The 169,363-nt window shown below is 56.9% G+C and carries 154 protein-coding genes, 3 tRNA genes, 2 pseudogenes and 2 riboswitches; of the genes and pseudogenes, 71 read left to right on the top strand and 88 right to left on the bottom strand.

Annotation, left to right across the window (positions count from 1 at the left end):
* Positions 1 to 252 precede the first annotated feature (252 nt).
* Positions 253 to 1,188: a LysR substrate-binding domain-containing protein gene (locus AC2FH0_RS17420; RefSeq protein ID WP_142640206.1), complete on the bottom strand. Its 936-nt coding sequence runs from the start codon at positions 1,186 to 1,188 to the stop codon at positions 253 to 255.
* 238 nt (positions 1,189 to 1,426) lie between these two features.
* Between AC2FH0_RS17420 and AC2FH0_RS17415 the strand changes: the two genes are divergently transcribed.
* The 5 genes from AC2FH0_RS17415 to AC2FH0_RS17395 all read left to right on the top strand — a co-directional run bounded on the left by AC2FH0_RS17415 (position 1,427) and on the right by AC2FH0_RS17395 (position 8,243).
* Positions 1,427 to 2,380, top strand: a complete 954-nt coding sequence (locus AC2FH0_RS17415) for an ABC transporter substrate-binding protein (RefSeq protein WP_271951752.1) — start codon at positions 1,427 to 1,429, stop codon at positions 2,378 to 2,380.
* An 83-nt stretch (positions 2,381 to 2,463) separates the two neighbouring features.
* A complete protein-coding gene (locus AC2FH0_RS17410) occupies positions 2,464 to 3,492 on the top strand; it encodes a quaternary amine ABC transporter ATP-binding protein (RefSeq protein ID WP_496703169.1) in 1,029 nt (342 codons plus the stop codon).
* The gene (locus tag AC2FH0_RS17405) at positions 3,492 to 5,474 is read left to right on the top strand and encodes an ABC transporter permease (protein WP_271951749.1); all 1,983 of its coding nucleotides are present in this window, start codon (positions 3,492 to 3,494) and stop codon (positions 5,472 to 5,474) included. Before AC2FH0_RS17410 ends, AC2FH0_RS17405 begins: the two co-directional genes overlap by 1 nt.
* 1 nt (position 5,475) lies before the next feature.
* Positions 5,476 to 5,847, top strand: a complete 372-nt coding sequence (locus AC2FH0_RS17400; RefSeq protein ID WP_142640214.1) for a cupin domain-containing protein — start codon at positions 5,476 to 5,478, stop codon at positions 5,845 to 5,847.
* Entirely contained in the window at positions 5,844 to 8,243 is a 2,400-nt protein-coding gene (locus AC2FH0_RS17395; RefSeq protein WP_496789963.1) for a trimethylamine N-oxide demethylase, read from the top strand. The genes AC2FH0_RS17400 and AC2FH0_RS17395 overlap by 4 nt, the downstream gene beginning before the upstream one ends.
* A 411-nt stretch (positions 8,244 to 8,654) precedes the next feature.
* Here the strand turns inward: AC2FH0_RS17395 and arsJ are convergent, their stop codons facing one another.
* Genes arsJ through AC2FH0_RS17380 form a run of 3 tightly spaced genes read right to left on the bottom strand, consistent with a single transcriptional unit; the run spans position 8,655 to position 11,739 of the window.
* Positions 8,655 to 9,914: an organoarsenical effux MFS transporter ArsJ gene (gene arsJ, locus AC2FH0_RS17390; RefSeq protein ID WP_496789962.1), complete on the bottom strand. Its 1,260-nt coding sequence runs from the start codon at positions 9,912 to 9,914 to the stop codon at positions 8,655 to 8,657.
* Positions 9,911 to 10,909, bottom strand: a complete 999-nt coding sequence (locus tag AC2FH0_RS17385; RefSeq protein WP_496789960.1) for an ArsJ-associated glyceraldehyde-3-phosphate dehydrogenase — start codon at positions 10,907 to 10,909, stop codon at positions 9,911 to 9,913. Before AC2FH0_RS17385 ends, arsJ begins: the two co-directional genes overlap by 4 nt.
* Positions 10,906 to 11,739 carry an arsenate reductase/protein-tyrosine-phosphatase family protein gene (locus tag AC2FH0_RS17380; RefSeq protein ID WP_496789959.1) on the bottom strand — a complete coding sequence of 278 codons (834 nt, stop codon included), beginning with the start codon at positions 11,737 to 11,739 and terminating at the stop codon, positions 10,906 to 10,908. Before AC2FH0_RS17380 ends, AC2FH0_RS17385 begins: the two co-directional genes overlap by 4 nt.
* 302 nt (positions 11,740 to 12,041) lie before the next feature.
* Between AC2FH0_RS17380 and AC2FH0_RS17375 the strand changes: the two genes are divergently transcribed.
* Positions 12,042 to 12,117, top strand: a tRNA-Thr gene (locus AC2FH0_RS17375).
* Positions 12,118 to 12,446: 329 nt separating this feature from the next.
* Positions 12,447 to 13,172 carry a hypothetical protein gene (locus AC2FH0_RS17370; RefSeq protein ID WP_496789958.1) on the top strand — a complete coding sequence of 242 codons (726 nt, stop codon included), beginning with the start codon at positions 12,447 to 12,449 and terminating at the stop codon, positions 13,170 to 13,172.
* Positions 13,173 to 13,437: 265 nt separating this feature from the next.
* Here AC2FH0_RS17370 and AC2FH0_RS17365 read toward each other — a convergent pair whose 3' ends face one another.
* From AC2FH0_RS17365 to AC2FH0_RS17350, 4 genes are all read right to left on the bottom strand, one after another.
* Complete coding sequence (locus AC2FH0_RS17365) at positions 13,438 to 15,720, bottom strand: virulence-associated E family protein (protein WP_496789956.1); 2,283 nt, start codon at positions 15,718 to 15,720, stop codon at positions 13,438 to 13,440.
* Positions 15,710 to 15,931, bottom strand: a complete 222-nt coding sequence (locus tag AC2FH0_RS17360) for a helix-turn-helix transcriptional regulator (protein WP_496789955.1) — start codon at positions 15,929 to 15,931, stop codon at positions 15,710 to 15,712. The genes AC2FH0_RS17365 and AC2FH0_RS17360 overlap by 11 nt, the downstream gene beginning before the upstream one ends.
* A 103-nt stretch (positions 15,932 to 16,034) precedes the next feature.
* Positions 16,035 to 16,628: a hypothetical protein gene (locus tag AC2FH0_RS17355; RefSeq protein WP_496789954.1), complete on the bottom strand. Its 594-nt coding sequence runs from the start codon at positions 16,626 to 16,628 to the stop codon at positions 16,035 to 16,037.
* 208 nt (positions 16,629 to 16,836) lie between these two features.
* Positions 16,837 to 18,003, bottom strand: a complete 1,167-nt coding sequence (locus tag AC2FH0_RS17350) for a tyrosine-type recombinase/integrase (protein WP_496789952.1) — start codon at positions 18,001 to 18,003, stop codon at positions 16,837 to 16,839.
* A gap of 281 nt (positions 18,004 to 18,284) precedes the next feature.
* On the opposite strand from AC2FH0_RS17350, the gene AC2FH0_RS17345 reads away from it, so the two are divergent.
* The 6 genes from AC2FH0_RS17345 (at position 18,285) to AC2FH0_RS17320 (ending at position 27,471) form a co-directional block, all read left to right on the top strand.
* Positions 18,285 to 20,456, top strand: a complete 2,172-nt coding sequence (locus AC2FH0_RS17345; RefSeq protein ID WP_496789951.1) for a type I restriction-modification system subunit M — start codon at positions 18,285 to 18,287, stop codon at positions 20,454 to 20,456.
* Positions 20,453 to 21,778, top strand: coding sequence for a restriction endonuclease subunit S (locus tag AC2FH0_RS17340; protein ID WP_496789950.1), 1,326 nt, complete (start codon positions 20,453 to 20,455; stop codon positions 21,776 to 21,778). The genes AC2FH0_RS17345 and AC2FH0_RS17340 overlap by 4 nt, the downstream gene beginning before the upstream one ends.
* Entirely contained in the window at positions 21,775 to 22,389 is a 615-nt protein-coding gene (locus tag AC2FH0_RS17335) for a hypothetical protein (RefSeq protein WP_496789948.1), read from the top strand. Before AC2FH0_RS17340 ends, AC2FH0_RS17335 begins: the two co-directional genes overlap by 4 nt.
* A gap of 3 nt (positions 22,390 to 22,392) precedes the next feature.
* Complete coding sequence (locus AC2FH0_RS17330; protein ID WP_496789947.1) at positions 22,393 to 25,467, top strand: type I restriction endonuclease subunit R; 3,075 nt, start codon at positions 22,393 to 22,395, stop codon at positions 25,465 to 25,467.
* Position 25,468: 1 nt separating this feature from the next.
* Positions 25,469 to 26,398: a DUF5655 domain-containing protein gene (locus tag AC2FH0_RS17325; protein ID WP_496789946.1), complete on the top strand. Its 930-nt coding sequence runs from the start codon at positions 25,469 to 25,471 to the stop codon at positions 26,396 to 26,398.
* Between the two features lie 167 nt (positions 26,399 to 26,565).
* Positions 26,566 to 27,471 (top strand): DUF6602 domain-containing protein, encoded by a 906-nt coding sequence (locus tag AC2FH0_RS17320; protein WP_496789945.1) that lies wholly within the window; start codon positions 26,566 to 26,568, stop codon positions 27,469 to 27,471.
* A gap of 428 nt (positions 27,472 to 27,899) precedes the next feature.
* Here the strand turns inward: AC2FH0_RS17320 and thyX are convergent, their stop codons facing one another.
* The 5 genes and pseudogenes from thyX to AC2FH0_RS17295 all read right to left on the bottom strand — a co-directional run bounded on the left by thyX (position 27,900) and on the right by AC2FH0_RS17295 (position 33,467).
* Complete coding sequence (gene thyX, locus AC2FH0_RS17315; RefSeq protein WP_496789943.1) at positions 27,900 to 28,694, bottom strand: FAD-dependent thymidylate synthase; 795 nt, start codon at positions 28,692 to 28,694, stop codon at positions 27,900 to 27,902.
* Positions 28,691 to 29,776, bottom strand: a complete 1,086-nt coding sequence (locus AC2FH0_RS17310; protein WP_496789941.1) for a dCTP deaminase domain-containing protein — start codon at positions 29,774 to 29,776, stop codon at positions 28,691 to 28,693. Before AC2FH0_RS17310 ends, thyX begins: the two co-directional genes overlap by 4 nt.
* A gap of 783 nt (positions 29,777 to 30,559) precedes the next feature.
* Complete coding sequence (locus AC2FH0_RS17305) at positions 30,560 to 31,630, bottom strand: hypothetical protein (protein WP_496789938.1); 1,071 nt, start codon at positions 31,628 to 31,630, stop codon at positions 30,560 to 30,562.
* Positions 31,631 to 32,082: 452 nt separating this feature from the next.
* A pseudogene (locus AC2FH0_RS17300) lies at positions 32,083 to 32,843 on the bottom strand (IS5 family transposase).
* Between the two features lie 548 nt (positions 32,844 to 33,391).
* Positions 33,392 to 33,467: transfer RNA gene (locus AC2FH0_RS17295), tRNA-Lys, on the bottom strand.
* A 212-nt stretch (positions 33,468 to 33,679) separates the two neighbouring features.
* Here AC2FH0_RS17295 and dapF point away from each other — a divergent pair.
* Entirely contained in the window at positions 33,680 to 34,522 is an 843-nt protein-coding gene (gene dapF / locus AC2FH0_RS17290) for a diaminopimelate epimerase (protein WP_496789937.1), read from the top strand.
* Complete coding sequence (gene mtaB / locus AC2FH0_RS17285; RefSeq protein WP_496789935.1) at positions 34,519 to 35,775, top strand: tRNA (N(6)-L-threonylcarbamoyladenosine(37)-C(2))-methylthiotransferase MtaB; 1,257 nt, start codon at positions 34,519 to 34,521, stop codon at positions 35,773 to 35,775. The genes dapF and mtaB overlap by 4 nt, the downstream gene beginning before the upstream one ends.
* A 79-nt stretch (positions 35,776 to 35,854) precedes the next feature.
* Here mtaB and AC2FH0_RS17280 read toward each other — a convergent pair whose 3' ends face one another.
* From AC2FH0_RS17280 to petA, 3 genes are read right to left on the bottom strand one after another with little or no spacing between them, the layout of a single operon-like run.
* On the bottom strand, positions 35,855 to 36,640 hold the full coding sequence (locus AC2FH0_RS17280) for a cytochrome c1 (protein ID WP_142640228.1): 786 nt from the start codon (positions 36,638 to 36,640) through the stop codon (positions 35,855 to 35,857).
* A 17-nt stretch (positions 36,641 to 36,657) separates the two neighbouring features.
* Positions 36,658 to 37,989 (bottom strand): cytochrome b, encoded by a 1,332-nt coding sequence (gene petB / locus AC2FH0_RS17275; protein ID WP_142640230.1) that lies wholly within the window; start codon positions 37,987 to 37,989, stop codon positions 36,658 to 36,660.
* Positions 37,990 to 38,000: 11 nt separating this feature from the next.
* Positions 38,001 to 38,585 carry a ubiquinol-cytochrome c reductase iron-sulfur subunit gene (petA, locus tag AC2FH0_RS17270; RefSeq protein ID WP_142640296.1) on the bottom strand — a complete coding sequence of 195 codons (585 nt, stop codon included), beginning with the start codon at positions 38,583 to 38,585 and terminating at the stop codon, positions 38,001 to 38,003.
* A 485-nt stretch (positions 38,586 to 39,070) separates the two neighbouring features.
* Here petA and AC2FH0_RS17265 point away from each other — a divergent pair, with 485 nt between their 5' ends.
* Positions 39,071 to 39,514: a c-type cytochrome gene (locus AC2FH0_RS17265; RefSeq protein ID WP_496692653.1), complete on the top strand. Its 444-nt coding sequence runs from the start codon at positions 39,071 to 39,073 to the stop codon at positions 39,512 to 39,514.
* A gap of 13 nt (positions 39,515 to 39,527) precedes the next feature.
* Here AC2FH0_RS17265 and AC2FH0_RS17260 read toward each other — a convergent pair whose 3' ends face one another.
* Positions 39,528 to 40,142 carry an FMN-binding negative transcriptional regulator gene (locus AC2FH0_RS17260; protein ID WP_142640234.1) on the bottom strand — a complete coding sequence of 205 codons (615 nt, stop codon included), beginning with the start codon at positions 40,140 to 40,142 and terminating at the stop codon, positions 39,528 to 39,530.
* A 54-nt stretch (positions 40,143 to 40,196) separates the two neighbouring features.
* Positions 40,197 to 40,342, top strand: a riboswitch (FMN riboswitch).
* Positions 40,343 to 40,470: 128 nt separating this feature from the next.
* Here AC2FH0_RS17260 and AC2FH0_RS17255 point away from each other — a divergent pair.
* The 5 genes from AC2FH0_RS17255 (at position 40,471) to cobO (ending at position 44,398) form a co-directional block, all read left to right on the top strand.
* Positions 40,471 to 40,911, top strand: a complete 441-nt coding sequence (locus AC2FH0_RS17255) for a 6,7-dimethyl-8-ribityllumazine synthase (protein WP_142640236.1) — start codon at positions 40,471 to 40,473, stop codon at positions 40,909 to 40,911.
* Positions 40,912 to 41,005: 94 nt separating this feature from the next.
* Positions 41,006 to 42,106, top strand: coding sequence for a chorismate synthase (gene aroC, locus AC2FH0_RS17250; RefSeq protein WP_271951712.1), 1,101 nt, complete (start codon positions 41,006 to 41,008; stop codon positions 42,104 to 42,106).
* Entirely contained in the window at positions 42,090 to 42,752 is a 663-nt protein-coding gene (locus AC2FH0_RS17245) for an HD domain-containing protein (RefSeq protein WP_496707294.1), read from the top strand. The genes aroC and AC2FH0_RS17245 overlap by 17 nt, the downstream gene beginning before the upstream one ends.
* A gap of 54 nt (positions 42,753 to 42,806) precedes the next feature.
* Positions 42,807 to 43,742 carry a DMT family transporter gene (locus tag AC2FH0_RS17240; protein WP_496789933.1) on the top strand — a complete coding sequence of 312 codons (936 nt, stop codon included), beginning with the start codon at positions 42,807 to 42,809 and terminating at the stop codon, positions 43,740 to 43,742.
* 56 nt (positions 43,743 to 43,798) lie between these two features.
* On the top strand, positions 43,799 to 44,398 hold the full coding sequence (cobO, locus tag AC2FH0_RS17235) for a cob(I)yrinic acid a,c-diamide adenosyltransferase (RefSeq protein ID WP_496789932.1): 600 nt from the start codon (positions 43,799 to 43,801) through the stop codon (positions 44,396 to 44,398).
* A 104-nt stretch (positions 44,399 to 44,502) separates the two neighbouring features.
* Here the strand turns inward: cobO and AC2FH0_RS17230 are convergent, their stop codons facing one another.
* The 3 genes from AC2FH0_RS17230 to AC2FH0_RS17220 form a co-directional block, all read right to left on the bottom strand.
* Entirely contained in the window at positions 44,503 to 44,868 is a 366-nt protein-coding gene (locus tag AC2FH0_RS17230; protein WP_496692648.1) for an SPW repeat domain-containing protein, read from the bottom strand.
* A 109-nt stretch (positions 44,869 to 44,977) separates the two neighbouring features.
* Positions 44,978 to 45,928, bottom strand: coding sequence for an AraC family transcriptional regulator (locus AC2FH0_RS17225; RefSeq protein ID WP_496709540.1), 951 nt, complete (start codon positions 45,926 to 45,928; stop codon positions 44,978 to 44,980).
* Positions 45,929 to 46,053: 125 nt separating this feature from the next.
* Positions 46,054 to 46,920 (bottom strand): branched-chain amino acid aminotransferase, encoded by an 867-nt coding sequence (locus AC2FH0_RS17220; RefSeq protein WP_496692646.1) that lies wholly within the window; start codon positions 46,918 to 46,920, stop codon positions 46,054 to 46,056.
* Positions 46,921 to 47,080: 160 nt separating this feature from the next.
* Between AC2FH0_RS17220 and AC2FH0_RS17215 the strand changes: the two genes are divergently transcribed.
* The 6 genes from AC2FH0_RS17215 to dxs all read left to right on the top strand — a co-directional run bounded on the left by AC2FH0_RS17215 (position 47,081) and on the right by dxs (position 52,337).
* Positions 47,081 to 47,593, top strand: coding sequence for a MarR family winged helix-turn-helix transcriptional regulator (locus AC2FH0_RS17215; RefSeq protein WP_142640252.1), 513 nt, complete (start codon positions 47,081 to 47,083; stop codon positions 47,591 to 47,593).
* Positions 47,590 to 48,291, top strand: a complete 702-nt coding sequence (locus AC2FH0_RS17210; protein WP_142640254.1) for a response regulator — start codon at positions 47,590 to 47,592, stop codon at positions 48,289 to 48,291. The genes AC2FH0_RS17215 and AC2FH0_RS17210 overlap by 4 nt, the downstream gene beginning before the upstream one ends.
* 68 nt (positions 48,292 to 48,359) lie before the next feature.
* Complete coding sequence (locus AC2FH0_RS17205) at positions 48,360 to 49,286, top strand: histone deacetylase family protein (RefSeq protein WP_496692645.1); 927 nt, start codon at positions 48,360 to 48,362, stop codon at positions 49,284 to 49,286.
* On the top strand, positions 49,283 to 49,525 hold the full coding sequence (locus AC2FH0_RS17200; RefSeq protein ID WP_037313918.1) for an exodeoxyribonuclease VII small subunit: 243 nt from the start codon (positions 49,283 to 49,285) through the stop codon (positions 49,523 to 49,525). Before AC2FH0_RS17205 ends, AC2FH0_RS17200 begins: the two co-directional genes overlap by 4 nt.
* Positions 49,526 to 50,392, top strand: coding sequence for a polyprenyl synthetase family protein (locus AC2FH0_RS17195; protein ID WP_496789931.1), 867 nt, complete (start codon positions 49,526 to 49,528; stop codon positions 50,390 to 50,392).
* 16 nt (positions 50,393 to 50,408) lie between these two features.
* The gene (dxs, locus tag AC2FH0_RS17190; RefSeq protein ID WP_496692643.1) at positions 50,409 to 52,337 is read left to right on the top strand and encodes a 1-deoxy-D-xylulose-5-phosphate synthase; all 1,929 of its coding nucleotides are present in this window, start codon (positions 50,409 to 50,411) and stop codon (positions 52,335 to 52,337) included.
* Between the two features lie 222 nt (positions 52,338 to 52,559).
* On the opposite strand, the gene AC2FH0_RS17185 is transcribed toward dxs, so the two are convergent.
* Complete coding sequence (locus AC2FH0_RS17185; RefSeq protein WP_425595615.1) at positions 52,560 to 53,777, bottom strand: BCCT family transporter; 1,218 nt, start codon at positions 53,775 to 53,777, stop codon at positions 52,560 to 52,562.
* 118 nt (positions 53,778 to 53,895) lie between these two features.
* Here AC2FH0_RS17185 and AC2FH0_RS17180 point away from each other — a divergent pair, with 118 nt between their 5' ends.
* From AC2FH0_RS17180 to msrA (AC2FH0_RS17170), 3 genes are all read left to right on the top strand, one after another.
* Positions 53,896 to 54,774: a DMT family transporter gene (locus AC2FH0_RS17180; RefSeq protein ID WP_496789930.1), complete on the top strand. Its 879-nt coding sequence runs from the start codon at positions 53,896 to 53,898 to the stop codon at positions 54,772 to 54,774.
* 93 nt (positions 54,775 to 54,867) lie between these two features.
* A complete protein-coding gene (gene msrB / locus AC2FH0_RS17175; protein ID WP_142640268.1) occupies positions 54,868 to 55,317 on the top strand; it encodes a peptide-methionine (R)-S-oxide reductase MsrB in 450 nt (149 codons plus the stop codon).
* Positions 55,314 to 55,823, top strand: coding sequence for a peptide-methionine (S)-S-oxide reductase MsrA (msrA, locus tag AC2FH0_RS17170; RefSeq protein ID WP_142640270.1), 510 nt, complete (start codon positions 55,314 to 55,316; stop codon positions 55,821 to 55,823). Before msrB ends, msrA (AC2FH0_RS17170) begins: the two co-directional genes overlap by 4 nt.
* A 21-nt stretch (positions 55,824 to 55,844) precedes the next feature.
* Here the strand turns inward: msrA (AC2FH0_RS17170) and AC2FH0_RS17165 are convergent, their stop codons facing one another.
* The 8 genes from AC2FH0_RS17165 to AC2FH0_RS17130 all read right to left on the bottom strand — a co-directional run bounded on the left by AC2FH0_RS17165 (position 55,845) and on the right by AC2FH0_RS17130 (position 68,052).
* Positions 55,845 to 57,848: a hydantoinase/oxoprolinase N-terminal domain-containing protein gene (locus AC2FH0_RS17165; RefSeq protein ID WP_496789928.1), complete on the bottom strand. Its 2,004-nt coding sequence runs from the start codon at positions 57,846 to 57,848 to the stop codon at positions 55,845 to 55,847.
* Positions 57,849 to 57,920: 72 nt separating this feature from the next.
* Positions 57,921 to 58,958 (bottom strand): tRNA epoxyqueuosine(34) reductase QueG, encoded by a 1,038-nt coding sequence (gene queG, locus AC2FH0_RS17160; RefSeq protein ID WP_496789927.1) that lies wholly within the window; start codon positions 58,956 to 58,958, stop codon positions 57,921 to 57,923.
* Positions 58,959 to 59,034: 76 nt separating this feature from the next.
* Positions 59,035 to 59,700: an FtsZ-binding protein FzlA gene (gene fzlA, locus AC2FH0_RS17155; RefSeq protein ID WP_271951686.1), complete on the bottom strand. Its 666-nt coding sequence runs from the start codon at positions 59,698 to 59,700 to the stop codon at positions 59,035 to 59,037.
* 58 nt (positions 59,701 to 59,758) lie between these two features.
* The gene (gene mtgA, locus AC2FH0_RS17150) at positions 59,759 to 60,493 is read right to left on the bottom strand and encodes a monofunctional biosynthetic peptidoglycan transglycosylase (RefSeq protein ID WP_142640279.1); all 735 of its coding nucleotides are present in this window, start codon (positions 60,491 to 60,493) and stop codon (positions 59,759 to 59,761) included.
* Positions 60,494 to 60,532: 39 nt separating this feature from the next.
* Entirely contained in the window at positions 60,533 to 61,447 is a 915-nt protein-coding gene (locus AC2FH0_RS17145; RefSeq protein WP_496789925.1) for a Hint domain-containing protein, read from the bottom strand.
* Positions 61,448 to 61,631: 184 nt separating this feature from the next.
* On the bottom strand, positions 61,632 to 66,164 hold the full coding sequence (gltB, locus tag AC2FH0_RS17140) for a glutamate synthase large subunit (RefSeq protein ID WP_496703201.1): 4,533 nt from the start codon (positions 66,162 to 66,164) through the stop codon (positions 61,632 to 61,634).
* Entirely contained in the window at positions 66,161 to 66,595 is a 435-nt protein-coding gene (locus AC2FH0_RS17135) for a GFA family protein (RefSeq protein ID WP_496702850.1), read from the bottom strand. The genes gltB and AC2FH0_RS17135 overlap by 4 nt, the downstream gene beginning before the upstream one ends.
* Before the next feature lie 23 nt (positions 66,596 to 66,618).
* Positions 66,619 to 68,052, bottom strand: a complete 1,434-nt coding sequence (locus tag AC2FH0_RS17130; protein WP_496710612.1) for an NAD(P)-dependent oxidoreductase — start codon at positions 68,050 to 68,052, stop codon at positions 66,619 to 66,621.
* A gap of 230 nt (positions 68,053 to 68,282) precedes the next feature.
* On the opposite strand from AC2FH0_RS17130, the gene AC2FH0_RS17125 reads away from it, so the two are divergent.
* Positions 68,283 to 69,086, top strand: a complete 804-nt coding sequence (locus tag AC2FH0_RS17125) for an undecaprenyl-diphosphate phosphatase (RefSeq protein ID WP_142640289.1) — start codon at positions 68,283 to 68,285, stop codon at positions 69,084 to 69,086.
* On the opposite strand, the gene AC2FH0_RS17120 is transcribed toward AC2FH0_RS17125, so the two are convergent.
* Positions 69,087 to 70,070 carry a complex I NDUFA9 subunit family protein gene (locus tag AC2FH0_RS17120; RefSeq protein WP_496789924.1) on the bottom strand — a complete coding sequence of 328 codons (984 nt, stop codon included), beginning with the start codon at positions 70,068 to 70,070 and terminating at the stop codon, positions 69,087 to 69,089.
* 198 nt (positions 70,071 to 70,268) lie between these two features.
* On the opposite strand from AC2FH0_RS17120, the gene AC2FH0_RS17115 reads away from it, so the two are divergent.
* A tRNA-Leu gene (locus AC2FH0_RS17115) sits at positions 70,269 to 70,355 on the top strand.
* A 133-nt stretch (positions 70,356 to 70,488) separates the two neighbouring features.
* On the opposite strand, the gene AC2FH0_RS17110 is transcribed toward AC2FH0_RS17115, so the two are convergent.
* Genes AC2FH0_RS17110 through AC2FH0_RS17100 form a run of 3 tightly spaced genes read right to left on the bottom strand, consistent with a single transcriptional unit; the run spans position 70,489 to position 72,963 of the window.
* Positions 70,489 to 70,887, bottom strand: a complete 399-nt coding sequence (locus AC2FH0_RS17110; protein ID WP_142637315.1) for a (deoxy)nucleoside triphosphate pyrophosphohydrolase — start codon at positions 70,885 to 70,887, stop codon at positions 70,489 to 70,491.
* Positions 70,884 to 72,110, bottom strand: a complete 1,227-nt coding sequence (gene argJ, locus AC2FH0_RS17105; RefSeq protein WP_281973415.1) for a bifunctional glutamate N-acetyltransferase/amino-acid acetyltransferase ArgJ — start codon at positions 72,108 to 72,110, stop codon at positions 70,884 to 70,886. The genes AC2FH0_RS17110 and argJ overlap by 4 nt, the downstream gene beginning before the upstream one ends.
* Before the next feature lie 4 nt (positions 72,111 to 72,114).
* On the bottom strand, positions 72,115 to 72,963 hold the full coding sequence (locus tag AC2FH0_RS17100; RefSeq protein WP_142637319.1) for a peptidylprolyl isomerase: 849 nt from the start codon (positions 72,961 to 72,963) through the stop codon (positions 72,115 to 72,117).
* A 176-nt stretch (positions 72,964 to 73,139) separates the two neighbouring features.
* Here AC2FH0_RS17100 and secA point away from each other — a divergent pair, with 176 nt between their 5' ends.
* From secA to AC2FH0_RS17085, 3 genes are all read left to right on the top strand, one after another.
* Positions 73,140 to 75,857, top strand: a complete 2,718-nt coding sequence (gene secA / locus AC2FH0_RS17095) for a preprotein translocase subunit SecA (RefSeq protein ID WP_496692629.1) — start codon at positions 73,140 to 73,142, stop codon at positions 75,855 to 75,857.
* 100 nt (positions 75,858 to 75,957) lie between these two features.
* A complete protein-coding gene (locus AC2FH0_RS17090) occupies positions 75,958 to 76,884 on the top strand; it encodes a hypothetical protein (RefSeq protein WP_142637323.1) in 927 nt (308 codons plus the stop codon).
* A 25-nt stretch (positions 76,885 to 76,909) separates the two neighbouring features.
* A complete protein-coding gene (locus AC2FH0_RS17085) occupies positions 76,910 to 78,466 on the top strand; it encodes a phosphate ABC transporter substrate-binding/OmpA family protein (protein ID WP_496789923.1) in 1,557 nt (518 codons plus the stop codon).
* A gap of 3 nt (positions 78,467 to 78,469) precedes the next feature.
* Here the strand turns inward: AC2FH0_RS17085 and radC are convergent, their stop codons facing one another.
* The 13 genes from radC to dnaK form a co-directional block, all read right to left on the bottom strand.
* Complete coding sequence (radC, locus tag AC2FH0_RS17080; protein WP_271950544.1) at positions 78,470 to 79,225, bottom strand: RadC family protein; 756 nt, start codon at positions 79,223 to 79,225, stop codon at positions 78,470 to 78,472.
* A 35-nt stretch (positions 79,226 to 79,260) separates the two neighbouring features.
* The gene (locus AC2FH0_RS17075) at positions 79,261 to 79,995 is read right to left on the bottom strand and encodes an ABC transporter permease (RefSeq protein WP_271950546.1); all 735 of its coding nucleotides are present in this window, start codon (positions 79,993 to 79,995) and stop codon (positions 79,261 to 79,263) included.
* Entirely contained in the window at positions 79,992 to 80,720 is a 729-nt protein-coding gene (locus tag AC2FH0_RS17070) for an ABC transporter ATP-binding protein (protein WP_496692625.1), read from the bottom strand. Before AC2FH0_RS17070 ends, AC2FH0_RS17075 begins: the two co-directional genes overlap by 4 nt.
* Complete coding sequence (gene tenA, locus AC2FH0_RS17065) at positions 80,717 to 81,391, bottom strand: thiaminase II (RefSeq protein ID WP_185956696.1); 675 nt, start codon at positions 81,389 to 81,391, stop codon at positions 80,717 to 80,719. The genes AC2FH0_RS17070 and tenA overlap by 4 nt, the downstream gene beginning before the upstream one ends.
* Positions 81,388 to 82,323 (bottom strand): ABC transporter substrate-binding protein, encoded by a 936-nt coding sequence (locus tag AC2FH0_RS17060; RefSeq protein WP_142637333.1) that lies wholly within the window; start codon positions 82,321 to 82,323, stop codon positions 81,388 to 81,390. Before AC2FH0_RS17060 ends, tenA begins: the two co-directional genes overlap by 4 nt.
* Positions 82,324 to 82,342: 19 nt before the next feature.
* Positions 82,343 to 83,308 (bottom strand): ThiF family adenylyltransferase, encoded by a 966-nt coding sequence (locus AC2FH0_RS17055; RefSeq protein WP_496789921.1) that lies wholly within the window; start codon positions 83,306 to 83,308, stop codon positions 82,343 to 82,345.
* Positions 83,305 to 83,901: a thiamine phosphate synthase gene (locus tag AC2FH0_RS17050; RefSeq protein WP_496789919.1), complete on the bottom strand. Its 597-nt coding sequence runs from the start codon at positions 83,899 to 83,901 to the stop codon at positions 83,305 to 83,307. Before AC2FH0_RS17050 ends, AC2FH0_RS17055 begins: the two co-directional genes overlap by 4 nt.
* A complete protein-coding gene (locus AC2FH0_RS17045; protein ID WP_496789918.1) occupies positions 83,898 to 84,662 on the bottom strand; it encodes a thiazole synthase in 765 nt (254 codons plus the stop codon). Before AC2FH0_RS17045 ends, AC2FH0_RS17050 begins: the two co-directional genes overlap by 4 nt.
* A 2-nt stretch (positions 84,663 to 84,664) precedes the next feature.
* Positions 84,665 to 84,859 carry a sulfur carrier protein ThiS gene (thiS, locus tag AC2FH0_RS17040; RefSeq protein ID WP_496702866.1) on the bottom strand — a complete coding sequence of 65 codons (195 nt, stop codon included), beginning with the start codon at positions 84,857 to 84,859 and terminating at the stop codon, positions 84,665 to 84,667.
* Positions 84,843 to 85,820, bottom strand: coding sequence for an FAD-dependent oxidoreductase (locus AC2FH0_RS17035; RefSeq protein WP_496702868.1), 978 nt, complete (start codon positions 85,818 to 85,820; stop codon positions 84,843 to 84,845). Before AC2FH0_RS17035 ends, thiS begins: the two co-directional genes overlap by 17 nt.
* Positions 85,817 to 86,620: a bifunctional hydroxymethylpyrimidine kinase/phosphomethylpyrimidine kinase gene (gene thiD, locus AC2FH0_RS17030; protein ID WP_496789916.1), complete on the bottom strand. Its 804-nt coding sequence runs from the start codon at positions 86,618 to 86,620 to the stop codon at positions 85,817 to 85,819. Before thiD ends, AC2FH0_RS17035 begins: the two co-directional genes overlap by 4 nt.
* A 47-nt stretch (positions 86,621 to 86,667) precedes the next feature.
* A riboswitch (TPP riboswitch) is annotated at positions 86,668 to 86,774 on the bottom strand.
* A 165-nt stretch (positions 86,775 to 86,939) separates the two neighbouring features.
* Entirely contained in the window at positions 86,940 to 88,088 is a 1,149-nt protein-coding gene (gene dnaJ / locus AC2FH0_RS17025; RefSeq protein WP_496692623.1) for a molecular chaperone DnaJ, read from the bottom strand.
* A gap of 74 nt (positions 88,089 to 88,162) precedes the next feature.
* Positions 88,163 to 90,070 (bottom strand): molecular chaperone DnaK, encoded by a 1,908-nt coding sequence (dnaK, locus tag AC2FH0_RS17020; RefSeq protein WP_281973405.1) that lies wholly within the window; start codon positions 90,068 to 90,070, stop codon positions 88,163 to 88,165.
* Between the two features lie 211 nt (positions 90,071 to 90,281).
* Here dnaK and AC2FH0_RS17015 point away from each other — a divergent pair, with 211 nt between their 5' ends.
* Positions 90,282 to 90,884, top strand: a complete 603-nt coding sequence (locus AC2FH0_RS17015; protein WP_496789914.1) for an alpha-ketoglutarate-dependent dioxygenase AlkB family protein — start codon at positions 90,282 to 90,284, stop codon at positions 90,882 to 90,884.
* Here the strand turns inward: AC2FH0_RS17015 and AC2FH0_RS17010 are convergent.
* Positions 90,881 to 91,702: an ABC transporter permease gene (locus tag AC2FH0_RS17010; protein WP_496789913.1), complete on the bottom strand. Its 822-nt coding sequence runs from the start codon at positions 91,700 to 91,702 to the stop codon at positions 90,881 to 90,883. The two genes, AC2FH0_RS17015 and AC2FH0_RS17010, sit on opposite strands and share 4 nt — an antisense overlap.
* Positions 91,703 to 91,824: 122 nt before the next feature.
* Here AC2FH0_RS17010 and cysQ point away from each other — a divergent pair, with 122 nt between their 5' ends.
* The 7 genes from cysQ to AC2FH0_RS16975 all read left to right on the top strand — a co-directional run bounded on the left by cysQ (position 91,825) and on the right by AC2FH0_RS16975 (position 99,790).
* Complete coding sequence (gene cysQ / locus AC2FH0_RS17005; RefSeq protein WP_281995827.1) at positions 91,825 to 92,622, top strand: 3'(2'),5'-bisphosphate nucleotidase CysQ; 798 nt, start codon at positions 91,825 to 91,827, stop codon at positions 92,620 to 92,622.
* Positions 92,622 to 93,422: a 3-deoxy-manno-octulosonate cytidylyltransferase family protein gene (locus tag AC2FH0_RS17000; RefSeq protein ID WP_496789911.1), complete on the top strand. Its 801-nt coding sequence runs from the start codon at positions 92,622 to 92,624 to the stop codon at positions 93,420 to 93,422. The genes cysQ and AC2FH0_RS17000 overlap by 1 nt, the downstream gene beginning before the upstream one ends.
* 48 nt (positions 93,423 to 93,470) lie before the next feature.
* Positions 93,471 to 94,454, top strand: coding sequence for a UDP-glucose 4-epimerase GalE (gene galE / locus AC2FH0_RS16995; protein ID WP_496789909.1), 984 nt, complete (start codon positions 93,471 to 93,473; stop codon positions 94,452 to 94,454).
* Entirely contained in the window at positions 94,414 to 95,508 is a 1,095-nt protein-coding gene (locus AC2FH0_RS16990; protein WP_496789907.1) for a glycosyltransferase family 2 protein, read from the top strand. The genes galE and AC2FH0_RS16990 overlap by 41 nt, the downstream gene beginning before the upstream one ends.
* Before the next feature lie 146 nt (positions 95,509 to 95,654).
* The gene (locus tag AC2FH0_RS16985; RefSeq protein ID WP_496690221.1) at positions 95,655 to 96,641 is read left to right on the top strand and encodes a glycosyltransferase family 2 protein; all 987 of its coding nucleotides are present in this window, start codon (positions 95,655 to 95,657) and stop codon (positions 96,639 to 96,641) included.
* A complete protein-coding gene (locus AC2FH0_RS16980; protein ID WP_496789905.1) occupies positions 96,638 to 98,338 on the top strand; it encodes a DUF5927 domain-containing protein in 1,701 nt (566 codons plus the stop codon). Before AC2FH0_RS16985 ends, AC2FH0_RS16980 begins: the two co-directional genes overlap by 4 nt.
* Before the next feature lie 6 nt (positions 98,339 to 98,344).
* The gene (locus AC2FH0_RS16975) at positions 98,345 to 99,790 is read left to right on the top strand and encodes a nodulation protein NodH (protein ID WP_496789904.1); all 1,446 of its coding nucleotides are present in this window, start codon (positions 98,345 to 98,347) and stop codon (positions 99,788 to 99,790) included.
* On the opposite strand, the gene AC2FH0_RS16970 is transcribed toward AC2FH0_RS16975, so the two are convergent.
* The 8 genes from AC2FH0_RS16970 to hslO all read right to left on the bottom strand — a co-directional run bounded on the left by AC2FH0_RS16970 (position 99,774) and on the right by hslO (position 109,000).
* Positions 99,774 to 100,292 (bottom strand): L,D-transpeptidase family protein, encoded by a 519-nt coding sequence (locus AC2FH0_RS16970; protein ID WP_142637369.1) that lies wholly within the window; start codon positions 100,290 to 100,292, stop codon positions 99,774 to 99,776. The two genes, AC2FH0_RS16975 and AC2FH0_RS16970, sit on opposite strands and share 17 nt — an antisense overlap.
* A 58-nt stretch (positions 100,293 to 100,350) precedes the next feature.
* Positions 100,351 to 101,136, bottom strand: a complete 786-nt coding sequence (locus AC2FH0_RS16965; RefSeq protein ID WP_271950705.1) for an ion transporter — start codon at positions 101,134 to 101,136, stop codon at positions 100,351 to 100,353.
* 20 nt (positions 101,137 to 101,156) lie between these two features.
* The gene (locus AC2FH0_RS16960; RefSeq protein ID WP_496789902.1) at positions 101,157 to 102,386 is read right to left on the bottom strand and encodes a class I SAM-dependent RNA methyltransferase; all 1,230 of its coding nucleotides are present in this window, start codon (positions 102,384 to 102,386) and stop codon (positions 101,157 to 101,159) included.
* A 38-nt stretch (positions 102,387 to 102,424) separates the two neighbouring features.
* A complete protein-coding gene (locus tag AC2FH0_RS16955; protein ID WP_496789899.1) occupies positions 102,425 to 104,257 on the bottom strand; it encodes an ABC transporter ATP-binding protein in 1,833 nt (610 codons plus the stop codon).
* Positions 104,254 to 106,092, bottom strand: a complete 1,839-nt coding sequence (locus tag AC2FH0_RS16950) for an ABC transporter ATP-binding protein (protein ID WP_496789898.1) — start codon at positions 106,090 to 106,092, stop codon at positions 104,254 to 104,256. The genes AC2FH0_RS16955 and AC2FH0_RS16950 overlap by 4 nt, the downstream gene beginning before the upstream one ends.
* Before the next feature lie 190 nt (positions 106,093 to 106,282).
* Positions 106,283 to 107,434 (bottom strand): CCA tRNA nucleotidyltransferase, encoded by a 1,152-nt coding sequence (locus tag AC2FH0_RS16945; protein WP_496789966.1) that lies wholly within the window; start codon positions 107,432 to 107,434, stop codon positions 106,283 to 106,285.
* On the bottom strand, positions 107,434 to 108,039 hold the full coding sequence (locus tag AC2FH0_RS16940; RefSeq protein ID WP_496692611.1) for a CoA pyrophosphatase: 606 nt from the start codon (positions 108,037 to 108,039) through the stop codon (positions 107,434 to 107,436). Before AC2FH0_RS16940 ends, AC2FH0_RS16945 begins: the two co-directional genes overlap by 1 nt.
* Positions 108,023 to 109,000 (bottom strand): Hsp33 family molecular chaperone HslO, encoded by a 978-nt coding sequence (gene hslO / locus AC2FH0_RS16935; protein WP_496692610.1) that lies wholly within the window; start codon positions 108,998 to 109,000, stop codon positions 108,023 to 108,025. The genes AC2FH0_RS16940 and hslO overlap by 17 nt, the downstream gene beginning before the upstream one ends.
* A 76-nt stretch (positions 109,001 to 109,076) precedes the next feature.
* On the opposite strand from hslO, the gene AC2FH0_RS16930 reads away from it, so the two are divergent.
* On the top strand, positions 109,077 to 109,520 hold the full coding sequence (locus AC2FH0_RS16930; RefSeq protein ID WP_496787231.1) for an NUDIX domain-containing protein: 444 nt from the start codon (positions 109,077 to 109,079) through the stop codon (positions 109,518 to 109,520).
* Here AC2FH0_RS16930 and AC2FH0_RS16925 read toward each other — a convergent pair.
* Entirely contained in the window at positions 109,517 to 110,788 is a 1,272-nt protein-coding gene (locus AC2FH0_RS16925; protein WP_496789897.1) for a PP2C family protein-serine/threonine phosphatase, read from the bottom strand. The genes AC2FH0_RS16930 and AC2FH0_RS16925 overlap by 4 nt on opposite strands.
* A 156-nt stretch (positions 110,789 to 110,944) precedes the next feature.
* On the opposite strand from AC2FH0_RS16925, the gene AC2FH0_RS16920 reads away from it, so the two are divergent.
* Positions 110,945 to 111,268 carry an Hpt domain-containing protein gene (locus AC2FH0_RS16920; RefSeq protein ID WP_496702884.1) on the top strand — a complete coding sequence of 108 codons (324 nt, stop codon included), beginning with the start codon at positions 110,945 to 110,947 and terminating at the stop codon, positions 111,266 to 111,268.
* Between the two features lie 125 nt (positions 111,269 to 111,393).
* On the opposite strand, the gene ilvA is transcribed toward AC2FH0_RS16920, so the two are convergent.
* Both ilvA and AC2FH0_RS16910 read right to left on the bottom strand, forming a co-directional pair.
* Positions 111,394 to 112,620, bottom strand: coding sequence for a threonine ammonia-lyase IlvA (gene ilvA / locus AC2FH0_RS16915; protein ID WP_142637386.1), 1,227 nt, complete (start codon positions 112,618 to 112,620; stop codon positions 111,394 to 111,396).
* 57 nt (positions 112,621 to 112,677) lie between these two features.
* Positions 112,678 to 113,403 (bottom strand): hypothetical protein, encoded by a 726-nt coding sequence (locus tag AC2FH0_RS16910; protein WP_281973390.1) that lies wholly within the window; start codon positions 113,401 to 113,403, stop codon positions 112,678 to 112,680.
* Positions 113,404 to 113,580: 177 nt separating this feature from the next.
* Between AC2FH0_RS16910 and AC2FH0_RS16905 the strand changes: the two genes are divergently transcribed.
* From AC2FH0_RS16905 to msrA (AC2FH0_RS16895), 3 genes are all read left to right on the top strand, one after another.
* Positions 113,581 to 114,807 carry an argininosuccinate synthase gene (locus AC2FH0_RS16905; RefSeq protein WP_142637390.1) on the top strand — a complete coding sequence of 409 codons (1,227 nt, stop codon included), beginning with the start codon at positions 113,581 to 113,583 and terminating at the stop codon, positions 114,805 to 114,807.
* A gap of 147 nt (positions 114,808 to 114,954) precedes the next feature.
* On the top strand, positions 114,955 to 115,236 hold the full coding sequence (locus tag AC2FH0_RS16900) for an SCP2 sterol-binding domain-containing protein (protein WP_271950602.1): 282 nt from the start codon (positions 114,955 to 114,957) through the stop codon (positions 115,234 to 115,236).
* A gap of 96 nt (positions 115,237 to 115,332) precedes the next feature.
* The gene (msrA, locus tag AC2FH0_RS16895; RefSeq protein WP_496789896.1) at positions 115,333 to 116,004 is read left to right on the top strand and encodes a peptide-methionine (S)-S-oxide reductase MsrA; all 672 of its coding nucleotides are present in this window, start codon (positions 115,333 to 115,335) and stop codon (positions 116,002 to 116,004) included.
* Here msrA (AC2FH0_RS16895) and AC2FH0_RS16890 read toward each other — a convergent pair.
* Together AC2FH0_RS16890 and AC2FH0_RS16885 are read right to left on the bottom strand one after the other, a co-directional pair.
* The gene (locus tag AC2FH0_RS16890; protein ID WP_496690211.1) at positions 116,001 to 116,870 is read right to left on the bottom strand and encodes a ribokinase; all 870 of its coding nucleotides are present in this window, start codon (positions 116,868 to 116,870) and stop codon (positions 116,001 to 116,003) included. The genes msrA (AC2FH0_RS16895) and AC2FH0_RS16890 overlap by 4 nt on opposite strands.
* A gap of 3 nt (positions 116,871 to 116,873) precedes the next feature.
* A complete protein-coding gene (locus tag AC2FH0_RS16885) occupies positions 116,874 to 119,129 on the bottom strand; it encodes an NADP-dependent malic enzyme (RefSeq protein ID WP_496698705.1) in 2,256 nt (751 codons plus the stop codon).
* A 160-nt stretch (positions 119,130 to 119,289) separates the two neighbouring features.
* On the opposite strand from AC2FH0_RS16885, the gene mutS reads away from it, so the two are divergent.
* On the top strand, positions 119,290 to 121,902 hold the full coding sequence (gene mutS, locus AC2FH0_RS16880) for a DNA mismatch repair protein MutS (RefSeq protein WP_496789964.1): 2,613 nt from the start codon (positions 119,290 to 119,292) through the stop codon (positions 121,900 to 121,902).
* Positions 121,903 to 121,934: 32 nt separating this feature from the next.
* Here mutS and AC2FH0_RS16875 read toward each other — a convergent pair whose 3' ends face one another.
* Entirely contained in the window at positions 121,935 to 122,498 is a 564-nt protein-coding gene (locus AC2FH0_RS16875; RefSeq protein ID WP_142637400.1) for a nucleotide exchange factor GrpE, read from the bottom strand.
* A 10-nt stretch (positions 122,499 to 122,508) separates the two neighbouring features.
* Positions 122,509 to 123,573 (bottom strand): heat-inducible transcriptional repressor HrcA, encoded by a 1,065-nt coding sequence (gene hrcA, locus AC2FH0_RS16870; protein WP_496690208.1) that lies wholly within the window; start codon positions 123,571 to 123,573, stop codon positions 122,509 to 122,511.
* Positions 123,574 to 123,685: 112 nt separating this feature from the next.
* On the opposite strand from hrcA, the gene rph reads away from it, so the two are divergent.
* Genes rph through AC2FH0_RS16850 form a run of 4 tightly spaced genes read left to right on the top strand, consistent with a single transcriptional unit; the run spans position 123,686 to position 126,511 of the window.
* Entirely contained in the window at positions 123,686 to 124,399 is a 714-nt protein-coding gene (gene rph / locus AC2FH0_RS16865; protein WP_496702897.1) for a ribonuclease PH, read from the top strand.
* The gene (gene rdgB, locus AC2FH0_RS16860) at positions 124,396 to 125,010 is read left to right on the top strand and encodes an RdgB/HAM1 family non-canonical purine NTP pyrophosphatase (protein ID WP_496707368.1); all 615 of its coding nucleotides are present in this window, start codon (positions 124,396 to 124,398) and stop codon (positions 125,008 to 125,010) included. The genes rph and rdgB overlap by 4 nt, the downstream gene beginning before the upstream one ends.
* Positions 125,000 to 126,154 (top strand): radical SAM family heme chaperone HemW, encoded by a 1,155-nt coding sequence (gene hemW / locus AC2FH0_RS16855; RefSeq protein WP_496692600.1) that lies wholly within the window; start codon positions 125,000 to 125,002, stop codon positions 126,152 to 126,154. The genes rdgB and hemW overlap by 11 nt, the downstream gene beginning before the upstream one ends.
* Before the next feature lie 3 nt (positions 126,155 to 126,157).
* Entirely contained in the window at positions 126,158 to 126,511 is a 354-nt protein-coding gene (locus AC2FH0_RS16850; protein WP_142637410.1) for a YbaN family protein, read from the top strand.
* Here the strand turns inward: AC2FH0_RS16850 and AC2FH0_RS16845 are convergent.
* From AC2FH0_RS16845 to AC2FH0_RS16815, 7 genes are all read right to left on the bottom strand, one after another.
* On the bottom strand, positions 126,501 to 127,397 hold the full coding sequence (locus AC2FH0_RS16845) for a ParB/RepB/Spo0J family partition protein (protein WP_142637412.1): 897 nt from the start codon (positions 127,395 to 127,397) through the stop codon (positions 126,501 to 126,503). The genes AC2FH0_RS16850 and AC2FH0_RS16845 overlap by 11 nt on opposite strands.
* Before the next feature lie 19 nt (positions 127,398 to 127,416).
* On the bottom strand, positions 127,417 to 128,220 hold the full coding sequence (locus AC2FH0_RS16840; RefSeq protein ID WP_142637414.1) for a ParA family protein: 804 nt from the start codon (positions 128,218 to 128,220) through the stop codon (positions 127,417 to 127,419).
* A complete protein-coding gene (rsmG, locus tag AC2FH0_RS16835; protein ID WP_142637416.1) occupies positions 128,213 to 128,827 on the bottom strand; it encodes a 16S rRNA (guanine(527)-N(7))-methyltransferase RsmG in 615 nt (204 codons plus the stop codon). Before rsmG ends, AC2FH0_RS16840 begins: the two co-directional genes overlap by 8 nt.
* The gene (mnmG, locus tag AC2FH0_RS16830) at positions 128,824 to 130,692 is read right to left on the bottom strand and encodes a tRNA uridine-5-carboxymethylaminomethyl(34) synthesis enzyme MnmG (RefSeq protein ID WP_496709505.1); all 1,869 of its coding nucleotides are present in this window, start codon (positions 130,690 to 130,692) and stop codon (positions 128,824 to 128,826) included. The genes rsmG and mnmG overlap by 4 nt, the downstream gene beginning before the upstream one ends.
* Before the next feature lie 12 nt (positions 130,693 to 130,704).
* Complete coding sequence (gene mnmE / locus AC2FH0_RS16825; protein WP_496698689.1) at positions 130,705 to 131,991, bottom strand: tRNA uridine-5-carboxymethylaminomethyl(34) synthesis GTPase MnmE; 1,287 nt, start codon at positions 131,989 to 131,991, stop codon at positions 130,705 to 130,707.
* Positions 131,992 to 132,022: 31 nt separating this feature from the next.
* Positions 132,023 to 133,294 (bottom strand): transcription termination factor Rho, encoded by a 1,272-nt coding sequence (rho, locus tag AC2FH0_RS16820; RefSeq protein ID WP_142637421.1) that lies wholly within the window; start codon positions 133,292 to 133,294, stop codon positions 132,023 to 132,025.
* Positions 133,295 to 133,418: 124 nt separating this feature from the next.
* Entirely contained in the window at positions 133,419 to 133,868 is a 450-nt protein-coding gene (locus AC2FH0_RS16815) for a CopD family protein (protein WP_142637422.1), read from the bottom strand.
* A 404-nt stretch (positions 133,869 to 134,272) separates the two neighbouring features.
* Here AC2FH0_RS16815 and AC2FH0_RS16810 point away from each other — a divergent pair, with 404 nt between their 5' ends.
* From AC2FH0_RS16810 to dnaQ, 4 genes are read left to right on the top strand one after another with little or no spacing between them, the layout of a single operon-like run.
* Positions 134,273 to 134,872 (top strand): Maf family protein, encoded by a 600-nt coding sequence (locus AC2FH0_RS16810; protein ID WP_142637605.1) that lies wholly within the window; start codon positions 134,273 to 134,275, stop codon positions 134,870 to 134,872.
* Positions 134,869 to 135,702, top strand: a complete 834-nt coding sequence (locus AC2FH0_RS16805) for a shikimate dehydrogenase (protein WP_496692597.1) — start codon at positions 134,869 to 134,871, stop codon at positions 135,700 to 135,702. The genes AC2FH0_RS16810 and AC2FH0_RS16805 overlap by 4 nt, the downstream gene beginning before the upstream one ends.
* Entirely contained in the window at positions 135,699 to 136,292 is a 594-nt protein-coding gene (coaE, locus tag AC2FH0_RS16800; RefSeq protein WP_496789894.1) for a dephospho-CoA kinase, read from the top strand. The genes AC2FH0_RS16805 and coaE overlap by 4 nt, the downstream gene beginning before the upstream one ends.
* On the top strand, positions 136,285 to 137,007 hold the full coding sequence (gene dnaQ / locus AC2FH0_RS16795; protein WP_496752281.1) for a DNA polymerase III subunit epsilon: 723 nt from the start codon (positions 136,285 to 136,287) through the stop codon (positions 137,005 to 137,007). The genes coaE and dnaQ overlap by 8 nt, the downstream gene beginning before the upstream one ends.
* A 26-nt stretch (positions 137,008 to 137,033) precedes the next feature.
* On the opposite strand, the gene secB is transcribed toward dnaQ, so the two are convergent.
* Both secB and AC2FH0_RS16785 read right to left on the bottom strand, forming a co-directional pair.
* Entirely contained in the window at positions 137,034 to 137,531 is a 498-nt protein-coding gene (secB, locus tag AC2FH0_RS16790) for a protein-export chaperone SecB (RefSeq protein ID WP_142637430.1), read from the bottom strand.
* A 54-nt stretch (positions 137,532 to 137,585) separates the two neighbouring features.
* Positions 137,586 to 138,086 carry an FxsA family protein gene (locus tag AC2FH0_RS16785; RefSeq protein ID WP_496690198.1) on the bottom strand — a complete coding sequence of 167 codons (501 nt, stop codon included), beginning with the start codon at positions 138,084 to 138,086 and terminating at the stop codon, positions 137,586 to 137,588.
* A 108-nt stretch (positions 138,087 to 138,194) separates the two neighbouring features.
* Here AC2FH0_RS16785 and AC2FH0_RS16780 point away from each other — a divergent pair, with 108 nt between their 5' ends.
* Genes AC2FH0_RS16780 through AC2FH0_RS16770 form a run of 3 tightly spaced genes read left to right on the top strand, consistent with a single transcriptional unit; the run spans position 138,195 to position 140,472 of the window.
* Positions 138,195 to 138,854 (top strand): Tim44/TimA family putative adaptor protein, encoded by a 660-nt coding sequence (locus AC2FH0_RS16780; RefSeq protein ID WP_496752279.1) that lies wholly within the window; start codon positions 138,195 to 138,197, stop codon positions 138,852 to 138,854.
* Positions 138,851 to 139,885, top strand: a complete 1,035-nt coding sequence (gene mltA, locus AC2FH0_RS16775; protein WP_496692595.1) for a murein transglycosylase A — start codon at positions 138,851 to 138,853, stop codon at positions 139,883 to 139,885. The genes AC2FH0_RS16780 and mltA overlap by 4 nt, the downstream gene beginning before the upstream one ends.
* Entirely contained in the window at positions 139,885 to 140,472 is a 588-nt protein-coding gene (locus AC2FH0_RS16770; protein ID WP_496750939.1) for a Smr/MutS family protein, read from the top strand. The genes mltA and AC2FH0_RS16770 overlap by 1 nt, the downstream gene beginning before the upstream one ends.
* Here the strand turns inward: AC2FH0_RS16770 and AC2FH0_RS16765 are convergent.
* From AC2FH0_RS16765 to hslU, 3 genes are all read right to left on the bottom strand, one after another.
* On the bottom strand, positions 140,469 to 141,686 hold the full coding sequence (locus tag AC2FH0_RS16765; RefSeq protein WP_271950632.1) for an MFS transporter: 1,218 nt from the start codon (positions 141,684 to 141,686) through the stop codon (positions 140,469 to 140,471). The two genes, AC2FH0_RS16770 and AC2FH0_RS16765, sit on opposite strands and share 4 nt — an antisense overlap.
* Positions 141,686 to 142,780 (bottom strand): alpha/beta hydrolase, encoded by a 1,095-nt coding sequence (locus AC2FH0_RS16760; protein WP_496789893.1) that lies wholly within the window; start codon positions 142,778 to 142,780, stop codon positions 141,686 to 141,688. The genes AC2FH0_RS16765 and AC2FH0_RS16760 overlap by 1 nt, the downstream gene beginning before the upstream one ends.
* A 97-nt stretch (positions 142,781 to 142,877) precedes the next feature.
* Positions 142,878 to 144,185: an ATP-dependent protease ATPase subunit HslU gene (gene hslU / locus AC2FH0_RS16755; RefSeq protein WP_142637444.1), complete on the bottom strand. Its 1,308-nt coding sequence runs from the start codon at positions 144,183 to 144,185 to the stop codon at positions 142,878 to 142,880.
* 180 nt (positions 144,186 to 144,365) lie between these two features.
* On the opposite strand from hslU, the gene AC2FH0_RS16750 reads away from it, so the two are divergent.
* A complete protein-coding gene (locus AC2FH0_RS16750; protein ID WP_142637445.1) occupies positions 144,366 to 145,607 on the top strand; it encodes an MFS transporter in 1,242 nt (413 codons plus the stop codon).
* A 13-nt stretch (positions 145,608 to 145,620) separates the two neighbouring features.
* Here the strand turns inward: AC2FH0_RS16750 and hslV are convergent, their stop codons facing one another.
* Positions 145,621 to 146,172 carry an ATP-dependent protease subunit HslV gene (hslV, locus tag AC2FH0_RS16745; protein WP_142637447.1) on the bottom strand — a complete coding sequence of 184 codons (552 nt, stop codon included), beginning with the start codon at positions 146,170 to 146,172 and terminating at the stop codon, positions 145,621 to 145,623.
* Positions 146,173 to 146,370: 198 nt separating this feature from the next.
* On the opposite strand from hslV, the gene AC2FH0_RS16740 reads away from it, so the two are divergent.
* Positions 146,371 to 146,565: a DUF1127 domain-containing protein gene (locus AC2FH0_RS16740; RefSeq protein WP_142637449.1), complete on the top strand. Its 195-nt coding sequence runs from the start codon at positions 146,371 to 146,373 to the stop codon at positions 146,563 to 146,565.
* A gap of 166 nt (positions 146,566 to 146,731) precedes the next feature.
* On the opposite strand, the gene trxA is transcribed toward AC2FH0_RS16740, so the two are convergent.
* The 8 genes from trxA to regB form a co-directional block, all read right to left on the bottom strand.
* A complete protein-coding gene (gene trxA / locus AC2FH0_RS16735; RefSeq protein ID WP_271950641.1) occupies positions 146,732 to 147,052 on the bottom strand; it encodes a thioredoxin in 321 nt (106 codons plus the stop codon).
* 60 nt (positions 147,053 to 147,112) lie between these two features.
* On the bottom strand, positions 147,113 to 150,472 hold the full coding sequence (gene addA, locus AC2FH0_RS16730) for a double-strand break repair helicase AddA (protein ID WP_496789891.1): 3,360 nt from the start codon (positions 150,470 to 150,472) through the stop codon (positions 147,113 to 147,115).
* Complete coding sequence (gene addB / locus AC2FH0_RS16725; RefSeq protein ID WP_496709497.1) at positions 150,469 to 153,396, bottom strand: double-strand break repair protein AddB; 2,928 nt, start codon at positions 153,394 to 153,396, stop codon at positions 150,469 to 150,471. The genes addA and addB overlap by 4 nt, the downstream gene beginning before the upstream one ends.
* Entirely contained in the window at positions 153,389 to 154,075 is a 687-nt protein-coding gene (locus AC2FH0_RS16720; RefSeq protein ID WP_496709496.1) for a nucleotidyltransferase family protein, read from the bottom strand. The genes addB and AC2FH0_RS16720 overlap by 8 nt, the downstream gene beginning before the upstream one ends.
* Complete coding sequence (locus tag AC2FH0_RS16715) at positions 154,072 to 155,076, bottom strand: aminoglycoside phosphotransferase family protein (protein WP_496789890.1); 1,005 nt, start codon at positions 155,074 to 155,076, stop codon at positions 154,072 to 154,074. Before AC2FH0_RS16715 ends, AC2FH0_RS16720 begins: the two co-directional genes overlap by 4 nt.
* The gene (gene tsaE / locus AC2FH0_RS16710) at positions 155,073 to 155,546 is read right to left on the bottom strand and encodes a tRNA (adenosine(37)-N6)-threonylcarbamoyltransferase complex ATPase subunit type 1 TsaE (RefSeq protein WP_496789888.1); all 474 of its coding nucleotides are present in this window, start codon (positions 155,544 to 155,546) and stop codon (positions 155,073 to 155,075) included. The genes AC2FH0_RS16715 and tsaE overlap by 4 nt, the downstream gene beginning before the upstream one ends.
* A 41-nt stretch (positions 155,547 to 155,587) precedes the next feature.
* A complete protein-coding gene (locus AC2FH0_RS16705) occupies positions 155,588 to 157,093 on the bottom strand; it encodes a PAS-domain containing protein (RefSeq protein WP_496789887.1) in 1,506 nt (501 codons plus the stop codon).
* A 63-nt stretch (positions 157,094 to 157,156) separates the two neighbouring features.
* On the bottom strand, positions 157,157 to 158,551 hold the full coding sequence (gene regB / locus AC2FH0_RS16700) for a sensor histidine kinase RegB (protein WP_142637465.1): 1,395 nt from the start codon (positions 158,549 to 158,551) through the stop codon (positions 157,157 to 157,159).
* Positions 158,552 to 158,643: 92 nt separating this feature from the next.
* Here regB and AC2FH0_RS16695 point away from each other — a divergent pair, with 92 nt between their 5' ends.
* The 3 genes from AC2FH0_RS16695 (at position 158,644) to AC2FH0_RS16685 (ending at position 161,339) form a co-directional block, all read left to right on the top strand.
* On the top strand, positions 158,644 to 159,264 hold the full coding sequence (locus AC2FH0_RS16695) for an SCO family protein (protein WP_496692586.1): 621 nt from the start codon (positions 158,644 to 158,646) through the stop codon (positions 159,262 to 159,264).
* Positions 159,265 to 159,350: 86 nt separating this feature from the next.
* Positions 159,351 to 159,905: an ActR/PrrA/RegA family redox response regulator transcription factor gene (locus AC2FH0_RS16690; RefSeq protein ID WP_142637470.1), complete on the top strand. Its 555-nt coding sequence runs from the start codon at positions 159,351 to 159,353 to the stop codon at positions 159,903 to 159,905.
* Between the two features lie 357 nt (positions 159,906 to 160,262).
* Positions 160,263 to 161,339, top strand: coding sequence for a CapA family protein (locus AC2FH0_RS16685; protein ID WP_496789885.1), 1,077 nt, complete (start codon positions 160,263 to 160,265; stop codon positions 161,337 to 161,339).
* A 6-nt stretch (positions 161,340 to 161,345) separates the two neighbouring features.
* Here AC2FH0_RS16685 and AC2FH0_RS16680 read toward each other — a convergent pair whose 3' ends face one another.
* A complete protein-coding gene (locus tag AC2FH0_RS16680; protein WP_271950659.1) occupies positions 161,346 to 161,945 on the bottom strand; it encodes an HD domain-containing protein in 600 nt (199 codons plus the stop codon).
* 204 nt (positions 161,946 to 162,149) lie between these two features.
* Here AC2FH0_RS16680 and AC2FH0_RS16675 point away from each other — a divergent pair, with 204 nt between their 5' ends.
* The 4 genes from AC2FH0_RS16675 (at position 162,150) to AC2FH0_RS16660 (ending at position 165,334) form a co-directional block, all read left to right on the top strand.
* Positions 162,150 to 162,467, top strand: coding sequence for a hypothetical protein (locus tag AC2FH0_RS16675; RefSeq protein ID WP_281995806.1), 318 nt, complete (start codon positions 162,150 to 162,152; stop codon positions 162,465 to 162,467).
* 101 nt (positions 162,468 to 162,568) lie between these two features.
* Positions 162,569 to 163,957: an adenosylhomocysteinase gene (gene ahcY / locus AC2FH0_RS16670; protein WP_282022174.1), complete on the top strand. Its 1,389-nt coding sequence runs from the start codon at positions 162,569 to 162,571 to the stop codon at positions 163,955 to 163,957.
* Positions 163,958 to 163,970: 13 nt separating this feature from the next.
* The gene (locus AC2FH0_RS16665) at positions 163,971 to 164,720 is read left to right on the top strand and encodes an extensin-like domain-containing protein (protein ID WP_496789883.1); all 750 of its coding nucleotides are present in this window, start codon (positions 163,971 to 163,973) and stop codon (positions 164,718 to 164,720) included.
* A 272-nt stretch (positions 164,721 to 164,992) separates the two neighbouring features.
* Positions 164,993 to 165,334: a DUF2853 family protein gene (locus AC2FH0_RS16660; protein ID WP_281973371.1), complete on the top strand. Its 342-nt coding sequence runs from the start codon at positions 164,993 to 164,995 to the stop codon at positions 165,332 to 165,334.
* A gap of 204 nt (positions 165,335 to 165,538) precedes the next feature.
* On the opposite strand, the gene AC2FH0_RS16655 is transcribed toward AC2FH0_RS16660, so the two are convergent.
* Genes AC2FH0_RS16655 through tsaD form a run of 4 tightly spaced genes read right to left on the bottom strand, consistent with a single transcriptional unit; the run spans position 165,539 to position 168,288 of the window.
* The gene (locus tag AC2FH0_RS16655; protein ID WP_496709489.1) at positions 165,539 to 165,961 is read right to left on the bottom strand and encodes an EVE domain-containing protein; all 423 of its coding nucleotides are present in this window, start codon (positions 165,959 to 165,961) and stop codon (positions 165,539 to 165,541) included.
* The gene (locus AC2FH0_RS16650) at positions 165,961 to 166,230 is read right to left on the bottom strand and encodes a YciI family protein (RefSeq protein WP_496707397.1); all 270 of its coding nucleotides are present in this window, start codon (positions 166,228 to 166,230) and stop codon (positions 165,961 to 165,963) included. The genes AC2FH0_RS16655 and AC2FH0_RS16650 overlap by 1 nt, the downstream gene beginning before the upstream one ends.
* Position 166,231: 1 nt before the next feature.
* A complete protein-coding gene (locus tag AC2FH0_RS16645; RefSeq protein ID WP_496789881.1) occupies positions 166,232 to 167,194 on the bottom strand; it encodes an NAD(P)H-dependent glycerol-3-phosphate dehydrogenase in 963 nt (320 codons plus the stop codon).
* Positions 167,191 to 168,288, bottom strand: coding sequence for a tRNA (adenosine(37)-N6)-threonylcarbamoyltransferase complex transferase subunit TsaD (gene tsaD / locus AC2FH0_RS16640; protein ID WP_496789880.1), 1,098 nt, complete (start codon positions 168,286 to 168,288; stop codon positions 167,191 to 167,193). The genes AC2FH0_RS16645 and tsaD overlap by 4 nt, the downstream gene beginning before the upstream one ends.
* Before the next feature lie 97 nt (positions 168,289 to 168,385).
* Here tsaD and AC2FH0_RS16635 point away from each other — a divergent pair, with 97 nt between their 5' ends.
* Both AC2FH0_RS16635 and AC2FH0_RS16630 read left to right on the top strand, forming a co-directional pair.
* Entirely contained in the window at positions 168,386 to 169,099 is a 714-nt protein-coding gene (locus AC2FH0_RS16635; protein ID WP_142637490.1) for a uroporphyrinogen-III synthase, read from the top strand.
* Between the two features lie 54 nt (positions 169,100 to 169,153).
* Positions 169,154 to 169,363, top strand: a pseudogene (locus AC2FH0_RS16630) (hypothetical protein); the annotation flags it as partial.

Raw genomic sequence — 169,363 nt, 5'->3', positions numbered from 1 at the left:
CCAATCTCCTGAATCGGCTTCTTCTTCGCCTCACGCGCAATTTCGATGTCAGATTTATAGCTCATTGGGTTTCGGTCTCCCTGCATAAAATAGGCCAATAGTGTTCCAACCAGAACGGCAAGGAGCCGAACCAGATTCGCATATATTTTTCTTTAAAGTAAATATTTATTCCCTAGGGTCAATATGCGAGTTTAACACTCCCTGAAAGTGCTACTCGATTCATCATTAGGAAACAGAGGCTGGCCACAGCGATCAGGCGTATCTTTTCCGACCCGCGCTGAGACCAAGCAACCAATCTTCAACGATGCGCTGCTCTGGGAAAGCTTTGTGAAGAGGCCTTTTTAACAGGTAGTATCCGGACTGTGTTCGCACTGATGCGCCCTGAACCGGTCTGACCAAAGTGCCGCTTTCAAGCAAAGGATCAACAAGATGGGCCCAACCCAATGCAATTCCCAGTCCATCGACAGCTGCTTGCACTGACAATGGATAGGTATTGAACTCCACTGCCTGTTCCATCGAGGAGGTCGATACCCCATTGCCACTGAACCAAGTGCGCCATGTCATCCACTCTGCATGGCCACTGGCCACTTCAATAAGGTCCAGTTCCGGCAGCGCAGATATATCTGCCGCCTTGGGGTTGCTCTTGAGATACTCTGGGCTGCAGACCGGAAATACGGTTTCTCCGAACAAAAGCTGTGCCTCGTATCCCGGCCAATCGCCATCTCCACGCAGGATCGTCAAGTCCATCGAATCCGACAGGCACTCTGCGTCGCTGTCAGAAGAGACCAGCGAAATACGGATGCGGCCATTTGATTTGTTGAACTTGCGAAGTTGCGGCATCAGCCAAAGAGAAGCGACAGAGTTGGTGGCGGAGATCGATACCGTGTTGGCCTGATGTTTGGCCAGCATATCCCGGCTGACATCCCGCATCAGGTCCAGCGACTTCTCCACGGTTGCCAGCAGGATGGCCCCTTGTTGGGTAAGCGAAACAGATCGGTGCCCTCGCACAAACAACGGCACATCATAGTGTTGCTCTAGCAACCGCACTTTGCGGCTGATCGCCGTTTCAGAGATGTTCAGAACCTTACTGGCCTGCGCAAAGCTCTGCGCCTTTGCGGCAGCTTCAAACGCCAACAAATAGTCGAGCGGTGGAAGGACTTTCCCTGTGACTGAAGTTTTCTTTGGCATTTCAGAGCGGATTCCCGAACTGGACGTTATAGCGATCGAAAAACATTTGGCCTCATCTGCTGGCAATCGATCAGGCAACTAATTGTTAAGATAGCAAAAAGTCGTGTTAGCCTCAAGAATTTATGGTCAAAGACCCTCAAATTTCTGTTCTGCGTCTGGGGCGATTCTGCGCAGAATGCACAAATTCGGGGCCGGAAGAGTCCACAACCTAAAAATGAACATCACTCAGGGAGCAAACATGAAACTTACAAACCTCCTTTCTGCTGCAACTTTGGCAGCAGTAGCGGGAACAGGGGCGACTGCAGAAGACAGCAGCGACCCGATCGTGATCCCAATTCACAATTGGTCCAGCCAGATCGTGATGTCGAACGTTGTCGGCCTGATCTTTGAAGAGATGGGCAACAATGTCGAATACGTCACCACCGACAGCCAGGCGGTCTATGAATCGGTGCGCCTGGGCGATGTGGCGTTGGAGATGGAAGTCTGGGAAGGCGCGTTTGGCGCGTCCTACAGGGCGGCATTGGAAAAAGGTGGCCTGCATGACGCAGGTGATCATGACGCGGTTACACGTGAGGATTGGTGGTATCCCATGTGGACCAAGGAATCCTGCCCGGGCCTGCCAGATTGGAATGCATTGAACGACTGCGCACACCTGTTCGCGACAGCCGAAACCGGCGACAAGGGTCGGTATCTGGATGGTCCAGTTGACTGGTTGAAGCATGGTAAAGAACGCGCCGAAGCACTTGATCTGAACTTTACCGTGATCAATGCCGGTTCAGCCGCAGCCCTTTGGGCCGAGATTGGCGCGGCTGAGGCCGACAAAACGCCGGTGCTAGTTTTTAACTGGACGCCAAACTTTGCCGAAGCCGTCTGGCCTGGTGAGTTCGTTGAGTTCCCAGCATGGGAAGACGGATGCGACAAAGACCCAGCCAAGGGTCCTAACCCGAATGCGTTGTATGATTGCGGCAACCCCGCCAAAGGTTACCTGAAAAAGGCAGCCTGGGATGGTATGAAAGACAAATGGCCGGCCGCGTATTGCGCCCTGACAGAGATTTCTTTCACCAATCCGCAGATTGCCGAGATGGCGAAGCTGGTCGACACTGATGAGCTTGAACCGGAAGAAGCCGCCGAAGAATGGCTGGACGCCAACCGCGCTGTCGTCGATCCTTGGATCAGTTCCTGCAGCTCATAATCCCGGCTACATCCACCGAAACTGGCGCGGCCTTGACCATCTGATCGATGCAAGGCCGCGCTCAACAAGAAAGTTAGGCAGCCATGTCCGCCACAGCGCCTGTCATCTCAGCCAAAAATGTATGGAAACTGTTTGGGCACTCGCCAGAGAGCTACCTGAAGTCCATGCCCGCTGGCCGCGGTTTTGATGAAATCCGTGCAGATGGGTATATCGCCGGTGTCAAGGATGTCTCGATTGAGGTTGGCCGTGGCGAAATGCTGGTCATCATGGGTTTGTCAGGGTCAGGCAAGTCGACGCTGGTACGTTGCTTCTCGCGCCTGCACGACATTACAGGCGGAACGATTGAGGTTGAAGGTCAGGACATCATGAGCCTGAGCGAGCGCGATCTGATTGAATTGCGCCGAAACAAGATGGGCATGGTGTTTCAGTCTTTCGGACTGCTGCCACATCGCACGGTTTTGGACAACGTGGCCTTTCCGTTGGAAATGCGCGGACAAGATCGTCATGATCGGCGCGAACGCGCGCTGGAAGTCATCAAGTTGGTGGGCCTTGAAGGTCGGGAAGAATACTTCCCACGGGAATTGAGTGGCGGCCAACAGCAAAGAGTGGGAATCGCCCGGTCGCTCGCCATTGAACCCGATATCTGGTTTCTGGACGAGCCATTCTCGGCGCTTGATCCACTGATCCGCCGCGAAATGCAGGATGAATTCCTGCGATTGCAAGAGATGCTGGGCAAAACCATCGTTTTCATCACGCATGATTTTGACGAAGCGCTACGTCTGGCAGACCGGATTGCAATCATGCGCAACGGCGCGGTCGAACAATGTGACACCCCCGACAAGATTGTGATGAACCCTGCCACCGAGTACGTGGCCAAGTTTACCGAAGATGTCGACAAGGCCCGGGTCGTACATGCCAAAGGCTTGGCAAAACCTGTGAACGGTCATGCCTTGGAGGGCGCACCAATCAATGGTGGATCAACCATTCACGAACTGGCGCGAGTTCTTGTCAACGATAACCGCATTCTTTTGCCGGTGGCGGATGACAAAGGCGTTGTCACCGGTGTTCTGGAACGTGACGCCGCATTGAATGTTCTGCTTGGAGCTGAATGATGGCGGCGCTGTCCACCGAAGTACCGGACACTTCAGACGGGACGTGGGGAAAAACCAGAGTCCTGACTACACTGCTGGCCGCCGCCTTCGTGCTGATCGTTGCCAAAGCTGTCGGAGTTCTGCCCGAATGGCTAAACCGCATCCCCGAAGCCGCGATTCCGCCGACGGCGCAGGTTCTGGATGCAGTCTTCTACTTTATCCAAAATGATCTTGGCCTGATCTATGTCACACGATTTATCGCCGAAGGTCCGCTTGAGTTCCTGCTGGATACGTCAGCGAACCTTCTGGAAGGCAAGCGCCGTTGGCCCAATCTAGGCCCGATCCCATGGTCCGCAATCGCCGCAGTGGCAGCCGTCGTCGGCTACGCCGTAGGTGGTTGGCGTCTGGCCGCATTAGGCGCGGGAACCTTCATCTGGACGGCCGCGATCGGGCAGTGGAAGATCGCCATGCAGACGATGTCTGTCATCGTGGTTGCCGCACCGCTGGCGTTTCTTTTGGGCTTGATACTGGGCATCGCCGCCTGGAAATACCGCTGGTTCGAGCGGATGCTGAAACCCATGCTGTCCGTGCTGCAAACCCTGCCCTTCTTTACGTATCTCTTGCCAGCAGTGATCTTTTTTAAGGTCGGACCGACAGCTGGGGCCGTCGCAACAATTACTTTTGCCATCCCGCCGATGATCCTGATGACCACTCTGGGCTTGAAAAAAGTCAGCCCCGAAGTGATCGAAGCAGGCCAGATGTCTGGATGTACCAAATGGCAGATGTTGCGCCACGTCTACGTTCCAGCCGCGCGGACCGAGGTTCTGGTCGGCGTCAATCAGGTGATCATGTTGTGTCTTGCGATGGTTGTTCTGACCGCCTTTATCGGAATGCCCGGTCTTGGCGCGAAACTGCTGGCGATGATGGGTAGTTTCAAGCTGGGCCGTTCTTTCGAGATTGGCGTAACCATCGTTCTTCTGGCTGTCACGTTGGATCGGATGTCAAAGGCCTGGGTCGTCAAACAGCCAGTGCACTTCGAACGCGGCACCCCATGGTGGAAGCGCCACCAGATTTCGCTGGTCGCACTGGGTCTGTTTGTTGGGTTCACTCTGCTGTCTCAGGTCTTCCCGATCCTGGCCGAAATTGGCCGCAAGCAGCATCTAAGCCAGGGCAAGGAAATCGACGTGGTTATCAAGTCGTTCCTGGCCATCGACATGATCAAAGGGACAACCGAATGGTTGCGCTGGTTTCTGAACGTCAAGGTTCTGATTCCATTCCGGAATACGCTACTCGCCATTCCAACTCCCGCGTTCATCCTTCTGGTTGTTTCCTTTGCTTATTGGGTTGGTGGCCGAAAGCCCGGCATCTACGCAGCAGTCTTCTTTACGATTGTCGCGTTCTCGGGCTGGTGGGATCGGTCGGTTATTACTTTGTATACCGTGATCTCGGCCGTTGCGCTGGCAACCATGATCGGTATCCCCCTGGGCGTTGTCGCTGCGCGGTCCGCGCGTTGGTCCAAGAGCATTTTGCTGGCTTGCGACACTGCGCAAACCTTCCCCAGCTTCATTTACTTGATCCCTGCGATCATGTTGTTCGGGGTCAATGATGTCGCGGTTGTGTTCTCGATTCTGATCTTCGCCGCCGTCCCGCTGATCCGGTACACTATTATTGGCCTCAGCAACGTGCCGCCGGAAATGACCGAGGCAGCAGATATGTCCGGCTCGACCCGCCGGCAAAAACTTATGTCGGTACAGTTCCCTCTGGCGCTGCCAACTATGGCGGTCGGGTTTAATCAAGCCATCATGTTCGCCTTCTTCATGGTCATTATCGCGGCCTTCATTGGAACGCAGGATCTGGGGCAGGAACTTCAACGAACTCTGGCAGGTACCGAACTGGGCAAGAACTTTGTGCTCGGCATGAATGTCTCGCTGATGGCGCTTACCTTCGACATGGCGATCAGCAGTTGGGCTGATCAGCGCAAAAAGCGGTTGGGGCTCGACTAAGATGGCACAACAACAGAGCGCACGCACCGTTATCCGCTTCGATGACCCCGGATTTGTCCGGATGCGGATGGACGGCCTGCCCGATGCGCAGGTCTGGTGGAAGAATATCAGTTTCGATGAAGAAACCGGACAAGGCAGCTATCTGATGAAGATGGCGCCAGGCACACGTTCGAACCCTCATGTCCATTACGGGCCGGAAGAGTTCTTTGTGCTTGAGGGCGATCTGACCGACCACGACGGGTTTCGATATCGCAGCGGCGATTTTGTCAGCCTTGCTGCCGGGTTCAGCCACTATTCGCGAACCGAGGCGGGATGCCTCTTGGTGGTCACCCATCGCGGTGCAACCGAAGCCATTCAGGAAAACACACTATGAATGTGAAGCCGGCCTTCGAAGTTCCGTTCGAACGCAGCGGAGTTCTGGCCCCCGGCCTTCCGATCCTGCCGCATGGAACGGAACGCCACCCGATCCCCGGAATGGGGTCGCGCGCGGTACCGGTGTCCAAGGGCGATACCATCACGCTGCTGGATCGCGATGGGATGCAACCGGCTGAGATGGTCTTCTTTTCCCCTGACCGAAGCTCCGATGCAGCCATGCTGGGCACACAGGGGCATGGACGGCCCGAAGGTTTGATCGCAACCCTCGCAAATGGATCAGCATCTGGCAAAAAAGTTCTGCGTGCATTGGAAATCGCGGGCTTCGACATCGGAAAAGGCGACGCAATCCGGGCATTCGCTGACGGGTCACGCCCTGGCGACATGGTGCATTTCGTAGCGGAAAGCGATGGTCTTTTGATTGTCGCTGCACCAGGCAAGGCTATGCGCCCCGAGGACAACAACCCTCCTACGGATATCATCTTGTACATCCAGCGCTCAGCGCCCGGATTGGAAAAGCCCGATGTCGGGCCGCCCGATCCGCTGGCCGATCCGCTTAAGGATTTCAATATTCAGCCGGGAAATGCGCACTCATACGAAGTGAAGGCCGGTGAATTCATCCAGATCGTCGATATTCGTGGCCGAGAGTGTTCCGATTTTCAGGCATTCAGCCGCCGCGCACTGGATCAGGGGATCGAGCGTGAAATCGACCCGACAACAACACGCAGCCTGATGGGCAGCTTGTATCCTCAACCCGGGATTTTCTCAAAGTACTGGTCAGTAGATCAAGAGCCTCTGATCGAAATCGTTCAAGATACCTGTGGGCGCCATGACACGTTCGGTCTGGCCTGTACGGCGCGATATTATGAAGACCTTGGCTATCCCGGCCATGTGAATTGTTCGGACAATATCAACAAGGATCTGGACCAATATGGCATCAAGCCGCGCGGTGGCTGGCCAGCGATCAACTTCTTTTTCAACACGATGCTGGATGACACCAACGCCATTGGGATGGACGATCCGTGGTCGCGACCCGGTGACTTCGTCCTGCTGCGCGCCCTGACCGATCTGGTTTGCGTCAGCACCGGCTGTCCCTGCGATATCGACCCGGCAAATGGCTGGAATCCAACAGACATTCAAGTGCGAACCTATAAGGCGACCGAGGATTTCAAGCGGTCCTATGGCTATAGAAAATCTGCGGAGGCGGATGTGGAAGAAACTAAGAAAACAGCATTTCACGACTGCTTTGCACGGCACACCCGTGATTTCGTCGAATACAATGGCTATTGGCTGCCCAACACGATGACCAATCATGGCGCGATTGCCGAATATTGGACTTGCAGGGACAAGGTTGCTGTCATGGACCTCAGCCCGCTGCGCAAATACGAAGTCGTGGGACCTGACGCCGAAGAACTGATGCAGCTTTGCGTGACCCGCAACATGAAAAAGCTGAGCGTTGGTCAGGTCGTTTATACGGCCATGTGCTACGAGCACGGCGGTATGATCGACGATGGCACCGTCTACCGGTTGGGTGAGACGAACTTCCGCTGGATCGGTGGGAATGACACCAGCGGGTTGTGGCTGCAGGAACAGGCGCTCAAACGCAATATGAATGTCTGGGTGCGCAACTCTACGGACCAGTTGCACAACATTGCAGTTCAGGGGCGGCATAGCCGCGACATACTTTCCAAGATATTCTGGACACCGCCTCAGCAACCAACGATCGACGAACTGCCGTGGTTCCGGCTTTCGGTCGCGCGGGTTGGTGATGTGCAGGGGACTTCTGTTGTAATTTCTCGGACCGGCTATTCCGGAGAGCTTGGGTATGAAATCTTCTGCCATCCCAAGGATGCCGTCGAAATCTTTGATCGTGTCTGGGAGGTGGGGCAAGGGTATGGCATTGCGCCTCTGGGCCTGGCCGCATTGGACATGTTGCGGATCGAGGGCGGTCTGATCTTTGCCGGGTCAGAATTCGACGATCAGACCGATCCGTTCGAGGCCGGCATCGGCTTTACTGTGCCGCTGAAATCAAAGACCGACGACTTCATCGGGCGGGCGGCGATAGAGGAGCGCAAGGTCCACCCACACCGCAAACTGGTTGGATTTGAGATCGAAGGGGGTACGGTCCCCTCACCCGGTGACTGCGTGCGCGTTGGGAAAGCGCAGGTCGGAGAGATTACCAGCGCGATGAAATCACCCATCCTCGGCAAGGTCATCGCTTTGGGTCGGATTTCGGTTACCCATGCCATCGTTGGAGCGGACATCGAAATCGGGCAGCTGGACGGCCAACAAAAGCGGTTGAAAGCCAAGATCGTGCCATTCCCGCATTTCGATCCAACAAAGGAACGTGTGAAGGGAATGTACGCAGAAGCGACGGTTCCGAACGCTGCAGAATAGCCACGGTGGTGTGACATTAACTTCTACCCGACCAAGGAATGCTGATGCTCGGACCTCATGCAACTCGAGTGGTGGCTTTCCAGGTCAAATGCCTCTGGGCAGTGATATCGGATTGTTAAGACTGAGCGGTCGGCCACGAACCACTGCAAACCTTATTGCTTGGGTACCAATCAAAATAGTCTTTTGCTTCAGTGAGCTTTCGAACGCGTGGCATTGCGCGCTTCCCGAGTGTGCCACTGAGATTTTGAAACAACAAATTGGATCCGCTGAAATGCCCTGCGGCATCGCCAACAAAGCGTTTCTACCGGATAGCGTAACATGTAGGGGCTAATTCCACTTGTCCCGTCACAGAATTCATCCGCAAATATAATGACGTCCATGCCGCATTCGCGAGCAAGCTTGGTGAGAATGCTAACCCACCGCCAAACGGTCCTGCATCCTGTCCGAGGCCATCGCGGACAGAGCGACCATTGTTGCGGCTGTTCCCAGAACCATTGCCAAACCACCGATCTGGTAAGTGAGGCCAGACAGCACTGTGCCCAGCAATCGGCCGGCCGCGTTGGCCATGTAATAGAAACCGACATCCATCGTGACCCGCTCGGCCTGAGAAAAGGACAGGATCAGATAGGAGTGCAGCGAGGAGTTCACGGCAAAGATCACTCCAAAGATCAGCAAGCCGATCACCAGCGTAATGGTCAGCCAAGTGGCGGGCCCCGAGGACAAAGCCACAGCGACGGTCAGGGCGGCAGGCACGCAGAACAGGGTTACGGCCCAATCGCGTGCGGCGCGGATTAATTGGGGCTCGGACCGGTCAGAGGCGCGCAGGATCTTTGGGGCGCTGGCCTGAACTGCGCCGTATAGGATGATCCAGGCCGCCATGAATGTCCCGATCATGAAAAAGGCCGCTCGGTTCCCGGTTTCGGACCCGTCGGACAATACCGCATAGAAATATATCGGAATCCCGACCACAAACCACACATCGCGCGCGCCAAACAGAAACATGCGGGACAGGCACAGCCAGTTGATATTGGGGGATTTCGAAAAAACCTCAGAGAATTTTGCGCCTTTACGCCCTTTGGGCAGGCCCGGCGGCATGAACAAAATCACCGAAATCAAGATGACGCCCAGAACGCTGGCCATGGCCAGGACAGCCCAGTTAAAGCCAAACGTTGCCAACAGACCTGCGCCCAGCAAAAAGCCCAACCCCTTTACGGCATTCTTGGACCCCGTCAGAAGGGCCACCCAACGAAACAGGCCACCATCCTCGGTCGGAGCCAGCAGTTTCACAGCGGATTTCGATGACATCTTGGCCAGATCCTTGGCCACGCCGCTGGCACCCTGAACGATCATGACAAAGGCCACTTTGGCAGGAATTGCCCAATTAGGGTCTAGTTGAGTCAGCAACAGCAGCGCCCCCACCTGCAGGCCAAGCCCCGCATAAAGTGTCGAGGTCAACCCAAACCGAGCCGCTAGCCAGCCCGCCGCCAGATTGGTGCCGATGCCGGCGATTTCATACAGTACAAACAGATAAGCCAGCTGGACCGGAGAGAAGCCCATCGTATGAAAATGCAGCAGCACCAGCATACGGAGGGCGCCGTCGGTCAGCATGAATGCCCAATAGGCCGCCGTGACCGCGATATAGGCGGACAACCCTTCGGGCTTCTGGGTCACAGGGCTGCTCCGACCATCAGGGCGACGTCGACCAGACGGTGCGCGTATCCCATCTCATTGTCATACCAGGCGTAGATCTTCACCTGTGTGCCATTCACCACCATGGTCGACGGGGCATCGATGATCGAGGAGCGCGGGTCATTGGTATAGTCTGTCGAGACCAGAGGGCGGGTCTCATAACCCAGAATACCCTTCAAATCTCCATCGGCGGCTTCTTTGAAAAACGCGTTGACCTCTTCGACGGTTGTTTCCCGCTCCACTTCGAACACGCAATCGGTCAGCGAGGCATTCAGCAGCGGCACCCGGACCGCGTGGCCGTTCAACCGGCCTGTCAGCTCGGGGTAGATCAAGGTGATTGCCGTGGCCGAGCCGGTGGTGGTTGGGATCAGCGAATTCAGGGCCGAGCGCGCGCGGCGCAGGTCTTTGGCGGGTCGGTCCACGATGGTCTGCGTATTCGTCACATCATGGATCGTGGTCATCGACCCGTGCCGAATGCCCAGATTTTCGTGGATCACCTTGACCACCGGCGCCAGGCAGTTGGTGGTGCAGGACGCAGCCGTCACGATGTGATGCGCGCTCGGATCATATGTGCCTTCGTTCACGCCCATCACGATATTGGCGGTCGGGCCATCCTTGACCGGTGCCGAGACGACAACCTTCCTGACGCCTGCATCAAAATATGGCGCCAGCTTGGTCTCGGTTTTGAAGGCGCCGGTGCAGTCAATCACCACGTCGACCCCGTCCAGTCGCAGCGCGTTCAGGTCGCGGGTACCGACAAACGGCAAGCGCATACCCTCTATGGTGACGCTGTCTTTGTCATAGTCAAAATCTGCTTCCCAGCGGCCATGAACCGTGTCGAATTCCAGCAAATGCGCGTGCATTTCTGGATCACCGATCCCGTCATTGATCCAGGCAATCTTTGCGCCTTTCTCCAATAGTGGTTTCAGGGCCAGCTTGCCCATCCGGCCAAGGCCATTCACGGCGTAGGTTGTCATGTCATGTCCTCGTCAGATGTTCTGGCAATATCGTCGACAGCAGATTGCAACGCGATCCGGTCGAGGCTTTCGACCGGCAGCGAGGTAAAGGCCTCGATCCTGCGCCTGAGCGAACCATAGGCGTTCTGGAAGGCCAGGCTTTTTTCAGCCTTCGTGCCGGTTGCCTTGACCGGGTCGACCACCCCCCAATGTCCGCTGATCGGCTGCCCATCCCAGGCCGGGCAATCTTTGTTCGCGGCCTGATTGCAGACGGTAAAGACGAAATCCATCTCGGGCGCGTCGGGGGCGGCAAATTCTGACATATGTTTCGAGCGCAGGGTGGATACATCATGCCCTTTGTCCTTAAGGACCTGCACCGCTATAGGGTTGAGCCCGGATGAAGGCTGCGTTCCAGCAGAATATGCGTTGAAACGCTCGCCCGCCAGCGCGCGAAGGATAGATTCAGCAAATATCGAACGGGCGGAATTGCCAACGCACAGGAAAAGAACGTTATATTTTCGGTCCGCTGATCTGTCGCTTTCCCAGCCTGACGGGATACAGATTTCGGGGCGTCCGCGGCAGCAATCGTTCAGTAGGTAATCCAGCATCTGCTGCACATTCTGCATCTCGATCGAGTAGAGCAAAGAGGTACCAGACCGATTCTGCCGGACCAGCCTCGCCTGTCGCAACGCGTTCAGATAGTTCGATAATGTGTTGGGCTTGATCCCCAGCCCCAAGGCAAGCTCTCCGGCCGGGACAGCGTCAGGAAAGCGTCGCATCAACATGCGAAACACTGAAAGCCGTTGCGGGTGACCCAAAGTCGCCAGTTGTTCTGTTGCTATAATTTCCATATTTCGTGAAATATAGAAATATATAACTGCAGTCAACCCGGTTCCTATTTCCAGTGCGCGCCGGACCCTCAATGAACGGTGATAACAAAATGCGGAAACAGGTGCTTCTGAGGTCATGAAACCCGGGGTTTCACCGCTTGCAAGCACCCGCACGAGGGTTTAAACGAGCCTCGCTTGCCTCAATAGCTCAGCTGGTAGAGCAGGTCCTTCGTAAGTAGCGGGTCGATCCGCGATTGACGTTTAGGACCAGTGAGTTAGAGAAGGCGCACAGTAATTAGTAGGGCCATAGTAGGGTCCAGGAAGCCCCATTAGCTCAGCTGGTAGAGCAGGTCCTTCGTAAGGACAAGGTCGGCGGTTCGAGTCCGTCATGGGGCACCACTCTTTCCAACATCACCATCAAATTAAGCACTGGAATCAACGCCTTCGGCAAGTCCGCAAGGTGACGATTGCGCTTTCGATTTTCAGGCATCCGGGCTAGGCTGCGCTCAGGATTGGCAAACAGAGCCGATCTCGGGGCGTAGTAACCTCACCGCAAGCGGTCGGTGTCGACCGTAATGACACCTCCTCGAACCCTATGGTCGGGGAGGCACTGGCGTATGTCCAGGGCTCCGGCCTAAAGGCCAGCGCGGTCGTCTTGCGGCGGCTTACTAACTCCCCGGCTGCCAGAGGTAACTCTGGTAGCCGATTTCGTTAGTAGAGGAGCCGTTATGAGCAACGTTGATTTGAAGAAACAGGGAACAACCATCGTTGGTGCATTTGTGCGTTCCCAGGTATTGATTTTGGAACTTATCGCCTTTGGTTTTGCCCTGTATCTGCTCCAGCAGAGCAACGTGACCACCCAAATCTTGGTGGCAATGCTGCTATTCTGCGTGTTCGCCTTTACTCTGATCACTGGCAAAGGTGTTCCGCATTTCCGCCATCGCGGCAAAGCCTTGCTGTTTTTGATCGTCGCCGGGTACTTCTCTTTGCAAGGAGCGGTCATGTTCGATGAGCAACGTGAGGTCCGTTGGGCCGAGCTTCGCGAAAGCGACCCTGCCGCGTATCTGGATGAATTGCACGATGTGGATGCGGATAGGTGGTTTGCCGAACTGAGCGAGTTGGACCCGGAAGCCCATGCAGTGGAAGCCGCAAGGCGCACCACGCAAGCCCAAGCAGAACGCCTTGCCGAATGCTCCGACGAAAAGACCGCGCTGGCCTATGTCATGATCCAAGAAGATGTACGTCGGTCATTGCGTGCGCCATCGACGGCGGAGTTTCCGGGCCGTTTCGATGCTGGCACGCGGAACATCGGAAACTGCATTTATCAGGTTGTCGGCCATTTCGATGCCCAAAATGGTTTCGGCGCGATGATACGCGGCACATTCACAGGAACGACAGAGTATTTCCCGGAGCGCGGTAACTGGCGCACGCTGAGCTTGGATGTGCAAGGCTAAGCCCAAAAGGCACTGCCACACGTCCGCAGACGTCCGCCTAGGCCCTGTGTTTTGCAAGGTGCTCATACACCTAACATTCGCCCAACAAAGGCCCAGCGCAGCGCTAAAGTGCCAACGCCTGTTTGGCACAGATGTAACTTGTAACTGTAACTTAGGTCGAAAAACTACAAACAAAACAAGGGGGTGGAATATTACCGGGTAGCAATGGCCAAAAGGTTGGCGGTTTGGGCACGGGTAACAAGTAACGCCACCCGCGCCATTGGCATTAAAACGGTGTCTCTACCGGTGTGCTCCTGGTATCGAGCACAACTCCGATTCCCTGTCTCTGAACGGCGAATATCTCCTGTTCCCGTTCCACATCGCTGCCCCGAGCAAACCCCTTTCTGGGCCGCTTGTCGCCACCAGCAAGATCGTGCAGGCGGTAAGTTCGATACTCCCAGCCAAGATCCATCATGGCAGCCTTGATGCGGCGGGAATTTACAGCAGACATGCGGAGTGCATCCAAATTCAGCAGCAACTTGACGCTGTCCATGGAGACTTTTCCGGTGCGTTCGGCAAAGTTGTCGGTCAGGACTTCAGCGAAATTATCTTCGATCATACGGAAGCCCTGCATGCGCTTTGCCTCGTCGTGCAGATGTTTGGACAAAACGATAGACCCACCGTTGCATTCCCGTTCGACTGCCTCCGCCCAGAGCTGATCCAGATCGGCAGACAGGCCTTTCAGGTCGATTTCACCAACAGCTACCGGCCACACTCTGCGATTGCCGGTCAAGTCGCTCAGATAGGTGCCTTCATTGGTCGTCCCGAGGATGACGCAGTGCCGTTTGTAGGTCAGTACGGTGCGGCCATAGGCAGGACGGAATAGATCGATGGCGGTGCTAAGGAACTTCTTAAGGCTCTGGCTGGCCGTTTTGTTTAGGCCGTCCAGTTCCTGACATTCGACGATCCAAGCACGGGACAACAGTTCCGCTTTGGATTTGTCGTCGCTTTTCAGATCAAGGCTACCACAGAACCATTCATCTCTGACTGCCAGCTTTGCTGCCAGCCGCGATTTTCCTGCGCCCTGCGCACCTTCCAAAACGAGCATCGTGTCGAATTTGACGCCCGGTTGTTTAATACGACGCACGGCGGCGACAAGAAACTTACTACCAAACTCTCCGATCAACTCAGTATCGTCGGCACCGCAATATGTGGCCAACCATCGGTCGATACGTGGAACACCATCCCATGTCAGGCTGTCGAGATAGTCGATCACCGGGTGGTAGGTGTTCTCGTGTGCAACGGCAGTCAGCTCGCGTTTGATTACATCGGGGCTAGCGCTGAACCGAAGCTCGCGGCTGAACACGCTCCACAAGATGTCACCAATCTCGTTCAGATCGCGCTCATCAAGTCGATATCCAGACACCTCGTTCGTTTGGGTGAACAAGTTGCGCTGTGCGTAAATGCCCAACAGAGAGAAGGCATAGCGGATGTTTTCGGGAAGGCGTGGAATCGGCTTTCCGTCATCGTCCACAATGGGCCAGCCGCCTTGTTGCATTTCCAGCAGTGCGTAGGCGCGTTCGATCTGCCGACGCCCGTATTTCAGCGGGCTGGGGTTCTCGAGCACATGGGCGCTAATGCCGATTTCAGGGTCTGTGATTATGGACAGCACATGACCGGGGTCCATACCTTTCCCGAGCATCCAAAGCGTCGAGGCGAAAACCAATTCCGAGCGAGATCCATAGGTCTTGTCTGGTGGGTTCTCGCCAAACATGATCACTTTTACCCATTTCTCATCGAGAGGGATGATTGTGGTCAGGTCTTCGGGCAACGGTATTGCTTCGAACTCAAGCGCGGTTGTCGAACCTTTGGTTGGCAAGTTCGCCTCAGGTGTCGCCCGGCGCATCTTGAAATCATCCACTGAATACGAAACCGGCGGTGAGTTCAGGTTTCCTGGATACAGTGGATGTGCCAGTTTGGGTTCGCGCCCATCGGCGCGTTTCTTATCGTTGAGCCAATTCATCGTCCACGGCACACGCAACAGGCGGCTTGCATCATGCGTGCCTAGACCACCTTGCATAGCAGACAGGAGCGCATGGTTCAGTTCTTCTGCCTCTTCTACACTGATTGGCTCTTTGAGCCGCCACACTGCTTGGAAACCACCTCCGGTGAACCAAATAGCTGTCGGATGTGGCACGCCCTTGGGGCGCGTGTCTTCCTCAAACAGCAAGTCAATGATGCGCTCTTCTTGCTGCCGTTCGTTTCCGGGATAGTCTTTGCTGTCGAGATCGACATGCAGGAAGCGGACAGCGCTCAGATTGGTCTTGTTCCGCTTTCCTTCGAGGAATTCGGCATTGGGCACGAAATAGATGTTCCGCTGGTAGGTATCGTTGTTGTTGCCTCCGACAAAACGAACAGCCGCTGCTGCCTCATTAGCAGGGTAAAGCTTGTGCTTTGGGTTGGCATTTCCTTGGCTGCTCATCTGTTCCAGATGGAGAGGTGCGCCAGAGCAAAGCCACAGAAGATTCTCGATGGCTTTTTTGGGGTCGGGAAGTCGCTTAATGGGCATTTGCACCTCCCTGCGGTTCGCATGTCAAATCAGCCAGCCAGCTTTCAACATCTGCGCGGCGATACAAAATCTTGCCCGTGCGGCTACCGGACTTGGAGCGGAGAAAGCGCGGACCGTAACCAAGATGGCGACCCTTCTCGAAGTAACTTGCGCTGAAACCGGTGATCGCCGGCAGCTCTTTTGTGGTTAAGAATTCTGATTGCGCGGACATGGTGTCCTCCTTTGTCATTTGTTGATGACGAGGACACTGCCAGCGATATGGTGGCCTAAGTTGCGAAAGAAAAGCCAATTATTTCGCAACATTGGGGATTCGACTAGTGCGTGGTTTTTACGCCGTTTCCGCGAAGCTCTTTGCGAATAATATCAAGGCTCTGAGCCTCTAATGTTTCTGCGACATCATCATGCTCGACGGCCATGTATACGAAGTACTCTCGGAAATTGACCCCGTGGCCTTTGTCCTGCTTTCGATAATAATCCCCACTGAATTTCCCGCGCAGACGGTCATAAATCGATTTTCTGACTTGCTCATTGGAAGGATCAAAGAATTTGTCGGTCGCCTCTTTGGCGAGTGCTAGGTCTGGGCGGACTTTGGGAAGTGCTGGCGGCGTATCGTCTTTGCGATGCTTCATGTAATGCAGGAATCTTCTTCCTTTGTCGCGATGATGTTCGCTGGCCATGTGCCGTAATGCGGGCAAATCGGCGTCCTGCTTCACGGTTGCCAACTTAGAGTTTTCCCCGGTCAATGCGCGGACGGCAATGCTTAGACGGGTTTCTGGGGTATCCTGACCAAATGGGTGGGCCTCGATAATGGATAGAAGCAGTTTTTCCAGATAAGTACGCCCAAACAAAGTGCCAACTGCATAATCTTCGTATTTGTCTTCGGTTTGTTCGGTACTTTCGTCGGACATCGTATTACTTTCACCCAATCTATGAACTGTTGAAAAAGTTCTTGAAATCTCCCGCGCGCCCGCGCGAAGGCGCAACCAGATGATCGCCCGTTAAACACATGAATTTCGTCTTTTCTATGTTCAGGGACGCTCGCGGATTCCGTCGGAGCGGGATCGCCGAACCCGCCTGTTGCACTGAGGGCCGTCGATGGGGCGGGGTCACCCGAGGTCAGTCGCGTGGCTCTTTCAGTTCCAGGATGCGTTTGGCCACCAGTTCGACTGGCTCCCGCAGACGCTCGGCGTTCACCACGATATATCCACCGGTCACATCTCCATTGGTCCGGTGATTGAGCAAGCGCTTAAGCGCATAGTAGGGCACGTCGAGGCTTTCAGCGATGGTGATGAATGTGCGTCGCAGGTCGTGCAGGGTGAAGCTGACGCCAGACCCTGCGGTGACACGCTGGAGGAACTTCTTGGTTTCGACAAGATGACCGGTCTTACCCGGCCCGGGGAACACCCACGGGGAGCCTTTGTTCAATTCACGCCGTTGGGCCAACAGGTCCACCAGAAACTCCGACAAAGGTAGGGTCAACGGGTCGCCGTTCTTGGTCGTCGGCAGGTGAAGCGTCTTGGCAGACAGGTCCACGTTCTCCCAGCGCAACTTCAACACCTCGCTGCGGCGCATTCCTGTGAACAGGGTCGTTAGCAGGAAGTCCCGCGAGTAGTCCGGTTCGGCCATAACGGCTTTCCACCAAGCGGGCAAATCGGCCGAAGTTACGACAGTCTGACGGCGATGATCCTTAAACCATGCCCGCGCCTGTGTCAGGATTTGCACCGGATTAGGTGGATATTCGTCCTGCGTTGCAGACGTGAAATTGAAGAGCGAGCGAAAGTGCCGCATGACGTTGTTGGCGGTGGTTTTCCCATGCTTCTTGCCGATATCCTGATGTTTTTTAAGCACCATCTGACGGGTAATTTCCTTCATCTCCAGTTTGCGCCACGCTTTCAGATACAACTGTACTGTCCGTCGGTAGTGTTCGACTGTGCTGGGTGACAAGGTGTTGCGTGTCTCAAAGAACCGTTCCATTGCCATTTCCACCGTGACACGTTCCTGTTTTTCCTTGCGTTTCTCGGCATTAGGATCACGCCCTTCGGCCATCTCGCCCAGAATGACCAACGCTTTCTTGCGCGCGATCTCGGGTGCGAACACATCCGCGCGGCCTATCGTGACTCGGCGTGTGCGTCGGTTCACCTGTCCTTCGGCAAAGAACACCTTGGAATTGGCACCGACCCGCAAGCCGAAACCCGAGAGCAGTGTGTCGCGGTAGAAAACTTGACCGCTCGTGGGATACGAAATTTCATCGACCGCGCGGCGCGTAAGACGTAGATTTGGCATTGTGACCCTCCTTCTGGCCACAAATCACTATAGGCATATCCAGAGAAAAAGCTCGACTTTTCATCAAGTTATGATAGCCGGAGCGGCATATTCCCTCACAATGAAACTATGTGCAATCTCAGCGTAGTAAACGGTCTCTCCAACTGATCGACTTTGACCAATGAGGAAGTCAGATAAGGCTCAGTACGAAACTTAAACGTTGTCTAAGCAACTAATGGGATTCCCTCATTCAAACTGAGCGGATACAATGTGGCAAAAAAGAGCAACCCCGAAAGAACACTATGAATATTCAAGCTCACGAGCAGCTAAAAAGCCATATTTGGGAAATTGCAAACAGACTGCGCGGCCCGTACCGCCCCCCTCAGTACCGTTTAGTTATGCTGCCGATTGTAGTTTTACGGCGGCTGGATTGCGTGCTGGAACAAACGAAGGGCGCTGTTCTGGCAGAATACGACAGACTCACCGCCCAGAACATGCCCGAAAGCGCTATGGATCGGCTTCTTGGGCGCGCCGCAGACCCAACCAGAAAACACGCGTTGTACAATACCAGCCCGTTCACTTTTGCTAGGTTGCTGGCGGACCCTGAAAACATTGCGCCAAACCTTGTTTCCTACATTAACGGGTTTTCACCCACAGCACGCAGTATCTTCGAGCGCTTTAAATTCAATGATCAGATCGAGAAGCTAGATGCCAGTAACCGCCTGTACACCATCGTAAGGGCGATGGCGGGCGTGGACCTTCATCCCGACCAGATCGACAACCTTCAAATGGGGTATCTGTTCGAACATCTGGTGATGCGTTTCAACGAACAAGCGAATGAGGAAGCAGGCGATCATTTCACGCCCCGCGAAGTTATACGTCTAATGGCCAACCTTGTTTATACTGGCGAACAGGATGTCTACACACCCGGGATTTTCCGAAAAATCTTTGACCCCGCCTGCGGCACCGGCGGTATGTTGTCAGAGTCGGAAAACTTCATCATGGGTCAAAACGAGCGCGCCGAGCTGGCCTTGTATGGGCAGGAGTATAATGATGAATCCTGGGCCATCTGTTGTTCGGATATGCTCATCAAGGATGAGGAAACCAGCAACATCGTACTGGGCGATACGCTGGGAGACGGTAAAACAGGTGACGGGTTTGAAGGGGAGCAGTTCCACTACATGCTCGCCAACCCACCCTTTGGGGTCGAGTGGAAGGATCAGAGGGCCGTTGTAGAGGCAGAGCACCGTTTGCATGGGTTCTCTGGCCGCTTCGGCGCTGGACTACCGGCAATCAACGACGGTTCGCTCCTGTTCCTTCAGCACATGATTTCCAAAATGAATCCTTCGCCCGAGGATGGCGGTGAAGGGTCTAAGATCGCGGTTGTGTTCAACGGTTCCCCGCTCTTTTCCGGAGATGCCGGGTCTGGTCCATCAAACATCCGGCGGTGGATAATCGAAAACGACTGGCTTGATGCCATCGTCGCTCTGCCGGATCAGCTCTTCTACAACACCGGCATTTTCACCTACGTATGGCTTGTCACCAACCGCAAAGCGCCCGAGCGGCGCGGGCAGGTGCAGTTGATCGACGGCACGCGCTTCTTTCAGAAGATGAAGAAGAGCCTCAACAACAAGCGTAACGAAATCACCGAGAAACAAATCCGCGACCTTACCCGCATCTATGGCAACTACCGGAACGGCGAAACGGCCGAGGTGATGCTCAATGGCAAACCTGAACAACGGGTAGTCTCGCGCATCTTCAAGAATCAGGACTTCGGCTTTCTCAAGATCACCGTTGAACGCCCGCTGCGGATGAATTTTGAAGCGTCCGCCGAACGGATGGCAAAGCTGGCGGACCAAACCGCTTTTGCCAATCTGGCCACCTCCAAGAAGCGTAAAGATGAGGCTGCCGCGGCGAAAGAGATAGAGGAGGGCCGCAAGCTGCAAGAAGCCATCCGCGCGGCCTTGTCCACGCTGACGGGCAACGGGCGGTACATGGATCGTACGGAATTTGAGGCTGATGTGATGGCAGCAGCAAAAACGGCGGAAATCAAGATTGCGGCCCCGATTAAAAAAGCCATCTTTGTAGCATTGGGTGAACGGGATCAGGACGCCGCGATTTGCCGCGACAACAAGGGCAACCCAGAGCCTGACCCTGACTTGCGCGATACCGAGAATATCCCGCTACCTGATTGGGCCGAGCTGCCCTTGCCGATGCGCTTTGGCCCAAACAAGCCAAACGACGATCTGGTGGCGCAATACATGCCTTATATCGGGGAGTATTTTTCAGCCGAGGTTTTGGTGCATGTCCCCGATGCTTGGGTCGATTTTGAAAAAACCAAGCTGGGATATGAGATCCCCTTTAACCGGCATTTCTATGTCTACCAGCCACCACGTCCGCTGGAGGAGATAGAAAGCGATATCTCCGAGTTAGAGAAGGAGATTGCCGGGTTGCTTGAGGGGCTGATGCAGTGACGGATGTGCTCTCAAACATAGAAGCGGCATATGGTGACCTACCAGCCGATTGGAAGCTGGAGCGCCTGAAGTTCTACGCTGACGTTCGAAACAGCAACGTCGACAAAACAGTATCTGAAGACGAGGAACCTGTCCGCCTCTGCAACTATACCGACGTCTATTACAACGACCGCATAACGTCCGACCTCGACTTTATGAAAGGGTCCGCAACGGATGCTGAGATTGCACGCTTCCAGCTGAAGCAAGGTCAAGTGATCATAACCAAAGACAGCGAGAGCTGGGACGACATTGGTGTGCCCGCCTATGTTACCGAGGACATGCCTAACGTTCTTTGCGGATATCACTTGTCGGTATTGGACGCAGTCCAGGAATTGGATGGCAAATATCTTGCTTGGTTGTGCCGGTCTGAACCGTTGAACGATCAGTTTAAGTTGGGTGCAAATGGCGTCACTCGTTACGGCTTGGGCCAATACCCAATGAAGAATGCGATAGCATCCATACCACCGCTAGAAACCCAACAGCGGATATCGCGGTTCCTGGATGAAAAGACGGCCCGGATTGATGGGCTGATCAAGAAGAAGCGTACGTTGCTGGAGCGTTTGACGGAAATGCGTCAAGCCCTCATCACCCGCGCGGTCACCAAGGGTTTGAGCCCCGAGGCCCCAATGAAGCCCTCCAATATCCACTGGCTCGGCGACATCCCGGCGCATTGGGATGTTTTGCCGCTGAAACGACTGAGGGAGTATATTACGAGTGGTTCGCGTGGTTGGGCCGCGTACTACTCAGACGAGGGAGACATCTTTTTAAGGATGACCAATGTCACGAGCGATGGGATTGAAATAGATGCAACAGATTTAAGAAGAGTTGACATTGGCGACGCTAAAGAGGGTACACGGACCGCCGTTGAGCTAGGCGATATTCTCATAACAATCACCGCTGAATTGGGCGCAGTTGCTGTTGTCAGGGCGCCTCTAGTAGGTGCATACATAAATCAGCACTTGGCATTAATGCGGGTTGATCGAAGGAAAGCTGACCCGGACTACCTTGCAAATTACCTTACCACTGATGTTTCGCAAACTCAGTTTGTTGCGAACGGCTATGGAGGAACAAAACAAGGACTCGGCTTCGAACAAATCGATGGGCTTCACGCAGTTTGCCCGCCGCTTAGAGAGCAGCAAGAAATCTCTATGTTTTGTGCTGACGCCAGACGCATCTCGAATGATCTGGTGCGCCCCATTGAACAGTCTTTAGTTCGGCTGCAGGAATACCGCGCCGGCCTCATAACCTCTGCAGTCACTGGCAAGATTGAGGGACTGCAATGACGACACTTGCAGCCGGGACCTACTTCGAGCACCTCAAGGCCTATGTGAACAGTGAATACGTCATGCATGATGGCTCTGATGGCAAAGTGGTACTAACCGAGAAGTATTTTCGTCCAGAGGAAATGAAGCCTCAGCTACGTGAGATTGAATTGCTGTTGCCCGGTGCAGGCATGGCCTTCAAACTCGACCACGATGACTTTGAGGCCTCCAAGAAAAAGAACAAGCCACCGCTGTTCCACTTTCTGGACGATACGGCAAAGCCTTGGTCCAAGCGATGTGACTTCGTGATTTTCTACGTGAACGGTCGCGCCTTCCACGCCGATTGCATTGAGTTCAAATCCAAGAGCCTGACAGCTGAAAAGATCGTGCCACAACTGAAGGCAGGCGCGAGCTGGGTTCATGCTTTGAAACGTACGATTGAGCAATACACACATGAACAGCGTCGTATTCGTTTGCGAAAGTTTGTGTTTGCCGAAAACACCAACCCAGATCCGTATATTGACGGCAACAGACAACTTATGGCTGATCCGTCTATTCGGTACTATCATTTTGATGAAGTGAACGGTCAGGCCTTGGCCGATTTGCACAATACGTCTGTGCAGGAGATTTGAGTTATGTCTGGGCATACCGAACGCGATTATGAAGATGCGATTGAAACGGGGCTTGTCGGGGCTGGCGGGTATGAGAAACGGGACAAGTCGACTTATGACGAAACCCGCGCCCTGTTTCCCGATGACCTGATCGGATTTCTAAAAGACAGCCAGCCCAGCCGTTGGGAAGCTCTGCAATCGCTGCTTGGGGACAAAGTCGAAGCGACGGTGCTGGATGCGCTGGGCAAGGAACTGGACCTTAAAGGCACGCTGCACGTTCTGCGCCACGGCTTCAAATGCTACGGCAAGACCTTCCGGCTCGCCTATTTTCGCCCGAACTCCAGCATGAATCCCGAGGCCGCCGCGCTCTATGCCAAGAACCGGCTGACGATCATTCGGCAGGTTGAATACACCTCTGTAGTTAAGAAAGCTGACGGCACCAATTGGCGACGCAAGCCGGATGTGGTGCTTGCCGTTAACGGCCTGCCAGTGGTTACGGCAGAGCTTAAAAACCAGCTCACCGGTCAACGTGCGGCAGATGCGATCAAGCAGTACCAGGAAGACCGGGATGAGCGCGATCTTCTGTTTGCGTTCAAGAAGCGCGCTTTGGTGCATTTCGCCGTAGACCCGGATGAGGTGTGGATGACCACCCGGTTGAAGGGGAAAGAGACGTTCTTTTTACCGTTCAACCGTGGGAACGAGAACGGGTCGGGTAACCCACCGGTCGAAGGAGACTGGAAAACCCATTACCTTTGGGACGAAGTCTTACAGGCTGATAGTCTCCTCGATATTCTGCAACGCTTCATGCATCTGGAAGTGAAGGAAAAGCAGGTCAAAACTGACAAAGGTGTTCGGACGATCCGCAAGGAAACGATGATTTTCCCCCGCTACCATCAGTTGGATGCCGTTCGGAAACTTGTCGGGCATGCGCATGAAAACGGTTCTGGGCGGAACTATCTTATCCAGCACTCGGCTGGATCTGGTAAATCAAACTCTATCGCGTGGCTGGCGCACCGTCTGGCGAATCTGCACGACGCAAATGATGAGAAGGTGTTTCATTCGGTTGTAGTCGTCACCGACCGGCGTGTTCTTGACCAGCAGTTGCAGAACACGATTTACCAGTTCGAGCATAAAACTGGTGTTGTCGAGAAAATCGACGAGAACACACAGCAACTTGCCCGTGCATTATCGCATGGTACGCCTATCGTTATTACCACGATTCAGAAATTCCCCTTCATTTCTCAGGCCCTCTCTACACTTGAGGGCAAAGGGGCGGGCGTGAAAATTGACACAGCCGGTAAGCGCTTTGCCGTGATTGTCGATGAAGCACACTCCTCCCAGAGCGGGGAAACGGCGACCGAGCTCAAAGGTATGCTGAATAAGGACGGGATCGAGTCCGCCATTGCTGCCCAGTTATCCGCGGAAGAGGATGACGAGCTTTCAGATGACGCTAAGGCCGTCATACTGAGGGACTCCTTGAAACGAGCGCGCCAGCCAAACCTCAGCTTCTTTGCATTCACTGCGACACCAAAGTTCAAAACAAAGACATTGTTTGACGAGCCGGGTCCGTCGGGAACTGCACCGTTCCACGAGTACACTATGAGGCAAGCCATCGAAGAGGGTTTCATCATGGACGTGCTTCAGAACTACACGACCTATAAGCGTTTCTTCGGCTTGATAAAGCAAATCGAAGATGACCCGGAAGTTCCCCGCAAGAAAGCTGCAAAGGAGTTAACAAGGTATCTGGAGCTGCATCCGGTAAACATAGAACAAGTCGTTTCCGTGATTGTTGAGCACTTTCGGTTGTACGTCATGCACGAACTGGGTGGACGCGCCAAAGCCATGGTCGTCACCGGATCAAGGCTTGCCGCTGTAAAGTACAAGCTCGCTTTCGATCAGTACATCAAAGCACATGGATACAGCGGCATCCGCTCGCTGGTTGCATTCTCTGGTACGGTAGAAGATCCAGAAGACCCCGGATCGTCATACACCGAAGTATCCATGAACGACGGGCTATCTGAAAGCGAACTGCCCGAGGCATTTGAACGAGATGATTATCGGGTTTTGCTGGTCGCTGAGAAATATCAGACCGGGTTTGATCAACCGCTGTTGCAAACGATGTACGTCGTAAAACGGCTTGCGGGTGTTCAAGCAGTGCAGACCCTTTCGCGGCTCAATAGGATTGCACCGGGAAAATCTCGAACCTTCGTGCTCGATTTCGCTAACGAAGAAGATGATATCTACAAGGCATTCAAGCCGTATTATGAAAAAACACCGATTGGTGAAAATGCCGACCCTCATCGGCTGAATGAGCTGCAACACAAGCTGCTGGAACCAGCTATTTTTGCCCCTGATGATGTGAATGAGTTTGCTGAGATCTGGTACAGAAGCAAGAGAGAGCACAGCGGGCGAGAACACCGTTTGATGAATGCCGTTTTGGATCGCGTTGTCGAGCGATTCATTGAAGCTGAAGAGGGTGAAAAAGACGAATTTCGAGGCCTCTTGACCGCGTACCGCAATTTGTATGCGTTCCTTTCTCAGATTATTCCATATCAAGATAGCGAGCTTGAAAAGCTATATGCGTTTGTACGCAACCTTTTGGCAAAGCTTCCACCTGCGGGCGATGGCCAAGCCTTCGTACTTGATGACGAGGTGGCGCTGAGGTTTTTTCGCATTCAGCAAATGACGGAAGGCTCAATTGATCTGTCTGATGGAGATGCCGATCCCCTCAAGGGACCAACAGATGTCGGAACCGGGCGTGCCACAGATGAAGGCGTCACCCTGTCGTCACTTGTGGAAAAGCTTAACGAGCGGTTTGGAACTGATTTCACCGGTGCAGATCAACTTTTCTTTGATCAGATTCGTGCGAGTGCTGAAGAAGACGACAAAATCGTGGAGGCGGCTCGGGCGAACAACCTAGACAACTTCACATCATTTTTGGAACGCATGTTGGATGAGTTGTTCATAGACCGCATGGAGGGCAACGAAGACATCTTTTCTCGTGTGATGACCGACAAGGAATTCCGCTCTGCGGCGCATGAGCATCTTGCAAGGGAGATATTCCGACGTGTCAGAGAGACGGAAAGTGTAGGTGAATGAGATGAGTGATATCAAGTTGTTTCGAACCCAAGGGGCAGGTGTTGAAGAACTGTCAGGGTCTGCCGTTGCTTTAGAGAAGTCTCTCCAAACACTGATCGAACAGAACATGGAAGCCTTTCTAGGCGTGCGTTTCCTGGCCTCTGAATTTGTGACCACCAACGGTGGACGAATGGACTCGTTGGGCCTTGATGAAAACGGCTCGCCCGTGATCGTTGAGTATAAACGGTCAAGCAATGAGAATATTATCAATCAAGGACTGTTCTACCTCGATTGGCTCATGGACCATCGAAGAGATTTCGAGTGGATGGTTCTGGAGCGATTTGGGAAGGAAGAAGCGAAATCGGTTGATTGGAGCACGCCCCGACTAGTTTGCATCGCTGGAGATTTTACCAAATTTGACGAACATGCGGTCAATCAAATGAACCGCAACATTGAGTTGGTGAGATATCGGCGCTTTGGCGAGGAGTTCATGATTTTTGAGCTGCTTACATCAACAGTTGGCCGCTCCGCTTCCAATGGTTCATCTCAAGGTGTTGTCAAGGACTTGCAGCAATCGCCAAAAGTACGTCCTCGGCACAAGACTGTTACCGAGTTGTTGGCTGATGCCGATCGTGAGCTGGTCGATCTGTACGAAGCGGCGAAGGCCTATATGCTCGCCTTAGGTGATGAAGTGCAAATTAAGACCCTTGATAACTATGTGGCTTTCAGGCGCCTGAAGAATTTCGCTTGTGTTGAGGTCAAGCCTCAGATTCGTCATGTAAAAATTTTCGTAAAAGTTGATCCTGACAAAGTCGCCCTCGAAGACGGTTTTACTCGTGATGTTAGAAACATCGGCCATTTTGGTACTGGTGACTTAGAAATAATCATCACCTCAATGGATGAACTTGAAAAGGCGAAGCCGCTCATAGATCAAAGCTACAATGGCGCTTGAATACTACCAAAAGTTTGATTTGAGATTCCAACTTGGCTGGACTAGCGTGCGCCGATTGGCGGAATTGTTTGTGTCCAACACGAGCCGCTGTTTTGTCAATTCGGCACTGAGACAAGCCATTGGGATTTTAAGAGAGCTTTCTCGGGCGAATTTGGGTGTCGAAGAAAATGAGTAGCATTGCAGATTTCTATGATTTGGAGGCAGCTAAGATCTCCGCGGATGGGAAGAAAGTCGCCTTGTTCACAAAGCACCCTGGTACACTGGGCGCTTTTCGTGAAGCACGCCTTAGGCAATATCTATCGGAGCATATTGGAGGAGATCTCACCGTTTCTAGTGGCTTTGTTGCTCAACACGACCCAGAAAGTGATGAAATCTACGCCAACTCCTCTCGTCAAATCGATGGGCTTATCTACGACGCAGCCGCAAGCCCGCTGTTAAAGTCCTCGGACTTCGTTGTAGTCGAACCGTCGTCCATAGCAGCGGTTATTGAAGTAAAAAGCAATCTTACACTGAGCAAGCGTCGCAAAATACGCGGAGAAACCAAGACCTCATTCACCGACGAAAAAGGCAAGTTTGTCTGGGATGGCACTTTGGTGGACGCGCTGTCGAATGTGGTGCGATCTATTGAGGTTATGCAGGCTTCAGGTGTGTCGCGTGACAGCTACTTCGCAGGTGTCATCGGCTACGAGGCTTCATCGCTTGGACAGTTTAGAGAGGCCATGGTTAGCGGTCAGTTGCCGGAACAATTGGGGATAAAGGAGCTCGACGACCTACCAACAAACGTTTGCGTATTTGGTGGTAAGTGGTTCGGGTTCTCAGCCTACAAATGGGCAGAAGAATTTGAAGACTCCAGGGAAGGCTCAGACGCCGGTTGGTCATTTTTTCTCGAAAGCGATGCAAGCGCTCTAGGCATGTCTTTGCAGTTCTTTACGGCCGAATTGGACTTCACGACATTGGTCGCCCGGAAGGGCCTACCGCACAGTGTAGGTGGACTTCGCTCGGCCCGAGGTTTTCGTGGCTCTATTTCCAATCACAAGATTCCAATACGTTCTGATCGGCAACACGGTGTTTGACAACCTATGTGAAATGGATCGGTCCTAGAGTAGGTTTGTCTATGTAGTCTTAAGGATTTGATAAAAATAAATAAATTTCTGCCGCAAATTCACTTTTTGGTTTTGGAAGTGAGCCTCGTGAGTATTCTTGTTTAAATATTGACGAGTGTTTCAACGAAGGAATCCAAATTGTTGCAGCACGATTTTACACTAGGACATTTTGGACACTGGAAAGCCCGGCACGCGCTGTATCTCAAAGCCAATCTACTGCCAGCGAGCCTAACACTACAGTGGGTTAATTCCAACTTTCGAACCTCGCTTGCGAATGCCCTCAGACTGCTGGTGGAAAGGGATAATATAGCGCGCCCCAAAAGTTCGTGGGGATCGCAAAATACCAACCGGTTGTCTTAAGTCTCGTTGTGTTTGTGAACGATCAACAAGAATGTGAATCAACTCCCATCTATGCCAACTTCTCGATGCCGAATAACAATTGGTTCACCATCAGCATCCTGATCCAAGGAAAAGTCGGCAAACAACGCGGGAGAATCAGCCGAAAGAGCTTCAAGTAAGAGTGCTGATACTCGCCGCATCTCATAGTCACCCACAATACCGCCTCGCAAGGTTAGAAAGTGGCGCCAGGCTCGGGCATTGGCGGAAACAACGATTGTCGTCTCCGTTGCATTCGGCAAAATGCTTCTCGCGGTGGACCGAAGCCAGCGGCGCTCTTCTCGAGAGATTTCGTTGCCATCTTTATCGACAGAGGCTTCCGCAGCGGCCAATATCTCACGATAAGTCTCTCTCGTCTGCTCCATCATTCGTTCCCAGGCTGCTTGCGAGCCTTGCATGCGGTCCAGACCGACAGGGAAAACAAAGCCCGCTTCGCTCTCGTCGTGATACTGTTGCGATAGCTGGCTATAGGCAAATCCAGGACGATGCCGCACCAGCTGATGTGTAAAAGCACGGCTGACACGGTCGATTAAGAATGTCCAGGAGGCATGCTCTAGCACGCTCTCATGACCTTGTTCGATTAAGTTGGCAAGGTAAGTAGAATTAGGAAATCGCACGCGGTCCGTGTTTTCCGAGAATGAAAGATAGCATGCTCGCCCCGCAGTTTCGACCAAGCATTCGGCCTCAGTTGCCTCTTGGTCTCGGCGCCAACCGAGCTCTCGGTCAGCCAGGAACTGTCGCAAACCCTCCTCGGAGAATGTTGGCTTCGCGAGGCAGTAAAGACGCGGACCGCTCATTGGCCTGCCACAGGTGTCGTTACTTTGGAACCCAGTTCATCGATTGCCTTTTCGAGCGTTTGTAGGCGCTCGTCGAGGCTTTCGAGCAGCTCTTCGCCCTCCAATCTTTCCACTCTCTCGGTCAGCGACGTTACCGTTTTCGCTGCCACAGTCGCACGTTGAAGATCATCAAGGCGATCCGACAATGCATCAAAGCTGTCCGGCAACACGCGGTTCTCTTCCAAAGTTTCGACACGCTCATCTACGGCGTCAAGCGTTTCCTTGTCCACGAAACCGCTTGCGGCCACGAAATAGCTGACTGCGCCCGTAATTGCAGCTGCACCCAATGCGGTCAAAGCAGGCCAAGCTAGCGCATGAAGGTTGTACTTCCTCTCGGCGCTCTGGTATTGCGTTTTTGCTGCTTCAACTTGTTCGCCGAGCTCTTTGGCCCGTGCTGCAACCGCGGCCTCCGCCGAATTGTTCGCACTTTGTTGCGCGCGTAGTTCGAAATCTGCGAAATCGGGTGATAGCCGGTTTAGCACTTCAGCCATACGATTGGGTTTGGAGTCTCCCATTTTGGCCAACGCAGAATAGTCAGGAACAACGGGAGCGTCGAAACCGAAGACCAGCAGAGTCGCCAGGTTGGCGCCGAACTTCAAATCGTATGGGACACGACCCATGTTTATGATCGTGAAAGTTAAATGCCCTTGAAATCCAGGATCAACGTGGCCTGGATTGGTCATCAGGATCGAGTTCTGCGCCATCGAAGCGGGAGGAAAACCGAACGCGCCGATCTTGCCAGACAGGGAAAGCCGTTCCCTCGTCTCTACAACTACGGTACCTCCAACAGCGATTTCGTGACCGGTTTTAAACGGAGGCTTTTCGGGCAGTTTTGATGATTCCCATTGCGTTTCGGGCGGTTGAAAGATTCTACCGATTGAAAGATCCAGCGACGCCGGCTGAACGTCCGAGTCTCGGTTAAGCTCATCGACGCTCACTTTTGGAACGGAAACGTATTGCCCGTTCTCTAAACGCTCAATCTTCAGTTCTCCTGAATTTATTGCTGCAGTCAGGTCAGCATTCGAAAAGATCGTCGCGGACATCGCCTAGTTTCCAGTGGTTTCTCAGACATCAAGGATTCCGTGAACACTCCTTGACCCGATACAAGGATGCAAGCGCATTTTCTCGTATGAGCAACTAGAGCACCGAAGAAGTATCTAGTGTGGAACTGTATGGATGAGATCAATCAGTATACCGTTTCTCCAAGGTAATTCTGATAGCAAAGCACATGGATCGTTCGTCAAGCCATGGCATCTGACAAAACTATCTAGATTAACAAAGGGCCGCAAATTCTGCTTGCGGTATCAAGGCAAAACGCTGGCGGAACACAACACATAGTGGACCTTATGAGGGCGCGGCATGAAGCTGCAAAACTAAAATGTCACCTATGAGCAATTCAGGAATGTCACTCTGCCCTCAAAATTCAATGAGGGTGAGCGGATAGCATTCTATAGCGACTAACACACGGTTTTCCGCATTCCAAAACCCAATGAACATATGACTGGGATGACGTAATTTGGGCGCGCCCTCGCTGAACTGAGCATGGCCGAAGGAAATGCTTGGCGGTCACATTGGTCTGAACAGTGATGCATCACCGCCTACCGATTTTGTCCCCGCGTGCCTTTTGCTTAGTAACCAGCCGCAGAGGTAGAACATTCACATGAGGAGTTTGATAGCCCCTCTTCACTGAAAACTGAAAAGGAACGTAAAATGGCAAAAGGTCAAGGTAACGCTGGTGGCTGGCCGTCAACAACTGGGAAACCTTCTGGTGGCGGTCGCTCAGACAACGGTTCTGGCGGCAGCAAAGGCAAGTGAGCCAACTGTGACTAAGGCGTAACGATTTGTTGGTTTTCCGGAGGGGTGGAACAAGTTGGTATCACCCCTCTTTCAAAATCGCGGAAGTCATGGACTAAGTCTTCATACTTGAAATCAGCCTGATCTGCGACGTTCTCCCAATATTTCCAATCCTTCCTCATCCTGATCGACAAGCAACAAAAAACTGCAATCAAAAACAGACTGGATCGAATATACCTGTTTGCAGCAGTCATGTGGTCCTCATCGAGTGATGCAAACCTTGGGTTTTCGCTGTGATCAACCAAGCTAATGTACTGGGTAAAGGTATCTATAAAGGGTGTTGTGTCTCGCTCGGTAAACGTCTTAATGCGATCTATAGGCGTTGCCGCCCACATCGCTGATTTATCGGGCCACTGACTATTGGGTAGAAGATAGTATTCAACGAAGACGGTTTTAGCCTGTGACGGTTTCTCCTGAATAGCCACATTGCTGCACATTCTATTGTTCTGGGTTACCCGTTGCAGGATGTACCCAAGCGTTAGGAACTCCAGGGGATGAAGTGTCGGAAATGGATTGAGTTTCCATGTTTCAAAAGCCGCAGGAGAACTAAAAGCCTGGAATGTGCGAGAGTTCAATATACTAATAGGCCCCCCAATACTCAGATCCCAATTCGTTTCTTGGTCATAATAGAGTTTTTTTCGCAGAACCCATGAGTTGTATTCCAGTTTCCTGAATTCTGTCAGCGTCTTGAGATTTTGCCTGGTCTTTGGGAGTCCTCCCGCGATTTCTCCGGCGCTTAGCTGTTTTGAAATGATCGCGAAATCCCGCCAATCGAATGATGATTTGATGCGATCCTGAAATTCCACCAGTGGCGCTGATCGATCTCCAAATCGTTTTATAAATTTCCCTATCTGCTTCTCTGAATCGGTGGCTGTAAGTTGGCCTTCCCGAAACTTCCTCCGAAGATTTTTCTGAGATCGGACAATGAAGCGTTTGTCGGCCTCATTGCCGCCCTCTCCTTCGATACGCTTAAGAGGCGAGAACCACTTCGTAGTGTCCATTTTCAGTATTTCTGCAAAGGCGTCTAGAGTGGGGACGAACATTTAGGTGCACTGTGTTTCCTGAAATCGGTGAAAAACAGCATTGTCAGAGGCAACTTACGATGTCACCCCATCTAAGTTCCAAAAAGTATGAAACGGATAGCTATTGCTAGTGTCCAATCAGGGTAGAGCCAAACGCGAAGCCTCTGCCCCTGCTCAAATACATCCATTTGTCGATAGTTTTGGGAATCGCGATCGATTTCGCACTGAACCTTAGAGCCAATCGCCCCCCCCCGATAACGGGCTTTCATGTACGCCGCAGCAAATTGCAGCTTTGTCCCGCTGAATAGACCTTCAGACTACCCCTCAAGAACGGCTGCTCAATTCAATTGTTTGAACCTGTAGGGATCCCGATTGATGGTCGAATTCCTGTTGTATTTCTCCAACTCTGCCGGAACGGGGTTGCCTGAGAGCACGCTTTTCCGGAAGCCGTTGATGGGGTGGGGTCAATTAGGTCATGTTGACAAATGGCGAAGCCAAAGTCGAATGGACGTTATATCGATGAATCCCAGGAAGCTCTCTGCGGTCTTGTCGTAGCGGGTTGCAACACGCCGAGCGTTCTTGAGCTTGTTGAAGCAGCGCTCGACCCGATTTCGCAGACGATAAAGTGAGCGGTCGACACCAACGCGCATCTTTCTGGTTTTCCGCATGGGTATCTGGGTCATCACATCTCGATCATTCATCTTTTTACGTATTTTGTCAGCATCATAGCCGCGATCTGCTAATAACACGCGCGGCTGAGGAAGATTGTCTGCCATGACCAAATCGAAACCACGATAGTCAGATGTCTGGCCCGGTGTGATCTCGGTCCTCATAGGCAAGCCGTGTGCGTTTACGAGAAGGTGGATCTTGGTCGTGAAGCCACCTCTCGAACGGCCAAAACCCTGTCGCGGAGTCCCCCTTTTGCACCCGCTGCCTGATGATGGGCGCGGATTACGGTGCTATCGATCATTTGCAGGGCGTCTGGCACTGCTCCACTTCGGTTCAAGGCGTCCATAATCTCTTCCCATAACCCCGCCAGTGTCCAGCGCCGGAACTGTCGGTAGACGCTGAACCACTTGCCGAACTCTTCCGGCAGGTCGCGCCACGGAGCCCCTGTCCTGGCAATCCAGAAAATCCCATCAAGAACAAGGCGGTGGTTGATAGGCTTGCGTCCATTCGGGGCGCGGACAGCCAGGATGAACCGCTCAAAGAACGTCCATTCCTCGTCCGACATCAAGTCTCGTGCCAAGCTGGTCTCCATCGTAGATACCAGCTTGAATCATGCCCGCCGACAGATGTGAATCCCTTTTGTCTACACGGCCTAGTAGGGTCCTACTAATTGGGTTAGTAGGGCGTGTTCCTCAAAAGTTCTGAAATGCTGTGCGATGGCGTCCAAAGGCGAAGCCGGAATTAGTCAAGCAATTATATGGTCTTATGAGGTTGCCTGCGGCGCTGTCTGGCTCCGTGCAAAAACTCGACGCCAAAATTCGTAAGGACAAGGTCGGGGGTTCGAGTCCCTCTTGAGGCACCATTTACATTCAGAGGCTAACAGAAGTCGCAAACCCTTGAACGTAAAGTGATTTCTGCAGTTCGAAGGGTTTTGTCCCGCCAACTTGCCGTTTGGATTCTCACACCCGTAATTGGACGAAGGTGACATCGAAGCAGCCATCGCCGATAAGCTACAATCGCCACGGATCTCCTCGGCAGATCATCGCACATGCGGTGTGGTTATACGTTCGCATCAATCTGATCCTGCGTAACGCCTTGGTGCTATGTAAAAAGTGGTGAGCCGTGCAGGATTCGAACCTGCGACCCACTGATTAAAAGTCAGTTGCTCTACCAACTGAGCTAACGGCCCACTCTTTTGTTTGGATCCTTTGGATCCGTGGCGCTCTGTAAGGCATTTTCCCGACTGGGTTCAAGGCCTTATTTCACACCTCGTTACGCCTGTAGTTTCTTTCGAAACGGCGTCCCGATAGGCGGCCTACTTAGGCAGGTGGCGCAAGGGGGTCAACCCCTTTTTTCACGAATCTGCGCCACAGGGTGGATTCCCATCCGCAGCAACGTTATATGCCCGCCATGCAAGGAATTCAGAACACCGGATTGCCCTTTATGAAGATGCATGGGCTGGGCAATGACTTTGTCATTGTGGATGCGCGCGCGCATGAGGTCGGGGTGACACCAGCCTTGGCTCAAGCCATTGGGCATCGGCAATTTGGGGTCGGCTTTGACCAGCTCGCCGTCATCGAAAAAGGCGCCTCAGATGCGCATCTGGTGTTCTATAACGCCGATGGCTCGACCTCGGCCGCCTGTGGCAATGCCACCCGCTGTATCGCGCGGTTTCTGATGGAGGAAACCGGCAAACAAACCCTTACCCTGACCACCGAGCGGGGAACGCTATACGCAAGCGATGCGGGGGACGGGCTGACCTCGGTAAACATGGGGCCGCCGCAGCTGAACTGGCAGGATATCCCGCTGGCCGAAGACGTGGACACGCTGGAGCTGCCGATTGAGGGCGCCCCAACCGCCACTGGCATGGGCAATCCGCATTGCACCTTCTTTGTCGACAATGCCGAGGCGATTCCGCTGGCAGAGTTCGGTTCGCGCTATGAATACCACCCGCTCTACCCGCAGCGGACCAACGTGCAGGTCGCGCAGATCATCGGGCCAGATCACATCCGCATGCGGGTGTGGGAACGCGGCGTGGGCATCACCCTGGCCTCTGGCTCTTCGTCCTGCGCAACGGCCGTGGCCGCAGCCCGGCGTGGCCTGACCGGACGCAAGGTTCAGATCGAGCTGGACGGCGGCACGATTTGGATTGATTGGCGCGACGATGGCGTCTGGATGACCGGCCCTACCGCCCATGTCTTCTCAGGCCTGCTGACGCCGGAATTCCTGAGGTCGCTGGGATGAACCCGCCCAAATTCGCCACGCTGGGCTGCCGCCTGAACGCCTATGAGACCGAGGCGATGAAAGAGCTGTCGCAACAGGCCGGTCTGACCGATGCGGTGGTGGTGAACACCTGCGCCGTGACCGCCGAAGCCGTGCGCAAGGCCCGGCAGGAAATCCGCAAACTGCGCCGCGAAAACCCGAATGCCCGGCTGATTGTGACCGGCTGCGCTGCGCAGACAGAACCGCAGACCTTTTCCCTGATGGAAGAGGTCGACGCGGTGATCGGCAACACGGAAAAGATGCAGCCCGAAACCTGGAAAGGCATGGCGGCGGATTTCATTGGTGAAACCGAGGCCGTCCAGGTTGATGACATCATGTCGGTTACCGAAACCGCTGGCCACCTGATCGACGGGTTTGGCACTCGTTCCCGCGCCTATGTACAGGTTCAGAATGGCTGTGACCACCGCTGTACCTTCTGCATCATCCCATATGGCCGCGGTAATTCGCGCAGCGTCCCCGCGGGCGTTGTTGTGGACCAGATCAAGCGTCTGGTCGATAAGGGTTATAATGAGGTCGTTCTGACCGGCGTCGACCTGACCTCATGGGGGGCTGACCTGCCTGCCCAGCCAAAGCTGGGTGATCTGGTTATGCGCATCCTCAAACTAGTGCCTGATTTGCCGCGCCTGCGGATCAGCTCGATCGATTCGATCGAGGTCGATGAAAACCTGATGCAGGCCATTGCCACAGAACCCCGCCTGATGCCTCACTTGCATCTGTCGCTGCAGCATGGCGACGATCTGATCCTGAAGCGGATGAAACGCCGCCATTTGCGTGACGATGCGATCCGCTTTACCCAAGAGGCCCGCAAGCTGCGCCCCGAGATGACCTTTGGCGCTGACATCATCGCCGGTTTCCCGACCGAGACCGAGGCCCATTTCGAAAACTCGCTAAGGCTGGTTGCCGATTGCGATCTGACATGGCTGCATGTCTTCCCCTACTCCAAACGCGAAGGTACACCCGCCGCCCGCATTCCGCAGCAGGTCAACGGCAATGTCATCAAAACCCGCGCCGCCCGTCTGCGCGCCGCTGGCGAGGTGCAGATTGCCAAACACCTGACCGCCCAGGTTGGCAAGGTACATCACATCCTGATGGAAAACCCGCATATGGGCCGGACCGCGCAGTTTACCGAAGTTACGTTCCAAACCCCTCAATCCGAAGGGCAGATCGTGACCGCGACGATCACCGGCTGCTCGGATACGCAGCTCAGCGCCTGATCCGCCCCTTCCACCTGCATGCAACAAAAAACCCCCGCTGCCAGTGGCGCGGGGGTTTTTAACTTTTCAGAAAAGGCGCTTAGTGTTTCTTCTTACCTTTAACGCCTGCCCACAGACGCTTGTTGACCAGGTACAACAGGACCGACAGAAGCGTCAGGAAGACAACACCGACAAAGCCCGAATACTTACGCTCCATCATCTTCGGTTCAGCCGTCCACATCAGGAAGGCTGCAACGTCTTCCGACATATGCTCGACGTCATTTGCGTGGCCATCGGCAAACTCGACCTGCTCATCCGACAGCGGGGGCGCCATCGAAATCCAACCACCGGGGAAGGCGGTGTTTTCGTACAGAACCGTTCCCGCTTCTTCCTTTTCGTGGCCGGTATAACCATCCAGCAACGAGGCGATGTATTCCGGGCCGCCCATGCCGTTGACCAGCTGGTTGATCCCCAGACCGTAAGGGCCGTGGAAACCGGCACGCGCCTTGGCCATCAGGCTAAGGTCGGGTGCGCCAACGCCATCATTGGCGGGGAAATGGTCAACGGGTTTAGCCGGGCGGAAATCGTCCAGCTCGGGGTCGAACACTTCAAAGTTGCCCGCCGCATAGGCGGTGACTTCGTCTTCCGAATAGCCCAGCGCTTCGAGGTCACGCAGAGGCACATAGCGCAGGCCGTGACAGGCCGCGCAAACCTCGGTGTAAATCTGCAGGCCGCGCTGCAACTGGTGTTGATCCCAGGTTCCGAACGGGCCTTCGAATGAGAATTGGAAGTCCTCGATATGCTGTTCGCCTCCGCCTGCCGCGTTAGACGCGACAGGAGCGAGTGCGATAGCAAACGCGGCACCGATTGCAAGTTTCTTGAACATGTTTCCGGTCCCTCTTCTTACTCGGCCGGCGTGGCATCGGCGTCAGCCTTGCCATAATGCGCGTTGAAGTCTTCTTCGATGGTTTCCGGCTGTGCATCGGGTTTTTCGATGACACCCAGAACCGGCAGGATCACGAAGAAATAGCCGAACCAGTAGGCCGATGCGATTAACGAGAAGGTCGCATAGGGCTCTTCTGCGGGCATCGCACCCAGCCACATCAGGGCAAAGAAGTCGACGATCAGCAGGTAGAACCACCATTTGAACATCGGCCGGTATTTACCCGAACGTACGGTCGACGTGTCCAGCCACGGCGCCAGAGCCATAGCCAGGATCGCACCAAACATCGCCAGAACACCAAAGAACTTGGCGTCAATGATGCCGCCGGTGATGAAGCTGGCGAATTGAACAACCCAGACCTCGCCGGTAAAGGCACGCAGGATCGCGTAGAACGGCAAGAAGTACCATTCGGGCACGATATGTGCCGGTGTTACCAGCGGGTTGGCTTCGATGTAGTTATCCGGGTGGCCCAGATAGTTCGGCATGAAACCAACAATCGCCCAGAACACAACCAGGATGACCGCCAGTGCGAACAGGTCCTTGATCACGAAGTAAGGCCAGAAGGGCAGCGTGTCTTTCTCAGCCTCGGCTTTCGAACCGCGGCGAACCTCAACACCTGTCGGGTTGTTGTTGCCGGTGGTGTGGAAAGCCCAGACATGCACGATGACCAGCGCCGCAATTACAAAGGGCAGCAGGTAGTGCAGCGAGAAGAAGCGGTTCAGCGTGGCGTTGTCCACAGCCGGTCCGCCCAGCAGCCAAGTCTGGATCGCGTCGCCCACAAACGGGATCGCACCAAACAGGCCGGTGATCACGGTCGCACCCCAGAAGGACATCTGACCCCAGGGCAGAACATAGCCCATAAAGGCAGTGCCCATCATACAGAGATAGATCAGCATCCCAATGATCCACGTAACCTCGCGCGGGGCTTTGTACGAGCCATAGAACAGGCCGCGGAAGATGTGGATGTATACCGCGACAAAGAACAGCGATGCGCCGTTCATGTGCAGATATCGCAGCATATAGCCGCCATTCACGTTGCGCATGATGTGCTCGATGCTAGCAAAGGCCAGATCAACATGCGGAGTGTAGTGCATCACCAGAACGATACCGGTGACAATTTGCAGGACCAGGCAAAACGCCAGGACGATGCCCCAGATCCACCACCAGTTCAGGTTCTTGGGGGTTGGGATCATCAGGGTGTCATAGATCAGGCCGACGATGGGCAGGCGGCTGTTCAGCCACTTCTCGCCACTTGTCTTCGGCTCATAGTGATCGTGGGGAATTCCGGACATCTGGGTCTCCCTTAGCCGAGTTTGATGGTGCTGGCGTCCGTCCACTCAGCGGGCGGAACGGGCAGGTTTTCAGGTGCAGGACCTTTGCGGATACGGCCAGCCATATCGTAATGCGAACCGTGGCAGGGGCAGAACCAGCCGCCAAAGTCACCAGCATCGCCCAGCGGGACACAACCGAGATGAGTACAGACGCCCATCTGGACGATCCAGGCACCTGCGGCTTCGCCTTCCGGCGACGGCATCACGCGGTTTGCATCCGTGGCCGGTGCATCAGCATTCAGATTGAAGTTACGGGCCAGCGGGTCAGGCAGGGCATCCACGCCATCGGCGTCCTGCTTCTGCGCTTCGTCGATTTCGACACCGGTGCGGTGACGGATGAACACGGGTTTGCCCAACCATTTGACGGTCAGCTGGGTTCCGGGCTCGACACCGCTCACATCCACGCGGATCGAGGACAGGGCCTGAACGTCTGCCGAGGGGTTCATTTGGTTGATCAGGGGCCATACGGCTGCACCCGTCGCAACGACACCTGCGCCGCCAGCGACGTAGTAGAGGAAATCTCTGCGGGTGCCTTCGTGGTCTTCTGCGTGGGACACGAGGTTTTCTCCGATTCCGGCGCCCGGCAATACCGGGCAAACATGCATCAGCACCGCATCAAAGCGGCGTCTCATCGCGGCTATCTATCCGGGAGAAATCGGTTCGTCCAGCGGTCATAGGCGCGCACTACGCCGCATCTTGGCATTCATGTCACAACGAAAGGCGTTTTTTTCAAGGGATGGGCCGGATTACCCGTGAAGGTTTGCCCTGCCGCGCGGGTGGTACAGGGAGTGATTCGGATGGCAACCAGGCAACGAAAACACCCTCACAACACAGAACCGAAGACTGTTGATCGGCGAAAATCTGCAAAATTCTGACCTGATTTTGCCACGCAAAAATCCACTTCGATTGAATCTACCTTGGTAAAAATAATGAGTTAAAAATAGATATTTTTCAACACACTAGATGAGTCTCAATTCGATTGCACATTTGGCTGGAATGTCCGAAGGGCCTGTAACAGGACCAACCTTAGCGGGATTTTTCCATGCCAAAGCTTTTTACAGCCACTCTGACCTTCGCCCTGACTCTTTCATCGCAATCCTTCGCCGCCGGCGATCCGGCAAAGGGGGAAAGCCTCTACAATCGGTGCTCTTCGTGCCATGCAATTATCAAAGATGGAAAAGTTCTGGTCAAAGGCGGCATCACCGGGCCGAATCTCTATGGGGTTGTAGGCCGGGTGGCCGGAACAGAAACCGATTACCTGAACGGAAGCGAACGCCTACCAATCGGGATGTACACCGATGACATGATCCGTGCTGGCCAGGAAGGGCTGGTCTGGACACAGGAAAACATCGTCGAATATTCGCAGGACCCGATTGTTTTCCTGAGGGATTATCTGGATGACGAAACCGCCCGTCCGAACATGAGCGTCAAACTGAAAAAAGGGGCTGAGGATGTCGCCGCTTATCTGGCGACCTTCAGCAACTGACCAGCCCGTCCGCTCACCTAGACCGCATGAGCGCGGCGAGGTGAGTGGTCTCGCTTCCGAACCCGTCTACCGCCACATGATCTGCGGCGGCTAGACGGACATCGTCCGGCTTGTTCTGGTTCAGCTTCCAGGTGCCCTGAATGTCATCTACCTGCAATTTGCAGGGCACAATCATGCGCATCATCTTGTCCAGAGCCTCCGCGCTCATCTTGCTGGCGCTCCAGGGTGGCTTGGGGTTCAACCGGCGCTCATAAAAATCCGACTGACGATCGAGTAAATCGCGCAATGCGTCCTGCGGAAGAAGCGAAAGCGTTCCGGTCAGGTGCACCGCCACATAGTTCCAAGTGGGCACCTGATCCTCAATCCCGTACCAGTCGGGCGAGATATATCCGTCAGGCCCCGATACAGCGATTCGAACCGTGCGCGGTTCATTCAATGCCCGGACGATCGGATTGGACCGCACCAGATGCAGCGAGGCTTCTGCGCCATCTTCTGACAACAGAAACGGCACATGGCTAAGCAAAGGCCCCTGGTCCGCTGACAAAGCCAAAACACCAAATGCGCGCTCGCGCGCAAAAGCAATATGACTGTCACGATCCTCGGCGCGGAAGGCGGGATTGGGGTGCATGGCGGTCCTCCTGCAAAAGCTCTTGCAGAACCGCGCACCTATTGGCAAGGTGCGCCTCGTTCTCAGGGCGGGGCGGAATTCCCCACCGGCGGTATGCGGGCGATGACCCGTAAGCCCGCGAGCGGCCCCTTTTCGGGGTGTCAGCAGATCTGGTGAGAGGCCAGAGCCGACGGTTACAGTCCGGATGAAAGAGAACGTGCAGTGTGCCGGTAACCCCGCACGCCTGCTCGTGATCGCCTTGGGTGACGTGTCATGTCGTGCTGGCCGCGAAAAGTGGGAACCGGTTTTCGCAACCGCCAGCAGACCACCAAACCGGAAGGAGATCTTGATGACACACACCCGCTATGCGTTTGTTAAGGCCAGCTGGCATGCCGATATTGTCGACCGTGCACTCGACGGGTTTCTGGAATTGATACCCGCCGATCAAGTGGACGTGTTCGACGTTCCAGGTGCATTCGAAATGCCCCTGCTGGCCCGCGATCTTGCCCAGACTGGGCGCTATGCAGCTGTGACCTGCGCGGCCTTTGTGGTGGATGGCGGCATCTACCGGCATGATTTCGTGGCGCAAGCTGTGGTCGACGGGTTGATGCGCGCAGGTCTGGATACCGGTGTTCCGGTTCTGTCTGTTTCGCTGACGCCACACCAGTATCAAGAGACGGACCACCACAATACCATCTACCGCGCGCATTTCGTGGATAAGGGGCGCGAGGCGGCACAGGCGGCGTTGAAAATCACCGCCATGCGGACGCAGCTGTCCTCGGCGGCCTGACCGGAAAGGGTTGGGGTGCTGGGCCCCAACCGCAAATCCGCTTGAGGCTACGGGCCTTGCCCGCTAATCACGATGCTCAGAAGGAGCACGCCTTATGTCGATGAACAGCTTTGGCCATCTTTTCCGCGTCACCACCTGGGGTGAAAGCCACGGTCCCGCCTTGGGTGCCACTGTTGATGGCTGCCCGCCGGGGGTGACCATCGACGCAGAGGTGATCCAGCACTGGCTGGACAAGCGTAAACCAGGACAGAATAAATACACCACCCAGCGGCGCGAACCCGATCAGGTGAAAATCCTGTCCGGCGTGTTCGAAGGGCAGACGACCGGAACTCCGGTCCAGCTGATGATCGAGAACACCGATCAGCGGTCAAAAGACTACGGCGATATCATGGAAAAGTTCCGCCCTGGCCATGCTGATATCACCTATTGGCAAAAATACGGTATCCGCGATTATCGTGGTGGTGGCCGCAGCTCGGCGCGCGAAACCGCCTCGCGCGTTGCCGCCGGGGGCTTGGCCCGCGAAGCCATCAAGCAGATCGCACCGAATGTGCAGATCACCGGGTACATGACCCAGATCGGCCCGCATAAAATCGACCGCACGAATTTCGACTGGTCGCAGATTGAACAGAACCCCTTCTGGACACCCGATGCGACAGCCGCCGAAGATTGGGCCGCCTATCTGGACGGATTACGCAAGTCCGGCAATTCGGTCGGGGCAGTGGTTGAGGTCGTTGCGCGTGGTGTCCCTGCCGGGATTGGTGCGCCAGTTTATGCGAAGTTAGACACTGATCTTGCCGCAGCGATGATGTCGATCAACGCAGTCAAAGGTGTTGAGATCGGCGAAGGCATGGCCGCCGCTGAACTGACGGGCGAGGCCAATGCCGATGAGATCTTCATGGGGCAGAATGGCCCGCAATACAGCTCGAACCACGCAGGCGGCATACTGGGCGGGATTTCGACCGGGCAGGATATAGTCGTACGCTTTGCGGTCAAACCGACCTCGTCGATTCTGACCACGCGCAAAACGATCACCAAGTCCGGAGAAGAGACCGAGATCATCACCAAAGGCCGCCATGACCCTTGCGTCGGCATCCGTGCGGTTCCGGTTGGCGAAGCGATGATGGCCTGCGTAATCCTTGACCACCTGCTGTTGCACCGGGGTCAGATCGGCGAGAACCGTGGCCATATCGGCTGAGCTGCGCACCCGGCTGCGCGGCATCGTCGCGCAGCGCATGAAAACAGATCCTGCCCACGATCTGGCGCATCTGGATCGCGTTTGGATCAATGTACAGGCCATCGCGGACACGCAAGCAGATATTCGGGTTCTGCTTGCGGCAAGCTATCTTCATGACCTGGTCAACTTGCCCAAAGATGACCCTGATCGTCACCTCGCCTCACGCCAATCTGCGGCTGAATCAGAGCCTATTCTAGCGAAATTGGGGTTTTCTCAGCCTGAAATCGATGCCACTCAACACGCCATCGCCGCACACAGTTTCTCGGCCGGGATACTGCCTGAAACGCCCGAGGCCCGCATCCTTCGCGACGCAGATCGGCTGGATGCGCTGGGGGCTATCGGTATTGCGCGCAACTTCGCTGTGTCAGGTGCTCTGGGTCGCGACCTGTATGATCCCGAGGATGCTTTTGCCACTGCCCGCGATCTGAATGATCAGCAATTCTCGATTGATCACTGGAAGGTCAAACTGTTGAGCCTGCCGGCAGACATGCTGACGCCCACCGGGCGCGAATTGGCACAGGCGCGTGTGGCACGGATGATCCGGTTTCTTGAGGCGTTCAGCGAAGAGATCGGCCAACCCCTGCCCGACACGTGGAAATCTGCCTGATTGGTACAATCCAATCGTTGATCTTTCGCAGTCAAAGGCTCAGGTTCCCGGCCAATGGCACAATCCCTGACTTCCCACCGACCCATGCTTGCCGTGGGCCTGAAACTGGCTGCGTTGGTTCTGTTCACCTCAATGTCGGCGCTGGTCAAAGCACTGTCCGAGGACTTCCCCCCCGGTGAACTGGTGTTCTTCCGGTCGCTCTTCGCCATTCCGGTCATCATTGCCTGGTTGCTTTGGCGCGGAGAGCTGGCGCAGGGCTTTGTGGTCAAAAAGCCGATGGGTCATTTCTGGCGCGGCGTTCTGGGCACCAGCGCCATGGGTCTGACTTTTACGGGTCTCAGCCTCTTGCCACTCCCCGAGGTCACCGCGATTGGCTATGCCACCCCGATCTTCACCCTGATTCTGGCCGCGCTGATTCTGGGTGAGCGCATTCGCATGATCCGCATCGGCGCCGTCGCGCTGGGATTGCTGGGCGTGCTGATTATGGTTTGGCCCAGGCTGGGCACCACCCAGATGGAGATGGCAGCCACAATCGGGGCGCTTTGCGTGCTGGCGGCCACACTCGCCCGTGCCTTTGTTCAGATCCACATCCGGCAGCTGGTCAAGGTGGATCACCCGGCCGCGATCGTGTTCTATTTCTCGATGACCGCTACCCTGCTTTCAGCTCTGACCGCGTTTTGGGGTTGGACCATGCCCACGTTGAATCAGGCTCTAATTATGATCATAATGGGGTTGATCGGCGGTGTTGCACAGATTCTGGTCACCTCGTCCTATCGCTTTGGTCAGGCCTCAATGCTGGCGCCTTATGACTATACCACCATGCTGTTTGCCATATTCATCGGCTATATCTGGTTTGATGAGCTGCCGACGCTTGCGATCCTGTTGGGTGCAGCGTTGGTGATTGCGGGCAATGTGGTCGTGATCTGGCGCGAACACCAGCTGGGGCTGGAACGCGGCAAGGCCCGTTCCCTGGCCGATCACAAAGCGTGACTTTACCTTTTTCAAACTTGCCCTAGGTTGGGCCCGACAATCACAGAGGTGCCCGAATGAGCGACGCGCAGGATCACAAAGAAAAGATGCAGCAGGTGCAGGCCAAGCACCGCAAAAAGGTCTCTGAGGCCGTCGATCCGGGCCGCGGTCTGGTGCTGATCAATACCGGCAAGGGCAAGGGCAAATCCTCGGCCGCCTTTGGTGTGGTGATCCGCGCGCTGGGTTGGGGGCAAAAGGTTGCCGTGGTCCAGTTCATCAAGGGCAAGTGGAAAACCGGCGAGCGGCGGTTTTTTGAAGAGCGCGATCTGGTCACCTGGCACACGATGGGCGAGGGCTTTACCTGGGACACCCAGGACCGCGAGCGCGATATCGCCGCTGCCAATGCGGCCTTCGACAGGGCGCGCGCGCTGATGGAGAGCGGTGAGTATGATCTGGTCGTTCTGGACGAGATCAATATTGCCCTGCGTTATGAATATCTGACCGTCGATCAGGTGATCGACGGGCTCAAGGCGCGGTCCGACAAGACCAGCGTGTTCCTGACCGGCCGCGATGCGCCAGAACCACTGCGCGAATATGCTGATCTGGTCACCGAAATGACCGAGGAAAAGCACCCGTTTCAAGCCGGGATCAAAGCCCAGCGCGGCGTAGATTTCTGAGCGCTTTATCAAGGTCACCGCGATAAGCCGCCCGTTGTTTGAACGGGCGGCTTTGTTTTCCGAATGGGAAGCAATGGTATCGAGGCGTCAGGGCATGTGCCCGTTCAAGCAAACGCCTCTTGCTCTGGCGCGCTGAGCGAGATGACCGCCACCACCGCCGCGCCGTTCAGCCAGTAGAATATCGCATCCAGACCCTGGAACCCAAACAGGCTGGGTGCCGCCAGAAACACCACCCCGACCAGCAGATCGACGCCCAGATGGACGCGATAAGGCAATACCCTCCAAATCCCCAGATGATGATCGGTCAATACGGTCAGGACAAAGGCTGCAATGCCGGTCACAACCGACAGCCACAGGGCCATCGGATTGGACTGACCCAATCCCAGAACAAACGGCAGCGCCATCAGGGCGATGGCAACCGGGTAATCGAGGTAGGCATGAATATTGCGGGTAACGAAACGGAGAGACATTGCATTTTCCTTTCCTTGTTTGAGATGATCTCAAACTAGGACAAGTAGGTCGAACGCTTAATTCTGGATCGTCCATGAAACCTTGCAGATCATTCAGAATGATGGAGGATCAATGCATGGCTCGATAAGCCGCCGGTGACAGACCGATCTGTTTCTTAAACACGCGGGAAAACGCGGCCTCAGAGGCATACCCCACCTCGGCCGCCGCATCGGAAACGTTCCAGCGGCTTTCGACCAATCCCTGACAGGCGATCTGCATCCGCCAATCGGTGAGGTATTGCATGGGCGTGGCCCCCATCTTTTCAGCAAAGAGCTGGGCAAAGGCCGTGCGGGACATAGCGGCCTCTCGGGCCAGGGTCTCAACGCTCCATTCTACCGCTGGTGCGCGGTGAAACGCGGTCAGCGCGCGTGAAATTCGCGGATCTGCAAATCCTGCCAGGGCCGAGTCACTTGGGCTTTGATGTTCAAGATAAGCACGGATGGCCTGCGCGAACAGCACTTCGGACAGTTTCAACGCGATCAGGTCGCCACCGATACGCGTGCCGCTGACCTCGGATCCGATCATGCGCAGGGTGGACTCGAACCAGGCCCCAGCCTCTTCACCGTAATTCTCGATCAGGATGTAAGGCGGCAACCGATCCAGCAACATATGCCCGGTACCTTGTCGACCCGGAGGGCCGGTGAACGAGAAGTGGCCGCAGATCAGTTGCGTGTCACGACCTTTGTCCTCTCCGCCATAGATCAAAACCCCATCCCCCGTGTAACCCGCATCTTCCAGCACCTGCTCCAGAGGCAAAGCGTCCAACGGCTTGACTTCGTTGCACAGCAACGCATGGGCCGTACCATGGGGAATCAGGATCAGATCACCCTGCTTCAAACGCAGAGTTTCCCCTGTATTAGAGACGAAAACATGAAGTTCACCCCGTTGAACAAAATGAAACCGGGCGACGTTTTCAAAGGCTGGAACCTGAATTCCGAACGGAGGCGTAAAAGAAGTGCGGAAGTAAAACGTCCCGCGCAAGGACAAACGGGTGAGGATATCGCTGAGAAGGTCTAACATTACCGTAACCTACACCCCGCCACGCGTTCGTCCAGTTACCTGTACGATCTGCAACGAATTGCGAATGAACGGCAAAGAAAAGCCCCCGCGAAATCGCGGGGGCTCTATCTGTCTCAAATCTGCGATCAGGCGCGGACCAGCGCCTCATAATCTGCGGCGATTTCGCGGGTGAGGTCACCGACTTCGAACGTATAGTCGCCGATCTGGCCCACAGGCGTGACCTCGGCCGCAGTACCGGTCAGCCAGCATTGTTCAAAATCGGCCATCTCTTCGGGTTTGATGCGGCGCTCATGCACCGTGATGCCTTTGTCTTTTAGCATCTGGATCACTGTCTGGCGGGTAATCCCGTTCAAAAAGCAATCGGCCAGCGGGGTATGAACTTCGCCGTCCTTCACAAAGAAGACGTTCGCCCCGGTCGCCTCGGCAACATAACCACGCCAGTCCATGAACAGCGCATCCGAGCAGCCCTTGGCCTCGGCCTTATGCTTGGAAATGGTGCATATCATGTAAAGCCCGGCCGCCTTGGCATGGACCGGGATGGTTTCAGGGCTGGGCCGCTTCCATTCCGCGATATCCAGCTTGGCGCCCTGCATCTTGGCGTCGCCGTAATAGGCACCCCAGGGCCAGACCGCTACGGCCATGCGGACCGGGTTCTTGGCCGAAGCCACGCCCATATCCTCACCCGAACCACGCCAGACCAGCGCACGGACATAGGCGTCCTGCAAGCCACTTGCCTTCAGCGCGTCTTCCTTTGCCGCTTCGATCTGGTCGATCGTATAAGGCATCGGCATGTCCAGCGCCTCGGCCGAGGCGACCAGCCGTTCAGAATGCTCCCGACTTTTGAAAATTTTGCCGTTATAGGCCCGCTCGCCCTCAAAGACCGAAGACGCATAGTGCATCGCATGGCTCAGAATGTGGACATTCGCCTCGCGCCAGGGCACAAGTTCTCCATCCATCCAGATGACACCGTCACGATCATCATACCCCGCCATGCGAAACCTCCCTGCCTGGGTTGAATATTCCGATTATTGCGCAATATAGGTCCGAAGTGGACATAAAGTTGCGCAAAAACTGCGATTCGATACCTGTCCGCTCTTGGAATGTCAACAACGCTGACATAAACTCGGACCTGTGTAACGAATGAGGCAGAATATGTCAGATACCCGCCCCGCCCAGGCCTTTGGCGGAGAAAGCCTGTTGTTTCTTACGGATGAACAGCTGCGGCAGGGGATCGAGGCGATGTTTTTCGCCTATCGCGGGTTCACGGCGGACCCGGATCGCATTCTGACACAGCTGGCCTATGGGCGGGCACACCACCGTGCTATCCACTTTATAAATCGCGCGCCGGGGACGACCGTCAATAACTTGCTTGCTATTCTTGGGGTGACGAAACAGTCTCTGAACCGGGTCCTTCGGACATTGATTGACGATGGGTTGGTCGAAAGCAGGGTCGGTACGGTGGACAAGCGCGAACGGCACTTGTTTCTGACCGAAGCCGGGAGGGCGCTTGAAACCAGGCTGTCCGAGGCCCAGCGCGTGCGGATGCGCGCGGCCTATAAGGACGCAGGCCCAGAAGCGGTGTCTGGGTTTCGCAAAGTGCTTGAAGCAATGATGGATGCTGATATGCGTCATGCCTATACCAAATTGCGGGATACGACCTCATGAGTGATATGGACGCCCATCTGTTGATCGTTGACGATGACGAGCGTATTCGCGATCTGCTCAAGAAATTCCTGATGCGAAACGGGTTTCTGGTGACCGCGGCGCGGGATGCGGCCCATGCACGTCGGGTGCTGTCGGGGCTGGATTTCGACATGATCGTTCTGGATGTGATGATGCCCGGCGAAGATGGTGTCAGCCTGACCAGAGCCCTGCGCGAGACCCACACCACCCCGATCCTGTTGCTGACGGCGCGGGGCGAAACCGAACACCGTATCGCCGGGCTTGAGGCGGGGGCCGATGATTATCTGGCCAAACCTTTCGAGCCCAAAGAGCTTTTGTTGCGGATCAATGCGATCCTGCGCCGGATGCCGGAAACCCCGGCACAGGATGCCGCAACCAAGATTCTGCATCTCGGCCCGATCCGCTATGATGTTGAGCGCGGTGAGATGTGGCGGGGCGAAGAAACGGTCCGCCTAACCGCAACGGAAAGCCAGCTGATGAAGATCTTCTCGGCCCAACCCGGCGCCCCTATCAGTCGCGCCAAGCTGGTCGAGGATCTGGGCCGTGATAAGGGTCAGGCGCAGGAGCGTGCCGTGGATGTGCAGATCACACGGCTGAGACGCAAGATCGAGCAAGACCCGAAACAACCCCGGTACCTGCAGACCGTGCGCGGGGCCGGGTACATGCTGGCACCGGATTGATTGAGCCGCTGCGTGGCGGTTCTTTGCCTTCGGCGAAGGTATTTTGACCAGATGAACAGGGGATTGTGATGAAAACTGCCCTTTTGACCCATGCGGATTGTCTTGGGCACGTGACACCCGAGGGGCATCCGGAACAAGTCGCGCGACTGGAACATATCCTTCATGCGCTGGATAGGCTGGACCTGGATCGTGTGACCGCGCCGCTTGCAGCCGATGATGACCTGCTGCGTATTCACCCCGAAAGCCATATTCGCGACATCCGCAAAAGCCGCCCGACAGAGGGATTCCGGCAGGTGGACGGCGATACATTCATGTCGCCGGGATCTGTAGATGCGGCCTTTAGGGCTGCAGGGGCTGTGGTGAAAGCCGTGGATTTAGTGCTGGGCGGAGAAGCCCCAAATGCGTTCTGTGCCATTCGCCCCCCCGGCCATCACGCCGAGAATGAAACCGCCATGGGGTTTTGCCTGTTCGGCAACGCCGCATTGGGGGTGAAACACGCGTTGGATCATCACGGTCTGCGCCGCGTCGCTGTGGTGGATTTCGATGTGCATCACGGCAATGGCACGCAGGATTTGCTGTGGGATGAGCCGCGCGCGTTGGTGATCACCAGCCAACAGATGCCCTTGTGGCCGGGATCAGGCCGCGCCGACGAGACCGGCGCCTTTGAAAACGTCCTGAATATTCCACTGTCCCCCGGAACCGGCGGCGCCAAGATGCGCGCCGCCTATGAAACATTGGCTTTCCCGCGACTGCGCGCCTTCAAACCCGAGCTGATCATAATCTCTGCCGGGTTTGACGCCCATCAGGATGATCCGCTGGCCAATCTGAACTGGGCCACCGAAGATTTCGCCTGGATCACTGCCGAATTGTGCAAGATTGCCGATGAGCATTGCGCGGGACGTATCGTCTCGACTTTGGAGGGCGGGTATGATCTGAAAGCGCTGGCCGAGGCCACCCGTGCCCATGTGGAAGAGTTGATGAAGGCAGCCCGATGACAGACACACCCGTTGACCAGATGACATTCGAACAGGCGATGAAAGAGCTTGAGGCCGTTGTCGGCCAGCTGGAGCGCGGCGATGTGGCGCTGGATCAGTCTATCGCCCTGTATGAACGCGGCGCGGCGCTGAAGAAACGCTGCGAGGATGAGCTGAAACGGGCCGAGGAAAAGGTCGCCGCCATCACCTTGGACGCTGATGGTCAACCGACCGGGACGACTCCTGTCGAAGGTCAGTAAATGTTTCGCGAAAGACTGGCGCAGGATGCGACGCTGATTCAGGACCATTTTAATCTGGTTCTGGGTGCGCTGGACGATCTGGATGTGACACAGGCGATGGCCTATGCCACGCAAGGCGGCAAAGGTCTGCGCGGGTTTTTGGTGCTGGAAAGCGCGCGGCTGCATGATGTGGATACAGCGCGGGCGATCTGGCCTGCCACGGGGATCGAGGCGTTGCACGCCTATTCTCTGGTGCATGATGACCTGCCCTGCATGGATGACGACGATTTGCGTCGCGGGCGCCCGACAGTTCATGTGAAATGGGATGAGGGCATCGCGGTTCTGGCAGGCGACGCGTTGCAGACGCTGGCATTCGAACTTTGCACCCGTCCCGAAATTGGCCCCGCCGAAATTCGCGCGGAATTGGCCTTGTCTCTGGCGCAGGCAAGCGGAGCGCAGGGCATGGTGCTGGGCCAGGCGCTGGATATCGCGGCGGAATCGGCGGACTCTCCTCTGACGCTGGAAGAAATCACCCATTTGCAGGCAGGAAAAACCGGAGCGCTGATCGAGTGGTCTGCATGCGCCGGCGCGCGTCTGGCCCAAGCTGATCTTGCGCCCTTGCGCCAATATGCCCAATCCCTTGGTCTTGCTTTTCAAATCGCAGATGACATCTTGGATATAGAGGGTAACGCCGAAATTGCGGGCAAGCGCCTTCAGAAGGATGCCGAGGCGGGAAAGGCCACGTTTGTGTCTCTGCTGGGCCTCGACGCCGCCAGAACCCGTGCCGCGGAGCTGGTGGAACAGGCCTGCGCCGCATTGGAAGGCTATGGCGCGTCGGCTGAAACCTTGAAGGACGCCGCCCGCTTCGTTATTGCCCGGGACAGCTAAGCCAGGAACGCGCCATATGTCTGACCGCCCGAACACTCCTCTGCTGGATCTTGTGAACCGCCCGGCCGACCTGCGGCAGTTTTCGGACGCGCAGCTGCATCAGGTGGCGCAGGAATTACGGGCCGAGACGATCTCGGCCGTATCGGTCACCGGCGGGCATCTGGGTGCGGGTCTGGGCGTGGTGGAACTGACCACCGCGCTGCATGCGGTATTCGATACGCCGCGTGACAAAATCATCTGGGATGTCGGGCACCAGTGCTATCCGCATAAAATCCTGACCGGGCGGCGCGACCGGATCCGTACCCTGCGCCAACCCGGTGGGTTGAGCGGGTTCACCAAGCGCAGCGAAAGCCCCTATGACCCGTTTGGCGCGGCGCATTCCAGCACCTCGATCAGTGCTGCCCTTGGCTTTGCCGTGGCGCGCGATCTGGGTGGCGTGACGCCCGAAGGCCTAGGCGATGCGATTGCGGTGATCGGCGATGGTTCAATGTCGGCGGGTATGGCGTTTGAGGCGATGAACAATGCGGGCCACCTGAAAAAGCGCCTGATCGTTATCCTCAACGACAATGAAATGAGCATCGCACCGCCGGTTGGCGCCCTGTCCAGTTATCTGTCGCGCATTTATGCCGAAGAACCGTTCCACGATCTGAAGGCCGCCGCCAAGGGCGCGGTGTCCTTGTTGCCGGAACCGTTCCGCGAAGGCGCCAAACGCGCCAAGGAAATGCTCAAGGGCATGGCCGTAGGGGGTACTTTATTCGAAGAACTGGGCTTTTCCTATCTCGGCCCGATTGACGGACACGACATGGATCAGCTGTTGCCGGTGCTGCGCACGGTCAAGACGCGGGCCACCGGCCCGATCCTGATCCATGTGCTGACAAAAAAGGGCAAGGGCTATGCCCCCGCCGAGCAGGCCCGCGACAAGGGTCACGCGACCGCGAAATTCGATGTTGTGACGGGTGAGCAAAAGAAGGCGCCGTCAAACGCGCCCTCTTATACGTCGGTCTTCGGCAAGACCCTGGTGGAAGAAGCCGCGCGGGACGACAAGATCGTCGCCGTCACCGCCGCCATGCCCGATGGAACCGGGTTGAACCTGTTTGCCGAACGCTACCCGTCACGTTGTTTCGATGTAGCGATTGCGGAACAGCATGGTGTGACGTTCTCGGCGGCTTTGGCTGCGGGCGGGATGAAGCCATTCTGCACCATGTATTCGACCTTCCTGCAGCGCGGCTATGATCAGGTCGTGCATGATGTGGCCATTCAGCGCCTGCCCGTGCGATTTGCCATCGACCGCGCTGGTCTGGTGGGCGCTGATGGGGCGACCCATGCCGGATCGTTTGACATTGCCTATCTGGCCAACCTACCGGGCATGGTCGTGATGGCCGCCGCAGATGAGGCCGAGCTGATGCATATGGTGGCCACCGCCGTCGCCCACGACGAAGGCCCGATCGCCTTCCGCTATCCCCGCGGTGAAGGCGTGGGCGTGGACCTGCCCGAGCGTGGTGTAGTGCTTAAAATCGGCAAAGGCCGGATAATTCGGAAGGGCGCGCGTGTGGCATTGCTGTCTTTCGGTACGCGCTTGGCCGAGGTACAAAAAGCCGCCGAGGCCTTATCCGCACGCGGCATCACCCCCACCATCGCCGATGCACGTTTCGCCAAACCGCTGGACCGCGACCTGATCCTGAATCTGGCCTCCGATCATGAGGCGCTGATTACCATCGAAGAGGGTGCGATTGGCGGTTTCGGCAGCCATGTGGCGCAGCTACTGGCCGATGAGGGTGTGTTTGATCAGGGCCTTAAATACCGCTCGATGGTGTTTCCGGATATCTTCATTGATCAGGCAAACCCGGCGGATATGTATGCGGTTGCCGGTATGAATGCCGAACAGATCGAGGCCAAGGTCCTGTCTGTTCTGGGTGTGGCCACGATTGGTGAAAAACGCGCCTGAGGGACCATTAAGGTTATCAACTCCAAGGAAGATGGAGCCTCAAGAGAGCTCTTCAGTGAGTGACGATTGAACTAAGCCAACATAAGTAAAAGATATTGCAAGTTTGTGATTTCACACGTGTCGCTTTTGTTTCGCCTTTTTGACTCTTTCTGCATTGCTTACACAGTGCCGGCCAAAAAAACGGGCGCCTCAGCGCCCGTATTAGCTTTTTGTCGATGTTGATCAGTGAACCGTCTCGACCTTGTGGAAATCCAGATCACGGTCTTCGGGCATCCCAGTTATGCTCAGCACCTCTTTGCGTTTGGTGATCAGGATATAAACCACACAGGCCAGATAGAGGCCGACAACAACTGCGCCGATCCACTGGATCTGCAACCACTGGCTTTGGAACAGCAAGGTCAGGACGAACAGCAGCACAACATTGCCCGCCACATAGATCGCTTTACCAAAGCGGGCGACTGTCATGTTCAGGTTGTCCGTATAGAGCCTAATCAACGAATCCAGTGAGTTGATCACGAAGGTCACGCCCACAATCACCATCGCAATGTTGGTGATGCCTGCGGTGCTGATGCCGTTCAGGTGGTAATAGTAGAGAACGGTGAACCAGATCGCCAAGGGTATCGACGGAAAGATCAGCAGAGCAGCCAGTAGTTGCCAGGTCTTCAGCCCACCTACAAAGCGAGATGTGAACTGGCCGATCATGATCGACCAGGCAAACCACCAGAACAGGTAGAAGGCGTGATAATCTGTCAGCGGCAGGACAAACTTGTGCAGGTTGGTGAAATAGGCACCAACATTGCTTCCGGTTTCCACAAAGCCATTCACGCCCATGCCCGCAGCAACCCACATGCCCAGGATCAGTGCCAGGAACAAAAAGGTCGAGCCCACCGACAGGATACGCACGTATTTCAGGTCGGTCGAAGAATAGGCCGCTGCCAGAATGACGACAAACACGATGACATAGAAGGTGGTGACCACTGACTCGCCGTCTCCGACCTCGGGCAGGTAGCCGGGCAGGTAGATCAGGAACAGGCTGGCGGTGAAAGCGCAGGTGCCGATGATGACCACATTGTTGATCAGCTTGACCAGCGGGATTTCAAAGAACTTCACGCGCGGCTCGATGACACAGAAATAGAACGCGGTCAGAAAGTAGAACGCCCAGATCAGAAAGCCCCAGAACCCGAATTCGATCGCCAGTGGGTTGGCAAACGCATAGGCGGGGTCTTCGGCATAGCCGCCGAATTCGGTCAGCGGAAACATGATCAGGCCGACATCCAACCCGGATGTGAACAGAATCGCGATGAAGGTGAACAGATGAACCGGCGTTACGCCGACGATCCGCAGATTCCACCACTTCACCACAAAGAAGGCAACAAGGCCCAACGCCAGCAAGACGCCAAATGATAGTATGTACTCCAATAGCACCGACAATCCTCCCATTAATGTCAGTTCATGACGCTGTTATAGTTTATTGGCTGATCAATCAATAAAAACAGCACTGCTTGCGGCGCGCGCTTATTCGGTCAACAGTGCGCGAAAATCTGAACAGGGGGTCGCGATGGATTTTCGCGCAATGGCCATGGGGCTGACATTTGCGTTTATCTGGTCTTCGGCCTTCACCTCGGCCCGGATCATCGTGGCGGACGCATCGCCGTTGTTTTCCCTGGCTCTGCGGTTTCTGATCTCGGGTTTGATTGGCGTCGTGATTGCACGGGCGATTGGCCAAAGCTGGCGGCTGACGCGGTCACAATGGTATGCCACCATCCTGTTCGGGATATGTCAAAATGCCCTTTATTTGGGCCTAAACTTCTATGCGATGCAAACAATCGAGGCTTCTGTTGCCGCCATCATCGCCTCGACCATGCCATTGCTGGTTGCCTTGGCCAGTTGGCTGTTTATGGGCGACAGATTACGGCCAGTTGGAATTGTCGGCCTGTGTGCCGGGTTCGCCGGTGTTGCTCTGATCATGAGCAGTCGGATCGGCGACGGCGTTGATCTGTTCGGCGTCATGCTTTGTGGCATTGGAGCGCTTGCGCTGACATTTGCCACGCTCGCAGTGCGTGGGGCGACATCGGGCGGGAATTTCATGATGGTGGTTGGCTTACAGATGCTGGTCGGATCGGCCATTCTGTTTGTTGCAGCACCGGTATTCGAAACGATTCATTTCCACTTGACGGTGCCGCTGGTCCTGGCCTTCACCTATACAACTCTGTTTCCCGGCCTTCTGGCCACGTTCATCTGGTTCCTGCTGCTGGATCGGATCGGCGCAACCCGGGCGGCCACGTTTCACTTTCTCAACCCGGTCTTTGGTGTCACCATCGCCGCGATCTTGTTGGGCGAAAAACTGGGGCCGCTGGATGCGGTCGGGGTTCTTATCACAACACTGGGCATTCTGGCGGTGCAACTGTCTCGCCAACCCGGCAGAAAACCAGCCTGACCTTGCACAACTGCGCGAGCCCGGCAGAACACCCTTTGCTTTACGCCAATAATCCCCATCTATTATGCGAACCACCAGAAGTCCGGAGGAGCAATGACCCGTTACACCAAATCCCCTGAGGCCGTCGCCGCATTGTCGCCCGAGGAATACCACGTCACGCAAAACAGCGGCACCGAACGGCCCGGAACTGGCAAACTGCTGAATAACAAAGAACCCGGCATCTACGTGGATATCGTCTCGGGTGAGCCTTTGTTCGCCTCGGCGCACAAGTACGAATCCGGCTGCGGCTGGCCCAGTTTCACCAAACCAATCGTGCATGAGCATGTTGAAGAACTGCGCGATGCCTCGCTGGGTATGATCCGGACCGAAGTTCGCTCGAAACATGGCGATAGCCATTTGGGGCATGTATTTCCCGACGGCCCCCGCGAACATGGCGGGCTGCGATACTGTATCAACTCAGCCTCATTACGGTTCGTCCATCGCGATCAGATGGAAGCCGAAGGCTATGGCGAATTCCTGATTCATGTGGAGGAGATCGAATGACCGAACATCGCGCCGTTCTTGCCGGGGGCTGCTTTTGGGGCATGCAGGATCTGATCCGCAAACGCCCGGGCGTTTTCCGCACTCGCGTCGGATATACTGGTGGAGACGTGCCCAACGCCACTTATCGCAACCATGGCACCCATGCCGAGGCGATCGAGATCTTTTACGATCCTACCGTGACCACCTATCGCGATCTGCTCGAATTTTTCTTTCAGATCCATGACCCGACTACGGTGAACCGGCAAGGGAACGACATGGGGATGAGCTATCGCTCGGCCATTTATTATGTCGATGACGCCCAGAAACAGGTCGCCCTGGACACCATTGCCGATGTGAATGCCAGTGGCATCTGGCCCGGCAAAGTCGTGACCGAGATTGAACCCGTTGGCGATTTCTGGGAGGCCGAGTCCGAGCATCAGGATTATCTTGAACGCATCCCGAACGGCTATACCTGCCATTTCCCGCGCCCGGATTGGGTTCTGCCCAAACGCGACGCGGCCGAGTAAGGATTAGCCCCGGATCAGGGGCTAGTCAGACGCCACCCGCGGCCTTCCACTGGCCTCGACGGTGATCATTGCCTCAACAAAGACCTCCTGCGCTTCGATGCGGGCGGTGCGGATATCCCGGTCGACGATCACTCGGATATCCTCGGCACCGGCTCCGCGCACTTCTCCTTCCGCCTCATCCCTCAGGATGGATTCCAGCAGCGCCATCGCCTCGTCAGAATCGCTAAAGTCCTGAGGCCCGTCTTCAAGATGCACCCTGTACCGCCCTTCGGATGGCGCGGTGACGGTCCCGGCCCGGCGCAGTGTCAGCCTGCCAACCACAGCTCCAATCGCATTGGCCACGCCCGTGTGTTCCGGCAGAATCATGCGGCATCGCAATCTTTCCCCGACTGCGGGGTAATAGCTGGGGGCCGACGCCCCAAGACCGATCACATCCACATTCAGTGCCGCGTCCAGCGCCACCAAACCGCGATGCCCGGCCAGACCTTTCCGCGTCAAAACATGCCGGGCCAGATCGGGTGCCAGAACGCCGAAATCCTCGGCTTCTTCTGAAAAAGCGGTCTCTAACAAGGTCAAAGAGGTCTGTTCGGTCAGCTGATCAACGATCATCTGCGCCAACAGATCCGGTGTTGCAGCCAGCATATCACCGGTGCCAATCCGTTTTCGCGCCACCAGTTCCAGCGCTTTGCGTGCAGCCTCTGCGTCCCAGGCATCCAAACGGCCCAGAACATGGCTGGCATCCGAAGGTGTCACGCCGGATACCTGAACGATTCCACGATCCATCAAACGAGTAAGTGCGCCTGTCTCCATCCGCGTTTTAAGCAAATCGGACAGCGGCAGGACCTTCTGCCCCAAGCGATCCACCAGGGCGGTTTCCCTTGCCCCCAGACCTTCGGCATGAACACCCGGTACCAGACGTGCGAACCGGGTGTCATGTTCACCCACGGTTGGGGCCCGCAACTGCGCATCCAAGGCCGTGTGAACCTCGTCGGGCGCTTCTGACGCGATCAGAGATACGGGCAAAACACGGCGCGGTCCCAGGAAGATGCCCCCGCCCAGCCCTTCGGTTACAACATGTACCTGACTGTCCCCGCCCAACCCGTGGGTCCGCATTGCGACGGCCTCCACCATGGTGCGAAAGCCGCCAACCCTGGCACCTTCGGGATCAATGGCGGGCTTGCCATCCCGGATCAAGGCGACATCGGTCGTGGTACCACCGATATCTGATACCAGCGCGTTCTCGGCTCCCGTTAGCCAGCGCGCCCCGACGATCGAGGCCGCAGGGCCGCTCAAAATCGTTTCAATCGGTCGATCCCGCGCCTGTTCGGCGCTCATCAACGCTCCGTCGCCTCGAACCACCATCATTGGCGCTGAAATTCCTAGCGTCACAAGCTGATCCTGTGCCCGTCCGATCAAGCGGTCGATCATGCCAATCAACCGTGCATTCAGCACCGCAGTCACCGCACGTTTTGGGCCATTCAACTTGGCCGACAGATGGTGCGAACATGTCACCGGCGCACCCGTCCGATCAGTAATAATGCGGGCGACCTCAAGTTCATGCGCCGGGTTTCTGGTGGCGAACTGACCGGCCACCGCGAAGCCGGAGATACCAGAATTAGAGTCTAAAAAGGCTTCTACCGCCTGAACATCCAATGGCCTGGCCTCTGTTCCCGCATGCGTGTGACCGCCCGCCACAACCAAAGCTGGATCCCCTTTCAAAGCATCCCGCAGACCATGCTTTTCCAGATCACTCTCCCTGAACCCGATATAGATCAGAGCAACCCGGCCACCCTGCCCTTCGACCAGCGCATTCGTGGCCAATGTCGTTGACAGCGACGCCATTGAGATCTGCTCCGGTGAAACCTGAGCCTGCGACAGAACCGCAGAAATCGCCTTGCCAACGCCAATCGCCAGATCAGCTCGTGTTGTCAGAGATTTGGCTGAAGCAATCACCTCAGTCTCATCCCGGACCAGCACCGCATCCGTATAGGTTCCGCCTGTATCAACCCCCAAAGCCAGCGCCATCGGGTTCTCCTTCCTGTTCGCTGTGATTGGGTTTAGCGGTTTGCACCGACACGTCCAGCCTGTTTGCGGCACCTAGGAGAGTTGTTTGACCGCCCAGCGCGCGGCATCTGCCGCGGCTGAATCCGGATCCTCTGTCAAATCCTGTGCAATCGGTATCAACCCCTGCAGGCCCGAGTTGCCAATGGCGTACAGCACATTTCGCACAAACCGGTCCCGTCCAATCCGCTTAATCGGAGAGCCCGAGAATTTCGTTCGAAATTCCGGATCGTCCAGTCCAGCCAATTCCGCCAGCCGAGGAGCCTTCAGATCCTCACGTGCTGCATAGCGCATGTCACTGGCCGTGACTGCGAATTTGTTCCAGGGGCAGGCGGCAAGGCAATCATCGCAACCATAGATCCGATTGCCGAGTTTCGCGCGCAGGTCTTCATCAACCGGACCCTTGTGTTCGATTGTCAGGTAAGAAATGCAGCGCCGCGCGTCCAACTGATAAGGCGCCGGGAATGCGTCTGTCGGACAGGCGGCCAAACAGGCCCGGCAGGATCCACAGTGATCCACCTCTGCTTGATCCGAAGGTAGGTCCAGAGTTGTGAAAACAGACCCTATAAAGGCCCAATTTCCCCAATCGCGACTTACAAGATTGGTGTGCTTACCCTGCCATCCCAACCCCGCAGCATGACCCAAGGCCTTTTCCGGAACCGGGGCGGTATCGACAAAGACCTTCACCTCGCCACCAGCCTCGGCTATCAACCAGCGGGCTAACCTTTTGAGCCGCTTCTTGACCAGGTCGTGATAGTCCTTGTTCTGCGCATAGACTGAGATCGCCCCCTTCTCGGGGTGGTCCAGAATCTCGGTTGGATCATGTTCGGGCGCATAGCTTTCTGCCAACATGATCACCGATTTCGCCTCGGGCCAGAGCGCTGCCGGATCGCCTCGCCAATGGGTCCGCTCGGCCATCCATCCCATTTGCCCGTGATATTCGGCCTGCAGGAACGCCTCCAGCCGGGCGGGCACTTCGGGGACATCCCACGGGCGACAAATGCGACAAGACACAAAGCCCTCGCTCAGCGCCTGTGCCACCAGCCTATCCTTTAAACCCGATCCGCTCTTCATCTGGCCCTAAATACCTTCGGGGGAATCGCGCCCCAAGGCGCGATGGGGGGCAAACAGCCCCCCTTGTGCGACCCTATCAGAAATCCAGATCTGCGTAATGGGCCGGTGGGCGGAACCCCGGAACCTGATCTGCAAGAATTGACCGGAACGCAGGCCGGGATTTGATCTTGGCATACCAGTCCTTAACCGCCTGCGACCGGTTCCAATCCACGTCCGAGATATAATCCAGCGCCGATAGATGCGCCGCAGCCGCAAAATCGGCCAATGTCATCTGATCCCCGGCCAGCCAACGGCGGTGATCCAGCAACCAGGCCATGTAATCCAGATGATACTTGATGGCCTTGGCACCTTGTTTGACATTCTTACTGTCGGGATAGCCCTGTCCGGTGACCTTCTTGTTCACACGCTCATAAACCAGTTTGGATGTTACCTCGTGATGGAACTTGTCATCAAACCAGGCCACCAGCCGACGCATTTCGTATCGTGCCTCCGGCGTTTGGGGCATCAGCGCAGGATCGGGCCGGGTTTCCTCGATATATTCGCAAATCGCGTTGCTTTCGGACATGATCTTTCCGTCCAGACGAAGAACCGGGACTTTTCCGGCCGGGTTGCGCCGCAGGAAATCCGGGTCTTTCTCCCAGTATTTCTCCTCGACCAGCTCAACCTCGATCTTCTTTTCCGCAAGCGACAGGCGCACTTTGCGGCAATAGGGGGACAGGGGAACATGAAACAGACGCGCCATGGGCTTCCAATCGAACCAGTGATTACACTCAAGCTTTAGCCTTGCAGGGCCTTGGGTTTCAATCCTCGAAACAATCCGCGCGACCATCTGCGCGAATGGTGGCCGCCCCATCGAGGATCGAGGCAGCCCGTCTGCGTGTGCGGACCGACGGATCCCGAACGGACCTGTTTTTGGGAGAAGGCAGGATTGCGGCAATACGTGCGGCCTGAACTGGCGACAGCTGGGCCGCGGTCACATTGAAGTTGCGCTGGGCTGCGGCCTCAACGCCAAACACACCTTCGCCAGTCTCGGCCACGTTCAAATAGACCTCGAGAATGCGCTGTTTGCTCCAGAAAATCTCGACCACGGGGGTGAGAGATGTCTCAAGCGCCTTACGCACCCAACTGCGCCCCTGCCACAGGAACACATTCTTCACCACTTGCTGCGTGATGGTAGAGGCGCCACGTGTACCGCCTTCCTCCAAAGCATCGCGAATGGCATCGACGTCAAACCCCCAGTGCAGGCAGAAATTGGCATCCTCTGCCGCCACCACGGATCGCGCCATGACGGGCGAGATCTGTTCAATCGGCACCCAATCGCGCTGAACCTTGCCCAGCCGCCGCCATTCAGACCAGATCGTATGGGTTACCGGGGGATTCACCACAGAAAAAAGCACCACAAGCGCCACAACAAACGCAACCAGACCCAATACCGCGCGGGTCACCCAGCGGCGAATCCGCGATTGTGTCTGGTTCTTTGCCTTCGACGCCTTGCTTTTCTTACTGCTCGATTTGCGCGCTGCTTTCTTTGCCATATTGTTGCTATACGACGCGGCGACGATGTTTGGAACGGATTAAATCGCCAAAGCGCGCGCCTCGCGCGGACGTATCACGGGACGGGCGGTTTCTGGCAGGACCGCATCGCGGGTCTGCAATTCGGGAAACAGGGCCAGAACTTCAGCCTTTGTCTCGGCGTCAGACTGAGAGAGCGCGTGCCCAGGGTAATAACTTTCGCTTTTGGCCCCATTTGCAATGACGATCTCATGGCGCGAAAAGAGAAGATGAATATAGTCGATCTGACCACCCTCAACACGCGTAACAGAATCCCCGTTGACCAGGCAATGCGCTGCGATCAGCACTTCGGAATGGCCGAACAAATACGGCGCCCGCCAGTCCGAGACCAGCATCCGGTGCTGTGGCGACACGATCAAAGGCTGTTCCAGCCCTAGCACGCCAGCCTCAAACCGGATCGGCGCCAGCTTGCCTTTGGCCTCAACCGTGGTCCGCCCCACCCAAAGCAGCGGCTGCGCACCGTTGTCCGATGTGATGACCATATCGCCGGGCTTCAGATCTTCGATAAGACGCGGGCCATCAGGCGTTTCGATCAGCGTTCCGGGGGTGAAACAGGGCGGGCCAAGATTGCCAACATCTAGCGGCCCCTGCGTGTTGACAAAGGTTGATGAGACAAACGTGCCCGGTTGCAGAACCTGCCCGTCTGTTGGTGTAAAGACACGGGTTCCGTCAGCAAGATAGAAGGTCGTGCCGGTATAGGTGACATTGCCAACGCCGGTCACGTTAATCGTAACAACATCACCCGGCCACGACGAAGTAACATCCTGGCCGTTTACCGTATCCCCGCTGGGCGCGTCGATCTCGCCATCGTCATCCACATCGGTGAGGTTGAATTTATCAACAACTACCGATGTACCGCCCGGTGGCGGATTCGCGGGGTCAAACGAATAAAACTGATCAAGATAGGTGGTTGGCATCTAACAGACTCCTACGCGTTCGCACGACTGCAAAGCAGCCTAACCGCAACTTCCGAACAAAAAGTGACGAAATCTAGGCTTATTGGGCCCGTTTCGACAAGCAAACGACCACCTAGGACCAATAAAAGAAAACCCCACGTGGTTTAAAAGACACGCGGGGTTGCCATTTTCATTGGTCCTCAGATTACTCTGCAGGAACAGCTGTTGCCTCGACCGCCAACGGATGGCTGAGCTTGTTCAGCATCTCTTTCGGGCAGACCTGGATAAAGTTCGCCTTCTCGACCTCCCAGTGCTGCAGGATATCCGCAGCCTTGCGGCTAATGGTTTCGGCCTGATGGGTTTCGATCAGCGATTTCAGCTGATCTTCCCAATGGCCAATGGTCACGGGGCATGTCACCAGCGTTTCCATATTCATCAGCGCCTGCGCCTTGCCGTCGGGGTCGTACAGATAAGCCATGCCGCCTGTCATGCCCGCTCCGAAATTGGCGCCGATACTGCCCAGGATCACGGCGACCCCGCCGGTCATATATTCGCACCCGTTCGAGCCGCAGCCTTCGATCACCACCTTGGCGCCTGAATTGCGCACCGCGAACCGTTCTCCGGCGCGGCCTGCTGCAAACAGATACCCGTCCGTGGCCCCATACAGAACCGTGTTGCCAATGATGGTGTTGTCATCCGCCTTCAGCGGGCTGACCTGCGGTGGACGCACAACAATCATACCACCAGACAAGCCCTTTCCGACATAGTCATTGGCATCACCCGAAACTTCAAGCTTGAGTCCCGGCGCTGCAAACGCCCCCAGCGACTGACCAGCAGAGCCCTGCAGCTTCACGTGCAGGTGATCCGACTGGAACGTGTTCCGCATCCCAAAATTTTGCACGATATGGCTGGAAACCCGCGTCCCAACGGTTCGGTGCGTGTTTTGCACCGCGTAAGACAGCTGCATTTTCTCGCCGTCTTTCAGGAACCGGGCCGCATCGCGCACGATTTCTGCGTCCAGCGTATCGGGCACCGCGTTCCGGTCTCTGTCACGATTATAGACGATGTTATGGGCACCATCGACGGTGATCAGCAGCGGGTTGAGGTCCAGATCATCCAGATGCGCCGACCCTCGGCTGACCTGCGCTAGCAGATCGGCCCGACCGATGATGTCGTCAATCGACCGCGCACCCAGGCTGGCCAGCAGCTCGCGCACTTCTTGCGCGTAGAAGGTGATCAGGTTGACGACCTTATCCGCGTTACCGGTGAATTTGGTGCGCAGGCTTTCGTCCTGAGTACACACGCCAACTGGGCAAGTGTTGGACTGGCACTGACGCACCATGATACAGCCCATCGCGATAAGGGCGGCGGTGCCTATACCGTATTCCTCGGCCCCCATCATCGCGGCCATGACGATGTCACGACCGGTACGCAAGCCGCCATCGGTTCGCAGGGTCACGCGATCCCGCAGGTTGTTCATCGCCAAAACCTGATGCGCCTCGGTCAGGCCCATCTCCCATGGCAGCCCGGCATATTTGATGCTGGTCGCCGGCGATGCGCCGGTGCCGCCATTGTGACCTGAAATAAGGATAATGTCCGCTTTTGCCTTGGCTACACCTGCAGCAATCGTGCCAACACCCGAGGACGCCACCAGCTTGACCGTCACCTTACAGCGCGGGTTTATCTGTTTCAGATCATAGATCAACTGCGCCAGATCCTCGATCGAATAGATATCGTGGTGCGGCGGCGGTGAGATCAGTGTTACACCCTTGGTCGAATGGCGCAGGCGCGCAATCAGGTCGGTGACCTTCATGCCAGGCAACTGCCCGCCCTCACCGGGTTTGGCACCCTGGGCAACCTTGATTTCCAGCTCTTCGCACTGGTTCAGGTATTCGGCGGTTACACCGAACCGGCCCGAAGCCACCTGTTTGATCTTGGCCGAGGGGTTGTCACCATTGGGTTCCGGCACGAAATGCGCCGGATCTTCGCCGCCCTCGCCGCTGTCGGATTTCGCCCCGATCCGGTTCATCGCAACGTTCAGCGTCTTGTGCGCCTCGGGCGACAGCGCCCCCAGCGACATGCCCGGCGTCACGAACCGTTTGCGGATCGAGGTGATAGATTCCACCTCTTCAATCGGGATCGGCTTGCTCAGCGGTTTGAAATCCATCAGGTCGCGCAGATGGATCGGCGGGTTCGATTGCATCTTGGCCGAATACTGCTTCCACAGCTCATACGACGCTTTGTTGCAGGCCATCTGCAGCATATGCATCGAGGTCGCTTCCCACGCATGGGTTTCGCCCGACTTCCGCGCCTTATAGAAACCACCGATCGGCAGAACATCCAGACCGCTTTCCCAGCCCTTGGCATGGATCTCTTCGGCCTTGGATTGAATACCCGTAACACCGATGCCGGAAATCCGGCTGGTCATACCGGGAAAGAACTCGGCGACCATGGCACGGCTGAGGCCCACGGCCTCAAAGTTCAATCCGCCACGATAGGATGAGATCACCGAAATCCCCATCTTGGCCATGATTTTCAGCAAGCCCTGGTCAATCGCCTCGCGGTACCGCGCGACATTTTCGGTCAGGCTGCCATCCAGCAACCCGCGATCAATACGATCGGCCAGAGAATCTTCGGCCAGATAGGCGTTGACTACAGTGGCCCCGCACCCGATCAGAACGGCGAAGTAATGCGGATCAACGCATTCCGCCGACCGCACGTTCAGCGAGCAGAAGGTGCGCAGACCCTTGCGGGTCAGATGCGAATGCACCGCGCTTGTTGCCAGGATCATTGGCATCGCCACGCGACCCTGACCTGAATTCATATCGGACAACACCAAATGCCCCGCGCCCGAGCGCACGGCCTCTTCGGCTTCGGCTCTAATACGGGCCAAAGCTGCGCCTAGCGCCCCTTGTCCGGCTTCAAAGCTACAGTCGATTTCTGCCAATGGGGCATTGAAGTTTTCTGCCAGTGCTTCCCATTGGGCATTGCCCACAAACGGGCTTTCCAGCACGATAATTTCGGTCTGGCTGCTGTCTTCATCCAGCACGTTTTTCAGGTTTCCGAACCGGGTTTTCAGCGACATCACACGATATTCGCGCAACGAGTCGATGGGAGGATTGGTCACCTGGCTGAAGTTCTGGCGGAAGAAATGGCTGAGCGGACGGTACTGTTTCGACAGAACAGCCGATGGCGTGTCATCGCCCATTGAAGCCAGTGCCTCTTTTCCATCTTCGGCCATTGGCGCCAGAATCTGCTCCAGTTCCTCGATCGAATATCCGGCGGCGATCTGACGCTTGCGCAGCTCCTCGCCCGCATAGATCGGCGCTTCGGTGATTCCAGCCAGAGACTCGTCCAAATCGTTGATCTTGCCGACCCAATCGCCGAATGGCAGTGCGCGGGCCAGCTTGTTCTTGATCTGCGTATCGCGATACAGCTTGCCCTTTTTCATATCCACGGCCAGCATTTGGCCCGGGCCCAACGCGCCTTTTTCGGTCACGCTGGCCTCATCAATCGGGACCATCCCGGCCTCGGAGCCTGCAATTACAAGACCATCTCCAGTGACCACATAACGCATCGGACGCAATCCATTCCGGTCAAGACCGGCACAGACCCAGCGGCCATCGGTCATAGCCAACGCGGCAGGGCCATCCCAGGGTTCCATCACCGAGTTGCAGTAAGAATACATGTCGCGCCAGGCCTGCGGCAATTCCACCGCCTGCTTGGACCAGCTTTCGGGCACCAGCATGGTTTTCGCCATCGGGGCCGAACGGCCTGCGCGTACAAGAACTTCGAATACAGAGTCTAATGCGGCAGAATCCGACGATCCACCAGCGATGATCGGTTTGATATCCTCGGCGTAATCGCCAAAGGTGCCGCTGGCCATGCGGATTTCATGGCTTTTCATCCAGTTGACGTTGCCCCTGAGAGTGTTGATCTCACCGTTATGGGCCAGCATGCGGAAGGGCTGGGCGAGCCACCATTGCGGGAAGGTGTTGGTCGAATAGCGCTGGTGATAGATGGCAAAGGCGGATTCGAATCGTTCATCCATCAGATCGGGGTAGAAAACCGCAACCTGCTCGGCCAGCATCATGCCCTTGTAGATGATTGACCGGCAGGACAGTGACGCCAGATACAGCCCGGAAATCCCGGCCGCTGCGGCAGCCTTTTCAATGCGGCGACGGATGACATAAAGTTCACGCTCGAATGTCTCTTCGTCCACGCCTTTGGAATTCGAGATCAGGATCTGCTCAATCTCGGGCCGGGTCGCGTTGGCCTTTTCGCCGAGACAGGTGACATCAACCGGAACGTGGCGCCAGCCATAGATATAATAACCCATGCGCAGCACTTCGGATTCCACGATGGTCCGGCACTGTTCCTGCGCACCGAAATCGGTGCGGGGCAGAAAGACCTGACCAACCGCGATCAGCTGATCCAATTTGGGCTCGTGCCCGGTGCGACGGATCTGGTCATAGAAGAAAGGAACCGGGATCTGCACATGGATACCTGCGCCGTCGCCGGTCTTGCCATCCGCATCTACCGCGCCGCGGTGCCAGATCGCCTTGAGCGCGGCGATGCCAGCATCCACAACCTTGCGTGACGGCTTGCCATCGACTGAGACCACAAGACCCACACCGCAGGACGAATGCTCTTCTTCCTCGGAATAGAGACCGTTTTCGGCCATGAACTGACGTTTGGCTTCTTCGGCCCGTACCCAATCGGCATCATATTTGGTCATTGGCTGTCTCCTTCTTCCGGCAGGCCGTACATGGCTTCGACCTCAGCTTTGGTCATCTGCCGACGCTCGCCTGCGAACGCGTACCCGTCGGGTTTTTTGTCGATATAAAGTTCCAGTTGCAGCGGGTTGTCCGTGTCGTCGAACAGGCCTGCTGCCATTTGGGTATGGCCGTGCATCTGACCTGGCAGGGTAATCCGGTACCAAAGCGCCGATCCGCAATCGGCACAAAACGCGCGTTCCGCCCAGTCCGAGGACGTAAAGGTCTTAACCGGCCCAAGGGCCGCATACCCCTCTTGCGCGGGAAACGTTATTAGCATCGAGCTAGTCCAGCGGCGACACTGGTCGCAATGGCACGCGCCCAACGACTCTTTCGCCGGGGTGGCAGTCACTGTGACCGCGCCGCACATACATTGGCCTTGCAATTCGGGCATCTCTGTCCCTCCTGTCGCGGGGCTTATTCGGCTGCAACCGCAGCCGTGTTGTTGAAACGGTCAAGGATCGCGTCGGCGCAGTCGCGCCCATCGCGGATCGCCCAGACCACCAGCGAGGCACCGCGCACGATGTCACCGATGGCATAGACCCCGTCCATCTCGGTCTCGCCGGTCTCGAATGCTGCTTTTACAGTGCCCCAGCGGGTCACGGGCAGGTCAGGCTGGCCAAACAGGGTGGGCAGGTCTTCGGGCTCGAACCCCAGCGCCTTGATCACCAGATCAGCGTCTTCGACATAATCCGCGCCTTCGATCAACTCGGGGGCCTGACGGCCGGTGGCATCGGGCTGACCCAGACGCATCTTCTGGACCAAAACGCCGGAAACCTGATCATCGCCGGTAAAGCCCTTTGGCGCGCTTAGCCATTCGAATACGACGCCTTCTTCCTCGGCATTCTGCGTTTCGCGCTGCGATCCGGGCATGTTCGCGCGGTCGCGGCGATACAGGCATTTGACCGAGGTCGCACCCTGACGGATCGAAGTCCGCACGCAATCCATCGCGGTATCACCGCCACCGATCACGACAACTTTTTTGCCTTCGGCATTCAAACGGCCATTGTCGAAATCTTCGACCTCGTCGCCAAAGCTTTTGCGGTTCGAGGCTGTCAGGAAGTCGATGGCCTTTTCAATACCCGTCAAACCGCTGCCAGGCATGGACAGGTCGCGCGACTTGTAAACGCCGGTTGCGATGATAATCGCATCATGTTTGGAACGGATTTCCGCGAATTTGGCGGCGTCCACGTCGCAATTCAGAACAAACTCAACCCCGCCATCTGCCAACAGGTCATTGCGGCGCTGAACAACGTCTTTTTCCAGCTTAAAACCCGGAATTCCATACATCAGCAGTCCGCCTGCCCGGTCATGGCGATCATACACGGAGACCTGAATACCCGCACGGCGCAGCATGTCCGCCGCTGCCAGTCCACCAGGGCCGCCGCCGATGATGCCGACGCTTTCGCGGCGCTCAGCACCCGGTACGACCGGCTTGACCCACCCCTTTTCCCAGGCTGTGTCGGTGATATATTTCTCGATCGAGCCAATGGTAACAGTGCCGTGCCCAGATTGTTCGATCACGCAATTCCCTTCGCACAGGCGGTCCTGTGGGCAGATGCGCCCACAAATCTCGGGGAAGGTGTTGGTGGCCTGACTGGTGTGATAGGCCTCCTCCAGACGGCCCGTTGCGGTCAGGTTCAGCCAGTCGGGGATGTTGTTGTGCAGCGGGCAATGCGACTGACAATAAGGCACACCGCATTGGCTGCAGCGGCTGGCCTGTTCTTCAGCTTTGGCAGCAGCGAATTCGGCATAGATTTCGTCAAAGTCTTCCGTGCGGGCATCTGCGGCCCGTTTTTCCGGCATTACTCGGTCGATCTGCACAAATTTCAGCATCGGTTGCTTGGCCACGGGTCAGACTCCATGAATTGGCTTGGTCGCGCCTCTTTAAAAGATGCGCAGGGGGATTAAAAGTCAAGTGTACTGACCTTTTTTCAAAAACTTTGCGGGATTTCACCGATGGCCAGTGAGAAATACAGGATTTTAGTTCCGATTCGGACCTATTTGCATCCTTTTCTTTTCCTTACCGCGCTTATACGCAGGGTTCACAAAGAACACGTGACGGCAGCACGGGCAGGTAAATGAGTCTTTTTCAGTTGATCCTTGCAGCAGTCATTCAGGGAATTACCGAATTTCTGCCGATCTCATCTTCGGGTCATCTGATACTTTTACCCAGCCTGACCGGTATGGACGATCAGGGGTTGGCCATCGATGTCGCTGTGCATGTGGGCACTCTGGGCGCCGTAATTCTGTATTTCTGGTCTGATGTAAAAATGGCGATTTCCGGACTGCCCCAGGCTCTTTTGGGGCGCACCGATACACCACAAGCCCGATTGGCCCTGGGGCTGATTCTGGCCACGATCCCAACCGTCATTGTCGGAGCGATCCTGTTCAAAACCGGGCTCAGCCAGTCTCTGCGCTCAATGACGGTCATCGGCTGGACGATGCTGGGGTTCGGCATATTGCTCTACTGGATGGACCAGAAAGGGCCGCAAAGCAAAGAAACCTCTGACTGGGGCCTGCGCGATGCGATGATCATGGGCCTGTGGCAAGTTCTGGCGTTGATCCCCGGAACATCCCGGTCCGGGATCACGATCACCGGGGCGCGCCAGCTTGGATACAGCCGCGAAGACGGTGCACGCATCGCGATGTTGATGTCCATACCCACGATTCTGGCATCCGGAGCGCTGCTGTCCACAGAGGTCATCCGCCAGGCAAATGCCCAACTGGCGTTCGACAGTGCTGTTGCTGCGTTCTTTGCGTTTCTGTCCGCGCTGCTTGCCTTGTCGCTAATGATGCGCCTGTTGCGCAGCGTCAGCTTTACGCCATACGTGATCTACCGCGTAGTAGTGGGCGCAATCCTTCTGGTCATCGCCTACAGCTGATCAGGTCCGCATATTGCTGGCCGAGTTCTGTATGTCATCATACTGACCCGAGGGGCGGAACTTCCACAGATAATCCGGCAGGACCGATTCCAGCGTCGCCGGCTCGATCCCCAGATCGGCAAAGCCAAGAGCGCTATCTGAGGCAACATTGTCGTGACGCAGATTCTTGAGTTGATCACGCGTCAGGATATTGTTCGGAAACAACTGAAAGCTCGCAAATTTCATTATGTCCAGCATTCCCGCCATGATCCGGGCCACCCAAAAGGGAATCCCAAGGATAATCCGGTGGCGGTTGATCACATCCAGCATTTGCTGCATTAACGCACGGAAGGTTTTCACTTCGGGTCCGCCCAATTCGTAGACACCCCCGCTGGCCTGCCCCAGCACGCCCTGCACCGCAGCCTTGGCGACATCATCCACATAGACCGGCTGAAATTGCGTCTGGGCCCCGACCAGCGGCAGGAATGGCCCCATCCGGGTCATCGCAGCGAAACGGTTGAAGAACTGATCCTCGGTTCCGAAAATCACCGAAGGGCGCAGGATCATTGCACCCGGCATATGGGCCAGAATACCGGCCTCGCCTTGCGCTTTGGTCCGAGAATACTCGCTCCCCGCCTCGGCATCAGCACCAATGGCCGAGATATGGACCATACGGGTTACACCTTCAGCGGCTGCTAGACGCGCAACGCGTTCAGCCCCTTCGGTTTGAACGGTATCGAATTCATTCAGGCCAATCTCGTTCAACACACCAACACAGTTCACCACCGCATCAGCCCCCCGCATCGCCAAAGCAACCGAAGCGTCATCGCGGATGTTACACAGGACAGGTTCGACCTGCCCCACCGCACCATAGGGTCTGACAAACATCGCTTCGTTCGGACGGCGCACCGCAACCCGAACGCGCCAGCCTTCATTCGCCAGACGTCGCGCAATATATCGGCCGACAAATCCGGATCCGCCATAAATCGTGACCAGTTTGGACATTTGAGGGCTCCTGCTATTGGGTCCTGATCCGATCTACCGCCCAATGCCCTTTCAAACAAGGCGCAATAACGCCGCGCAGCCACGAAAAAGCAACGCGGCACAGACGCTCGAAAGCAGTGGTTAAAAAACTTTCAAAAAACTTTCCGAATCCGGTTGACGCCTTCCGCCAGTAGGCTTAAACGCCCCTCCACGACACCTGCCCAGGTGGCGGAATTGGTAGACGCGCTAGCTTCAGGTGCTAGTGTCCGTATGGACGTGGAGGTTCGAGTCCTCTCCTGGGCACCAAACTCCAAACATCTCCCTACTTTTCAAGCGATTGCGCTCGTGCGCTTTTCCGTTTCTTGCCTGCGCCTAAGCGCTGCAATAGGTTTAAATCGCGCGCTGAATTCCAGCGTCCAGACAAGATCGAACCGGGACCCTAAAGCCAATCCCGCAAAATCGGGATCAACGGCACATCTGCCGCAGGCATCGGGTAACTGCGCAGATCATTCGCACGCACCCATTTCAGCGCCTGTCCTTCCTTCGATTGCGGAATGCCCTCCCATTTGCGGCAGGCAAACAGCGGCATCAGCAGGTGGAAATCATCATAGCTGTGGCTGGCGAAGGTCAGCGGGGCGAGGCAGGAGGACCATGTATTGATGCCCAGTTCTTCGTACAGTTCGCGGATCAGGGCGACCTCGGGCGTTTCGCCGGGTTCGATCTTGCCGCCGGGAAACTCCCAAAGTCCAGCCATGGATTTGCCTTCGGGGCGCTGCGCCAGCAGCACCCGGCCCTCAATGTCTATCAGGGCGACCGCAGAAACCAGAACTGTTTTCACGACCGGTAATCCGCGTTGATCTCGATATAGCCATGGGTCAGGTCGCAGGTCCAAACGGTGGATTTACCCGCGCCCAGCCCTAGATCGACGCCGATTACAAGGTCCTGAGCCTTCATGTATTCGGCGGCGTCTTCCTCGCGGTAATCGGGGCTGACCCAGCCTTTTTCGGCCACAAGGATGTCTCCGAAAGAAATGCTCAGCAGGTCACGGTCGGCAGCTGCACCCGATTTTCCGATGGCCATGACGACGCGGCCCCAATTCGGGTCTTCGCCCGCAATGGCGGTTTTTATCAGTGGTGAATTGGCAATCGCCAATCCATGCACCTTGGCGTCGGCATCGGTGACGGCCCCGGTCACACGAATTTCTACGAATTTCGTGGCGCCCTCGCCATCGCGTACCACTTGTTGGGCAAGGTCCAGCATCACGGTTTCCAAAGCCTCGGCAAAGGCGGCATTGTCTGTCGCATCCACCCCCGAAGCCCCAGTAGCACACAGCAGCAGGCTGTCCGACGTCGAAGTGTCGCTGTCGACGGTGATGCAGTTGAAAGTGCGGTCGGTTTGCGCACCCAGCATCTGCTGCAGCGCGGATTGCTCGACCTGGGCGTCGGTGAAGATATAAACCAGCATCGTCGCCATATCAGGCGCGATCATGCCAGAACCCTTGGAAATCCCCGCAATAGAGACCGTTTTTCCATCAATCTCGACCTGCGCCGAGGCTCCTTTCGGAAAGGTATCCGTGGTCATGATGGCCCGCGCTGCATCTTCGATTGCGTGGCGACTGAGGCCGGATTTCAGGGCCTCAAGCTGCGCCACGATGCGGTCATGCGGCAAGGGTTCACCGATCACACCAGTTGACGAGGTAAAAACCCGTTCGACCGGTACGCCTGTGGTCTTGGACACTGCTTGCGTCACCTCGGCGACCGAGCTTTGGCCATAATGCCCAGTAAATGCATTAGCATTGCCCGAATTCACAAGGATCGCCGCCGGCCCGTCACTTGGCCCGCCGATCTTGTCCTGACAATCCAGCACGGGTGCCGCGCGTGTGGCAGAGCGGGTAAAGACCCCAGCCACTGATGTGCCCGGATCCAGGACCGCCAGCATCACATCAGTGCGGCCTTGATAGCGTACGCCGGCTTCGACGGTCGCAAAGCGCACACCGTCAATCGCGGGCAATTCGGGAAACGCCGCCGGGGCCAGCGGAGAGACTTTGGTGATCGAGGCCACGGGGTTACTCCTGAATCAGGTCCAACTGACGCACGATGCCCGGAGTCACATCTTCGAGCGCAGGACGTTCGATCTGTGCAGCCTGGGTCAATTCGCCGATACGGGCCTGAATAGCTTCACTTTGCAGATCCTGTGCCAGCTCGTCGCGCACCGCATCAAGTGCGGGCGCTTCGGATTTGCGCTTGTCATTCAGAATGATCACGTGCCAGCCGAACTGTGTCTGCACCGGGTCAGACACCTGATCCTTCTCAAGCGCGACAACGGCGGTTTCAAACTCGGGAACCATCTGCCCCTTGCCGAACCAACCCAGCACCCCGCCATTCGGGCCGGAAGGACCGGTTGATTTTTCTTTGGCCAGCTCGGCAAAGTCGGCGCCATCATCCAACTGAGCCTTAAGGTCTTTTGCCTCATCCTCGGTCTCGACCAGAATATGGCTGGCATTAAACTCATCTTCGCCTTCAAACTCGGCAAAGCGCGCATCATAGGCGGTCTGAATGGTTTCTGCCGTTACAACTTCGTCGATCAGGGCATTTACGGTCTGAACCGCCAGCAACGACCGCGTCTCGTTCTCGATGGCCAAGGCGTTCAGATTGCTCAGCCCTTCTTGCTCCTGGCCCAGCAACTGCTGCTGAATCAGCTGCTCGATGATGAAATCATACAGAACATCATCTTCGACCTGCTGGTAGTTGGGGGGCAGTGTCGCAACTGTTGCGATCACATGCGCCAGAGTGATTTCTTCGCCGTTTACGCGGGCGACCACCGTGCTGGCATCGGGCTTGGTTTCGGCGGCCAATGGCAGCGCCATCACCGTTGCAAGGGCCAGCGATGGCAGAAAAGTGAGGCCTTTGGGCATGGAATCATCCTATTTCTTTGCCACGGCAGGGCGCAGCGTTGACACTCTGGAACCTGCCGCTTACATCGCTTTGAAGCCTTGGACAGGGCCGCCTTTCACCCCCCGTATCTATGGGTTGCGCGCAAGGTGGGCAAGCCTGTCAAAACCAAGACAAGAACAGATCCGCTGGAGTGAACATGCTGGGACTCGGAACGCTCGCCAAAAAGGTGTTCGGAACACCGAACGACCGCAAGATCAAGGCGACCCGCCCCCTGATCGAACAGATCAACGCGCTGGAACCCGAGTTCGAGAATCTGTCGGATGACGGCCTGATCGCAAAGACCGCCGAGCTGCGCAAACGTGCGTTGGAAGGCGAAAGCCTGGATGATCTGCTGCCCGAGGCGTTTGCCAACGTACGCGAAGGGGCAAAACGCGCGCTGGGCCTGCGTGCCTTTGATGTGCAGTTGATGGGCGGCGCCTTCCTGCATCAGGGCAATATTTCCGAGATGAAAACGGGTGAAGGCAAGACATTGGTTGCGACCCTCCCCGCCTATCTGAACGCGCTGACCGGTAAAGGCGTGCACGTGGTCACAGTGAACGAATACCTGGCCAAGCGCGACTCTGAATGGATGGGCAAGGTGTTTGCCGCCGTGGGCATGACCACCGGTGTCATCTGGTCAGGGCAGCCCGATGCCGAGAAAAAGGCTGCTTATGCCTGTGACGTGACCTATGCCACCAACAATGAGCTGGGTTTTGATTATCTGCGCGATAATATGAAGGCGGAACTGGATCAAATTTACCAGAAACACCACAATTTCGCGATCGTGGATGAGGTCGACTCGATCCTGATTGACGAGGCGCGGACGCCGCTGGTCATTTCCGGGCCCTCCGAGGACCGGTCGGACCTGTATACCGCGATTGATGCGCTGATCCCGTCATTGGGAGAAGATCACTTCACGCTGGACGAAAAGTCCCGGAACGTGACCTTCACGGATGAGGGTAACGAGTTTCTGGAACAACAGTTGATTGCCAACGGCCTGATCCCAGAAGACCATTCGCTGTATGATCCTGAAAGCACCACGGTCGTTCACCACGTGAACCAGGGCTTGCGCGCGCATAAGCTGTTTACACGTGACAAAGATTACATCGTGCGGGACGGCAATGTCGTTCTGATTGATGAGTTCACCGGTCGCATGATGCCAGGTCGTCGCCTGTCGGAAGGTCTTCATCAGGCCATCGAAGCCAAGGAAAACGTGCAGATTCAGCCCGAAAACGTAACATTGGCCAGCGTGACGTTCCAAAACTATTTCCGCCTGTATGACAAGCTGGGCGGCATGACCGGCACCGCGCTGACCGAGGCTGAGGAATTTGCCGAAATCTACGGTCTGGGCGTTGTCGAAGTACCAACCAACAAACCGATCGCGCGTCTGGATGAGGACGATCAGGTCTTTCGTACCGCAGCCGAAAAATACGGCGCCATGATCGACGAGACAAAGGAAGCCCAGAAAAACGGACAACCGGTCCTTCTGGGCACCACGTCCATCGAAAAGTCCGAATTGCTCAGCCAGATGCTCACCAAAGAAGGTATCCAGCACAATGTTCTGAATGCCCGCCAACACGAGCAAGAGGCGCAGATTGTTGCCGATGCGGGCCGATATGGCGCAGTAACCATCGCCACCAACATGGCCGGTCGCGGTACTGATATTCAGCTGGGCGGCAATGTGGAAATGAAGGTTCTGCAGGCGCTGGCCGAAAACCCCGAGGCAGATCCGGCCGAGCTGCGTGCCGCGGAAGAAGCCCGCCATGCTGAAGAAAAAGAAAAGGTCCTGGCTGCCGGTGGGCTGTATGTCATGGCGTCCGAACGGCACGAGAGCCGCCGTATCGACAACCAGCTGCGGGGCCGGTCCGGCCGTCAGGGTGATCCGGGCCGCACCGTGTTTTACCTCAGCCTCGAAGACGACCTAATGCGCATCTTCGGCTCGGAACGGTTGGACAAGGTTCTGACCACGCTGGGCATGAAAGAAGGTGAGGCCATCGTCCACCCTTGGGTGAACAAATCGCTGGAGCGGGCGCAATCCAAGGTCGAAGGTCGCAACTTTGACATGCGCAAGAACGTCCTGAAATTCGACGATGTGATGAACGACCAGCGTAAGGTGGTATTCAGCCAACGGCGCGAAATCATGTCCGCCGACGATCTGTCCGAAATCGTATCAGACATGCGTGAACAGGTGATCGACGATCTGATCGACGAATATATGCCGCCGAAATCCTATGCTGATCAGTGGGATACCGAGGGTTTGCACGCAGCGGTCAAGGAAAAATTGACCATTGACGCCCCGGTTCAGGATTGGGCCGCTGAGGAAGGCGTGGATGACGAGCAGGTGCGCGAACGGCTGATCAACGCCGCTGACGAGATGATGGCGCAAAAAGTGGCTGCGTTCGGCCCCGAGAACATGCGCAACATCGAAAAGCAGGTCTTGCTGAACACGATCGACAGCAAATGGCGCGAACATCTGCTGACGCTGGAACATCTGCGCTCGGTCGTGGGCTTCCGCGGCTATGCCCAGCGCGACCCGCTGAACGAATACAAGAACGAAAGCTTCCAGCTGTTCGAATCCATGCTGGATTCGTTGCGCGAAACCGTGACCCAGCAGCTGTCCCGCGTGCGACCGCTGACCGAAGAGGAACAGCGCGAAATGCTGACCCAGATGCAAGCGCAGCAGGCACGGGCGCAGCAGGCGGTAGATCAGGCCACTGGTCACGCCGAAGCGGTGGCCGAGGCCGAAGCCTCGGGTGATGCGCGGCCTGGATTTGTCGAAGACGACCCGGCAACTTGGGGAAACCCGTCGCGCAACGACAAGTGCCCCTGCGGTTCAGGCAAGAAGTTTAAGCATTGCCATGGCCGGTTGACCTAACGTCACCACAATCGAGACACAATGAGTCCGCCTCACGGCCACATATTAGCCGTGATTCAACTGCAGGGTGCGAATCGCTCCTTCAACTGGGGAGGGTGTCTTGTTTGTAATTAAGAACTACGTAACCACTGGCGGCACCGTTGCTTGTGCATTGGCCATTGGCTACCTCATGCAGAACGGAACCCCTGCGCAACCGCGAGGGGAGCGGGCTTCTGTCGATGTGGCATCAGTTACGGATCAGGCTTCAATCATCCCCGGGTTAAGCGAAGTCGTTCTGACCTCATCTGCACCGGTTCACGGAACAAGCAAAGAGACCGGGTCCGACAACCGTTTTATCGAGTCCAGTCGGTCAGAACCTGTCAATCCCATTGACTGCACCCTCAGTGCGCGCGCTACTGCCGTTCCCGGTGCTGCCGCCCGGCTGGTCGTCAACGCCCCCTGCCACAGTAATGAATCCGTGGAAATTCACCACAGCGGTCTGACAGTCACACAGCGCACCGACGCAGTAGGGCGCATGGACATGACAATCCCGGCCCTGTCAGAATATGCGATCTTTCTGATCTCGTTTGAAGACCAGCATGGAACAGTCGCAACCACCCATATCGCTGACATTGCCAATTACGAACGCATTGCCCTGCAATGGCAGGGTGAAACTGACCTGCAAATTCATGCGCTGGAATTCGGGGCCAGCTATGGCGGCAATGGCCATGTCTCGGCCGAGACCCCGACCGAAGGCGCCGGACAGGTAGTGCGTCTGGGCAATACCGGAACCGGGGACATGAAAAACATCGAAATCTATTCGTTCCCTGCTGGTCTTTCCAACCAAAACGGGTCGATAGAAATCACTGTCGAAACCGAGGTGACTTCAGAAAATTGCGGGCGCGACCTGAACATCCAGTCGCTTGAATTGCGGGATGATCGGTTGAGATCAAAAGACAGGACGCTGAGTTTTCCTGAATGCTCCCGCACCGGAGAGTTTCTGGTGTTGAATAATCTCTTCCAAGACCTGACAATCGCCGCAAACTAAATCCGCAGGCAGGCTCGGGCATCTTATGAAATTCTTTCGTGTGGCAGCGGCTGCACTGGCTTCCGTTACAATCGCGTCGGGCGCACAGGCGCAAGACATCTCGCTTAGATCGCATGACGGCAAGGTCGAAGTCACCGGTGACCTGCTGGGATTTGACGGCGAGTTCTATCGCGTGGCAACACAATTCGGCACGCTGACAGTTGATGGGTCCGGTGTGACCTGTACCGGACCTGCCTGCCCAAGCCTGACCGACTTTGTGGCTGAAATCCGATTTGCCGGATCTTCGGTCATGGCGGAAAAGGTTCTACCAGCGCTGATTGTTGGCTTCGCACAGCAGCAAGGGTTGTCGGCGACCCCAAACAGGCTGACCGCCAACACATTTTCTTACGAACTGCACCAACCCGGGAGGGCAGCACCGCTGGGTCGGTTCTTCTTTGACGCAGGGAATACTGAGCGCGGATTTAGGGCGCAGGCAGAAAACCAGGCTGATATTGTTCTGGCGTTGCGCGAAATCCGACCCGAAGAGGAGCAAGCCACACAAGCGGTAGGCCTTGGCGATCTGACCCGCACCCGCCGGGCCCGCGTCATCGCGCTTGACGCTTTGGTACCAATCGTTGCCAACTCGAACCCGTTACAGCAAATCTCGCTTGCGGAATTAACCCGGGTGTTTTCGGGCGAGATTACGAGTTGGGCCGAGTTGGGCGGACCCGATGCGCCAATTTCACTGCACCTTCCGGAAGCCGGTTCGGGTCTGGCCCAGAATGTCGAAGACAGGCTTCTGGGACCCTCCGGCACAGCCCTTTCCGAGGCGGCCATTCGGCATGACCGCAGTACTGATCTGGTGCGTTCCGTTGCTGCGGATCCCTTTTCAATAGGTGTCGCAAGCCAAGCCGAAGCCAGCACCGCGCGTGCCCTGCCTTTGACCGGCGGATGCGGTCATGCGCTGGCGGCAACTCGGCAGTCAATCAAGACCGAAGATTATCCGCTGACCTCGCCTATGTTTCTATACCTACCGGACCGGCGATTGCCGCGTTTTGCACGTCAATTCCTGGCCTACACCCAGGGAGCCGAGGCGCAGATGGCAATACGCGAGGCTGGCTTTGTCGATCAAACTCCCGAGACTATGGGTCTTGGGGTGCAAGGGGATCGACTTGCCAATGCGATCGCGTCGGGCGGATCAGAAGTTGGTTTAGAGGAACTTCAGCGGCTGGTCGAGATTTTCAGACCCATGTCCCGCCTATCACTGTCCTTCCGGTTCGAGCCCGGTTCCTCGCGCCCGGATGCGCAGTCACGGTCCAATATCCGACATCTTGCCCTTCTTTTGGAATCCGGGACCCTCGATGCCCGAAAGCTTAGGTTTGTCGGCTTCAGCGATGGCGAAGGGGCAGCGTCAACCAATGCGCGGATCGCATTGTTGCGGGCAAAAACCGTTCGCAATGCCGTATTGGCCGAGATTGAAACCGCTATCGGGGACAGCGTCGAAATCACGGTCGACGCCTTTGGCGAGGCCATGCCCATGGCCTGCGACGACACGAAATGGGGCCGAAAGGTCAACCGCCGAGTCGAGGTCTGGGTTCAATAGCAGCTACAGATAACCCTCGGACCTAAAGCTCAACTCGTTCGACTTTCCAATGATCAGATGGTCATGCAGCGTCAGGCCCAGTGCCAGGCAGGCATCCTGAATTCGGTTGGTCATGTCGATATCCGATTGCGACGGGGTCGGGTCACCTGACGGATGGTTATGCACCAGTATCAACGCCGAGGCATTCAGCTCCAGCGCCCGTTTGGCAACCTCGCGCGGATAGACAGGGACATGATCCACCGTGCCCTTGGCCTGTTCCTCATCAGCGATCAGCACGTTTTTGCGATCCAGATAGAACACACGGAATTGTTCGGTCTCACGATGGGCCATGGTGGTGTGGCAATAGTCCAGCAATGCGTCCCATCCGGAAATCACATGTCGCCTCATCACCCGTGCGCGGGCCATGCGATGGGCGCAGGCCTCAAGGATTTTCAGATCAGTGATCACACTATCCCCGACGCCTTTGATTTGGCGCAGCCGTTCCTCGGGCGCGGTCAGCACCCGATTGAAATCGCCGAACGTTTCCATCAGCGCACGCGCCAGCGGTTTCACATCCTGCCGGGGGATTGAACGGAACAGGACCAGTTCCAACAGCTCATAATCCGGCATGGCGGCGGACCCGCCAGACAGGAACCGTTCGCGCAGCCGCTTGCGATGATCTTTGATGTAGGAGGGTAACCGACCCGTCGGCAGCGGCTGCGCGGGGGCTTCGTCTGTATCGAATAGCATTGGGGCTTCGGAAAAGGCGTCCTGTGTCATGCTCTCAGCCTGACGCAGAATCGGTTTCCAGATGGTTAACGCACCTCACCTGCCATGCGGGCAGTGGCGCGGCGGACAACCATATGCAACACGATGGAAAACACTCCCAAGGTCAGCATCGCGGCGAACATCAGATCGGTCTTTGCACGGCCATTGGCCAACAGCATCAAATATCCCAACCCTTGCGACGAGCCGACCCATTCACCAATCACCGCCCCGATCGGCGCATAGACGGCGGCCAGCCTCATCCCCGACGCCAGCGAGGGCATCGCCGCCGGAATGCGGATATACCACAGCACTGCACGCGGACTGGCCTGCATCGTGCGCGCAAGGTCCAGATAGCCCTGCGGCGTCCGCATCAGCCCATCGAAGAAAGACGATGTGATCGGGAAATAGATGATCAGCACCGCCATCGCGACCTTGGACCACAGACCATAGCCCAGCCAAAGCGTCAGCAACGGGGCCAGCGCGAAAACCGGCAGAGCCTGCGTGAACACCAGCATCGGCTGCACCAGAACTCGCGCCGCCCGCGAATTGGCCAGTTGCAGCGCCGTAACCACACCCAGAACCGTCCCGAAGGCCAGTCCAATCACCACTTCAACCGCAGTGATCCAAGTGTGTTCGGCGATCAACCAACGGTTCTGCCACCAGGTCTCGGCCACCACGGCGGGGCTTGGCAGGATGAACTTAGGCAAGCCGGTCGTCCAGACGATCCCCTGCCAGATCGCAATCGCAAACACGGTGGCTGCAAGGGCTGAGAGATATTTCATGCGACCGCCTCGCGCAGCAAGCGCAACAGCGCACCTTGCGTCTCAAGCGTCTCAAGGTCGTCCACATGGCGCGGGGCAGGTGCATGCGGCGGCTCACAGGGGGTCAGGCCCTGCTGTGTCATCACCATGATGGACTGGCCCAGCCGGGCGGCCTCACCCGGGTCATGTGTCACCAGCAAAACGGTCCGGCCCTGCAACGCCTCGACCGCCAAGTCCTGCATATCGGCCCGAGTGCGGGCATCCAGCGCCGAGAACGGCTCATCCAGCAGAACAATCGGGCGATCCTCCATGAGCGTGCGGGCTAAAGCGACGCGTTGGCGTTGGCCGCCCGACAGTTCGGCGGGTTTCTTGGTCATATGATCCTGCAATCGCATGCGCTGAATCAGACGGTTGCGCCGCTCCAGATCGACCGACTTGCCCCGAAGCCGCGCACCTAACGAGACATTCTGTGCGACCGTTGCCCAGGGCAGCAGCAGATCATCCTGCGCCATATAGGCCACGCGGTCCTGCATCGGAGCACCATCGCCGGCGGTGATCTGCCCGGTGAACACGGCACCTGTATCAAGCCCGGCAATCAGACGTAGAATTGTGGTTTTACCGACGCCCGATCCGCCCAGCAGGCAAGTCCACTGCCCGGCCCCAAGGGTCAGGGTGAGCGGCGCGAACAGGGTCGTTCCGTCAATCGTGGCCGTACCTTTGATGCTCAGATCGGGCGCCGGGGTCATGGGGTCAGGCCCATTTGCCAGAAGTTGACTTCTAGCTCGGTTGCCGTGCGGAAGGTCTGGCACAGGCGATCCCAGCGCGGCGAGGCTGCAAAGTCCTCACCAATACGCCGTGTTAGAGCCTGATCGAACAGTTCTCCGACCGCTTTGCATGCGCCCTGGTAGTCGTCGCTGGCATAGGTATTGATCCAATCACGATAGACCTCGGATGTAGCTTCAGAGGCCAACCGCGTGCCGATTTCGCCATAGCCCATCACACAAGGGGTCAGAGCCGCCAGCAGGTCCAGCAAATCACCGCTATACCCGGCCTCAAGCACAAAGCGTGTATAGGCCAGGTTTTCGGCGCGTTCAGGGGTTGCGAACAGCTCCTCATGGGAAATCCCAGCCGCCTCACAGATACCGATATGCAGCTGCATTTCCTCGGCGACCAACGCATTTACCGTGGCCACGGCGGTCAGCATTTCCGAATGAGTCTCGGACTTAACAACCGCCAGTGCCCAAGCACGGGAAAAATGGATCAGGAACACATAGTCCTGTCGCAGGTAGTGCAGGAACGCCGCGCGCGGCAGCGTTCCGTCTTTCATCCCTTCCACAAAGGTGTGGCGAGTGTAATCCCGCCACGGCCCCTGCGCGGCATCCCGCATTAATGCGAAAGCTTTGCCGTAATTGCTCATTGCGCGGTCACATCGATGGCAATGTCGCTGACCGGGTTCAGGCTGTCGATCATGCCGCTGTTCTTCAGGAACTCCTCGAACCGCGCATAGCGACCCGCATCAAACGCCGCCGGACGCAGCGCGAACCGGGGCAGCGTGTCGACCCAGGCACGGGCATTCAGCTCATCCTTCAGCTCGGTCGAGGTGGCCGCGAAGATTTCCCAGCTTTTTTCCGGGTTGTTGACGATATACTGGGTCGCTTTCTCGGTCGCGGCCAAGAAACGGGCGATTTTGTCGGCATCCATCGTATCGGGATTGGCGACATAAATCAGCTCGTCATAGGGTGGGATGCCTTCCTCTTCGATATAGAAACAGCGACCCGCGACACCTTCGATATCCATCTGGTTCAGCTCAAAATTCCGGAACGCCCCGATAACTGCATCCACCTGACCGGTCATCAGCGAAGGCGACAGCGAGAAGTTGACGTTGACCATCTCAATCTCATCCAGACCGATATCATGCTGACCCAGAAGGGTTGTCAGGATCGCCTCTTCGACACCGGCGACCGAGAAACCGATTTTCTTGCCCCGCAGATCGGCCAGCGACTTGATCGGGCCATCATCCAGCACCAGCAGGCAGTTCAGCGGGGTGGCAACCAGCGTGCCGACCCGTTTCAGCGGCAAGCCCTCATGGATTTGCAGATGCAGCTGAGGCTGGTAGGACACTGCCAGATCGGCCTGACCAGCGGCCACCAGACGCGGCGGCGCGGAGGGGTCCGCGGGCGGAATGATTTCAACCTCAAGCCCCTGGTCGGCGAAATAGCCGTTTTCCTGTGCGACGATAATTGGACCATGGTCAGGGTTCACAAACCAATCCAACAAGACGGTCATCTTATCCTCGGCCCAGGCCGGCGCGGCAGCCAGCAGGGCGATTGCAGCGATCAGTTTCTTCATGTTTCGCGGTTCCTTCTGTTCACGAAGTTGAGGCTGCGACAAGAACAATCTCGCCCGGCCAATTCGGTTGAATTCGTTCGGCAGCGCGCCAGGCGCGCAATCCGGTAGCACAGCACAATGCCAGTCTTTTACCCTTATTAGGATCGATATCGCTCAGATCATCCGGCGATATCCGTTGCGCATCAGGATGTACCGGGCGCGGGGATTCCTCGGGGCTGCGCAGCTCGATGATCTGGTCATCTGTCGTCAGTTGCCCGGCCGAGAGAAACCGGAAACAGCTGTTCGGCTCGGGCGCATCGTCAAAGCGGAAGGCCGTGCTACGGAGTGTCCGACCATCGTATTGAACCATCTGACCCAGCACCGAGGGCGTCAGTCCAAGGATCAGGTTCAACGCCATCTGTGCCTGCATCGCGCCGACCGTCCCGACGACCGAACCCAGAACACCAGCGGTGGCGCAGCTGGCCCCGCTGTCCGGCGCATCCGGGAACAGCGCGCGCAAAGACGGTGCGCCGCCGCAGAAACCGCCGACATAGCCCGACAGCCCAAGCACCGAAGCGCTGATCAGCGGCTTGCCTTGCGCCAAGCAGGTGTCCGAGAGGATATAGCTGGCCGCATAGCTGTCTGCGCAATCCAGGATCACATCCGCCTGAGCGACCAGATTCCCAGCAATTTCGCTTGTTAGAGCCTGTTTTTGACCAATGACGTCTATGTCCCCATTGATCGCCTTACACCGCGCCGCCGCACGTTCAGCCTTGGGATGCCCGCAATCCGCTTCAGAAAACAAGGTCTGCCGATGCAGGTTGGACAGCTCAACCTGATCCCGATCCAGGATCGTGATCTGCCCGACCCCTGCCCCGGCCAGCAATGGCAGGGCCGGGGCAGCCAACCCGCCTGCCCCTACCACCAAGACACGCGCCGAGGACAGTCGGCCCTGCCCTTTTGCCCCAACCTCTGGCAACAGCTTCTGACGGGCATATCGGCTCATCTAGTGACCTCGATCCACTGGCGCAAGCGCGCCTCGGGGTCCGCGTTCAGGGTGATATCGGTCACAACCGAGACGATATCCGCACCCGCCTGCAAGACACCCGGCGCACGTTCGACGCTCATCCCGCCAATGCCAACCAGCGGCGTATCTCCAACACGCGCTTTCCATTCTGTTACGCGGGGCAGACCCTGCTGCTGCCATTTCATCTTTTTCAGGATGGTGGGATAGACCGGGCCAAGCGCCACATAGTCGGGGTCCATGGCCAGCACGCGCTCTAACTCATCATCATCATGGGTGGACACGCCCAGTTTCAAACCCGCCTTGCGGATGGCAATCAAATCGGCCTCGTCCAGATCCTCTTGCCCCAAATGCACCCAGTCACAGCCGGCGTCGATGGCCGCCTGCCAATAGTCATTGACCACCAGAACTGTCCCATTTGCGCGGCACAGGTCACGCGACTTGGCAATCTGGTCACGCACCACATCCATGGGCTGGTCCTTGACCCTCAGCTGTACCAACTTGATGCCCAGCGGCAGCATCCGGCGCAGCCAGTCCGAATGATCGAAGATCGGATAAAACCGGTCGAGTGTCATGACAGAAATGCCTTTCCAATAACCGGGGTCGAAGGTTCCGCCATATCGCGCGCCTCGATCGGGTCGGCCTGATGGGCCAGTTGCCCGGCCTCGATCGCGCGGGCCATCGCGCGGGCCATCAAAACGGGGTCCCCGGCGCGGGCCACAGCAGTGTTCAGCAGTACAGCGTCATAACCCAGCTCCATCGCGTGGGCGGCGTGGCTGGGCAGGCCGATGCCCGCGTCAATCACCAAGGGCACATCCGGGAACTCTGCCCGCATCGCCCGCAGGGCATATTCATTGTTCAGCCCCCGCCCTGACCCGATCGGCGCGCCCCATGGCATCAGCACCTCACACCCGGCGGCAAGCAGCCGTTCGCCAACAATCAGATCGTCGGTCGTATAGGGAAAGACCTGAAACCCGTCGCTGGTCAGAATGCGCGCGGCTTCGACCAGCTGGAACACATCCGGCTGCAGGCTGTCGGTATGGCCGATCAGTTCCAGCTTGATCCACTTGGTATCAAAGACCTCACGCGCCATTTGGGCGGTGGTTACCGCCTCTTTGACCGTATGGCATCCGGCGGTGTTGGGCAGCACCGACACGCCCAGATCGCGGATCATCTGCCAGAATGCCTGCCCCGCCCCTGATTCACGGCGAAGCGAGACCGTGGCGACACCCGCCCCGCTTTCGCGAAAGGCCTGTTCCAGAATGGCCGGGCTGGGATATTGCGCCGTGCCCAGCATCAGCGGGTTGGGCAATGTGGTTCCGTAAAAGGATTTCATCCTCAGCCCCCCTGCATCGGCGCGACGATTTCGATCCGATCCCCTTCTGCCAAAGCATGGGCAACACGCAGCCCCGAGGGCACGAATTCTTCGTTCACCGCAGTAGCGACACGGCCCGAGTAGCCGCATTCCATCAGCAATTCCGATAGGGTCTCGGCCCGCACCTCGCGCGGCTCGCCATTAAGCACGATCTTCATCGACCATCTCCGAATGTTTGTGTTCAAGCGCCAGATCGGCAACGCCTTGGGCCAGCGCAGGTGCCAGCAGGTACCCGTGGCGGTACAGCCCGTTGGCGTAAATCGTCCCGCCCCGACGCCTGATCCGAGGCAGATTGTCGGGAAAGGCCGGGCGCAGATCGACGCCGATCTCTAGCACCTCGGCCTCGCCAAAAGCGGGGTTCAACGCATAGGCCGCGCTGAGCAGTTCCAGCATCGAGCGCGCGGTGATGCGGGTTTTATCCTCGGATTCAATCATCGTCGCGCCCAGCATGTAGATGCCATCGCCACGCGGCACGATGTAAAGCGGCATCCGGGGATGCAACAGGCGCACGGGCCGGGTCAGCGTCACATCAGGGCAGCGGATCACCAGCATCTCACCCTTTACGCCCCGAAGATCAGACAAGGCGTCCCGCGCCTGAAGACCACGGCAGTCAATCGCGTTCTCCAACCCAGCAGGGGCGGGTTCGCGATGAAAGGCAACGCCCCGCGCGATAAGATTGTCGAAGACATCCTGCAGCGCCATGCGTGGGTCTATATGGGCTTCGCCCTTGAAATACAGACCGTTGCCGAAACCATGAAGATCAGGCTCTAATGCGGCTAGTTCCTGCTGATCTACCTCATGATACCCCTGCGTTCGACGACCAAATCGACGCAAATCCGGCAAGTCGCGCGCACCGCAAACGACCAAAGTACCGCGCTGATGAACCTTGGTCCGGGTCGCCCACCAGTCAAAAGCACCCTGCCCCAGGCGCAAGACCGGCTCTTCGGCATTTTCGAACTCGCACCACGGGGCCAGCATTCCCCCGGCCCACCAAGAACAGCTATGCGGACCCGGCAGGCCGGCGGGGTCAAAGACTTGCACCCGTGCGCCGCGATGAGCCAATTCGGACGCGACAGCCAAACCGGCCACTCCTGCCCCTATGACAGACCAGATCGTCACGCTGGCCAGACCCGATGGAAATGATGCACCGGACCATGGCCCCGGCCCACGCACAGCCCATCAGCCTGGGCGATAGCGCCTTGCAAATAAGCATGTGCCTCTGCCACGGAATCCCGCAAGCTCAGACCTTTGGCCAACCCGGCGGAAATTGACGAGGACAATGTACACCCGGTTCCGTGGGTGTTCTTTGTGTTCCGGCGCTGCGCTGTGAATTCATCCACCAATCCCGAACCGTCGACCAACAGATCATGACATATCTCGCCCTGTCCATGCCCACCTTTCATCAAAACAGACGCGGCCCCCTTTGCGCAAAGGGCCTGTCCCTGAACCACCATTTCATCCGGAGACTGCGCTTCGGACTGTCCAAGCAAGCGCGCAGCCTCGGGCAAATTGGGCGTCAGAACAGTCGCGCGTGGTATCAGAAGGTCCATAAGGGTCCGGATTGCATCACCCGCCAGCAATGCATCCCCGGATTTCGCTATCATGACAGGGTCCAAAACTATGGGCCCGGCATAGCCCGAAAGGGCATCTGCAACGGTCTCGATAATCTCGGGTGTTGCCAGCATGCCGATCTTGATCGCCCCGACATCCAGATCGCTCAGCACGGCGTCGATTTGCGCGCGGATCACACTCAGAGGAATGCCATGAACGGCTGACACGGCCAGGGTGTTCTGAGCAGTCACCGCCGTAATAACGCTGGCCCCATAAACGCCCAGCGCCGACATCGCCTTGAGGTCCGCCTGAATCCCGGCCCCGCCTCCGCTGTCGGACCCTGCAATGGTCAGGGCAATAGCTGCCATGTCGTTGCTCCATCTTCTAGGGGCAACAACGGAGGATGGAAAACGTCTGTATTCATAAGACCGTTCCCTCCGCCGGAATTGCCCGGATCAGGTTCGATGGGTTGATGCAGCAGCACCTCTCAGCCTTGCGAACAAGGCACCCCAACGGTTGCGCGGACCATCTCAGGAGCGGCGACAATAATCAAGCGGAGATTTGCGAGGCTCTCCCTCGCGCTCCGAGGTATTTTTAGCCAGATGAAGAGCGGATCACCTGCTTCATCTGGCCCTAAATACCTCGGGGGAGTCGCGGGGTCAGCGCCCCCTTTTTTGGGAAAAGACTTCAGCCCTTCATCCCGTCCCAGAAGGATTTGACGGAGGAGAAAAAGCTGTTGGATTCCGGGTGATTATCTTCACCCAGGTCGTCAAACTCGCGCAGCAGCTCTTTCTGGCGGCTGGTGAGGTTTACCGGAGTTTCCACGGCCAGCTCAATGAACATATCTCCAACACCGCCACCGCGTAGGGCTGGCATGCCCTTGCCGCGCAGGCGCATCTGGCGACCCGATTGGCTGCCCGCTGGAATCTGCACACGCCCGCGGCCACCGTCGATGGTTGGAACTTCGATCGAACCACCAAGCGCGGCTTTGGCCATGCTGACCGGCACGCGGCAATAGAGGTTCACGCTGTCACGCTCGAACAGCCTGTGATCTGAGACCTCTACAAAGATGTATAGATCACCCGGAGGGCCACCGCGCATTCCAGCCTCGCCTTCACCGGCCAGACGAATGCGCGTGCCGGTTTCGACACCGGCTGGAATGTTAACGGACAAGGCGCGTTCTTTTTCAACACGGCCCGCACCCTGACAGGATTTGCAGGGGTTCTTGACGATTTGACCCAGGCCCGAACAGGTCGGACAGCTGCGTTCTACTGTGAAAAAGCCTTGTTGCGCACGCACCTTGCCCATACCCGAACAGGTCGGACAGGTGGTGGGCTCAACACCGCCTTCAGCCCCGGATCCGTCGCAGGACGAACAGGCAACCGCTGCCGGGACATTGATGGTTTTCTGCTGACCTGAATACGCCTCTTCCAGCGAGACGCGCAGGTTATAGCGCAGATCCGAACCGCGTGCGGCACGACGTCCACCGCCCCCGCTCCGTTGGCCACCCATGAAATCGCCGAACAGGTCGTCGAACACATCCGAGAATGCACTGGAAAAGTCGCCCTGACCAAAGCCAGCGCCAGGTCGGCCACCGCCGCCCATGCCATTTTCGAATGCGGCATGACCGAACCTGTCATAAGCCGCCTTGCGTTCAGCATCTTTCAGGACGTCATAGGCCTCGTTCGCTTCTTTGAACTGTGCCTCTGACTCCGGATTGTCCTTGTTGCGGTCGGGATGCAATTCTTTGGCCTTCTTGCGAAAGCCTTTCTTGATCTCGTCCGCTGATGCACCCTTGGATACGCCGAGCACATCGTAATAGTCGCGTTTTGACATCAGTATTTCCTTCTGCCTCAACGTAATCGGGCCGGCCCGGTGACCGGACCGGCCCGAATTGGCCCGGTTACCCGTTAGCTACGCTTGTCGTTGTCCAGATCTTCGAACTCGGCATCGACGATGTCATCCTCGCCCGGTGCAGCATCCGCAGCGGCAGGTTCATCTTCGCCGTCTTCAGCTTGCGCTTTGTAGATGGCTTCGCCCAGCTTCATGGCCGCTTCGGTAACGTTCTGGATGCCCGACTTGATCTTGTCGGCATTCTCGGTTTCCAGCTCGTCTTTCAGCGCGGCAATCGCCAGCTCGATGGCTTCGATGGTTGTTGGATCAACCTTGTCGGCATGTTCTTCCATCGACTTTTCTGTCGAGTGGATCAGGCTTTCCGCCTGGTTCTTTGCGTCGACCAGCTCGCGGCGTTCCTTGTCGGCCTCCGCGTTCTCTTCGGCGTCCTTGACCATCTTTTCGATGTCCTCGTCGGACAGGCCGCCCGATGCCTGGATGGTGATCTTCTGCTCTTTGCCAGTGCCTTTGTCCTTGGCCGAAACCGAGACGATGCCGTTGGCGTCAATGTCAAAAGTCACCTCGATCTGCGGCATGCCGCGCGGTGCTGGCGGGATATCTTCGAGGTTGAACTGACCCAGGATCTTGTTGTCCGCAGCCATTTCACGTTCCCCTTGGAAACAGCGAATGGTCACCGCGTTCTGGTTGTCTTCGGCGGTCGAGAAGACCTGAGACTTTTTCGTCGGGATCGTGGTGTTGCGGTCGATCAGTCGGGTGAACACACCACCCAGCGTTTCGATACCCAGCGACAGCGGTGTCACGTCCAGCAGAACAACGTCTTTGACGTCACCCTGCAGAACACCGGCCTGAATGGCGGCGCCCATGGCAACCACTTCGTCCGGGTTCACACCTTTGTGCGGCTCTTTACCGAAGAATTTAGTGACCTCTTCGATCACTTTCGGCATCCGGGTCATACCACCGACCAGAACAACCTCATCTACATCGCCAGCCGACAGGCCAGCATCTTTCAGAGCAGCCGCGCAGGGCTTCATCGACTTCTTGATCAGGTCGCCAACCAGCGATTCCAGCTTGGCACGGGTCAGTTTCATGACCATGTGCAGCGGCTGGCCGTTGGCGCCCATCGAGATGAACGGCTGGTTGATTTCGGTTTGTGAGGTCGAGGACAGTTCGATCTTGGCTTTTTCCGCAGCTTCTTTCAGACGCTGCAGCGCCATCTTGTCCTGGGACAGATCGACACCGTGTTCTTTTTTGAACTCATCCGCCAGGTAGTTGACGATGCGCATGTCAAAGTCTTCACCACCCAGGAAGGTGTCGCCATTGGTCGATTTAACCTCGAACAACCCGTCGTCGATTTCCAGAATGGTTACGTCGAAGGTACCGCCACCAAGGTCATAAACCGCGATGGTTTGGGTTTCTTCCTTGTCCAGACCATAGGCCAGAGCGGCAGCTGTCGGTTCGTTGATAATCCGCAACACTTCCAGGCCGGCGATTTTACCGGCATCTTTGGTCGCCTGACGCTGTGCGTCGTTGAAATAGGCCGGAACGGTGATGACGGCTTGTGTGACTTCCTCACCCAAGTAGCTTTCAGCGGTTTCCTTCATCTTGCCCAGAGTGAAGGCCGAAATCTGGCTTGGGGAGTACTTTTCACCGCGGGCTTCGACCCACGCGTCGCCATTGCCGCCATCAACGATGGCGTATGGTACCATTTTCTTGTCTTTTTCGACTTCGGCATCATCTACACGACGACCGATCAGGCGTTTGACGCCAAAAACCGTGTTATCAGGGTTGGTGACCGCCTGGCGTTTCGCAGGCTGACCGACCAGTCGCTCATCTTCGGTGAAGGCGACGATCGAGGGCGTGGTCCGCGCCCCTTCGGCGTTTTCGATGACCTTCGGCTGCGAGCCGTCCATGATGGCAACGCACGAGTTGGTGGTGCCGAGGTCAATCCCGATTACTTTTCCCATATGTTCAATCCCTTTCTCTTCAAGGCGATGTCCCGAGGCCCGACCCGTTATGGCATCTGGCCCCGATCTGATTTGCGCAATGGTCCTACACCATCGCGCGTCCCGGCGTATATAAGGACGGGAACAGGGGCCTGCAAGCATTCACAAATGCAGGTTTTCAGGAATCTGCAGCCTTTTTTGCAAGGTTTTGGCAAGGATTGAGGAATCTGGAATGGCGCGGCTGCTTTTACGCGGTTTTGAAATCAGGAAAGCTTACCTTGACGGAGCTGCCCAGGCACAGCTGATCACGCTGTTGCGTGCGATTCTGAAATCAGCACCTTTGTTCCGCCCGACCACCCCTTCGGGCAAGGAAATGTCTGTTCGCATGACCTCAGCCGGGGCGCTGGGTTGGGTCACTGACAAGAACGGGTACAGGTACCAGCCGCACCATCCAAAGGGCATGGAATGGCCCACCATTCCAGACTGCATTCTGGATATCTGGCGCGATCTTGCCAGCCCCGAACGTGACCCTGATTGTTGCTTGGTCAACTACTATGGCGAAGGGGCGCGAATGGGCCTGCATCAGGATAAGGACGAGGCCGATTTTTCCTGGCCGGTCCTTTCGATCTCATTAGGTGACGACGCGTTGTTCCGCATTGGCAACACGACCCGAGGGGGCAAAACGGAATCGATCTGGCTTGGCTCGGGCGATGTTGTTGTGATGGGCGGACCCGCGCGCCTAACCTATCACGGGGTAGATCGCATTCGTTTCGGGTCTTCAAAACTGTTGCCAAAGGGCGGGCGGATCAACCTGACATTGCGCGTGGCGGGTTAACGGCGTGCGCTCCAGCTTTGCGACACATGCTGGCGGGCAAAGAAAATTCCAAGCAAGCCGATCAACAACAGAGCCAACCCGACCCAGACAGGATATTCCCAGTTAGTATTGCGCGGATAGTAATTCCGAAAAACGAAACCCCGACACTGGTCGATAATGTGAAACAACGGATTCCAGGCGAACATGGTCAACATGAACCCGCCCAGCGCATTGCCGACGAACATTTTCCCCGAGAACACCATATTCAGGCGCCGGTAAATCGTGCTCATGATCGTCGCAGTGGTCGGAAACCAGGGCTTGATCGCCATGAACACCACGCCGACCGCACAGCCCGTGAACCAGGCCAGCATCAGCATGGCAAAGGCGCCACCGGGCTCCTGAATTTCCAGCGGAGCAACCGATACGCTGTAGACAAACAGGATGATGACGATTGTCAAAACCTGCGTATACAGCGACCCGAAAGCGGCAGCCATAAGCACGACCATCATGTTCATCGGCGAATGCAGCATCATCGGGTTATTACCCGTGTCCACTCCGGAAACCGAACCGACGGCTTTAATGTGCGTCAGAAACAGGAAAACCCCAGACAGCAGATACAGAATGAACTCACCCCGGATTTTGGCAACGCGCGCGCCAAGAAGGGACATGATTACGTAAAACACACTCACCAGCACCAGAACCTGGAAAATATTGATAAGCACCGAAAGCACAGCATTGCTGTGTTGAGATCGGACATTCCGGACCACGGCGTGAAACACCAGTTCCGCCGTCGTAAACGCACCGCCTATAAGCGACCGGTTTCGCTTGTAATAAAACACCCGAAGCGTCTTTCCTGTATTATTGCCTGCAATCTGGCACGAAATTCTTGCCGTTCCGTAACCAGCACAGCATAAGGCCGTCAGGTTATTCGATCAACAAATCACAGGAACGGAGCTTTTTTGTGACCTATGATGCCCTCATCCCCGTCATCCGACGTCTGGCCCTGGAAGCGGGCGATACGATCATGGACATCTATAACTCGGATGGGTTTGACGTGAAGGTCAAATCCGATGCCAGCCCCGTGACCGAAGCAGATGAGGCCGCCGATGCGCTGATCTCGGCCGGTCTGCGCGCGGCGTTCCCCAATATCCTGCTGGTGACTGAGGAACAGGCCGCCTCGCATTCTGAAAAAGGCGATACGTTCCTGATCGTTGATCCGCTGGATGGCACCAAAGAGTTCATCAACCGGCGTGGCGATTTCACCGTTAATATCGCGCTGGTCGAAAACGGCACCCCAACGCGTGGCGTGGTTTATGCGCCAGCCCGCGGCCGGATGTTCTATACTTTGGCCGACGGGCAATCGGTCGAGGAAACCGGCGCGCTGGACAAGGATCAACCCGGCGCCGTGGCTCCGATTTCGGTCTCTGATCCAGACAATTCCGCGCTTTTGGTCGTGGCCTCGAAGTCACATCGTGACCAGGCGACCGACGATTACATCAACAAATATCAAGTGCAGGACAGCAAAAGCGCGGGCTCGTCGCTGAAATTCTGCCTGATTGCGACGGGCGAGGCAGATATCTATCCCCGCGTTGGCCGCACGATGGAATGGGATACCGCAGCAGGTCACGCCGTGCTGACAGGTGCGGGCGGCAAAGTTGTCCGGTTCGACAATCATGCGCCGCTGACCTATGGCAAGGACGGCTATGCAAACCCGTTCTTTATCGCCTACGCTCCGGGTGTAGACCTGAAGGAGGCCTGATGTCCGTTCTGATCGCCATTCCCGCCCGCTACGCCTCGACCCGCTATCCGGGCAAACCTCTGGTGCCGCTCACCGGGGCCAGTGGCAATGCAATGACTCTGATCGAGCGGTCATGGCGCGCGGCCAGTTCGGTCTCGGGCGTGGACCGCGTTGTGGTTGCCACCGATGACGACCGCATTCGCGAGGTGGCCGAAGGGTTCGGGGCCGAGGTTGTGATGACCTCGGAAACCTGTGGCAATGGCACCGAACGCTGCGCCGAAGCGCATGATGTGCTGGGCGCAAGCTATGACATCGTGGTGAACCTGCAGGGCGATGCACCGCTGACCCCGCATTGGTTCGTCGAAGATCTGATCACCGGTCTGCGTGCCGCACCCAAGGCTGGGGTGGCCACTCCGGTTCTGCGCTGCGACGGCGATGCACTCAACAGCCTGCTGAATGACCGTAAACACGGGCGCGTCGGTGGAACAACCGCCGTTTTCGCCACCGATCACGGAGCGATGTATTTCTCGAAAGAGGTCGTGCCCTTTACTTCACAGACTTATGCGGGTGGGGAGGAAACGCCGGTGTTTCACCATGTCGGCGTCTATGCCTACCGCCCTGACGCGCTGGCGGCTTATCCGTCCTGGCCTGTCGGTCCATTAGAGCAACTGGAAGGGCTGGAACAGCTGCGTTTCATGGAAAACGGGCGTAAGGTTCTGTGTGTTGAGGTCGAATCCAAAGGCCGCCAGTTCTGGGAACTAAACAATCCGCAGGACGTTCCCAAACTTGAAGAGATGATGGCCGCGATGGGGCTGGACTGAGTGCCGCAGGCTGTCGCACCCTGAAAAACCGGAATAACGGGATCTGATATGACACATATCCTTGTAACCGGCGGTGCCGGATATATCGGATCCCATGCCTGCAAGGCGCTGGCGCTGGCCGGGTACACACCTGTCACCTATGACAACCTGATCACCGGTTGGCAGGACGCGGTCAAATTTGGCCCGTTCGCACAGGGTGATCTGCTGGACCGGGCGCGGTTGGATGAGGTTTTTGCCAAGTATCAGCCCGCTGCCGTGATGCATTTCGCCGCGCTCAGCCAGGTGGGTGAGGCGATGTCCGAACCCGGAAGATATTGGGCGAACAATGTCACCGGTTCGCTGACCCTGATCGAGGCCGCCGTGGCGGCTGGATGTCTGGATTTCGTGTTTTCGTCGACCTGCGCCACCTATGGTGAACATGACAATGTGGTCCTCGACGAAAACACGCCACAGCAGCCGCTGAACGCCTATGGCGCCTCGAAACGTGCGATCGAGGATATCCTGCGTGATTTTCAGGTCGCCCATGGGCTGAACCACGTGATTTTTCGGTATTTCAACGTGGCGGGCGCTGATCCGGACGCAGAAGTTGGCGAATTCCACCGCCCCGAGACCCATCTGGTTCCGCTGATGTTGGATGCGATTGACGGCAAGCGCGACGGGCTGACTGTGTTCGGAACCGACTATGACACGCCCGATGGCACCTGTATCCGCGATTACGTGCATGTCTGCGATCTGGTTGACGCGCATGTTCTGGGGCTGCGCTGGCTGGAACAGGGCAAAGACAGTCGCGTTTTCAATCTGGGCACCGGGTCCGGCTTTTCAGTGATGGAGGTGATCGAACAGTCGAAATCCGTCACCAATCGCGCGGTGCCCTATACAATCGGTCCACGCCGCGCCGGAGATTGCACCAAGCTGGTTTCGGGCTCGGACCGGGCCGGGCAAGAACTGGGCTGGTCCCCCAAAAGGTCCGTGTTAGAGACGATGATTGCCGATGCCTGGCGCTGGCATCAGAACGGGCATTACGACAGATGAGGGCCGCGTGAGCGATACCCTGCCGCCAATCGGATGGGTGCAACGCTATCGCTTGCGCCTGAAACGCAGGCGGCTGTTGTGGCGATCCTTTCGCAGCCGCCATCAGTTAACCCAACTGGTCGACCGAACCGACCAGATACGCCCGGGTGCGATACTGGTCTTTACCACCCTGCGAAATGAAATCACGCGCCTGCCCTGGTATTTCCATCACTACCGGTCGCTGGGCGTTGATCATTTTCTGATCGTGGACAACGGCAGCGTTGATGGCTCGGTCGCATATCTGAAAGATCAACCGGACGTATCCCTGTGGCAAACCGATGCCAGCTATCGCGCCTCACGATACGGGCTGGATTGGCTGACCTGGCTACAGATGCGATTTGGTCACGGCCATTGGACTTTGATGGTGGATGCGGATGAGTTGCTTATCTATCCCGAATGGGACAGCCATCCGCTGCAGGATTTGACCCAACAGCTAGAGGCACAGGGGCGCGACGCTTTCGGAGCCTTGATGTTGGACCTGTACCCCAAAGAACAGCTCGGCACACAGCCCTATGACCCCGGGACCGACCCGACCGAAGTTTTGGGCTGGTTTGATCCAGGCCCGTTGCGCGCCAAACGGCAATCGCCGCTGGGCAATCTCTGGGTTCAGGGCGGTGCACGGGAGCGCGTGTTTTTTGCTGACCGGCCCGAGCGGTCACCAACTTTAAACAAAATACCGCTGGTACGCTGGTCGCGGCACTATGCTTACGTGAACTCCTGCCATTCCGCCCTGCCCCGAGGTTTGAACGCCACGTATGACGGACCGGGGAGCCACGGCCCTTCAGGCGTGTTACTGCACACAAAGTTCCTGCCCGAGGTGGTCATCAAATCAAGAATCGAGAAAACCCGAGCGCAGCATTTTCACGACCCGGCGGAGTTCGACAGCTATTATGACGGCATAATTAACCGCCCGATCATGTGGGATCCACAATCGGTGGAATATATCGGATGGCGCCAACTGTGTGAGCTTGGCTTGATGGGCAAAACTGACTGGAAAAACAACGTTTCGGACTAACTACTTTTAAATGCGTTGCTTCATTAGATGGTAAAGTGGCATAAAATGGCATTCGCCCGGCTCCACTCTGGCTTGTTCAGGCCCCGGGTATGCTCGCGTATAAACAAAGGTTGGGCAGTCGCGTGAGCCTGTTGGATTCATACCGAATGAGATTGCGGCGCAAGCGCCGCCTGTTGCGTTGCGTTCGCAAACGGCGCGAATTAGAAGCGGTTTCCGACAAAACCAACGCCATTCAACCCGGTGACATCCTGTTGATGAGCGTGGTGCGAAACGAAAAAATCCGCCTGCCCTATTTTCTGGAATATTACCGAAAACTTGGCGTTGATCGCTTTTTGTTTGTGGACAACAACAGCGACGACGGCACCCGCGAGTTTCTGAGTAGTCAGCCGGACGTATCGGTCTGGCAGTCCAACGGCAGCTATAAGCGGGCCACATATGGCACTGATTGGTCGAACTATCTGCTGCGCAAATACGCCGATGGGCACTGGGTTCTGACGGTCGATCCGGATGAGTTCTTCATCTATCCGTTCTGCGACACGCGGCCCATTCGTGCCCTGACCGACTGGCTTGATGGCTGTGCCGTCCGCAGTTTCGGCACCATGCTGATCGACATGTACCCGCAGGGCCCGGTAGATGCCGAACCCTATCGTGAAGGGCAAGACCCCTTCGAAATTGCCCGTTGGTTCGATGCCGGGAATTATGTGATCAGCAAAAACCCTGAATACGGGAATCTCTGGATACAGGGTGGGCCGCGCGCCCGTGTCTTTTTCCGCCAGGCTCCGGAAAAGGCGCCTGCGTTGAACAAGATACCGCTGGTCAAGTGGGACCGTCGGTATGTCTATGTCAGTTCGACCCATTCGCTGCTGCCACGCGGGCTGAACCAAGTCTATGACGATTGGGGTGGCGAAAAAACCAGCGGGGCGTTGCTGCATGCCAAGCTGATCAACACCTTGGGCGACAAGGCACATGAAGAGATGGAGCGGCGTCAGCACTATCGCGGGTCCGGCGAATATCGCGCCTATGCCGAAGGGCTGAACGACCGTCCGGTGTTTTGGTGCGACTGGTCCGAGGCTTATATAAACTGGCGACAGCTTGAGATTCTTGGCCTCATGTCGAAAGGGAACTGGGCATGAGCAGCCTTGGCGTCATCATGCTGGTGCATGCCGCGCTTCCAAGGGCGCAACAGGTCGCGCGCCATTGGGCGGCATCCGGCTGCCCGGTGGTGATCCATGTCGACCGCAAGGTTGCGGACACTGTTTTTGATGACTTTGTAGCCTCCTGTGCGGACGAACCTCTGATCCGGTTCTCGGAGCGCCACACCTGCAACTGGGGCGGTTGGGGCATTGTTGCAGCCTCGCAATCAGCGGCTGAACTGATGCTGGAGGCCTTTCCCGATGTACACCATATCTTTCTGGCCTCGGGCGCCTGCCTGCCGCTACGGCCCGTCGATGAGCTGGTCACATATCTAGCGGAACGGCCCCGTGTCGACTTTATCGAAAGCGCGACAACAGCTGATGTAAGCTGGACGATCGGCGGACTGGATCAGGAACGATTTACGCTGAGATTTCCGTTCTCGTGGCGTAAACAGCGCAAATTGTTCGACGCTTACGTAAAGCTACAGCGGACCATCGGGATCCGACGGTCGATACCCGAAGGTCTGGTGCCGCATATGGGCAGTCAATGGTGGTGCCTGACCCGTCAAACGCTGTCGGCCATTCTGCAAGATCCCAAACGCAAAACATATGACCGCTATTTCCGGCGCGTCTGGATTCCCGACGAAAGCTATTTTCAGACCCTAACCCGGCTTTATTCAACACATATCGAAAGTCGCTCCCTGACGCTGTCCAAATTTGATTATCAAGGTCGCCCGCATATCTTTTATGACGATCATCTACAGCTATTGCGACGGTCGGACTGTTTTGTAGCACGCAAGATCTGGCCCCAGGCCAATCGGCTTTATCAGGCGTTTCTGACCAACCAGGCACAGGCGATGAAGCCTACAGAACCCAACCCGGGCAAGATCGACCGGTTGTTCTCGAAAGCGGTCGAGCGCAGGACCCGAGGCCGGGATGGCCTGTATATGCAAAGCCGCTTTCCCCGCCACGGCAGCGAGAACGGACTGACGTCGTTCCCCTATTCGGTATTCCAGGGGTTTACCGAACTGTTCGCAGATTTCGAGCCCTGGCTATCGGAAGCCACCGGAACAAAGGTCCACGGTCACCTCTTCGGTCCCGAACGTGCGGAATTCGCCGGCGGAGCGCCTTTGGTCAACGGCGCACTAAGCGATTGTGCCAGCCTGCGGGACTATAATCCTACGGCGTTTTTGTCGAACCTGATCTGGAATACTCGGGGCGAGAAGCAGTGCTTTCAATTTGGCCCCACGGATACGCAGGACATCAACTGGTTTCTGGCGCGCGACAGAAATGCGCAGATTTCAGTTGTCACAGGCGCCTGGGCCATTCCCCTGTTCCGTTCGAATGGAAATTTCGCGGATATCCGTAACGAAGCCGCCCGCCTGCAACAAATCGAGACCAAACAGCTTGAGGTTTTAACTTCGGTCTGGACCAAGGCCAAAGTGTGCACCTGGTCGCTGGCCGAGTTTGTGGAATCTCCGATGGAGCCTCTGCAATCCATTCTGGAAGAAACCGGATGCCAGAACCCCAGCCACCTGACCCAAGCCCCTACGATGGTCGACCTGTCCGGGTTCGGGAAGTTCCTACAAAACCTAAAGAACCAGGGTATGCACCCTTATCTTATGGGAGATTTTCCAGCCGATGACATTTTTGGCCGGCAACTCAGGCCTTATCGAAAACCATATCTGGTGCAATAGCGTTTCATGTCATCCAAATTCGACTATTTCGTAATACTTGCCGCCATGCGGACCGGATCGAACCTGCTTGAGGCAAATCTGAACGCATTGGAAGGTGTCTCCAGCCATGGTGAGGCCTTCAATCCTCATTTCATTGGCAGGCTAAAGGGGGACAGCCTGTTGGGCGTCACTCTCGAAGAACGCGACAATGACCCTAAAACCCTGCTGAACGCCATCCGATCAGCTGAGGGTGAAATGAACGGGTTTCGCTTTTTCCAAGGCCATGATCCACGTGTGTTAGAGCCTGTTTTAGATGATCCGAGTTGCGCCAAGATCATTCTAACGCGCAACCCTCTGGACAGCTATATCTCGTTGAAGATTGCGCGCGAGACCAAGCAATGGCAGCTGAAAAACGTCAAGCGGCGGCGCACCGAGCAGATCGCCTTCAACCTTCGTGAGTTCGAAAACTATCTGGACCAGCAACAGGCCTTTCAACTGACTTTGCTGCATCATCTTCAGGCCAGCGGGCAAACCGCCTTTTTCATCGCTTACGACGATCTGAACCGGCTCGACAGCCTGAACGGCCTGGCGGCCTGGCTTGGGGTATCGGGTCGGTTGACCACGATCGACGACACGCTCAAACCCCAAAACCCTGAGCCGGCCTTGTCCAAGGTGACAAACCCTGATGAGACCGAACAGGCCTTGTCGCGCATCGACAGTTTCAGCCTGCACAGAACTCCGAATTTTGAACCCCGGCGTGGCGCGGCCGTTGCGACCTATGTCGCCACGCCGAAAACCCCGTTAATGTATCTGCCCGTGCGGAGCGGCATTGAAGGGGTTGTGAAGCAATGGATGGCAGCGCTTGATTCAATCAGTGCGGATGACCTGATCACTGATCAAAACCGCAAAAAGACCCGCCAGTGGTTACAGGATCATCCGGGGCATCGCAAATTCACCGTGGTGCGGCACCCGCTGGTACGCGCACATTCGGCCTTTTGTTCCTATATCCTCAGCACCGAGCCCGGCGCCTATCTGAAAATCCGCAATATGCTGCGCAACCGGTTCAAGCTTCCGATCCCCGGACAGTTACGCGCTGAAAACTACCCCATCGAACAGCATTATGAGGCATTCTCGGCTTTTCTGACCTTCCTGCGGCAAAACCTGGCGGGACAAACCCCTGTGCGCGTTGACGGCGTTTGGTGCAGTCAGGCGCAGGTGTTGGAGGGCGTAGTCAGTTTTGCCCTGCCGGATCTGATCCTGCGCGAGGAAGAAATTGCAACTGCCCTGCCTGATCTGGCGCGGCGGCTGGGTCATGACAGCCCGCCCGCGCCCGGCAATACCAGACCAGATATCCCGTTTTCACTGAGCGATATCTATGACACCAAACTTGAGGCGCTGGCGGCCGAAACCTACCAGCGCGACTATATGCAATTCGGGTTTGACGTCTGGAAGCCGGTTACGGGCGCAGCGTAATCACTGTGCCGCGATTCACCATCGCATAGATCTCTTCGATCTCTTCATTCTTGACAGCGATGCACCCTGCCGTCCAATCCGATTGCTTCTTGGCACGCTTTTTCTCGGACCGGGTTTTCGGCTCGCCGTGGATGAAAATGTCACCGCCCGGATCAACGCCCGCAGCCTTGGCCTCTGCGATATCCTTCGAATCCGGATAGGAAATCCCCAGCGACAGGTGATAGCGGCTTTTGGGATTGCGCCGGTCGATCAAATAGGTGCCCTCTGGCGTGCGGCCGTCGCCGCGTTTTGTTTTGGTGCCATTGGGGGCAAAGCCAAGATCGACCTTATATTCCTTGAGGACATGTTCATTGTGCAGAAGATAAAGCTTCCGCGCGCTTTTGTTGATGACCATAGAGGTCACCTCGGGGCCATCATAGGCCAGAAATCTGGGGTTGGCCGAGGCGCAGGCCGAAAGACCCAGCGTAGCCACAGCACCCATTCCAAATGCTCGACGATCCATGTTTAATGCCTGCTTCTGCTTTTTTTTGTGATTATGCCAGAAATCCAGAAAACTGAAATCACTTTTTGCTGTTCGACTGCTCAAGCAAGCGGCGTTCGATGGATTCCAGCCTTTCCAGCACCTCATCACGATAGGCATCGGTTTTCACCTCATCCTCGGCGTGATGGGCATCCTGCATTGAATTCACGATCAGACCAACCAACAGGTTCACCACTGCAAATGTCGTAACCATGATGAAAGGCACAAAGAATATCCACGCATAGGGATAAACCTCCATCACCGGGCGCACGATGCCCATGGACCAGCTTTCCAGCGTCATGATCTGGAACAACGTATAGGCCGACAGGCCCAAATCGCCGAACCAGTCCGGGAATGTGCCCGAGAACAGCTTGGTTGAAATTACCGCGCCGATGTAAAACAGGATCGCCATCAGCAGGAAAACGCTGGCCATACCCGGCAAGGCCGAGATGAAACCCTCAACCACCCGGCGCAGCCGTGGCGCGACCGAGATCACCCGCAAGACCCGCAGGATCCGCAGCGCCCGCAGAACTGACAGGCCACCGGCGCTTGGGATCAGGGCAATGCCAACAACGATGAAGTCAAACAGGTTCCAGCCATTGGTAAAGAACCGCCGCCCCGTGGCGACCAGCTTCATCGCGATCTCGGCAACGAAGATGGTCAGGCAGAGGCTGTCCAACACCACGATCAAGGGACCCGCGGCCTCCATCAGCGTCGGTGAGGTTTCCATGCCGAGCAGGATGGCGTTGAAGATGATGACACCTGTGATGAACCGACCGAAGGTCGGGTTTTCAGTGATATCATGCAGGCGCTGGGCAAGCCCCATTCTGAAACTCTCCTGTTTGGTCATGATGCGGGGTTTAGTGCAAACCGCGCGGCAAGTTCCGTGTGTGACGACCATCGAAATTGGTCCACCACCTGTACCCATTCAAGGGTATAGCCTGCGTTAATCAGGTTTTTTGCATCCCGCGCAAAGGTCACGGGGTTGCATGAGACATAGGCGATGACCGGGGGCAGCGCTTGCGCCAGCTCGGCCACCTGCGCCTCAGCCCCGGCGCGGGGCGGGTCCAGGACAACCGCGTCAAAGTTCTTCAGCTCATCAGGCATCAATGGGCGGCGGTACAGGTCGCGCGCCTCGGTCGTGACCCGTTTCAGACCTTGCGCGCGACGCCAGCCTTGATCCAGAGCGGCGGTCATCAGGGCCTCACCCTCAACCGCGTGTACTTCGGCGTCCTCGGCCAGTGGCAATGAGAATGTCCCGCAACCCGCAAACAGGTCCACAACCCGCTTGGCGCCCTTGGTTGCCTGCAAAACTGCCTTTAATAGAGCCTGTTCTCCGTCCTTCGTGGCCTGCAGAAATGCCCCTGGAGGCGGCACGACAGCCGCCACGCCAAATCGCTGAATCGGGGCGTGACGCGAGGCGATCACCTCGCCATCCCAGCTGAGCCGCGCAAGCCCATGTGCCTCGGTCGCCTGTGCCAGGGCCAGTTCCAACGGACCGTCCAGCGATTTACCGCCTTTGACGGCGACATCCAAACCGCCCTCGGACAGGGTCAACGTAACGGCCAACGCCCCCTTTCGGCTACCGCCCAAAAGGGCAAACGCCTCGGCCACGGGGACGGCTGAAATCAGGGCCGGATCAAGCAGATGACAATCGGAAATCTCGGTAATCGTGTCCGAGGCGCGGCCATGGAACCCGGCCATGGTGCCTTTTTTGGTCCGCCGAACCGCAATCGTAGCCCGTCGCCGTGAGCGTTCCGGCGAGGTGTGGATCGGCCGCATCGGGGCATCGAGCCCCTGTGCGGCCAGCGCGTTGCGCACGACCTCAACCTTCCAATCAGCGACGAAATCATCCGCGGCATGCTGTAGCTGACATCCGCCGCAGGCTTTGTAGTGACGGCACGGTGCTTTGACCCGCTGGTCAGAGGGGGTCTCGACCCGAATGTCGCTCAGCACTTGACCAACCAATGTCCCGCTGACCACCTCCCCTGGCAAGGTGCGGGGGGCGTAGATCGGTCCATCGGCGATGCCGTCGCCCTGATGACCAAGGCGTAAAATGCTGTAATGCTGCGTCATGAGGGCCTGATAGCTGGGCTTTACCCACAACAAAACCCTTATTCGGCGGCGGCGGCCTGAATAAACCCGCCCGATTGGCGATCCCAGAACCGGGCATAAAGCCCGCCCTGTTCCAACAAGTCGTCATGGCTTCCCATTTCAACGATCTGCCCTTGATCCAGAACGACGATCCGGTCCATCTCGCTTAGCGTCGACAGCCGATGTGCAATCGCCAGCACCGTCTTGCCTTGCATCACCCGATGCAGCGCGGTCTGGATTGAGGCTTCAACCTCGGAATCCAAGGCCGAGGTTGCCTCATCCAGCACCAGAATCGGCGCGTTTTTCAGGATGGCGCGTGCAAGCGCAATCCGCTGCCGCTGACCGCCGCTCAGTTTGACGCCGCGCTCGCCCAGATGAGCATCATAGCCCTTGCGGCCATGGGCATCCCGCAGGCCAAGGATAAACTCATGCGCCTCGGCCTTTTGCGCAGCCGCGATCATATCGTCTTCTGAGGCGTCGGGGCGACCATACAAGATATTCTCGCGCGCCGAGCGGTTGAACATCGCCGTTTCCTGCGTGACCATCCCGATCTGACTGCGCAAACTGTCCTGCGTCACCTGATTGACGTCCTGTCCGTCAATCCGAATTGCGCCGTTTTCCCCTTCATAGAGCCTGAGTAGAAGCGAAACGAGCGTAGATTTCCCCGCACCGGACGCACCCACGATACCCAGCTTTTCGCCAGGATGTACGGTCATGTGCACATCGGTCACGCCGCCGATGTCACCGCCATAGGCAAAGCTGACATGGTCAAACTCGATCTGACCTTCTGGCACGCTCAGCCTAGCTGCCCCTGCCGCATCCTCGACCCGGTCACGCTTGGCCAGCGTCTTCATGCCATTCTCGATCTCGCCGACATTGGCATAAAGCCCCATCAGCGTGAAACTGACCCAGCCTGTCATCTGCGAAATTCGCACGGACATCGCGCCCGCCGCAACGATATCACCAGCGCTGGCCATCCCGGACCGCCACAGCAGCAAGGTCACCCCCAGCAGCAGCACGGGCAACACCCCGGCCAGAACCATCAGTATGAACCTAAAACTGGCGGAGAGCTTGCCAAAGGCCAGCATCTTGTGGCGCAGATCGACCATCGAGTTTCGGGCTGCCTGATCCTCGAACTCGGAATGGGCGAACAGCTTGACGGTTTTGATATTGGTGATCGTGTCGACCACCTGCCCCGACACCATCGCCCGCGCCCCGGCCCGCGCCGCTGAGCGTGCCCGGATGCGTGGCAAATACCAGCGGATCAGCAGGAAATACACCGCCAACCAGGCGGCGAAGGGCAGCATGACCAGCAGATGAATAGACCCTAACAAAAGCAAAGTCCCTGCCAGAGACGCCAGCGCAAAAACCATTGCGCTTATCGTCTCGGACACGACCGAGGCCATCGCGTTCGAAGTTTGCATCTGTTTCTGAGCGATCCGCCCGGCAAAATCGTCGTCGAAATAGGTCACAGACTGACCCAAAGTCCACCGGTTCAGCTTGGCCAGAACCAGGGGCGGGATATTGGGCATGACAATATAGTTGTTGGAAAAGGCCGAAAGACCAAACAGCGCCGGTCGCAGCAGCATGAAAAATGCGGCGACCCCTCCAATTATCCAAAGATTGCCCGCCGTCAAAACCCCATCCGGCCCGCTTTCGTTTGCCATGTCGATCACCAGACCCAGCATCCAGGCGGTTCCGGCCTCCATCGCCCCGGCAGAGGCCGAAAACACGGAGGCGACAAGGATCATCGGCCAAGCTCCGGACAGGCACCAGCGAATGAACGCCCCCAGCCTTTGCGGCGGGGGCGTTTCGGTGGGTTTGAACGGATCTATGAGATCGGCAAGTTTCACTCAGCTGCCTCCGTGTTCAGGAAGCCCCCAGATTGCCGTGCCCAGAACTGGGCGTAAAGCCCGCCCTGTGACAGCAATTCGGAATGGGTGCCCTGCTCGACGATCCGGCCGCCATCCATCACCAGGATGCGATCCATTTGGGCAATGGTGCTGAGGCGGTGGGCAATCGCGATCACGGATTTGCCCTGCATCATGCCATAGAGCGTTTCCTGAATCGATGCTTCGACCTCGGAATCCAGCGCCGAGGTCGCCTCATCCAGCAACAGGATCGGCGCGTCCTTCAGGATCACCCGCGCCAGCGTCACCCGCTGCCGCTGACCACCTGACAACTTCACGCCCCGCTCGCCCACATGCGCATCATAGCCGGTACGCCCCTTCGGGTCCTGCAGGTCAAGGATGAACTCATGCGCCTCGGCCTGTTTGGCCGCGGCAATCATCTGCTCTTCGGAAGCCTCGGGGCGGCCATAGAGGATATTGTCGCGCACCGAGCGGTGCAGCAACGCGCTGTCCTGTTGCACCATACCGATATGGATGCGCAAGCTGTCCTGAGTGACCCGGGCAATGTCCTGATCGTCGATCAAAATGGCCCCCTGCTCCACATCGTAGAACCGAAGTAGGAGCTTAACTAGGGTCGACTTACCAGCTCCCGACCGTCCGATCAGACCGATCTTTTCGCCCGGCTCGATGGTCAGGTTGATATGGTCCAGCCCGCCGGTCTTGCGACCGTAATGATGCGACAGATCACGAACCTCGATCTTGCCGTTGGACAGATGCAGGGGCTTGGCCTGCGGCGCATCCAACAGGTCGATCGGTTGAGCGATCGTCTCCATGCCTTCGGCAACGACACCAAGCTGGCGGAAAAAACTGGTGAGCGCCCACATGATCCATCCGGTCATCGCGTTCAGGCGCAGGGTCAGGGCTGTGGCCGCCGCGACCACACCGACCGTAGCACTGCCCTGCATCCACAGAGCAATCGCCCAGCCAACCACACCAACGATCAGCAGCCCGTTCAATGCAACCAGAACCGCATCCATGATGGTGAAAATCCGCATCTCAGCCTGAAAGGTACGGCGGGTTTCCTCGATCGCTTCGCGCGCATAATCCAGTTCCTGTGCCCCATGGGCAAACATCTTTACGGAATGGATATTGGTATAGCTGTCCACAACCCGGCCCGTTACGGCCGAGCGCGCGTCTGAGGCCGCCTTCGAAGCCGGTCCCACCCGCTGCACCGTCCAATGCACCAGAAACCCATACAGCACGAGCCAGATCAACAACGGCAACAGCAGCCGGGCATCAGCCGTCATCAACAAAATGGCTGCGCCGATCAGGTATGCCAGCGAGAAGGAAATCGCATCAAACACCTGAAACACGGCCTCACCCGCAGCGGGCGGCGTCTGCATGATCCGGTTGGCAATGCGGCCTGCAAAATCATTCTCGAACCAGCCCACCGATTGCCGCAACACGTGCTTATGCGCGCGCCAACGGATCAAAGTGCCAAAATTCGGCAGGATCGTGTTGTTCAGCAACAGCACGTCAACGACATGCAGCATGGGTCGCAGCAGCAGCACAAAAAGCGCCACCAGGATCAGTTCCGTACTATGGGTCTGCCAAACTTCGTCCGGCGGGGCGGACAGCAAGTCAACAACGCGACCCATATAATAGATCAGACCGACCTCAACCGCGGCCACCACGACCGAAATCAATCCGGCCCATAAGAACACCCGCATAAAAGGGCGGGAATAGTTCAACATAAAGGGCCACAGCCGTTTCGGCGGCGTGTCGGTTTCTTCGTAGTCGACAAAAGGGTCGACGAGATTTTCGAAATAGCGAAACATAGAGAGTGCTCCGATTGAGCAGATAACAAGTCATGCGAAAAAAGATGGCGCCAGAACACCACCCCTACGGGTCAAGTGTTATGGCTTTAGCCGAACCAGATCCCGTAATACATTCGCATCCCTCCATTCATGTTACAGGCGCAAGAAAACACAAACGATCCGGCTTGTCATCCCCTTTTGAGACTTCAATTTACTCGACCAGCAACTCGGAGCGCGTCAGGGTGAAACCCGAGGCGATCCAGCGCGCCTCCAGCTCGGCCAGTTTCTTGCCCAGCGCCGGGCCGGTAAAGTCAGGGATCAAGTCAGCGGCCCGCACGGGAAAATCCGCTGCCGCCCCGTCCCGGAGCGCTTGCCGCTTATCCTCGGACCAGGGCTGTTCCAACAAAGCACAACGCAGCAGAACTTCGTGCAGGCCGTCCTCTTCGCCATAACGGAACCCAAGCTCGGCAGTGCCCGCGGTTCCCGCGGCCTCATCCCGCATCCGTGTCAGGCGTTGCATCTGGGCCTTGCTCAGACGCAGGGTCTGGGCAATCTCAGGCGTGGCGATGGAGGAAAGCCGCCGGACCGGCTCGGGCTTTGCCCCAGCCTGCTGTTCCAAGGCGACCAGCGGGGCAAGTGATCGATCCTCAACCCCCGGCAATATCTGTGCCAGAACGCCCGTGCTGCGCATGGCAGCGACCGAAGGCGCAGGGTCAGGCGCGGTCAGCAATTTCATAAACTCGGCCCCAACCCGTTCGCGCGACAGGCCTGCCAATCCGTCCAGATTGGTTGCGATGGCCGACAGGGCTTCGGGATCAAACCCGGCTTCGGCATCCCCATACCAGGCGTGGAACCGAAAATAGCGCAGAGACCGCAGATAGTCTTCGCGGATGCGATGCTGGGCGTTGCCTATGAACCGAACCTTTCGGGCCTTTAGATCGGACAATCCATTCAGCGGGTCCAAAAGCGTCCCATCCGGGCCGGCATACAGCGCGTTCATGGTGAAATCGCGCCGCCTGGCATCTTCATCAACATTGTCCGAGAACGCCACAACAGCTCGGCGGCCATCGGTTTCGACATCTCGCCGGAAGGTCGTGATCTCATGCGGGATGCTTTGGCTGACAACGGTTATCGTGCCATGCTCGATCCCAGTTGGGATGGCCTTCAACCCCGCCGCCCGCGTCAAATCCAGCACCTGCTGGGGCGGAGCGTCCGTGGCAATATCCAGATCCGAGACTGGCGCCCCCAAAAGCGCGTTGCGGACGCAACCGCCGACGAAAAGCGCCTGAAAACCGGCATCGATCAAAACGGCGCAGACTGTCTGGGTTGCCGGATTTGTAACCCAGCTTTCTGATAGCTTCATCATTCACTCACCCGCGCAGCCAAGCCCCGCAACATCCGGGCCGTAGCCCCCCAGATGTAATAAGGGCCATAGGGCACGGTGAAATAATACCGCCGCTGGCCCCGCCAGCGACGCGACTCAACGATATAATTCGCAGGGTTTAGAACATGCGCAAGTGGGACTGAAAAAACTTCGTCAACTTCACCCGGCTCAGGAATTGGGTCGAACCCGTCTCGTAGGATCGCGACAACCGGGGTTACGACAAAAGACGTCACGGTTTCATGGGTAGGCAAATGCCCGAGAATTTCAGGCAAATCCGAGGAAAGGCCAATCTCTTCCTGTGCTTCCCGCAGGGCGGTTGCGGTTACATCCGGATCGGTCTCATCCTGTTTTCCGCCAGGAAAGGCGATCTGGCCGGGATGGTGTTTCAGCGCCGATGAGCGCTTGGTCAAAAGCAGGCGCGGGGCCTCATCCGTTACAAGAATCGGAACCAGAACCCCGGCTGGACGTAGCTTGCGCCCCGCTGGCAAAACCGCATCAGGGTTCAAATCGAAATCGCTGGACCCGTTGCCGGGGCGGCTCAGGGCCGCCCGCAGCTGTTCTGTTGGATCAGGCCTCACCGGCATCGAAGCCAACGGTGACGGGGTCCAATACGTAATGGGCACCACAGAACTGACAATCGGCGGTGACCTGGCCCTCGGGGGTTGTCATCTTTTCGATGTCGCGCGCCGAATAGATCGACAGGCTTTGGCGCACGCGCTCTTCCGAGCAGGTGCAGCCGAACTGAACCGATTGCGCATCATAAACCCGTGGCTGTTCCTCATGAAACAGCCGGATCAACAGGTCGGTTGGCGCAATCGAAGGGCCGATCAGTTCAAGGTCATCAACAGTATCCAGAAGGATGTTGACGCGCCCCCAATTTTCACCTTCCTCACCGTCAACCAGATCATCCGCCGACAGAATCTGACCGTCACCCTCTGCGTTGGCTACAAATGGTGACGCTTTGGGCATGTGCTGCAGCATGATGCCGCCTGCGCGCCAGTGCTCACCGACGCCAGGTTCAGTTGATTTGCCGAAACTCAGTGAAAACCGCGTCGGCAACTGTTCGGACTGTGCGAAATACGCCTCTGCGCATGCGCTGAGAGAGCCGCCAGCCAGCGGTGTGATCCCCTGGTAAGGCTGCGTGCCCTCGCCCTGATCAATCATGATGGCGAAATAGCCTTCACCCACCTGATCAAACGGTGTGGAATCGGTCAGGCGGTCCGGGTCAAAACTGGCATAGGCGCGGATGCGAGCCGGTTCGCCCTCGGCCTGCGGAGCGTAGTAATCGGTTGCGATCATCCGAACGGCGCCTTTGGACTGAACCTGAAGCGACAGCTTCCAGCGCAACGCGACGGTCTGACCGATCAGAGCAGTCAGCAAGGCCATCTCGGCCACCAAAGCCTCGACCTTTTCGGGATAGTCGTGCTGTTTCAGAATGCCGTCCAACACTCCGTCCAGCCGCGCCACACGTCCGCGCATATCCGGTATATCAAGTTGAAAGGGCAGGACGGTGTCGTCCCACGCGATTTTTGTTCCAAGAGACATGGGGTTTCCTTAAACGCCACAGATTGGCATACCGCCAGCATATAGGTCGAAGATTTCGGGTTGTAAGGGGCCATACATGATCAGACGGTTCGGTGAAACCCCACAAGCGGGGCGCAAATACACACGACGTGTAGGTGTATACGCATTGTTGCCTCGAAGACGACATCTGTTGCTGACCTGCCAGACAGAGCCCGGCCCTGATCTACAGTTGCCGGGTGGCGGTATTGACCCGGGCGAATCGCCCATCACCGCCCTGCATCGCGAAGTCTTTGAAGAAACCGGCTGGTTGATTGCCAGCCCGCGGCGGGTCGGCGCCTTTCGCCGTTTCACATACATGCCCGAATATGACCTGTGGGCCGAAAAGGTCTGTTTGATATATCGAGCCCGCCCTGTGCGCCGCATAGGTCCACCTTCAGAACCATTCCACGAAGCCCTTTGGCTGGACAGTGCGGATGCCGCGCAGATGCTGGGCAACAGCGGCGACCGACATTTCGCTTCGGGACACCTGATGGGGCTTTAAGGCCCGCTGTATTCAAAGAAAACCGCAGATACGTCATCATCCATACCCTGGTCCGGATCCATGGCCTGTGTCAGCCGCCAGAACATATCGTCCAGAAATTCGGGCCCGCTGAGATCGGTGGCACAATCCGTCACCATTCTGCACAGCCCCTCTTCTTCCAGCAGGGATCCATCCGCCATCCGGCATTCCGTGAACCCGTCTGAATATAGCAACAGCTTGTCACCGGGCTTCATGTAGGTATCGGTTCGCTGAAATGTGACATCCGGCAACAGTCCGATGGGCAAACCACCTTGCCCCAGATACTCGGTCCCACCATCCTGTCGCAACAACAGCGGATGCGGATGCCCTGCTTGCACCATCTTGAGATGTCCGTTTCGCAGGTCGATAATGGCATAGACCATGGTAAAATACTCTTCGACGCCAGCATCGGCCATAAGGCGGGAATTGAGCATCTCTGCCACCTGATCAGGTGGTAGCAATGCGTAAAATTTATCGAACCGCTTTTCCATCGCCACGTTCTGATCGAAATGTTTGCTGGACAGATACCCGCCCAGCCGTGCTGTCATCATCGCCGAGGTGATGCCGTGGCCGGACACATCGATGCTGTAAAACCCCACACGGTTGACCCCCGGTGAAAACATTCCCACCAGATCGCCACCGATATGCCCACAAGGTTTCAGCAACATGCTGATACGCGACCTACCGAAATCACGCGTGAGTTCGGGGACCAGAGATTCCTGTATCTTACGCGCCTGAATCAGGTCCTTGTCGATCGCATCATGGACCACTTTCAGTTCTTCGAGCGCGGTCTCGATCATACGGTTCTTATCAGACAGCTCACGCTGCATAACCAATATCCGTGCGCCCGCAGATATGCGCGCCCGCAATTCATCGGCCTCAAGAGGTTTGATCAGAAAATCATCCGCCCCGGCATCCAGTCCGCGCGCAACCTCCTGCTTTTCGCTTTTTGAAGTCAGAAGGATGAAATAGCTGTATTCGTCATTCTCCAGCGCCCGAAATGCTTGACAGAATTCCAGCCCGCTCATCCCCGGCATGACCCAGTCGCTCAGGACCAGATCGGGGGACATGGCAGCACAGATTTCGATGGCGGCCTCTCCGCTATCGGCCTCGAGCACCTCAAAGCCCCATTTCTTCAGCGAGGCCACAAGGATGCGACGTTGCAGACGACTGTCATCAACGACCAGCACCTTGCGAATCGCACCAAAATCCAGCTCTGCCTTTGTTTCTGCCTGACTGACCTCTGCCACCTGACCCTCAGCTCTGCCACATAATGCGGAACGGGACGACCCTAGCGCACGGCTGTTTAACATCCTGTGAAGGTCGTAAATGCATCCATCTTAACCACGGATTTACCAACGGCCTGTAGTGATAATCGGGTCGTTATCTTTAGGGAAAGGATGGCCATGATCGACTGGTCCAGGGTCAGACAGCTGCGGGACGAGGTCGGCGCCGACGAGTTTGACGAGGTAGTGGAAATCTTTCTCGATGAGGTGCAACAAGGCCTGGAGCATTTGCAGGTCGATGATGATCGGTCTGACTTCGAACAGCATCTACACTCCTTGAAGGGCAGCGCGCTTAGTCTGGGATTCAGGACATTGGCCAGGCTCTGCCAGGATGGTGAGCGCCATTCGGCACAGGGTCAGGCCGCAACCGTCGATATCGCCGAAATAGTCGGCACATTTCGGACCTCAGCAACGGAGTTTCAGGCAGGATTGAACGAGCTCTGAGCGGCGCCGTACAGGCAGCAAACAGGTACACTAGCGATGGGTGACAACCCGGCCCTGTATATTGTCTGTTTCAAACGCAGCTGATCCATCGCCGCGACAGACAACATTGCAGTCTGGTCATTTGCTCAGATCACAAACTGGGCGAGGGTCTCGTCCTCGGTGATATCCGTAAAAGTGAACCCGGCTTCATCCAGATGCGCGAACAGACGGGCAAAGTTTTCGGGCTTGCGGGTTTCGATACCAATCAGAACCGAGCCGAAGTTACGTGCCGATTTCTTCATGTATTCAAACCGCGCAATGTCATCCTCGGGGCCAAGGATGTTCAGGAACTCTTTCAATGCGCCAGGGCGCTGTGGCAAGCGCAGGATGAAGTATTTCTTCACCCCCAGATAGCGCTGCGCGCGTTCCTTGACCTCGGGCAGACGTTCGAAATCGAAGTTGCCACCAGAGGTTACGCAGACAACGGTTTTCCCTCGGATAAAACTCTGAATATCGCTCAGCGCCTCAATCGCGAGGGCCCCGGCGGGTTCCAGAACGATGCCTTCGACATTCAGCATCTCGATCATGGTTGTGCAGATGCGGTCTTCGGACAGGACCAGAGCATCCGACAGATGACGGGATTTCAGCAATTCGAACGGTTTTTCACCGATCCGACCAACCGCAGCACCGTCAACGAAATTGTCCACCTGATCCAATGCCACCGGATGTCCTGCTGCCATTGCCGCGTGCAGACAGGCACCGCCTTTGGGTTCCACAAACAGGCAATGGGTCCGATCGCCAAACCACGTAGCCACGCCCGCAGACATGCCGCCACCGCCTACTGGCAAAAGGATGTGGTCCGGCAACCCACCCAACTGCGCTTCGATCTCAACCGCAAGCGAGGCTTGCCCCTCGATCACATCAACATCGTCAAAGGGCGACAGAAAATGGCCGCCCTGTTCGGTGCACCACGCCTGCGCGGCGGCCAACGTGTCATCGAAATAGTCGCCGGTCAGATGAATCTCGATATTGTCGCCGCCGAAGATACGAGTTTTCTGGATTTTCTGCTGCGGCGTCGTCACGGGCATGAAGATCACACCCTTCACATCCATGTGCTTGCACATAAAGGCCACGCCCTGCGCATGATTTCCCGCGCTGGCGCAGACAAACAGGTTCTGCCCCTGCTGTTTGCGCATGGCGTTGAACGCACCGCGGATCTTGTAGGACCGCACCGGGCTGAGGTCCTCACGTTTCAGCCAGATATCGGCCCCGAAACGATCAGACAGATGGGCATTGCGCTGCAGAGGCGTCACCGGAAACACAGAGCGCATCGCCTGTTCGGCAGCGCGGGCGCGGGTCATGAAATCACTCATGCCGCTTTCCCTGCCCCATCATCGCTGAAAGAGCAAGGAATACATATGTGTACGAGTTCAGGTCAGCTGGCGCTTTTCAACGAACACGCCGTACATGGTGGTCAAGATACTGACATTGATCAGCGGCAAAACCAGAACCCCAAAGAACAGTGAGAGCAAAACACCCAGAACCGGGATGAAAGCGAGCGCTGTAAAGACCAACTGGACCACGACCTGGAACACAAAGCTTACAAGCAAAAGAACGATGATCGCACCACCCGCACCGGCGGTGTTGTTCCAAGCTTGCCCAAGTGTCAACGGTTGCCCAATCGCTGCTGCAGGCAGGATTATGGACAAACGGTAGAAGCCGATGATGAGGAAGACGACAAGGACAATGACAAACACAACTGACAATGCTCCACCGCCCAGCGCGGAAAGTACCGCGCCCGCCGGCAGGAACGCGATGGCCATCAGGATACCCAACAGAAGAACCCGCCCGAAATAGGCCAGAATTCTATCGAACCGGAAGGTTGGGAAGATACCTCTTGGATATTCCTCAAGCAGGACAAAGCGGTGCCACGACACCACAATCCAGAACATCGTCACAAATATCACGACCATAAAGCCCACCAGGAAGCCAATCGCCGATCCGCTCGAAACGCCTGCAGGCAACTCTCCGGTGGTTGTATTGAGTTGATCCAGCGGAACGTCCAATACAAAAAACAGGGCGACAATCACCGCTGTCGCAACCAAAGATGGCCCGAACGTAATCTGCAAAACCTGTTTGAGATTCCCAATAACCATCCGCACCGAATGTGCAAAAATCTGCCAACCCAACATCTGAAATCTATCCCTTCAACCAATTCTTGTTTTCTTTCCTTCTGTTTCACCCCAAATCCCGACCTGCGTCAACGCAGATAACTTGCCCCCGCGTTCAAAACCCGCTAGGGGCCAGTCGTTCTACGCATAAAGGGAAGTCAGATGTCCGCGCCCAAGAAAGTTGTTCTGGCCTATTCCGGTGGCCTTGATACCTCGATCATCCTGAAATGGCTGCAGACCGAGTATGGTTGTGAGGTCGTAACCTTCACCGCCGATCTGGGTCAGGGCGAGGAGTTGGAGCCCGCCCGCAAGAAGGCCGAGCTGCTGGGGATCAAGCCCGAAAACATCTATATTGAGGACATCCGCGAGGAATTCGTCCGCGATTTCGTCTTTCCGATGTTCCGCGCGAATGCGCAGTATGAGGGCCTGTACCTGCTGGGCACCTCGATTGCGCGACCGTTGATCTCGAAACGTCTGGTCGAGATTGCCGAGGCGACCGGAGCGGATGCCGTATCTCATGGCGCGACCGGTAAGGGCAACGATCAGGTGCGGTTCGAACTGGCCGCTTACGCGCTGAACCCTGACATCAAGGTGATTGCCCCGTGGCGCGAGTGGGACTTGTCCAGCCGCACCAAGCTGCTGGAATTTGCCGAGGCCAACCAGATTCCGATCGCCAAGGACAAGCGGGGTGAGGCACCGTTCTCGGTTGATGCCAACCTGCTGCACACCTCATCCGAGGGCAAGGTTCTGGAAGACCCCGCCGATATGGCGCCCGATTACGTCTATCAGCGCACGGTCCACCCCGAGGACGCGCCGAATAAACCAGAATTCATCGAGATCGGGTTCGAAAAAGGTGACGCGGTCAGCATCAATGGCGAGGCGATGAGCCCGGCCACCATCCTGACCAAGCTGAACGAATATGGCGGCAAGCACGGCATTGGGCGTCTCGATCTGGTCGAAGGTCGCTTTGTTGGCATGAAATCGCGCGGTATCTATGAAACACCGGGCGGCACAATCCTGTTGGAAGCGCACCGTGGCATCGAATCCATCACCATGGATCGGGGCGCGATGCATCTGAAGGACCAGCTGATGCCTCAATATGCAGAGCTGATCTATAACGGCTTCTGGTACTCGCCCGAGCGCGAGATGCTGCAGGCCGCGATCGACAAATCTCAGGATCATGTCACCGGCACCGTGCGCGTGAAGCTGTACAAAGGTCTGGCATCGACCGTGGGCCGCTGGTCGGAACACTCGCTGTATTCCGAGGCGCACGTGACCTTCGAAGAGGATGCTGGTGCCTACGATCAGAAAGACGCTGCGGGATTCATCCAACTGAACGCCCTGCGCTTGAAACTTCTGGCAGCACGCGACAAGCGCCTGTCGAAGTAAGACAGCTGAGATATTGAACTGAAGACCCGGCAGCCCCTCAGGATGCCGGGTTTTTTATGCGCCCATTTTTGCCACCTCCCGTCAGGTCACTCTTGCTCCACCGCAGGATATGTCTTTACCCAAGTCACAACACTGAAAGGATGGGGCATGTTGCAGGATATCGCAGAAGGTATTCAGAGCGGTCTGAATGGCAAAAACTTCGATGGGTCGTTGAAATTCGATTGCGGTGATGCCGGTGTGATTGTTCTGGCCGACAATCAGGCGACGACGCAGGATCAGGACACGGATTGCACCATTCGTATCTCACAAGAGAACCTAAGCAAGCTGCTGACCGGCAAGCTGAACCCGATGACCGGTATTGCTATGGGCAAGCTCAAGATCTCGGGCAATATGGGTGTGGCGATGAAACTGGGGCAGTTGCTGGGCTAAGGCGATAAACTCGTCTCACCAGCGCGTGAGAACAGATGTCAGCGCGTTGCGCCCGGGGGTTTCCCAAGGCAGTCTGATCATGGAAGGAGACCCACCATGATCCGAACCACATACATTGACGCTGTCAAACCTTGGCTTCTGTTTGCGCTGATCCTCATCGTCGCAATGCTGCGCGCCGCGCCTGCACCGGCTGCCGGAACCGAGACGCTGACCGTGGCCGGGGGGTGTTTCTGGTGCGTTGAATCCGATTTCGAATCCGTGCCGGGCGTGGTTCAGGCGGTCTCGGGCTATACCGGGGGCGCAACGGCGGACCCGACCTATGGCGAGGTAACCAAAGGCGGCACCGGCCATTATGAGGCTGTTCAGATCACCTTTGATCCGGACCGTGTTTCCCGTGAAACCTTGCTGAGCCTGTTTTTCCGCTCGGTCGATCCCACGGATGCGGGCGGCCAGTTCTGCGACCGGGGCGAGAGTTACCGGACCGCGATATTTGTCTCTAACACAGGCGAAAAGGCGTTGGCCGAGGCTGCAAAATCCAAAGCGCAGAACGTCCTGCGTCAAACGATTGTCACCCCGATCCTGCAACAGGACCGGTTTTACCCGGCCGAAGCCTATCATCAGGATTACTATAAGGGCGAAAAACTGGTCTTTACGCGGTTCGGTCCCAAACGCCAGCGCAACGCCTATAAGGCCTATCGCAAAGCCTGCGGTCGCGACGCCCGCGTCAAACAGCTGTGGGGCAGTGACGCGCCCTTTGCCGGGTCTTAATCAAAGCGCGCTTCGCGCACTTCTTTCAGATCAGGAATGACATCCGCCGTACCGTGCCGTGTCACCATCAACGCGGCAGCCCGGTTTGCCTGCAATATTGCCTGCTCCATCGGCATGCCACGATCCATTCCTGCCAGAACGTAACCTGTGAACGTATCGCCCGCACCAGTTGTGTCCACCGCCTGAACCTTGTGAGCCAAAAAATCCGAGGTCGTCCCCTTATGATGATATCGCGCGCCCTTTGATCCGAGGGTCACAATGACATGCTCTATCCCCAACTCGGACAGGCCCTGTCCGGTTGCCTGCCGCAGCTGCTCGGCCTCGACTTCATTTAGGATCAGGAAATCCAGATACGGAAGAACCGCCCGCACTGCATCGGCTTGAAAAGGGGCCGCCGCGTAACAGACAGTCAGCCCCATTTCGCGGCCCATTTTTGCGGCTTCAACCTGCAAGTTGGTTTCGTTTTGCGTCACAATCAGATCACCCTGATCCGCCGATGACAGCGCCTGGCCCAGTTGATCTGACGTAATTGCATGATTCGCGCCTTGAAACAGGATGATGTTGTTTTCACCCTCGGCGTCTACGGCGATAATGGCGTGCCCGGTAGGATCTGAAACCTCGGCAATCCACCGGGTATCGACGCCATATTCGGTCAGCCTGTCACGCGCCCAGCGCCCGTCGGGCCCTATGGCCCCAATATGCGCCACCCGCGCGCCGGCCCGCGCGCCGGCGACGGACATATTCGCGCCCTTGCCGCCCAGAAACCGATCCAAACGGTTGGCCGAAAGCGTCTCACCCGCGCCCGGCAGGTGTGGCACATCATAAATCATGTCTGCGTTGATCGAGCCTAGATTCCAGATTGTCATGGCTTAACCAATATCGCAGGAGGCCAAAATGGCCATGTTCAGAATGTCATTGGCCGTCGATATGGTCGAACAGATCTGAATCGGCTTGTCGATGCCCGACAAGATCGGGCCGATCACCGTGGCCCCACCCATTTCCTGCATCAACTTGGTCGAGATCGAGGCCGAATGCCGTGCTGGGACAATCAGGATATTCGCCGGTCCGGTCAGGCGCTGGAACGGATAGTTTGCCTGCTGGTCGACATTCAGCGCCACGTCCACCGTCATTTCACCTTCGTATTCGAAATCTACGCCACGCTGATCCAGAACGGCAGGAGCGCGGTGCATCTTTTCGGCCCGCTCCGACACCGGGTAGCCAAACGTCGAAAAGCTGACAAAGGCAACGCGCGGCTCCAGCCCCATATGGCGGGCAACGGCTGCTGAGCGCTCGGCGATATTGGCCAGATCGTTTTCGTCCGGCCATTCATGGACTAGAGTGTCGCCGATCAGCACGATCCGCCCCTTGTGCAACAGCGCCGTCACACCCGCCGCGCCACGGGCCGCATCTGCGTCGAACACATGGTTGATCCGATCCAGCACATGCGCCGATTTACGCGTCGCGCCCGAGACCAAACCGTCGCCATGCCCATGCGCCAGCATCAGCGATGAAAACACATGCCGGTCGCGCGCGGCAAGTCGATGAATATCCTTTCGATCAAAGCCTTTACGCTGCAGGCGATCGTACAAAAAATCAGAATAGGTATCGAGATGCGCAGTGTTGGCGGCATTCACGATCTCCAGCTCACGCACAGCATCGCCCAGCCCGGCCTCTTCCAGCTTTTGCTTGACGTCATCCGGGCGGCCTACGACCAGCGCCTTACCAAAGCCCGAGCGTTGATACATCACCGCAGCCCGCAGCACACGCGGATCGTCGCCCTCGGCAAAGATCATTCGGCTTTGCGCCTGACGGGCCCGCGCGTTCAGGCCGCGCAGAATGCTGGCGGTCGGATCCATGCGGGATTTCAGGCTCAGCTCATACGCGTCCATGTCGATAATCGGGCGCCGCGCCGCGCCGGTATCCATCCCAGCCCGCGCAACGGCGGGCGGAATGCGGTGAATCAGGCGCGGATCGAAAGGTGTCGGGATAATATAATCGCGCCCAAAGGTCAGCGACTTACCATAGGCCATCGCGACCTCATCCGGGACATCTTCGCGCGCGAGGTTGGCCAGGGCGTGGGCACAGGCAATTTTCATCTCGTCATTGATGGCGCGGGCGTGGATATCCAGCGCACCGCGGAACAGGTAGGGAAAGCCCAACACGTTGTTGACCTGGTTCGGATAATCGCTGCGCCCTGTGGCGACGATGGCATCTACGCGCACCTCATGCGCCTCTTCCGGTGTGATCTCGGGGTCGGGGTTTGCCATCGCAAAAATCACCGGGTTATCGGCCATGCTGGCTACCATATCTTGCGTCACAGCCCCTTTGACCGACACGCCCAGAAAGACGTCTGCGCCTTTCATGGCGTCTTCCAGCGTACGCAGATCCGTGGTGATCGCATGGGCCGATTTCCACTGGTTCATGCCCTCGGTCCGGCCCTGATAGATCACGCCTTTGGTGTCACACACGATGCAGTTTTCATGCCGCGCGCCCATGGACTTGAGCAGTTCGATACACGCTATCCCAGCAGCCCCAGCACCGTTCAGAACAATCTTCACATCTTCAATCTTCTTGCCCGAGATACGCAGCGCATTCAGCAGGCCCGCTGCACAGATCACCGCCGTGCCATGCTGATCATCGTGGAAGACGGGGATATCCATTTCTTCCTTCAGGCGCTGTTCGATGATGAAACACTCGGGCGCCTTGATGTCTTCCAGATTGATGCCACCAAAGGTCGGGCCCATCAGACGCACGGCGCGGCAGAACTCATCCGGGTCTTCGGTGTCCAGCTCGATATCGATCGAGTTTACGTCAGCGAAACGCTTGAACAGGACTGACTTGCCCTCCATCACCGGTTTTGAGCCCAGCGCGCCCAGATTACCAAGACCCAAAACCGCCGTCCCATTCGAAATCACGGCGACCAGATTTCCCTTGTTGGTATAGTCATAGGCCGTTTCTGGATTTTCCGCGATTGCTTCACATGGAACAGCTACTCCGGGGCTGTAGGCCAGCGACAGGTCGCGCTGCGTGGTCATGGGAACGGTGGCTTGTACCTCCCACTTGCCAGGAGTTGGGTCCAGGTGAAAGGCCAGCGCCTCTTCGTTGGTGATCTTCGCTTTGGGCATTTGATACGTCGTTTCTCTGCAACTACGGGGCTTCTGCCTCATAGCGCAGGCACGCGCGCGCCTCAACGAGAATACTTTTGCCTTTCGCACCAGATGGCGGATTTGTAAGGTCGCGACCGAACGCCGTCAAAAGGGATCAGCCTTGTCCACAGTCACGCCGATGATGGCGCAATATCTCGAAATCAAAGAGGCCCATGCCGACGCCCTTCTGTTTTACCGGATGGGCGACTTCTACGAGATGTTTTTCGAGGATGCCGTCAACGCCGCTGAGGCGCTGGACATCGCCCTGACCAAACGCGGCAAGCACAACGACGCAGACATCCCGATGTGCGGTGTGCCGGTCCATGCCGCCGAAGGATACCTGCTGACGCTGATCCGAAAAGGCTTTCGCGTGGCCGTTTGCGAACAGATGGAAAGCCCGGCTGAGGCCAAGAAGAGAGGCTCTAAATCGGTGGTAAAGCGCGGTGTTGTCCGGCTGGTGACACCCGGAACACTGACCGAGGACGCGCTGCTAGAGGCGCGCCGCCACAACTTTCTGGCCTGTTATGCCGAGGTGAGGGATGAGGCCGCGCTGGCCTGGGCCGATATCTCGACCGGGGCGTTTCACGTGATGCCTTTGACCTCTGTGCGCCTGAGCCCTGAACTGGCTCGACTGGCCCCGTCGGAACTGATCGTGGCAGACGGGGCCGAACAGGTCCTGCACGAACCTGCCCGCGATCTGGGCATCTCACTGACGCCCATTGGCCGTGCCAGTTTCGACAGCACGGCGGCTGAAAAGCGCATCTGCGCTTTGTTTCACGCGGGCGCGCTGGACGCGTTTGGAAATTTTGGCCGGGCCGAAGTGTCCGCTATGGGCGCATTGATTGACTATTTGGAGATCACGCAAAAAGGCAAATTACCACTGCTACAAACGCCGCTGAAAGAATCCGAGGACCGCGTGGTGCAAATCGACGCCGCAACGCGCCGCAATCTGGAGCTGACCCGGTCGCTGTCTGGTGGGCGCGCCGGATCGCTTTTGTCGGTGGTTGACCGTACGGTGACGCCGGGCGGCGCGCGGCTGTTGGAACAGCGCCTGTCCAGCCCCTCGCGCAATCTGGATGTGATCCACGGGCGGTTGGATGCGGTAAGTTTTACAGCCGATGACAGCCTGATCGCCCAAGATCTGCGCGATGCCCTGCGCAAAACCCCCGATTTGGACCGCGCCTTGTCGCGCCTGTCGCTAGATCGTGGCGGCCCTCGCGATTTGGCCGCCATCCGCAACGGGCTGGCGCAGGCCGCAACCATCGCCGAACTGTGCAATGCCGGAGATCTGCCGGTATTGCTGGCCACTGCGGTGCAAAACCTGACAGGGTTTGATGATCTGCTGACCCTGCTGGATGAGGCGCTTGTGGCCGAACCGCCCCTGATGGCGCGCGATGGCGGCTTCATTGCCCCCGGCTATGATGTGGAACTGGATGAAGCCCGGACCCTGCGCGACGAAGGTCGATCCGTCATCGCCGGGTTTCAGCAGAAATACTCCGAGCACACCGGCATCACCTCACTGAAGATCAAGCATAACAACGTGCTGGGCTATTTTATTGAAACCACGGCCACCCATGCCGAGAAGATGTTGAACCCGCCGTTCTCCGAAACCTATATCCACCGGCAAACCACGGCCAATCAGGTGCGGTTCACCACTGTCGAACTCTCCGAGATCGAGACCCGTATCTTGAATGCGGGCAACCATGCTTTGGAAATCGAAAAGCGGCTCTATCAAAGGCTTTCTGATGAGATTCTTACCCGTGCTGCGCAGCTGAACCAAGCCGCGCGCGGGCTGGCAGAACTGGACTTAACCACTGCGCTGGCCGATCTGGCACGGGGCGAGAACTGGTGTCGCCCGCAGGTCGATGCCTCTCGTGCCTTTGATATTCAGGGCGGGCGGCATCCGGTTGTTGAACATGCGCTGCGCCAACAAAGCGGTGACGCGTTTATCGCCAATGATTGTGATCTCAGCGCGGAAGATGGTGCTGCAATCTGGTTGCTGACCGGCCCCAACATGGCGGGTAAATCAACCTTCCTGCGGCAGAATGCGCTGATCGCCCTGCTTGCCCAAATGGGCAGCTATGTTCCCGCCGAACAAGCCCATATCGGCGTGGTCAGCCAGCTGTTCAGCCGTGTCGGGGCATCTGACGATCTGGCCAGGGGGCGGTCGACCTTTATGGTTGAAATGGTCGAAACCGCCGCCATCCTCAATCAGGCCGACGATCATGCGCTGGTCATCCTGGATGAAATCGGACGCGGGACGGCCACCTATGACGGGCTTTCCATCGCCTGGGCCACGCTCGAACATCTGCACGCCGCCAATAGATGTCGCGCGCTGTTTGCAACGCATTATCACGAGCTGACCGCGCTGGCCGGAAATCTGGTAGGTGTCGACAACGCCACCGTTGCGGTCAAGGAATGGGAGGGCGAGGTGATCTTTTTGCACGAGGTTCACAAAGGCGCCGCGGATCGATCTTATGGTGTCCAAGTGGCGCAACTGGCTGGCCTGCCGGCATCCGTTGTCGAACGTGCCCGCGTTGTGCTGGACCAGCTGGAGAAAACCGAACGCGAAGGCGGCAAGCAAAAGGCTTTGATCGACGATCTACCGCTGTTCTCGGCTGCCCCGCCGCCACCGCCTCCCCCAAAAGCTTCACCCGTTGCGGATATGTTGGGTGAGATCTTGCCGGATGAGCTAAGCCCGCGCGAGGCATTGGACCTGATCTATAAATTGAAAGAGGCGGCCAGATCCTGACCGCCTCAATAATTGATTGATATCTTAAGTGCTTAGCTTGCCGGCGTGGACGACACACCCACCTGCGCGGGGCGCAAGAGCCGGTCGTACAGCATAAAGCCTTCTGCAGATACCTGGATGATGTCACCAGCGCGTGTTCCGGGCACGGGGGCCTCGAACATCGCCTCATGCACATTGGGGTCAAACCGATCGCCAACTTCTGGCGTGATCACCTGAATCCCGTGTTTCTGAAACACGTCCTTCAGCGCGCGCATGGTCAGTTCAACACCTTCCAGCAAAGCGCCTGCGACCTCTTTCTGCTCGTCGGTTGCGGCCTCAAGCGCGCGTTTCATATTGTCATAGACCGGCAGCATGTCACGAGCCAGTTTCGAGCCGCCATATTGTTCAGCATCGCGCCGTGCCTTGTCGCCGCGCTTGCGCGCGTTTTCCGCATCGGCCAATGCACGCATGAATTTGTCTTTGTAGTCGTCGCGCTCGGCGCGCAGCTCATCCAGCTCCAGCGCTTCTTCGCTGATCTCAGCAAATTCATCAGCCAGCTCTTCGGCCTCGGCCGTTGCGATATCGTCCAGAAAATCTTCGTTCTTGGGCTCTGCCATCTCTTACCCTCTAGCTCCGGTCGGATATCAGTTTGCCGACCAGTTGCGCCGTATAATCCACGATCGGCACGATCCGTCCATAATTCAGACGTGTGGGCCCGATGACCCCAACCGCACCGATTATCTTACGATCAGCGTTCATATATGGAGACACCACCAAAGAGGAACCCGAAAGTGAGAAAAGTTTGTTCTCAGACCCGATAAAAATGCGCACACCTTCGCCTTCTTCGGTCAATTCCAGAAATTCGGCTATGTCGCGCTTGCGTTCGAGGTCGTCAAACAGGGTGCGAATGCGCTCCAACTCATCTGCTTCGCCACGTTCACCCAGCAGATTCGCCCGCCCTCGGACGATCAAACGAGCCGAGTCGCCATCATCCCCGTCCCATGCGGCCATGCCGCTGTCGACCATTTCACGGGCCAGCACGTCAATTTCCTGTTTCCGCACATCGATCTGGGTCAGCATCTGACGGCGAACCTCGCTGATGGTGCGGCCCTCGATCAGCGCGTTCAGAAAATTCGCCGCTTCCCGCATCGAGCTGGGCGTTTGCCCGGGTGGCGGCTTGAACAGCCGGTTTTCCACCTGACCGTCGGAAAAGACCAAAACCACCAGGGCCCTGTCATGCCCAAGCGACACAAATTCGATATGTTTGATTTCCGCTTCGTGTTTCGGCGTCAAAACCAGCGAGGCCCCTTGTGTCACGTGTGACAAGGCCGCGCCGACACGGTCCAGCATCCCGCCGACATCCCCCGAGTTAGCGCCCAGTGTGTCGTCCAGCTTCTGCCGGTCATCCGCGCCCAGATCACCGACCTCCAGCAATCCGTCCACGAACATCCGTAACCCGTGTTGCGTCGGAATCCGCCCCGCACTGACATGAGGGCTGTCGAGCAGGCCCAGAAACTCAAGATCCTGCATCACATTGCGAACCGTCGCCGCACTGACTTTTTCCGACAAAGTGCGCGTCAGGGTACGGCTGCCGACAGGCTCACCGCTATCCAGATAGCTTTCGACGATCAGGCGAAACACCTCGCGCGACCGGTCATTCATCTCGTTCAGAATTTTGCTTGCGTCACTCATCGGCAATCCTCTGCTGGATGGCCATTAAATAGCAGGTAGGCGAAAGGTCAATCAGGGTTGCATCCTGACGCTGCGGGGCGGTATCCCCAAACCAGCAAACAAAGGAATTCCCATGCGACCCTCAGGACGTGATCTAAACGAAATGCGCGCCGTTTCAATCGAAACGGGATTTACCAAACATGCCGAAGGTTCCTGCCTGATTAAGATGGGCGATACCCATGTGTTGTGCACTGCCACGATCGAAGATCGCGTGCCACCGTTCATCAAGGGTTCGGGCCTGGGCTGGGTTACCGCTGAATACGGCATGCTGCCCCGTGCGACAAATACACGGATGCGGCGCGAGGCTGCCAGCGGTAAGCAGGGTGGTCGTACCGTGGAAATCCAGCGTTTGATCGGCCGTGCCCTGCGTGCAGGTGTCGATCGGGTTGCCTTGGGTGAACGCCAGATCACCGTCGACTGCGATGTGATCCAGGCCGATGGTGGCACCCGATGTGCCTCGATCACAGGCGGTTGGGTTGCGCTGCGTCTTGCGGTCAACAGGCTGATGAAAACGGGTGACGTGATCTCGGACCCGCTGGTTGACCCGGTTGCGGCCGTGTCCTGCGGTATTTACGCCGGTCAACCGGTGCTGGATCTGGATTACCCCGAAGACAGCGAAGCCGGCGTGGACGGCAACTTTATCATGACTGGGTCCGGCAAATTGATCGAAGTTCAAATGAGCGCCGAAGGCTCGGTCTTTAGCCGCGTTCAGATGGATCAACTAATGGATCTGGCTGAACAGGGCGTTAGTGAACTGGCTGCTGCGCAAAAGGCCGCCACCGCATGACCCGCAAGTTCGACGGCGACAGGTTGCTGGTGGCCACGCATAACAAAGGCAAGCTTGAGGAGATGGCACATCTGCTTGAACCCTTTGGCGTCAGTGTTATCGGCGCCGCGGACATGGACCTGCCTGAACCGGAAGAGACCGAGGATACATTCGTCGGCAATGCCCGGATCAAGGCCCATGCCGCCGCCAAAGCCACCGGCCTTCCTGCCCTGTCGGACGATTCCGGGATCGCCATCGACGCGCTTGACGGGGCGCCGGGCGTCTACACCGCCGATTGGGCAGAAACCGGCAATGGCCGCGATTTCCTAGTGGCGATGACACGCGCACATGGGGAGCTTGAGGCGAAGAACGCCGCCCATCCCCGCACCGCACAATTTCGTTGCACGCTGGTTTTGGCCTGGCCCGACGGGCATGATGAGGTGTTCGAAGGCATCGCCCCCGGCCATCTGGTCTGGCCCATTCGCGGTGCGGACGGCTTTGGTTATGATCCAATGTTTGTGCCCGAGGGTCATGACATTACCTTTGCCGAGATGGATCGCTGGGAAAAGAACAAGATCAGCCATCGCGGTCGCGCGGTTGAGATGTTCGTGAAAGGCTGCTTTGGCGGATGATTGGCGCAATGGGGGCTTTGGCCTGTATGTGCATTGGCCCTTTTGCGAGGCCAAATGCCCCTATTGCGATTTCAACAGCCATGTTTCAAGAAATATTGATCAAAAGCAATGGCTTGATGCATATCTGGTCGAGTTGCGCCGTAGTGCTTCCGAAACCCCCAACCGTGTCCTGAACACCATATTCTTTGGCGGCGGCACCCCGTCTCTGATGGATCCCGAAACCGTCGCCGCAGTGATTGATACCGCCCGCGCCCTTTGGCACGCCGCCAATGACATGGAAATCACACTTGAAGCCAATCCCGGCTCGGTCGAGGCGGGACGGTTCGCTGCCTACCAAGAAGCAGGCGTCAACCGTATCTCGATGGGGGTACAGGCGCTGAATGATGACGATTTGCGCCGGCTGGGCCGCATTCACAGCGTGGCCGAAGCGCGGGCTGCTTATGACATAGCCCGTCATTGTTTTGAACGGGTCAGCTTTGACCTGATCTATGCGCGGCAACATCAAACCCTTGATGCCTGGCGCGCAGAGTTGACCGAAGCCCTGTCGATGGCGGTCGATCACCTGTCGCTGTACCAACTGACCATAGAAGACGGAACCGCCTTTGGTGATCGCTATGCCGTGGGCAAGCTACGCGGCCTACCCTTGGATGATAGCGCCGCCGATATGTATCTGGCCACGCAAGAAATCTGCGAGGCTCATGGTCTGCCCGCCTATGAGGTATCGAACCACGCCCGCCCCGGCGCGGAATCACAGCACAATCTGATCTATTGGCGCTATGGTGACTATGTTGGCATTGGCCCCGGCGCCCATGGGCGGATCACCCAGAATGGCCAGAAATACGCGACTGAAACCTATCTGAATCCGCAGCGGTGGTTGGACGCGGCTTCCTGTGGTAGCGGAGAGAAAGAACGCGCCGCATTGTCGCGTGAAGACCAGGCAAGTGAATACCTTATAATGGGCCTTAGGATTACCGACGGGCTAGATATAGATAGATATACGGAAATATCAGGCCACCCCTTACCACAAGACCCATTGGGCCATCTTCAGGATATCGGCATGGTTCAAATGCTGGATGGTAAACTGATGGCCACAACCGACGGGCGGGCCGTCTTGAACGCGGTGATCCGCGAACTTTTGGGATAGACCATGCAATATCTGTGGGCAGGGCTTGGATTGTTATGCGTCGGGCTGGCCGCTGTTGGGGTGGTGCTTCCCCTACTACCAACGGTTCCATTTCTGCTACTCGCCGCCTTCTTCTTTGCCCGCTCGTCTTCACGGCTGCATAGCTGGCTGATAACGCACCGACTGTTTGGCCCAATGATCGTCGATTGGCAGAGTTCAGGCGCGATTCGTCCGGCCGCAAAAAAGGCGGCCACCCTGTCGGTCACCGCCGTATTTGGACTATCGGTCATGATGTCTGCGCCGTCTCATGTCCTGATCATCCAGGCGATTGTACTAGGCGGCGTGATGTTCTTTATCTGGACCCGCCCTAGCGGCTGAGCTTGGAACAAAGATCATCCAGTTGATCCAGGTTCTCATAGGTCAGGACCACCTGCCCCGTTTCCGAGCCCGCTTTGTGATTGATCGCCACTTTCATCGCTAGAATCGCGGAAAGATCCTTTTCCAGCGCCCGGGTATCCGCATCTTTACCCGCATTCAGATCCCGAGACCTTGGTGCCGGTCGGGCCGCATCCCCCTGCTGTTGCTTCTTCACCAGCGCTTCCGTTGCCCGCACCGACAGCCCGTCTTTGACAATTTGCTTTGCAAGATCCGAGGCATTCTCGGCCGTGATCAGCGTCCGTGCATGGCCAGCCGATAATTTTCCTTCTATTACAAGGGTTTGTACATCCATTGGCAGGGACAACAGGCGCAGCAAATTGGCAATATGACTGCGGCTTTTGCCCAATGCTTCAGCCAGCTTTTCTTGCGTATGACCAAAGCGGTCCATCAGCTGCTTATAGCCGGCCGCCTCTTCCACCGCATTCAAATCCGCGCGCTGAATGTTTTCGATAATGGCGACTTCCAGAACCTCAGTGTCATCAAAATCGCGAACGATAACGGGGATATCATGCAACTGCGCCATTTGCGCCGCGCGCCAGCGGCGTTCACCCGCGACGATTTCATAATCGCCTTCGGCAATCTCGCGGACGATCAGCGGCTGAATGATCCCCTTCTCTTTGACCGAAGCGGCAAGCTCATCCAGATGCTCCCGGGCAAAGGTGCGGCGCGGCTGATTTGGGTTTGCGTGAAGCTTTTCGATTGGAATCGTCAGGTCCGGCCGCCGTGAATCAGTTGGCACGCGTCCCTGGGGCTCTTGTGTGACATCTGCCATCAACGCCGAAAGCCCGCGACCCAACCCTCTTGGTTTTGATTTTCTGGCTGTCACAGGGTCCTCCTAGTACCGCTCAGACTGCGGTTTTATTGTTCTTATGCATGACTTCCCGGGCCAAATGCCGATAGGCCATCGCGCCCAGAGACCCCGAGTCATATTGCAAAACCGGCAACGCGTATGACGGAGCCTCACTGACCCGTACATTTCTGGGTATTTTGGTTTTAAATACCATCTCACCCAGATTGTCACGTGCGTCTTTTTCGACCTGACGGGACAAGTTGTTGCGGTTGTCATACATAGTCAGCACAACACCTTCGATTCTGAGGTCTGGATTCGCAGTCTGTCGCACCTCGCGAATGGTCAGCATGAGCTGGGACAAACCCTCTAATGCGAAGAACTCGCTTTGCAATGGCACCAGTACGGAATGCGCTGCGACCATCGCGTTTACCGTCAGAAGATTCAGCGATGGCGGACAGTCAATCAGGACGAAATCCAGATCGTACTTATCAATAGCAGTCTGGCGTAACGCATCATGCAGTAAATAGCTGCGTTTTTCGTTCGAAATCAGTTCGATATCGGCGGAACTGAGGTCTACCGTAGCGGGGACAACGAGAATGCCTTCAATCTCCGAGTCCTGAACGACCGCATCCAAAGGCGCATCATCCAGAATCAGGTCATAAGTTGTCCAATCTCGATCCTCGACACCTAAACCGGTTGAAGCATTCCCCTGTGGATCCAGATCAACCACTAAAACCCTGCATCCGGCCTCGGCCAGGCCTGCTGCCAAGTTTATGGCTGTTGTCGTCTTCCCAACCCCGCCCTTCTGGTTGGCTACCGCTATGATCCGGGGGCCTGAGGGACGAGATAGATCAACCACGTGATACTCCTTTGACCTTGAGGATGACGGCTTGGGGTTCTGTTAAACTTGTAATCGGATCACAGGTGAAATTCCATTCTTCCTGCGCATCCTGTACCTCTTTTTTCCAGCTTACACCTTTCGGCAACAAAGCGACGCCAGAATCGCCTAAATGTCTGTCACAAAAAGATAATAATACCCCGAGATCTGCCAAGGCGCGGGCAGACAAAACATCTGCATTCAGGGGGTCCACCGCTTCAATGCGTTTCGCCACCACTTTACAGTTTGCGCCACATTCCCGGGATACATTGCGTAAAAACGCAGATTTTCGCTGATCGCTTTCAACAAAGGTGAATTTTGCGTCTGGCGCTTCTTCGATCGCCATAATTGCACAAACCATACCGGGAAACCCGCCACCACTTCCAATATCAACCCAATGCGAAAAGTTCTCGGCACATCGAAAAACCTGAACGGAATCCAAAATGTGCCGTGTCCAGATTTCTGACAAGCTTTTGCGCGATACGAGGTTGATTTTCGGGTTCCAGCGCTCGACAAGGGCAACATATGTTGCCAGTCGATCAAATGTTTCACGTGAAACATTCAGACCGTCAAACAGCTCTTCCTTCATGCTTTGCGCACCCTCTGATCGCGGCGAAGCTTGGCCAACACCAGAGTCAGCGCAGCCGGTGTCACACCCTCTATCCGGCTTGCCTGCGCTACATTCTCGGGACGGGCATTGGACAACTTCTGCTTCATCTCTGACGACAGCCCATCCAATGCGAAGAAGTCAAAATCACGCGGAATCTCATAGGCTTCATCGCGTTTCATCGCTTCGACATCACGTCTCTGCCGCTCGATATAATTCGCATACAGCGCATCGCGTTCCACTTGCTGCCGAATGCCTGAATCAACGTCCTGCAACTCAGGAATCAAGGGAACAAGATCCTCAAAGCTCACATCAGGAAAGGCCAAAATCGCCATACCATCGCGGCGATTGCCATCCTGATTGACCTCGATACCAGCTTCTCGCACTTCTTTCGGAGTATAGGTATGATCTGTGAGCTTCTTTTTCGCAGCCCCCAACTTCTCCATCTTTTCAGAGAAGTGCTTGCGGCGTGTCTCGCTTACGCAACCTAGGCGTAGGCCAATAGGTGTCAGTCGTTGGTCGGCATTATCGGCGCGCAAAGACAATCTAAACTCTGCCCGTGAGGTAAACATCCGATAAGGTTCCGCCACTCCGCGAGTAGTCAGGTCATCGACCATGACGCCAATATAACTGTCGGAACGCGTGAAATGGATTGGATCCCGACCCAAGACCTGAAGGGCAGCATTGAGGCCAGCCACCATTCCCTGAGCTGCAGCTTCCTCATATCCTGTGGTGCCGTTAATCTGACCCGCAAGATATAGTCCTGGCGCCTCAGGCAACGACAGTGATGATGTCAGAACGCGAGGATCTACGTAGTCATATTCGATGGCGTAGCCAGGTTGGAGGATCTCTGCCTTTTCCAGCCCCTTAATGGATCTGACATAGTCGACCTGAACATCCTGCGGCAGTGAGGTAGAAATTCCATTCGGATAGATTGTGTGATCATTCACACCTTCTGGCTCGAGGAAAATTTGATGAGATTCCTTATCAGCAAACCGCACAATCTTATCTTCGATCGAAGGGCAATATCTGGGGCCTATACCGTCAATATGCCCCCCATACATCGCCGATCTGGAAAGGTTCTTTTCAATGATCTCATGTGTTCTGGCATTGGTATGCGTAATCCCGCAAGAAATCTGCGGCGCCACCACCCCCATCGAGAGGAATGAGAACAGCGTAGGTTCATCATCGCCGTCCTGACTTTCGAGACCTGACCAATCAATCGTCCGACCATCCAGCCGGGGCGGTGTCCCCGTTTTCAAGCGTCCTAGCGGCAGGTTAAGGCTATCCAAACGCTCGGCCAGCTTTACCGAGGGACGGTCCCCCATACGGCCGCCAGGGCGCGATACGTCACCAATGTGAATAACCCCTCGCAAAAATGTCCCAGACGTCAGGATCACAGCGCTGGCCCGTATTTCAGACTCATCCGCCAATCGAATTCCGGTAACAGCAGATCCATTCACCAGGAAATCTGTCACCTCGCCGACTACGACGCTGAGGTTCGGCTGTGCCGTGGTTTCTCGCTGCATCGCAGCTCGGTACAAAGCCCTGTCTGCCTGCGTTCTGGGCCCCTGCACAGCGGGGCCTTTACGGCGATTCAGCAAACGAAACTGAATTCCCGCCTGGTCTGCGACGCGCCCCATCACCCCGTCCAACGCGTCAATTTCGCGAACAAGATGCCCTTTCCCGAGGCCCCCAATAGCCGGGTTACAGGACATTACGCCGATATCAGTGGCCGACAGAGTCACAAGGGCGGTAGTCGCACCCATCCGGGCGGCCGCATGGGCCGCCTCTGTTCCGGCGTGGCCCGCTCCGATAACGACGACGTCAAAATCTGAATGTTTCACGTGAAACACTCCTTACTTTCCCAGGCAGAAGCTTGAGAATATTTCATCCAACAAGTCTTCTACACCAATTCTGCCAACCAAAGCTTCCAAAGCGCGGATCGCGGTCCTCAGTTCCTCGGCTGCAATATCATACAGGTCGGGACCTGATTCCAGAACAGCGATTGCAGCACTAAGTGCGTCGCGCGCTGTGATCAGCGCTATACGATGCCTTTCACGCGTGGCGATACCATGGGTAGTAGTACGATCACCCAAAACACGCGATATGTTGGAAATCAACCGATCCACACCCTGCCCGGTTTTCCCTGAGATTCCTTCATCAGAACTGTTTCTCAGATCGGATTTCGGAAGAACCTGAATATCTCCTTCCAACATCTGAACGCCCAGCTCTTTTGGATCATCAGTCAGAAATACGCGCAGATCGGCGGCCTCGGCGCGCTTTTTGGCTCGCTCAATTCCCAGGCTTTCGACGTGATCGTCGGTTTCCCGCAAGCCCGCTGTATCCAACAAAGTAACGGGAAGTCCCTCAAGGTCCATTCGAACTTCAATCACATCGCGCGTAGTGCCGGCATATTCCGACGTGATCGCTGCATCGCGACCGGCCAGAGCGTTCAGCAATGTCGACTTTCCAGCATTTGGCAAGCCAACAATCGCAACCTCGAACCCGGTTCGAATGCGTTCTGCAATACGAACCCCTTCAGCTTCACGTTGTAGATCTGCAATGACATCTGTGATCAACTGGCGCACTTCAGGGGTAACATCGGTTGGCACCTCTTCATCGGCAAAATCAATCACTGCCTCAAGCAGCGATGCGGCGCGAATCAAATCGCGCCGCCAGCGTTCAGCCAAATTCCCAAGCTCTCCGGCCAGAATGATCTGTGCCTGCTTGCGTTGAGCCTCTGTCTCAGCGTCGATCAGATCGGCAAGGCCCTCGACCTGTGTCAAATCCATTTTGCCGTTTTCCAAGGCACGGCGGGTGAATTCCCCGGGATCAGCCAGGCGCAAACCATCCATGTCCGCAAGGCAGCGCATGACGGCGTTGACCGCCGCTGTACTGCCGTGAATCTGTAGCTCTGCCACGTCTTCGCCAGTAAAGCTGGCCGGGGCCTGGAAGGTCAGAACTACACCATCATCCAGGCGCGATCCGTCTTTTCCATACAAGCTGCGTACCCGCATCCCGCGGGAGGGCAAAGCAGCACCGGAAAGAGCAGCCGCGGCAGGATGCGCCAAGGGGCCCGAGAGACGGATGACCGCCACCCCTGCCTTGCCTTGCGCGCTGGCCAAGGCGAATATCGTATCCATTCGACCGCCTCGCTTGCGTCCAGGACCTGTGTCAGGTGTTCATCGAATCGAAGAACTCGCCATTTGTCTTGGTCTGTTTCAACTTGGACAACAGGAACTCGATCGCATCGGTAGTGCCCATCGGGTTCAGGATACGGCGCAGAACAAAGGTCTTGGCCAGATCACCCTTATCGACCAGCAAATCCTCTTTCCGCGTACCGGATTTGAGGATGTCGATAGCCGGGAACACGCGCTTATCTGCGATCTTACGATCCAGAACAATTTCCGAATTACCGGTGCCTTTGAATTCTTCGAAGATGACTTCGTCCATCCGGCTTCCGGTATCGATCAGCGCGGTGGCGATGATGGTCAGCGAGCCGCCCTCTTCGATATTCCGTGCCGCACCGAAGAAGCGCTTGGGCCTTTGCAAGGCGTTTGCATCGACACCACCGGTCAGAACCTTACCCGAGGATGGAACCACGGTATTAAATGCCCTACCAAGTCTTGTGATCGAGTCGAGAAGAATAACAACATCTCGTTTATGTTCGACCAAACGCTTGGCTTTTTCGATAACCATCTCAGATACGGCAACGTGGCGGGTGGCGGGTTCATCAAAGGTCGACGACACGACCTCGCCCTTCACCGAACGCTGCATGTCGGTCACTTCTTCCGGCCGCTCGTCGATCAGTAGGACGATCAGATAGCACTCAGGGTGGTTCTTTTCGATCGAGTTCGCAATATTCTGCAGGATCACCGTCTTACCGGTCCGTGGCGGTGCCACAATCAACGACCGCTGACCTTTACCGATCGGCGAAACCAGATCGATGACACGGGCGGACTTGTCCTTGATGGTTGGATCTTCGACTTCCATCTTCAGGCGCTCATCCGGATAAAGCGGTGTCAGGTTGTCGAAAGCAACTTTATGCCTGGCTTTCTCGGGATCTTCGAAATTGATCTTGGTGACCTTGATCAGTGCGAAATACCGTTCGTTCTCGTCCGGCGCCTTGATATCACCTTCGACCGTATCACCGGTGCGCAACGAATGCTGGCGGATCATTTCTGGCGAGACATAGATATCATCAGGACCGGGCAAATAGTTCGCCTCGGGCGAACGCAGGAACCCGAACCCATCTTGCAGAACCTCAAGTACGCCATCGCCGCCCACGGTCCAGCCTTCATCTGCGCGTTCGCGCAGAATCTGGAACATCATCTCGCCTTTTCGCATGGTCGAGGCGTTTTCGATCTCAAGCTCTTCGGCCATCGCCAGAAGGTCTTTGGGGCTTTTGGCTTTCAGATCGGCCAGATTGAGGGATTCATTAGACATGATGATAAGAACCTTGGCCGCATGGATGCGGCTCGGACTGGAATTTCAATACGGAAGATACGCCGCCCGGACGGGCGTGTTACGCGATAAATAAGCACTTACCTACAAAGAGTCAAATAGCTGCTCAGAACTTCAGAACGACCGCCAGAACGATGATAACCATCAAAATAGTGGGCACCTCGTTCATCATGCGATACTGCCGCCCAGTGAGCGTATTTCGGCCCTCTAAGAAGTCCTTTCGACGTACCATCAGCCAGTAGTGGAACCAAGTCATCGCAATCACTGCTGCGCCTTTGACCCAGGGCCAGGCAAAATCCCAGCCGACTATGCCTGGTGTGAATACCATGATCAGGCCGCAGGCCCAGGCCACGTACATCGCCGGGCGCATGATCACCCGCAGCAGCTTTTCTTCCATTTCAAAGAAGATCTCCTGCGCCCCGTCAACGCCTTGGGCTTTTTCTACGTGATAGACGTACAATCTAGGCAGATAGAACAAACCGGCCATCCAAGAGATCACGGCCATGATGTGCAGGGACTTCACCCAAGGATAGATGGTGAAAAGAAGATCAGTCATTCCAGCTCCGGGCGTGGTTTGGATCTCTCCCTATAAAAAAAATAGGAAAAGAGAAAGGATGATGGTTTTGTAGGGAGATCAAATTCCGTGGATTACTTATTTACCCATCTGTTTTCCCCAGGTGGATAGTTTCACCCGAGAACTGGGTGTTTCTGTTGATTTCATAAAAAACTACAATAAAACAATATGTTATGAATATTTAATGCGTAGACTTCCGGGGATAACTTGATGAATAAGCTGGGATATCCCGCTTGTCCCGATGTTCAAAGTTATCCTTGTCCAGACTGGACAGGGTTCGGGCGACTCATAGAAGTTTTTCGCGAAAACACCGGGCTTGCGTGTCAACAGGAAAACCATACAAACCATCCTTGAACGATCAACCATTTGCTCAGGGGGTTTTCCACATTTCTGTCCCCATCATATTGGCCTCGGGGTCATCCATTCGTGCGCAGTTGCTAGAGAATGCGGGCGTGCGGTTTACCGTTCAAACTGCACGCGTGGACGAAGAGACCGCCAAACGGGCTTTGCTGGCCGAAGAGGCATCTCCACGTGATATTGCCGATACTCTGGCAGAGATGAAAGCCCGCAAGGTCAGCGACAAGGTGCCGGGGCCGATGGTTCTGGGATGTGATCAGGTGCTGGATTTCGAAGGTCAGCTTTTGTCCAAACCGCAATCGCCCGAGGATGCGCTGGCGCAGCTCAAAGCGATGCGGGGCAAGCGGCATATGCTGTTATCCGCAGCCGTCATCTATCAGAATGGCGAGCCGATCTGGCGACATGTAGGTCAGGTGCGCCTGCGGATGAGGATGAGTTCGGACGCCTATCTACGCGACTATGTTGCGCGCAACTGGGACAGCATCCGCCACGCAGTCGGGGCCTATAAGCTTGAGGAAGAAGGCGTGCGGCTGTTCGCAACCATTGACGGTGACTATTTTAACGTTTTGGGTATGCCCCTATTGGAGCTGTTGAATTTTCTGGCGGTCAAAGGGGTGATTGATCAATGAGTGGCAAGCAGATCCCGCTGGCGGGTGTGATCGGGCATCCGATTTCCCATTCGAAATCCCCAATACTGCATGGCCATTGGCTGAAAACTTATGGCCTGGCCGGTCACTATATCCCCATGGATGTCGCACCGGATGATCTTGAGGCTGTTCTACGAACTTTGCCCAAAGCCGGATTTGTCGGGGCCAACATCACAGTGCCCCATAAAGAGGTGGCCTTGGATCTGGCGGATACGGCTTCGGACCGGGCCAAGCAGATCGGGGCTGCTAATACGCTTGTGTTTCAGCCCGACGGTTCGATCCATGCGGATAACACCGATGGGTACGGGTTCATGCAGAACCTGCGCAGCGGCGCCCCAGATTGGATTCCAGCGGATGGTCCCGCGGTTGTCTTTGGTGCCGGAGGCGCCGCGCGTGCTGTTCTTCAAGCGTTGGTCGATGCAGGTGTGCCCGAGATTTTCTTGACCAATCGGACGCGCACACGTGCAGATCGCCTGAAGGAAGAGTTTGGTACGACCATAACGGTGGTGGATTGGTTGAAAGCGGGCAACGTGGTTGAAGATGCGGAACTTGTGGTCAACACAAGTTCGCTTGGGATGCACGGCCAGCCCGAGCTGCGGGTGCCTCTGGACGGGTTACAGCCCGGTGCCATAGTCACCGATCTGGTCTATGCGCCACTTAAGACACGCTTGCTGGAAACAGCAGAACAGGCGGGATGCACACCCGTAGATGGCCTTGGCATGTTGTTGCATCAGGCCGTACCTGGGTTTGAAAGCTGGTTTGGGGTGCGCCCTGAAGTCACTTCTGATTTGCGTGCTGCGGTGCTGGGATGAGCTTTGCACTTGGCCTGACCGGTTCTATCGGCATGGGAAAAAGCACAACTGCCAGCATGTTCGTCGACGAAGGCTGTGCGTTGTGGGACGCAGATGCCGCCGTGCATCGGCTATACGCGCGTGGCGGGACAGCGATCAAGCCGATGCGTAGGGCGTTTCCTGAGGCCATTATCGACGGCGCGGTTAGCCGGGAAGTATTGAAACGGCTCATTTCAGCAGACCCGGCAGCGCTGAAAGCGATTGAGGCCGTTGTTCACCCGCTGGTGGCGGCGGATCGAGCGGCGTTCCGGGAACAAGCCACCGCAGATATTCTGGTTTTCGATATTCCCCTGCTATTTGAAACCGATGGAGATGCGGCGATGGATGCGGTCGCCTGTGTCTCGGTCCCGGCTGACGAGCAGAAACGCCGCGTGATGGCGCGCGGTACCATGACCGAGGCGCAGTTCGAGCAGATCAAAGCCAAGCAGATGCCGAATGACGAAAAATGCGCGCGGTCTGATTTTGTGATCGTCACGGACAGTCTGGACCACGCCCGCGCGCAAGTGCAGGATGTGGTTAGACAGATACGGGCAGGGCTGACAGATGCGTGAGATCGTACTCGATACAGAAACCACAGGCTTTGATCCTGAAAGCGGCGACCGGATTGTGGAAATCGGTGCGGTTGAGCTTTGGAATCACGTCGCCACGGGCGAAACCTATCACGTCTATATCAACCCCCAACGGTTCATGCCCGAAGAGGCGTTTGGCGTGCATGGCATTGGCCCGGACTTGCTGGAACCGCCCCGCCCGGTGGAAAAAGGTCAGGTCACGCTGAAGGACAAGCCGGTTTTTGCCAAGGTTGGTCAGGGGTTTCGGGATTTTGTCGCTGACTCGAAACTGGTGATCCACAATGCGTCATTCGACATGAAGTTTCTGAATGCCGAGCTGGGCTGGATGGGACTGCCGCCGATCCCGATGGATCAGGCACTGGACACGCTGGCGATTGCGCGCAAACGGTTTCCGGGCTCGCCCGCCTCGCTGGATGCATTGTGCCGGCGGTTCAACATAGACAACTCGAACCGGGTCTTGCACGGGGCGTTGCTTGACTCTGAAATTCTGGCTGAGGTCTATCTTGAGCTGATCGGCGGACGTCAGCCAGATTTCGGGCTTTCGACCTCTGTGTCGTCTTCCGCTGGCGGAGCAGAAGAGTGGCGGCCATCGCCGCGCAAAGATGCCTTGCCGTCCCGGATCACCCAAGACGAGCGCGCGGCGCATGAGAAATTTATTGATAAACTGGGCGAAAACGCCCTTTGGTCCCGCGCCTGAGGTCACTCCGGCGCGGGGAGGCCTGATTAGGCCTGAGTCTTTTGCGTCTCGGCCTGGCGACGCATCAATTCATTCCGGTACAGGCTGACAAAATCAATATTGTCCAGGTTAACCGGCGGGTATCCTCCATCGCGCGTGATGTCGCTGACGATGCGGCGCAGGAACGGGAACAGCATGCGCGGGCATTCGATCATCAGGAACGGATGCAGCTGGTCTTCGGCGACACCCTCCACATGGAACAGGCCGCAATAATCCAGCTCGCACAGGAACAGGATGTCTTCCATGCCCTTGGCTTTGGATTTGAGGTTCAGCTTGATCGACACCTCGTATTGATGCTCAGCCGGGCGCTTTTTGGCGTCCAGATTGACCTGAACCGCGATCTCGGGCTGGACATCGCCAGACACGCCTTTTTGCGCCATCACGTTTTCAAAGGACATATCGCGAATGAATTGTCCCAGAACGCGCATCTGGATCTGGGGTGCGGTCTGGGCCGCGGTGTTTTCTTGGGCGCCGTCTTCGGCCATGGGTCTACTCCGAAACTGAAATTCGCCACTGCTTAGCAAGTTGGGCGAGGCACCTCAATGCTGGTGCGGCCCTTCGACCCATTTCGATGGCTTTGACGGGTTCTGACGGGGGCGAACCTCGGTGTATTCACCGTCGATCACATCGCCCTGGGTCGATGCTTGGGGCTCGGTCCTGAACTGCGTCCCGCCGCCCATCTGAAACTGCGTGATTGTGACCTTCGAGCGGAGATAACGGAATACAGAGACCCGGACGCCAGGGATTAACAGCGCAAATCCAACGGCATCGGTGAAAAACCCCGGTGTCAGCAGCAAGACACCAGACAGCAAGATCATCGCGCCATGGGCCAAAGGTTCGGTCGGGTCGTCAAGCTCTGCAAAGGATCGTTGCAGGTTTTCCAACGCCATGCGACCTTGTGTCCGCACCAAAGCGGTACCCAGAACGGCCGTTAGAACCACAATCGCAAGGGTTGGCCATAGTCCGATTAGCCCACCAACCTGAATGAACAGGCCGATTTCGATGATCGGAACAAGTAAAAAAGCCAGGAACAGGTACATTTGCATTATCCTTTACTGCAGGTCGGGCGGTAGACTTGTCCCGAACTGTCACCTACATAGTGGCAAGAGGCCGTGTATACAAAGTCGCGGTCTGACCAAGAGGATGAAATGAACGAACCAATGATCCAGTTGCTGGTCCTGGCCGGAATTGCCGTTTTCCTGATCCTGCGCCTGAAAAGCGTACTGGGTACACGTGAGGGTTTTGAGAAACCCCCGCTTCAACAACAGTCCGACGCCAATAAGTCGCGCCGTGATTTTGAGGTGATTGAGGGCGGGCCAGATCACGACATTACCGATCACGTGCCCGAGGACAGCGAACAGGCGCAGACCCTATCCGCTATGAAACGGATCGAGCCGGGCTTTTCGGTGGGTGAATTTGTTCAGGGCTCTCGCGGCGCTTATGAGATGATCGTCATGGGGTTCGAAAAGGGCAATCTGGATGAAATCCAGCCCTTCCTGTCGGAAGAGGTGTTCGAAACCTTTGTTTCGGTCGTTGCCGCGCGCGAGGATCAGGGGCTGACCATCGAGGCCGAATTTATCGGTGTGCGCGAAACCACACTGGCAGATGTGAGCTTTGACAAGGATACCAACCAGGCCGAAATCACCATGAAATTTGTTGGTGAGCTGACTTCGGCCGTGCGGGATCGTGGTGGCGATATCATCGAGGGCAACCCAAACACGGTTAAACGTCAAAAGGACAGCTGGACCTTTGCCCGCGTTATGGGCTCGGACGATCCGAACTGGCTGCTTGTTGCCACGGACGCATGATTGCAGCGTTTCGGTCGCTTTTCCTGGTGGCTGTCATGACCACCTCTGCCAGTGCCGAGGTGACACGATCCATACTGTCCTATGATGACCTGAATGGTTGGGCCGCCGATGATCACGGGGCGGCCCTTTCGGTTTTTCTGAACACGTGCGGTGATCTGGATGATCCGGACTGGCAGGCATTGTGCGGCGTGGCACGCACCTATAAGCCCGATGCGGCCCGGTCATTTTTTGAGCTGTTCTTCCGTCCCGTTCTGGTCGAAGACGGGAAGGATGGCCTGTTCACAGGCTATTTTGAACCCGAACTGGACGGGTCCAAAACCAGATCGGAGCGGTATAAATACCCGATCTATAAAATGCCTCCTGAGGCGCGCGGAGCCGAAAAATGGTTATCCCGTCGCGATCTGCTGACCGGTGATGTCATGCAGGGCCGCGGTCTTGAAATCGCCTGGGTGGACGACCCAGTCGAGCTGTTCTTTCTGCAGATTCAGGGTTCAGGTCGTATCCGGTTGCCCGATGGGAAGGCGCTGCGGGTCGGTTATGGGGGTGCCAACGGGCATCCTTATCGTTCGATCGGGTCCGAACTGATCCGGCGCGGTGCCCTGGGTGCGCATCAGGTCAGTGCGCAGATGATCAAATCCTGGGTCCGCAAGAATCCCGAGGCGGGTACCGAATTGCTGTTTCACAACCCGTCTTATGTGTTCTTCCGCGAGGTGAATCGTGTTGCACCGGAATTTGGCCCTCTGGGTGCGATGAACCGTTCGGTCACCACCATGCGCAGCATTGCCGCCGATCCGGTATACACACCGCTGGGTGCTCCAGTCTGGGTCGAAAAGGATGGCAAGGACCCTTTGCGCAGGCTGATGATCGCTCAGGATACCGGGTCGGCCATCAAGGGCGCACAACGGGCTGATATTTTCTTTGGAACCGGCGATGCCGCAGGGGCCGCAGCGGGGCGCCTGAAAGATCCGGGGCGCATGGTGGTTCTGCTGCCGATTCAGCGCGCATATGCTCTTTTACCGGACGAGTTCTGATGTCGCGCCGCAAATTGACCCCTGACGAAATGGATCTGTGGCGCAAAGTGACCAAACAGGCAGATCGCCTGCATCCCGAACTCCCGCAGTCCGTGCACCCCACCTCATTGCCCAGGCCGAAACCCACAAAGACCTTTAAGCCCCGGATCGAGGCGTTTGAAGTCGGGCAGAACGCGGCTGGCAGGGGTGTACGGCATGTGTTGAAACCATCCGTTACCGAAGGGTTACGCGCCAACCCGGTGCAAATGGACAGCAAGGCTTTTGCCCGGATGAAACGTGGCAAGCTCCGACCCGAGGGCAAGTTGGACTTGCATGGCTTGCGGATGGACACAGCCTATCCGGCACTGGTGCGCTTTGTGCTAACCGCGCAGGCTTCGGGCAAGCGTCTGGTTCTGGTGGTGACCGGAAAGGGCAAGGATCGGGACGAGCCCGGCCCCATCCCCACTCCGCGCGGCGTCTTGCGTAATCAGGTACCGCAATGGCTGTCACTGCCGCCCTTGGCACAGGCTGTGATGCAGGTGACGCCCGCGCATATCAGCCATGGTGGCGACGGGGCCTATTACGTCTATCTGCGTCGCAGTCGCTAAAGCGTGCGTGCGGCGCGGCTGATTCCAATCCAGGTCAGCAGACAAACCAGCAGGAAGAAGACGCCGATCCACAGGAACTGCGTGTCCAGAGGAACCCCCTGATCAATCAACACGCCGGTCAGTCCGGGGCCAATCGCCGACCCAAGGACCATGACCGCAGTGGCCATGGCCTTGATCGCGCCAATATGACGGGTTCCATAGAATTCCGCCCAGAACGCACTGGGCAAGGTGCTGTTTGCGCCGACGGTAAGCCCCAGAAAGACCAATGCAGCAACCGCACCCCCAATCGAGGTGCTTGCAGCCGCCAACATGAAGCCGATAGCTATTGGCACCTGATAGAAGGGCATCATTCGGGCGGTTCCCCATTTATCCAGTGCCCATCCCGCGACAAACATCGAGATCAGGGAAACACCTGTGTAGACGGGAAACAGCGCCACCAACTCGATATGTTGCCAGCCTTTGACCTCGGCCAGATGGACCTGATGAAAGAAGAATGCGGTGATAAAGGCAGAAGGACCCAGCAAGGCGGGGGCCATGAACCAGAACAACGGGTTCAGCAAAGCGTCGGTGCGTGTCCAGTGCCGCCCCTGCATACCTGCTGCTGAGTACTCGCTGGCCAGACTTTGCGGTGTGCGCTCTTGCCGAAGCAAGCGCAGCAGAATCGGAATGCCGGCCACACAAATACCTGCCGAGATGATCCAGAGCAGGCGCCAATCCAAAAACACCATCGCAGCGACAAAGATTACCGGCAAAAGCGCTTCGCCAACCGCAAATCCGACCGAGGCGATCGACAAGGCCTTGCCGCGCGTTGTGGTAAACCAACGCGCCATCGCGACCAAGGCAAGATGGGTGCTCATCCCTTGCCCGAACAGGCGCAACAGGAAGATCACCAGCGGTAGCAGGATCAGCCAGCGGTTCAACGCCATCGCTAGCGCCGCCACGGCTAGCCCAGCCAGGACAGCGGGGCCGAGCACACGCACCCGGAAGATATCCGTAAGCCCGCCCGCCCAGATCATGATGATGGCGGATGCGGTCGTACCCAGCGAATAGATCCCACCCCAGGCTCCATGGCTCAACCCGAACGTCGCACGAATTTCGCCGGAAAAGATCGAGATGAAGAACGTTTGCCCAAAACAGGACAGAAAAGTCAGCAGAACTCCGGCGCCAAGCCATGAGGCATTTGCTTTCAGATAATGCCCCAGGTGAAAGGACATTACGGAGAGCTGACCTTGGCCTGCCCGGTCTCGGTCAGCTCAATCTCGGTCGCCCCGGTCGGGTTGCGGACCTCGGCGGGGGCGATCACGTCAATTCCGCGTTGCCTGCCAAAGGTGCTGCTGACTCGCCGCGCGGAATTGATGATCGCAAGAAGCGCCGGAGAGGTTGCGGCCACAAAATGAGAAGACCCGGCATCGCTGTTGAAGGCGGTCGTATCCAGAATACTGATCTTATATTCGGACAGCGCATCGGCCGAGCTGATATTTCCCAGACGTTCGCTTTTGGCGGTACCGTGCAGGCGTGCGGATATACTCAGCAGCCTGTCTTTGCGTGAGATCATCACAATGAACGGGTCAGGCAGCGTTTTGATGCTGTCCATCTGCGACCGGAACAGATCGACATCCAGATCCGGTGCGATCAGAACAACCCCTTCGATATTCCGATGCGACCAGCCCGGTTCGCGCAGCTCGGCCTGCCGCATCATCTCCATCGTCAGGGCGGTGCCCATGGAATGCGCCACAAGGATAACCCGATCGACCCCCATTGATTTCAGCTGGCGAACAGTTTGTTCCAGACCATCACGGGCGAACAGCATGCTGTCGATGTCATAGGCATAGCCATAACCCGTTGCCTGGCTTGGCCAGGAATAGACCATGGTTTCACCCGGTATTTCCAGATCATGTTCCAACTGCGCGGCGCGGAACACTGTTTCCGACTGGGTCGTGTTATAGCCGTGGATAAAGATCGAAACCTCGTCCACACCTCTTAGTCGCGAGGCAAGGCCCTGGGGTCCAGCAAGCTCGTCTTCATCAGCCATCACGAACTGATTTTCCGGGTCCGGGTCGGCATAGGAAAAATCCAATGTCCCGGGTGTGTGATTGGGTGGAATCGAGACCGTCATCTCGAGAAACTGCAGCTGATCGCTGCGGCGGTACCCATAGGATCCGTCCGCTTCGCGCGCGCGGGTGGTTGCTGCGTAAATGGTTTTGGGCGTGCCAATCTCCAGTGCCGAGGGCACGGTTTGAGATACGGTCCGGTCGACACATGCGGCTAGCGTTGCCGCAGTCAGGACAAAAATAATATAGCGCAGCACCTGTCGCCCCCTAAGGAATTTGCGCACACGCTACTCTATTCTGATCCCAGGTCCAGCGGGGTCAATGACACGGACCGGCAAAAACCGGCTGGAGATATTACAGAACGTAACGGCTGAGGTCCGTAGACTTTGTCAGCTCACCCAGATTGTCGTCAACGAACTGTGCATTCACGGTGATTTCCAAACCGGCCTGATCGGGGGCTGTGAAAGACAATTCCTCGAATACGCGCTCCATCACGGTGTAAAGCCGACGTGCACCGATATTCTCGACGCTTTGGTTCACATCCGCTGCGATTTTCGCCAGGGCTGCGATGCCGTCCTCGGTAAAGCTGACCGTGACATCCTCGGTGCCCATCAAGGCAGTGTACTGGCGGGTCAGCGCGTTGTCTGTCTCGGTCAGGATGCGGACGAAATCCTCTTCGGTCAGTGCGCGCAGCTCGACACGGATCGGCAGGCGCCCCTGCAGTTCCGGCAACAGGTCGGATGGTTTGGCAATATGAAACGCGCCTGAGGCAATGAAAAGAATGTGGTCGGTTTTGACCGGCCCATGCTTGGTGGAGACGGTTGTGCCTTCGATCAGAGGCAACAGGTCACGCTGCACCCCCTCTCGGCTGACATCACCGCCGCGTGCGTCCGAACGGGCGCAAACCTTGTCGATCTCGTCCAGAAACACGATGCCGTTCTGTTCAACCGATTCCAGCGCCGCGCGGTTTACGGTTTCGTCATCCAACAGTTTGTCGGCCTCTTCTCCGATCAGCATGTCATAGCTTTCGGCGACGGTCAGGCGTTTCTTGACGGTGCGCCCGCCAAAGGCCTTGCCGAAAATATCGCCCAAATTCATCATCCCCATCTGACTGCCGGGTTGGCCAGGGATATCGAACATCGGCATCTGGCTTGAGGTATCCGTCAGTTCCAGCTCGATCACTGTGTCGTCCAGCTCTCCGGATTTGAGCTTTTTGCGGAACATCTCGCGGGTGCCCTCACGTGCGTCTTCCCCGGCAATGGCAGTAATCACCCGGTCTTCGGCGGCCTGATGGGCCTTGGCTTTGACGTCCTCACGCATGAATTCACGGGTCTGCAGGATCGCGGCATCGGCCAGATCACGCACGATCTGTTCCACATCGCGGCCAACATATCCAACCTCGGTGAATTTGGTGGCCTCGACCTTGATGAAGGGTGCGCGGGCCAACTTGGCCAAACGCCGGCTGATCTCAGTCTTGCCAACGCCGGTGGGGCCGATCATCAGGATATTCTTGGGATAAACCTCATCCCGGATGTCATCAGCCAGTTGCTTGCGCCGCCAGCGATTACGCAGCGCCACGGCGACTGCACGCTTGGCATCCTTCTGCCCGATGATAAAGCGATCCAGTTCCGAGACAATCTCGCGCGGGGTCAGGTCGGTCACGGGGGCAGTCCTTTCGGTCGGCATAAGTTGGCTGCGGTCTAGGTAATCACCGCAACGGCGAAAACAACAGCGGCAGCGTTGGTTAGCAATGCCCCACCCGGTTTGCAAATGCTTTCCATAGGTAAAGCGCCCGGCCTCTGTTACAGTGATTTCAAAGCGTTGAGAGCCCGGAGCGCGGAAATGACCAAGATTGCCAAGATCACCCTGCTGTTTGTCGTGTTTGTCGACCTGATCGGGCAAGGGTTGGTCTTTCCGATCATCAACTCACTGATCATGGAGACGAAATCGGGGTTCCTGCCTGAAAACACGGCCATGGGCACCCGGCATTTCTACTACGGCTTGGTGATTGGCTGTTTCTTTCTGTCCTGGTTTCTGGGCGTGGTCTATGTCTCTAAGGTTTCAGATTCCATTGGTCGCAAGAACGCGCTGCTAGTGTGTCTGGGAGGGGCATTGATAGGTTATGCGCTGACCATCACTGCGCTGTATCTCAACAGCCTTTTGCTGTTGATTGTCGGCCGGTCGATCACCGGGTTCACAGCTGGCAACCAGCCTATCGCGCAGGCGGCAATGATTGACGGCAGCACCGATGCCGCTGACCGCGACCGCAACATGGGCTATATCGTGACAGGTGTCAGCTTTGGCCTGGTTGGCGGTCCCATTATTGGCGCGGTCCTGTCGGACTCGGCCCTGCTGGGCAGCGCGGCGACGCTGAAAACGCCATTCTACGGCGCCTTTGTTCTGGTGTTGATCGCCATTTTCCTTGTCGCCGCGTATTTCAAGGATACCCGGACCGAGCGTGAGCCCTTTGTCTTTCGCCCCCGCGATATCACCGACAGCCTGATAGCGGTGCGCGAACATCCGATGGTTCTGAAAATCATGCCGGTCTATGGCCTGTTCATGATCGCCAATGTGACCTTCTATGTGTTTGTCGACAACTTCCTGACCAGCGCATTTGGATACGGGGTCATCGGCGGCAGCATGGCCATGGTCGTCATTGGGGTTGCGCTGGCCTTTTCCAGCACCTTCCTGGTCAAACCTGCGCAGGAACGGTTCAGCAAACACCAGATCATCTATGTCTCACTGGTTGTGATGGTGATCAGCGGCCTAGGTTTCGCCTTCAGCCCCAGCGGTGTGCTGAGCTATGTCCCGGTCTTTTTCTTCTATTTCTTCTTTGGCGTCTCATACCCGACACTGCTGGGCCTGTTTTCCTCCAGTGTCAGCGACACCGATCAAGGCTGGGTCATGGGGGTGACCACGGCCGTCTTCTGTCTGGCCGGGGGCGTCATGTCCCTGATCGGCGGCGGGTTGATGAGTATCGACATCCGACTGCCCTACTACATCGTGATCCTGACCGCCCTGTTGGGGCTGGTCGGGATGCATATGCGGTGGAAGGGCAAAGAGATCCGAGAGCTGTTGGCCTGAGACAACTTGCGTCTTAGATCGTCTCAACCGTGAGATTGCCATTGGTATAGACGCAGATATCGGCGGCGATGGCCATGGCTTCGCGGGCGACTTGTTCCGCCGGTTTGTCGCCATCCATCATCGCGCGCGCCGCTGCCAGGGCAAAATTACCACCCGATCCGATGGCAGCCACGTTGTGTTCCGGCTCCAGCACATCCCCTGCCCCGGTGATCACCAGCAGATCCTTGCCATCAGTGACGATCAACATCGCCTCAAGCTTTTGCAGGTATTTGTCGGTGCGCCAGTCCTTGGCCAGCTCGACCGAGGCGCGCGCCAGTTGGCCGGGCGTGGCCTCAAGCTTGGTTTCCAGACGTTCCAGCAGGGTAAAGGCATCGGCGGTTGATCCGGCGAAGCCTGCGACAACCTCGAACCCGCCGGGTGACAGGCGGCGTACCTTGCGCGCGGTCCCTTTGATCACGGTCTGGCCCAAGCTGACTTGCCCGTCCCCGGCAATGACCACCTGCCCGCCTTTTTTGACGCCAATAATGGTTGTGCCGTGCCAACCGGGAAAGTCGCTGTCTGCCATGGGGGCCTCCGTTTTCGCCTGCTGTTCTATATGGGCCGGTCTCATCCGCAGCGCAACAGTTCACAACTTGCTTATAAGATATGCAAAAAACGCAAATCGGGGCTGTAAAACCAGCAATTGTGGGACTCAGTTGAAAATCCTACATGAGGCTCACAACCGACAACGGGTCGGCTGTTTCTGTTTATAAGGAATGCGCAAATGGCAACTACCGCAAATATCCATGCGCCGCTCGGAGCAGCTACCATCCTGCATGTAGTGGACGCGTTTTTTGGCGCTTTTGAAAAAGCCGCCGATTGGAATGAATCCCGCAAAACCCGCAATGCCCTGTCGGCTCTCAGTGATGAACAGCTGGACGATATCGGCCTGTGCCGCGCGGATATCACCACCCTCTGATTCACGAGAATTCGTGAATTCAAGATAAGCCGCCCGGGTCTGGGCGGCTTTTTCTTTTTCTGCGCCGCTTTTTCCAGTCAGACAATTCAGGCGGAAGCGCTTTGCCCCAGATACGAAAAAAGGCGCCCCGAATAAGGCGCCTTCAAACGTTGTTTCCCGAACCGGATCAGAGCGCTTCTTCGATCCAGCTTTGCAGCGCGGCTTTCGGTGCGGCGCCTGCGCGGTTCGAAACGACCTGACCATCCTTGAAGATGAACAGCGCCGGGATGCCACGTACGCCCATGGCGGCGGCAGAGTTCGGGTTGCTGTCTACATCGACTTTGGCGATCTTGACCTTGTCGCCATATTCAGCCGCCAGCTCTTCCAGAGCGGGTCCGATCTGTTTACAGGGGCCACACCATTCGGCCCAGAAATCGACAACTACGGGGATGTCGGAATTCTTGACTTCGGCGTCAAAAGTATCGTCGGTAACAGCTACGGTCGACATATTCTGTCTCCTGAATGGGGAATGCTTGGTCACTGAAACTAGGTGTCGGGTATGCCAAGGTCAAGGCGTCAGCGCACGGGTTAGCGCAGCTTTCACCAGATCGTGTGGCAGCCACATCAGCTGGGCTGTTCGGGTCCACAGAATTGCAGTTCTGACTTCGCGGTCCGGATAGATCTGCGACAATGAATCAGCATAGGCACCCATCTGCCGCAGCAGTCCTTCGGGGCAGGATGCTGCATTGTCTGGCACTGTCATATTCGATTTAAAATCAATTACTTGGACGTCCGTTTCAGTGACGATCAGCCGATCAATGACACCATGGATACGCCGACTGCCCAGATCGGCCGTTACCGGGACTTCGGCCAAGGTATCGGGGGCGAACACGGCCTTCAGGTGATCCGCCGTCAACACATTTTGCACCTCGGCCAGCAATCCTTGCCGCTCGGCCTCACGCATATCGGGAAGAACCCGTGCGCAAAGCTGCGGCCAGTTCTCAGGAAGGACCCGCGGCAAATGCTCCAGCAGCAGGTGCAGGCGGGTGCCGCGCAGCTTGGCGGCCTCTTCATCCTGGCCCATGTCCCCGGGCAAGGCCTTGGCCCCGCCCAGATCAGACGGGCTGAGGGTTTCCGGCGCCGCATCAATGGCGGGGGCGGAATTCAGGAAGGTCGGTGGCAATTCGCTGTGGGCATGAACGGCGCCTGTGTGTTCGATAGATTCCGGACCATGCCAATCTCCGTGCGACAAGCGCAGGATCTCACTGTTGGGCAGAGCTGTTGCCCCTGCCCGCGCCATAGCCGCCTGCACCAGTTGATACCAGCTGGTTCCGTCCTTGCCGACATCCCCTGCCGCACCAACGATTAGCCACTTCTCTGCACGGGTCAGCGCCACGTATAACAGGCGCAACCGTTCATTCTCTTCCCGTTCGCGCGCCTCGGCTCGCGCCTGCGCGATCAGCGCCGGGGACGCGTCTGCCGGTACTTTCCATAGTGGCTTAGCATCCGTCACCATGATCTCGGCATCGCGCGGGGCTTGCCGTCTGCCGGTATCCGGCAGGATCACGATGGGGGCTTCCAACCCTTTCGATCCGTGCACGGTCATCACGCGGATCATGTTGCCGACACCGCTCATCTGCCGTTTGATTTCCAGATCGTCGGTCTGCATCCAGACCAGAAAGCCGGTCAGGCTGGGAATGTCGGTACGTTCATAGGCCAGCGCCTGGGACAACAGCGCGTTGATACCGTCTTCGGCCTCGGGGCCCAGCCGCCCCAACAGCAGGCGCCGCCCGTGATGACGGGTCAGAATCCGCTCGATCAGGTCATAGGGGCGCAGAAAGTCGATCTGACCGCGTAGGTCGTTCAGAATTGTCAGCGTATCGGGAAACTCCTCGGCCCGATTGCGCAGCGCCGCCCACAGGAATTGTTCTTGCCGCCGATGCGCCAGATCAAAAAGCTGCTGTTCTGACCATCCAAACAGAGGAGATTTCAGTACCGTGGCCAGCGACAGGCTGTCCTCGGGCGTGGCCAAAAAGCTCAGCAGAGCGGCCAGGTCCTTGACCGCAAGCTCGGCTCCGACCTTCAACCGGTCAGCCCCTGCAATCGGCAGTTCGGCAGCCTTGCAGGCGCGGATGATCTCAGCAAACAGGTCCGAGCGGCGCTGGACGAGGATCAGAAAATCCCCCGGCTGTACCTTTCGCCGGACGAAACTGCCCGGTACCTCGCCATCTTCGGGGATGGTTTCCCCCTGTTCGATCATATCCCTGATCGACTGTGCAACCTGCTCGGCCAGAACAACGGTATGGTGGCGCGCTCCAGGGCGGTCCACCGGGTCGGTCCATTCGGTATCTTCCTCGTCTTTGACTTTTTCGACCACCGGCCATAGGTCGACGCGCCCTGGCAGATCGGACTTGAAGGCGCGGTGCTGGCTTTCTTTGTGAAACCCGGCCTCGGCATGGTTTTCGAACAGGATATCGACCAGAGTCAGAATGGCGCTGGAGGATCGGAACGAGTACTCCAGCGTGGAATCCCACAGTTTAGAGCCTGATTCTGCCAGTTTCCGCCCAAACTCGGCCTGCATCCGGTCAAAGGCCTGAGGGTCGGCGCCTTGAAAGGAATAGATCGACTGTTTCTTGTCACCCACCACGAAAATAGTGCGCTCAATCCCGGACCGGGCCCCCTCCCCGCTGGTGAATTCCTGCGCCAGTTTTTCGACGACGTCCCATTGGTCCGGGCTGGTGTCCTGCGCCTCATCGACAAGGATATGGTCAATCCCGCCGTCCAGCCGGTACAATACCCAAGACGCTACCGCCGGGTCGTTCAGTACGTTTCGGGCGCGCAAGATCAGGTCGTCAAAGTCCAGCCAGCCACGCAGTTGTTTGCGCCGCTCATATTCCGGCAGAAAGGCCATTGCGAACCGGTGAAGTACCAGCGTTTTACGGGCCGCAACCAGTGCAAGCCGCTGTTCACGCGCGGCTTCGATGCGCAACATCAACGCCTCTAGCTGTGGCATCTGACCCGCCAGAACACCTTCGCGCAGGGGTTTGGTCGGGAAAGCGTTAATCTTGGCGGTAAACGGGTCCTTGGCCGCCTTTCCGGTCAGAAATACATCTTCAAGCACCGGCAGCGCACCGATTTCGGCGCGGGTGAAGGCCGCAAGCCTGGTGGCTGCCTTGGCGTTGTTCCCGCCGCTTTCGGTCAGTGCGGGCAGGACGCTGCGGACAAGTTCGGCCTCGCCCCCCAAAAACACCTGACCCAGCAAGAGCTGTTCGTCAAAACCGGCGGGCAGATTGAATTGCTGCAAAACCTGCGACCAATCGACGGTCTGCGCAAACAGATTGCGCTTTTGCGTGATGGCGGCGGTCAGCTTGTCGAACCCTGTGTCAGTCACAAAACGGGCGACATCGCTGATCAGATTGGCCATCGGCCCTTGGGCAAAATCCTCGACGATTTCTTCGCGCAGCAAGGCGGCGGCCCGATCCTCCATCTCGGTGAATTGAGGGCTCACTCCGGCCTCAAGTGGGAAACGGCGCAGTAGCGAGGCGCAGAAAGAGTGGATGGTCTGAATTTTCAGCCCGCCGGGCGTTTCGATCGCACGGGCAAACAATGTGCGGGCCTGCGCCAGGCGGTCCGGGTCAATCGCGCCCTGAACGCCCAGATCGGTCAACTGCGCCAATAGCGGTGCATCCCCCAGCATGGCCCACTCACCGAGGCGTTTGAACAACCGGTTTTGCATCTCGCTGGCTGCAGCCTTGGTGTAAGTCAGGCAGAGGATGTGTTGCGGCTGCACCCCGTCCAGCAACAGCCGCGCCACCCGATCGGTCAGAACCCGCGTTTTGCCAGATCCCGCATTTGCCGCCAGCCAGGTCGAGGCATCGGGTCGTGCGGCCTGCACCTGCCGTTCGGTGGCGTCGTTGCGGGCGCTCATTTCAGGTCCTCGGGGGCGCTGTTGCTGGTTCGGTCCCACTCACCGAAACGTGCCAGATGATCATAGTCCCCGATATCGGTATCCTTGTGCAGCATGCGGCGCGAGGTGAAGCCTTGATCAGGCTCTAAATAAGAGGAAATCAGCTGTTTCAGCTCAGCCAGGACCTTGTCGACCGGCTCTTTGGTCAGAGGCGCGGGTATCTCTTTATAGGTGCCGCCCATGCCGACAAAAATTGCTTCGGCCACAGGCAGCGGGTCAAACCCTTCGATCCCGCCCTGCTCGGCCATTGCGGCTTCGATCAGCAACTGTTTGTCAAACTTGGCCTGCTGGCTTTCGGTCGGAGGCGCACCGGTTTTATAGTCGACCAGCCGCAGCGCCCCGCGGCTGTTCAGGTCAATGCGGTCGGCGCGCCCGACTATGGTGAAATCCAGCGGACTGAGCGCCAGTTTCATCGCGGCCTCAAAAGCCACAGGCCCACCATCGCTGCGCCGGGTGTTCTCGGCCCGCAGGAAATCATCCGCAATCCGTTCCAGCCGCGCGAGCCATAATTTGCGCGCTGTGGGCCATGGGACATGCTGGACCAGCAGGCTTTCGGCGCGTTTCAGGAAGCTTTCGCGTGTCAGCAAGGCCGTGTCCAGCACGCTGTCCTTGACGAATTGCTCCAAAATCTCGTGGATCACGATCCCGCGCAGCAGCGCATCCGGGGCCTGAACCAAAGGGTCCAGAGGTTTTAACCGCAGCACATGTTTGGCGTAGATCGCATAAGGATCACGGATCAGGCGCTTGATCTCGGTGACGCTCAGTCGGCGCGGGCGCGACCCGACCAGAGGGCGCGGAGATGGGCGCGGTGCCGCCTTGATTTTTGGAGCGTATTCTAGTTGTTCGGACCACCCCAGATATTGCCGCCCTCGGCCGCGCATTTCTGCAAGGGCGGTTTGGCCACCCTGTTCTGCCAGGCCACTCAACAGGTTGGTTAACCGATTCAACCAGCGGGAAGGAACGGTTTCGGCATCGTCGGACCGGGTCGACCGGGTCAGCCAGACCTCGGGCGCGCCGATAGCCTGCTGGAAGTCATGTGCCGACAAGCCAATGCGCCGCTCTGGCAGCAACAGCCCGGCCTTATCGCGCATCTGCCTGTTCAACCAGGGATCAGGTGCGGGCGCCTCGGGCCAACTGCCCTCGTTCAAACCGCCAAGGATTAGCAAATCGGCGCCCTGCACCCGGGCCTCGAGCGTGCCCCAGATCATGATCCGGGGGTGTGGCGCGTCGCGGTCGCGGACTTCTTCTCCGGCCAGCAAAGCACCCAGCAGATCGGCAAAGTCATGGGCGGTCATGGTGCCGCCATGCTGAGCCTCATTTCGCAGCTCGGTCACAACCGCCAGGGCCTTTTGACCGGCGTTCTTGTCCCACAAAGTGCCGGGATCGTCAGTGTGACCGGCGGAAATGGCCTGAGCCAACCCGCAGAGGCGATCGACCCAATCCGCCAGCGGCAGCTCATCATCGATTTGCTGTTCGCAGAAATGCTGCACCAACCACTGGACCCAGCCTTCGGGCACCTCTTTGCGGATGGCAAATGCCGTCAGGCTGGCGGCATCCGGGAAAGGCGGCCCGTGGCGGCGCAGGTCCAGTTCCAGATCGCGCGTGTGCAACAGATGAGAACCACGCTCGCCCCCGTCATGGCAGAGCGGATGTTTCAGCAGGGTCAACAGCGCTTCGCCGTCCAATCGACGCGCGAACAGGGCCGCGACATGGCGCAGGAACCGTCCGGGTGGGGACAGCTGCAGCGGCAGGCCAGCACTGTCATCGGGCAGGATGCTCCACCGGTCCAGCGCAGCGCTGACCTGACGAGTCAGCATGCGGTCGGGGGTGATCAGAGCGGCGGTCTGGCCGGTTTCAGCCGCCTCTCGCATGCGGAGTGCTATGGCCAGGGCCTCGGCCCGGGGGGACTGCGCCTCGACCAGGGTCAGGTCCTTGGTTGCACCATGCAGATCGGTCAGTTGTGGACCTTCGGACATCCATGCATCCGTGATCGGGGCAGGGCGTAACGCAAGCGATATCAGTTTGTTACGGGCGGGTGAGGGTGGATTGTCCTGGGTCCAGGCTGTGATTTGATCCGGGTTCTGCCCAAGCTGGTTCATCAGCTTCCGGAACCGGTATTGCGGGTGATCCTCAGAGGTTAACGCCGCATCCAGCTGAGCCCAAACCTGATCGGGCTGGTCAAAGTCAAAACCCGGCAGGATCAATGCGCCCTGCGGCAGGCAGGCAACGGCTTGCATCAGCATCAGTGTCGTTCCCCGTGACCCCGTCGAGCCGGCAAGAATGACCGGGTGCTGAGGTGGATCCACTCGCCAATGTTTGATTAGGTTCTCGACCACGCGGCGCTGCCGGGCCTGCGTGTCCAGGATGTCGTCTTCTGAGTCGATGAACTGATCCGCAATCCCGATAAACGCCTGCGCGCGGGCCCAATGCCCGGACATGTCGGTGACATCCAGCCGCCGGATCGCTTCGGGTGAAACGCCTTCGCCCTGCATCTCATCTATCAATGCGGCCAGACTGTCTGACAGGTCAAACAAAGACGAGCGCGCCGCCAGATCCGGTTGTTGATCCAGCAGCTTCGAGACCAGCTGCGTCAATTCCAGCCGCCGTCGCAGGGGCGGGATTGCGGGTGGTATCTGCGCCAGATTCACGCTTACACCCAGATCAGTCACCAGTGATAGGCGCGGCAACAAACAGGCAGGGCCCTGGTCGAACAGCTCACGCACCCTGCGAGCCATACGCCGCGTGTTAACAACCAGCTCCACTCGGGCCAAAGCCTCGGGCGGAAGAGCGGCACAGCGATTTCTCAACCCCCGGACCAGCGCCTTTGGAAAATCCACACCCGAAGGTACGGCAAAGACGCGGGGCAGGGGTGAGGGGTCAAACATCCGCCAACAGACCTTCAGCAAGGGCGATCCCTTCCGGATGGCCAACATCGCACCAGCGGCCGGGATAGGTTAGGGCAAACAGCCGGTCTTTCTTTTGCATCCGATCCCAAAGCAGGTTCAGCGAAAACACCTTGTCTGGAATTTCGACCAGCCCTTCCGTCTTCATGATCTGCGCGCCTCCGTAGATCAATCCGGGGCCGCGGGTAATCCGGCCCGCTTCATCAGCAGTAAAGTCTCCGGCACCGGCATGACCAATCGCCTGCGCGGTCGGGATGCACATTAGCAATGCGTCCATCAAATCAGGGTTCCAGGCGGCCCGCAGCATTGTCAGCGGGTTCGGGCCGGACCAAATGGCGTCTGAATTCATCGTGAACACTGAATCAGACCCTAATAAAGGCAAAGCTGCCCGTAATCCGCCACCAGTATCCAGAATGTCGGGCTGTTCGTGTGAAACATGTACGTCTTTCGGCGTCAAATGCGCCTCAAGCTGATCCGGCAGATAGTGCAGGTTGGCCACTTTGCGAACCGGCCCAAGCGCGTCAACCAAATCAAGCGCGTGGTCGATCAGCGGGCGCCCGGCTACCTCGATCAGCGGCTTGGGGCGGTTCAGGGTCAGGGTGCCCATACGGGTGCCGAACCCGGCTGCGAACAGCATGACGGCATTGGGGGGCTGGGTCATCTCTGTCTGAGCCTGTTCAGGTTTTCGGGTGTTGGTGTGGGCAGAGCCGCGCGCAGCAGGTCGGCAACATTCACCAGCGCCGGGTGATCCAGATCCCGCATTAGATGGTCCCACGCAGCGGGGATAAAATCGATATAATGGGGTTTGCCATACTCAGTCGCAAGCCGGGTAAACACACCAAGAATCCGCAGATTTCGCTGGGCCCCCAGCACGGCATAGGCACTGCGGAAATCATGATCGTTGACGCCCATAGCCGAGATATAGTGGCTGACCATCCGCATTTCCGTACCCGGCGTCACTTTGCGGCGCACATCCTGGAGCAAAGACACAAGATCATAGGCAGGATGGCCCAGCATGGCGGTCTGAAAATCCAGCAATCCAACCCGCTCAACCCCTTGGCGGTCAGGGAGCCAGATCAGGTTTTCCGCGTGGTAATCCCGTTGGACAACAACTTTGGTGCCGGATGTTTCTTGATGCAGGATATCAGCAAATCGGTGTTCGAACCGATCCTGCGCATCCCGGTCATATTCGCCAAGAACCCCTTGGGCGTATTTGGTGAAGGATAAGGCCGCCAGTTCGGTCATCAGTGCCGGGCCGTAAGATTGCAGCGACAGGGTCGGGGCCTCGTGCAACGTGATCAGGACATCTGTTGCGGCCTCGTATAATTCCCGCTCCATATCGGGATGTTTGACCAGAACCCGCGCGAACAGGTCATCGCCAAGGTCTTCCAGAAGAAGAAACCCATATTGCGTGTCTTCGGCGTAGATCTGTGGGGCGCTTAGCCCGATAGATTGTAAATGCCGGGCCATCCGTACGAAGGCTTCGACCGGTTCCGCCTGGCCCGGGGGTGAATCCATCAGAACAGCGGACTTGCCCGTGACCGGGTCGGTTAGGCGCTCGTACCGGCGGTTCGAGGCATCCCCCGCCAAAGGCTCTCGGCGGGCCTTGGACCACGGCGTGTGTGAAATCAGAGCTTCGGCAAGGACGGCGCGGTTTGTCATTCGCTGACCTCCAGTTTTTGAGCCCATTTTTCGTCGGTCCATGTGAGGGTGATGTGGCGCATATCCAGCATGTCCGGGTCTGTTTCAAATGTCATGGTCAGGGCAGAACCGGGTGTCAGCGGGCCCAGTTTCTCGGGCCACTCAATCAGGCAGATCGCTTGTTCCATCGCTTCGGCCAGCCCAAGCTCTTCGACTTCCTCCACCGCGCTCAGCCGGTATAGATCGCAGTGCCAGATCTCACCTTTACGGGTGTCATAGACCTGAACCAGCGTGAATGTGGGCGAGGGCACATCCTCGGATCGGGTCATCAGCGATTGGATCAGACTGCGCGCGAAATGGGTCTTACCGGTTCCGATCTCACCCTGCAGCAGCAGGATGTCGCCCGGATGCAGAATCGCGCCCAGCCGACTGGCAAAGTTTGTCGTATCTTCGGGCGAATTCAGGGTGATCCTGAGGGGTGGTAACGTCATGGCGCCACAATGGCCCCACGCTGGATTGGCTGCAACCCGGTTCAGGCGCTGATTTGCTGTATCTCGTGCTGTGGCAACGCATTGTGCGTGGCAAAGCGAATGATAGTGGCCCCGTTTTGCAATGGGCAGATGGTGCAGTTCAGATCGGTTCCGTTACGCATCTGGATTCTGGCTGACCACTCAGCCCGACTGTCCCGCATTTCCACGAAATCCCGGATTTCACCCAAAATCGGAGTGGCCGTGCAATGTTTCTGCCAGTTGCGGGTCACGTCCAGAACCGTGTCGGGTTCAAATCCGGCACCATCGGCTTCACCCCATAATTTCTGATAGGCATAATTGGTGAAGGCCAAGGTACCGTCATCACCGAAAACGGCAACCGCGTCGGCCAGCTTATCCAGGATGGATTGCATCAAATCCATTTCCGCCCGAAAGCGGCGGGTCAACGTAATCTCGGCCGTGATATCTTCGAACAGAAAGGCCACCGCACCATCCGGGTGCGGGCGGCCGCTGACGGAATAGACCGAGCCGGATGGCAGCGACCATGTTTCCTGGTAATTTCCGTCTTCTGCGGCCTCCAGCAGATCGTTCATCTGATTACGCCAGCTGCGATAGTTCTTGGGTTCCGGCATCATGTGCTGATCGCGCAGGCGGTCAAAGAAACTGGACAGGTTGGGGCGGCAGCTCAGGAAATCCGGGGGCAGGGTGGTCAGGTCAATCAAGGCGGGGTTGAACAGGGCAAGCTGGCGATTTCTGTCAAAAATGGCCAAGCCGATGGACAGCTGTGCAAAGGTTTTGGTCATTGTCTGTACGAATTTTCGCTGCGCTGTCTCGGCGGCGACGATGGCGTTGATGTCCACAGCGTAGCAAAGGCTGCCTTCCGGATGGTCCACCATCGTCAGGTCAAACCAAAGCTTGTTTGCACTGTCTTCGGACGAAATGAATACACGGGTCTTGGCGCTGATACGCGCGCCATTTTCGGGCCCGGGAAAAAGAGGTGCAGTCAGGTCGGTATCGCCACCGCGCACTTTGCGGACAAGCGAGACATAGGCGGCGTTGCACCAGCGGATCTTGTTTTGATAATCCAGATGCCAGACCGGGTAGGGCGCCAGTTCCATCGCCAGGCGGATCGGATCGCTATTCTCGCGCAATACGGTTCTGGGGTAATCAGAGCTTTCCCGCAGCTGTACGCGCACGACCCCGTCGATCCATTCGCACAAAACGTCCCGCTCGACCGAGCAATCAATGGCGGGGATGACAAGATTCCCTTCGTGCCTGACGCGTTCAGGGCTTTCAGGAAAGCCCGGAAAATCCCGCTGCAGCAGCCGACGCAGATCTGACCAGTCGCGCACAGCCTCAAACCCATCCAGAGCGATGTCTGTGTGGCTGATCAGGCGGTCACCGTCGAACAGAAACACGACATTGAACAACGAGGCCGGCTCGGACAGGCCGAAATTGTCACTTGTCTGCTGACGACGGGGCAAAAGCCATTGAACCGCCAGACTGGCAGACACCACACTGATGACGGCCAATATGATCCAGTCGACCATGTGCTCTCCCGCGGTGAATTCACGGGTATAGCTATGGGTGGAAATGGTTAACGGGGTCTTAACTCAGACTTGGATATGCTGATTTACACCTGAAGGAACGGGGGTGTCGCCGGTCTGTGCATCCACAAGTTTTCGCGGCCAGGATACCCGGACGATGGCCCCTATACGTTCGGGATTGTCCGACAAGGTCTGATATGGATCAGAGCCATTGGCGAAATCCAAATGCGCACCGCTGCGTTCCAGCAGGGTTTTTGCGATGAACAGGCCCAGGCCCATACCTTCATATTCCGGCCGGGCCCGCTTTTCCGATTCTGCCCGCCGTCGGCGCATGAACGGATCCCCGATCCGGCCAATCATTTGCGAAGGATACCCGCGGCCGTCATCCATGATGTTGATCGTAATCCTTTCGGCTGTCCATTCCGCTTCGACCCAGACGTTGCTGCGCGCGAAATCCACAGCATTCTGGATGAGGTTGCGCATTCCGTGGATGATCTCAGGTTTACGCAGGATCGAAGGCTGTTGAACATCGCCATCCCCGACCGGACCTTCGGCAAAGTGAACCTGCTTGCCGCGGTTGATATGTGGCTCGGCGGCCTCATGGATGACAGTGGACAGGGGGGCCTGTCTCAGGTGGAGGTCGTCTTTACCAGCCCGCCCCATGTCGCGCAGAATGTCGCGGCAACGATTGGCCTGTTCGCGGATCAAGGCGGCGTCTTCTTTCAGGTCCGGGCGGTCGTCCAGCTCTTCGATCAGTTCGGCACTGGTCAGTTTGATTGTTGCCAGAGGTGTTCCAAGTTCGTGCGCGGCGGCGGCGACAACTCCACCAAGATCGGTCAGTTTCTGTTCACGTGCGAGGGCCATATGCGTGGCCGACAGCGCCTGAGACATCGACTGCACCTCAGAGCTTACGCGGTGGGAATAGGCCCCCAGGAAAACGATCGCGATAACGATGGCAGCCCAGTTTCCGAACAGAAGGATATCGGGGATCTCAAGATCCACACCGCCATCCGTGTGCAGGGGAAGGTGAAATTCGGCTAGCAGCGTGGTCAGAATGATGGCCACCGTACCGATGATCAGGGTTGACCGGGTGCTCATGACATTGGCCGAGATAGTCACAGGACCCACCAACAGCAAGGCGAACGGATTATTGAGGCCTCCGGTAAGGTACAGCAGGATGGTCAGCTGCAACAAATCGAACAACACCATCAGAAAGTTTTCGAACTCGGACAGGCGTTTGTTGCGTGGAAAGACAAGAATCGCCGTCAAGTTGCCCATGACCGAAATGCCGATGGCCAGATAGCACAGCGTCACATCCAACTGCACATCATAGGTCTGTTGGGCCACGGTGATTGCGGTGATCTGGCCAAAGATGGCCACCCAGCGCAGCAGGATCAGTGTCCGCAGGCGAATCCAGCTGCGTTCCTGACCAGGCCAAAAAGTGATGTTGGAATCTGCCATTGGTCCATTATGTCCTGTTGCATCGGCTGTTCATCTTGATAGGTGTCCCGGCCGGAACGATCAACAACTCCTCTATCGTCAGGTAAGATGCCATGGTCCGTCTATACGCTATCCTTGCAACAGTTGTTTTGGCCGTAGGTCTGGGGGCCATGTGGCTGCTGACGCGCGGCGCAGGCTCGGACGACAAATTCGCGCAGTGCCGGTCCAGCCAGATCGCAGGGGGCACGGCCACCATTGGCGGGCCCTTCGAACTGATCAACGGCAAGGGCGAGACTGTGACCGACAAACAGGTGATAACCGAACCTACGCTGGTCTACTTCGGCTATACCTTCTGTCCGGATGTTTGCCCCTTTGACATGTCCCGCAATGCCGAAGCGGTGGATATTCTGGCCGAACGCGGGCAATCGGTGACGCCGCTGTTTATCTCGATCGACCCGGATCGCGACACACCCGCGGTTATGGCCGATTACGCCTTTAACCTTGGTGGTAAGACCATCGCCCTGACCGGTACGCCCGATCAGGTCAAGGCCGCCAGCAAGGCCTATAAGACCTATTATAAGGCCCATGACAAAAGTGATGAGTACTATCTGGTTGATCACTCGACCTTTACTTATCTGGTCACACCCCAGGACGGGTTTATCGAATTTTTCGATCGCAATGACACAGCCGAGCAGATGGCTGACAAGGTGGGCTGCTTTCTGGACAAGATCTAGAACGCAACGGTCTGTTTGACCTTTGCAATGGCGCTGCTATTACTCATGTTTAAGCCAACGGCGTGAATTAGCGGAAAGAATAGAATATGGCGGACAGCTCTGACCTCGACATCGGCCCGGATAAATCGCTGTTATTGGTGGATGATGACGAACCGTTTCTGAGACGTCTGGCCAAGGCCATGGAAAAACGCGGGTTCGAGGTTGAAACCGCGGGCTCTGTCGCCGCTGGCCGCGCAATTTCCACAGCACGTCCACCTGCATATGCGGTTGTTGACCTGCGGTTGGAGGATGGCAACGGCCTGGATGTGGTCGAAGTGCTGCGCGAAAAGCGCCCCGACAGCCGGGTTGTGGTTCTGACAGGGTACGGCGCGATTGCCACCGCTGTGGCTGCCGTCAAGATCGGTGCCACCGACTATTTGTCGAAGCCCGCCGACGCCACCGACATCACCAACGCATTGCTGGCCAAGGGCGACGAACTGCCCCCGCCGCCGGAAAACCCGATGAGCGCGGATCGCGTGCGCTGGGAGCATATCCAGCGGGTCTATGAGCTGTGTGATCGCAACGTCAGTGAAACCGCGCGACGCCTGAACATGCACCGCCGGACATTGCAACGGATCTTGGCGAAGCGTAGCCCGCGATGAGGTCGTGGGTTTAGCTTGCGCATAACAGACCAGAACTCATGAAGCCGAAAAGCCGAATTGAGTCTCGACATGCGGCCACCAAACATATGCTTTGTCGCGGCTGATGGACCGCCACCCCTGAAGACTTTAATTTAGTGTCTGTTAACCAGTTTGTGTTGTCGTTAAATTCAATAATTATATTTTCCGAACAAATAGTTGAGATGTATCGAAGTGTCGCCGCTCCCTAATACGCCATACGAAAGCCTCCGTATTTCCAACCCTGCCCTTAAAGTCATTGTCTCTGTTGTCACCTGGGCAGCAGAGAGATTTGGGTTTTGGGCGCGACCACGAAAGGGCGCTGCGGGTGAGCTTTCCGAAATGAACATTTTGGACAACCTGTACTGGGTCTATAAAAGTAAGAACCCCATTCAGCAGCCTGAAGCGGAGCTGGATCAGTCCGGCTTTATGACTAAAACGGCCGTACGACTTTCAACCGCTGACATCAGTGACACATCAAATTCGGTCACTCTGAGCTTTGCCGGGGACATTCTAAGAACCCACAGGGCCAGTGTCGCAAAAGATCAAGTATATGCTGAGATTGAAGATCTTTTGTTTCAGGATGATATTTTGGTCGCCAACTACGAGTCACCTGTAACGACACAGCCTTTGATTGACGAAGTGATCGGGGACGCTGGCCCGCCGATCGAATGTGCGTCGGAAGAACAGTTCGATGCTTTGACCAGCCATAACGAGAGGTTCATTGATGTTTTGAACCTTGCAAACAACCATATTCTCGACATGGGTGTTGAGGGGCTTGAGACAACTCTGAACGTCTTAAGTGACAGAAATATCATGCAAATCGGCGTGAATGAGAGTTTGACAGAAGCCACAGCCGTCAAAACGATCGAACGAAAAGGGATAAAGTTCGGATTTGCGTCCTGCGCTTTTGGTACCAACGGCCACGCGCTTCCTGAAGGTCAAAAGCAGAGCATCAATATCGCCAAGCTGACTTCAAAGCATCAAGCGCCGGACACTACCCTTCTAAAGACACAGATTTCGAACGCAAAAGCGGCTGGCTGTGATCTGGTTATTGCGATTATTCATTGGGGTCATGAGTTCGAGCTGTTCCCGCGCCGAGCGCAGCAAGAGGCCGCACAGGACTTGGCCGAATTCGGAGCTGATCTTATCGTCTGCCACCACCCCCATGTCCCTCAGCCGATTCAGCTGTATCGCACGCAGACCGGAGATCGGACGGTGCCAATCGCCTATTCCCTAGGAAGTCTGCTGTGGGGTTTCGCCGATAGAGACATTGCCAGCAGCACGATTATGCAGATTGAAGTACAAAAGACTGAGGGCAAGGCCGAAATAACAAATCTGAAGGCGACGCCAGTGCGTTGGCATGCCCATGAGATTGACGGCAAAGTCTTTCAGAAGGTGGCGCGATCAGAAAGCTGAAAGTGGTCAGGGCCCAATCTCGGCCATCAATGCCGAATGTCTATGCGTATAGGCACATCTTACTTCAACGGGTGGCCGCAATTTGATCTGCAGCCCTTCCATAATAACCCTGTCCGGGCGGCCGAAGAATTTTGTCGCCTCGGCCTCGGAAAAGCCCGCGATCTGGGTGGCTTCCATCCAGGCGCTGATCTTGTCGGCCTTTTTGATTTGCCGTTTAACCGTTTTAGGCACCGCAGCAGGCAGGCCAAACCGGATGTGGATCGCCGCAGCCAGCCGGTCATCCAGTGCGCCATAGTCGGGACCGACAGCGGATTTGACCGGAGAGATCATATCTCCGATCACGTATTCCGGCGCATCGTGTAACAGGGCCGCCAGCCGCCATTTGACCGGTGCCTTGGGGGCAATACGACCAAAAAGCTCTTCGACCAACAGCGAATGCTCGGCCACCGAATAGGCGAAATCGCCATGTGTCTGCCCGTTCCAGCGGGCCACAAAGGCCAGCCCATGCGCGATATCCTCAATCTCGATATCCACCGGTGTTGGGTCCAGCAGGTCCAGCCTGCGCCCGGACAGCATTCTTTGCCATGCGCGGGGTTGTGTTGCCATTCTGCCATGCCTTGTGAAGTGGGACACATTAAATTCGCATTTTTGTGGTAAGCTGTACCTGTCAAGATCACCAGCTGCCAACTTTTTCTTGAGCAATCGTGCTTTGAACAAGCACGCGGTGATACCGACATTTGTACCGAGGGGGGCGCATGCTCCTCCCGGTGTGCCCCTCTCGGACGTAACTCGTATCGAAAGGAGCTTGCTATGTTCAAGCGTTTGTTAGGAATTGCTCTGGCCTTTGGTATGGCCGCCACTGCACCGCCTGCCTTTGCCCAGCAAAGCTGTGCGCTGCGTGATCAACTGATTTCAACGCTACAGGACAATTATTCCGAGGAACTGGCCTTTGGCGGATTGCAAAAATCCCGTGGCTCGCAATCGGTGATGGAGGTCTGGACCTCAGAGGAAACGGGTAGCTATACCGTTTTGGTGACACGTCCGAACGGCATCAGCTGCATTGTCGCCGTTGGGACTGACTTTTTCCAAGCGATCCCCAAAATCAAGGTAGAGGGCATACCAAGTTGATTTTGGCGGCTTAAAACCCCGTTTCCGGCCATCTGCGTTGCCACGTCCCAAAAGGGATGCTAGGGCAACCCGGATTGAATTATACCGGAATGGAGCACCTGATGGCCGGGGACTATATCGTCAAAGACATTTCGCTGGCCGGGTTTGGCCGCAAAGAACTGGATATTGCAGAGACCGAGATGCCGGGCCTGATGGCCCTGCGCGCGGAATACGGTAACGCAAAGCCCCTGAAGGGCGCGCGTATTGTCGGGTCGCTGCACATGACCATCCAGACAGCCGTTCTGATCGAAACACTTGTGGCGCTGGGCGCGGATGTGCGTTGGGCGTCGTGCAACATCTTCTCAACCCAGGACCACGCGGCGGCGGCGATTGCCGAAGCCGGAATTCCGGTGTTCGCCATCAAGGGCCAGACGCTGGAAGAGCATTGGGATTATCTGGACAAATCCTTCCTGTTCACCGACGGCCCCAACATGATCCTGGACGATGGCGGCGATGCGACGCTGTATATCCTGCTGGGCGCCCGCGCCGAAGCGGGCGAAGACATTATCCCCGTACCGGGCTCGGAAGAGGAAGAGGCCATCAAGGCGCAGATCGCCAAACGTATGGCCGCGTCCCCCGGTTGGTTCACCAAAATGCGCGACCAGATCCAAGGCGTGTCCGAAGAAACCACGACCGGCGTGAACCGTCTGTACCAGCTGGTCAGGGAAGGCCAACTGCCTTTCCCTGCGATCAACGTCAACGACAGTGTCACCAAGTCGAAGTTCGACAACAAATATGGCTGTAAGGAATCGCTGGTCGACGGTATCCGCCGCGCCACCGACACTATGATGGCTGGTAAAGTTGCCGTGGTCTGTGGCTATGGTGACGTGGGCAAAGGCTCGGCCGCGTCGCTGCGCGGTGCCGGTGCCCGTGTGAAAGTGACCGAAGTTGATCCGATCTGCGCCCTGCAGGCCGCGATGGACGGGTTCGAGGTTACGCTGCTGGAAGACGAAGTTGACAGCGCGGATATCTTCATCACCACGACCGGCAACAAGGATGTGATCCGCATCGAGCATATGCGCGCGATGAAGGACATGGCCATCGTCGGCAACATTGGTCACTTTGACAACGAAATTCAGGTGGCTAGCCTGAAGAACCACAAGTGGACCAACATCAAGGAACAGGTGGACATGATCGAGATGCCCTCGGGCAATCGTCTGATCCTGCTGTCCGAAGGCCGCCTGCTGAATCTGGGCAACGCCACCGGTCATCCGTCTTTTGTGATGTCGGCTTCGTTCACCAATCAGGTGTTGGCCCAGATTGAGCTGTTCACCAAAGGCGATCAGTACGAAAACAAGGTCTACATCCTGCCTAAACATCTGGACGAGAAGGTTGCACGCCTGCATCTGGACCGTATCGGCGTGAAGCTGACGCAGATGGACAGCGAACAGGCATCGTATATCGGTGTGAATCCGGAAGGCCCCTATAAGCCTGAACATTACCGCTATTGATTGCGGGTCAGGCATGACCAAACCTCCTGGACGCCGTCGGATATTGCATCTGGCGGCGTCTTTCGTTTTCTCAGCACTCGCCTTGGTGGTTTTGATGGGTGGGGGTGGCTACTGGCTTTTGTCCCACCCGCAATCACCGGTTCCGGACCACTGGAACCCTTTGCGAGATCTGACCATTACGGCTCGGGTCACGCCGGTCACACCTGTGCAAATGCGACGAGCTTTGGCCGATGAAACGCAGTGCAGGGCCGCATTGGCCGGGGCGGGGGTAAGCTTTTCCCTGGTCGAGGATCTGATTGTCGACGAGAAATGCGGAATAACCGGGCGCGGGGTTCTCTCGGGCTTAACCACGGCCAGCGTCAATGGCGTCGAGACCCGTTGTGCCACGGCTCTGCGATTGGCCATGTGGGAACACCATGTGGTCCAACCCGCCGCGCGCGAGATGTTTGGCAGCAGGGTGCGCAGCTTGCGCCACCTGGGCAGCTATAACTGCCGGCGAATGCGCACCGCGCAGGGAAAGGACAGCGGTTGGAGCAGTCATGCCACCGCTGATGCCATCGATATTGTCGGGGTCGAGTTGGCAGATGGGCGAAGCCTGAGCCTGCTGTCGGACTGGACAACACCCGGACCCGAAGCAGATTTTCTACACCGGATTGGCCGGGGTGCATGCGAATGGTTTCAGGTGGTACTTGGGCCAAACTACAACCGGCTGCATGCGGACCACTTCCATCTTCAGGGACCGGGTTGGGGATATTGCAGATAACCACCGGTCGGTTAGTAGGTGCCATGTCGGCGCGCTGCACTGGTTTCAACATTTTCCCGCTGCGCCCTGAATCCAAACCACCTGACCCTTAACAGAAGGCCAGAATCAGGCATTGTGGTACGCAGAGTCTATCTGTGCTGCCAAAAACTCGCTTACGGGGAATGACCTGAAATTTTCCCTTTGTGTAAACAGAACAACTGACTAACCTTCCGACACCTGTTCATAGGCGCATTGAAAATCGCAGCAAAAGCTGCTCAACGGGAGAAATATTCATGGGAAAACGCGACGAACTGATCGCCAAATACGCAGATGATCTGAAAAACAAATGCGGGATGGACGCCGACATGGACCTTTTGACCAAGGTCACAATCGGATGTGGTCCGGCGATTTATGACGCCGACGCGTCGACCGTGGCAGCCACTCAGTCAGGTGAGCTTGAGACCGTCAAAAACAACTTCCTGGTCAAGAAACTGGGCCTTTCCGACGGCCCCGAGCTGATGGAAGCGATCAACAAGGCGCTGGAAACCTATGGCATGTCCGAGCGCAACAAGTATCGTGCTGTCGTTTACTATATGCTGACCAAGCATTTCGGCAAAGAGTCGGTCTATAGCTAAATCAAGGCTTTGACCAACCAACGCCCGCCCGATCTGTGGCGGGCGTTTCCAATTTTAGGTACTTGGTGTTTGTGCCGAGCGGCCCAAATGGGTTAGTTTCAATTTGTGACCAGGACGGTCAGAACCGAAATTCTATACGCGTGTGGTGAGTCGGGAGCACGCGGGGTAGGGAAGGTTCTGCATCTGTCAGGACCTTCCCTTTAATCAATCCGCTTTCGTCTGCCCCAGATCGCAGATCACCTGCCACTCGGCATCGCTGACCGGTTGTACGGACAGGCGGGAATTCTTGACCAGAACCATCTCATCCAGACGTTCATCCACTTTGATCTGATCCAGCGTGACCGGCGTGGTGAAGGGGCGCACGGCTTTGATATCCACACATTCCCAGCGCTCGTCATCGGTGGTGCTGTCGGGATGGGCCGGAGCGCAGACCTCGATAATACCGACAATCGCCTTGTCTTTTTGCGAGTGATAGAAGAATCCGCGGTCGCCCACGGCCATCTGCCGCATGAAATTACGCGCCTGATAGTTGCGCACGCCATCCCATTCTTCGCCCTCTGCGCCCTTGGCGACTTGCTGGTCCCAACTCCAGGTCGAGGGTTCGGATTTGAACAGCCAATACGCCATCAGCCGACCACCTTTTTCCAGACGATCAGATCAACCGACTGGAACAGACCTGCTTTGGCATAGGGATCTTTGTCGGCCCAGTTTTGCGCCGCCGTCATATCCTCGACCTCGAGGATGATCAGTGATCCGATCATCGCATCGCCTTCCAGAAGGGGTCCGGCCTGGGCAACAACACCGGTTTCTTCGATATAGGCAAGATGGGCGGAACGGTTATCCAGCCGGGTTTGCAGCGCGTCGGGTTTATCCTTGGCGACAAGGGCGATCAGCATGTTATTCCTCCTTCAGGGGTCGGTTCAGCAGCCAGCGCATGGCTTCACCAACGCTGCATTCTCCGGTGCTTATTTCTGACACGATGGTGCTAATGGGCATGTCCAAATCTTCTGCTTTGGCAATTTTGGCCAAAGCCTTGGCCGTGGCAACACCTTCGACGGTTGTGTTTGTGTCAAAAGCATCCTGACGCCCAAGCGACAGGCCAAATCGATAGTTCCGGGACAGTTCGGAACAGCAGGTCAGTACCAGATCACCCATACCCGACAGGCCCATCAATGTTTCAGGGCGGGCCCCGCGCATCAGCGCAAAGCGCTGCATCTCGGCAAAGCCCCGCGTCATAAGGGCGGCACGGGCGCTTTCGCCCATGCCTTCGCCAATGCAGGCCCCGCACCCGATGGCCATGACGTTTTTCAAGGCGCCGCCGAGCTCGGCGCCAACAGTATCCGCAGTGCGATAGAGGCGCAGATTTGTGGTGCTCAATTCATGCTGCAGGTCACGGCCAATCGCATCATCCGCACAAGCGAGGGTCAATGCGGTGGGAAGGCCGCGCGCGATGTCGTCCGCAAAGCTTGGCCCGGTCAACAGCGCGGGGTGCGCATCCGGGATGGTTTCGCGGATGACCGATACCGGCCCAAGGCCCGAGGTCAGCTCGATCCCCTTGCAGCAGGCGACCAGCGTTTTACCCTTGAGGGCTGAGGCATGCGCACGCAATGCGCTGCGCAATTTCTGCATTGGCACGGATAGAAGAATGACCTGACTTTCGGCGGCCAGATCAATGTCCGAGGTCACCGTAATCGCCTTGGGCAGGGTCACATTCGGCAAGCGCGCGCTGTTTTCGCGCTGGTTTTGCATTATCTGGGCCTGTTCCCGATCCCGCGCCCACAGAGTGACGGGGCCTTTCCCGGCCAGCGAAATCGCCAGAGCAGTTCCAAACGCCCCTGATCCCAGAACCGACACACTCATGCTTTGGCTCCTTTTTTGCCGCTGCCCAACATGGCCGGGCTGGTTTGATCCAGAGGCCAACGCGGACGCGCGGTCAGGGTCAGATCATCGCGGGCACCGGTGCGAAACCGCTCGATCCCGGCATAGGCGATCATGGCGGCATTGTCGGTGCATAAGGCTAAGGGAGGGGCGGTAAATCTGGCGCCCTTTTCGGCACAAACAGTCTCTAACGCAGTGCGAATGGCCGTATTTGCGGCAACGCCACCCGCAACAGACACCACGGCCTCTGCAGGCGCTTCCGATAGGTACAGGTCAATCGCGCGGCGGGTTTTCTCGGCCAAAGTGTCCACGATGGCCTGTTGGAATCCGGCGCAAAGATCGGCCCGGTCCTGCCGCGTCAGCCCCCCTTTTTCGGCCACGATCTGGTCACGCATCCGCATCAACGCGGTCTTGAGCCCGGAAAAGGACAAATCGCATCCCGGACGATCCAGCAGCGGCCGGGGAAACCGGAACCGTTTGGGGTCGCCTGTGCGGGCCTCTGCCTCGACCGAGGGGCCGCCGGGTTGCGGCAGTCCCAGCAGGCGGGCGGATTTGTCAAAGGCCTCGCCCGGGGCATCGTCGATGGTGCCACCAAGGCGGGTGAAATTCTCAGGCCCATGAGCAATCAGGTATTGGCAGTGTCCGCCCGAGACCAGCAGCATCAGGTAGGGAAACGCGATCCCGTCCGTCAGGCGTGGCGTCAGCGCGTGACCGGCCAGATGGTTGACTCCGATCAATGGCAGGCCCGTGGCGGCACTGATCCCTTTGGCGCACATGACGCCTGACATAACCCCCCCAATCAGGCCGGGACCGGCGGTGACCGCGATGGCGTCCATGTCGGCAAGGCCCAAACCTGCGGCCTCTAACGCCTGCATCACACAGATATCCAGCTTTTCCGCATGGGCGCGGGCGGCAATCTCAGGCACCACGCCACCAAATGCGCTGTGCAATTCGGTCTGGCCATAGACAACCGAGGACAGCACCTCGGCGGCTGTATCATCGGATTGGCGCACGACTGCGGCGGCCGTGTCATCACAGCTGCTTTCCAACCCGAGGACAGTAAGTGTTTGCACCATTGGCCTGATCCGTTACACCTTGGTTGCCAAGCGGGGTATCACCCTGCGCGGATGCAAACAATCCCAAGGCCGAAGGCGCCAACTGTTGTATTTGTTGATGACCCGCCCGCGCGCTGCGTCTGAAAGGTTCGTCGCGCAGTTGCCAACCCGCATCAGAAGCCGGGTAGAGGTTATCCATTCGCCGATCCTGGAAATAAAACCTTTGGCGGTGCAAGTGCATGCGGATGAAGCAAAGGGGCTGATCTTTACTTCGGCCAACGCCGTAAATGCGGCGATGTCTTTAGATGTATCTCGAAAGATGCCGGCCTTTTGTGTGGGTCCTGTTACCACCGGAACGGCCAAAGGCGCTGGCTGGGATGCCCGGATGGTGGGTGCTACCGCCGAAGAGCTGATTGCAAACCTGCTAAAGCACCGGCCCCAAAGCCCGCTGCTTCATCTTCGGGGGGAGCACAGCCGGGGTAACATTGCTGAACGGTTGACCGAATCCGGTCTGGCTGTGCGTGAACAACCTGTCTATAAACAGCACCTGTTACCGCTCACAGATCGGGCAGGCGCCGTTGCTGAGGGCAATGAACCGGTGATTGCCCCCATATTTTCACCCAGAACAGCGCGACAATTTGCCGACATCTGGGTGGGTTCGGCACCACTTTGGCTGGCTGCAATCAGCGAGGCCACGGCTGAACCCCTTTATTCCTTGGATTATGTCCGCCTGAAGATTGCCAAAGAGCCGACACCGAAGAAAATGCGGAAAGCCGTTAAAAAGCTTGTGAAACATGCGATGCGGGTTGAGGGCGGCGAGGCCACAGATTAACTTAGTCTGGTTAGTTGTTCAGGTTGTTTTGGATTCGAAAAGGGGAACATTGCGGTGGCTGGTAAGAAGAAAACCGATCAAAAGCCGGAAGATGACCCCAAGGCTGACGCAGTCGAGGACATTGTCCAGATCCCGGATGAGGCACCTGTTGACGATGCTGACCCCGTAGAAGAAACGCCTTCCGAAGCCGAAGCCGAAGCCGAAGCCGAAGCCGAAGCCGAAGCCGAAGCCGAAGCCGAAGCCGAAGCCGAAGCCGAAGCCGAA

It is taken from the genome of Ruegeria sp. CDSC051 (genome assembly GCF_059610665.1).
Note: the sequence above shows the minus strand (reverse complement) of the source record. Positions and strands in the feature narration are given on the sequence as shown.

Coding starts and splice junctions, on each gene's coding strand:
- rdgB (WP_496707368.1), top strand. CDS start 124,396: ATGACCCGCAAGTTCGACGGCGACAGGTTGCTGGTGGCCACGCATAAC.
- AC2FH0_RS17350 (WP_496789952.1), bottom strand. CDS start 18,003: ATGCCAAATCTACGTCTTACGCGCCGCGCGGTCGATGAAATTTCGTAT.
- rph (WP_496702897.1), top strand. CDS start 123,686: ATGCGACCCTCAGGACGTGATCTAAACGAAATGCGCGCCGTTTCAATC.
- AC2FH0_RS17050 (WP_496789919.1), bottom strand. CDS start 83,901: ATGACACTCGACCGGTTTTATCCGATCTTCGATCATTCGGACTGGCTG.
- AC2FH0_RS16950 (WP_496789898.1), bottom strand. CDS start 106,092: ATGTTTCGCTATTTCGAAAATCTCGTCGACCCTTTTGTCGACTACGAA.
- AC2FH0_RS16650 (WP_496707397.1), bottom strand. CDS start 166,230: ATGCTGATCGCCCTTGTCGCCAAGGATAAACCCGACGCGCTGCAAACC.
- AC2FH0_RS17280 (WP_142640228.1), bottom strand. CDS start 36,640: ATGTTCAAGAAACTTGCAATCGGTGCCGCGTTTGCTATCGCACTCGCT.
- dapF (WP_496789937.1), top strand. CDS start 33,680: ATGCCCGCCATGCAAGGAATTCAGAACACCGGATTGCCCTTTATGAAG.
- AC2FH0_RS17360 (WP_496789955.1), bottom strand. CDS start 15,931: ATGTCCGCGCAATCAGAATTCTTAACCACAAAAGAGCTGCCGGCGATC.
- AC2FH0_RS17085 (WP_496789923.1), top strand. CDS start 76,910: ATGAAATTCTTTCGTGTGGCAGCGGCTGCACTGGCTTCCGTTACAATC.
- AC2FH0_RS16675 (WP_281995806.1), top strand. CDS start 162,150: ATGTTCAAGCGTTTGTTAGGAATTGCTCTGGCCTTTGGTATGGCCGCC.
- mtgA (WP_142640279.1), bottom strand. CDS start 60,493: ATGGCAAAGAAAGCAGCGCGCAAATCGAGCAGTAAGAAAAGCAAGGCG.
- AC2FH0_RS16960 (WP_496789902.1), bottom strand. CDS start 102,386: ATGACGCAGCATTACAGCATTTTACGCCTTGGTCATCAGGGCGACGGC.
- AC2FH0_RS16750 (WP_142637445.1), top strand. CDS start 144,366: ATGACCAAGATTGCCAAGATCACCCTGCTGTTTGTCGTGTTTGTCGAC.
- AC2FH0_RS16990 (WP_496789907.1), top strand. CDS start 94,414: ATGCCTGGCGCTGGCATCAGAACGGGCATTACGACAGATGAGGGCCGC.
- AC2FH0_RS17265 (WP_496692653.1), top strand. CDS start 39,071: ATGCCAAAGCTTTTTACAGCCACTCTGACCTTCGCCCTGACTCTTTCA.
- tenA (WP_185956696.1), bottom strand. CDS start 81,391: ATGAGCAATTACGGCAAAGCTTTCGCATTAATGCGGGATGCCGCGCAG.
- AC2FH0_RS17135 (WP_496702850.1), bottom strand. CDS start 66,595: ATGCCCGAATTGCAAGGCCAATGTATGTGCGGCGCGGTCACAGTGACT.
- secA (WP_496692629.1), top strand. CDS start 73,140: ATGCTGGGACTCGGAACGCTCGCCAAAAAGGTGTTCGGAACACCGAAC.
- AC2FH0_RS16975 (WP_496789904.1), top strand. CDS start 98,345: ATGTCATCCAAATTCGACTATTTCGTAATACTTGCCGCCATGCGGACC.
- AC2FH0_RS16635 (WP_142637490.1), top strand. CDS start 168,386: ATGACCCGCCCGCGCGCTGCGTCTGAAAGGTTCGTCGCGCAGTTGCCA.
- rho (WP_142637421.1), bottom strand. CDS start 133,294: ATGTCTAATGAATCCCTCAATCTGGCCGATCTGAAAGCCAAAAGCCCC.
- AC2FH0_RS16660 (WP_281973371.1), top strand. CDS start 164,993: ATGGGAAAACGCGACGAACTGATCGCCAAATACGCAGATGATCTGAAA.
- AC2FH0_RS17055 (WP_496789921.1), bottom strand. CDS start 83,308: ATGAGCCGATATGCCCGTCAGAAGCTGTTGCCAGAGGTTGGGGCAAAA.
- AC2FH0_RS17310 (WP_496789941.1), bottom strand. CDS start 29,776: ATGTCCGCGACGATCTTTTCGAATGCTGACCTGACTGCAGCAATAAAT.
- AC2FH0_RS16940 (WP_496692611.1), bottom strand. CDS start 108,039: ATGCCGGTGAGGCCTGATCCAACAGAACAGCTGCGGGCGGCCCTGAGC.
- AC2FH0_RS17015 (WP_496789914.1), top strand. CDS start 90,282: ATGGCGCGGCTGCTTTTACGCGGTTTTGAAATCAGGAAAGCTTACCTT.
- AC2FH0_RS16980 (WP_496789905.1), top strand. CDS start 96,638: ATGAGCAGCCTTGGCGTCATCATGCTGGTGCATGCCGCGCTTCCAAGG.
- AC2FH0_RS16970 (WP_142637369.1), bottom strand. CDS start 100,292: ATGGATCGTCGAGCATTTGGAATGGGTGCTGTGGCTACGCTGGGTCTT.
- AC2FH0_RS17320 (WP_496789945.1), top strand. CDS start 26,566: ATGAGTAGCATTGCAGATTTCTATGATTTGGAGGCAGCTAAGATCTCC.
- AC2FH0_RS17305 (WP_496789938.1), bottom strand. CDS start 31,630: ATGTTCGTCCCCACTCTAGACGCCTTTGCAGAAATACTGAAAATGGAC.
- mtaB (WP_496789935.1), top strand. CDS start 34,519: ATGAACCCGCCCAAATTCGCCACGCTGGGCTGCCGCCTGAACGCCTAT.
- AC2FH0_RS17185 (WP_425595615.1), bottom strand. CDS start 53,777: ATGGGAGGATTGTCGGTGCTATTGGAGTACATACTATCATTTGGCGTC.
- msrA (WP_496789896.1), top strand. CDS start 115,333: ATGATCCGAACCACATACATTGACGCTGTCAAACCTTGGCTTCTGTTT.
- tsaD (WP_496789880.1), bottom strand. CDS start 168,288: ATGGTGCAAACACTTACTGTCCTCGGGTTGGAAAGCAGCTGTGATGAC.
- dxs (WP_496692643.1), top strand. CDS start 50,409: ATGTCTGACCGCCCGAACACTCCTCTGCTGGATCTTGTGAACCGCCCG.
- hslO (WP_496692610.1), bottom strand. CDS start 109,000: ATGTCTCTTGGAACAAAAATCGCGTGGGACGACACCGTCCTGCCCTTT.
- dnaJ (WP_496692623.1), bottom strand. CDS start 88,088: ATGTCAAAACGCGACTATTACGATGTGCTCGGCGTATCCAAGGGTGCA.
- fzlA (WP_271951686.1), bottom strand. CDS start 59,700: ATGGCGCGTCTGTTTCATGTTCCCCTGTCCCCCTATTGCCGCAAAGTG.
- galE (WP_496789909.1), top strand. CDS start 93,471: ATGACACATATCCTTGTAACCGGCGGTGCCGGATATATCGGATCCCAT.
- AC2FH0_RS16920 (WP_496702884.1), top strand. CDS start 110,945: ATGATCGACTGGTCCAGGGTCAGACAGCTGCGGGACGAGGTCGGCGCC.
- thiS (WP_496702866.1), bottom strand. CDS start 84,859: ATGAAGATCGTGCTTAATGGCGAGCCGCGCGAGGTGCGGGCCGAGACC.
- AC2FH0_RS17000 (WP_496789911.1), top strand. CDS start 92,622: ATGTCCGTTCTGATCGCCATTCCCGCCCGCTACGCCTCGACCCGCTAT.
- AC2FH0_RS17060 (WP_142637333.1), bottom strand. CDS start 82,323: ATGAAGAAACTGATCGCTGCAATCGCCCTGCTGGCTGCCGCGCCGGCC.
- AC2FH0_RS17145 (WP_496789925.1), bottom strand. CDS start 61,447: ATGCCAACCACCTATCTTGATCAGTTTTATTCGTTTGACCCCGCGAAT.
- AC2FH0_RS17370 (WP_496789958.1), top strand. CDS start 12,447: ATGAGCAACGTTGATTTGAAGAAACAGGGAACAACCATCGTTGGTGCA.
- AC2FH0_RS16885 (WP_496698705.1), bottom strand. CDS start 119,129: ATGCCCAAAGCGAAGATCACCAACGAAGAGGCGCTGGCCTTTCACCTG.
- ahcY (WP_282022174.1), top strand. CDS start 162,569: ATGGCCGGGGACTATATCGTCAAAGACATTTCGCTGGCCGGGTTTGGC.
- hslV (WP_142637447.1), bottom strand. CDS start 146,172: ATGGCAGACAGCGACTTTCCCGGTTGGCACGGCACAACCATTATTGGC.
- AC2FH0_RS16720 (WP_496709496.1), bottom strand. CDS start 154,075: ATGACCCAGCCCCCCAATGCCGTCATGCTGTTCGCAGCCGGGTTCGGC.
- tsaE (WP_496789888.1), bottom strand. CDS start 155,546: ATGACGTTACCACCCCTCAGGATCACCCTGAATTCGCCCGAAGATACG.
- thyX (WP_496789943.1), bottom strand. CDS start 28,694: ATGAGCGGTCCGCGTCTTTACTGCCTCGCGAAGCCAACATTCTCCGAG.
- AC2FH0_RS16715 (WP_496789890.1), bottom strand. CDS start 155,076: ATGACAAACCGCGCCGTCCTTGCCGAAGCTCTGATTTCACACACGCCG.
- AC2FH0_RS17330 (WP_496789947.1), top strand. CDS start 22,393: ATGTCTGGGCATACCGAACGCGATTATGAAGATGCGATTGAAACGGGG.
- aroC (WP_271951712.1), top strand. CDS start 41,006: ATGTCGATGAACAGCTTTGGCCATCTTTTCCGCGTCACCACCTGGGGT.
- AC2FH0_RS17255 (WP_142640236.1), top strand. CDS start 40,471: ATGACACACACCCGCTATGCGTTTGTTAAGGCCAGCTGGCATGCCGAT.
- AC2FH0_RS16705 (WP_496789887.1), bottom strand. CDS start 157,093: ATGGTCGACTGGATCATATTGGCCGTCATCAGTGTGGTGTCTGCCAGT.
- dnaQ (WP_496752281.1), top strand. CDS start 136,285: ATGCGTGAGATCGTACTCGATACAGAAACCACAGGCTTTGATCCTGAA.
- AC2FH0_RS17410 (WP_496703169.1), top strand. CDS start 2,464: ATGTCCGCCACAGCGCCTGTCATCTCAGCCAAAAATGTATGGAAACTG.
- hrcA (WP_496690208.1), bottom strand. CDS start 123,573: ATGAGTGACGCAAGCAAAATTCTGAACGAGATGAATGACCGGTCGCGC.
- AC2FH0_RS16685 (WP_496789885.1), top strand. CDS start 160,263: ATGAACATTTTGGACAACCTGTACTGGGTCTATAAAAGTAAGAACCCC.
- AC2FH0_RS16900 (WP_271950602.1), top strand. CDS start 114,955: ATGTTGCAGGATATCGCAGAAGGTATTCAGAGCGGTCTGAATGGCAAA.
- ilvA (WP_142637386.1), bottom strand. CDS start 112,620: ATGAGTGATTTCATGACCCGCGCCCGCGCTGCCGAACAGGCGATGCGC.
- AC2FH0_RS17125 (WP_142640289.1), top strand. CDS start 68,283: ATGAGTCTTTTTCAGTTGATCCTTGCAGCAGTCATTCAGGGAATTACC.
- rsmG (WP_142637416.1), bottom strand. CDS start 128,827: ATGAAGGAAGAGCTGTTTGACGGTCTGAATGTTTCACGTGAAACATTT.
- coaE (WP_496789894.1), top strand. CDS start 135,699: ATGAGCTTTGCACTTGGCCTGACCGGTTCTATCGGCATGGGAAAAAGC.
- AC2FH0_RS16740 (WP_142637449.1), top strand. CDS start 146,371: ATGGCAACTACCGCAAATATCCATGCGCCGCTCGGAGCAGCTACCATC.
- AC2FH0_RS16770 (WP_496750939.1), top strand. CDS start 139,885: ATGTCGCGCCGCAAATTGACCCCTGACGAAATGGATCTGTGGCGCAAA.
- msrB (WP_142640268.1), top strand. CDS start 54,868: ATGACCCGTTACACCAAATCCCCTGAGGCCGTCGCCGCATTGTCGCCC.
- AC2FH0_RS16850 (WP_142637410.1), top strand. CDS start 126,158: ATGCAATATCTGTGGGCAGGGCTTGGATTGTTATGCGTCGGGCTGGCC.
- AC2FH0_RS16905 (WP_142637390.1), top strand. CDS start 113,581: ATGTCCGCGCCCAAGAAAGTTGTTCTGGCCTATTCCGGTGGCCTTGAT.
- AC2FH0_RS17385 (WP_496789960.1), bottom strand. CDS start 10,909: ATGACAACCTACGCCGTGAATGGCCTTGGCCGGATGGGCAAGCTGGCC.
- AC2FH0_RS17120 (WP_496789924.1), bottom strand. CDS start 70,070: ATGTCCAAACTGGTCACGATTTATGGCGGATCCGGATTTGTCGGCCGA.
- AC2FH0_RS16765 (WP_271950632.1), bottom strand. CDS start 141,686: ATGTCCTTTCACCTGGGGCATTATCTGAAAGCAAATGCCTCATGGCTT.
- AC2FH0_RS16690 (WP_142637470.1), top strand. CDS start 159,351: ATGGCGGACAGCTCTGACCTCGACATCGGCCCGGATAAATCGCTGTTA.
- thiD (WP_496789916.1), bottom strand. CDS start 86,620: ATGGCAGCTATTGCCCTGACCATTGCAGGGTCCGACAGCGGAGGCGGG.
- AC2FH0_RS17100 (WP_142637319.1), bottom strand. CDS start 72,963: ATGCCCAAAGGCCTCACTTTTCTGCCATCGCTGGCCCTTGCAACGGTG.
- AC2FH0_RS16815 (WP_142637422.1), bottom strand. CDS start 133,868: ATGACTGATCTTCTTTTCACCATCTATCCTTGGGTGAAGTCCCTGCAC.
- AC2FH0_RS16665 (WP_496789883.1), top strand. CDS start 163,971: ATGACCAAACCTCCTGGACGCCGTCGGATATTGCATCTGGCGGCGTCT.
- AC2FH0_RS16785 (WP_496690198.1), bottom strand. CDS start 138,086: ATGTACCTGTTCCTGGCTTTTTTACTTGTTCCGATCATCGAAATCGGC.
- secB (WP_142637430.1), bottom strand. CDS start 137,531: ATGGCCGAAGACGGCGCCCAAGAAAACACCGCGGCCCAGACCGCACCC.
- radC (WP_271950544.1), bottom strand. CDS start 79,225: ATGACACAGGACGCCTTTTCCGAAGCCCCAATGCTATTCGATACAGAC.
- AC2FH0_RS17260 (WP_142640234.1), bottom strand. CDS start 40,142: ATGCACCCCAATCCCGCCTTCCGCGCCGAGGATCGTGACAGTCATATT.
- AC2FH0_RS17345 (WP_496789951.1), top strand. CDS start 18,285: ATGAATATTCAAGCTCACGAGCAGCTAAAAAGCCATATTTGGGAAATT.
- AC2FH0_RS17220 (WP_496692646.1), bottom strand. CDS start 46,920: ATGGCGGGGTATGATGATCGTGACGGTGTCATCTGGATGGATGGAGAA.
- AC2FH0_RS16930 (WP_496787231.1), top strand. CDS start 109,077: ATGATCAGACGGTTCGGTGAAACCCCACAAGCGGGGCGCAAATACACA.
- AC2FH0_RS17420 (WP_142640206.1), bottom strand. CDS start 1,188: ATGCCAAAGAAAACTTCAGTCACAGGGAAAGTCCTTCCACCGCTCGAC.
- AC2FH0_RS17205 (WP_496692645.1), top strand. CDS start 48,360: ATGAAAACTGCCCTTTTGACCCATGCGGATTGTCTTGGGCACGTGACA.
- AC2FH0_RS17210 (WP_142640254.1), top strand. CDS start 47,590: ATGAGTGATATGGACGCCCATCTGTTGATCGTTGACGATGACGAGCGT.
- AC2FH0_RS17415 (WP_271951752.1), top strand. CDS start 1,427: ATGAAACTTACAAACCTCCTTTCTGCTGCAACTTTGGCAGCAGTAGCG.
- AC2FH0_RS16875 (WP_142637400.1), bottom strand. CDS start 122,498: ATGGCAGAGCCCAAGAACGAAGATTTTCTGGACGATATCGCAACGGCC.
- AC2FH0_RS17225 (WP_496709540.1), bottom strand. CDS start 45,928: ATGTTAGACCTTCTCAGCGATATCCTCACCCGTTTGTCCTTGCGCGGG.
- gltB (WP_496703201.1), bottom strand. CDS start 66,164: ATGACCAAATATGATGCCGATTGGGTACGGGCCGAAGAAGCCAAACGT.
- AC2FH0_RS16965 (WP_271950705.1), bottom strand. CDS start 101,136: ATGGGGCTTGCCCAGCGCCTGCATGATATCACTGAAAACCCGACCTTC.
- AC2FH0_RS16695 (WP_496692586.1), top strand. CDS start 158,644: ATGGTCCGTCTATACGCTATCCTTGCAACAGTTGTTTTGGCCGTAGGT.
- AC2FH0_RS17200 (WP_037313918.1), top strand. CDS start 49,283: ATGACAGACACACCCGTTGACCAGATGACATTCGAACAGGCGATGAAA.
- AC2FH0_RS16655 (WP_496709489.1), bottom strand. CDS start 165,961: ATGGCGTATTGGCTGTTCAAATCCGAACCCTCGACCTGGAGTTGGGAC.
- AC2FH0_RS16780 (WP_496752279.1), top strand. CDS start 138,195: ATGAACGAACCAATGATCCAGTTGCTGGTCCTGGCCGGAATTGCCGTT.
- petB (WP_142640230.1), bottom strand. CDS start 37,989: ATGTCCGGAATTCCCCACGATCACTATGAGCCGAAGACAAGTGGCGAG.
- AC2FH0_RS16890 (WP_496690211.1), bottom strand. CDS start 116,870: ATGACAATCTGGAATCTAGGCTCGATCAACGCAGACATGATTTATGAT.
- AC2FH0_RS17240 (WP_496789933.1), top strand. CDS start 42,807: ATGGCACAATCCCTGACTTCCCACCGACCCATGCTTGCCGTGGGCCTG.
- addA (WP_496789891.1), bottom strand. CDS start 150,472: ATGAGCGCCCGCAACGACGCCACCGAACGGCAGGTGCAGGCCGCACGA.
- addB (WP_496709497.1), bottom strand. CDS start 153,396: ATGTTTGACCCCTCACCCCTGCCCCGCGTCTTTGCCGTACCTTCGGGT.
- AC2FH0_RS17070 (WP_496692625.1), bottom strand. CDS start 80,720: ATGACCCCGGCGCCCGATCTGAGCATCAAAGGTACGGCCACGATTGAC.
- AC2FH0_RS17195 (WP_496789931.1), top strand. CDS start 49,526: ATGTTTCGCGAAAGACTGGCGCAGGATGCGACGCTGATTCAGGACCAT.
- AC2FH0_RS17045 (WP_496789918.1), bottom strand. CDS start 84,662: ATGAAATCCTTTTACGGAACCACATTGCCCAACCCGCTGATGCTGGGC.
- AC2FH0_RS17165 (WP_496789928.1), bottom strand. CDS start 57,848: ATGGCGCTGGCTTTGGGGGTTGATACAGGCGGAACCTATACGGATGCG.
- msrA (WP_142640270.1), top strand. CDS start 55,314: ATGACCGAACATCGCGCCGTTCTTGCCGGGGGCTGCTTTTGGGGCATG.
- AC2FH0_RS17365 (WP_496789956.1), bottom strand. CDS start 15,720: ATGCCCATTAAGCGACTTCCCGACCCCAAAAAAGCCATCGAGAATCTT.
- AC2FH0_RS16985 (WP_496690221.1), top strand. CDS start 95,655: ATGAGATTGCGGCGCAAGCGCCGCCTGTTGCGTTGCGTTCGCAAACGG.
- AC2FH0_RS17335 (WP_496789948.1), top strand. CDS start 21,775: ATGACGACACTTGCAGCCGGGACCTACTTCGAGCACCTCAAGGCCTAT.
- AC2FH0_RS16645 (WP_496789881.1), bottom strand. CDS start 167,194: ATGAGTGTGTCGGTTCTGGGATCAGGGGCGTTTGGAACTGCTCTGGCG.
- AC2FH0_RS17215 (WP_142640252.1), top strand. CDS start 47,081: ATGTCAGATACCCGCCCCGCCCAGGCCTTTGGCGGAGAAAGCCTGTTG.
- AC2FH0_RS17380 (WP_496789959.1), bottom strand. CDS start 11,739: ATGGAAATTATAGCAACAGAACAACTGGCGACTTTGGGTCACCCGCAA.
- queG (WP_496789927.1), bottom strand. CDS start 58,958: ATGAAGAGCGGATCGGGTTTAAAGGATAGGCTGGTGGCACAGGCGCTG.
- AC2FH0_RS16680 (WP_271950659.1), bottom strand. CDS start 161,945: ATGGCAACACAACCCCGCGCATGGCAAAGAATGCTGTCCGGGCGCAGG.
- AC2FH0_RS17075 (WP_271950546.1), bottom strand. CDS start 79,995: ATGAAATATCTCTCAGCCCTTGCAGCCACCGTGTTTGCGATTGCGATC.
- AC2FH0_RS17180 (WP_496789930.1), top strand. CDS start 53,896: ATGGATTTTCGCGCAATGGCCATGGGGCTGACATTTGCGTTTATCTGG.
- AC2FH0_RS17355 (WP_496789954.1), bottom strand. CDS start 16,628: ATGTCCGACGAAAGTACCGAACAAACCGAAGACAAATACGAAGATTAT.
- dnaK (WP_281973405.1), bottom strand. CDS start 90,070: ATGGGAAAAGTAATCGGGATTGACCTCGGCACCACCAACTCGTGCGTT.
- AC2FH0_RS17405 (WP_271951749.1), top strand. CDS start 3,492: ATGGCGGCGCTGTCCACCGAAGTACCGGACACTTCAGACGGGACGTGG.
- AC2FH0_RS16910 (WP_281973390.1), bottom strand. CDS start 113,403: ATGGTTATTGGGAATCTCAAACAGGTTTTGCAGATTACGTTCGGGCCA.
- AC2FH0_RS16805 (WP_496692597.1), top strand. CDS start 134,869: ATGAGTGGCAAGCAGATCCCGCTGGCGGGTGTGATCGGGCATCCGATT.
- cobO (WP_496789932.1), top strand. CDS start 43,799: ATGAGCGACGCGCAGGATCACAAAGAAAAGATGCAGCAGGTGCAGGCC.
- trxA (WP_271950641.1), bottom strand. CDS start 147,052: ATGTCGACCGTAGCTGTTACCGACGATACTTTTGACGCCGAAGTCAAG.
- mnmE (WP_496698689.1), bottom strand. CDS start 131,991: ATGGATACGATATTCGCCTTGGCCAGCGCGCAAGGCAAGGCAGGGGTG.
- AC2FH0_RS17230 (WP_496692648.1), bottom strand. CDS start 44,868: ATGTCTCTCCGTTTCGTTACCCGCAATATTCATGCCTACCTCGATTAC.
- AC2FH0_RS17325 (WP_496789946.1), top strand. CDS start 25,469: ATGAGTGATATCAAGTTGTTTCGAACCCAAGGGGCAGGTGTTGAAGAA.
- mutS (WP_496789964.1), top strand. CDS start 119,290: ATGATGGCGCAATATCTCGAAATCAAAGAGGCCCATGCCGACGCCCTT.
- AC2FH0_RS16945 (WP_496789966.1), bottom strand. CDS start 107,434: ATGAAGCTATCAGAAAGCTGGGTTACAAATCCGGCAACCCAGACAGTC.
- AC2FH0_RS17395 (WP_496789963.1), top strand. CDS start 5,844: ATGAATGTGAAGCCGGCCTTCGAAGTTCCGTTCGAACGCAGCGGAGTT.
- mltA (WP_496692595.1), top strand. CDS start 138,851: ATGATTGCAGCGTTTCGGTCGCTTTTCCTGGTGGCTGTCATGACCACC.
- AC2FH0_RS17400 (WP_142640214.1), top strand. CDS start 5,476: ATGGCACAACAACAGAGCGCACGCACCGTTATCCGCTTCGATGACCCC.
- regB (WP_142637465.1), bottom strand. CDS start 158,551: ATGGCAGATTCCAACATCACTTTTTGGCCTGGTCAGGAACGCAGCTGG.